The 197,133-nt window shown below is 61.7% G+C and carries 152 protein-coding genes and 8 pseudogenes; 59 read left to right on the top strand and 101 right to left on the bottom strand.

What is annotated here, in order from left to right; translation table 11 throughout:
• The coding region (locus AACY44_RS15190) for an RHS repeat domain-containing protein (RefSeq protein ID WP_339530548.1) at positions 1-683 on the top strand (683 nt) is incomplete at its 5' end.
• An 82-nt stretch (positions 684-765) separates the two neighbouring features.
• On the top strand, positions 766-1,149 hold the full coding sequence (locus tag AACY44_RS15185; RefSeq protein WP_339420451.1) for a hypothetical protein: 384 nt from the start codon (positions 766-768) through the stop codon (positions 1,147-1,149).
• 6 nt (positions 1,150-1,155) lie between these two features.
• Here the strand turns inward: AACY44_RS15185 and AACY44_RS15180 are convergent, their stop codons facing one another.
• On the bottom strand, positions 1,156-1,593 hold the full coding sequence (locus AACY44_RS15180) for a DUF3995 domain-containing protein (protein ID WP_339420450.1): 438 nt from the start codon (positions 1,591-1,593) through the stop codon (positions 1,156-1,158).
• Between the two features lie 150 nt (positions 1,594-1,743).
• Between AACY44_RS15180 and AACY44_RS15175 the strand changes: the two are divergent.
• Both AACY44_RS15175 and AACY44_RS15170 read left to right on the top strand, forming a co-directional pair.
• Positions 1,744-2,028: pseudogene (locus tag AACY44_RS15175) on the top strand (DUF2946 domain-containing protein); the annotation flags it as partial.
• On the top strand, positions 2,005-2,616 hold the full coding sequence (locus AACY44_RS15170) for a TonB-dependent receptor domain-containing protein (RefSeq protein WP_445261929.1): 612 nt from the start codon (positions 2,005-2,007) through the stop codon (positions 2,614-2,616). The pseudogene AACY44_RS15175 and the gene AACY44_RS15170, both read left to right, overlap by 24 nt.
• 233 nt (positions 2,617-2,849) lie before the next feature.
• Here the strand turns inward: AACY44_RS15170 and AACY44_RS15165 are convergent, their stop codons facing one another.
• Both AACY44_RS15165 and AACY44_RS15160 read right to left on the bottom strand, forming a co-directional pair.
• Complete coding sequence (locus tag AACY44_RS15165) at positions 2,850-3,866, bottom strand: ABC transporter substrate-binding protein (RefSeq protein ID WP_339437750.1); 1,017 nt, start codon at positions 3,864-3,866, stop codon at positions 2,850-2,852.
• 134 nt (positions 3,867-4,000) lie between these two features.
• The gene (locus AACY44_RS15160) at positions 4,001-4,450 is read right to left on the bottom strand and encodes a hypothetical protein (RefSeq protein ID WP_050554011.1); all 450 of its coding nucleotides are present in this window, start codon (positions 4,448-4,450) and stop codon (positions 4,001-4,003) included.
• A gap of 417 nt (positions 4,451-4,867) precedes the next feature.
• Between AACY44_RS15160 and AACY44_RS15155 the strand changes: the two genes are divergently transcribed.
• The 3 genes from AACY44_RS15155 to AACY44_RS15145 all read left to right on the top strand — a co-directional run bounded on the left by AACY44_RS15155 (position 4,868) and on the right by AACY44_RS15145 (position 5,791).
• Entirely contained in the window at positions 4,868-5,107 is a 240-nt protein-coding gene (locus AACY44_RS15155) for a hypothetical protein (RefSeq protein WP_339530546.1), read from the top strand.
• Positions 5,108-5,255: 148 nt separating this feature from the next.
• Positions 5,256-5,486 (top strand): hypothetical protein, encoded by a 231-nt coding sequence (locus tag AACY44_RS15150; RefSeq protein ID WP_159961506.1) that lies wholly within the window; start codon positions 5,256-5,258, stop codon positions 5,484-5,486.
• A gap of 68 nt (positions 5,487-5,554) precedes the next feature.
• Complete coding sequence (locus AACY44_RS15145; protein ID WP_339420447.1) at positions 5,555-5,791, top strand: DUF2789 domain-containing protein; 237 nt, start codon at positions 5,555-5,557, stop codon at positions 5,789-5,791.
• A gap of 117 nt (positions 5,792-5,908) precedes the next feature.
• Here AACY44_RS15145 and AACY44_RS15140 read toward each other — a convergent pair whose 3' ends face one another.
• From AACY44_RS15140 to AACY44_RS15075, 14 genes are all read right to left on the bottom strand, one after another.
• The gene (locus AACY44_RS15140) at positions 5,909-7,135 is read right to left on the bottom strand and encodes a methyl-accepting chemotaxis protein (RefSeq protein ID WP_370467879.1); all 1,227 of its coding nucleotides are present in this window, start codon (positions 7,133-7,135) and stop codon (positions 5,909-5,911) included.
• A 546-nt stretch (positions 7,136-7,681) separates the two neighbouring features.
• Positions 7,682-8,086, bottom strand: coding sequence for a TraR/DksA family transcriptional regulator (locus AACY44_RS15135; protein WP_003191666.1), 405 nt, complete (start codon positions 8,084-8,086; stop codon positions 7,682-7,684).
• Positions 8,087-8,418: 332 nt separating this feature from the next.
• Positions 8,419-9,441, bottom strand: coding sequence for an ABC transporter permease (locus AACY44_RS15130; RefSeq protein ID WP_339420444.1), 1,023 nt, complete (start codon positions 9,439-9,441; stop codon positions 8,419-8,421).
• 26 nt (positions 9,442-9,467) lie between these two features.
• Positions 9,468-11,021: a sugar ABC transporter ATP-binding protein gene (locus tag AACY44_RS15125; protein ID WP_339436552.1), complete on the bottom strand. Its 1,554-nt coding sequence runs from the start codon at positions 11,019-11,021 to the stop codon at positions 9,468-9,470.
• A gap of 65 nt (positions 11,022-11,086) precedes the next feature.
• Positions 11,087-12,022: a sugar ABC transporter substrate-binding protein gene (locus tag AACY44_RS15120; protein WP_339420442.1), complete on the bottom strand. Its 936-nt coding sequence runs from the start codon at positions 12,020-12,022 to the stop codon at positions 11,087-11,089.
• Between the two features lie 49 nt (positions 12,023-12,071).
• Positions 12,072-12,257 carry a hypothetical protein gene (locus tag AACY44_RS15115; RefSeq protein WP_339420441.1) on the bottom strand — a complete coding sequence of 62 codons (186 nt, stop codon included), beginning with the start codon at positions 12,255-12,257 and terminating at the stop codon, positions 12,072-12,074.
• Between the two features lie 127 nt (positions 12,258-12,384).
• Positions 12,385-13,413 (bottom strand): Gfo/Idh/MocA family protein, encoded by a 1,029-nt coding sequence (locus AACY44_RS15110; protein ID WP_339420440.1) that lies wholly within the window; start codon positions 13,411-13,413, stop codon positions 12,385-12,387.
• Positions 13,414-13,504: 91 nt separating this feature from the next.
• Positions 13,505-14,515: a Gfo/Idh/MocA family protein gene (locus tag AACY44_RS15105; protein ID WP_339530544.1), complete on the bottom strand. Its 1,011-nt coding sequence runs from the start codon at positions 14,513-14,515 to the stop codon at positions 13,505-13,507.
• Positions 14,516-14,533: 18 nt separating this feature from the next.
• Positions 14,534-16,465: a 3D-(3,5/4)-trihydroxycyclohexane-1,2-dione acylhydrolase (decyclizing) gene (gene iolD, locus AACY44_RS15100; RefSeq protein ID WP_339420438.1), complete on the bottom strand. Its 1,932-nt coding sequence runs from the start codon at positions 16,463-16,465 to the stop codon at positions 14,534-14,536.
• A 157-nt stretch (positions 16,466-16,622) separates the two neighbouring features.
• Positions 16,623-17,450, bottom strand: coding sequence for a TIM barrel protein (locus AACY44_RS15095; protein ID WP_339530542.1), 828 nt, complete (start codon positions 17,448-17,450; stop codon positions 16,623-16,625).
• 26 nt (positions 17,451-17,476) lie between these two features.
• Positions 17,477-18,265 carry a 5-deoxy-glucuronate isomerase gene (iolB, locus tag AACY44_RS15090; RefSeq protein ID WP_339420436.1) on the bottom strand — a complete coding sequence of 263 codons (789 nt, stop codon included), beginning with the start codon at positions 18,263-18,265 and terminating at the stop codon, positions 17,477-17,479.
• On the bottom strand, positions 18,262-19,170 hold the full coding sequence (gene iolE, locus AACY44_RS15085; protein ID WP_339420435.1) for a myo-inosose-2 dehydratase: 909 nt from the start codon (positions 19,168-19,170) through the stop codon (positions 18,262-18,264). The genes iolB and iolE overlap by 4 nt, the downstream gene beginning before the upstream one ends.
• Before the next feature lie 163 nt (positions 19,171-19,333).
• Positions 19,334-21,271 carry a bifunctional 5-dehydro-2-deoxygluconokinase/5-dehydro-2-deoxyphosphogluconate aldolase gene (locus AACY44_RS15080; protein ID WP_339428475.1) on the bottom strand — a complete coding sequence of 646 codons (1,938 nt, stop codon included), beginning with the start codon at positions 21,269-21,271 and terminating at the stop codon, positions 19,334-19,336.
• Between the two features lie 102 nt (positions 21,272-21,373).
• On the bottom strand, positions 21,374-21,556 hold the full coding sequence (locus AACY44_RS15075; protein ID WP_339420433.1) for a hypothetical protein: 183 nt from the start codon (positions 21,554-21,556) through the stop codon (positions 21,374-21,376).
• Here AACY44_RS15075 and AACY44_RS15070 point away from each other — a divergent pair.
• On the top strand, positions 21,555-22,463 hold the full coding sequence (locus AACY44_RS15070; RefSeq protein WP_339420432.1) for a MurR/RpiR family transcriptional regulator: 909 nt from the start codon (positions 21,555-21,557) through the stop codon (positions 22,461-22,463). The two genes, AACY44_RS15075 and AACY44_RS15070, sit on opposite strands and share 2 nt — an antisense overlap.
• 216 nt (positions 22,464-22,679) lie before the next feature.
• On the opposite strand, the gene AACY44_RS15065 is transcribed toward AACY44_RS15070, so the two are convergent.
• Positions 22,680-23,585, bottom strand: a complete 906-nt coding sequence (locus AACY44_RS15065) for a hypothetical protein (RefSeq protein ID WP_339420431.1) — start codon at positions 23,583-23,585, stop codon at positions 22,680-22,682.
• Between the two features lie 300 nt (positions 23,586-23,885).
• Between AACY44_RS15065 and AACY44_RS15060 the strand changes: the two genes are divergently transcribed.
• Both AACY44_RS15060 and AACY44_RS15055 read left to right on the top strand, forming a co-directional pair.
• Complete coding sequence (locus tag AACY44_RS15060; RefSeq protein WP_065876088.1) at positions 23,886-24,569, top strand: response regulator transcription factor; 684 nt, start codon at positions 23,886-23,888, stop codon at positions 24,567-24,569.
• Positions 24,547-25,941 (top strand): sensor histidine kinase, encoded by a 1,395-nt coding sequence (locus AACY44_RS15055; protein ID WP_339420430.1) that lies wholly within the window; start codon positions 24,547-24,549, stop codon positions 25,939-25,941. The genes AACY44_RS15060 and AACY44_RS15055 overlap by 23 nt, the downstream gene beginning before the upstream one ends.
• A gap of 70 nt (positions 25,942-26,011) precedes the next feature.
• On the opposite strand, the gene AACY44_RS15050 is transcribed toward AACY44_RS15055, so the two are convergent.
• Positions 26,012-26,428, bottom strand: coding sequence for an SRPBCC family protein (locus AACY44_RS15050; RefSeq protein WP_339420429.1), 417 nt, complete (start codon positions 26,426-26,428; stop codon positions 26,012-26,014).
• A gap of 27 nt (positions 26,429-26,455) precedes the next feature.
• A pseudogene (locus AACY44_RS15045) lies at positions 26,456-26,829 on the bottom strand (SDR family oxidoreductase); the annotation flags it as partial.
• On the opposite strand from AACY44_RS15045, the pseudogene AACY44_RS15040 reads away from it, so the two are divergent.
• Positions 26,818-27,066 (top strand): annotated as a pseudogene (locus tag AACY44_RS15040) (LysR substrate-binding domain-containing protein); the annotation flags it as partial. The pseudogenes AACY44_RS15045 and AACY44_RS15040 overlap by 12 nt on opposite strands.
• Positions 27,067-27,111: 45 nt before the next feature.
• Here the strand turns inward: AACY44_RS15040 and AACY44_RS15035 are convergent.
• The 3 genes from AACY44_RS15035 to AACY44_RS15025 are packed head-to-tail and all read right to left on the bottom strand — an operon-like array spanning position 27,112 to position 30,239.
• Complete coding sequence (locus AACY44_RS15035; RefSeq protein ID WP_339420428.1) at positions 27,112-28,218, bottom strand: acetoin dehydrogenase dihydrolipoyllysine-residue acetyltransferase subunit; 1,107 nt, start codon at positions 28,216-28,218, stop codon at positions 27,112-27,114.
• Positions 28,215-29,234 carry an alpha-ketoacid dehydrogenase subunit beta gene (locus tag AACY44_RS15030; protein ID WP_049708736.1) on the bottom strand — a complete coding sequence of 340 codons (1,020 nt, stop codon included), beginning with the start codon at positions 29,232-29,234 and terminating at the stop codon, positions 28,215-28,217. Before AACY44_RS15030 ends, AACY44_RS15035 begins: the two co-directional genes overlap by 4 nt.
• A 27-nt stretch (positions 29,235-29,261) precedes the next feature.
• The gene (locus tag AACY44_RS15025) at positions 29,262-30,239 is read right to left on the bottom strand and encodes a thiamine pyrophosphate-dependent dehydrogenase E1 component subunit alpha (protein WP_339420427.1); all 978 of its coding nucleotides are present in this window, start codon (positions 30,237-30,239) and stop codon (positions 29,262-29,264) included.
• Positions 30,240-30,549: 310 nt separating this feature from the next.
• Here AACY44_RS15025 and AACY44_RS15020 point away from each other — a divergent pair, with 310 nt between their 5' ends.
• On the top strand, positions 30,550-32,415 hold the full coding sequence (locus AACY44_RS15020; protein ID WP_339530539.1) for a sigma-54-dependent Fis family transcriptional regulator: 1,866 nt from the start codon (positions 30,550-30,552) through the stop codon (positions 32,413-32,415).
• A 107-nt stretch (positions 32,416-32,522) separates the two neighbouring features.
• On the opposite strand, the gene AACY44_RS15015 is transcribed toward AACY44_RS15020, so the two are convergent.
• A complete protein-coding gene (locus tag AACY44_RS15015) occupies positions 32,523-33,302 on the bottom strand; it encodes an acetoin reductase (RefSeq protein WP_339530537.1) in 780 nt (259 codons plus the stop codon).
• Positions 33,303-33,497: 195 nt separating this feature from the next.
• On the opposite strand from AACY44_RS15015, the gene AACY44_RS15010 reads away from it, so the two are divergent.
• Positions 33,498-35,642 carry a TonB-dependent siderophore receptor gene (locus tag AACY44_RS15010; protein WP_339420424.1) on the top strand — a complete coding sequence of 715 codons (2,145 nt, stop codon included), beginning with the start codon at positions 33,498-33,500 and terminating at the stop codon, positions 35,640-35,642.
• A gap of 4 nt (positions 35,643-35,646) precedes the next feature.
• On the opposite strand, the gene AACY44_RS15005 is transcribed toward AACY44_RS15010, so the two are convergent.
• The gene (locus tag AACY44_RS15005; RefSeq protein ID WP_339420423.1) at positions 35,647-36,084 is read right to left on the bottom strand and encodes a carboxymuconolactone decarboxylase family protein; all 438 of its coding nucleotides are present in this window, start codon (positions 36,082-36,084) and stop codon (positions 35,647-35,649) included.
• A 416-nt stretch (positions 36,085-36,500) separates the two neighbouring features.
• A complete protein-coding gene (locus AACY44_RS15000) occupies positions 36,501-37,409 on the bottom strand; it encodes a LysR family transcriptional regulator (RefSeq protein ID WP_339420422.1) in 909 nt (302 codons plus the stop codon).
• A 204-nt stretch (positions 37,410-37,613) separates the two neighbouring features.
• Here AACY44_RS15000 and AACY44_RS14995 point away from each other — a divergent pair, with 204 nt between their 5' ends.
• Together AACY44_RS14995 and AACY44_RS14990 are read left to right on the top strand one after the other, a co-directional pair.
• Positions 37,614-38,012, top strand: a complete 399-nt coding sequence (locus tag AACY44_RS14995; RefSeq protein ID WP_339420421.1) for an AraC family transcriptional regulator — start codon at positions 37,614-37,616, stop codon at positions 38,010-38,012.
• Between the two features lie 57 nt (positions 38,013-38,069).
• The gene (locus AACY44_RS14990; protein ID WP_339436547.1) at positions 38,070-40,832 is read left to right on the top strand and encodes an ATP-binding protein; all 2,763 of its coding nucleotides are present in this window, start codon (positions 38,070-38,072) and stop codon (positions 40,830-40,832) included.
• On the opposite strand, the gene AACY44_RS14985 is transcribed toward AACY44_RS14990, so the two are convergent.
• Positions 40,779-42,302 carry a winged helix-turn-helix domain-containing protein gene (locus AACY44_RS14985; protein WP_339530535.1) on the bottom strand — a complete coding sequence of 508 codons (1,524 nt, stop codon included), beginning with the start codon at positions 42,300-42,302 and terminating at the stop codon, positions 40,779-40,781. The genes AACY44_RS14990 and AACY44_RS14985 overlap by 54 nt on opposite strands.
• Positions 42,303-42,397: 95 nt before the next feature.
• Positions 42,398-43,348: a GlxA family transcriptional regulator gene (locus AACY44_RS14980; RefSeq protein ID WP_339457393.1), complete on the bottom strand. Its 951-nt coding sequence runs from the start codon at positions 43,346-43,348 to the stop codon at positions 42,398-42,400.
• Positions 43,349-43,527: 179 nt separating this feature from the next.
• Between AACY44_RS14980 and AACY44_RS14975 the strand changes: the two genes are divergently transcribed.
• From AACY44_RS14975 to AACY44_RS14965, 3 genes and pseudogenes are all read left to right on the top strand, one after another.
• The gene (locus AACY44_RS14975) at positions 43,528-44,250 is read left to right on the top strand and encodes a pirin family protein (RefSeq protein ID WP_339457391.1); all 723 of its coding nucleotides are present in this window, start codon (positions 43,528-43,530) and stop codon (positions 44,248-44,250) included.
• A 146-nt stretch (positions 44,251-44,396) separates the two neighbouring features.
• Positions 44,397-44,783: a hypothetical protein gene (locus tag AACY44_RS14970; RefSeq protein ID WP_339436545.1), complete on the top strand. Its 387-nt coding sequence runs from the start codon at positions 44,397-44,399 to the stop codon at positions 44,781-44,783.
• A 107-nt stretch (positions 44,784-44,890) separates the two neighbouring features.
• Positions 44,891-45,359 (top strand): annotated as a pseudogene (locus AACY44_RS14965) (NAD(P)-dependent oxidoreductase); the annotation flags it as partial.
• Positions 45,360-45,421: 62 nt separating this feature from the next.
• On the opposite strand, the gene AACY44_RS14960 reads toward AACY44_RS14965, so the two are convergent.
• The 5 genes from AACY44_RS14960 to AACY44_RS14940 form a co-directional block, all read right to left on the bottom strand.
• The gene (locus AACY44_RS14960) at positions 45,422-46,186 is read right to left on the bottom strand and encodes an energy transducer TonB (RefSeq protein WP_339530532.1); all 765 of its coding nucleotides are present in this window, start codon (positions 46,184-46,186) and stop codon (positions 45,422-45,424) included.
• Positions 46,183-46,629: a protein TolR gene (gene tolR / locus AACY44_RS14955; RefSeq protein ID WP_339420414.1), complete on the bottom strand. Its 447-nt coding sequence runs from the start codon at positions 46,627-46,629 to the stop codon at positions 46,183-46,185. The genes AACY44_RS14960 and tolR overlap by 4 nt, the downstream gene beginning before the upstream one ends.
• Positions 46,630-46,644: 15 nt before the next feature.
• Positions 46,645-47,337, bottom strand: coding sequence for a protein TolQ (gene tolQ / locus AACY44_RS14950; protein WP_339530529.1), 693 nt, complete (start codon positions 47,335-47,337; stop codon positions 46,645-46,647).
• A gap of 47 nt (positions 47,338-47,384) precedes the next feature.
• Positions 47,385-49,250 (bottom strand): phytase, encoded by a 1,866-nt coding sequence (locus AACY44_RS14945; protein WP_339420411.1) that lies wholly within the window; start codon positions 49,248-49,250, stop codon positions 47,385-47,387.
• A 142-nt stretch (positions 49,251-49,392) separates the two neighbouring features.
• Positions 49,393-51,906, bottom strand: a complete 2,514-nt coding sequence (locus tag AACY44_RS14940) for a TonB-dependent receptor (RefSeq protein WP_339530527.1) — start codon at positions 51,904-51,906, stop codon at positions 49,393-49,395.
• 324 nt (positions 51,907-52,230) lie between these two features.
• Between AACY44_RS14940 and AACY44_RS14935 the strand changes: the two genes are divergently transcribed.
• Together AACY44_RS14935 and AACY44_RS14930 are read left to right on the top strand one after the other, a co-directional pair.
• On the top strand, positions 52,231-53,145 hold the full coding sequence (locus AACY44_RS14935; RefSeq protein ID WP_339420409.1) for a GGDEF domain-containing protein: 915 nt from the start codon (positions 52,231-52,233) through the stop codon (positions 53,143-53,145).
• Position 53,146: 1 nt separating this feature from the next.
• Positions 53,147-54,184, top strand: a complete 1,038-nt coding sequence (locus AACY44_RS14930; protein ID WP_339439467.1) for an AraC family transcriptional regulator — start codon at positions 53,147-53,149, stop codon at positions 54,182-54,184.
• Here the strand turns inward: AACY44_RS14930 and AACY44_RS14925 are convergent.
• The 5 genes from AACY44_RS14925 to AACY44_RS14905 form a co-directional block, all read right to left on the bottom strand.
• Positions 54,171-55,052 (bottom strand): LysR family transcriptional regulator, encoded by an 882-nt coding sequence (locus AACY44_RS14925; RefSeq protein WP_339420407.1) that lies wholly within the window; start codon positions 55,050-55,052, stop codon positions 54,171-54,173. The two genes, AACY44_RS14930 and AACY44_RS14925, sit on opposite strands and share 14 nt — an antisense overlap.
• 181 nt (positions 55,053-55,233) lie before the next feature.
• Positions 55,234-55,851, bottom strand: coding sequence for an isochorismate family cysteine hydrolase YcaC (ycaC, locus tag AACY44_RS14920; RefSeq protein WP_339457383.1), 618 nt, complete (start codon positions 55,849-55,851; stop codon positions 55,234-55,236).
• 28 nt (positions 55,852-55,879) lie between these two features.
• Entirely contained in the window at positions 55,880-57,718 is a 1,839-nt protein-coding gene (locus AACY44_RS14915; protein ID WP_339457382.1) for an amidohydrolase, read from the bottom strand.
• Positions 57,715-58,305 carry an antibiotic biosynthesis monooxygenase gene (locus tag AACY44_RS14910; protein ID WP_339420404.1) on the bottom strand — a complete coding sequence of 197 codons (591 nt, stop codon included), beginning with the start codon at positions 58,303-58,305 and terminating at the stop codon, positions 57,715-57,717. The genes AACY44_RS14915 and AACY44_RS14910 overlap by 4 nt, the downstream gene beginning before the upstream one ends.
• A gap of 728 nt (positions 58,306-59,033) precedes the next feature.
• Complete coding sequence (locus AACY44_RS14905; protein WP_016976082.1) at positions 59,034-59,504, bottom strand: Lrp/AsnC family transcriptional regulator; 471 nt, start codon at positions 59,502-59,504, stop codon at positions 59,034-59,036.
• Positions 59,505-59,627: 123 nt separating this feature from the next.
• Here AACY44_RS14905 and AACY44_RS14900 point away from each other — a divergent pair, with 123 nt between their 5' ends.
• Together AACY44_RS14900 and AACY44_RS14895 are read left to right on the top strand one after the other, a co-directional pair.
• A complete protein-coding gene (locus AACY44_RS14900) occupies positions 59,628-60,863 on the top strand; it encodes a methionine gamma-lyase (RefSeq protein ID WP_339420403.1) in 1,236 nt (411 codons plus the stop codon).
• A gap of 155 nt (positions 60,864-61,018) precedes the next feature.
• Positions 61,019-61,696, top strand: coding sequence for a response regulator transcription factor (locus AACY44_RS14895; protein ID WP_339420402.1), 678 nt, complete (start codon positions 61,019-61,021; stop codon positions 61,694-61,696).
• A gap of 48 nt (positions 61,697-61,744) precedes the next feature.
• On the opposite strand, the gene pvdP is transcribed toward AACY44_RS14895, so the two are convergent.
• Positions 61,745-63,376 (bottom strand): pyoverdine maturation tyrosinase PvdP, encoded by a 1,632-nt coding sequence (gene pvdP, locus AACY44_RS14890; protein WP_339456182.1) that lies wholly within the window; start codon positions 63,374-63,376, stop codon positions 61,745-61,747.
• A 142-nt stretch (positions 63,377-63,518) separates the two neighbouring features.
• On the opposite strand from pvdP, the gene pvdM reads away from it, so the two are divergent.
• From pvdM to pvdO, 3 genes are read left to right on the top strand one after another with little or no spacing between them, the layout of a single operon-like run.
• A complete protein-coding gene (gene pvdM / locus AACY44_RS14885) occupies positions 63,519-64,868 on the top strand; it encodes a pyoverdine-tailoring dipeptidase-like protein PvdM (protein WP_339420400.1) in 1,350 nt (449 codons plus the stop codon).
• Positions 64,869-64,886: 18 nt separating this feature from the next.
• Positions 64,887-66,158: a pyoverdine-tailoring periplasmic protein PvdN gene (gene pvdN, locus AACY44_RS14880; RefSeq protein WP_339530523.1), complete on the top strand. Its 1,272-nt coding sequence runs from the start codon at positions 64,887-64,889 to the stop codon at positions 66,156-66,158.
• Positions 66,159-66,192: 34 nt separating this feature from the next.
• A complete protein-coding gene (gene pvdO, locus AACY44_RS14875; protein ID WP_339530521.1) occupies positions 66,193-67,065 on the top strand; it encodes a dihydropyoverdine dehydrogenase in 873 nt (290 codons plus the stop codon).
• 135 nt (positions 67,066-67,200) lie between these two features.
• On the opposite strand, the gene AACY44_RS14870 is transcribed toward pvdO, so the two are convergent.
• Positions 67,201-68,028 carry a N(5)-hydroxyornithine transformylase PvdF gene (locus AACY44_RS14870; RefSeq protein WP_339530519.1) on the bottom strand — a complete coding sequence of 276 codons (828 nt, stop codon included), beginning with the start codon at positions 68,026-68,028 and terminating at the stop codon, positions 67,201-67,203.
• 200 nt (positions 68,029-68,228) lie between these two features.
• Here AACY44_RS14870 and AACY44_RS14865 point away from each other — a divergent pair, with 200 nt between their 5' ends.
• Together AACY44_RS14865 and AACY44_RS14860 are read left to right on the top strand one after the other, a co-directional pair.
• The gene (locus tag AACY44_RS14865; RefSeq protein WP_339530517.1) at positions 68,229-69,881 is read left to right on the top strand and encodes a cyclic peptide export ABC transporter; all 1,653 of its coding nucleotides are present in this window, start codon (positions 68,229-68,231) and stop codon (positions 69,879-69,881) included.
• 110 nt (positions 69,882-69,991) lie between these two features.
• Positions 69,992-72,427: a TonB-dependent siderophore receptor gene (locus AACY44_RS14860; RefSeq protein WP_339530515.1), complete on the top strand. Its 2,436-nt coding sequence runs from the start codon at positions 69,992-69,994 to the stop codon at positions 72,425-72,427.
• A gap of 143 nt (positions 72,428-72,570) precedes the next feature.
• On the opposite strand, the gene AACY44_RS14855 is transcribed toward AACY44_RS14860, so the two are convergent.
• Both AACY44_RS14855 and AACY44_RS14850 read right to left on the bottom strand, forming a co-directional pair.
• Positions 72,571-84,420, bottom strand: a complete 11,850-nt coding sequence (locus AACY44_RS14855; protein WP_339530513.1) for a non-ribosomal peptide synthase/polyketide synthase — start codon at positions 84,418-84,420, stop codon at positions 72,571-72,573.
• Positions 84,421-84,423: 3 nt separating this feature from the next.
• Positions 84,424-98,457, bottom strand: a complete 14,034-nt coding sequence (locus AACY44_RS14850) for a non-ribosomal peptide synthase/polyketide synthase (protein ID WP_339530511.1) — start codon at positions 98,455-98,457, stop codon at positions 84,424-84,426.
• A 209-nt stretch (positions 98,458-98,666) separates the two neighbouring features.
• Here AACY44_RS14850 and AACY44_RS14845 point away from each other — a divergent pair.
• Together AACY44_RS14845 and AACY44_RS14840 are read left to right on the top strand one after the other, a co-directional pair.
• Positions 98,667-98,917, top strand: a pseudogene (locus AACY44_RS14845) (type II toxin-antitoxin system HicA family toxin).
• Positions 98,914-99,279 (top strand): type II toxin-antitoxin system HicB family antitoxin, encoded by a 366-nt coding sequence (locus tag AACY44_RS14840; RefSeq protein WP_339419827.1) that lies wholly within the window; start codon positions 98,914-98,916, stop codon positions 99,277-99,279. The pseudogene AACY44_RS14845 and the gene AACY44_RS14840 overlap by 4 nt, the downstream one beginning before the upstream one ends.
• On the opposite strand, the gene AACY44_RS14835 is transcribed toward AACY44_RS14840, so the two are convergent.
• Positions 99,280-100,452, bottom strand: coding sequence for an MFS transporter (locus AACY44_RS14835; RefSeq protein ID WP_339419825.1), 1,173 nt, complete (start codon positions 100,450-100,452; stop codon positions 99,280-99,282).
• A 141-nt stretch (positions 100,453-100,593) separates the two neighbouring features.
• On the opposite strand from AACY44_RS14835, the gene AACY44_RS14830 reads away from it, so the two are divergent.
• Complete coding sequence (locus tag AACY44_RS14830; protein ID WP_339419824.1) at positions 100,594-101,181, top strand: TetR/AcrR family transcriptional regulator; 588 nt, start codon at positions 100,594-100,596, stop codon at positions 101,179-101,181.
• Here the strand turns inward: AACY44_RS14830 and AACY44_RS14825 are convergent.
• From AACY44_RS14825 to AACY44_RS14805, 5 genes are all read right to left on the bottom strand, one after another.
• The gene (locus AACY44_RS14825) at positions 101,165-102,520 is read right to left on the bottom strand and encodes an MATE family efflux transporter (protein ID WP_339419823.1); all 1,356 of its coding nucleotides are present in this window, start codon (positions 102,518-102,520) and stop codon (positions 101,165-101,167) included. The genes AACY44_RS14830 and AACY44_RS14825 overlap by 17 nt on opposite strands.
• A 204-nt stretch (positions 102,521-102,724) precedes the next feature.
• Entirely contained in the window at positions 102,725-103,846 is a 1,122-nt protein-coding gene (locus AACY44_RS14820; protein ID WP_339530509.1) for a hypothetical protein, read from the bottom strand.
• A 118-nt stretch (positions 103,847-103,964) separates the two neighbouring features.
• Positions 103,965-104,774 (bottom strand): ammonia-dependent NAD(+) synthetase, encoded by an 810-nt coding sequence (gene nadE / locus AACY44_RS14815; protein WP_339419820.1) that lies wholly within the window; start codon positions 104,772-104,774, stop codon positions 103,965-103,967.
• Position 104,775: 1 nt separating this feature from the next.
• Complete coding sequence (gene pncB / locus AACY44_RS14810; protein ID WP_339428100.1) at positions 104,776-105,993, bottom strand: nicotinate phosphoribosyltransferase; 1,218 nt, start codon at positions 105,991-105,993, stop codon at positions 104,776-104,778.
• A gap of 11 nt (positions 105,994-106,004) precedes the next feature.
• On the bottom strand, positions 106,005-106,652 hold the full coding sequence (locus AACY44_RS14805; RefSeq protein WP_339419817.1) for a nicotinamidase: 648 nt from the start codon (positions 106,650-106,652) through the stop codon (positions 106,005-106,007).
• A gap of 145 nt (positions 106,653-106,797) precedes the next feature.
• Between AACY44_RS14805 and AACY44_RS14800 the strand changes: the two genes are divergently transcribed.
• A complete protein-coding gene (locus AACY44_RS14800; protein ID WP_339419816.1) occupies positions 106,798-107,490 on the top strand; it encodes an NUDIX hydrolase in 693 nt (230 codons plus the stop codon).
• A gap of 145 nt (positions 107,491-107,635) precedes the next feature.
• Here AACY44_RS14800 and AACY44_RS14795 read toward each other — a convergent pair whose 3' ends face one another.
• On the bottom strand, positions 107,636-108,409 hold the full coding sequence (locus AACY44_RS14795; RefSeq protein WP_339419815.1) for an L-iditol 2-dehydrogenase: 774 nt from the start codon (positions 108,407-108,409) through the stop codon (positions 107,636-107,638).
• 18 nt (positions 108,410-108,427) lie between these two features.
• Positions 108,428-109,687 (bottom strand): ABC transporter substrate-binding protein, encoded by a 1,260-nt coding sequence (locus AACY44_RS14790; RefSeq protein WP_445261124.1) that lies wholly within the window; start codon positions 109,685-109,687, stop codon positions 108,428-108,430.
• Positions 109,688-109,948: 261 nt separating this feature from the next.
• Between AACY44_RS14790 and AACY44_RS14785 the strand changes: the two genes are divergently transcribed.
• The 3 genes from AACY44_RS14785 to AACY44_RS14775 all read left to right on the top strand — a co-directional run bounded on the left by AACY44_RS14785 (position 109,949) and on the right by AACY44_RS14775 (position 113,048).
• Entirely contained in the window at positions 109,949-110,887 is a 939-nt protein-coding gene (locus AACY44_RS14785; RefSeq protein WP_339419813.1) for an AraC family transcriptional regulator, read from the top strand.
• 155 nt (positions 110,888-111,042) lie between these two features.
• Complete coding sequence (locus tag AACY44_RS14780) at positions 111,043-112,005, top strand: nucleoside-specific channel-forming protein Tsx (RefSeq protein WP_339419812.1); 963 nt, start codon at positions 111,043-111,045, stop codon at positions 112,003-112,005.
• Between the two features lie 14 nt (positions 112,006-112,019).
• Positions 112,020-113,048 (top strand): purine-nucleoside phosphorylase, encoded by a 1,029-nt coding sequence (locus AACY44_RS14775; RefSeq protein WP_339419811.1) that lies wholly within the window; start codon positions 112,020-112,022, stop codon positions 113,046-113,048.
• 16 nt (positions 113,049-113,064) lie between these two features.
• On the opposite strand, the gene AACY44_RS14770 is transcribed toward AACY44_RS14775, so the two are convergent.
• Positions 113,065-114,024 carry a quinone oxidoreductase family protein gene (locus AACY44_RS14770; protein ID WP_339438969.1) on the bottom strand — a complete coding sequence of 320 codons (960 nt, stop codon included), beginning with the start codon at positions 114,022-114,024 and terminating at the stop codon, positions 113,065-113,067.
• 63 nt (positions 114,025-114,087) lie between these two features.
• A pseudogene (locus AACY44_RS14765) lies at positions 114,088-114,216 on the bottom strand (AraC family transcriptional regulator); the annotation flags it as partial.
• A gap of 117 nt (positions 114,217-114,333) precedes the next feature.
• On the opposite strand from AACY44_RS14765, the gene AACY44_RS14760 reads away from it, so the two are divergent.
• Both AACY44_RS14760 and AACY44_RS14755 read left to right on the top strand, forming a co-directional pair.
• Positions 114,334-114,576 (top strand): DUF6555 family protein, encoded by a 243-nt coding sequence (locus AACY44_RS14760; RefSeq protein ID WP_339530505.1) that lies wholly within the window; start codon positions 114,334-114,336, stop codon positions 114,574-114,576.
• A gap of 16 nt (positions 114,577-114,592) precedes the next feature.
• Entirely contained in the window at positions 114,593-114,865 is a 273-nt protein-coding gene (locus AACY44_RS14755) for a hypothetical protein (RefSeq protein ID WP_339419808.1), read from the top strand.
• A 59-nt stretch (positions 114,866-114,924) separates the two neighbouring features.
• Here the strand turns inward: AACY44_RS14755 and AACY44_RS14750 are convergent, their stop codons facing one another.
• From AACY44_RS14750 to AACY44_RS14740, 3 genes are all read right to left on the bottom strand, one after another.
• Positions 114,925-115,095, bottom strand: coding sequence for a metallothionein (locus tag AACY44_RS14750; RefSeq protein WP_339419807.1), 171 nt, complete (start codon positions 115,093-115,095; stop codon positions 114,925-114,927).
• 89 nt (positions 115,096-115,184) lie between these two features.
• Positions 115,185-115,637 (bottom strand): DMT family transporter, encoded by a 453-nt coding sequence (locus AACY44_RS14745; protein ID WP_339436529.1) that lies wholly within the window; start codon positions 115,635-115,637, stop codon positions 115,185-115,187.
• Between the two features lie 4 nt (positions 115,638-115,641).
• Complete coding sequence (locus AACY44_RS14740; RefSeq protein ID WP_339436528.1) at positions 115,642-116,130, bottom strand: DMT family transporter; 489 nt, start codon at positions 116,128-116,130, stop codon at positions 115,642-115,644.
• Positions 116,131-116,246: 116 nt separating this feature from the next.
• On the opposite strand from AACY44_RS14740, the gene AACY44_RS14735 reads away from it, so the two are divergent.
• Together AACY44_RS14735 and AACY44_RS14730 are read left to right on the top strand one after the other, a co-directional pair.
• A complete protein-coding gene (locus tag AACY44_RS14735; RefSeq protein ID WP_339530502.1) occupies positions 116,247-117,179 on the top strand; it encodes a LysR family transcriptional regulator in 933 nt (310 codons plus the stop codon).
• Positions 117,180-117,314: 135 nt separating this feature from the next.
• Positions 117,315-117,671 (top strand): type II toxin-antitoxin system VapC family toxin, encoded by a 357-nt coding sequence (locus AACY44_RS14730; protein WP_339456187.1) that lies wholly within the window; start codon positions 117,315-117,317, stop codon positions 117,669-117,671.
• A 27-nt stretch (positions 117,672-117,698) separates the two neighbouring features.
• Here the strand turns inward: AACY44_RS14730 and AACY44_RS14725 are convergent, their stop codons facing one another.
• Positions 117,699-119,018: an Nramp family divalent metal transporter gene (locus tag AACY44_RS14725; RefSeq protein WP_339456165.1), complete on the bottom strand. Its 1,320-nt coding sequence runs from the start codon at positions 119,016-119,018 to the stop codon at positions 117,699-117,701.
• A gap of 41 nt (positions 119,019-119,059) precedes the next feature.
• The gene (locus AACY44_RS14720) at positions 119,060-120,613 is read right to left on the bottom strand and encodes a DUF726 domain-containing protein (protein ID WP_339530500.1); all 1,554 of its coding nucleotides are present in this window, start codon (positions 120,611-120,613) and stop codon (positions 119,060-119,062) included.
• Positions 120,614-120,764: 151 nt separating this feature from the next.
• Between AACY44_RS14720 and AACY44_RS14715 the strand changes: the two genes are divergently transcribed.
• Positions 120,765-122,573 carry a monovalent cation:proton antiporter-2 (CPA2) family protein gene (locus AACY44_RS14715; protein WP_339456161.1) on the top strand — a complete coding sequence of 603 codons (1,809 nt, stop codon included), beginning with the start codon at positions 120,765-120,767 and terminating at the stop codon, positions 122,571-122,573.
• Positions 122,574-122,645: 72 nt separating this feature from the next.
• Positions 122,646-123,200 (top strand): hypothetical protein, encoded by a 555-nt coding sequence (locus AACY44_RS14710; RefSeq protein WP_339436524.1) that lies wholly within the window; start codon positions 122,646-122,648, stop codon positions 123,198-123,200.
• A gap of 67 nt (positions 123,201-123,267) precedes the next feature.
• On the opposite strand, the gene AACY44_RS14705 is transcribed toward AACY44_RS14710, so the two are convergent.
• The 14 genes from AACY44_RS14705 to AACY44_RS14640 all read right to left on the bottom strand — a co-directional run bounded on the left by AACY44_RS14705 (position 123,268) and on the right by AACY44_RS14640 (position 136,782).
• Positions 123,268-123,987 (bottom strand): alpha/beta hydrolase, encoded by a 720-nt coding sequence (locus AACY44_RS14705; RefSeq protein ID WP_339419797.1) that lies wholly within the window; start codon positions 123,985-123,987, stop codon positions 123,268-123,270.
• Between the two features lie 11 nt (positions 123,988-123,998).
• The gene (cobF, locus tag AACY44_RS14700) at positions 123,999-124,754 is read right to left on the bottom strand and encodes a precorrin-6A synthase (deacetylating) (protein WP_339530498.1); all 756 of its coding nucleotides are present in this window, start codon (positions 124,752-124,754) and stop codon (positions 123,999-124,001) included.
• Between the two features lie 45 nt (positions 124,755-124,799).
• Positions 124,800-125,354: a histidine phosphatase family protein gene (locus AACY44_RS14695; RefSeq protein ID WP_339456185.1), complete on the bottom strand. Its 555-nt coding sequence runs from the start codon at positions 125,352-125,354 to the stop codon at positions 124,800-124,802.
• Between the two features lie 593 nt (positions 125,355-125,947).
• The gene (locus AACY44_RS14690; protein ID WP_339436523.1) at positions 125,948-126,925 is read right to left on the bottom strand and encodes a LysR family transcriptional regulator; all 978 of its coding nucleotides are present in this window, start codon (positions 126,923-126,925) and stop codon (positions 125,948-125,950) included.
• Positions 126,926-126,976: 51 nt separating this feature from the next.
• Complete coding sequence (locus tag AACY44_RS14685) at positions 126,977-127,918, bottom strand: peptidylprolyl isomerase (protein WP_339419790.1); 942 nt, start codon at positions 127,916-127,918, stop codon at positions 126,977-126,979.
• Complete coding sequence (locus tag AACY44_RS14680; protein ID WP_049708791.1) at positions 127,915-128,373, bottom strand: YbjN domain-containing protein; 459 nt, start codon at positions 128,371-128,373, stop codon at positions 127,915-127,917. Before AACY44_RS14680 ends, AACY44_RS14685 begins: the two co-directional genes overlap by 4 nt.
• 20 nt (positions 128,374-128,393) lie before the next feature.
• Positions 128,394-129,020 carry a DNA repair protein gene (locus AACY44_RS14675; RefSeq protein WP_339419786.1) on the bottom strand — a complete coding sequence of 209 codons (627 nt, stop codon included), beginning with the start codon at positions 129,018-129,020 and terminating at the stop codon, positions 128,394-128,396.
• A gap of 18 nt (positions 129,021-129,038) precedes the next feature.
• Positions 129,039-130,739 carry a putative porin gene (locus AACY44_RS14670; RefSeq protein ID WP_339530496.1) on the bottom strand — a complete coding sequence of 567 codons (1,701 nt, stop codon included), beginning with the start codon at positions 130,737-130,739 and terminating at the stop codon, positions 129,039-129,041.
• Between the two features lie 43 nt (positions 130,740-130,782).
• Positions 130,783-131,484 (bottom strand): energy transducer TonB family protein, encoded by a 702-nt coding sequence (locus AACY44_RS14665; RefSeq protein WP_339419783.1) that lies wholly within the window; start codon positions 131,482-131,484, stop codon positions 130,783-130,785.
• A 3-nt stretch (positions 131,485-131,487) separates the two neighbouring features.
• Positions 131,488-131,913 (bottom strand): ExbD/TolR family protein, encoded by a 426-nt coding sequence (locus tag AACY44_RS14660; protein ID WP_010211136.1) that lies wholly within the window; start codon positions 131,911-131,913, stop codon positions 131,488-131,490.
• Positions 131,914-131,924: 11 nt separating this feature from the next.
• Complete coding sequence (locus AACY44_RS14655) at positions 131,925-133,724, bottom strand: DUF2341 domain-containing protein (RefSeq protein WP_339530494.1); 1,800 nt, start codon at positions 133,722-133,724, stop codon at positions 131,925-131,927.
• 24 nt (positions 133,725-133,748) lie between these two features.
• Positions 133,749-135,332, bottom strand: coding sequence for a ShlB/FhaC/HecB family hemolysin secretion/activation protein (locus AACY44_RS14650; RefSeq protein WP_339419779.1), 1,584 nt, complete (start codon positions 135,330-135,332; stop codon positions 133,749-133,751).
• Between the two features lie 59 nt (positions 135,333-135,391).
• Complete coding sequence (locus tag AACY44_RS14645; protein ID WP_339419777.1) at positions 135,392-135,985, bottom strand: transposase; 594 nt, start codon at positions 135,983-135,985, stop codon at positions 135,392-135,394.
• A 329-nt stretch (positions 135,986-136,314) separates the two neighbouring features.
• Complete coding sequence (locus tag AACY44_RS14640) at positions 136,315-136,782, bottom strand: Lrp/AsnC family transcriptional regulator (RefSeq protein ID WP_339419775.1); 468 nt, start codon at positions 136,780-136,782, stop codon at positions 136,315-136,317.
• Between the two features lie 158 nt (positions 136,783-136,940).
• Here AACY44_RS14640 and AACY44_RS14635 point away from each other — a divergent pair, with 158 nt between their 5' ends.
• From AACY44_RS14635 to AACY44_RS14625, 3 genes are all read left to right on the top strand, one after another.
• On the top strand, positions 136,941-138,740 hold the full coding sequence (locus AACY44_RS14635; RefSeq protein WP_339530492.1) for a tyrosinase family protein: 1,800 nt from the start codon (positions 136,941-136,943) through the stop codon (positions 138,738-138,740).
• Positions 138,737-140,470 (top strand): hypothetical protein, encoded by a 1,734-nt coding sequence (locus AACY44_RS14630; RefSeq protein ID WP_339419773.1) that lies wholly within the window; start codon positions 138,737-138,739, stop codon positions 140,468-140,470. The genes AACY44_RS14635 and AACY44_RS14630 overlap by 4 nt, the downstream gene beginning before the upstream one ends.
• A 64-nt stretch (positions 140,471-140,534) precedes the next feature.
• Positions 140,535-142,121 (top strand): hypothetical protein, encoded by a 1,587-nt coding sequence (locus tag AACY44_RS14625; protein WP_339419772.1) that lies wholly within the window; start codon positions 140,535-140,537, stop codon positions 142,119-142,121.
• A gap of 123 nt (positions 142,122-142,244) precedes the next feature.
• Here the strand turns inward: AACY44_RS14625 and AACY44_RS14620 are convergent, their stop codons facing one another.
• The 9 genes from AACY44_RS14620 to gspG all read right to left on the bottom strand — a co-directional run bounded on the left by AACY44_RS14620 (position 142,245) and on the right by gspG (position 165,120).
• Positions 142,245-154,817 carry a filamentous hemagglutinin family protein gene (locus AACY44_RS14620; RefSeq protein WP_339530490.1) on the bottom strand — a complete coding sequence of 4,191 codons (12,573 nt, stop codon included), beginning with the start codon at positions 154,815-154,817 and terminating at the stop codon, positions 142,245-142,247.
• Positions 154,818-155,001: 184 nt separating this feature from the next.
• Entirely contained in the window at positions 155,002-156,183 is a 1,182-nt protein-coding gene (locus tag AACY44_RS14615) for a substrate-binding domain-containing protein (RefSeq protein WP_339419770.1), read from the bottom strand.
• 383 nt (positions 156,184-156,566) lie between these two features.
• Positions 156,567-157,778 carry a type II secretion system inner membrane protein GspF gene (gene gspF / locus AACY44_RS14610; protein ID WP_339456145.1) on the bottom strand — a complete coding sequence of 404 codons (1,212 nt, stop codon included), beginning with the start codon at positions 157,776-157,778 and terminating at the stop codon, positions 156,567-156,569.
• Positions 157,778-159,196 carry a type II secretion system ATPase GspE gene (gene gspE / locus AACY44_RS14605; protein WP_339419767.1) on the bottom strand — a complete coding sequence of 473 codons (1,419 nt, stop codon included), beginning with the start codon at positions 159,194-159,196 and terminating at the stop codon, positions 157,778-157,780. The genes gspF and gspE overlap by 1 nt, the downstream gene beginning before the upstream one ends.
• Before the next feature lie 733 nt (positions 159,197-159,929).
• A complete protein-coding gene (gene gspD / locus AACY44_RS14600; RefSeq protein WP_339419766.1) occupies positions 159,930-162,236 on the bottom strand; it encodes a type II secretion system secretin GspD in 2,307 nt (768 codons plus the stop codon).
• Positions 162,233-162,745 (bottom strand): type II secretion system protein GspM, encoded by a 513-nt coding sequence (gene gspM, locus AACY44_RS14595; RefSeq protein ID WP_339419764.1) that lies wholly within the window; start codon positions 162,743-162,745, stop codon positions 162,233-162,235. Before gspM ends, gspD begins: the two co-directional genes overlap by 4 nt.
• Positions 162,738-163,796 carry a type II secretion system protein GspL gene (gspL, locus tag AACY44_RS14590; protein ID WP_339530488.1) on the bottom strand — a complete coding sequence of 353 codons (1,059 nt, stop codon included), beginning with the start codon at positions 163,794-163,796 and terminating at the stop codon, positions 162,738-162,740. Before gspL ends, gspM begins: the two co-directional genes overlap by 8 nt.
• Positions 163,793-164,662 (bottom strand): type II secretion system minor pseudopilin GspK, encoded by an 870-nt coding sequence (gene gspK, locus AACY44_RS14585; RefSeq protein WP_339436516.1) that lies wholly within the window; start codon positions 164,660-164,662, stop codon positions 163,793-163,795. The genes gspL and gspK overlap by 4 nt, the downstream gene beginning before the upstream one ends.
• 8 nt (positions 164,663-164,670) lie before the next feature.
• The gene (gene gspG / locus AACY44_RS14580; protein WP_339419759.1) at positions 164,671-165,120 is read right to left on the bottom strand and encodes a type II secretion system major pseudopilin GspG; all 450 of its coding nucleotides are present in this window, start codon (positions 165,118-165,120) and stop codon (positions 164,671-164,673) included.
• 148 nt (positions 165,121-165,268) lie between these two features.
• Between gspG and gspI the strand changes: the two genes are divergently transcribed.
• Positions 165,269-165,634: a type II secretion system minor pseudopilin GspI gene (gene gspI / locus AACY44_RS14575; RefSeq protein WP_339428112.1), complete on the top strand. Its 366-nt coding sequence runs from the start codon at positions 165,269-165,271 to the stop codon at positions 165,632-165,634.
• Here gspI and AACY44_RS14570 read toward each other — a convergent pair.
• Positions 165,621-166,052 (bottom strand): type II secretion system protein N, encoded by a 432-nt coding sequence (locus AACY44_RS14570; RefSeq protein ID WP_339428113.1) that lies wholly within the window; start codon positions 166,050-166,052, stop codon positions 165,621-165,623. The two genes, gspI and AACY44_RS14570, sit on opposite strands and share 14 nt — an antisense overlap.
• 93 nt (positions 166,053-166,145) lie before the next feature.
• Here AACY44_RS14570 and gspH point away from each other — a divergent pair, with 93 nt between their 5' ends.
• Positions 166,146-166,598 (top strand): type II secretion system minor pseudopilin GspH, encoded by a 453-nt coding sequence (gene gspH, locus AACY44_RS14565; protein WP_339428114.1) that lies wholly within the window; start codon positions 166,146-166,148, stop codon positions 166,596-166,598.
• On the top strand, positions 166,595-167,215 hold the full coding sequence (locus AACY44_RS14560) for a type II secretion system protein GspJ (protein WP_339428115.1): 621 nt from the start codon (positions 166,595-166,597) through the stop codon (positions 167,213-167,215). The genes gspH and AACY44_RS14560 overlap by 4 nt, the downstream gene beginning before the upstream one ends.
• On the opposite strand, the gene AACY44_RS14555 is transcribed toward AACY44_RS14560, so the two are convergent.
• From AACY44_RS14555 to AACY44_RS14545, 3 genes are read right to left on the bottom strand one after another with little or no spacing between them, the layout of a single operon-like run.
• Positions 167,212-168,138, bottom strand: a complete 927-nt coding sequence (locus tag AACY44_RS14555; protein ID WP_339419753.1) for a FecR family protein — start codon at positions 168,136-168,138, stop codon at positions 167,212-167,214. The two genes, AACY44_RS14560 and AACY44_RS14555, sit on opposite strands and share 4 nt — an antisense overlap.
• Positions 168,139-168,175: 37 nt before the next feature.
• The gene (locus AACY44_RS14550) at positions 168,176-168,721 is read right to left on the bottom strand and encodes an RNA polymerase sigma factor (protein ID WP_065876202.1); all 546 of its coding nucleotides are present in this window, start codon (positions 168,719-168,721) and stop codon (positions 168,176-168,178) included.
• A complete protein-coding gene (locus AACY44_RS14545) occupies positions 168,718-169,359 on the bottom strand; it encodes a TonB family protein (protein WP_339419750.1) in 642 nt (213 codons plus the stop codon). Before AACY44_RS14545 ends, AACY44_RS14550 begins: the two co-directional genes overlap by 4 nt.
• A gap of 217 nt (positions 169,360-169,576) precedes the next feature.
• Between AACY44_RS14545 and AACY44_RS14540 the strand changes: the two genes are divergently transcribed.
• Positions 169,577-169,876 (top strand): hypothetical protein, encoded by a 300-nt coding sequence (locus AACY44_RS14540; protein ID WP_339419748.1) that lies wholly within the window; start codon positions 169,577-169,579, stop codon positions 169,874-169,876.
• Between the two features lie 343 nt (positions 169,877-170,219).
• On the opposite strand, the gene AACY44_RS14535 is transcribed toward AACY44_RS14540, so the two are convergent.
• Positions 170,220-171,287, bottom strand: a complete 1,068-nt coding sequence (locus tag AACY44_RS14535; RefSeq protein WP_339438984.1) for an NAD(P)-dependent alcohol dehydrogenase — start codon at positions 171,285-171,287, stop codon at positions 170,220-170,222.
• Positions 171,288-171,427: 140 nt separating this feature from the next.
• On the opposite strand from AACY44_RS14535, the gene AACY44_RS14530 reads away from it, so the two are divergent.
• The 3 genes from AACY44_RS14530 (at position 171,428) to AACY44_RS14520 (ending at position 174,621) form a co-directional block, all read left to right on the top strand.
• A complete protein-coding gene (locus AACY44_RS14530) occupies positions 171,428-172,324 on the top strand; it encodes a VOC family protein (protein WP_339419744.1) in 897 nt (298 codons plus the stop codon).
• The gene (locus tag AACY44_RS14525; protein ID WP_339419742.1) at positions 172,321-173,712 is read left to right on the top strand and encodes an alginate export family protein; all 1,392 of its coding nucleotides are present in this window, start codon (positions 172,321-172,323) and stop codon (positions 173,710-173,712) included. The genes AACY44_RS14530 and AACY44_RS14525 overlap by 4 nt, the downstream gene beginning before the upstream one ends.
• A gap of 90 nt (positions 173,713-173,802) precedes the next feature.
• Positions 173,803-174,621: an alpha/beta fold hydrolase gene (locus tag AACY44_RS14520; protein WP_339419741.1), complete on the top strand. Its 819-nt coding sequence runs from the start codon at positions 173,803-173,805 to the stop codon at positions 174,619-174,621.
• 55 nt (positions 174,622-174,676) lie between these two features.
• On the opposite strand, the gene AACY44_RS14515 is transcribed toward AACY44_RS14520, so the two are convergent.
• Together AACY44_RS14515 and AACY44_RS14510 are read right to left on the bottom strand one after the other, a co-directional pair.
• Positions 174,677-175,063, bottom strand: coding sequence for a DoxX family protein (locus tag AACY44_RS14515; RefSeq protein ID WP_339419739.1), 387 nt, complete (start codon positions 175,061-175,063; stop codon positions 174,677-174,679).
• A 77-nt stretch (positions 175,064-175,140) separates the two neighbouring features.
• A pseudogene (locus AACY44_RS14510) lies at positions 175,141-175,373 on the bottom strand (LysR substrate-binding domain-containing protein); the annotation flags it as partial.
• Between AACY44_RS14510 and AACY44_RS14505 the strand changes: the two are divergent.
• Positions 175,372-176,061: pseudogene (locus AACY44_RS14505) on the top strand (YbfB/YjiJ family MFS transporter); the annotation flags it as partial. The pseudogenes AACY44_RS14510 and AACY44_RS14505 overlap by 2 nt on opposite strands.
• Positions 176,058-177,056 carry an NAD(P)H-quinone oxidoreductase gene (locus AACY44_RS14500; RefSeq protein WP_339428116.1) on the top strand — a complete coding sequence of 333 codons (999 nt, stop codon included), beginning with the start codon at positions 176,058-176,060 and terminating at the stop codon, positions 177,054-177,056. The pseudogene AACY44_RS14505 and the gene AACY44_RS14500, both read left to right, overlap by 4 nt.
• A gap of 526 nt (positions 177,057-177,582) precedes the next feature.
• Here AACY44_RS14500 and AACY44_RS14495 read toward each other — a convergent pair.
• The 3 genes from AACY44_RS14495 to AACY44_RS14485 all read right to left on the bottom strand — a co-directional run bounded on the left by AACY44_RS14495 (position 177,583) and on the right by AACY44_RS14485 (position 180,090).
• Positions 177,583-178,707: an alkene reductase gene (locus tag AACY44_RS14495; protein ID WP_339530485.1), complete on the bottom strand. Its 1,125-nt coding sequence runs from the start codon at positions 178,705-178,707 to the stop codon at positions 177,583-177,585.
• 79 nt (positions 178,708-178,786) lie between these two features.
• Complete coding sequence (locus AACY44_RS14490; protein ID WP_339419734.1) at positions 178,787-179,464, bottom strand: type 1 glutamine amidotransferase domain-containing protein; 678 nt, start codon at positions 179,462-179,464, stop codon at positions 178,787-178,789.
• Complete coding sequence (locus AACY44_RS14485) at positions 179,461-180,090, bottom strand: TetR/AcrR family transcriptional regulator (RefSeq protein ID WP_339419732.1); 630 nt, start codon at positions 180,088-180,090, stop codon at positions 179,461-179,463. Before AACY44_RS14485 ends, AACY44_RS14490 begins: the two co-directional genes overlap by 4 nt.
• A 173-nt stretch (positions 180,091-180,263) precedes the next feature.
• Between AACY44_RS14485 and AACY44_RS14480 the strand changes: the two genes are divergently transcribed.
• Positions 180,264-181,199, top strand: coding sequence for a GlxA family transcriptional regulator (locus tag AACY44_RS14480; protein ID WP_339419730.1), 936 nt, complete (start codon positions 180,264-180,266; stop codon positions 181,197-181,199).
• Positions 181,200-181,204: 5 nt separating this feature from the next.
• Here the strand turns inward: AACY44_RS14480 and AACY44_RS14475 are convergent, their stop codons facing one another.
• Together AACY44_RS14475 and AACY44_RS14470 are read right to left on the bottom strand one after the other, a co-directional pair.
• Positions 181,205-181,357: a hypothetical protein gene (locus AACY44_RS14475; RefSeq protein ID WP_339428118.1), complete on the bottom strand. Its 153-nt coding sequence runs from the start codon at positions 181,355-181,357 to the stop codon at positions 181,205-181,207.
• A gap of 42 nt (positions 181,358-181,399) precedes the next feature.
• Positions 181,400-181,906 (bottom strand): GNAT family N-acetyltransferase, encoded by a 507-nt coding sequence (locus AACY44_RS14470; protein ID WP_339419726.1) that lies wholly within the window; start codon positions 181,904-181,906, stop codon positions 181,400-181,402.
• 179 nt (positions 181,907-182,085) lie between these two features.
• Between AACY44_RS14470 and AACY44_RS14465 the strand changes: the two genes are divergently transcribed.
• Positions 182,086-182,958, top strand: a complete 873-nt coding sequence (locus tag AACY44_RS14465) for an undecaprenyl-diphosphate phosphatase (protein ID WP_339419724.1) — start codon at positions 182,086-182,088, stop codon at positions 182,956-182,958.
• Between the two features lie 178 nt (positions 182,959-183,136).
• Here AACY44_RS14465 and AACY44_RS14460 read toward each other — a convergent pair whose 3' ends face one another.
• The 4 genes from AACY44_RS14460 to AACY44_RS14445 are packed head-to-tail and all read right to left on the bottom strand — an operon-like array spanning position 183,137 to position 186,599.
• Positions 183,137-183,952 (bottom strand): sugar phosphate isomerase/epimerase family protein, encoded by an 816-nt coding sequence (locus AACY44_RS14460; RefSeq protein ID WP_339419723.1) that lies wholly within the window; start codon positions 183,950-183,952, stop codon positions 183,137-183,139.
• Position 183,953: 1 nt separating this feature from the next.
• Positions 183,954-185,153 carry an NAD(P)/FAD-dependent oxidoreductase gene (locus AACY44_RS14455; protein WP_339456129.1) on the bottom strand — a complete coding sequence of 400 codons (1,200 nt, stop codon included), beginning with the start codon at positions 185,151-185,153 and terminating at the stop codon, positions 183,954-183,956.
• Between the two features lie 2 nt (positions 185,154-185,155).
• The gene (locus AACY44_RS14450; protein ID WP_339419721.1) at positions 185,156-185,476 is read right to left on the bottom strand and encodes a MocE family 2Fe-2S type ferredoxin; all 321 of its coding nucleotides are present in this window, start codon (positions 185,474-185,476) and stop codon (positions 185,156-185,158) included.
• A gap of 28 nt (positions 185,477-185,504) precedes the next feature.
• Positions 185,505-186,599: a fatty acid desaturase family protein gene (locus AACY44_RS14445; RefSeq protein WP_339428120.1), complete on the bottom strand. Its 1,095-nt coding sequence runs from the start codon at positions 186,597-186,599 to the stop codon at positions 185,505-185,507.
• Between the two features lie 162 nt (positions 186,600-186,761).
• Here AACY44_RS14445 and AACY44_RS14440 point away from each other — a divergent pair, with 162 nt between their 5' ends.
• Both AACY44_RS14440 and AACY44_RS14435 read left to right on the top strand, forming a co-directional pair.
• Positions 186,762-187,811 carry a LacI family DNA-binding transcriptional regulator gene (locus tag AACY44_RS14440; RefSeq protein ID WP_339530481.1) on the top strand — a complete coding sequence of 350 codons (1,050 nt, stop codon included), beginning with the start codon at positions 186,762-186,764 and terminating at the stop codon, positions 187,809-187,811.
• Positions 187,812-188,156: 345 nt separating this feature from the next.
• Complete coding sequence (locus AACY44_RS14435; protein ID WP_339530479.1) at positions 188,157-188,465, top strand: DUF6124 family protein; 309 nt, start codon at positions 188,157-188,159, stop codon at positions 188,463-188,465.
• A gap of 295 nt (positions 188,466-188,760) precedes the next feature.
• Here AACY44_RS14435 and yghU read toward each other — a convergent pair whose 3' ends face one another.
• Positions 188,761-189,594, bottom strand: a complete 834-nt coding sequence (gene yghU / locus AACY44_RS14430; RefSeq protein WP_339428127.1) for a glutathione-dependent disulfide-bond oxidoreductase — start codon at positions 189,592-189,594, stop codon at positions 188,761-188,763.
• A 103-nt stretch (positions 189,595-189,697) separates the two neighbouring features.
• Positions 189,698-190,921, bottom strand: a complete 1,224-nt coding sequence (locus AACY44_RS14425) for an MFS transporter (protein WP_339530478.1) — start codon at positions 190,919-190,921, stop codon at positions 189,698-189,700.
• 65 nt (positions 190,922-190,986) lie between these two features.
• On the opposite strand from AACY44_RS14425, the gene AACY44_RS14420 reads away from it, so the two are divergent.
• Both AACY44_RS14420 and AACY44_RS14415 read left to right on the top strand, forming a co-directional pair.
• A complete protein-coding gene (locus AACY44_RS14420; protein WP_339428131.1) occupies positions 190,987-191,985 on the top strand; it encodes an AraC family transcriptional regulator in 999 nt (332 codons plus the stop codon).
• A gap of 80 nt (positions 191,986-192,065) precedes the next feature.
• Positions 192,066-192,662, top strand: a complete 597-nt coding sequence (locus AACY44_RS14415; protein ID WP_339419707.1) for a glutathione S-transferase family protein — start codon at positions 192,066-192,068, stop codon at positions 192,660-192,662.
• Positions 192,663-192,802: 140 nt separating this feature from the next.
• Here AACY44_RS14415 and AACY44_RS14410 read toward each other — a convergent pair whose 3' ends face one another.
• Positions 192,803-193,570: an SDR family NAD(P)-dependent oxidoreductase gene (locus AACY44_RS14410; protein ID WP_339419706.1), complete on the bottom strand. Its 768-nt coding sequence runs from the start codon at positions 193,568-193,570 to the stop codon at positions 192,803-192,805.
• Between the two features lie 136 nt (positions 193,571-193,706).
• On the opposite strand from AACY44_RS14410, the gene AACY44_RS14405 reads away from it, so the two are divergent.
• A complete protein-coding gene (locus AACY44_RS14405) occupies positions 193,707-194,855 on the top strand; it encodes an aldose epimerase family protein (RefSeq protein WP_339436503.1) in 1,149 nt (382 codons plus the stop codon).
• A 53-nt stretch (positions 194,856-194,908) separates the two neighbouring features.
• On the opposite strand, the gene araH is transcribed toward AACY44_RS14405, so the two are convergent.
• Entirely contained in the window at positions 194,909-195,877 is a 969-nt protein-coding gene (gene araH, locus AACY44_RS14400; RefSeq protein ID WP_339419704.1) for an L-arabinose ABC transporter permease AraH, read from the bottom strand.
• Positions 195,878-195,886: 9 nt separating this feature from the next.
• The coding region (locus AACY44_RS14395; protein ID WP_339530475.1) for an ATP-binding cassette domain-containing protein at positions 195,887-197,133 on the bottom strand (1,247 nt) is incomplete at its 5' end.

Genomic DNA, 197,133 nt, shown 5'->3' with positions numbered 1-197,133 from the left:
TGCTGGAAGGCTTCGGCCCAAAAGAAACAAAGCCCTACCACTACCAACTCGACCACCTCGGTACCCCACAGGAACTCACCGCCCCGGATGGCGAAATCGTCTGGTCCGCGCATTACCGCGCCTACGGCGAAATCAGCCGCCTGGACATAGGAAAAGTCGACAACCCGCTGCGCTTCCAAGGCCAATACTTCGATCAAGAAAGCGGGCTGCACTACAACCGCCATCGCTACTACAATCCGGATCTAGGTCGTTACCTGACACCCGATCCGGTGAAATTGGCGGGTGGGAGTAACGCCTACCTATACGTGCCTAACCCGACCGGATGGGCAGATCCACTAGGCTTGAATTCTTGTCCAGGTGGCGAAAAGTGCAAACCGAAGATTGAAGCTGAAGAACCAGAAACTAAGGCAAAAGCCAATTATGGGGAGTCACTCCCGACCACCACCTCAAATATCCCGCCTGAAATGGGATATCACAAAGAAACCTATGCCAACAAACCAGTTAAACCGGAAGAAACCACCCGAAAGTGGGATGAATTTCTAGGGCCACATCCCCACACGAACACCAACCCACGAACTGGAAAACCTGATCGCGACAGGATAGTTTCTAGTGACGCAAAAAGAAGTATTCGCTATGGCTCGCACGAAATGAACAGCCAACCAAGCAAACATCACTACCATTAGGAGACATGGACTCTTGAGCTTAAAACCAACACCATGAATGTGGACAACACTGTTATTAGAGTCCCACTACCGAAGAAGTGAAATGAAGATACGAATTATCGAAGTACTTTCTACTAAGGACACTTTACTCGTCAGGTTTCAATCATCTGTCGGTAGTGGCACCGCTCTATGGGCTGGGATCCCCCCCGACATCGGCGAGGAACACGACGTAGAGTTCGATCTGGATGAAATTTTTTCTTGGGGGCGAAACATTACTCCGTCCTCCGATACGACCCCGCAGGTCACCGATATAAACGGTATCACTCAAATAACCGCCGAGTTGATTCAAGTCGCGGACGAAGAATGTGCTGCATTACAATTTGGCGACTCTATAGTTCTTGTTGAACTCGACCGACCAATCACTCAAAAATCTGGTTACGTTGACGTGCGGGCGACCAGAATCACCCTATACCCAACAAATATTTAACCCCCCTCACCCCCACGCCACCACCAACAACCCCACCCCCAACACCAAACACAACGGCGAATAAAAATACGTATCCAACCTCGCAAACCTCGACCCGCCGACTTTCTTGAAAAACCCCACCAATTCCGAATCCCCAATCGCCCTGGCAAACATTACCAAGGCAATCGCACTGATCCCCCACTGCAACGCCCCATGGGATACCGCCGAAAAGTACAACCCCGCACGCAGGCACACCATCAGCGCAATCGCCACCAATCCCATGGCGACCAGAAACGTGGCGAGCGCCGAGGGCTTGAACGCAGGCTTGGGTCCGCTGGCGAATTCTCCGGGCAGTTGGGGGATGGCGGCTAAGAAGCCGAGTTTGCCGCCGGCAGCCCAGTACAGATGCACCATGCTGATGAATGTAAAAACGCCGACAATCCATCGTGCGACTACGAAGCTCATGACTGGCTCTCTCTGACAAGGTCCGAATCAGGATAGCCCCCCTGAGATTTTCTGCAGGCATTTCGTCGGCGGCTGACGGTAAAGTGCCGCCCCATGAAACTTGCCCGTGCCGACCGCTCGCTCATTGCTTGAACGTTCTATTGCTGCGTCCTGTTCAATGTGTTCGCCTGCAGTATCGGTCATGGGCAGATGGTCGCGATGCAGCTCAATGGCATCGGCGGCCAGTTCTGTACAGTGGACCCGCGCACCCAGGCGCCCAAGCCGTCCAACTCCACTGAGGAGAACCTGCCCACGCTGTCCAAGGCGTTCGGCTGTCCGCTGCGCTCCACTGGCGGTATGGGCCCGGCGGTGAGTTCCAGCCTGAATGTGGCGGTGTTGCCACAGCCCCATGCGCCACCGCCAGCTATCGTCCTGGCTGCTGACACCCTGCCCGCTGTTCAACGGGATCAACGGGATCAACGTCGTCGACGGCCGCTACGAGCAGCGCACGATCTGAGCGCGCTCGATCATCGACTACCGCATCAACGACAGCACCACCCTGAAAAATACCCTGTACGACTAGGACAGCCAACGCGATTACCGCAACCTGGAGACTTCTACGACATTCCGCGAACCCGGGAGAGCTTCGGCAAAGACAAGACTAACGAAGTCACCACTAAAGCACTGTTCGTGGAGAATCGCCTGGGCCTCACCGACAAATTGTCGCTGTTGACCGGCCTGCGTTACGACGCCATCGACCTGGATGTCACCAACCACCGCGTGGTCACGGCCACCAACCCTCGGCACTCCAAACGCAACTGGGAACCGGTGACCGGCCGCGTAGGCCTGACCTATCAATTCATCCCATCGGCCAATGTGTACGTGCAATACAGCACCGCCGCCGAGCAGCCAAGCACCCCCACACAAGTGTTTGATGTCTCGACAGGTAAGCAGTGGGAAGTGGGCAGCAAGTTCGACTATCTGGAGTGCCGTGGCTCGGCCACCATGGCCACCTACAAGATCAGCGCAAGGACTTTGCCGTGACCGAGCCGCAGCATCCCGGTCGACACGTATACCTCGGTGACGGGCAGAGTGCGCAACTTAACGAATGAGATGTATGCCGAGTTTGCCCATGTGTCGCCGGCGTATTATCTGGGGGCGCCGAGAACCTTCGAGCTGGCAGTACAAACCAGGTTATAAACCTGCAATGCAATCGAATGTGGGAACGTGCTTGCTCGCTCCCACATTTTGATCTCCATTCGCCAGCGAGATCGAGGTTACTTCAGGCTCGCCTCAACCTTCTGCGCCACATCCTCCGTCAACCATGCCTTCCACACTTGCGGATGTTCCTTGAGAAATGCCTGGGCCACCTCTCGTGGCGCTGTGTGATTTTCACTCATGGTCGCCAAGGCTTTATTCAGCGGTTCGATCGGAAACTCAACTTTCTCAAAGAACTGCGCAATCTGCGGATGGGCCTTCTGGAACGGCGCAGACACCCCGATACTCAACTTGGACGCCAACGAGCGCGTGGGCTTCGGATCAGGATTATCCGCATCCGTCAGGGTCTTCCAGGCCTCGGCATCGAAGGGCGGTTCCTCCAGTTGGATCAACTTGTAGCGCCCCATCAACGGCGTCGGCGACCAGTAGTAGAACAACACTGGCTTGCCCCGCCGGATTGACGAGGCAATCTCGGCATCCAGTGCCGCGCCTGAGCCGCTGCGGAAGTTCACGTAGCTGTCATCCAGACCGTAGGCCTTGAGCTTCTGTTTGTTGACCACTTCCGAGGTCCAGCCGATAGGGCTGTTGAGAAAGCGGCCCTTGCCTGGGGATTCCGGGTCCTTGAACACATCCTTGTAGCGCGCCAGGTCCTTTACGCTCTTGAGGTCCGGCGCCAGTGGCTTGATGCCTTTGGCGGGATCACCCTTGACCACGTATTCCGGCACCCACCAGCCTTCGGTTGCGCCTTTGACCGTGTCACCGAGACCAACCACCTTGCCTTCGGCCTCCGCCTTGACCCACACCGGGCTGCGGCCGGCCCACTCTTCGCCGATCACCTGGATGTCGTTCTTGGCCAGGGCGGTTTCCAGGGTGATGGTAGTGCCGGGCAAGGTGTCGGTGGGTAAGTCGTAACCCTTCTCGACAATTACCCGCAGCACTTCGGTGATCAGGCTGCCGCTTTCCCAGTTCAGATCGGCAAAATGTATCGGCGCCTCAGCGGCGCGCACCGGCAATGTGGCCATTGACAGCCCTAGGGTCGTCAGGGACGCAGCCAACAGTATTCTCAATCCTTTCATGCCTCAGCACCTCGCGATATCGCAGCCAATAGCGGAAGGCTTTGCTGCGTATGCGCGAAGCCTCTGAACAAGTAAGTCAACTCAACTGTAGTAGAGGTTCCGGGAGATAACGGGTGTTCGCGTTTTTTTGCTGATTATTCACTGGCCTTGAACGTGACCAGCTCACCCTTGCGCCATTTGGCAGCCTTGCCGGTCACGGCCTTGAGTGTTTTGGTCAGGCCTTCCTGAAGTTGCTCATTGGCGGCAAACACTAGCATCACGCTGTGGCCTTCCTTGAACACGATGCCCTGGCCTTCGGCCGAGGACACAAAGGCGTAGTCGCCCAAGCCATAGACGGTCAGCTTGATGTCGCGGAACTTCAATTCGAACTTGCCACCCTCACGACTGGGCAATACCGCCGCACGGAAGTGATCGCCGACTTTGAGTTCCAGGCGAGGTTTGTCGTCCACCACCATCGCCGCCTCGGTGTCGATTTCGGCGATGTAGATACCTTCCGGCGTCTGCTCGGTGATGTAAACGAAACGGGATTGAAACTGTTTGACCAACTTTGCGCGCAAATCACCCAGCACGAACAACGCGTGCATATCCAGATTACTGACTGCCAAGGAAACGCCCCCACATCGAAAAGAGCGCTGTCCGCCAGAGCGGACAGCACAAAAAAACGGCCTTCACGGCACGACCACATCACTCATTCTTTGAAAAAAACTGAAGAAAATCCCGCTGTCGAGTCACAAGACTAGTACAGACGTACGTGATGGACCTTGTGCAAGGTCATCAGGCACCACAGGAGATCACAGGTTCAACGGCCCGAGAATACGGGCCGACCAACTTCAGAGAATAACCCAATTAAAAATGCAGTTTTCCGACACGCAAACTCAAATAAACACACTGCCATGGAACCGGGCGCTGGTCGCCTACGACAATACTAAAACAGCAACACCGATGAAAACCAGCTACAACGCTGCAATCAAGTCGTCCGGATCGATCGAAAGGAGCAGGCCATGCAACGATCAACCTACAACGCGATGTCTTCGACCCCCCGTTCATCCTCTCAGGACGAAGCTCAATACTACCGCTTGAACGGCTTTGAAGGGTACTCGGATTCAATTCTTTACCAAGTCGTACCTGCCGGCAGAAACTTCTTCCACATCCGCGAAGTGCTCAGCGGTCGAATCAAAGGCTTTCGCAGCGACCATGTCAAGGCCTGTGAACTGGCCAAGAAACTTGAAGCCATGTTGTAAGCGCACCCAACGATCGATCGTTTCGTCAGCCCGCTAACTTAACTGCGCCGCCGACCCGCAACAACTGCCATACTGGCCCGTCCACTGAAGTTTGTGCCCACTCGGGCCAGGTTTCTCCAGTGCAGTTATCTCCAAGGGAAGGCTCTACGTGACGGAATTTGATATCGGCGAATTTTTCATCCATGGCGACGTAAGGGAAGTAGACGGTGAGTTTCAAGCAGTGATCATCATGCGGGCCAAGCCACCGCTGACCACTGTCACCACCCACCAGGTCGAAAAAGACCGCTGGTTCAAAACCGTCGACGCCGCCGCCATCGCAGCAAAGGACGCCGCCAAAGCGTTAAAAACCGCCGTAGATTCTGGCGCCCTGAATTCCTGACAATCCGATAGAACTCTACTGCGTCACAACCCTCCCATGCATAACGACCACCCTGCATGGAGAACGATATGGACGCGCCAATCCCTACCCTTGAAACCCTGTTTGACCAATTGGGCCTGGACTCAACCCCAGACGCTATCGACGCCTTTATCGCTGCGCACCCTTTGCCTGACGACGTGAAGTTGGTCGATGCGCCTTTCTGGTCCGCACAACAAGCACGTTTTCTCAAGGAAGAGCTGCGCGAAGACGCCGAATGGGCGATTGCGGTGGACGAACTGAACCAACGCCTGCATCAACCGCACTGACGGTAGATATCTACTCACGTTCAAAGGCTGAAAATTCCCCTGCAGTGATCGGGCTTGTCCCGCTCACTGCAACGATGTGTCGATGCCTATGCCCATCCCGGAAAAGCCCACGTCACGTTAACGCTTCACAGCCTCGGGTTTATAGCCCAGGCGCAGACCACCCCAATGCCGGCCCTTGACGACGATCGGCACCGATAGGTCGTGCATCAGCTCACCGGTATCGCGGGTGTAAGTCTGCAACAAAACCGCCTGTTGATGGCTGCCACAGCGGATCCCGGTGCGGTCTTCAAACTTGCGCTTGGTGCGGTTCTGCACTGCATCCACCTGCACATCGCCGGTCAATGCCTGGGAAAACGCCTTGTTGTGCGTCGGCACGTAGCCCTGGGGCGTGCAGGCAATGGCGAACACCAACCCTTCATGCCTCGGCAGCAGATCTTCCTGGATCGCCGGCAACACCTGGTCGGTATAACCGTCAAACCGGGTGTGGTACTTGCTTGGGGTGGTATTGGCAATCGGCGTGTAGCTTCGGTCGAATAGGTCATCCAGACTGATGCGGTTCTGTAGCACGTCGGCCTCGAATTGCGCGGCAATTCGGCTGGCGCCTTCACGGGCCAAGTCGTAGATCCGCTGGTGATAGTCATCCAGGCCGACTTGCGCCAAGCGTTCACTGATGGTTTCGGCTTGGCCTTCCATCTGCACGGCGGCGTCGGCCAGTTGGCGGGTTTGCTGATCGCTGACCGCCAGGTCGCTGCGCATTTGTTCCACGGCATGGAACAGGCTGTCGAGCTGGGTGCGGTTGGTGTCGGCGCCCTCGGCGATTTCATTCACCTGGCCTTCGACATCCGCCGCCAGGCTGGCGATGCTATGCAGTTGCTCACCGGCGCGCTCCACTTGCTCCACACCCGTGTGCAAGTCTGCCGAGAGCTGGCGAATCTGCTCCACCACCTGAGCCGTGCGTTGCTGGATATCGGCCACCATCACCCCAACCTCATCAGTGGCTGTGGCCGTACGGCCTGCCAGCCCGCGCACCTCATCCGCCACGACTGCAAACCCCCGACCATGCTCACCGGCTCGCGCCGCCTCAATCGCTGCATTGAGCGCCAACAGGTTAGTCTGGCTGGCGATGGACTGGATCACCAAGGTCACCCGCTGGATTTCCTCACTGCGCTGGCTCAAGGCTTCGATCAGTTCACGACTGGCATTGGCGCGCTGACTGAGCTGGTGCATGCGGGTGATCGATTGGGCCAGCACTTCGTGGCCTTCGGTGCTGCGTTGATGGGCCTGGCTGGCGGCCCCCAGGGCCTCGCGGCTGAGCTGGGAGGTGACCTTTTCGGTGCCAATCATCACCTCGGCACTGCTGACAATCTGCTTGGCTGCACTCAACTGAGACTGCAAGCGAGCCGCCAGTTGCTTGACCGAATAGGCCACGCCGGCAGCGGAGAGTGCGTTATGGCTGGTGGTATAGGACAGGTCGCGAGTCAACTCACCCATCGCATCGACAGCTTCGCAAGACGTAACAACGGGTGTGCGACGTGTCAGGCGAGGCAGCCAGATGACCAGCACGGCCAGTGGCAGGCAGACGTACAGCGGAAGGCTGGCAAATGCCAGTCCCAACAGTATCAGCACCAGGGCGATGCTCTGCGTAAGCTGCGTCAACCAGGCGGCCAACCCGCGCACTACCGATTGCGGCGCCACTGCTGCGCCCGTCAGAGATCCTTCCCCAGCCATCTTCGTCACCCCACTGCTTATCGTTATTGTCGCTGCATTAAACGCCACTATCGGGCCATTATCCATGGGCCTTTAGTGGGGTAGCTTGCAACAGATCAATACACGGGGGTGTAACGAGTCTTTCCCTGGGGGACCGCTTAGCGCCCCCCCAGCTTCACCGCATCAGGCTTGGCGCTGGTGCTTGTCGATCTGCTCGTGGCGCTCTTGCGCTTCGATGCAGTACTTGGTGGTAGGGCTGATCAGCAAGCGCTTGAGGCCGATAGGCTCGCCGCTGTCATCGCACCAGCCAAAGGAATCTTCCTTGATGCGTTCCAGTGCACGCTCAAGTTGCGGCAGCATGCGCTGGTCGCGGTCGATGGCGTTCACCAGCCAGGTGCGCTCTTCTTCAACGGAAGCGGCGTCGGCAGGGTCGGCCGGAGTGTCCAGGCTTTCAATGGCGATACGGTTCTGTTCGATGCGCTCGTGGTGTTCCACTTTCATGTCTTGCAGCAACTTCTCGAAAAAAGCGTGCTGTTCGGCATTCATGTAGTCATCCGCCGGCATGGCCAGCAACTTTTCCTTTGTCATTGATTTCTCTATAAAAAATACGTGCATTAAGGCGAATAAGGGAGCGTTCCGGCCGACCTCTGCAGGTCTCGGAAGGGCGCCGTCCATTTCAAGCGCCACCCGGCACTCAATTTACGAGGGGCGGCAGTCTAAGGCCGACTTGAGGGCACAGCAACTGAAAAGACAGGCAATTTTTCCGAGATAACCCCCAAAAGCACCAGGACGGGCTCGGCGAATGGTTATCGGAGTGCGTTTATAGCAGGAAAGTTCGTGGAACAGCTATAAGCTGCAAGCCGCAAGCGACAAGCTGTAAAGCTAATCAAACTTGCAGCTTGAAGCTTGAAGCTTGCAGCTCAACGCTTACGCTGCTTCTTATTGCGGTATTGGTCGATCACCACCGCCACCACAATGATCAGGCCCTTGATGATGTCCTGGATGTACGCATCCACCCCGACAAACGTAAACCCGCTGGCCATCACCCCCAGAATCAGTGCGCCGATCACGGTCCCCGTGATGCGCCCTACTCCGCCCGCCAGGCTGGTGCCGCCGATCACCGCGGCGGCAATCGCATCCAGCTCGTAGGACATGCCCATACCGGCCTGGCCGGTCGCAGCCCGTGCCGAGGCCACCACACCGGCCAGGCCCGCCAGGAGCCCGGCGATGCTGTAGACGATGATCAAGTGGCGCTTGACGTTGATCCCCGACGTACGCGCCGCCTGCATGTTGCCGCCGATGGCGTAGGTGTACTTGCCGTACTTGGTGTAGCGCAGGGCGATATGGAAGATCACAGCCACCACCAGGAAGATGATCACTGGCATCGCGCCATGGCCGATGGCCGTGTACGAGTCCGAGAGCATGCTCACCGGTTGGCCTTCGGTGTAGTAACGCGCCACGCCACGGGCAGAGACCATCATGCCGAGGGTGGCAATAAAGGGCGGGATACCGGTAACGGCAATGATACTGCCGTTGATCGCCCCTGCCAGCAGCCCGACGCCAAGCCCCATCGCCACCGGAATCCACACCGGCAAATCGGTCAGACTGGGAAATACCGCCCGGGAAAAATCAGAGGTTTGCGCCAAACTGGCAGCGATCATCGCCGACAACGCCAATACCGAGCCCGAGGACAGGTCGATACCGGTGGTGATGATCACCTGGGTCACACCGATGGCGAGCAAGCCGATGATCGACACTTGCAGGATCATCAGCACCAGGCGCTGGGAGTTCATCAGGAAGCTCTGGTCACGCACGATCCAGCCGAACACTTCAAACACCAGGCCGATGCCGATCAGCACCAGGAAGATGCTCAGCTCGGTGGGCACGCGTCGACGACTTTTGGTTGGCGCCGTCGTGGGTTTGTTATCCGTTATTGCATTCATAGCCCATCACCTTTTTATTCTGTACGTCAGTGGACTACCGTCATCCCGGATGCCAACTGCATGACTTTTTCCTGGGTGGCTTCGCTGCGCTCCAAGGTGCCCATCAAATCCCCTTCGTGCATCACCATGACCCGGTCGCTCATGCCCAGTACTTCGGGCAGCTCGGAAGAAATCATGATCACCGCCATGCCTTCGCTGGCGAGGAAGGAGATCAACCGATAGATCTCCGCCTTGGCGCCCACATCAATGCCCCGCGTCGGTTCATCAAGGATCAGCAGGCGCGGGTTGGTCATCAGCCAGCGCGCCAGCAAGGCCTTCTGCTGGTTGCCGCCGGACAAGGTGTCGATGCATTGCTCAAGGGACGGGGTTTTCACGCGCAGCTTCTTGCACATGTCTTCGCACAGCGCACGCAGGGCCTTCTGCTGGATAAAACCGTTGCCCGAGTAGTGCGGCAGCACGGCCATTTCCATGTTTTCCAACACGGAAAGGCAGGGGAACAGGCCACTGAGCTTGCGGTCTTCGGTCAACAGAGCAAAGCCCTTCTCAATGGCCATGTGCGGATCGGTAATGCGCACCGCCTTGCCGTCCAGACTGATCTGGCCGCTGCTGCTAGGGGTGATGCCAAAAATGGTTTCGGCCACGTTGGTGCGGCCCGAGCCCATCAACCCGGCAATGCCGAGGATCTCGCCGGCGTGCAGGTCAAACGAAACGTCCTTGAATACGCCGTCCAGCGTCAGGTTGCGCACCGACAGCAACAGGTCACCGATGGGCGTCTCGCGCACCGGAAACAGCTGGCTCAGCTCACGGCCGACCATCATCGAAATCAGGCTGTCGCTGTTCATGCTGTCGGCGCGTTGCAGGCCGACGTACTGGCCGTCGCGGAACACCGCCACTTCATCGGCGATCGCGAATACTTCATTCATTTTATGGGTGATGTAGACGATGCCTTTGCCCTGGGACTTGAGGTCGGCAATGATCGAAAACAAGTGGGCCACTTCCTTGTCGGTAATGGCCGATGTCGGTTCATCCATGATCAGGATGTCGGAGTCGTAGGACACGGCCTTGGCAATCTCGACCATCTGTCGCTCGGCGATGCTCAGGTTGCCCACCTGTTCCTCGGGGTCGAGGTTGATGCGCAAGCGCGCCAGCAACTCGGCGGTGCAACGGTGCATTTCGCGGTGGTTGACCATGTGCAGGCTGTTGAGCTGCTCGCGGCCGATCCAGATATTCTCGGCGATGCTCATGTGCGGCATCAGGTTGAGTTCCTGGTGGATCATCGCGATCCCGGCCTTCTGAGCCGCCAGGGGTGTTTCAAACACAATCGGTTTGCCGCGCAGGCGAATTTCTCCGGCGTCGGGCTGGTAGATGCCAGCGATGATTTTCATCAACGTCGACTTGCCTGCTCCGTTCTCGCCCATCAGCGCCAGCACGGTACCGGGGCGCACGCGCAGCTGTACATCGGCCAGGGCCACGACACCGGGAAAGCCTTTGCTGATATTCACGATTTCCAGCAGGTAGGGTTCTTCCAACAGCTGGGGTTGGATACCGGGAGGCTGCGAGACAACGGCTTGAGCGAGCATAGAAAGGTACTCCATCGGCAAGGCGGGCACGACCGCCCTGCCGGCTTATTGTTGTTATGTCAGGGCTACTTGAACTGGGCGACGTTGTCCGGCGTGATCAACTGGAACGGGATGATCACGTTCTGCTCGACCGGCTCCTTCTTGACCATCTTGCGCGCCGCTTCCACCGAGCCCACCGCCTGCCCCTTGGCGTCCTGGAACGCCGACGCCGCCATATCACCCTTGGTGATCGCGTTCAAACCGTCCGGCGTACCGTCGACACCCGCGATCAACACGCTGCCCGGCTTGATACCCGCCGACTTCAGGGCCATGGACGCGCCAATCGCCATCTCATCGTTGTTGGCCAGCACCGCGTTGAATTCGCGGCCTTGGGTCAGCCAGTCGTTGACCAGGGTCATGCCCTTGTCGCGCAGCCAGATGCCGGTCTGTTCCTGCTCGATCTTGATGTCCGGGTACTTGGCCAGGACTTCCTTCACGCCCTTGGTGCGATTGGTGGTGGCGTTGTTCGCCAGGTCACCCAGCAAGATCACGATCTTGCCTTTGCCGCCGAGCTTTTCAGCGATGTATTGCATTTGCAGGCGGCCGGCCTCGGTGTCATCGGAGACCACCACGGCGACACCCTTGGGCAAATCTTTCTGGTCAGGACGGCGGTTGACGAACACCAGCGGAATGCCCGCCTTGGTGGCGGCATTGATGATGTTCTTGGTCGAAGCGGTATCCACCGGGTTGACGATGATGGCATCGACTTTCTGGCTGATAAAGTTCTCGATCTGGCTCAGCTGCTTGACCACGTCGGCACGCGCGTCTTCGAACTGTAATTGCACGCCGTCACCCTCGGGGTAGGACTTGGCTTGCTTGTCCATGTCCTCGCGCAGGTAGGTCAGGAAGGTGTCATCGAAGGCGGACATGCTCACGCCCACCTTGATATCGGCGGCACTGGCAAAGCCACTCGCCAGCATCATGGACAAGGCCAGCGCGGTAAAACGGATCGGGGTCTTCATGAACGGTCTGTCTCCACATTATTGTTGGTTTTGTTGGACGTTACGTTGATCAGAGCGGGGCTTGCGAATGGGGCAGTCGAACCAGCGGTGCGCCTGGAATGCAGCAGACCAGCGCGCCCTTGTTTTCGACGCAGAGCACATTAAGGAAGGAGAAGTAGAACGGCCGGGCGCGGGGCAGACCGCGTGGCGCTAGGACAGGGCGTAAAACTCGCAGTACAGCGTTGAAGATTTTCATCTGACGGTACCTGGTTGTTTTTGATCTTGTTTTTGTTGAGTCGTGCAGATCGAGTCCGAACGTACTATATGCAACCTGGAAAAGACTTTATTGGAAAAAAATTTCCATATCAACCTGTTTTAGAATTTTATTCTATTTTTGTTGAGACCACCTGCTGCCGCTCGGCGCTCAGGCGGGCAGCGTCCAATATACGGGTGGTTTCCAGCGCATCATAGGCATCCACCGGCAGCGGCCCCTGCCCTTGCACGGCCAATTGCAACTGTCGATAGAACTGCATCCAACAGCCCTTTTCAGACGGCACCCGCTCGCGGTCCGGGCCTTGTTCGAACCAGCCCCAGCGGCGGTGTTCTTCAGCGCCCCAATGCTCACCTTCGGTCTTCGGCGACTTGCCGGCCATCAGCGCTTCTTCCTGGCCGTCCAAGCCTTCGACGGTGTAGCAGCCAGAGGTGCCACTGACGCGAAAGCGCGGCGCCTGGCTGTTTTGCAGGGCATTGCCCCACAGATGCGAAATCACACCATTGGCGTGGGTCAGGGACACAAAAAAACCGTGGTCCACCGTGGGGTGTTCGGCGGTGTATTGCAGTTGCGCGAACACCCGATCTACCGGGCCGAACAGTTGCAGGGCCTGGTCGACCAAGTGGCTGCCCAGGTCGCGCAGCCAACCACCGCCGCTGGCGTTACCTATGGCTTGCGGGCTGTAGCGTTCCACGCGGGATTCGAAACGAGTGATCTTGCCCAAGGCGCCGGCGTCGATGAGTTTGCGCAGGGTCAGGTAGTCCGAGTCCCAGCGCCGGTTCTGGTAGACGCTGAGCAGTGAGCCTTGGCGTTCAGCCGCGGTGATCACCGCCTGGGCCTGTTCGGCGTTGGCGGCGAAGGGCTTGTCGCTGACCACGGTTACACCGTGTTCGATGGCTTCGAGCACCAGGGCTGGGCGGCCTTTAAGGGTGGTGGAGATGACCAAGGCGTCGACGCCGGCTTCGACGATTTGACCGATGTTGTCAAAAGCCCTGACACCAGGGTGGTCGGTTGCCAGTTGCTGGCGGCGTTCGGGTGAGCGAGTCACCACACCGACGAACGTCGCGCCTGGCAGGGTTGCAATCAGCGGCGCATGAAAGAAGCGCCCTCCATGGCCGTAGCCGACTAGACCGATTCGCATGCATACACTCCTTACTTGAAGTGGAAACCCAATTCAAATGTGGGAGCAAGCTCGCTCCCACACTGACTGCATTCCATCTGTGGGATCGCGGTCAGCCGTAGAAGTGCGGACGCTGCGGCAAGCTCACCTTCACAATCTGCTCGCTATTTTGCGCTTCTATGCACGCATCCGCCGCCACCGCCGCCGCAAAGCCATCCCACGCCGACGGCCCGCCGACCTGCCCGGCGCGTACGCTGTCGATAAACGCCTGCAACTCCACGTCATAGGCACCCATAAACCGATCCTTCCAGTCCATCAGAATCGCATTGGACAACTTCGCGCCACTGCGCATTTGCACCTGGGACGGCTCCGGCAGCTTGGCAATACCGGTCTCCCCCACCACTTCGCACTGGATGTCATACCCGTACTGGCAGTTCACGAACACTTCGACATCGATACGCGTGCCCCTGGCGGTTTCCAGCAGCACGATCTGCGGGTCGCGCAGGTGGGCCAGGGCCTTGCTGGATTTGCGTGAAAACACCACTTGCACCGAGACGTAGTCGTCGTTGAGCAGCCAACGCAACACATCCAGTTCGTGGATCAAGGTGTCGGTGATCGCCATGTCGGTCTTGTAGTTCTCGCCCACCGTCGGGTTGCGGTGCGCGCAGTGCAGCATCAGGGGTTCGCCGATCTGACCGCTGTCGATCACGGCTTTCAATGCGCGATAACCCTCGTCGTAGGGGCGCATGAAGCCGACTTGCACCAGGCGCTTGCCGAAGGCCACCTCGGCGTCGACGATCTTGCGGCAGCCTTCAGCCGTCACGGCCAAGGGCTTTTCGCAGAACACCGGTTTGCCGGCGGCGATGGCCGCGAGCACGAACGCTTCGTGGCTCGGCCCCCAGGAAGTGACCAGAATGGCCTCGACCTGTGGTGAATTGATCAGCGCATGGCCGTCGGCGTACACCTCAGCATCCAGCTTCAACTCTGCGACAACCTTGGCGGCTTGCTCAAGATTGATGTCGGTTACCGCCACTACCTGGCTGTTGAGCAAGGTCTGGCTGCAACGACGAATATGGTCACGGCCGATAGCGCCAGTGCCGATGACTCCAAGCTTCAAAGACATACACAACTCCTCTTGTTATCAGTACTGCCGGGCCTTCGCCAGGTGTTCATTGAGTTTTTTTGCGGCGGCATTTGTGCGCTCGCTGGTGGAGACCTGCGCCACACCCACCCGCCACCACGACAGGTAACCGTGGATCATGGTCTTGGGCAGCACCTTGATATCGATCAGCGTAGAAACCGTTTGAGTGCGTGCATCGGCCAGCGCCGCTTCGAGTTGCTCCACGGTGCTGACCTTGTAGGTCTTGCAGCCATAGGCCGCCGCGCTCATGGCGAAATCCACCGGCACCAGGCCGCCGTCGAGCTTGCCGCTCTCGGGGTTGCGGTAGCGGAACTCGGTGCCGAAGCTGTCCATGCCATTGCCGATCTGCAGGTTGTTGATGCAGCCGAAAGCCATGTTGTCGAGCAGCACCACGTTGATCTTGCGGCGCTCCTGGATCGAGGTGGCCAGTTCCGAATGCAGCATCATGTAGGAGCCATCGCCGACCAGGGCGTAGACCTCTTTTGTTGGCTCGGCGAGCTTTACACCGAGAGCAGCGTTGATCTCATAGCCCATGCACGAATAACCGTACTCAACGTGATAGGTGTTGACGCCCTTGCTGCGCCAGGCGCGCTGCAGGTCGCCGGGCAGGCTGCCGGCGGCGGCGACGATAATGGCGTCGTCGGCCAGGGTTTCGTTGAGCACGCCGAGTACGCGGCTCTGGGTCAGGCACGAGCCGGTCAGCTCGATAAATTCACGCAGCACCGCGCGGTCCAGGTGGTCGTCGACCTCAGGCACGAAGCCGTCACCGTCATATTCCACCTGATGCACACGGTCCACTTCGGCGTCCAACTGCGCCTTGGCGTCGCGGATCTGCTCGCTCCAGCCCGAACGATAATCGCCCAGGGCAACGGCCAGTGCTTCAAGGGCGACTTGCGCGTCAGCCAACACCTGCACGCCGTCCAGTTTCAAGGCGTCGCAGGGGCTGATATTGAGGTTGAGAAACTTCACCTCGGCGTGCTTGAACAGTGATTTTGACGAGGTGGTGAAGTCGGTATAACGCGTGCCGACACCGATGATCAGGTCTGCTTCGGGCGCCAGCAGGTTCGCCGCCAGGCAGCCGGTTTCACCGATCCCGCCGACGTTCAGCGGATGGCTGGAGACCACAGCGCTCTTGCCCGCCTGGGTTTCGGCGAAGGGGATATCAAAGCGTTCGGCAAAGGCCTGCAGTGCAGCATTGGCACCGGAATACTTCACGCCGCCACCGCAGATGATCAGCGGCTTGCGCTTGCCGCGAAAAGCCGCCAGCGCATCAGCGATCATCGCGGCGGTGGCCGGGCGACGTTCGATACGGTGCACGCGTTTTTGCAGGAAATAATCTGGATAGTCCCAGGCCTCGGCCTGCACGTCCTGGGGCAACGCCAGGGTCACGGCACCGGTTTCAGCCGGATCGGTAAGCACGCGCATGGCGTGGATTGCAGCAGTCATCAACTGCTCGGGGCGGTTGATGCGGTCCCAGTATTTGCTCACGGAGCGGAAGGCATCGTTGGTGCTGATACTCAGGTCATGGAACTGCTCGATCTGTTGCAACACCGGGTCGGGCTGGCGACTGGCATACACATCACCAGGCAACAGCAACAACGGGATACGGTTGGCGGTCGCCGTCGCGGCGGCGGTGAGCATGTTGGCAGCGCCGGGGCCCACAGAAGCTGTGCACGCGTAGATCTTGCGGCGCAGGTGCTGCTTGGCAAAACCGATGGCGGCGTGGGCCATGCCCTGTTCGTTGCGGCCCTGGTGCACCACCAGGTCACCGCTGTCTTGCTCCAGGGCCTGGCCCAGGCCCAACACGTTGCCGTGGCCGAAAATCGTGAATACCCCGGCGACGAACTTGCTCTGCACGCCATCGACTTCGATGTACTGGTTATCCAGGAACTTCACCAGGGCCTGGGCCATGGTCAATCTTGTTGTGGTCATGTTCGCACCTTGAATGAATGCAAATCTGTCGATCAACAGTGATCCCATGTGGGAGCGGGCTTGCTCGCGAATGCGGTGTGTCAGGCAATGAATCTGTATCTGATAAACCGCTATCGCAGCGATGCGGCGACCCGACAAGCCAGCTCCCACATTGGGTTCAGCGTTGAACCAGAGATTGGTTCAAATGGGCGATGCTCGCGCCCAACGCCTGCTGGATATCCACCAACGCATGCACGCTCTCGGCAAATGGCTCGAACGACAAATAGCCGCTGTATCCAGTACTGAGCAGCGTATCGATCTGCGCCGCGTTGCCCAGGATGTCACCCTCGCCCACCAACACGCGGTGGCCGTCACGAATCGAATCGAGCGGCGTCTCGGCATCTTCCACACCCGAGATATGCACCAGCCCGGTCAATTCCGGAAAGAACTCATGTTCGCTGGCCAAGTGATGATGGAAGGTATCGTGCACCAGGCGAAACACGTCCAGGCCGCCAATGGACTGGATCGCCTCCACCGCCACGCGCTTGCGGCGCAGGGCACATTCCTCAAAGCCCAGGGGTTCGATAAAACCGAGAATCGCGTATTCGCGCAGAATCGGCGCCAGCTCGCTCAAGGCCGTGCGCAACCCGGCGGCACGCTGCGCTTCGTTGCGCGTATCGCCTCGCTCGTTGAACGGGCACATCACCAGGCCCTGGGCGCCGCATTCGCGGGCATAGGTGGCGAGCTGGATCGCTTGGGCGCGACGCTCCTCGTTCCACACGTCAAAGGGGTACAGCGCGTTGATCGACAGCACCTGGATGCCCTGCGCTGCGCACAACTCGCGCACGCGGCTGGCCGGGGTGCCGAATTCGATTTGCTTGCCCGCAAGGTCATTGCGGATCTCGATGGCATCGCACTTGAGCGCTGCGGCCAACTGGATGAAGTCCGGCAGGGACAGGTTGGGGGCGACCATGCGGTTAAGGGCGAAACGTAAAGGCGACTTCATTGTTGTTGTTCTCCGTCCAAAACCGCTTAGAGATCCAGCAGCCAACTGTGCTGCGGATCGTTATGGAAATGCCAGGCGCGCTTGGGGCCGGCCATCACGTTCAGGTAATAAGATTCATAGCCATACGGCACGCTGACCGGGTGATAGCCCTTGGGCACCACCACCAGGTCGCTGTTTTCCACGGCCATGGCCTGGTCAATGCTGCGATCGTCGGTGTAGACGCGCTGGAACACAAAGCCCTGGGGCGGGTTGACCTGGTGGTAGTAGGTCTCTTCAAGAAAGCTCTGGTGCGGCAGGTCGTCGGTGTCGTGCTTGTGCGGCGGGTAGCTCGACGAATGCCCGGACGGCGTGCGTACCTCCACCACCAGCAGCGAATGGGCCGGCTCGCTGTCGGGCAGGATGTCGCACACGTAGCGGGTGTTGGCGCCTTTGCCGCGCACGCTGCGTTTGCAGTTCTCCGGGCGGATCAGGCGAGGTTCGTAGCCGTCCGCACCCGGCGCGGCGCAGACGGCAATCTGTACATCGCTCAAGGCGGTGACCTGGGCATCGGTGCCCGGTGGCAGGTAAGCGGCGAACGGCGATTTGTCTTCAAACACGGATTGGCGATCACCCAGGTTCTGCCAGTTGAAGCCTTCGCCTTCAATGTTCACGCGACCGCTGAGCAGCACCAGGCACAATTCCTTATCACCGGCGCTGACCGGCAGGGTTTCGCCCAGGCTCAGCCGGTAAGCGGAAAAGCCCACGTACTCCAGGCGCCCTGCTTCCAGCGCGACCATGGTTTGTCCGTGTTTGCTGCTCTTGACCAACAAGCTCATTTTGCAGTCCTCTCATTCAGCAGGGCATCATTCAGCAGAGTACGTAGGGTGTCGTAACCTTTCTTCGCATAGATATAGCTGGGCGCCACAGCCGGGTCCTGCTCGGCTTCCACGACCAGCCAGCCTTCATAGTTCGCGGCCAGCAACTCATCGAGCAATTCGGCGAAGTCGATATCACCGTCGCCGGGCACGGTGAAGGTGCCGTTGACGATGCAGTCGGGAAAACTCCACATCTGGTTACGCGCCAGTTGCACCACAGGCTTGCGCACGTCCTTGAAATGCACGTGGCAGATGCGGTCGATGTGTTTACGCAGTACCTCCAGTGGTTCGCCGCCGCCCATGTAGCAGTGGCCCGAATCGAACAGCAGGCCGACTTCCGGGCCTGTTCGTTTCATCAACTGGTCGATGTCTTCCGCGGATTCGACGTAGGCGCCCATATGGTGGTGGTACGCCAGGCGCACGCCTTGGGACAGGGTGAAACGCGCCAGTTCGGTGAGCTTGTCGGCGTAATCCTGCCAGGCCTGTTCGCTGTGAAAGCGCGGGCGCTCGATCAGGCGGATGCGCGAGCCCTGGATCGAATCGGCGACTTCGCCGTAGACCAATACATTGGCGCCGTTTTGCTTGAGCAACTCGACATGGCCGGCAATGGCCTCGATTTCTTCGGCCACTGAACGCCGGGCCAGCCGGCTGGAGTACCAGCCGGAGACCAGTGCCAGGTCATAAGGGCGCAGCACATCGCCGACGCCTTTGGCGTCTTTGGGGAATTTGCCGTTGAGTTCGAAGCCTTCGTAACCGATTTCCTGGCCTTCGCTCAAGGCGGTGCTCAGGGGCGTTTCGCCGCCCAGGGCCGGGAGGTCGTCGTTGCTCCAGGAAATCGGGTTGATGCCAATTCGGATTGCGGGCATGGCTGCACCTTTTATTGTTCTTCAAAGTTGCATGGGATCTGCTTTATGTGGGAGCTGGCTTGCCTGCGATGGCATCAACTCGGTGTACCTGATAGACCGAGTTGCCAGCATCGCAGGCAAGCCAGCTCCCACATTTGATTGCATTTCAAGTTGGAAAACGGGTTTAGGTTCGGGCACTTCGCCAGGCATTGATCAGCTGCTCGAACGTGGCCTGGACTTGCTGGATCAGGGTTTCATCATCAATCTCCCCCGCCATCCACGCCCGGCTCGGCTCCTGGAAGATTGTGCGGCCCACGGCAAAGCCTCGGCACGTCGTACTCTGGCTGGCTTGCTGGAAGCCATCGGCGAGACACTCAGCCGAGGCATTCAGGCCCAGCAGCACCACGCCACGGCAGTACGGGTCGCGGTCCTGGATCAGTTCGTCGAGTTTCTTCCAGTCCTCGGCCGACTGCGCCTCAATCTTCCACCACGCCGGGTAGATACCCAGGTTGTACAAGCGCTTGAGGCTGCGATAGAGCACATCCGGGTAAGTGGACGGGTGATCCTTCGGCGGGATGACTTCCAGCAGCAGTTCATGGCCACTGACCAGTGAAGCTTCGTACACCGCCTTGAGTTGCGCTTCCTGTTCCAGGCGCAGCAACGGCTCGTCGTCGGGGTGAAATTGCACCAGGCATTTGATGATTTGCTCCTGGGGCCAGGCGATCAGGTTGCTGCCAATCGAGCGGCCGTGCTCGAACGCCAGTGGACGCGAGTTCTGCACCTCCACCGGACGCGCGATCCACCAGCCACGGCCGCTGGCCGCATTAAGAGCGTCCTGGCCGAAGCGTTGGTCGGCCAGCAGGCCCACATCGGCCTCTATGCCTTGCTCGGCGAGCTTGTTCTCGACGCGTTCGATGGCCTGGATAAACAGCTGCTTGATATCGCTGATGCGCGTTGGGTCCTGGCCACCTTTTTGCGCCAGGTCCACCAACTGCCAACGGTGGTCGAAAGCAAACACGAACAGTTGCTTCCAGGCCTTGCGCGGCACCGAGACGCGGTGCAGGCGTTGCAGGGTCACGTCTTGATCCGGCCGGGTGATCGGCACCGGGCTGTTGAACAGGTACTCAAGCTCGGCAGGCGTCGGCATGGCCGGCGCGCAGGCGTGACGCGATACCACAAGACCGCCGCAGGCATTGGCCAACTGGCTGCAACGCTCATCGCTGGCGTCATTGATCCAGCCACTGAGGAAACCCGACATAAAGGCATCGCCAGCACCGAGCACGTTGAGCACTTCAACGCGCACACCGGGGTAGATGGCGCCGTCTTCCAGTCGCACGGGGATGGCGCCGTGAATCACCGTGCAACCCTGCGGGCCGAGCTTGACCACCAGGGTCGCCGGGGTCAGCTCGCGGACTTTACGCAGTGCGGTGAGCAAATCTTCACTGCCACCCGCGATGAGGAATTCTTCTTCGGTACCGACAATCAAGTCGAAGCGCGGCAGGATTTTCTGCACATGCTGGCTGACGTTCTGGTCGGCGACAAACCGCGTCTCGCCATCCGCCTTGCCCGCCAGGCCCCACAGCACTGGGCGGTAGTCGATATCCAGCACGCGCTTGACGTTGTGCTTGGCCGCATAGTCCAGGGCCTGGATACTGGCCTTGTACACGCCATCGGTGGAGAAATGCGTGCCGGTGATCAGCAGCGCCTTGCTGTTGGCAATAAAAGATTCACTGATGTCTTCGGCGCGCAGGGCCATGTCGGCGCAGTTTTCGCGGTAGAACACCAGGGGGAAGGTTTCGCGGTCCTTGAGGCCGAGCAGCACCAAAGCGGTCAGGCGCTCCGGGTCGACCTTGATGGCGCTGACATCGCAACCTTCGCGGGCCAGGGATTCCAGTAGGAAACGGCCCATGTGGTCATCACCCACCCGGCTCAGCATCGCCGACTTGAGGCCCAACCGTGCGGTGCCAAAGGCGATATTGGCAGAAGAACCGCCGAGGTATTTGGCAAAGCTGGACACATCCTCAAGCCGCGCACCGACTTGCTGTGCATAGAGGTCGACGCCCAGGCGCCCGAGGCAAATCAGATCCAATTGACGCCCACTGGCAAAACGAGTCTGGCCCATGCTGGCTCCTGTTATTTTTATCAGCCTGCGCTGTGCCGTCGTGGTGGCGGCAAACGCTCTTGGTGGGAGCAGACTAGAACGTCCGTCGACGCCAATCAATATTTATTCTAGATATTTTTTCTTTGGAATATTTTTTCCATTAGGCTTGCGCAGGGGCAGCCCAGCGAGACTGCATCGTTTCAGCAGGCCACGGCGGCCGTGATGCGCAGGTATTTTTTTGTGCCTACCCTGTAGACTTGCGCCACTCATCAGCGCATCAGAAGAACCGTCAGAAGGATTGCCCATGTCCCGCACCGATCACGAGCCCGCCCTGGAAGAAACGCCCGCCAGCCCTCCGATCAATGCCGAACGCCTGTTGCAGCTGATCACCGACGAATACGAAAGCCTGCCACGCCAACTCAAACGCATCGCCAGCTACATGAGCCAGCAAAGCGACCGGATCATGGTCGACCGTATCAGCGATATCGCTCGCGAGTGCGAAGTGCACCCGTCGGCCATCGTGCGGTTTTCCCAGCGTTTCGGTTTCAGCGGGTTCAGTGAGATGCAGGCGCTGTTTCGCGAGGCCTACACCCACAAGACCACACCGGTGCAGAACTACCAGCAGCGCATCCGCAGCATGATCGCCAACAAGTCGCAGAAGGCCAGCGGCGGCGACCTGGCGCGTGAGTGCGTCAACGCGACCCTGTCGGGCATCGAGCGCCTGGGGCTGGAACTCGATGACGTGGCGTTCGACAAGGCCGTGGACCTGGTGGTCAACGCCGACAACATCTACGTGGTCGGCGTGCGCCGCTCGTTTGCGGTGGCCGATTACCTGGTCTACAACCTGCAGCACACCAACAAACGCATCCACCTGATCTCGGGCCTGGGCGGCAGCTACCGCGAGCAGATGCGCAGCGTGCGCGCCAATGACCTGGTGATTGCAATCAGCTTTACGCCCTACGGCAAAGAGACCCAGCATTGCCTGCGGATTGCCCAGCTTCATCAGGCCAAAACGTTGATTATCACCGACAGTAACTTGTCGCCCCTGGCCAAACGGGCGAACGCGGTGTTGCTGGTAAATGAGGGCTCGTCGTTTGCGTTTCGTTCGTTAAGCGCCACGTTGTGCCTGTGCCAGGCGTTGTTTATTGCGGTGGCGTATCGTTTGGAGTTGAAGGTGGACGAGATACACGAGCAGGTTGGGTTTGACGACTGACCGCGCTTACGCCACCTGCGCGACGGGATCTGCGCGCGCTCGGCCACGCTGCGCGTGATGGCTGGCATTACAGCAAAAAGCCGCGCCTGTTGGTCAGGCGCGGCTTGGATGAGGCGCGAGCAAAATTACATGAAGATCGCAATCAGGATAATGATCGGGATCGGAATGCCGAGGAACCACAGAAGTAATGAGCGCATGATGTTCTCCTTGAATTAATTAACGGACGAAGTGTTCGGTTTCGACATACACCACGGCATCGCGACGACGACCACCATAAGTTGCAGCGAAACTGGCGAAGAAGGCACCGATCAGCAGGGCAATGAAGGTCCACAGCGACGTATAGGCAGCGACTTTCGCAGCGGTATCGGCGGCTTGCTTGGCTTTGAGCTTGGCGTCTTCAACGGCTTTACGGGCGTCGCCGTAGACCTTGTCGATACGCGCCTCGGCATCAGCCTGGCTGAGGTTGGTGCGCTGGCTGATCAACTGGGCCAGGTAAGCACGGTCTTCAGCGGCCAGTTGGCCGTCGTTGCTCAGGGTGCGGGTGAAGATGCGGGCGACCACGCCATGTGCAGCGTCGTCACCGACGGCCACCGGGCGATCATCGCGAAACAGGCTGTCGACGTAGTAGTCGAAATCACCGCCGCTGACACCCTTGGCTGCACTGCCGGCGGCCTGGGTCATGCCACTGGCCGCGCCGGCTGCAACGCTGGCACCGGCTTTCACGCCACCGCTCACCACACTGCCGACCGAGCCGACCACCAGTACTGCGGTAATCAGCGTGGCGACGGCCCAGGCCAGGAAGCCATGGGCGGTGTCGCGAAAGTACACCTCATCGCCGTGCATATTCGCCCACTTCACGCGCAACCGGCCGGCGATGTAGCCGCCTAGCCCGGACGCGACGATCTGGGTAAAGGCCAGCCAGATAATCGTGGAAACGCCAAGGCCCTTGGCGCTGATGCCGCTGTCAGCCCACGGCGACACCGCCGAAAAGCCCAGGCCGAAGCCCAGCAGTACCAGGATCAGCGACAGTGCAGCCGCCGCCGCCGCCCCAGCAAAAATCGCGCCCCAGGAAACCCCGGAGCGCGTGCTCGACTCTTGTAGCGTGGATGAGGATGTAATCATTACTTTTTGCTCCCGGCAGGAAAAATGGTGTTGCAAGTCTCAAAAGGGGCAGTGCAGGCAGCGTGCCAGTCGACATGGAATTTAATATCTTTGTAAATCAGCAGCTTAAGTAATTTGAACTTACGAAAATCATGCAAGTTGCAAGCATTGATCGTTTGAGGCGGGCGTTATGCATTCCATCGTTCGCGGCCATAAAATCTGTGTCAGTTTTGCCAAGATGACTTTTTATTTAGTAAGCGTTCAGCCATTTCTTGGCAAAATGCCCACACTTCTAGTGTGAATCGCTCACCAGGTAATCCTATGACCCGTATTTTGACCATCGAGGATGATGCCGTAACAGCCCGCGAGATCGTCGCCGAGCTGAGTAGCCATGGACTGGATGTAGATTGGGTGGACAACGGCCGCGAAGGCCTGGTCCGTGCCGTGAGTGGGGATTACGACCTGATCACTCTCGACCGCATGCTGCCGGAACTCGATGGCCTGGCCATCGTCACCACCCTGCGCACTATCGGGGTGTCGACACCGATCCTGATGATCAGCGCCCTCTCCGATGTCGATGAGCGTGTGCGCGGCCTGCGCGCCGGGGGTGACGACTACCTGACCAAGCCGTTCGCGTCCGACGAAATGGCGGCGCGCGTCGAAGTGCTGCTGCGGCGCAAAAGCACGGTCAAGGAATTCGAAACCGCCCTGCGCGTGGCCGACCTGGAACTGAACCTGATCAGCCGCGAAGCCAGCCGCGCCGACCAACCGCTGAGCTTGCTGCCCACTGAATACAAACTGCTCGAATTCCTGATGCGCAACACAGGGCAGATCCTGTCGCGGATGATGATCTTTGAAGAAGTCTGGGGCTATCACTTCGACCCGGGCACCAACCTGATCGACGTGCACATCGGCCGCCTGCGCAAGAAGATCGACCCACCGGGCCTCACGCCGCTGATCCGCACGGTACGAGGTTCCGGTTATGTCATTGCTGAACCCATCTAAGGGCTGGCGCTCTTCCAGCAGCCGCTTGCTGGCGCTGTACAGTTCGTTGTTCGTGGCCTGGAGCTGCATCCTGATGGGGGTGCTGTATTACGAGGTGTCGGGTTACCTGAGCGACCTGTCGCGCCACTCCCTGATGCAGCGCCAACACTTATTCCAGCGCTTCGACGGCGAAGAACTGGTGGAAGCCCTGACCACCAGCATGACCTTCGACATGAAGGGCGTGGACGCCTATGGCCTGTTCGATGAGCAATTCCGCCCGCTCAGTGGACCGATCCGCGCAGTGCCGCCGGACCTGCCCTTGGACGGCAAGATCCACGCCCTGGTCAATTGCGTCGAATCCGACGACCCCAAGCTGCCCAAGGACAGCTGCGACGCGGTGGCCACCCACACCGAAGACGGCCGTTGGCTGGTGCTGGTGCGCGCCAACGGCTCGCTGTTTGGCGTGACCCGGATCATCTGGCATGCCCTGCTCTGGGCCCTGTCGTTGACCATTATCCCAGGCGCGGCTGGCTGGCACTTGCTGCGCCGGCGCCCGTTGCGGCGGATTCGCGGGATCCAGGCCAGTGCCGAAGCCATCGTCGCCGGTGACCTCACTCACCGCCTGCCGCTGTCAAACCGGCGCGATGAGCTGGACATGCTCGCGGCCATCGTCAACGCCATGCTCGACCGCATCGAGAAGCTGATGAACGAGGTCAAGGGCGTGTGCGATAACATCGCCCACGACCTGCGCACGCCGCTGACGCGCCTGCGCGCGCAGCTGTACCGCATCAAGCAGGAGGCCGAGGCGGAGTCGGGCTACGCAGTGAAACTCGACGACGCGATTGCCGAAACCGACACGCTGATGGCGCGCTTTCGCGGGCTGTTGCGCATCTCGGAGCTGGAAGACCACCAGCGCCGCTCCGGCTTTCTGGTGATGGACCCACTGCCACTGCTGCGTGAACTGCACGACTTCTACCTGCCCCTGGCCGAGGAAGGCGAATTGCAGTTGGTGCTCGACACCCCAGAGTCCCTGCCCTGGATCACCGGCGACCGCGCGCTGCTGTTCGAAGCCCTGTCCAACTTGCTGAGCAATTCGATCAAGTTCTCCCCGCCGGGCGGCGCAGTGATCTTGCGCGCGGTAAATGACGCGGGCAGCACACGCATCGAAGTCCACGACTCCGGGCCCGGCATACCACTGGCAGAACGTGCGTCGGTATTCCAACGCTTCTATCGCGTGGATGAAAGTGACCAACAAGGCGGGTTCGGGTTGGGTTTGTCGATTGTGGCGGCGATCATCAACTTGCATGGGTTCAAGTTGGACGTGGGTACAAGCGAACAAGGCGGTGCCAGATTGGTGCTGGAATGCCGCCAGCAGCTCATGCCCAAAGCCTGAGATTCACACCGATCAAAAATGTGGGAGCGGGCTCGCTCGCTCCCACATTAGATGTGCAGTGCTTGGCAGATCAGGCCGGGAAGTTGGCCCGCAATGCCTCAAGCCCGCCGCTGTAAACACCCGCGAACAGTTCTTCCACCGCCGCATCCGTGGTGCCTGCCGCCGGCGTAAACACCCCGGACCAGGTCACTTTCGCCGACGACTCGCTCAACGCCTCAACCTGCAACGTCGCCAGGTACGCACTCACCGGAAACGGCGATTGCTCAATGGTGTAGCTGTACGTACGCCCGACGTTATCAAACGCCTGCAAACGCTCCACGATCTGGCCACCGTCAGCGGTTTGCAGGTGACGCACGCGGCCGCCCTCGCTCGGCTCGCTCTTGACGATAAGCGCCAGCCAGTCCGGCAGGCTGTTGAAGCCGCCAATCAATTGCCAGACCTGATCGGCCGATACCGGGATTTCAATCACAGAAGAGGCTGTTGCCACAATAAATACTCCAGAAAATGAAAAAAATCAGATCGCCATGCTGTCGACCACCCCCCATCGACCCGCAACGCGGCACCCGTGGTGGCAGACGACAGGGGTGAAGCAATGTACGCCACCAGGTTGGCGACTTCATCCACATTCGCCGCACGCTGGATGATCGAGGTCGGCCGCGCGTTACGCACAAATACGTCCGCCTCGTCCCGCGCACTGCGCCCGGACTTTTGCGTCGCGTCCTTGAGCATCTGCTCCAGGCCGTCGGTGAAGGTCGGGCCCGGCAGCACAGCGTTGACCGTCACACCGGTGCCCGCGAGGCGCTTGGCCAAGCCATGGGACACCGCCAGGTTGGCGCTTTTGGTCACGCCGTAATTGATCATATCCGCGGGCGTCGCCACGCCGGTTTTACCCCGCAGATCCCCATGGAAGCCAGCGAGCCGTTTACCGCATTGGGTTTGGTTGCCTCAGGGCTGGGCGTGGCGATGGTGCAAAAAGGCCTGAGCCGCAATGCACCGCCCGGCGTGGTGCTGCGGGAATTGCCATGGTTGACCTACACCACCCCGTTATGGGCGGCGTGGCATCGGATCAACCTGCGGCCATTGGTGGAAACCTTCCGCAAAGTGCTCACCGGACCCAAGGGCTGATGGAGTTCGAAATGTGGGAGCAAGCCCGCTCCCACATTTGGCTCTTTATCCGGCTTGGGATTTTAAGAAGGTTGCCATTAGTTGGTTAACCCGCTCTGCCGCCTCCAACTGCACCATATGCCCCTGCCCCGGCACTATCTCAACCTGGGCTTGCAATCCCTCGGCATGCCTGGCCGGGATGATTGCATCCTCACTGCCCCAGATCACCAAACTCGGCTGGCGGCCCACCACGTTGCGCACATCAATCATCTGCCGCCCGCCCTCAAACAGCTTTTGATTGAGCTGCCGCAATGCCTGGTCCACGCCTTCCAACCGCTTGAACTTGAGCATGTCCTCCAGCATCTGCCGCGTCACCAACGCCGGGTCGCTGAACAGTTGAGTCAACTGTGGCTTGAGCGCATTTCGATTATTGGCCTCGGCAAACCCTTGTAGGTAATCGCCGTTGATATCCGGACCCAGGCCGGCGCTGGCGATCAGGGTCAGCGAAGCGACACGCTCGGGTGCCTGGCTGGCAAGCGTCAGTGAAACCAGCCCACCCATGGAATGCCCGGCCAGGTGCACGCGGTCGAGATCGAGGTGGTCAAGCAGGTCCAACACCGCCTGGCTCAACTCCTGCGCATCGCCGCTTTGCAGGTGTTTGCCCGACTCGCCGTGCCCCGGCAGGTCCAGGGCGATCACGCGGCGCTCGGCGGCCAATGCCGGTTGGTTGAACAGCCAGTTGTTCAAGTCACCGCCAAACCCATGCACCAGTACCAAGGGTGTGCCGCCTTCGCCCAGGTCGAGATAGCGCAGCAAGCGCCCGCCAATTTCGACCTTTTGCGCACTCGGCCCGGCTGCTTCGGCCTCGGCGCTGCTTGAGACAAACCCGGCGTTGAAGCTTTCGATCACCGCATCGATCTGGGCCTCGGTGGCCTCGCCTTCCACCACAATCCCCAGCAATGCGCCTACCGGCAAGGTCTCATCGCTCAGCGCCAGCACCCTGCGCAACACACCACTGAAGGGTGCTTCGACACTGCTGGAGATCTTGTCGGTCTCCACGTCCAGCACTTCCTCGCCCTTCTCCACTCGGTCACCGGGCTGCTTGAGCCAGACGTCGATGCGGCCCTCGGTCATCGACAGCCCCCACTTGGGCATGGTCAGGGTATGGATCATGCGGCATTCCTCTTGTCAGCGATCTTCAGCACAGCGGCCTCGATCTTCGCGGCGTTGGGGATGTACAAGTCTTCCAGCGCGTCGGAAAACGGCACCGGCGTGTGCGGCGCGGTGACCATCTCAATCGGCGCGCGCAGGGAGGCAAACGCCCGCTGGGCGACCAAGGCACTGATATCGGTAGCAATGGAACAGCGTGGGTTGGACTCGTCGATCACCACCAGCCGCCCGGTTTTTTCCACGCTTTCGAGAATGCTGTCTTCATCGAGCGGGCTGGTAGTGCGCAGGTCCAGCACTTCGCAGTCGATGCCCTGGCGGGCCAGGTTGGCGGCGGCTTCCAGGGCGATATGCACCATGCGCCCGTAGGTCACCAGCGTCACGTCTTTGCCTTCGCGCACGAAGTTGGCTTCGCCGAAGGGCACCGTATACAGCTCCTCCGGCACCTCACCTTGCAGGCTGTAAAGCATCTTGTGCTCGAGGAAGATCACCGGGTCATTGTCGCGGATCGCCTGGATCAACATGCCCTTGGCGTCATAGGGCGTGGCCGGGCACACCACCTTGAGGCCGGGGATGTGGGTCCACATCGAAGTGAGCATCTGTGAATGCTGGGCCGCCGCACGCAGGCCCGCACCGTACATCGCGCGGACCACCAGCGGCGTAGTGGTCTTGCCGCCGAACATGTAGCGGAACTTGGCGGCCTGGTTGAGCAATTGGTCAAGGCAGCAGCCGATAAAGTCGACGAACATCAATTCGCACACCGGGCGCATACCTCGAGTGGCGGCGCCGACCGCCATGCCGACGTAACCGACTTCGGACAGTGGCGCGTCGAGTACACGGTCAGGAAACTCCGGGTACAGGCCTTTGGTCACGCCGAGCACACCGCCCCAGGCATCCTGTTCGCCAGGGGAACCGGTGCCGCCGGACACGTCCTGGCCGATGATGAACACGCTCTGGTCACGGCGCATTTCCTGGGCCAGGGCTTCGTTGATCGCCTGCTGATAGCTGATTTTGCGAGCCATAAAGTTCTCTCCATGTAGTTGTTGTTATTAGCGGTAGGCGACGTAGACATCGCTGAGCAGGTCGACGGCCTGCGGCTTGGGATCGGATTTGGCCAGGCGGACGGCGTCTTCGATCAACTGTGCAACCTCACCGTCAATGCGTTCGAATTGCGCGGCATCCAGCCAGCCTTCGGCGCTGCAGCGTTGGCGGAACAGCGCCAGGCAATCCGCACTTTCCCGCAGTTTTTTCACTTCATCCGGGCCGCGATAGGTTTGCGCATCACCTTCGAAGTGGCCGTAGAAGCGGCTTAATTTCACTTCAACCAGCGTCGGCCCGTCGCCTTTGCGCGCTCGCTCCACCGCGACGCCCAGCGCCTCATGCACGGCGAAGAAATCATTGCCATCGACGATCACGCCCGGCATGCCAAACCCCACAGCGCGTTCGGCAATGTCCTTGCACGCCACCGACCAGCCGGAACCGGTGGCCTCGGCATAGCCATTGTTTTCGGCGACGAACAGGCACGGCAGTTTCATGATCGAGGCCAGGTTCATCGCTTCGAACACCGCGCCCTCGTTGGAACCACCGTCGCCAAAAAACGCCACGGCCACGCCCTGGCTGCCCTTGAGTTTGGAGGCCAGCGCCGCACCTGCGGCCAACGGCGCACCGGCACCGACAATGCCATTGGCGCCGAGCATGCCCTTCTCCTGGTCGGCGATGTGCATGGAGCCGCCTTTGCCGCCGCACACGCCGGTTTTCTTGCCATAGATCTCGGCCATCATGCCGAACACATCCACGCCCTTAGCGATGCAATGGCCGTGGCCACGGTGGTTGGAGGCGATGCAGTCTTCATCGTTGAGGTGGGCCATGACCCCGGCCGCGCTGGCTTCCTGGCCGGCGTAGAGGTGCACGAACCCGGGGATCTCGCCGGTGGCGAATTCCACGTGCAGGCGTTCTTCAAAATCACGGATGGTGCGCATCACGGTGTAGGCATGCAGCAGTTGATCGGTGGACAGGTGAGTGGACATCTTGTTGTTCTCCAGGTTGTCTCGACACACAAAAGGCTGGCTGCGGCCAGCTACAAGGGCATTCAGCACAGGCTGTGCCAAGCCCCCGTAAAATCTCGCAAAGCATTGATCCAGAGCAGTGCGTTGGCGTTGTGCGGGTGCGACTTGCCAGCGCAGAATGAGACGGCGCATTGCACAGTGAACGGCGTGTCTCAGGCCGTTTGAGACGCTGCGTCTCATCCCTGGCAGTTGGTCAGTCCCTGCTTGTCCCACCCGACGCATGCGCGCTTAATGGCGGGCATAACAACAAAGACCGAGAACCGGAGGCCTTATGCTCGCCGCGAACTCCAGGGAGCACGTCGACTGCGTCAGTCGCGTGGTCCGCAATGCCGATCGCCTGCCCCAGGTGCCGGTGCCGTCGCTGATTTTCGATTCGTGGCGGCGGTCCATGGAGCAACACCACCTGGACCCCGGTTCCCTGCAGGGCCCGCGCATCCTCAGCGAACCCTTGCTCAAGGAATGCCGCGAGCGCGCCGAACTGTTCATGCGCATCGCCAGCGAAGAAGTCGGGCAACTGCACCACCGCGTGCGCCAGGCCGACTACTGCGTGATGCTCACCGACGCCCAGGGCCAGACCATCGACCACCGCGTGGACACCTCGATACGCACCGACTGCCGTAAGGCCGGCCTGTACCTGGGCACGTGCTGGTCGGAAGCTGAAGAAGGCACGTGCGGCGTGGCCACGGTGCTCACCAGCAAGTCCGCGGTGACGGTGCACAAGCGCGACCACTTCCGTGCGGCATTTATCGGCCTCACCTGCTCCGCCGCACCGATCTTCGACCCTCAGGGCAACCTGCTCGGGGTGATGGACGCCTCCGCGCTCAAATCCCCGGATGACCGCCGCAGCCAGCACCTGGTGCGGCAGATGGTGGCGCAGAGTGCCGAGGCCATCGAAAACGCGTTTTTCATGCACAGCGCCCGCGAGCATTGGGTGCTGCAAGCCCACAGCACGCCCGGCTATGTGGACAGCCAACCCGACCTGCTGCTGGCCTGGGACCGAGACGGTCGCTTGCATGCCCTCAACAGCAAAGCGCGCCAGGCCCTGCGCCTGCGCTTTGGCCAGGTGCCGGAGCACATCGGTGAAGTGTTCGACCTGGATGCACTGCGCGCAGTGACCGACCAATCGGCCCAGCAACTGCACTGGATTGGCGAGCCTGGCGCCCTGCATGTACGCGTCAATGCACCGCGACGCAAACCGGCGCGTGCGGCGCTGATCCCGCTGGTCGACGCGCGCGTGGAAGAGCACTTGCGCCTGGCCGTGCGGGTCAAAGACCGCAACCTGCCCGTGCTGGTGCAGGGTGAAACCGGTGCCGGCAAGGAAGTCTTCGCCCGCCAACTGCATGCGCGCAGTGCCCGTTGCGATGGGCCGTTTGTGGCGGTGAACTGTGCGGCGATTCCAGAGAACCTGATTGAAAGCGAGTTGTTCGGCTACGTCGCCGGCGCGTTCACCGGCGCCTCCAGCAAAGGCATGCCGGGTCTGTTGGTACAGGCCGATGGCGGCACGCTGTTCCTGGATGAAATCGGCGACATGCCCCTGGCCTTGCAGACGCGCCTGCTGCGCGTGATGGCTGAGGGGGAAGTGGCCCCGCTGGGCGCGGCGAAAACCCGCGCGGTAGATATCCAAGTGATCTGCGCCAGCCACCGCGATCTATCGGTGTTGGTCACTGAGGGCAGTTTTCGTGAAGACCTGTACTTTCGCCTCGGCTGCGCGCGTTTCTGCCTGCCGCCCCTGCGCGAACGTACCGACAAACTGGCCTTGATCAATCGTTTGCTGGAGCAGGAAGCGCGCAACAGTGGCGTCGCGGTGGGCATCGGTCAGGCAGCGCTGGAATTGCTGCTGGGTTACGCCTGGCCGGGCAACGTGCGGCAATTGCGGCATGTGCTGGCGTATGCCTGTGCGGTGTGTGAAGGCGGGACGTTGCAGGTGGCGGATCTGCCGGTGGAGGTTCGAGGGGATCAGGTTGAGGCGCGGGTGGAAGATAACGTGAGCCCGGAGCGGCAGGTGGTGCTAGATGCGTTGATTCGGCATCGTTGGAAGCCGTTGCCCGCGGCGCAGGCGCTGGGCATTTCAAGGGCAACGCTGTATCGCCGAGTTAACCAGCTAGGTATCGACATGCCCGGAAAAGCACTGACGTAACGCGAACAAAATGTGGGAGCGGGCTTGCTCGCGAAAGCGGTACATCAGTCACAGAAGAGTCGACTGAACCACCGCTTTCGCGAGCAAGCCCGCTCCCACATTGGATCTCAGCGGTAGACCAGGCCGCCGTCAATCAGCGGAGCTTGCCCGGTCATATAGTCCGAGTCCGGCCCTGCCAGATAAGACACCAACCCCGCCACATCCTCCGGCGTTTCTGCGCGGCCCAGAGCAATCCCATCCACATACTTTTTGTACGTCGCCCCCACTTCAGCCCCGGTAATCTCGGCCATGCGCTTGTCGATCTCGACCCACATATCGGTACCCACCACACCCGGGCAGTAGGCATTCACCGTGATCCCGGCGCTGGCCAGTTCCTTGGCCGCCGCCTGGGTCAAGGCGCGCACGGCAAATTTGGTCGCCGAGTACACGCCGAGCAGCGCAAAGCCTTCATGGCCCGCGATGGAGCAGGCATTAATGATCTTGCCCTTCTGCCCCAGCGCCTTGAATTTCTTGCCGGCAGCCTGGATACCCCAGAGCACACCCTGCACGTTGATGCCCAGGGTGCGTTCGACCTGTTCCTGGCTGACATCCAACAGTGAGTCGATCTGCGCGACCCCGGCGTTGTTGACGATGATGTCGAAGCCGCCCAGGGTCTGGTGCGCGTGTTCCACCGCCGCCGCGACTTGCTCACGCTTGGACACGTCGGCGACAAACACCGAGGCCTTGCGTCCCAACGCCACGATGTCGGCAGCCAGCGCTTCGAGCTTGGCGCCATTGATGTCCACCAGGGCGATGTCGGCACCGTCCTGTGCCAGGCGCAGGGCGATGGCCCGGCCAATGCCCTGCCCGGCGCCGGTTACCAACGCAACTTTTCCAGCGATACTCATGGCTATCTCCTGCAAATGATGAGGGAAGCCTTGTCTATCGCAGGTGCACCTTGGCCTGTCGAGGCGCAGACGGTTCGGCGGGGAGGTTGAGACGGGTTGTCTCAAGCCGCGAACCATTCTCGAAAACTTGTAAAAGTGCGCGGTTATGCCTAGTTTATGCGCCCCCCCCGCCCCGCGCTTTAAGGCCTTGCCCCCATGGTTTTGCGTTTTCGTCCCGTCGTCACCTCACGTTTCGCCCTCGGTTTGCTACTCAGCGGCGGCATCGGTAACAACCTGGCGGCTGAAATTGAACTGCCGGCGGTGAAGGTTCAGGGCCAGGATGAATCCGGCTACCGCAGTGAAACCGCCTCGGTGAGTGGCGTCGATAACGCGCCGCTGCTGGACACCCCGGCGTCGATCAGCGTGATCAACGCCGCCCTGATCAAGGACCAGCAAGCGCGCCTGCTCAGTGAAGTGCTGCGCAACGACGCCTCGGTGGGCGACAGCTATGCGCCCATTGGTTATTACGAAAACTTCGTGGTGCGCGGCTTCTCGCTGAACGCAGCCAGCAGCTACAAGATCAACGGTCGTACCATCACCGGCGAGCAGAACGTCGCCCTGGAAAACAAGCAGCAGGTGGAAGTGCTCAAAGGCCTGGCGGGTCTGCAAAGCGGGATATCCGAGCCGAGCGGCGTGATCAACTACGTGACCAAGCGCCCGGAAGATGTGCGCTCGGTGACCGTCTCCACCGACGATCGCGGCAGCGGCTACATCGCCACCGACGTCGGCGGTTGGTTTGGCAGCGAGCAGCAGTTCGGCCTGCGCGCCAACGTGGCCCATGAAGACCTCAATGCCTATGTCGAACACGCCAATGGCCAGCGCGATTTCGTTTCCTTGGCCTTCGACTGGAACATCAGTCCCGATGCGGTGCTGCAACTGGATGCCGAATACCAGGACAAGCAACAGCGCTCGGTGCCGGGTTACCAGTTGTTGGGCGGCACTGAGGTTCCACACGACGCCTCGCCGAAAAAACTGCTGGGGCACCAAAGCGGGTCCAGGCAGGTGGGCATTGAATCACTGAACCTCAACGGCAAGTTTGAATACCGTTTCAGCGACCAGTGGAAAGGCAGTGTCAGTGCCGCCCGCAGCAAAGTGGTGATCGATGACTACAGTTCGTTTGCCTGGGGTGGCGCCACCCGCGGCGTGGGCAACACCTTTACGCCCGAAGGCAACTACGACATCTACGACTACCGCAGCCCGGACGACACCCGTCGCGACGATGAAGTACAGGCGGCAATGACCGGGCTGTTCGACACCGCCGGCCTGGGCCATGAACTGACCGTTGGCACCAGCGCGTTTCGCCGCGTGATCGACAAGCGCACGCCAGTCAACGCGTGGATCGGCAGCAGCAATATTAACGCCGACGCGCCGACCTTTACACCGACTGACGTCCCATTGAACGACAGCCATCGCAACCTCGACAGCCGCCAATACGGCCTGTTTGTCAGCGACCGCATTCGCTTCAACGAGCACTGGCAAACCCTTCTCGGCGGCCGTGAAGTGCGCCTGGATGAGCGCGCCTTTGACGATAACGGCAATGAAGCCCGCCACACTCAACGGTATGTGTTCCTGCCACAGGCATCGGTGATCTTCAAGCCGGTGGACAACCTCTCGCTTTATACCCGCTACAGCAAGGGCCTGTCCCTGGGCGGCACCGCCCCCTGGTACGCCAGCAACGCCAATGAAACCCTGGCCCCGACCACCTCACGGCAAATCGAAGCCGGGGTGAAGTACGACTGGCGCCGCATCAGCTTCGCCGCCGCCGTGTTCCAGACCCGCCAGGCCTACCAGTACGCCCAGCCGGACGGGGCAGGCAACTTCACCTATGTGCAGCAAGGCGAGCAGAAGAACACCGGGCTGGAGTTGTCGGCCAAAGGCTGGGCCACCGACCGCCTACAGATTGCAACCAGCGTGGCGGCGATTCGTGCGCGGGTCACCGGCAGTGGCACGCCGGAGTACGAAGGTCACCAGGCGATCAACGTGCCCAAGCTGCGTGCCAGCGTGTATGCCGACTATGCCCTGCCGTGGGTGAACGGCCTCGCGGTGCTGGGTGGCGTGCAATACAGCGCCAAGAAGTCCGCCAACCGCACCGGCAAGGTGGAAGTGGGCGATTACGCGGTGGTGAATGTGGGTAGCCGCTACACCACCAAGGTGGACGGCTATGAGACGGTGTTCCGCCTGAGCGTCGACAACCTGTTCGACAAGCGCTACTGGCGAGACGCGGGCGAGTACATGGGCGATGACTACCTGTTCCAAGGCGCGCCATTGACGGCGCGCCTGAGTGCCTCTGTCAATTTCTGACGGGTTACTTCGGCATCTTGCGCAAACCTACTGCCAGGCGGCTCCAGCTGTTGATGGTGGCGATGGCCACGCTCAGGTCGACTTGCTCCTGGGCGCTGAATTGGGCGGCCAACGCGTTGAAGTCTTCATCCGGGGCGTGGGTCTGGCTCAGCAGGGTCAAGCTCTCGGTCCAGGCCAGCGCGGCGCGCTCACGCGGGGTGAAGAACGGTGTTTCACGCCAGGCCGACACGGTGTACAGGAGGCGCTCGGTCTCGCCCCCTTTGCGCGCATCAGCGGTGTGCATGTCGAGGCAGAAGGCACAGCCGTTGATCTGCGAAACACGCAGGCGGATCAGCTCCAGCAATGGCAGCTCGATGGACCGAGTGCCGACGGCGCCTTCCAGGGCGAGCATGGCTTTCATCGCGTCTGGCGAGGCGGTGTAGAAATCGGTACGGGTTTGCATGGTATTGCTCCGCAACGGTGGGGTTGGTGGCTAGGTTAGTCACCGGGGGGTTGGGGAGGAATATCCAATTTTGGGGAAGAATGGGTGACCAATTTTCTTTGGGTGGGGGGTGAGTACATATCCGTTATTTGGGTGATGGCTGATATGGGTTCCGCTCTTACAGCGGCTCACTCTTGAAAAGCGCAAAAGTAAGCAAAACGCTCTTGCCCCACCACTCGGTGTCTCGCCTAGGATCGACATGCCCTCACTCCGGCCCACGCTCCAAAGCCGGAGTGAGGGCACACCGAGCCTAAGCGAGGTGCCGAGTGTTGGGGCGAGGACCTTTTGGTTACTTTTGGGTCCTTCCAAAAGTGACCCGCCGTAAGGGCGGAACCATAGGAGGCCGTTACGCAAATAACGGATATGTACCCAGAAGGTCAAACCACCCGAGCCATATGCTCCCCAATCCTCCCCCTCAACCACCGCTCCGCCGGGTCATTGTCATGCACCCCGCTCCACACCATCGACAACTCCGCCGCCTCGATCGCAAACGGCGGATCCTCCGCCCGTAACGCCGTGCCCTCGGTCAACGCACACGCCGCATAATCCGGCACCGTCGCGATAATCTGCGTGCCCGCCAGCAACGCGCGCAACCCGCTGAACTGTGGAACCGCCAGCACCACCCGCCGCGCCCTGCCAATGCGCGCCAGGTCCAGGTCGATATTGCCGCTCAAGTCCCCGGAAAAAGACACCATCGCATGGGGCCGGTCACAGTAGTCATCCAGGGTCAGCGGCTCGGCGCCGTCGTCCCCACGCAGGACCTTGCACGGGATGTCTCGCAGTTTCTTGCGCTTGGCATTCGCCGGCAGTTCGGTGGTGTAGCTCACGCCAACGGATATCTCACCACTGGCCAGCAACGATGACATCAGCAAGTAATTAGCCCGGCGCACCACCACGATGATGCCTGGGGCCTCTTCGCGCAGTTGGCTGAGCAGTGGCGGGAACAGGCCGAACTCGGCGTCGTCGGAAAGGCCGATGCGGAACACCGCACAGCTGGTGGAAGGATCAAAATCCTTGGCACGGCTGACCGCGCCGGAAATGGTGTCCATGGCCGGTTGCAACTCCTTGAGTATCGCCAGCGCACGTGGCGTGGGCTCCATGCCCCGTCCGTTGCGCAGCAGCAACGGGTCGTCGAACAAATCGCGCAGGCGCCCCAGCGCCGCGCTGACCGCGGGTTGGCCCATGAAGAGTTTTTCGGCGACCCGGGTCAGGTTCTTCTCGAACATCAGCGCTTCGAAAATCACCAGCAGGTTCATGTCGACGCGGCGCAGGTCGTTGCGGTTCATGGTGGTATCCAAACGATTGGAAAGCCTACAGATAAACACACAAAGCGCTATTGGGATTGCATGGCTGTGCTGTCTTTTCCAGGCCGATACCTGACGAAATTAACAACGATTAACTCGTCAGCCGGGCGGCCCGGCAACAAGATTAACGGCGTCTACACTGCATCCATTCAACGGGAACGCTCGCATCTACTGCGGATATTTGTCATGGCCCGACTCGAGCAATATGCCCCTCGTTTATCCGCCACCGGTGGCTTATGCCCCCGGCGCGAGCGTATCGCCAAGCAGTTGATCCTGGCCAATCTCGGCGAAAGCCTGGCCATTGCCGACCTGGCCCAGGCCTGTGCGTTGTCGCGCAGCCATTTCTCCCGCGCCTTCAAGTGCACCACCGGGCTGTCGCCGCAGGAGTGGATCCGCCAACAGCGCATCCAGAGAGCCAAGGAATTGATCACCAGTTCCTCCTTGAGCCTCACGCAAATCAGCCTGGAGTGCGGGTTTTGCGACCAGGCGCACTTCTGCCATATGTTCACCCGCAGCGAGGGCGTCAACCCGATGACCTGGCGAAATCACCACTCGCGCCCCAAGCCTCAAGTGATCGCGGCCTAGTGGTCTGTACGGACCTGGAATATGCTGGCCGCTCCCCCCTCCCGAGCATGGCCACCGATGAGTGACCTCAGCGATCAAGCCGTGCATTTCGGCCCCTACCGCATCCACCCGCGCCAACGCCTGGTGCTGGAGGCGGGTCGCCCGTTGCGCCTGGGACGGCGGGCAGTGGATATCCTGCTGATCCTGCTGGAGCAGGCCGGCAATGTGGTGAGCAAGCAGGAACTGATCGCCCGGGTCTGGCCGAAAAGCGTGGTGGAGGACGGCAACCTGCGCGTGCACATGGCGGCGTTGCGCAAGGCCTTGGGCGACGGCCAGGCCGGGCAGCGCTATATCGTCACTGTGGCCCAGCGCGGCTACAGTTTTGTTGCGCCACTGAGCATCGAACCGATGACGATACCCACCGACGGCGCTCCCCAAAGCCCGTGCCACAACCTGCCCTTGCGCCGCACCCGGATGATCGGCCGCCATGCCCTGATCGACAGCCTGGTGCAACAACTGCCCGAACAACGCTTCATCACCCTGACCGGCACCGGCGGTATCGGCAAGACCACTGTCGCCTTGCGCGTGGCGGAATTGCTGATCGGACATTACCGCGATGGTATTCGCTTGCTCGACCTGGCGCCGCTGAGCGCGCCGTCGATGATCCTGCCCAATCTCGCCGTCCTGCTCGACCTGACCCACGTCGAGCACGAACCATTGGCCACGTTCGCCCGCAGTTTGCAGGAGCGCCAGTTGCTGCTGGTGATCGACAACTGCGAACACCTGCTCGATGACATCGCCCTGATCAGCGAAACCTTGCTGCGCCACGCGCCCAGGCTGAACATCCTGGCCACCAGCCGCGAGGCATTGCGCGCCGAGGGCGAGTACGTGCAGCGTCTGGAACCCCTGGCCTGCCCGCCTGCCACCGGTAACCGCGCCCAGGCGCTGGGCTACCCGGCCCTGCAATTGTTGATCGAGCGGGCCATGTCCCATCAGGACAGTTTTGAACTGAGTGAAACCGAACTGCCGCTGGCGATTGATATCTGTCAGCGTCTGGACGGCATCCCCCTGGCGATCGAACTGGTGGCGGCGCAAATCGAACGCTTCGGCCTGCCCGGGCTACTGGTGCAGATGGAAGACAACTTCCGCCTGCTCACCCGTGGCCGACGCAGTGCGCTGCCGCGGCATCAGACCCTGCGCGCCACGCTGGACTGGAGCTTTGACCTGCTGACCGCCTGCGAGCAAGTCTGCCTGCGGCGCCTGGCGGTGTTCCGGGGTGGGTTCAGCCTGGCGAGCGCCGCGGCGGTGATTGCCGGGGAACAGGTGGCGCCGGCTGAGGTGCTGGGCTCGATCACGCAATTGGTGGCCAAATCCTTGCTCAATGTGGAGGCCGGTGATGACGAGATGGGCTATCGCCTGCTGGACATCACGCGCACCTACGCCCTGGAAAAACTCAGCGTTGCCCATGAGCTCGACGCCACGCGCGAGCGCCATGCAGCGCGCTGCCTGGCACTGATGGAACAGGCGCGCGGCGATTGGGAGCTGATCGCGACCCAGCCCTGGATCGACCGCTATGCGCCGCTGCGCGAAGACGTCCGCGCCGCGCTCGACTGGGGGCTCGCACCGGGCGGTGAAAACCTGCTGGCTATCCGCTTGACGGTCAGCGCAATGCCGCTCTGGCAAGAGTTATCGTTGCTCCGGGAACACGGTTTGTATGTGGGCAAGGCGCTGGCATTGATTGAGCAGGTCCGTACACCCTGCACTCAGTTGAAGATGCAACTGCAATTGGCGCTGGGCAGCCTGTCTTACCACGCCATGGGGGCTGCTCCCCAGACTATCGCGGCCTTTGTCGGGGCTCAACGCCTGGCTGAGGAGCGCCAGGATGTCGCTGGCCAAATGCGCGCCATCTCCGGGCAAATGGCGGTGAACTTGTGCGCAGGCCGCTATCGCCAGGCGCTGGCGCAGAGCATGCAATTTGATCGCCTCGACCCACGCACCGACCCGCTGCTGGGCTTGAGCGCCCAACGCCTGCGGGTATTGGCGCAGCACTACAACGGCAATCAGGCACTCGCCCGGCATAACGTCGAACAATTGATCCAGCGCATGGCGCACAGCGGCCACCTCAACCGGTTCGCCCACGGGATTGGCGTGCAATACGACCAAAACGTTGCCTCCCTGACTGTATTAGCGCGAATCCTCTGGCTGCAAGGTTTCCCCGAGCAAGCCTGGCGTACCGCCAGCCAAGCGTTGGAACTGGCGCTGCAAATCAATCATGGCACCTCCATCTGCTACACCCTGGCCCTGGCAGGCGTGATGATCGCCCGCTACAACGGTGAAGAGGACAACGCCCAGACGCTGCAGGCACTGTTGCAGGAACACGCGCACAAGCATTCGGTGCTACTGTTCCAGACTTGGGCGGGGCACTACGCCGGCATCCTCGGGCATAAAGACTGGCAAGGCTTGGGGCTGATCGAGGACATCCTGATCACGCTGGGTGCACACTCGGTCGATGAGCCTGCCTTCGAACGTGCACGCACAGGCAGCGCGGGCTGGTGCGCGCCGGAAATTCTGCGAGTACGCGCCGACAGCATGGCGGATACCCACGCGGCCGAAACACTGCTGCACGATGCTCTGGCGATGGCGCACCAGCAAGGCGCGCTCGCCTGGGAGCTGCGTTGCGCGACATCATTGGCGCAGCTGTGGCTGCCCCAAGGTCGCGAGCAAGCTGCGCGCGACCTGTTGAGTTCAACCTACGCGCGATTCACCGAAGGCTTCGCCACCCAGGACCTAGTTCGCGTACGCAGCCTGCTCGACGAGCTTGAGGACAAACGGCCGGCCTGAAAACGGTCCCAGGTAATGTCCATAACCCTGCTGCAAACGCGTCACCTGCTCCGGATCGCGCAGTTGTGCCAAGGCATAGCTGCGCACGCAATTGAGCAGACGGTAACGCGGGTTGCCGGGGCCGGGTTCGAGGGTCAGCAACGACATGCCGACAAGACGCCCCAGCAGGTAGGACAGATCGGCGTGTTCCAGCTCGGTGCCGGCGACCAGTTCACTCAAGGTGGGCAAGGTCACCGCCATCTTGAACAACCCCAATTGCAGGAACAGCCAGCGCTCCGGCAGGCTCAGGCGCTCGCAGGTCCAGTCGAGGGCGGCGGTCAGGGATTGGTGACGTTCCACTGCCGTACGGCGGCCGCGGATCAGCACTTGCAAGCCCCTGCACAGTTGCTGCTGCAGACCGCGCACACCCAGGGCGTCCACTTGAGCGGCAGCCAGTTCCAGGGCCAGGGGAATGCCATCCAGGCGTCGGCAGATATCCCGCAGCGGCACCAGGTCCTGGGGCCGCAACACAAAGCCCTGTTGACTGGCACGCCCGCGGGCGACGAACAACTGCACGGCCGGGTAGGCCATCGCCTGTTCAACACTGCTCAGTGCCGACGGTGCAGGCACCGCCAACCGGGGCACGCGTTGCACCCATTCGCCGTGAACTTGCAGGGCCTCACGACTACTCACCAGCACACTGACTTGAGGCGCTGTTTCGCGTAGTACCCGCACCAGCTGACGGCACGCGCCGAGCAAAAGGTCGGCGCCGTCGAGCACCAGCAACAACTGGCGGGAGGTCAATTGACGGCTCAACTCGGTAGCGCTGGCGCCCGTTTCAAGGTTCAGCGCGGTGGCCAGGTGGCGCAGCATACTCATCGGCGCTTCCACAGTGGCCAGATCGACCCACCACACACCGTCCCGATAGCGCGGCAATACACGTTCGGCCAGCGCCAGGGCCACGGTGCTCTTGCCTACGCCGGCGCACCCGGTGAGGGTCATCAGGCGCTGCCCCGACAGGCGCCGCACCAGCACACCCAACAGTTCATCGCAGCCAATCACAGGGCTGAGCCGTGCCGCCAGATTGTGCCGGGGCAGCACGGCGTGTACCGCGCCCTGTACAGGTGCTGCGAAACAGTAGCCGCGCTGCGGGTCGTTGAGAATGAAGCGTTGCCCATCGAGGGCGCGACGCAGTGCGGCGATGTGCACGCGCAAGTTGTTTTCTTCCACCACGCTGTTCGGCCAGACCCGCTCGATCAGGGTGGCCTTGCTGATGTACTGCCCAGGCGCCTCGAGCAGCGCCGTGAGGATATCCAGCGCGCGTCCGCCCAGAGGCACCGGCCAGCCAGCCTTGCTGACCAACCGCTGTTGCCGGTGAAAGACATAGGCGCCGAAGCGGACCGTGCCATCAGCGTCAATCGCCAGAGGATTATTCATGTGGGTAATCGCGCTGAAACACCCGGCCTTGGGCGTTTGCGCATCCTTTTCCATGGGCTTGACGCTATCTTGCCAGTTGGCGATGACAGGACAATGCTGGAACGGGGAGCGACACGGACAATCGAGTGCGCGAGACGGACATTCTGCCGTTAACTGAACTGCTGTCGGTATTGGGTCGGGTTGAGGCCCAGTTTCTCACTGAACAAAAAGCGCATATGCCGCACGCTGCCAAAGCCTGCGTGGAAAGCCACGGTCTTGAGCGGCAGATCGGTGGATTCCAGCAACTGCCGGGCGCGGTCGATGCGTGCACCTTGCAGGAACGCCATGGGCGTCATCTGCACATCCTTGGCAAACACCCGCGCAAAATGGCGTGCGCTCATGCCGGCCAGCTCGGCCATGGACTCGATGGTGAAGGGTTGCTCCAAATGCTCCAGGACATGGTTCTGCACGCGGGTAATCGCAGTTTCCTGGGGCGCAACCGCTGCTGTCATCGGGCTGAACTGTGCTTGGCCGCCCTGGCGCTTCATCACCACCAGCAGCACCTTGGCCACGTCCACCGCGACTTGCTTGCCATGGTCCTGGGCGACCACCGACAGCGCCAAGTCGATACCGGCCGTGACGCCACCCGAGGTCATCAAGCGCCCGTCCTGCAAGTAGATTCGATCCGTCTCGACAATCGCCTTGGGGAACGCCCTGATCAGCCGTTCGGTGTAGTGCCAATGGGTCGTCACACGGTGCTCGTCAAGCAGGCCTGCATGCCCCAGCACGAACGCCCCGGTGCATATCGAGCCGAAGCGCCGCGCCCTCGGGGCAGCTGCCTTGAGCCACCGCAACAGCACGGGGTGGCATTCGTTATAGGCACCGGGCCCGCCGGGCACCAGCAGCAGATCGTAGGCATCCTGGGCCTGATCCAGCAGCAGATCGGTCTGCACCATCACGCCGTTGGAAGCACGCAGCGGGCCGGGCTCGGTGCCGATGGTGAGGATCTGGTAGTGCGCCGCTACCGGCAGGTAGCGGTTGGCAATGGAGAACACTTCGAGCGGTCCGGCCATGTCGAGCAGGAGAAAGTCCGGAAACAGCGCCATGGCCACGGTTTTCATTTGGGAAAAGATCCATCAAAAAGGAAACGGCGGACATTATGCCATGCCTGCAACTGTCAACTGATAAGAGACAGTTATTCAGAATTCACCTTCTTAATCAATCAGATAGTAACCATTAACCTCTTTCTCAACGACGGAGCCCTGCATGTCGCAGCCCGCTCCCACTTGAGGACAAGACCATGCTGACCCTTCGCAAAGCTTCCGAACGCGGCGCCGCCAATCACGGTTGGTTGAAGTCGTTCCACACCTTCTCGTTCGCCAGCTACTGGAACCCGAATGAACAAGGGTTTTCCGACCTGCTGGTGATCAACGATGACCGCGTCGCCGCTGGCAAAGGCTTCGGCCAGCACCCACACCGCGACATGGAGATTTTCTCCTACGTGCTCGAGGGCGCCCTGGAACACAAGGACACTCTGGGCACCGGCTCGGTGATCCGCCCTGGCGATGTGCAACTGATGAGCGCCGGCAGCGGCGTGGCCCACAGCGAGTTCAACCACAGCCAAAGCCGTGGCGTGCACTTCCTGCAAATCTGGATCGTGCCCGCCGTGGCCGGTGCCGAGCCGCGCTACCAGCAGGAGCACTTTAGCGAGGCGCAGAAACGTGGGCGTCTGCAACTGATCATCTCGCCAGAGGGCAACGACGGCTCCCTCAGCGTGCGCCAGGACGCACGGGTGTATGCCGGGCTGTTCAACGGTGACGAAGCCGCAACTCTGGACCTGCCGCCGGATCGCCACGTGTACATCCATGTGGCCCGGGGCAGCGTTGAAGTGAACGGCCAGCGCTTGCAGGAAGGCGATGGCGCTCGGGTACGGGATGAGCGGCAGCTGCGCCTGAGCCAGGGTGAAGACGCCGAGGTGCTGGTGTTCGACCTGCGCCCCCAGGAATTGCCGCAGATGCCATGACCGGCCCCGCGATGGCCCGGCAACACGAGCCATCGCTGGCGTCGATAGTCACCATCAGCCCAATGAAGTTCTCTTAAAAAATGCAACGCGTACCATCAAACCCATACCAGGCAACACCCAAACTAAAACACTCGGAGCACACCATCATGAAACGCCAAATCTTGCTTAGCCTCGCTTTCTCGGTACTTGCTGCAAACGCATTTGCTCACCCCGTGGTGGCTGAAGGCGGTTCGGATCGCCTGATCGAAAGTCGTGTTGCAGAGGGTGGTTCGGACCGCCTGCTGGAACGCCGTGTCGCCGAAGGCGGTGCTGATCGCTTGCAAGAACGCGGTCTGGCTGAAGGCGGTGCTGATCGTCTGCAAGAGCGCGGTCTGGCTGAAGGCGGTGCTGATCGTCTGCAAGAACGCGGTCTGGCCGAAGGCGGTGCTGATCGTCTGCAAGAGCGCGGTCTGGCTGAAGGCGGTGCTGATCGTCTGCAAGAACGCGGTCTGGCTGAAGGCGGTGCTGATCGTCTACAAGGCAACAACGCTTAACCTCCCGCTGCTTGCGGGAACCCCAAACCGGCCTGATCAGCCGGTTTTTTTTCGCCCGCTATTAATGCAACTCACGGTCCACCCACAACACCGACTTGCCGACCTGAATTGGCGAAAGCCTGGCGCATAAGGCCCTGGCGTTGGGGGTCAACGTTGTGGCGCTGCGCCAAAGCCAGGCGCCATTCAGCGCGGGAGTGGAAGCCGCCAAGGATATACACGACCTGTTCGCCCGCGCCGATCACTTGATGGTGGCTGCGCCGCTGACCGAGGCCAAGCGCCATATCATCAACCGTGATGTGCTGGGCAGTGCTCAACATTGCACGGGGTGGGCTGCTGGATCAGGAAGCGCTGTTGGAGGCACTGGATAACCGGCAGGTCGGGCTCGCGTCAATGGGTGTGACCGAGCCGGAGCCGTTACCGGGTAAGCATTCGTTGTATACGCATCCGAGGGTGAGGTTATCGCCGCAGACTTCGGTGATTTCGACAAACAGCAAGCAGGAGATTGCCGGTACATTCCTGGCAGATCTGGACCGGCTTATTTCCGGTAGCGAACTGGCGAACCCAGCTAACGCCTGACACGGTAAACATGTGGGCGCTGGCTTGCCTGCTCCCACATTGATTGAGGTGTCTCTGAGCAATCATTTGATGCGGTAGTGGAAGGTGTTGCGCACTGCCGGCACGGGCACGGGTTTTCCATCGACAATCCTTGGCTGGTAGCGGAAGGTATTTGCCGCCGCCAATGACGGTCGCATGAACAGAGGGTGGCAGCCCTCCAACACCTTGGGGTTTTCCACACGGCCCTGAATGTTGACGGTGTATTCCACCGAGCAGTCGCCTTCGACGTTCTTGTCCAGGGCACGCTCGGGGTAGTCCGGCGCTTCCTTGCTCAAGGGCTGGTATTGGCGGCTGTCAAACGCAGGCGCGGGCGCCGGGGGTGCGGGGCGTGCACGTTCAGCGGCGAGGCGCTCCTGGGTCAGGCGTTGTTGTTCCAGCTCGCGGTTGCGCTGCTCGGTGGCTAAACGTTCCTGTTGCTGCGCGACCTTCTTTTCCTCGACCCGTTTGCGCGCCAAGGCGGCTTTCTCAAGTTTCTGCGCCTGGATCTGAGGGTCAACCGTAGGCTTCACCGGCACAGGCACGACAACGGGCTCCGGCGTTGGTGGAGCTGCAACGACCACTGGTTCAGGCAAGGGAGCCGGTGCCGGCGGCGGCATCACCAATTGCGTATGCATCACCCTCGGCGCCTCCACCACCGGCTTCTCGGCCGACCAACCCAGCATCAGCGCCGCCACCACGCCAACATGCAGGGCCACCGCCAGGCCTGCCGCGAAGCTGTTTCTCCAGAACCCGGAAGCCTCCCGGGGTGCCACCGTCAATGTTGGACTGTGCATGATCATCGCCGTCATTGCGGGGCCTCGGTCACCAGCCCCAGGTTGCTGACACCACCCTTCTGCAACACCGCCATGGCCGATACCACACGTCCGTAGCCGGCGTTATCGTCAGCGCGGATGTACACCTGAGTGTCGCTGCGCGCCGCCACCACCTGCGAGATCTTGGCGCCCATTTCATCCAGGCTCACGGCACTGTCGGTCTGGTGTTGGGTGTCGAGTTCGCCCCCGAGGTTCCAGTAGTAGCTGCCATCGGCCTTGACGGACAGCGTGAGGATTTGCTGGCGCGTGTCGGTGGCCAGTGCCTCGGCGGCGACCTTGGGCAGTTCAATCTTTACGCCCTGGGTGAGCATCGGCGCGGTGACCATGAAGATGACTAGCAGCACCAGCATCACGTCGATATAGGGCACCACGTTCATCTCGGCCTTGGGCCCGTGCTTGCGTTGCGGCCTGGTTAACATCGGCTTGCTCCTTGTTCAGGCGGCCACGGCCAGGTTGATCGGCGTACCGCGCAAGGTGCGGTGCAGGTGCACTTGCAGTTCATTGCCGAAGGCGTAGTAGCGGGTGAGCAAGGTCTGGCCACGCGCCGCGAAGCGGTTGTAGGCGATCACCGCCGGGATGGCCGCAAACAGACCAATGGCCGTGGCAATCAGCGCCTCGGCGATACCCGGCGCCACCGTCGACAATGTGGCCTGCTGCACCTGGGACAAGCCGATAAAGGAGTTCATGATGCCCCATACGGTGCCGAACAAGCCGATGTAGGGGCTCACCGAGCCCACGGTCGCCAGGAATTGCAGGCCTTTTTCAAGCTCGATTTCCTGCTCGGTGATCGCCACCTGCAAGGCGCGTTCGACACCTTCCAGCACGGCCGGATCATGACCGTGCAGATGCTGGTATTCCTGTACCCCAGCGATGAAAATCGGCGCAATACCACCCTCGCCGGCCTGCACAGTTTCGCGGTACAGCGGTTGCAGGTCAGGCGCAGCACGAAAGCGCGGCACAAAGCCTTTCAACTGGCGCTCCAGGCGCCGCAGCACACTGGCGCGCTGAATAATCAAGTACCAACTGAGTAAGGACGCCAGCAGCAAAGTGACCATCACCGCCTTGACCAGCAGGCTGGCGTCGCTGATCAAACCCCAGATCGTCATATGTTCCATCGTCGCGTGCATTGGTGAGCTCCTATTCGATTAAAAAGTGATGACGGGTAGATGACGCTTCACGGCAATTTCAGCGCGCGAGTGACATCGGCCCACGGCACAAACTTGAAGTTCTGGGTCTGCTCGGGCATGCGCTTGCGCCCGTCCTGCACCACCAGCATGCCTTTGCTCCACGGCCCGCCGAGGTTAATGGCGGTGACTTCCAGGCCATCGGTTTCCGATGCGCCGTCGATCCCGGCAGCCGCATTCAGGCCGACGCGGAATGCACCGTGCATGGCAAACGGCGGTTCGGCATCCACCACCAGGTAGCTGTCATTGCCCTGGCTGGAAATCACCAGGTAGTCACGCTCATTACTCTGGTACAGCGCCAGCCCCTCGACATCCGCATGCAGTTGCGGGCCGACCTTGATCACGCTGGTGAGCGTGGCGGGTTGGTCGCCGCGGGCATCCACCGCCCACACACCCACGTCTTCCTCTCCCAGGAAAAGACGCTGGCGCTGGTCGTCAGCCACGCAGCCTTCGGGTTGACTGTCGACTTTGAACTGGCGCACCAGCTTGCCCTGCACCCGACCGTCCGGCGCGCTCAGGCGGTATTGCAGGAAGGTGCCGTCCTTGCCGTTGGCGATCGCGTAGATCTCACCGCTGGCGGGCTGGAACAGGCAGATGCCGTAGATTTCCTTGAGCGGCGTGGGCACTTCACCGGCTTCGCGCAGCTCGCCGGTTGTGCGGTCGATGCTGAACAGGCTCAGGCTGTTGTGATCGCGGTTGCTCGCCACGGCGAGGTCGACCGTTTGAGCGCCGAGCTTGAAGTTGGGACGGACATCGACGTTGTTCAGCCGACCGACCGCCAGTTCCTGCAACAGCTTGCCGTCGAGGTCATAGGCCAGCAGGCCCTGCTTCTTGTTGGTGCCGAGCACGCGGCTTCTCTCGGGTTGCTCGGGGTGAATCCAGATTGCCGGGTCATCCGCCGCATCGCCCTGGCGGCCGACCGGGTCGGTTTGGCGCACAGCAGCGACTTCAGGTAGCACTGGCTCCACCGTCACCGGCTTGGCCTGCCAGTTGACTGTGCCTTGGTAAAGCTTGCCAGTGTCGTCATCACGCACCAGCACTTGCTGGCCATTGATGGTCAGTTGCTCCGGTTCTTTGAGACCCGGCAGCGTCAGGCTGGCGTGTTCGATCCAACGCTCACCGTTGTGTTGGAACAGGTGCAGTTGGGCGGTCTTCGGATCAAGCGCGACCACTGCGCCCGACACCAACGCCATAGCGCCGGCTTCGCGCTTGGGATTGTCGAACAGCGCCACGGGCGTGCGTTTTACCTCAGCCTCAGGGTGCGCCGGGTAAGCCCACCAGCCGACGTTTTCTTCATTGACGACCAATTGTTGGGTGGCATCATCCACCTGGCAGAACTGCGCCGAGGGCGGCAGCGGCACACCGCGTACGCGTTGTGGCTCGCTCACCAGCGTCGAACCGTTACCCACCAGCCATTGCTCGCCCTTGCCCTCCTCGCCTACCAGGAACACATACAGGTTGGCCGCCGCGTCGCGGTACAGGCACAGGCCGTTCACCGCGTAGTCGCGGGTGGGCAGGTACAGCGGCTTACCAAAGCTTTTGCGCGAAGGATCAAGGCTGACCAGCAGCGCTTGCTGGCGGTCGTTGTCGAGGCTGGCCACCAACACCTGGGCGCCGGCGGCGCGGGTGTCAAGGCCGGTGAAATTGCCTTTGAAGCGAGCCAGTTCCACGCCTTTGCTATCGAGCAATTGCAGGCCGTCGCGGGGGCTGGCAGCGAGGCGTTCGGTGGCGTTGGGCAGGAAGGCAATCGCTTCGGCGTTGAGCCTTGGTGCCCAAGGGGCCAGGGCCAGATCGGCGGCGACTACGTGGCCACAGGAGGCCAGGGCCATCAGCAAATACAGCTTGGAAATTCTCATGAACAAACAAATCCTTCGAACACAGTGAAGATCAACGGTGGGAGCTGGCTTGCCTGCGATGCAGACACCTTGTTGTGTCAGGCAGACACCGTCGATGAAATCGCAGGCAAGCCAGCGCCCACATTTTGAAATGCAGTACTTATTAGAAATGGGTAAAGGTCAGGCCCACTTTGTAGGTGGGGCCGTACTCCTCGTACTGGCCGTTGTAGCTGCGGTGGCCGGTGTAGACGAAGTACGACTCATCGGTGAGGTTCTGGGCCTCGAAGCTGACTTGCAGGTTCTTGGTCAGCGAGTAGCGCGCGCTGAAGTCGACAAAGGTCTGCGCATCAACGTGCAGGTCATGGGCCTTGTCGTTGATCGAGGCCAGCTCGTAGAGGTAAGCCGATTTGTAGTTGGCCGACAGGCGCAGGCTGAGCGTGTCGTCCTCCCAGCCGAGCATCAGGTTGCCCACGGTGTCGGACTGGTTGGGCAGGCTGATGTCGCGTTTGCGGCTGGAACCGCTGGCGGCATCAAAGCCTTCGATATTCGCACTGGAGCGGCTGAAGGTGCTGTTGGCGCCGATCAGCAGGCCATTCCAGGGCGCGGCCAGCCAGTCGAACTTCTGTGAGTAGGCCAGTTCCAGGCCGTACAGCTTGGCGCTGTCGCCATTGGCGTAGGTGTGCGCCTCGGCGAAGTTGGTCCAGGCGCCGGTGCCCGCTACGTCGGTGTTATAGACGAAATTCTTGATGTCTTTGTAGAACACGAACGCCGAGACGGTGCCCGCGCGCCCCATGAAGTGCTCAATGCCCAGGTCCAGGTTGCTCGACTCCAGGGGCTTGAGGTCCGGGTTGCCAAAGGTGGCTTCGTCATCGTCGATCACAAAACCCGGAGCCAATTGGCCAAAGGTTGGGCGCACCACGGATTTGGTCCAGGCGGCACGTACTTGCGTGTTCTTGTCGATCCGGTAACGCGCATGCAGGCCCGGCAGCCAGTGGTGATAGCGCCGCTTGGTTTCGGTGGCAGTGAACGCGCCGTCGGTGGCACCGGTGCCCTTGGCTTCGAACTCGGTACCCTCGTAGCGCAGGCCGGCGATGAAGCGCCAGTCATCAATGTCGACGGTATTCATCAAGTAGCCGGCGTTGATGTCTTCGCTGATGGTGTAGTCGTTGACCCGCGATTCGGTCTCGTCATAGAAATCCGCAGCGTTGAGGCTGCCGATCAGTTGCTTGATGCCGCTGGCGCTGATGCCGGGGCCGTAGTTGCCGAGGCGGTAGTCGACGTTGCCCTTCTGGAACTGGGAGAGGTTGAGCGAGTCGGCCGTAAAGCCGAAGGTATCGAAGTCTTGGTAGACCCAGGCCTCCAGGTCGTTGTCCTTATTGCGGCGGCTGACCTTGCCGCCGAATTTGACCTGGGACGCATAGCCGCTCAGGTCGTAGTCGCGGGCCAGGTCCAGGCGCAGGTTTTTCTCGGTGTCCTTGGTGTTCTGTTTTTCCCAATCGACTTTGTCGAGGGTGAAGTTTCTGGCGTCGTAGAAGCCGCTGCCGATGATCGGGCGTGGCTTGTCCTTGTCGTAGAAGCCGCTGTTGGCAACGTCGCCGCCGTCGAACGTAGCGCCAGCGATGTGCGCCGGGCTGTCTTCGCTGGACTGGCTGTAGCCGGCCTGGCCGCTCAGGGTCCACAGGCCAAACATGCGTTCGCCGCCGAACACGTAGGACTGGATTTCCTGGGTTTCTTCACGGTTTTTCAGCTTGCGCTTGGCCTCGGCATCGCCCAGCTCGCCGGGCGCTTGGGGGTCGGCAAATTCGAGGCTGGTGGAGTTGCGGGTCTCGGTGTCTTTGTAGCGGCTGTACAGGGTGCGCAGGTAGTAGCTGCTGAGGTCATCGGGTTTGTAGTCGAAGTTCAGGCCGCCGCCCGCGCGTTCGCGGCTGATGTCGTAGTCGCGTTGTTCGAATTCATTGAGCTTGGCGCCGTTGGTGAAGTCCCAGGCGCCGCCGGTTTCGACGTTGTCCGAGCCGAAGTCACGCTTCTGCCAGCTCAGCGCTGCGGCCACGCCGAAGTTGTCGATGCCGTCGCCAAGGCTGAAACGGTTGCTGGCGGCGCCGGAGAATTTCGGGCTGGTCTGGCTTGTATTCTTGTCGTAGCTGGCTTCGGTGCTGCCGGTGTAGAACAGGCCTTTGTGATCGAAGGCCGAGAGGCTTTGCACGTCAACGGTTCCGCCAAGGGAGTTGGCGTCCATGTCCGGGGTGAGTGTCTTGATCACCGACAGCGACTGCACCAACTCCGACGGCAACACATCCAGGGCCACGGCACGGCGGGCACTTTCCGGGGCGGGCACCAGGGTGCCGTTGATGGTGACGCTATTGAGGTCCGGGCCCAGGCCACGCACGCTGACGAAGCGCCCTTCGCCCTGGTCGCGCTCGACGCTGATACCGGGCAGACGCTGCGCCGCTTCGGCGACGTTTTCATCCGGCAACTGTGCCACGCCGTCAGCATGCACCACGCTCTTGATGCTGTCGGCACTGCGCTGTTCCTTGAGCGCCTGGTCAATGGCAGCAGCCTGGCCGATCACTTCGACGTGCTCGGTGTTGGTGGCCTCGGCTGCGTTCAGCCGCTCGCTGGCCATCGCCAGGGTCAAGGCAGTAAGCGTGAAGCTGACGAGCCCGGTGCGCTTGTACATGCAATCCTCCCCAAGAATCCGTTGGCGCCAGGCAAGAGGCCCGGCAACTGGGAGGGCACGCTAGGGGTGGGGGATGACGATTCTGTGACAGGTCTGACGTGTGAAGCCCTTAAACCGGGGTTTAGCGCGAGTTCGAGCATACAAATGAGCTGAAATGACCTCGGTCAAACTGTGCGGGCTTGCTCGCTCCCACATTTGAACGGTGTTTGCCTGTGGATTGTGTTTATGCCGTGAGCTGATTCGACCCCTCCCCACCGTCACGCAACCGTCACATCCATCTGCTGTGCTGGCGCCCACGACTGAATCATCAGAGGACTCGCGGCCATGTTTTCCGTGCTCAAACCCCACCGCTGGAAACTCTCGCTGCTGCTGATCGCCGCCAACCTCGGGCTGATCCTGCACCTGGCCTGCGGCGAGTTGAAAAGCTTCAGCGAGTGGGTGTGGCTGGACATCTTCGGCGAAGGCGGATCCGCGCTGTTGGCATTGGTCTGGCTGGGCCTGGTGCTGAAGAGCCGCCCGGCCGGGCGCGTCACCAACTACCTGGCGCTGGGCCTGTCGTGCATCTTCTTCTCGTGGTGGATCGACAGCCTCGACGAATTCATCCGCCTGCCTGACAGCATCACCTGGGACCACTGGCTCGAATCCGGGCCGATGCCGGTGGGCATGATCCTGCTGACCATCGGCATCTACCACTGGCATCGCGAACAACTGGCGATCAGCGCGCAGATGGAAAAGCGCGAGCGGCTGTTCCGCGAGCATCGGTTGTTCGACAAACTCACGCCGCTGGCCGGCGCCGACTATCTCAAGCGCCAGTTGGCCGACAGCCTGCAAGATAGCCTCGACCAGCAACAACCGCTGTCCTTGCTGGCTCTGGACCTGGACAACTTCGCCGCGATCAACCAGGCCTACGGGCATGCCGAGGGTGATGCAGTGTTGCAGGCCCTCAGCCATTTGCTGTTGCTCAACCTGCGTCGCCAGGACCTGCTGTGCCGCCTGGCCGGCGATCGTTTTGTGGTACTGCTGCCCAATACCGGCGAGCGCCAGGCCAAGGAGCTTGCGCTGGAGTTGCAGCAAGCAGTGCGCGGCCTGGCGCACAAGACCCGGCAACAAGGCGAACGCCTGCAACTGGCGGCGACCACTGCGGTGGTGATGGCACTGAACGAGCCGCCCCACGATTTGCTCAAGCGCCTTAACCTGGCGCTGGCCCATGCCAAGCAGCCCCTGGCGAAAAGTGCCTGAGATGGCCGTTAAGACCAACTGGTATGAAGCCGACAGCCGCTTCATACCCGGGCACTATCAACCCGCCACGCTGATCGACCTGGCGTTGTCCCGGGACATCGACAGCCATCGCCTGCTGCGCGGCACCGGGCTGTTCCACGAGGATATCCTGGCCGGCAACGCGCGACTGAGCCCACAACAGTTTCTCGGTTTGATCGGCAACAGCCGCAAGTTGCTGGACGCCGACGACAGCAGCTTCCTGTTCGGCCAACGCTTGCTGCCCGGCTATTACGGCGCGGCCAGCCATGCCCTGGGCCATGCGCAGAACTTGCATCAGGCCCTGGAAATCCTGATCCAGCAACAGGTGCTGCTCAGCCCGTTGGTCACGCTGCAACTGGAACTGGATGAGCACCATGCCTACCTTTACTGGCTGGACAGTTGCGGCGCCGGCGAGCACTGGCGCTTTTTGCTCGAAGCCAGCACGACCTCGCTGGTTGCAATGAGCCAATGGCTGAGCGGCGAGCGTCTGCCGTGGGCGTGCAGTTTCAGCCATGCCGAGCCGCGTTATGTTGAGCAGTATTGGGTGCATCTGGGCGAAGAAACGCGCTTCGAACGGCCGCTGGACATGATGAGCATCCCCCGCGAATACCTCACCCGCACGTGGCCCGGCGCCTCGGCCACGGCCGGCCAGGTGGCGCGCCGACAAGCCCGCGAGCAGAGCGAACAGTTGGGCTTTGCCGGCAGTTTTCTCGACTGCCTCAACGACTACCTGCGCGAGCAGGTGCGCCAGCCTCCCAGCCTGGAACAGGCCGCGCACGCCTTCGCCATGAGCCCGGCGACCCTCAAGCGCAAGCTGCACAAACACGACACCGGCTTTCAGCAGCAGGTGGACCGCGTGCGCAAGCAGGTGGCGCTGCACCTGTACCAGGTCAAGGGTTACAGCAATGATGAAGTGGCGGCGTACCTGAACTTCAACGATGCGGCGAACTTCCGCCGCTCATTCAAGCGCTGGACCGGCAGTACGCCAAACTTGATCCGGCAGTTGTTCAACAGCCGCTAGCCAGGCATTCACGCAGGAACTCCACCAGCGCCTGCACCGGTCGCGAGCTCTGCCGGTGTTGCGGGTAAACGGCCGAAAGCGTCAGGGCTTCGGGGGCGAAGTCATCCAATACGCTGACCAGGCGGCCGTCCTTTAACGCATCGCCGACGATAAACGTCGGCAGGTACGTCACGCCCAGCCCGGCGATGGCGGTATCGCGCAGCAGGTCGCCGTTATTGACGCGCATGCGCCCGCTGACATTCAGCGCCTGCACCTTGCCTTTGAAGCGCCATTGCACCTGGCGGCCATGGCCATAAGGCAGGCAATCGTGCTGGGCCAGGTCCTCGGGCTGCAACGGCGTACCGCGCAGGGCCAGGTACCCGGGGCTGGCGCAGTACACCCGTGGGATGCTGGCAATACGGCGGGCGATCAGGGTGGAATCTTCCAGGGTGCCAATGCGCAGCACCAGATCGTAGCCCTCGCCGATCAGGTCCACGGGGCGATCGCTTAAGTCGACTTCCACCGACACCTGCGGATGGCGCTGCAAAAACTGCGGTAACAGGCAGCCCAAATGGGCCATGGCAAACGACAACGGCGCGCTGAGGCGAAGGGTGCCGCGTGGCTCGCTGTTCTGCCCGGCAATGCCCTGCTCCACTTGCTCGACGTCACTGAGCAGGCGCAAGGCGGATTCGTAATAAGTCTGGCCGAGTGGCGTGACATCCAGGCGGCGTGTGGAACGGTTGAGCAGGCGCACGCCCAGGCGATCTTCCAGCTGGATCAGGCGGCGGCTGACGAACTGCTTGGACAGGCCCAACTGTTCGGCGGCGGCGGTAAAACTGCCGGACTCCATGACCTGGCAGAACAGGCGCATGTCTTCAAAGGGGTTCATTGTCGCTTCTCGGTGGACATTTGTGGTTTTTATAGCGGGTATGTCGCCACACCACAAATCAAGTGTGGGAGCTGGCTTGCCTGCGATAGCGGTGTGTCAGCCAACATTGCTGTCAGCTGACACACCGCCATCGCGGGCAAGCCCGGCTCCCACAGGGTTCAGCGGTGTTCTGTGGCGCAGCTTACTTGGCCGTAAACGCCGAGTAGCTGTTCATCAGGTTGCGGTAGTTAGGGATGCGCGGCGACAGCAGGTTGGCCAGGCCTTCCATGTCGTTGCGCCAGTCAACTTGCAGCTCGCAAGCCACGGAGAACCAGTTCACCAGTTGGGCACCGGCGGCGGTCATGCGCGCCCAGGCCGCTTGTTGCACGGTTTCGTTGAAGGTGCCGGAAGCGTCGGTGACCACGAACACGTCGAAGCCTTCATCCAGGGCGCACAGGGTTGGGAACGCCACGCAGACGTCAGTCACTACGCCGGCGATGATGATCTGCTTGCGGCCGGTCGCCTTGACGGCCTTGACGAAATCTTCGTTGTCCCAGGCGTTGATCTGGCCAGGGCGCGGGATGTAAGGCGCGTCCGGGAACAGGCCTTTGAGCTCTGGGACCAGTGGACCGTTAGGGCCGCTTTCAAAACTGGTGGTGAGGATGGTCGGCAGATTGAAGAACTTAGCGACGTCGGCCAGGGCCAGTACGTTGTTCTTGAATTCGTTCGGAGAGAAGTCCTGTACCAGCGAGATCAGGCCGGTCTGGTGATCGACCAACAGGACAACGGCGTCATCTTTGTTCAAGCGCTTGTAAGTCATGGGGTAACTCCTGTGGGATGTAGGGGATTCAGAAAGCAAAGCACGAGCAGCCAAACGCACCCCAGAAACCCTGGAAGTCGCTGACCGGCACGCTGCAAAGACGCGCCTTTTCATGGCTGTGGGCATGCACGCCGCACGGGCCGCTGCATTGGTGAACTTGAGCTTGCAAAGGCGAACTTGGACGCCAGTGACCCGGCACCTTGACCACCGGCGACCAGTCCGGCAGCACCGGAACCCGTGGCGGTGCGTAATCTTCGAAATCGCCGGCGCCGTAGACCACCTTGCCGCCGACCACGGTCAGTACCGATTCGATCCACTTGATGGCTTCTTCATCGACACTGAAAAAGTCCGCCGACAGTGCCGCCACATCCGCCAATTGCCCAACCTTGATCTGGCCCTTCTTGCCCTGTTCAGACGAGAACCAGGCGCTGCCATGGGTGAACAGTTCCAGCGCGGTGAGGCGCGGCAGGCCTTCGGCGTGTAGCTCCAGGCCGCCGACGGTGCGGCCGCTGACCATCCAGTACAACGAGGTCCATGGGTTGTAGCTCGACACCCGCGTGGCGTCAGTGCCGGCCCCTACCGGTACGCCTTCGGCCAACATGCGCTTTATCGGCGGCGTGGCTTCGGCAGCTTTGGCCCCGTAACGCTCGACGAAGTACTCGCCCTGGAACGCCATGCGGTCCTGGATCGCAATCCCGCCGCCGAGGGCACGCACGCGCTCGATGTTTTTCGGGGTGATGGTTTCGGCGTGATCGAAGAACCACGGCAAACCGTTGAACGGGATATCGCGGTTGACCTTCTCGAACACGTCGAGCATGCGCGAGATGGATTCGTCATAAGTTGCGTGCAGACGGAACGGCCAGCGCTGCTCCACCAGATGGCGCACCACCGGCTCCAGCTCCTGTTCCATGGTCAGCGGCAAGTCGGGGCGCGGCTCAAGGAAGTCTTCGAAGTCCGCCGCCGAGAACACCAGCATCTCGCCCGCGCCGTTGTGGCGCAGGTAGTCATCGCCCTGGTGCAGGGTGACGCTGCCAGTCCAGTTTTTGAAGTCGCTGAGTTCTTCCTTGGGCTTTTGGGTGAACAGGTTGTAGGCGATGCGCACCGTCAACTGTTCGTCCTTGGCCAGTTGTTCGATCACCGCGTAGTCATCGGGGTAGTTCTGGAAACCACCGCCGGCATCAATGGCGCTGGTGAGCCCCAGGCGATTGAGCTCGCGCATGAACTGGCGGGTCGAGTTGACCTGGTATTCCAGCGGCAGTTTCGGGCCCTTGGCCAGGGTCGAATACAGGATCATCGCGTTAGGCCGCGCTACCAGCATGCCGGTGGGATTGCCGTTGCTGTCACGCACGATCTCGCCACCCGGCGGGTTTGGCGTGTCCTTGGTGTAGCCGGCCACACGCAGCGCGGCACGGTTGAGCAAGGCGCGGTCGTAGAGGTGCAGCACGAACACCGGAGTATCCGGCGCGGCCTGGTTGAGTTCTTCCAGGGTTGGCATGCGCTTTTCAGCGAACTGGAATTCGTTCCAGCCACCGACCACACGCACCCATTGCGGCGTAGGGGTTCGATCAGCCTGGTCTTTGAGCATGCGCAAGGCATCGGCCAGGGACGGCACACCTTCCCAGCGCAGTTCAAGGTTGTAGTTCAGGCCCCCACGGATAAGGTGCAGGTGCGAGTCATTGAGGCCAGGGATGACGGTGCGGCCCTTGAGGTCGATGACCTTCGTGCCGCTGCCACGTAGCGCCATGGCTTCACCGTCGGCGCCTACGGCAACAAATCGCCCCTGGCTGATGGCGACAGCGGTTGCACGTGGGTTCTCACGGTCCACGGTGTGGAACTGGCCATTGAACAGAATCAGATCGGCGTTCATAGGGTTTCCTTAACAGAGGTTTCAAGCCAGGGAGCGAACAGGCGGGTAGCCGCCGGCATCAGCAGGTACACCACAAGCACAACGATCGTCACGGTGACCAGGAAGGTGGCGACTACATAATTGGAGAGGAACGGGTGCAGGCGCAGTACCGGTCCCCAGATGATCGGCACCAGCAGGGTCAGCGGCAGGATTACAAACAGCGTGACCACTGCCTGCTTCCAGCGTGGCGGCTTGGGGGTGTTTTCAGTTTCGGGGTTGAACCAAAATTCGTTGACCGTGCCGATTTCGGTGTTGTCGCCGTCGGCGAGCATCGGGGCGGCTTCGGCAATCAGGGTTTTGCGCTCGGACGAGTGGAGCCAGGTTTCCAGGTCGTCGGTGGAGCGGTAGCGCAATATGCAGGTGAACATCGCCAGCTTGCCTTGCTTGCCGCGGACCACATCGACGCCCAGATGGCCAGGACGGTCGCCGGCGATGCGCACGATGCGGCGTAGCCAGGCTTCGTAATCGGCTTCACGGCCTTGTTTGATCAGGTGTTTGACCACCAGGGTGACGACTTCATCGGAGCCTGGTTTTGGTGCTGGGTCCATGGGGTGCCCCTCTGCCTTGATGTTTCAGCGGTGAGGCTAGTTTGCAGGGGTGTGGGGTGGGGAAAATTGGATGTACGTGCTGTTTGGGGGGGGGGGGTTGGGTTGGGTTGGGTTGGGTTGGGTACACATATCCGTTATTTAGGTAACGGCCACCTATGGTTCCGCTCTTACAGCGGGTCACTTTCGAAAAGCGCGAAAGTAACCAAAGCGCTCTTGCCCCAACACTCGGCACCTCGCTTAGGCTCGGTGTGCCCGTAATCCGACATGGATTTGGGGGGCCGCCGCCACGCGCCATCCATGGCGCGGGGCGGCTAAACCGGCATCCCTGCCGGTTTACCCCCCAAATCCATGTCGAATTCCGGCCAGCGTGTTTGACGGGGCGCCTAAGATCAAGATCACAAGCCAGATCAAGAGCAGATCAAGAGCAGATCAAGAGCAGATCAAGAGCAGATCAAGAGCAGATCAAGAGAAGGTTGATATCTGCCTGATGAATGGAGATCCAAATTGTGTGAGCTGGCTTGCCTGCGATGCAGGCAACTCGGCAGGACGCCGGGTTACCCACGGATTCAAGCCTTCGTTCGGGCACACCGAGCCTAGGCGAGGTGCCGAGTGTCGGGGCAAAGCGTTTTTGGTTACTTTTTGCGCTCTTCAAAAAGTGACCCGCTGTAAGAGCGGAACCGTAGGTGGCCGTGACCTAAACAACGGATATGTTTACAAAAAACAGCGCTTCACCCCGGCAACGGAATCACCCGCAACGCCCGCACCGACTTATAAGAAAAACTGGAGTAAATCTCCTTAACACAAGGCAACGTCTGCAACACCTCCCGCGCAAACTCGCCAAACGACTCTAGATCCTTCGCCACCACTTCAAGCAAAAAATCATACCGCCCCGACACGTTGTGACACGCCACAATCTCCGGAATCTCCAACAACCTTTGCTCAAACGCCCGGGCAATTTCCTGGGTATGACTCTCCATCATGATGCTGACAAATGCCGTCACCCCATACCCCAGCGCCTTGGGCGAAAGAATCGCCTGATACCCGCTGATCACCCCGCTCTCTTCCAGGTTTCGCACCCGCCGCCAGCACGGCGAGGTGGTCAGGGATACGCGGTCGGCCAATTCGGCCACTGTGAGCCGGGCGTTGCCTTGCAACGCGTTTAAAAGAGCCTTGTCGGTACGATCCAGACTGACGGGCATAACGTGCCTCTGTTCGTTATTTTTATAGGACTTTCATCCAAAAATGCAGGAATTAACAGCAAATAATGCAACGTTCATCTCTGGTTATGAGCATAGCATTGTAGGAAATAGGGAGCGCCCGACATGAACAATAAACACAATGCACTCGGCTTTTCTACCCGCGCCATCCACCATGGCTATGACCCCAAGGACCACCACGGCGCGCTCGTGCCACCGATTTACCTGTCAGCCACCTTCGCTTTCCCTACCGCCGAATATGGCGCCGCCTGTTTTGCCGGTGAAGCCAGTGGCCACTTCTACACACGCATTTCCAACCCGACCCTGGCGTTGTTGGAATCGCGCATGGCGACCCTGGAAAACGGTGAGGCGGCGGTGGCATTCAGCTCCGGCATGGGCGCGATTGCGGCGACGTTCTGGACCCTGCTGCGGCCCGGCGATGAAGTGATCGTCAGCCAGACCCTCTACGGCTGCACCTTCGCCCTGCTGCACCATGGCATCGGCGAATTCGGGATCAAGGTGCGGCACGTCGACCTGACTGACCTGGCCGCCCTGCAAGCCGCACTCTGCCCCGCCACCCGCATGATCTACTGCGAAACCCCGGCCAACCCCAACCTGCAACTGGTGGATATCGCCGCCGTGGCGGCTCTCGCCCACCAGCAGCCCAACGTGACCGTAGTGGTCGACAACACCTACTGCACGCCCTACCTGCAGCGCCCCCTCGACCTGGGTGCCGATGTAGTGGTGCATTCGGCGACCAAATACCTCAGCGGCCACGGCGATATCACCGCGGGCATTGCGGTGAGCAACCAGACCCTGGCTCAGCGTATTCGCCTGCAAGGTCTCAAGGATCTGACCGGCGCAGTGATGTCGCCCCAGGACGCCTCGCTGTTGATGCGCGGCCTCAAGACCCTGGCCCTGCGCATGGAGCGCCATTGCAGCAACGCTCAGGCGGTGGCCGAAGCCCTGCAGGCGCACCCGGCCGTGGAGCGGGTGACGTATCCAGGGCTGCGCGCCTTCCCACAATACGAACTGGCGACGCGCCAGATGAAAATGCCCGGGGGCATGATTGCCTTTGAACTCAAGGGCGGCCTCGAGACGGGACGTCGTTTCATGAATGCACTCAAGCTGTTTACCCGCGCGGTCAGCCTGGGCGACGCAGAGTCACTCGCGCAGCACCCGGCGAGCATGACCCATTCCACCTACACTCCGGAGGAACGCGCCCGGCACGGGATCAGCGAAGGGCTGGTGCGTCTGTCGGTGGGGCTTGAGGACGTTGCGGACTTGCTGGCGGATGTGCAGCAGGCACTGGCCAAGTGCGCGCGCGCCGCGCCGCGTCGTACTCAATTTGTGAGTGTTTGAGCCGATCTTTTCAGATTGGATCCCCTTCCCGCCGCCACGCTGTACTAGCATAGGTCCCGGCGGGAAGGACTATCACGGCAGGTTGTTCGCATTGGCTAGCCTCTCAATCCCCGCCGCTATAAAGCCGAGTACCTGCACGCCTCATGGACGAATTGATGAACGCACACTTGTTCCCTCATATTGGCAAGGTCATCGCCAGCACCGGCAGTCGCCATTTCCCACGCATGCTGCATGACCTCATCCTCACCCAACTGGCAGTGGACGCCACCCATATCACCCAATTGCAGGTCAGCACCGACGGGCACCCCCGCCGCAAGATCAGCCCGGTCTATACCGACTCGGTGGCAACCCTGAACGGGGAACGGCACGCCGCGCAATTGCACCTCACCCGCCACAAGGACGACGTACGCTACGTGCTGTCGGTGTATCGCTCACACCCGTCAGACAATTTCTCGCCGCAGGAACGCAGCCTGCTGCAGGACTTCTCCACACTGCTGTTGCCCTTGGTGGAAAAGCACATCGCGGCAATCCACCCGTGCCGTCAAGACCGCGACCCGGTGATGCCGCAAAACCAGGCTATCGAAACCCTGCGCCGGCGCATTGAAGAGCGGTTGGTACAGTCGGGGTTAACGTTGTCCAACCGTGAGCTTGAGGTGTGCCTGGGGCTGCTGGCCGGGCGCACGGCGCCGGAGCTGGCAGAGCAGTTGGCATTGAAAGTCAATACCATTGAGAGTTACTTGAAACGCGCAGCGATCAAGCTGGGGATCAGTGGGCGGCATTCGTTGTTGCGGTGGCTGTATTCGACGGAGGATGACGCGGCTGCACATCCATGAAGCACCGCTGCCCCTAGGGCGCTGGCTTGTCGGGGCGCAGCCGGGCACTCAAACCTCGCGCGGCTTCAGCTTCAGATGCCGCGCATACCAGGGCCGCTTTGGCACTCGCTTGAATAGCCCCTGCAACATGCCGTCGTCTTCGCCAAAGGTGATCCGCAGCGCCAGCTTCATGGTCTCCGGGTCCATTTCCATCGACCGCCCCCTCTGCAACCCCGGCGTCGTACTGCAGCCATGCGTGTCCGGGCCCAGCCACGGGTCTCCCACCTCGACCCAGCGGCCCGGCGCGAACCAGGCCACGCCGTTGACTTGCATGCGGCGGACTTCACCCGGATTGAAGCGCTCATGGGCGCGAAACCAGTCTTCGATACGGTCGTCGATCCAGCCGTGAAAGTGCCAGAACACCGGGTTCACGTGGGAGGAAAATGGGTCGCCGAGAAAGTCGTTCTGCGCCGTGTACCAGCGTGGGGCGAAGTCGGACGGGTCACGGGCGAACGGCACCGGCGCACCGTTGGAGGGGTCACGCGGCACCGAGGCCCAGCGCATGTGCAGCCAGTCGTGCAGGCCCAGTTCCATCTCTGAACCCAACTGCCCGAGTGTCAGTTTGGACAAATAGCGGGGGTCGCGGTACTGCGACTCCCACACCTGAAAGTTGCTGTGATAGGTCTCGGCGGCCTTGATGTCGCTGACCCACTGGGTGTAGGCGCTGTCATCCGGCGCCGACCACGTGGGCGGCAGCGCGAAGCCGTCGTGGTTGTCGAAGTAACGCAGGAAGCCCAGTCGATCACGCTCCAGCGCCGGCTGCGGTTCGGGGAATTGCGGCCACGAGGGCAAATCCTGCAGGGCGCGCGCGGTGCCGAGCATGTGCCGGTGCATGAAGAAGAAGTCGATGCCCGAGCCGTTGCGGTCTTTGCGCGTGCCCCGGGCGTCGCGCTCCTGGCCCCGCGGGCCGGGTTGCCAGCCGATGCCGCGCAGAGCGTCGCGTTTTTCTTCGGAGAGTTTGTGCCATTGGTCGCGGGTGGCGTGCCACAGTTGGTGGAACAAGCGGTGCTCGGGAGCAATCAGCCAGGCCAACAGGGCCGGGTTGAGGCCGATGCGTTCGCGCGCTTCAGGAAACGCTTGCTTGTGGGCGATAAAACGATTGTCGCGCTCAACCAGCGCGAGCGGCCGGTCCAGCTCAAGAATCTGCCCGCTGAGGGTGCCGCTGCCGGCATTGGCGAAGTTGGCCCAGACCTCATCAAGGGTCATCTTGAATTCGTAGGCGGGTAGGCCATCGGCCGAGTCGCGGTCGATCAACCGCCAATACAGCACGGCACCCTCACCCGTCAGCAGGTCCCCGAGCACCCGGTAACGAGGCTCACCCTCAGCGCGCAGGTTGGCGGCAGTGTCCAGGTAGCCGCGCAGGCCGCGCCCCCGGGGGGCAATGTCGAGCAGCAACATCAGGCCTTGCAACGGTAAGCGCTTGAGGCCCGCGTCGCGACCTTCCAGTCGTAGGTTCCAGACCCCTCGCAGGGTGTTCGCCAGGTGCTGGCCGGCGGTGTCGGCCAGGTCCACCGTGGCTTCGCCGGGGGTGATGGGGAATTCTTCTTCGCGCGTCAGCTCGCGATGGGCATAGAAGGCTGCTGGCACCGCAGCGCCTGTCAGCGCCAGGCCTGCGATGAACCCACGTCGAGAGATGGTCATTGTCTACCTTAGGAAACGGCTTTATCAGAGCTAGAACGTTTGCACGCCGGGGAAATTTACCGGCGCGCCCTCGCCGCCTAAATTTCCCCGCCCATCACTCGTTCTTCCCTGATAGCAAAGGCCTCAACTGACTGAGATGGCAATGACAAAACCACGTTCGAAAAAGGCGTTGTATATCGGCTTGCCGCTGGCACTCGCCATTGGCGCCGGGGCCGGCTTCCTGGCCTGGGATCACTGGTTCAGGGGCAATGCCGGCTACCCGCTGGAGGTGATCAAGCAGGCCAATGAAATGCAGGATCGCCTGTTGTCATTCGACAGCCATATCACCGTGCCCCTGGATTTCGGCGGCATCGACAACGAGGCAGACAAAGATGGCAACGGCCAGTTCGACCTGGCCAAGGCGGCGCGCGGGCGCTTGTCCGGCGCGGCCCTGACGATTTTTGGCTGGCCGGAAATCTGGAACGGCCCCAACGCCCCGCACAAGCCCACCGACGGTTTTGTCGAAGAGGCACGCCATGAGCAAGAGGTGCGCTTCAAGATCATCTCCGGCATGGTCCGCGACTTTCCCAACCAAGTGGGCATTGCCTACACCCCGGACGACTTCCGGCGCCTGCATGGCGAGGGCAAGTTCGCGATCTTTATCAGCATGCTCAATGCCTACCCCTTGGGCAACGACTTGAACCAGCTGGACCTGTGGGCCGCACGCGGCATGCGCATGTTCGGGTTCAGCTATATCGGCAATAACACCTGGTCCGATTCTTCGCGCCCACTGCCATTTTTCAATGACTCCGCCGACGCACTCGAAGGTTTGTCGCCGATTGGCCAGCAAGCCGTGCACCGCCTCAACGACCTGGGCGTGATCATCGATGTGTCGCAGATGTCGACCAAGGCCCTCGAGCAAGTGGCGCAGCTGAGCCGCACGCCGATGGTGGCCTCCCATTCAGCGCCACGCGCGTCGGTGGATATCCCGCGCAACCTCAGTGACAAGGAACTGCAACTGATCAAGAACAGCGGCGGCGTGGTTCAGGTCGTGGGGTTCCCGGCGTATCTACGCCCCTTGAGCCAGCCGACCCAAGACAAACTCAATGCCCTGCGCGCACGTTTCGACCTGCCTCCCCTGCCCAACCTGGCCATGGCCTTGATGCCGGGCGACGCGATCATTGCCGCCTGGCCCGAGCAGAAGTTCGGCCAATATGCCCAAGGCCTGTACGGCATTCTTGAAGAGGAGCCCAAGGCCACGCTCAAGGATTGGGGCGACGCCGTCGACTACACGGTGCGCAAGATCGGGATTGATCATGTCGGCATCGCCTCGGACTTCAACGACGGCGGCGGCATCCAGGGCTGGGACAACGTCGGCGAGATACGCAACGTGACCGCCGAACTGATCCAGCGCGGCTACTCCGAAGCCGATATCGCCAAACTGTGGGGAGGCAACTTCCTGCGCGTGTGGGACCAGGTACAAAAAGCCGCCAAGCCATTGGCCAACCGCTAATCACTTAGAAGCACGTCCATGACCGACCGCCGTACGTTCCTCAAGCAGGCGGGTGTATTTGCCGCCAGCCTGCCACTGGGCGCCGCGCTGCTCCCGCAAGCAATCGCCGCCAACACCACAGATGCCCCATGGACGGGCCTCAAGCAGCTGTTCAACCAAGACCCGGATTACCTGCACTTCTCCAACTTTCTGGTGGCTTCGCACCCCAAGCCAGTACGCGAGGCCATCGAGCGTTACCGGGTGCAGATCGACCGCAACCCAGGGCTGGCGATGGATTGGGACCTGCAAGAAACCTGGAAGCGCGAAGGCCAGGTACGTGAGTGGGCCGGCCGCTATTTGCAGGCCACCCCTGCACAGATCGCCCTCACCGGCAGCACTTCGGAAGGGTTGGCGATGATCTACGGCGGGATCAAGGTACGGCCCGATCAGGAAATCCTTACGACCGTCCACGAGCACTACGCCACCCAACATGTGCTGGACTATCGCGCACTCAAAGAAGGCACCCAGGTGCGCCGGATCACGTTATTCGAAAGCGCCCACCGCGTGTCCGCCGACGAGGTGCTGGGCAACATCCAGCGCCATATCCGCCCCAACACCCGCGTGCTCGGCATGACCTGGGTGCAGTCCGGCAGCGGCGTAAAACTGCCCATCGGCGAGATCGGCACGCTGGTGGATGAACACAACCGCAACCGCGACGACCAGGACCGCATCCTCTATGTGGTGGATGGCGTGCATGGTTTCGGCGTGGAAAACCTCGACTTTCCGGACATGCATTGCGACTTTTTCATCGCCGGCACCCACAAGTGGATGTTCGGCCCGCGCGGCACCGGGCTGGTCTGCGCCCGCGACCCCGAAAACAAATACGTGACACCGATGGTGCCGACCTTCTCCGAAGAGAAGGACTTCGCCACCATCATGACCCCGGGCGGCTACCACGCCTTCGAGCATCGCTGGGCGGCGGATGAGGCGTTCAAGCTGCACTTGCAACTGGGCAAGGCGCAGGTGCAGGCACGCATTCGTGAGTTGAATACCGAACTCAAGGAGCAGCTGTTGGCACAGCCGCAGATCGAACTGGTCACGCCGTGCAGCCCCGAACTGTCGGCCGGCTTCACCTTCTTCCGCGTCAAGGGAAGGGACTGTGATGCCGTCGCGGCCAACATGATGAAACGCCGTGTGGTGATCGACGCGGTGAACCGTGATGTCGGCCCGGTAATCCGCACCGCCCCTGGCCTGCTCAATTCCTCCGATGAAATCCAGCGTTTCATGACCTTGCTTCGCCAGCAGGTGTGACGCTCACCCTTTTTTCTTTGAACGAGATGCCCATATGAATCCATCCCGACTCAAACCCCTCACGGCACTGGCACTGACCGCCCTGTGCGGCGCACTCCTGCCCAACCTGGCCCAAGCCGCCGCGCCGCAACCCGGCAAAGTGTTCAAGGACTGCAAGGACTGCCCGGAGATGGTGGTACTCCCCGCCGGCACCTTCACCATGGGCACCTCCGAGGGCGAAGTCGGCCGCGAGCCGGACGAAGGCCCGTTGCATGAAGTGACCTTCGCCAAGCCGTTCGCCATGAGCCGCTTTCATATCACCGCCGGTGAGTGGGACAGCTACATCCGCCAGACCGGCGTGAACATCGCCGATGGCGACACCCGCCCCGGTCGCGAATGCATCGCCAGCAAGCCGCGTTACCCCCAGGGCCCACGCCAACCGGCGGTGTGCATGGACATGGACGACATCAAGCAGTACGTGGCCTGGCTGTCGAAGAAAACCGGCCAGCAGTACCACATGGTCAGCGAAGCCCAACGCGAATACGCCGCGCGCGCGGGCTCGACCGGGCCGTTCCCCTTCCCGTTCGATGAGGGCAAGGGCTACAGCATCGCCAAGCATGCGAACACCTATGGCCCGGCCGATGGCTACAGCTATTCCTCACCCGTGGGCAGCTACCCGCCGAATGCCTTCGGCATGTACGACATGCATGGCAACGTGTATGAGCGCGTGGCTGACTGCGAACATCCCAACTACATCGGTGCGCCTACCGATGGCAGTGCGTGGGTGGAGCCGAACTGCGAGGGCTACATGATTCGCGGCAATGACTGGGGCGAGGCGCCGGTGTTTTCGCGCTCGGGCAACCGCAACACCATCTACCCGCAGACGCGGGGGGATTGGATCGGGTTTCGGGTAGTGCGCGACCTGTAACACGGACACCCTTCAATGTGGGAGCTGGCTTGCCTGCGATGGCGGCAGGTCAGCTAACATCAATGTGTCTGACCCACCGCCATCGCAGGCAAGCCAGCTCCCACATTTGGACCGCATGCCTCAGGAAAATTGCGGTCAGCCCTTCTGCGCCAACAACGCCAACCCTTCATGCAGCGCCGGGAACAGGCTGTTGTTGAAGTTGTTCCAGCGCAACTCAAGGATGGTGTCATCCGGCGCGATCTCAGTCTTGAGCACGTCGTGGAACACTTCGCCCGAGTCAATACCGTTGTCCACGTAGTGGAACGAGGCACCGGTGAGGTACAGCGGCTCGGAGGGCGTGGTGGTTTTGGTCGCCCAATCCGTGACCGTCAGCCCCCGCGCACCGTACAGGGCGTTCCAGGTGGCATAGGCGCCACGGCGCTCGTACGGCGATTCGATGCGGGTAATGCCGGGGTGGATGTTCATGATGCGACGGGCAAACGGCGCGCCCGGACGCACCAGTTCATCGAGAATCACCAGCAGGCCGTCGAGCACCACGATGTCCGCTTTCAATTCCACCAGCGTGTCGTGCAGGCGGCGCTCGAAGTCCTGCTTGCCGGCGATGTGTTCTGCGCTGCCCCGTGGCAAGCGCCGGTAGGTGGACGGCACGCTCAGCAGCAAGTCATTGACCAGCCGGCCTTGCACGCGCAGGTCGGCCGGGTACAGCCATTGGCGGCCCGGCTGGTAGGCAAAGCCGTAGTCGCTGACCAGTTGCTGGTCACGCGGGTTCTGCTCGTCATCGTCGTACACCACCCCCACCAAATGGTAAGCCTCACCCAGCGGCGTGTCGTTCAGCGCCCCCACCAGGGATTCCAACACCGACATCATGTAGCGCTCGTGGTCTTTGTAGGCCACCGGCTGCCCGGCCTTGTCAGCCGCGGCATTGCGCAGGGACCACACGTACACCAGATTCTTTTTGGTCATTGTTTCGCTCTCGCTGGATAGATCAGGCACGCGCCAATGCGCGTGCGCCTACACCACAAGAACGAACCAGCCGCCGCGCAATTTATCCGCCACCGCCACCACTGAGCGCACCGAGCTAAATAGTCGCGCCAATCCTTCGTTTGTCATGGGTAAGGGTCTGTGTGCCCAGCCCCCTCTTGTTCACTTTCCGGGAAGTATTTATGACCGACCCCAAGCGCGGCGCCTTCAACGGTTTGCTCGCATTGCTCAGGCCCTTTCGCGCCATCGTCAGCGTCTCCGTCGCCCTGGGCATGGCCGGCGGCCTGGCCATCACCTTTTTGCTGGCGACCATCAATAATGCCCTGCACTCGTCCACCGGGATGACGCAGGGGGTGATTCTGACGTTTGCGGCGTTGTGTGTGCTGGCGCTCACCAGTTCGATCGTCTCCGATATCGGTACCAACTATGTGGGCCAGCGGATCATCGCCGCCCTGCGCAAGGACCTGGGTGAAAAGGTGCTGTCGGCGCCCATCGAGCAGATCGAACAGTATCGCTCCCACCGTCTGATCCCGGTGCTGACCCACGATGTCGACACCATCAGCGACTTCTCCTTCGCGTTCACGCCTTTGGCCATTGCCGCCACGGTGACGCTGGGCTGCCTGGGCTACCTGGCGTACCTGTCGGTGCCGATGTTCCTGATGATGGTCGTCGCCATCGTGATTGGCAGCGCCGTGCAGTTCATCGCCGGCGGCAAAGGTATCCAAGGCTTCGACCTTGCACGCAGCCATGAAGACGAATTGCAGCGTTATTACAACGCCATCGCGTCCGGCGCCAAGGAACTGCGCATGCATCGGCCACGGCGCTTTCGCATGAACACCCACCGTATCCAGGAAACGGCGGATCGCATCAGCGATATCCAGGTGCGTTCGGTCAACATCTACATCCTCGCCAAGACCTTCGGCTCGATGCTGTTCTTCGTGGTCATCGGCCTGGCCCTGGCGATGCAGGCCTATAACCCGAACCCGGACCCGGCCGTGATCACCGGCTTCGTGCTGGTGCTGTTGTACATGAAAGGCCCGCTGGAACACCTGCTGGGTTACCTGCCCGTGGTGGGCAAGGCGAAGATTGCCTTCGGGCGTATCAGCGAGCTGTCGGAGCGCTTCTCCTCTCCTGAACCGCACCTGCTGATGGATGACAGCGAGGCGCCGACACCGATCGTCAACAGCCTTGAACTGCGAAACGTGAGCTACAGCCCTCCGGCCGTGGAAGGCAGCGAACCGTTTCACCTGGGGCCGATCAACCTGAGCATTGCCCACGGCGACATCGTATTTATCGTCGGCGAAAACGGCAGTGGCAAGACCACGCTGATCAAATTGCTGCTGGGGCTCTACCCGCCGCAGTCCGGTGAAATCCTGCTCAACGGCAAGGCCGTGACCGACCCCGAGCGCGATGACTATCGCCAATTGTTCACCACGGTATTCGCCGACTACTACCTGTTCGACGACCTGGTCCAGGGCAGCGCCACCCAGTCACTGGACAGCGCCACTAAATACCTGGAACGCCTGGAGATCGCGCACAAGGTCAGCGTCAAGGACGGTGTGTTCAGCACCACCGACCTGTCCACCGGCCAGCGCAAGCGTCTGGCACTGGTCAACGCCTGGCTGGAAGAACGCCCAGTGCTGGTGTTCGACGAATGGGCCGCCGACCAGGACCCGGCCTTCCGCCGGATTTTCTATACCGAGCTGCTGCCGGACCTCAAGCGCCTGGGCAAAACCATCATTGTGATCAGCCATGACGACCGCTATTTCGACATCGCCGATCAGTTGGTACGGCTGCGCGCCGGCCAGGTAGTGCATGAAATGGAGCCTGCATGAAATTTTCTTTTCCGGTTTTCCGAAGTAGGAACGTCTCACTAGTGGTAATGAGAACTAACCTCAATAAACATTAAAATCTGCCCACTTAAAATATAGAAGAGAAACCATCCATGTCAGCACGACTCGGTCTCAGCCCACTGAGCAAAGCGCTAACCAGGGCCCTGAACATCAACCTCCTGCCGAGCGCGCTTGCCCTAGCGGTATCGCTGCCGGTTGCCGGCTATGTGCAGGCACAGGAGATCGAGTTGGATATTCCAGCACAGGCACTGGGGAGTGCACTGCAGGAATTCGGCCGCCAGGCCAACCTGCAGGTGCTGTACAGCCCGACCGACGTGGCGGGAAAAAACAGCACGGCGATCAAAGGTAAATTGGATCCGCAGCAGGCGATCAACACCATGCTGGCAGGCACTTCGACCACCCATAGCCTCAGTGGCAACGCGCTGACCGTTACCGCCGCCGGCGCGTCCGCCGGGCTGGAATTGAGTCCGACCCAAGTGACCGGCAACGTGCTGGGCAACATCACCGAGGGCTCCGGCTCCTACACGCCGGGCACCATTGCCACGGCCACGCGGCTGACCCTGACCCCGCGGGAAACTCCGCAGTCGATCACGGTGATTACCCGCCAACATATCGAGGACTTCGGTCTCAACAACGTCGATGACGTCATGCGCCACACGCCTGGCATCACCGTATCGGCCTATGACACCGACCGTACCAACTATTACTCGCGTGGGTTCCCGGTCAACAGTTTCCAGTACGACGGTATTCCGTCCACCGTGCGCAACGTCGGCTACTCGGCGGGGAACACCCTCAGCGACATGGCGATCTACGACCGCGTCGAAGTGCTCAAGGGTGCCACCGGCCTGCTCAACGGCGCCGGCTCCCTGGGCGCGACCATCAACTTGATCCGCAAGAAGCCGACGTCGGAATTCAAGGGCCATGTGCAATTGGGCGCCGGCTCCTGGGACAACTATCGCAGCGAAGTGGATGTGAGCGGTCCGTTGACCGATAGCGGCAATGTCCGGGGCCGTGCAGTGGCGGCGTACCAGGACAAAAAGTCCTTCATGGACCATTACTCGCGCAAGACCGAAACCTACTACGGCATTACCGAGTTTGACCTGTCCCCCGACACCATGTTGACCGTCGGATTCGACTATCAGGACAACATTCCGAAAGGCTCCAGCTGGTCCGGTTCGTTCCCGTTGGTCAACTCCAACGGCAGCATCAACAAGATGCCACGCTCCTACAACAACGGCGCCACCTGGAGCTCCTGGGAACAGAACACCCGCACCGCCTTTGCCATGCTTGAGCATGATATGGGTGACGGCTGGGTCACCAAATTCCAGCTCGACCACAAGATCAACAGCTACCATGCTGACCTTGGTTCGATCCAGTTTGTCCAGCCGGCAGCCGATGGCACCGCCGAGGTCAACGGTCAGAAATACACCGGCGAAACCAAAAGCACCTCCGCCGACCTCTACGCCACCGGGCCTTTCAGCCTGTTTGGCCGCGAACATGAACTGGTGGTGGGCGGCTCGATCGGCACGTCGCGCTGGCAAGGCAAGGGGTACTGGTCGCCGGATTGGCCAGGCGGCAACAAAGTCGATTTCTACAACTGGAATGGCCATATCGCCAAGCCGATCTACGGCCCTGTCCAGCAATACATTGACGATACCATCCGCCAGACCGGCTACTACATGACCACACGCTTGAACGTGATGGATGACCTGCACGTGATTCTCGGTGGTCGCGTCGCCAACTACCACGTCACCGGTATCAACCCTTCCTACAAGGAAACCGGCCGGTTCGTGCCGTATGCCGGCGTGATCTACGACCTGAACGACAATCTCTCGGTCTACACCAGCTACACCGATATCTTCCAACCCCAGGAAAGCACGTACAAAGACCGCAACCAGACGTTGCTGGAACCGGACGAAGGCCAAAACTACGAGCTGGGCCTGAAGGGCGAGTTTCTCGACGGTCGCTTGAACACCAGCATTGCCTACTTCGAAGTGCATGAAGACAACCGTGCCATCCCGGACGATGCCTATAACAACCAGACTCCTTCCCCGCAAAACTATGCGTTCAAGAGCTCCAAGGCCGTCACCAAGGGTTACGAAGCAGAAATCTCAGGTGAGCTGGCGCCCGGCTGGCAAGTACAAGGCGGTTACACCCACAAGATCGTGCGGGACGCAGACGACAAGAAGATCTCCACCTTCGAACCTGAGCACCAGGTCAACCTGAACACCACTTACAAACTCAAGGGCGATCTCGACAAGTTCACCATCGGTGGCGGCCTGCGCTGGCAGAGCAAGGGTTGGAATGAAATCTACAACTCGCAGCTCAACACCAACCAGGACATCACCCAGGAGTCCTATTGGCTGGTGGACTTGATGACCCGCTACCAGGTCACCAAGAACCTCTCGGCGACTGTCAACTTCAACAACATCTTCGACAAGTCCTACTACACCAACGTGGGCTTCTATAACTCGGCCGCTTACGGCGAGCCGCGCAACGTGATGTTCAGCACCCGCTGGGACTTCTGATGTGATGCCTTGATCGCCCTGGCGGCGATCAACCAAAAGCCCGATGGAAGCGCTGCTTTCATCGGGCTTTTTTGTATCCCGCCCTCCCCTGTGGCGAGTGAGCTAGCCCCTCGCCACAGGTTCAGTGTTCATCACTTGAGGTGTTATTCCATGGCGGCCACCAGGCTACGGATGAACTCGGCACTGTCGATGATCCCATCGTGATCAGTCTCGATCACCACTGAACGCTCGACCCGCCCCTGAACAAGGGTGCTTGCCATGTGCTGCTCGATCAGTTCCTTGAACTGCCCGGCGCGGCTCATGGACGCCCACCAGCAACTGACCGGGGCCTTGATCGGCTTGAAGTCCGCCGCCGACAGACGCTCACTGAGCGCGCGGTCGACCTCCCAGGAAATCTGCGCCTCATTGCCACGCAGCAACTCGTCCTTGATACCGGTAAAGGCCTCGCCCAGGGTCTGCTCGGCCCAGGCGATAAACCCTTGCCATTGCCCCGCTTCGTCTTGGGCGTCGCGCTGACCTTGCTGCCAGGCCGCCTGAATCCGCTCGGCAAACGCCGGGAACATCACGCCTAACAAGGCCGCACGCCGCTCGTTCGCCGAGACTTCACGGTCATCCTCGGTGACGACCGCCTGCCAATAAGGCGTGAGCCACTGCGGCGGCGCGGAGTCGATCCAGCCGACAAACTCGACGTCGCGTCCCGCTTGCTCCAGCACGTAGGCGACTTCCATCGCCAGGTTGCCACCCAGCGACCAGCCTGCCAGGCGGAAGGCGCCTTGGGGCTGGGCCAACAGGAGTTGCTCGGCATAATCCTCGACCATGGCTTGCCATTCGGGTACTGCTGCACCGTCTTCGGCCAATGCACGGCAAATCACCCCGAACACCGGACGCTGCTCCCGGAGCGCGAGGGCAATCGCGGTGTAGCAATGCACCGAACCGAAGCTTGGGTGGAACATGAACAACGGTGTGCCTTCTGTCTGGCTGTTGAGCTTGACGATCAACGAGCTGCGCGCGTCGCCCTGCAGGCAGTTGACCTGGCCGCGTACGGTCGGGTTAAGCATCAACTGGCTGACGGACAAGCCGACACCGCTGACTTTACGGATACGCTCCTTGAGCATCAGCACCAGCAAGGAGTGACCGCCCAACTCGAAGAAGTTGTCGTTCAGCCCTACGCGCTCGACACCGAGGACATCACGCCAGATCGCCGCGACTTGCTGCTCGATGGCGCTTTGCGGGGCCTGATAAGCGTCCGTGCCTTGCGCCTCCGGTTTAGGCAACGCCTTGCGATCCAGCTTGCCATTGGGGCTCAGCGGCATCTGTGTCAACACCACCCACTGCGCCGGCACCATGTAGTCCGGCAACTGCGCCGCCAGGTGCATCGCCACCTGTGCTTTCCAATCCTCGCTCGGCGCCTGCAGCACCAGGTAGCCCACCAGGTGCGTGCCGTCCACGGCGAGCACCGCCGCTTCACGCACACACGCATGCTCCAGCAGGCGGGCCTCGATTTCACCCAACTCGATGCGCAAGCCACGCAGCTTGACCTGGTGATCGATGCGCCCGGCGTACTCGATCACCCCATCGTCGCGATAACGCGCCAGGTCCCCGGTGCGATACAAACGGGTGCCACTGCCGAACGGATCGGTCACAAAGCGTTCGGCGGTCAGCCCCGGCCGACGGTGATAACCACGCGCCAGGCCGACGCCGCCGAGATAGAGTTCACCCAACACGCCAACGGGTGCCGGTTCCAGGTTGCCGTCCAACACGTAGCAGCCCAGGTTAGCAATCGGCCGACCAATCGGCACGGCGTCACCCCCTTCGTCGACGCAGGTCCAGTGGGTCACGTCGATTGCCGCTTCGGTCGGCCCATACAGGTTGTACAAACCGGCACGTGGCAGCTTGGCGAACACCTGTTGCTGGGCATCCACCGGCAGCGCTTCACCGCTGCACACAATGCGCTGCAGGCTTTGACACGCGCCGACGCCAGCATCCTGCAAGAAGGCCTGGAGCATGGACGGCACAAAGTGCAACGTAGTGACTTGCTCGGCGTTGATCAGACTCACCAGCCTGGCCGGATCACGATGGTCGCCCGGCGCTGCCACCACCAGGCGCGCACCGGTCATCAGCGGCCAGAAGAACTCCCACACCGACACGTCGAAACTGAACGGCGTCTTCTGCAAGACCGTATCACTGCCGTCCAGGCCATACGCCTGCTGCATCCAGCACAGCCGGTTGGTCAGCGCCGAATGGCGGTTACCCGCACCTTTGGGTTGGCCGGTGGAGCCCGAGGTGTAGATCACATAGGCGAGGTTTTCGCCATCGACGACGACCTGCGGATTCCGCTCGGCGTAGGCCTGCAACCCCTCATCGCCCTGCTCCAGCACCAGGCTGTGCAAGCCCGTTGGAATCGGCAGTTGCTCCAGCAAATGCACCTGGGTCAACAACAGCTTCACGTCGCTGTCTTGCAGCATGTAGGCCAATCGATCGCGGGGGTATTCCGGGTCCAGCGGCACATAAGCGCCACCTGCCTTGAGTACAGCCAGCAGGCCAACGACCATTTCAATCGAACGCTCAACCGCCAGCCCCACGAGGACATCCGGCCCCACGCCGGCCGCCATCAGGCGATGCGCCAGGCGGTTTGCCCGGCGGTTAAGCGCGGAGTAACTCAACACCTGCCCGGCAAATACCAGCGCCGGTGCGTCCGGCGTGCGCACCACCTGGGCTTCGATCAACTGATGCACCGCGAGGTGCAGCGGGTAGTCCGTGGCCGTGTCGTTCCAGGCATACAGGACCGTTTCGCGCTCGGAACTGGCCAGCGAAGGCAACGTTGCCAGACGCTGGTCGCCGTCCATTGCCAATGCCTGCAACACCTGCTGGAAGTGCTCGGCCAACCGTTGGATATGCGCCGCGCTGAATGCCTGGCGGTCGTAATTGAACTCCAGGCCAAGGGTTTCACCGATGCCCAGCAGGACGGTCAACGGGTAATGAGTTTGCTCCAGGCTGTGGACGGCGCCAAACGTGAGCCCCGAAGGTGCGCCCTGCTCCAGCGCTTCGGACACTGGGTAGTTCTCAAACACCAGAATGCTGTCGAACAGCGCCTCGCCACCCAGCCCGGCCCAACGCTGGATCTCGAACAGCGGCGTATGCTCCTGCTCACGCAAGCGCACGTTCTGCGCCTGGATCTGCTGCAGCCACTGGCTGACCGTCATCTGTGCATCCGGCGTGGCCACCACGGGCAAGGTGTTGATGAACAGACCGACCTGTTGTTCGATACCGCGCAATTGCGCCGGACGGCCTGCCACAGTGGCGCCGAACGCCACGGTGGACTGCCCGGTGTGATGCTGCAAAAGCAGCAGCCAGGCGCTTTGCACCAACGTATTGAGGGTGACTTTACTGCGCTGGGCGAAGGCCTTGAGCTGAGCGGTCTGGCTGGCGTCCAGGTTCAGACGATGCTCGCCGTTGACCGCCAGCGCCTCGCTTTGCGCAGCTTGTAGGCCACGGGCCAGGCGGGTTGGCTCTTGCAGGTTGAGCAGTTGCTCTTTCCAGAATGCCTCGCTGACCGACTTGTCCTGTGCCTGCAGCCAGGCAATGTAATCGCGGTAACGCCCGATGGGCACACGCAGCGGTTCACCGGCATAATGTTGCAACACCTCGCCAAACAACTGCGAACCACTCCAGCCGTCCATCAAGATGTGGTGGTTGGTGTAGATCAAGTGATAACGGGACGCCCCCGTACGGACCACCGTCAGGCTCAGCAACGGCGCCTGTTCCAGCACAAACCCCTGGGCCCGCGCCGACTCGGCCAGGCTATCGAGTGCCACACTGCTGTCAGGACGACCTTGCCAGTCCTGCTCGGCGAACGGCATGTGCATCTGCTTGTAGACCACCTGCAAAGGCTGCTCAAGCTCGGTCTGCCAGAGAAAACCGCTGCGCAGGATCTCATGGCGGTCGACCGCCGCCTGCCAGGCCTGGCGGAAGCGCGGTACATCCAGGCCCTCGACATCGATGCGCATCTGGTTGATGTAGTCACCCGAGCCTTCGCCGTAAAGCGATTGGAACAACATGCCTTGCTGCATCGGCGACAGCGGGTAGACGTCTTCGATATCAGCCACCGTCACCGGCAAGCTGTCCAGTTGCGCCTGGGACAAGCGCGCCAACGGGAAGTCCGAGGGCGTGACACCCCGGTTGACACCACAGTGCTCGATCAACGCCTTGAGTTCCGCCGCGTAGTCATCCGCCAGGCGCTGTACGGTCGCTTCATCGAACATCTGCTGGCTGAAGCTCCAGTTCAACTTCAATTCGCCGGCGTAGACCTGGCCGTTGATTTCCAACCAGTTACCCAGCGGTGCCCCGGCACTCTGCTCGGAACCACTGCCATCACCGGAGGGGACGAACAAGCCTTCTTGTTCGCCGCCGTCAAAACTGCCGTCGAATTGCCCCAGGTAGTTGAAGGTGATGCGTGGGCGCGGCAGTTCACTCAGGGCCTGTTGAGCCTCGGCATTCCCCAGGTAACGCAGGGCACCAAAGCCCAGGCCCTTGTCGGGAATCGCGCGCAGTTGCTCCTTGATCTGCTTGAGGGAGCCGGCCAACGAATCGGTCGGCATCAGCTTCACCGGGTAGAGGCTGGTGAACCAGCCGACGGTACGGGTCAGGTCGATCTCGTCGAACAGGTCTTCACGGCCATGGCCTTCCAGGCGGATCAACATCGACGCGTCACCGGTCCAGCGCACAACGACGCGCGCCAGCGCGGTCAGCAACAGGTCATTGATCTGGGTGCGGTAAGCACTGGGGGCGTCCTGCAACAGACGCCGCGTGAAGGCCTGATCCAGATGGGTGGTCACACTCAGCGCATGCCGGTTGCTCAAGCTGGCCTTTGGATCGGCCCCCGGCAGGCCGGTGGGGCTGCCTTGCAACTGCGTCTGCCACCAGGCCAGTTCCTGCGCCAGTGCGGCGCTGCGTGCATAGGTTTGCAGACGCTCGGCCCAGGCACGGGTCGCGCTGGTCTTGGCGGGCAACACGACCGTGGCACCTTGGGCAAGCTGACGGTAAGCCGTTTGCAGGTCTTCCAGCAGGATGCGCCAGGACACACCGTCCACCACCAAGTGATGAATCACCAGCAGCAAGCGCTGGGAGCCGTCGGCCAGGTCGACGAGCACTGCACGCAGCAGCGGCCCTTCGCTCAGGTCGAGGCTGCGCTGGGCTTCCTCACCCAGGGCCTCCAACTCTTCGACCGCATTCAAGGTGGTCTGCCACAGGACCTGCTCGGCCTGATGCTGCTGCGGCCCGCGATACGCCGCGCTCCAGCCTGCCGCGCCCTGGACGAATCCGATGCGCAGGGCGTCGTGATGCACGATCAAGGCCTGCAGCGCCGTCACCAGCAGCGGCGCCTGCAACGCCTGGTGTGGCTTTAGCACCACCGACTGGTTCCAGTGGTGACGCTGGGGGATGTCATCGCCAAAAAACGCCTGCTGGACGGGTAGCAACAACAACTCGCCGGTCAATGCCGACTGATCCATCACCACCGCGCCCTCGCCTTCCCGGGCCACGGCCGCCAGGCTCTGGACCGTCTGGTGCTGGAACAGATCCTTGGGCGTGAAGCGCACACCGGCCTGGCGGGCACGGCTGACCACCTGGATCGAGATGATCGAGTCACCACCCAATTCGAAAAAGTTATCGTGCAAACCGACACGTGGCAGACGCAGCACGTCGGACCAGATCGCCGCGATCTTCTGCTCCAGCTCACTCTGTGGCGCCACGTACACCTGCTGCATCTGGCTGACATCCGGGCGCGGCAGCCCCTTGCGGTCGAGCTTGCCATTCGGCGTCAGCGGCATGCGCTCAAGGAACATCAGGTGCGAGGGCACCATATAGTCCGGCAAACGGGTTTTCAGGGCGCGACGCAAGGCTTCGCGGCAGGTCGACTGCGCCACTGCGTCGTTGACGAGCAAGGGGTCCAGCGGCACCACATAGGCGACCAGTTGCTTGCCGCTCGGCCCTTCCTGGGCCACCACCACGGTTTCGCCGACACTGTCCTGCTCGCGCAGGCGCGCTTCGATCTCGCCCAGTTCAATACGGAAGCCACGGATTTTCACCTGATGGTCGACGCGGCCGAGGTAATCCACCACGCCATCCGGGCGGCCACGGGTCAGGTCGCCGCTGCGATACACACGGCTGCCGGGCTTGCCGAACGGGTCCGGTACGAAGCGCTCGGCGGTCAGGGCCGGACGCTCCAGGTAACCCCGGGCTACGCCCTCGCCGCCCAGGTACAACTCACCGGCTACGCCGATGGGTTGCAGGTTGAGTTGTGCGTCCAGCGCATAGCCGCTGCGGTTACCCAGCAATGTACCGATCGGTGCGTAGACGGCACCGCAGGGATCGCCCTGGCGCGCTTTCCACAGCAACGGCGTGACCACGGTTTCGGTCGGGCCGTAGCCGTTGAACAGGTAAGTCGGCTTGAGCGCGCGCCAGGCCAGGTCGTAGCTGGCTTGGGCCACGGCATCACCCCCGAAGCAGTACACGCGCACCTTCGGTGGGTTGCCGTCCCGCTCGGCATGCTCGGCCAACTGTTGCAGGTACACCGGCGGGAACACCGCCATGGTCACGTTGTGACGGTGCATTTGCTGGTAGGTGTATTCCGGCAGCCACAGGCTGTCATCGCGGATCAACACACTGGCGCCGTTGATCAGCGGGTGCATCCAGCCTTCGTGGGAGCCGTCGAAGGCGAACGACATGAAGTGCAGTTCGCAATCGGCGGGCGAGGTTTCATAACGCTCGCCGGTGGCAATGATATGGGCTACCAGTGGACCGTGGGACACCGCCACGCCCTTGGGCATGCCGGTGGAGCCGGAGGTGTAGATCACATAGGCCAGGTTGTCGCCATCCAGCGCCACCTCGGGTGCGGTGTCGTCGTCAGTGGACCAGGCTTGCGTCTGGTCCACGGCAAGGGCTTCCAGGCCGTCTGGAATCGGTAAGCGCTGTTGCACTGCCGAATGGGTCAACAGCAATCGGGCGCGACTGTCCTGCATCATGTACAGCAGGCGATCACGCGGGTATTCGATGTCCAGTGGCACGTAGACACCACCGGCTTTCATCACCGCGAGGAACGCCACCATGATCTCGGCGCTGCGCGGCATGGCAATCGCCACGCGCACTTCGGGACCGACACCACGGGCGATCAAGGCATGGGCCAGGCGGTTGGCCTGGCGGTCCAGCTCGCCGTAAGTCAGCTGTTGCTCGCCAAATTTCACCGCCACCGCCTCAGGGGTTTCCCCGGCACGGTCGGCCACCAACTCGTGGACCAGGCGCTTGGCCGAGAAGCCGGCGTCGCTCTGGTTCCACAGTTGAAGAATCTGTTGCCGTTCGGCGTTGTCCAGCAGGTTTAATTGGCTGATATTCTGCCGTGGGTCGGCAACCATGCCTTGCAACAGGTTCTGCCAGTGTCGCGCCATGCGTTGCACGGTACTGGCCTCAAACAGGTCCTGGGCATAGCCGAGCGTCGCCCAGATACCTTCGGTGGATTCCTGGATATCCAGGTCCAAGTCGAAATGCGCCGTTTTGCTTTCCCATTCCAGCCCTTCTACCGAAAGATTCGGCAGTTGCTGCTGAACCTGAGCCTGGCCCACGTCGGTCTGGTGGTTGAACATCACTTGGAACAACGGGTTGTGGCTCAGGCTGCGCTCGGGTTGCAGCGCTTCCACCAGTTGCTCGAAGGGCAGGTCCTGGTGGGCCTGGGCGTCCAGTGCCCGTTGCCGGGCCTGTTGCAACAGTTGCTCGACGCTCATCTGGCCGTGGAGATCGGCCTTGAGCACCTGGGTGTTGACGAAGAAGCCGATCAGACGCTCGGTCTCGCTGCGATTGCGGTTGGCGATCGGCACCCCGACACGGATCTCTTCCTGGCCACTGTAGCGATGCAGCAACGTCTGGAACGAGGCCAATAGCAGCATGAACAAGGTCACGTCCTGCTGCTTGGCCAGGGCCTTGAGGCTTTGGGTCAACGCGCCGGGCAGTTCGAATGCCAGGCGCGCGCCACGATGGCTTTGCACAGCCGGACGTGGGTGGTCGAACGGCAACGCCAACACGCTCTGCTCACCGCCTAGCATGTCGCGCCAATACGCCAGTTGACGGGCCTTCTCGCCCGCCTCCATCCAGTTGCGCTGCCATACGGCGTAGTCGGCGTACTGAATCGGCAGCGCCGGCCATTGCAACACCTGTCCCTGGCTGTAGGCAGCATAGAGTTGCACCAGTTCTTCAACCATCAGTTGCATCGACCAGCCATCGGACACGATGTGATGCTGCACCAATACCAATACATGTTCATCAGCGGCGATGCGCAGCAACGAAACCCGCAGCAAAGGCCCTTGTTCCAGATTGAAGGGTTGGGCTATTTCGGCCTCGACCCGCGCCTTGAGCTGTGCTTCCTGCACCTCGGCGTGCGCTATCTGCAACGACAGCTGCGGTGAAATGATTTGAACCGCGCAGTCGCGCTCCTGGCGCAAATGAGTGCGCAGGCTTTCATGCCGGGCCAGCAAGGTATCGAAACTGCGTTGCAGTGCACCCAGGTCAAGCTGCCCTTTCAAACGCAAGGCGCTGGGGATGTGGTACGCGGCGCTTTGCGGCTCCAGTTGCCATAAAAACCACTGGCGCTCCTGAGCGTAGGACAGCGGTAACGGCTGGTCCCGCCCTACCGGCAACAGCGCGGGCGCGGTCGGCGCGCCTGGGGCCTGGGTGGTCAGTGCGGCGACAAACCCCTCCAGGCGCGGCTGCTCGAACAGCAATTTGAGCGGCACTTCGCGCTGCAATGCCTGGCGAACGCGCGAGACCACCTGCATGGCCAGCAGCGAATGCCCGCCGAGCTCGAAGAAGTGGTGGGTCAGGCCCACACGCTCGACGCCAAGAATATCGGCCCAGATCGCCGCAACCTGCTGTTGCAGTGGCGTAATCGGTGCCTGCCAGGCCTGTTGCACCGCACTGCCATCGGGTTTGGGCAGCGCCTGGCGGTCAAGCTTGCCGTTGGGGTTCAACGGCATGCGGTCGAGGAAGATCAGGTGCGCAGGCACCATGTAATCGGGCAGTTGCTCACGCAAGGTGGCCTTGAGCGTTTCGCCCGCCGCCGCATGCTCGGCGGCGGACAACGGCTGGGCTGGCACAAGGTAAGCCACCAACTGGTTGTCGGCCGCCAGCAGGAAGGCTTCGCGCACGGCCTTCTGGGCCAACAGCAGCGCTTCGATCTCACCCAACTCGATTCGGAAACCGCGGATTTTGACCTGATGGTCGACGCGACCGACGTATTCGATCACCCCGTCGGCGCGATAACGCGCCAGGTCACCGGTGCGGTAAAGACGCTCGCCCAGGGTGCTGAACGGGTCGGCGACAAAACGCTCGGCGGTCAGGCTCGGGCGTTGCAGGTAATCACGGGCCAAGCCACTGGCACTGGCAATGTACAGCTCACCCACGGCGCCAACCGGCAACAGGTTAAGGTCACGGTCCAACACATACAGGCCGCGCCCCGGCAACGCGCGGCCAATCGGGCTGGCAGTGGCGCCAATCACGGCGTTGTCATCGCTGCAATCGAGCACGCTGGACACCACCGTGGCCTCGGTCGGCCCGTACGTATTGAGCAGCCGTACATGCCCCAGCCCCGCGCGCCGCCACAGCACCGGGCCATCCAGCGGCATCGCTTCGCCGCCGATATGCACCTGGCGCAATGCGCCATAGGGCCGTGGCCCCGCTGCCAGGCAATCCTGCAGGAACAGTTTCCAATAGGCGGTGGGCAAGTCGGCCAGGGTGATGCCTTGGTCGATAATCTGCCGGTACAGGTCAGCGCCGTCCCACAACTGCGGCCCGCGCAACACGACCGTCGCGCCCAGGGTCAGGGCCGGGTACAGCTGCTCGACAAAACCATCGAAGTTCAGGGTCGCGAACTGCAGTACGCGGTCGTCCGCGACCAGGCGCGAATACTCGGCCGCGATACCGGCGAATTCGCTCAATGCCGCATGGCTGATGGCAACGCCTTTTGGCTTGCCGGTGGAGCCGGAGGTGTAGATGACATACGCCAGGCTGCGGGGCTCGAACACGGCAGGCGGGTTGTGCTCGGCACACTGCGCCAACTGCGCGTCGGCCAGGTCGATGTCCAGCGCCGTCAGATCGGGCAGCAATGGCAAGCGGTCGCGCAGGTGGGATTGGGTCAACACCAGTCGCACACCACTGTCATTGAGCATATGCGCCAGGCGTTCACGCGGGTATTCAGGGTCAAGCGGCACGTAGGCGCCACCCGCCTTGAGCACGGCCAACAGGCTGACCACCATGGCAAAGGAGCGCTCGACCGCGATCCCCACCAGAACTTCCGGGCCTACGCCCTGGGCGATCAGGTAGTGCGCCAGGCGATTGGCCTGGCGGTTCAGTTCACCGTAGCTGAGCGTTTGCTCATCCAAGGCCAGTGCCTGGCGCGCCGGATGTTCGCGGGCCTGCGCCTCGAACAACTGGTGCACGGCATGCGGTGCGGCGACGGTGGCGGGGGCATTCCAGTCCTTGAGCATCCGCTGTTGTTCGGGTGCATCGAGCATCGACAGCGCGCAAAGACGGCTGCGTGGTGCACTCACTGCCGCCTGGAGCAGGTTCTGCCAATGCTGCGCCAAGCGTTCGATGGTTGCGCTTTCGAACAGGTCGGTGGCGTAGGTCAGCGCCGCCCAGAGGCCTTCGGCGGACTCATGGGTGTCCAGGCTCAGGTCGAAATGCGTGGTCTGGCTCTCCCAATCCAGTTCCGCCACCCGCAGGCCAGGCAATTGCTGGCCATCGCGCCCGCCCTGGGCGTCGGTCTGGTGGTTGAACATCACTTGGAACAGCGGGTTATGGCTCAGGCTGCGTTCAGGTTGCAGCGCCACCACCAATTGTTCAAACGGCAAGTCCTGGTGCGCCTGGGCTTCCAGGGCGCGGCGCTTGGCCTGTTGCAGCAGTTCGGCGAAGCTCATCTGCCCGTCAAGGTCGGCCTTGAGCACTTGGGTGTTGACGAAAAAGCCGATCAGCCGCTCGGTTTCCACGCGGTTGCGGTTGGCATTCGGCACGCCGATGCGGATGTCCGACTGGCCGCTGTAGCGAAACAGCAGGGTCTGGAACGAGGCCAGCAACAGCATGAACGGGGTCACGCCTTCTTGCTGGGCCAGGCGCTTGATACCGGACACCAGGTCCGCCGGCAGATGCACCTGCAAGCTGGCGCCGCGATGGCTTTGCTGCGCCGGGCGCGGATGGTCGAGGGGTAATTCCAGCACCGGTTGCTCACCGCCCAGCAGGTCCTGCCAGTAGGCCAATTGACGGGCCTTCTCCCCGGCTTCCATCCAGCTGCGCTGCCACAGCGCGTAGTCGGCGTAGTGGATCGGCAAGCCCGGCAATTGCACATCCTGGCCTTGGCTGTGCGCGGCGTAGAACTGCACCAGCTCCTCGACCATGACCTGCATCGACCAGCCATCGGAAATAATGTGGTGCTGCACCATCACCAGCACATGCTCGTCTTCGGCCAGTTGCAGCAAGGTCACGCGCAACAACGGCCCCGCCTGCAAATCGAAAGGCCGGGCTATCTCGGCTTCGATGCGCGCCATCAATTGGTGTTCGTCGGCAACGTCCTGCTGTATCTCGATGCGCGCCTCGGGCGCTACGTTTTGCAGCACGCGCTCGCCGTCCTGTACCAGGCGTGTGCGCAGGCTTTCATGGCGGACCAGCAGGCTGTCGAACGCGCGGTGCAGGGCCGCCAGGTCCAGTCGGCCCTGCAGACGTAGTGCGCCGGGAATATGATAAGTAGCGCTGTCCGGGTCCAGTTGCCAGAGAAACCACTGGCGTTCCTGGGCGTAGGACAGCGGCAGGTGTTGGCCGTCCTCGCGGATCGAGGCAATCGGCAGTTGGGCGAAGCTCATGCCGCGGCTTTGCAGGCGCTGGTAAAACTGCTGGCGCTGTTCCAGAGGCAGGCGAAGAAAGCGCGAAACCAGATCGATGTTAGGGTTGGAAAGCATGGGTCAAATCGCCTCTAGTTCGCTCAAAAAGTCACGAAGATCATCAAAGTCTTCCGCGCTGCCGGCACGGAAGGTGGCAGCGGCCTGCACGTAGGCACGCAGGGTTTCGGTCTGGAACACTTCTACCAGGGGCACTTCCAGGCCCAGTTCGGCCTGGACCCGCGAGGTGATCTGAATCGCCAGCAGGGAATGGCCGCCCACCTCGAAGAAGTTGTCGTTCAGGCCCACTTGCGGCAGGCGCAGGACATCGGCCCAGATCGCGGCGATCTGTTGTTCCAGCTCGGTTTCGGGGGCCACATAGGCCTGTTGCAACAGGCTCGCATCCGGCTCGGGCAGGCCCTTGCGGTCGAGCTTGCCGTTGGGGGTCAACGGCATTTGCGCCAGGAACATGAAATGCGTCGGCACCATGTAGTCCGGCAGACGGGTTTTCAGGGCGCGGCGCAGGACGTCGCGCAACTCGGTTTCGTTGGCCAGGTTGCCGTCTGCCGGCACCACATAAGCCACCAGGTGTTTGCCGGTCGGGCCGTCCTGGGCGACCACTACGGTTTCACCGACATTGTCCTGCTCACGCAGGCGCGCTTCGATTTCGCCCAGTTCAATACGGAAGCCACGGATTTTCACCTGATGGTCGACGCGGCCGAGGTAGTCCACCACGCCATCCGGACGCCCACGGGTCAGGTCACCGCTGCGGTACACACGGCTGCCCGGCTTGCCGAATGGGTCCGGCACGAAGCGCTCAGCCGTTAACGCCGGTCGCTCCAGATAACCCCGCGCTACGCCCTCGCCGCCCAGGTACAGCTCGCCGGCCACGCCGATAGGTTGCAGGTTGAGTTGTGCGTCCAGCACATAGCCGCTGCGGTTACCCAGCAATGTACCGATCGGTGCGTAGACGGCACCGCATGGGTCATCACGGCGGGCTTTCCACAGCAACGGCGTGACCACGGTTTCCGTCGGGCCGTAGCCGTTGAACAGGTAAGTGGGTTTGAGCGCGCGCCAGGCCAGGTCGTAGCTGGCTTGGGCAACGGCATCACCCCCGAAGCAGTACACGCGCACCTTCGGTGGGTTGCCGTCACGCTCGGCATGCTCGGCCAACTGTTGCAGGTACACCGGCGGGAACACCGCCATGGTCACGTTGTGACGGTGCATTTGCTGGTAGGTGTATTCCGGCAGCCACAGGCTGTCATCGCGGATCAACACACTGGCGCCGTTGATCAGCGGGTGCATCCAGCCTTCGTGGGAGCCGTCGAAGGCGAACGACATGAAGTGCAGTTCGCAATCGGCGGGCGAGGTTTCATAACGCTCGCCGGTGGCAATGATATGGGCTACCAGTGGACCGTGGGACACCGCCACGCCCTTGGGCATGCCGGTGGAGCCGGAGGTGTAGATCACATAGGCCAGGTTGTCGCCATCCAGCTTCACTTGAGGGTCAGTGTCGCTGAACCCCGCCCACTCCTCGGTGCGATCAATCGCCAGGCTGTCAAGCCCCTCGGGAATCGGCAGTTGCTGCAAGGCGCTGGTGTGGGTCAGCAGCAACCGGGCACGGCTGTCCTGCATCATGTACAGCAGGCGGTCACGCGGGTATTCGATATCCAGTGGCACGTACACGCCACCGGCTTTCATCACCGCGAGGAACGCCACCATGATCTCGGCACTGCGCGGCATGGCAATTGCCACGCGCACTTCCGGGCCGACACCACGGGCGATCAGCGCATGGGCCAGGCGGTTGGCCTGGCGGTCCAATTCACCGTAGCTCAGGGTTTGCGTGTCGAACGTCACCGCGACTGCATCCGGGGTTTCCCGGGCGCGGTCGGCTACCAATTCGTGCACCAGCCGCTCGGCCGAGAAGCCGGCGTCAGTCTGGTTCCACAACCGAAGGATGTGTTGTTGCTCATCCTCGCCCAGCAGGTTGAGTTGGCTGATGGGTTGCTGTTGATCGGCAACCATTGCCTGCAAGAGGTTCTGCCAGTGGCCGGCCATGCGTTCAATCGTGGCAGGGGCAAACAGGTCTGTGGCGTAGCTCAGGGAGGCACGCAGCGTCGCCTGGCTTTCCTCCACATCCAGCGCCAGGTCGAATTGCGCCACGCCTTCATCCCAGCTCAGCACCTCGACATCCAGTTCGGTGAGGCGCTGCAGGTGGTTATTGGCTGACGTCACACGATGGTTGAACAGCACCTGGAACAGCGGGCTCAGGCTCATGCTGCGCTCAGGCTGCAAGGCTTCCACCAATTGCTCGAACGGCAAGTCCTGATGGGCCTGGGCCTCCAGGGAACGCTGGCGCACTTGCTGCAACAGTTGCACAACGCTCATCTGCCCATGGATATCGGCCTTGAGCACCTGGGTGTTGACGAAAAAGCCGATCAGCCCTTCGGTTTCCAGGCGATTGCGGTTGGCTATCGGCACGCCGACGCGCACGTCTTCCTGGCCGCTGTAGCGGTGCAGCAACGCCTGGTAGGATGCCAGCAATACCATCGGCAAGGTGATCTCGGCGTTCTGCGCCAACTGACGCAGGCCGCTCAGAAGCTCAGGGTGCAGCTCGATGCCCAGGCGTGCGCCACGCTGGCTCTGTACCGCCGGACGCAAGTAGTCGAAAGGCAGCTCCAGCACCGGCTGTACGCCACCCAGTTGGGCCTGCCAGTACGCCAGTTGACGAGCCTTCTCACCGGCCTCCATCCAGTTGCGCTGCCACAGGGCGTAATCGACGTATTGGATCGGCAAGGCGGGCAAGTCGGGCATCCGCCCCTGGTTGAAGGTAGCGTACAAATGGACCAGTTCCTCGACCATCAATTGCATCGACCAGCCATCGGAGACGATATGGTGCTGCACCAGCACCAGTACGTGGTCATCAACAGCCAGACGCAGCAACTTGGCCCGCAGCAGTGGCCCGCGCAGCAGGTCGAATGGCTGCGCAACCACTTCTGCGACCCGCGCCTTGAGGCCATCTTCCTCGGTGTCGAGCAGGCTGATCTCAATCAGGCCCGAGTCTTCAATCACCTGCACCGCGCCGCCAGCGTCCTGGCGCACATGGGTGCGCAGACTTTCATGGCGTGCCAGCAAGGTGTCAAAACTGCATTGCAGAGCAGGCAGGTCGAGCAGCCCTTTCAAACGTAATGCGCTGGGGATGTGATACGCCGTGCTTTGCGGGTCCAGTTGCCAGAGGAACCATTGGCGCTCCTGGGCATAGGACAACGGCAGCGGTTGACTGCGGTCAGCCTTGAGCAACGCAGGAGCAACCACGCCCTCCTCGCCCAGCGCCCGAACGAAGTCCTCCAACCGCGGATGTTCGAACAGGGTCTTGAGCGCCACTTCCAGCGCCAGCACCTGGCGAACCCGCGAGACAACACGGGTGGCCAGCAGCGAATGCCCGCCGAGCTCGAAGAAGTGATCGTCAAGGCCGACCTGCGGCAGCTCCAGCACCTCGGCCCAGATCGCCGCGACCTGCTGTTCACGCAGTGTGACTGGCGCCACATGGCCTTTGCTCAAACGCGCAGCGTCCACTGCCGGCAAAGCCTTACGGTCGAGCTTGCCGTTGGGGGTCAGGGGCAGGCTGTCGAGGAACACCAGGTGCGCCGGCAGCATGTAGTCCGGCAGGCGCTCGCGCAGGGCCGCCTTGTAGGCCTCTACCGTGTCGGGTACCGAGCTGACCAGGTAAGCGATCAAGCGGTCGTTATCGGCCAGAACCACGGCTTCGCGCACGCCGGCATGCTCGCGCAAACAGGCTTCGATTTCGCCGAGTTCAATGCGGAACCCGCGCACCTTGACCTGATGGTCGACGCGGCCAATGTATTCCACCGCGCCATCTGCACGGTAGCGGGCCAGGTCGCCAGTACGGTAGAGGCGCTCCCCTGGCGCACCATACGGGTTGGGCACAAAGCGCTCGGCCGTCAGCGCGGGGCGCTCGTGGTAACCACGGGCCAGGCCGACACCGCCGATCAGCAGTTCACCAGCAGCGCCCACCGGGCTTGGTGTCAACCCGGCAGTGAGGATAAAGAACGTGGTGTTGGCGATAGGTCGCCCGACAAAAGGCTGTGCGTCGTGCAGACGATGGGCCGCCGACCAGATGGTGGTCTCGGTGGGACCATAAAGGTTCCACAGCGGACCTTGCAGGTCGAGCATGCGCTGGGCCAGGTCCGCCGGCAGCGCTTCACCGCCGCACAGGCTCTTGATACCGTGCAGCAACCGGGCACGCGGGCTTTCCATCAGCATGCGCCAGGTCGAAGGCGTCGCTTGCAGCACGTTGGCGGACTGGCTGTGCACCAGGTCGATGATTGCTTCCGGGTCGAGGGCAAGTTCCTGGCCGCTCAGCAGTACCGTGGCACCCACCGTCAGGGGCACGTACAGTTCCAAGGCGAAGATATCGAACGAGAAGGTGGTCAGTGACAACATTCGTGCGTCAATGCCGAAGTCCAGAGTATCGGCCATGCCGCAGGTAAAGCTGCACAGCGCCCAGTGGCGTACCATCACACCCTTGGGCTTGCCGGTGGAACCGGAGGTGTAGATCACATAGGCCAGGTGTTCCGGCGTGACCTCGACCTGCGGGTTGTGCTCGGCAGCGTCGGCGGCGTCGACCATCAATACCTGCACACCGTGCCGGTGCGCCAGGTGACCGATCAAGTGTGGCTGGGTCAGCAGGACCTGTGCGCGGCTGTCTTCGAGCATGAAAGCCAGGCGATCCGCCGGGAATTGCGGATCAAGCGGCACATAGGCGCCACCTGCCTTGAGCGTCGCCAGCAGGCCGACCACCATGTCCAGAGAGCGCTCGACATGCACCGCCACCAATACGTCCGGACCCACACCCGCCGCGATCAAGCGATGGGCCAGGCGGTTGGCGCGACGGTTGAGTTCATCGTAGCTCAGGGCTTGACCATTGAATTGCAGCGCCAGGGCGTGTGGTTGTGCCAGGGCCCGGGCTTCGAACAACTGATGCACACAACGCTCGCGGGGGTAGTCGACGGCGGTGTCGTTCCAGGTTTCGAGCATCTGCTGCCACTGCGGCGCACTGAGCATCATCAGCTCATCAACGGCCTGGGACGCATCGCGCACCACGGCGCACAATAGGTTTTGCCAATGTTCGGCCAGGCGCTCGACAGTTGCTGCGTCAAACAGGTCGGTGGCGTAGGTCAGAGATGCCCACAAGCCTTCGGCGGATTCTTCGGTCTCCAGGCTCAGGTCGAACTGGGTGCTGTGCCCCGACCAATCCACCGGTTGCAACGCCAGGCCAGGCAATTGCACCGGGGCTGCCCGCAAGCTGTCCTGATGGTTGAACATCACCTGAAACAACGGATTGTGACCGAGGCTGCGCTGCGGTTGCAGGGCTTCCACCAACTGTTCGAACGGCAGTTCCTGATGGGCATGAGCCTCCAGGGCACGCTGCCTGGCCTGGACGAGTAATTGATCAAACGCCATCTGCCCGTGCATGTCAGCCTGCAACACCTGGGTGTTAACGAAGAAGCCGAGCAGACGCTCGGTTTCCAAGCGATTGCGGTTGGCGATCGGTACGCCCACGCGGATCTGCGACTGGCCGCTGTAGCGATGCAGCAACACTTGGAAAGACGCCAGCAGCAGCACGAACAACGTCACACCCTGGCGCAGGGCCAAGGCCTTGAGGTCGGCCACCAGCGCATTGTCCAAATGCACTTGCCTGCGTGCGCCACGGTGGCTTTGCACCGCCGGGCGCGGGTGATCCAGCGGCAGTTCAAGCACCGGATGCTCCATCCCCAGGCGCATGCGCCAGTAATCGAGTTGACGCTGTTTTTCACCGGCGGCCATCCAGTCGCGTTGCCACTGCGCGTAGTCGGCATACTGGATCGGCAACCCAGGCAACCGGGGGTGCCCCGCATAGAGCGCCACCAACTCGTCGACCATTACTTGCATCGACCAACCATCGGAAATGATGTGGTGCTGGGTAATCACCAGCACATGGTGCTCCGGCTCAACTCGGAGCAATTTGACGCGCATCAGCGGGCCAGCGACCAGGTCAAAGGGACGCTGGATTTCCTGCGCCACCGCGTGCTCGATGGCCGAAGCGGCGACCCGCTGTTGTTCGATCGGCATCGGCAGGCTTGGGTGAATCACCTGCCAGGTGTGCTCACCGTCCTCCTCAAAGGTAGTGCGCAACGGTTCGTGGCGCTGCACCAGGGCCTGGAGCGCCTGCTCCAGTGCCGCGACGTCCAAGCGCCCACGCAGGTGCAGCGCGCTCGGCACGTGGTAGGCGGCGCTGGTCGGGTCCAGTTGCCAAAGGAACCATTGACGTTCCTGTGCGAACGACAGTGCCAGCGGCTGATCACGCGTCACCGCCACCAGCGGCAGCGCAGTTGTCGCCTGCAACTCTGCGCAAACGCCTGCGAAGGCCTCCAATGTCGGTTGTTCGAACAAGGCCCGCAGCGGTACTTCCAGTTGCAGGTCATGGCGCACCCGGGAAATGACCTGGGTCGCCAGCAACGAGTGGCCGCCACGCTCGAAGAAGTGGTCGTTGAGCCCTACCTGCTCCACCTGCAACACGGCCTGCCAGATGGCGGCCAATTGGATTTGCAGGGGATTTTGCGGCACCACGTAGGCCTGGCGTGCCTGATTCAGGTCCGGTGTCGGCAGCGCACGACGGTCCAGCTTACCGTTGTTGTTCAACGGCAACGCATCGAGGATGACCCAATGCCCCGGCACCATGTAGTCCGGCAACGACTGGCGCAAATTGTTCGCCAATGCGGACGCTTCCAACGCTTGCCCTTTAACGGGTACCACGTAGGCCACCAATTGCGTGCCTGTCGCGCTCGACTGCGCGATGACGGCGGCTTCACGCAACTGCGGCAAGGCTTGCAGGCTGGCTTCGATCTCGCCCATTTCAACCCGGAAACCGCGGACCTTCACTTGATGATCGATGCGTCCGACGTACTCAAGCGCACCCGCCTCGGTGTAACGGGCCAGGTCGCCGCTGCGGTAGAGACGCGCACCAGGCACGGCGGAGAACGGGTCTGGCAGGAAGCGCTCGGCAGTCAGCGCCGGGCGGTCGAAGTAGCATTGGGCCAAACCGTATTGGGCGCCGATGCACAACTCGCCCACACCCTCGGTGGCCAGCAATTCAAAACCACTGTCCAGCACATACAAGGAGCGACCTTCGATGGCCCGGCCAATCGGCACACCAAACGCATCGCTGGCGTCCGCCAACTGGCAGTCATGCACACTGGACACCACGGTCGCTTCGGTGGGCCCGTAGGTGTTGACCAGGCGCACGTCGCCCAGACCGGCCGCGTACCAGGCGCGCAGCCCTTCCACTGACATCGCCTCGCCGCCCACGTGCACTTGGCGCAGGTTGCCCAGGGGGCGCGGGTCGAGGGAGCACTCCTTGGCGAGCAAATACCAGTAGGCGGCCGGCAGGTCCGCGAGGGTTACGCCCTGCTGCACGATCTCTCGAGCCAACTGCCCAGCGTCCCACAGCTCATCACCACGCATGATCAACGCCGCGCCCACGCACAGCGGCGGGTAACATTGCTCGACAAAGCCGTCGAAGCTGAACGTGGCGAATTGCAGCACGCGGTCTGCCGCGCTCAAGCTGCTGTAGCCCTCGGCGCTGTCGCAGAACTGGCCAAGGGCGGCATGGTCGATGGCCACGCCCTTGGGCAGCCCGGTGGAGCCCGAGGTGTAGATCACATACGCCAGGTCGGCGGCTGCGGCGTGGTTGGCGGGATTGGTGGACGGGTAGCGTGCCAGTTCTTCGCCGGACGCGGTGAACTCCTCGCGCACCAGCCCTTGGGGCAACGGTAGGCCGGCCAGCAGCCCGGTCTCGCTGAGCAGCAGGTCGAGCCGGCTGTCAGTCAGCATGTAGGCAAGGCGTTCGCCAGGATAGTTCGGGTCCAGCGGCACGTAGGCGGCGCCGCTCTTGAGCACCGCCAGCAGGCTGACGATCAACTGTGGACCACGTCGTGCGGCCAGGCCGACGCGCCGGCCTGGGCCAACGCCCAGTTCCAGCAGGCGATGGGCAAGACGGTTGGCGCGATCATTGAGTTGGGCGTAGCTCAGGCGTGTATCGCTCGCCTGCACTGCCAGCGCGTCGGGTGTGACGTCGGCCTGGGCAGCAATGCGTTCGTGCACGCGCAGATGACGCTGGGCCGCGCTAGGCGACTGGCTCAGGGCAAGGATGTCGCGCCGTGCAGCTGGGTCGAGCAGACGCAGGCTGCCGACGGGCGCCTGAGCATCAACCAGCATCTGCACCAGCAGGTGACGCAGGTTGCGGCTTAATTGAGCGACCTGCCGAGCGCTGAAGCGCGCCTGGTCATAGCCGAACTCCAGGCGCAGGCAACTGCCCAGCTCAATGCCCAAAGTCAGCGGATAATGGGTCTGCTCATGGTTATGCAGACGACCGAACGTCAGACCGGCAGGCGCGCCCTGCTTCAAGACGTCCGCCACCGGGAAGTTCTCGAACACCAACAAGCTGTCGAACAGCGCCCCCTGCTGGCCCGCCCAACCCTGGATGTCATAGAGCGGCACATGTTCGTGATCGCGCAGGCTCAGGTTGAGGGCTTGCAGCTCGCTCAGCCAGTCGGCCACCGCCTGGGTCGGCGCGGCGGCGCTGACAATGGGCAGCGTATTGATGAACAGGCCCAGTTGCTGTTCGAGCCCCGGCAACGGCGCCGAGCGGCCGGCGACGGTAGCACCGAACGCCACGCACGCCTGGCCGGTGTAGCGTTGCAGCAACAGGCTCCAGGCCCCTTGCAGCAGCGTGTTGAAGGTGACTTTCTGATGGCGGGCAAACTCGCCGAGGGCGCGGGTGAAGTCGCTGTCCAGCACCACATGATGGTCTGACATGCCCTTGCCGTCGGCCGGCACACGCAGGGCTTGCGCCAGCAAAGTCGGTGCCTGCAACCGCGCCAGACTGGCTTTCCAGAATGCCTCGCCCGACGCTTGCTGTTGCAACCAGCCCAGGTAATCGCGGAACTGCCCTTGCGGTGCCGGCACGTTATGCCCGGCGTAATGGGCGATCACTTCGCCGAGCAACTGGGCGTTACTCCAACCGTCCATGAGGATGTGGTGGCTGGTGAAGATCAGGTGCCAGGCACGGCCGGCACCGCGCACCAGCATCAAGCGAAACAACGGCGCCGCATTCAGCGCAAAACCCTTCTCGCGCTCTGCGACAGCAAGCGCGTCAACGTCGGCGGCGACGTCTTCGATCACGTGCAACTGCACATCCACCTGGCGCTGGATCACTTGATGGGCACTGTCCAGGCCAAGCCAGTGGAAGCTGCTGCGCAGGATGTCATGACGGTCCAGCGCGGCTTGCCAGGCACGGCCGAACGCCAGCAGGTCGAGGCCTTCGATATCCAGGCGCAACTGGTTGATATAAGCCTCTGCCTCGGGCTCGTACAAGGTGTGGAACAACATGCCCTGCTGCATGGGCGACAACGGGTAGACATCGGCAATGGCTGGTTCCGCGATAGGCAAGCCGTCGAGTTGCAATTGGGTCAGGCGCGCCAGCGGGAAGTCCGAGGGTGTGACCTGCCCCGTGGGCGTGGTGCAGCAGTGTTCGATCAGGGCCTGGAGTTCAGCCGCGTAATCATCCGCCAGGCGCTGAACAGTCGCCACCTCGAACATCTCACGACTAAACCCCCACCGCAGGGCCAATTCACCGCCGTACACCTGCCCTTCCACCGTCAACCAGTTGGCCAGCGGTGCCTCAGGGTCCTGGGCCTGACCGCTGCCCTGGTCAGCCGGAACGAACAGCGCCGCCTCGTTGAACTGGCGGTCGAACTGACCCAGGTAGTTGAAGGTGATGCGCGGCGCCGCCTGATTCGACAAAGCGTCACGCGCCGCGGGTGCGCCGAGGTAGCGCAGCAGGCCATAGCCGATACCTTTGTGCGGCACGGCCCGCAGTTGCTCCTTCACCGACTTGATCGCCGCCGACAACTCACCCTCGGCCTGCAGGCGCACCGGGAACAGGCTGGTGAACCAACCCACGGTGCGGCTCAGGTCGAGCGTGTCGAACAGGTCTTCACGACCATGGCCTTCCAACTGGATCAGCGCGGCAGGCTGCTCGCTCCAGCGGCTGATGACGCGTGCCAGGGCGGTCAGCAGCAGGTCGTTGACCTGGGTGCGATAGGCCGCCGGGGCGTCTTGCAGGAGTTGGCGGGTGTGTTCGGCGCTGAGGCGGATTTCGAGTGTGGTGCCCAGGCGGTTTTGCAGGCCGCCCTGAGGGTTGTCGCAGAGCAGATCGGCGCTCGCGGTCTGTGCCTGCCAGTACGGCAGTTGCTCGTCCAGTGTCTGCGCATGGGCCTGCAACTGCTGCGCCCACTGCTGGTAGGCGCTGGTCTTGGCCGGCAGCGCGGCGTTGCGATAGGCCTGCTGCAGGTCTTCGAGCAGGATGCGCCACGACACGCCGTCCACTGCCAGGTGATGCACCACCAGCAGCAGACGCTGGGTGCCGTCGGTCATCGTTGCCAGGACGGCGCGCAACAGCGGGCCCTGTCCAAGATCGAGACTGCGTTGAGCTTCATCGCACAGTGCGGCCAACTGCGCCTCGTCAGAGACCTGTGACTGCCACAGTGACGCGCTCGTAACCGGCTCGGCATGAGCTTGCCGCCAACCGTCTGCCTGCTGCACAAACCGCAGGCGCAGGGCGTCGTGGTGATTGATCAGGCGGGTCAAGGCGGCGTCAAGGCGCACGGGGTCCAGCACTTCTCGCGAGGTCAGCAGCAACGACTGGTTCCAGTGCTGGCGTGCCGGGATCGCCTGCTCGAAAAAGCTGTGTTGCACGGGTGTGAGGAGTACCTCGCCGGTGACCGGCCCCTGGTCGATGACCGGCGCCTGCTCAAAGGTGGCCACCCGCGCCAGGCTGCGCACGCTCTGGTACTGGAACAGGTCTCGCGGGCTGAGGCGAATACCCGCCTGGCGCGCACGGCTGACCACCTGGATGGAGATGATCGAGTCGCCGCCCAGTTCGAAGAAGTTGTCTTCCAGGCCGATCTGCGGCGTGCCGAGCACATCACTCCAGATCGCCGCCAAGGCTTTTTGCAGCTCATTTTCCGGCGCGACATAGGCCTGCTGCGGGGTGGCGTCCGGCAATGGCAAAGCTTTGCGGTCAAGCTTGCCGTTGGCAGTCACCGGCAACTTGTCCAGGGGCACCATGTGGGTGGGCACCATGTATTCCGGCAGGCTGCTGAGCAACCAGGCCTTGAGGTCGCGCGGCGCTGCGCCTTCCAACACCAGATAGGCCACCAACTGCTTGGCGCCCTGCACCAGCACCACGGCTTCACGCACCGATGGGTGCTGCATAAGGCGCGCCTCGATTTCACCCAGCTCGATCCGCAGGCCGCGCAACTTGACCTGGTGATCGAGGCGGCCAAGGTATTCGATTACCCCGTCGGCCCGCTGGCGCACGCGGTCGCCGGTGCGGTAAAGGCGTGCGCCTTCACCGAAGGGGCTCGGCACAAAACGCTCGGCGGTGAGCGCCGGCCGTCGATGGTAACTGCGCGCCAGGCCAGTGCCGCCCAAGTACAGCTCGCCGCTGACGCCAGTGGGAACAGGGTTGAGCTGGGCGTCGAGCACATAGGTGCCGAGGTTGGCGATGGGCCGGCCGATAGGCACGCTGTCGGCGCCTTCGTCGATGCAGGCCCAGTGGGTAACGTCGATGGCCGCTTCGGTCGGGCCGTAGAGATTGAACAACCCGGCCTGGGGCAATTTGGCGAACACTTGCAACTGCGCATCCAGCGGCAAGGCTTCACCGCTGCACACGATGCGTCGCAGGCTGTTGCAGGCTTGCACCCCCGGCTCATGGATAAACGCCTGGAGCATCGATGGCACGAAGTGCAAGGTGGTGATGCGGTGCTGCGCGATGGTCTCGATCAGGCGCGCTGGCTCACGGTGTTCACCGGGCGCGGCGACGACCAGCCGCGCGCCGGTCATCAACGGCCAGAAGAACTCCCACACCGACACGTCGAAACTGAACGGGGTTTTCTGCAGCACCGCATCGCTGGCGTCCAAGCCATAGGCCTGCTGCATCCAGCACAGCCGGTTGACCAGCGCTCGATGGCTGTTGCCGGCGCCCTTGGGCTTGCCGGTGGAGCCGGAGGTGTAGATCACGTAGGCCAGGTTCAACGCGTGCAGGCTGACGTTTGGCGATTCAGTGCGGTAGCCATCGAGCCAGCCGGCGGGCTGGTCCAGGGCAATCACCTGAATGCCATCGGCAGGCAGCAACGGCAACAGGCTACGCTGGCTGAGCAACAACTGGATGCCGCTGTCCTCGACCATGTAGGCCAGGCGCTCCCGGGGGTATTCGGGGTCCAGCGGGACGTAGGCGCCACCCGTCTTGAGAATCGCCAGCAGACCGACCACCATTTCGATGGAACGCTCGACGCAAATCCCCACCAGGGCGTCGGGACCAACGCCCTTCGCGCGCAGGGCATGCGCCAGTTGGTTTGCACGCGCATCCAGTTGAGCGTAAGTCAGCGTGGCAGCGCCAAACAGCAGCGCCGGCGCATCGGGCGTAGCCCGTACCTGGTCTTCGATCAGGTGATGAATGCCGCGATCAGTCGGATATACCTCGGCGGTCTGGTTCCAGGTTTGGATCAACACCTGCTGTTCATGCGCGGCCAGCATCGGCAATTCACCGATTCGCTGCTCACCGTCGCCCACCATGGACTGCAACAGGCTGATCCAGTGCGCGGCCATGCGCTGGATAGACGACGCGTCGAACAGGTCATTGGCGTAGGTCAACGCGGCCTGCAGCGTGCCGGACTTTTCATAGGTATCGAGTGTCAGGTCGAACTGGGTGGTGCGGCCTTGCCATTCCACCAACGCCAGCTTCAGGCCGGAGGCAGTGCTGACGCTTGCGATGTCAGCGACCACCGGCTGGTGGTTGTACATCACTTGGAACAGCGGCGTATGGCTCAGGCTGCGCTCGACCTTGAGCGCTTCTACCAGACGCTCGAACGGCAGATCCTGATGGGCCTGCGCACCCAAGGCATGCTCTTTGATGCCTTGCAGCAGCTCATTGATACGAGTTTGCCCGGTCAACTCGGTGCGCAAGACTTGGGTGTTGACGAAAAAGCCGATCAACCCTTCGACTTCAGTCCGGTTGCGGTTGGCAATGGGCACGCCAACGCGGATATCGCCCTGCCCGGTGTAGCGATGCAGCAGTACGTTAAAAGCGCCGAGCAACAGCATGAACAGGGTGACATTGTGTTTTTGCGCGCAAGTGCGCAGTTGTGTGGCCAGTTCGGGTTCAATCGCGAAATTGTGACGCGTGCCCTGGTAGCTCGGCATCGCGGGGCGCGGGCGGTCGGTGGGCAGCTCCAGCACTGGATGCTCATCGCCCAGGCGCGCTTGCCAGTAATCCAGTTGGCGCGTCTGCTCACCCGCTTCCAGCCAGCGGCGCTGCCACAGGGCGTAGTCGCTGTACTGGATCGGCAAGGCCGGCAGATACGGGGTTTCGTTGCGCTCGTGGGCGTCGTAGCAGCGGATGAACTCGTCGATCAGCACGTTCATCGACCAGCCGTCGGAGACGATATGGTGCAGAGTCAACAGCAGCACATGCTCCTGTGCGCCGAGCTTGAGCAATTGCACGCGCAACAGCGGACCGTTTTCCAGGTCGAACGGCAGCAGCGATTGACGGGTCGCGGCCTCGTTGACCGCCTGTTCGCGCTCGGCGGCAGCGAGGTGGCTCAGGTCCCGTTGCTCGACGGTCAGCACCGTATCAGCCGGCACCTGCACCAGGCGCTCGTCTGCCTGACGCTGGAACACCGTACGCAGGGTTTCGTGGCGCGCGACCAGGCTGGCAAACGCCTGCTCTAGCGCGCCAAGGCTCAACGCGCCCTTGAGTCGCACCGCACCCGGCAGGTTGTAGGCGCCACCGGCAGGATCCAATTGCCACAGAAACCACATGCGCTGCTGCGCGTAGGACAGCGCCTCGCGATCCTCCACTTCCACCCCTGCCGGAATCGGAAACCGGGAAAAATCCACGCCTTCTTTCTGCAAGGCCTGCAGGAACAATTGGCGCTTTTCCAGGGGCAACCCGATAAACCGGCGAGCAAGTTTCAAGGAGTCTTCAGCATTCATTTCTTGGAGTCCGGAGCAATAGGCAGGAAGCACAAAGGCACGTCGTCCCTATAAAACGAACCGGAGAGGGAAAAATTAGCGGGGGATGGAAGGCGTGGCGCGAGGTGTCATCAGGGGTTACATCAATCTCAGGAAGACCACACAAACCCGAGCTAGCATTGACGGACACCACTTTTTGCAACTACATTTAGTTGCACGCAGGGAACGCCGTGTCCAAAAATGAAAAGCTGCTGGCCAAACTACTCAACGAGCACCTGGCATTTACCTGGCCCGAACGCGTCACGCTGCTGCGTCGGATCGGCTACACACAGATTGAAGGGGCTGGAAGCCGCGTCAAATTCGACATCGGTGACCCCAGTGCAATGATCACCTTGCACAAGCCTCACCCTGGCAACGACTGAAACACTACATTCGGCGCCAGATCATCGAGCAATTGAAATCAGGAGAACTGATTCAGTGAACAACCAACTGAAACACAAAGGCTACATCGGCTCTATTGAAGCCAGCCTCGAAGATAACTGCCTGTTCGGCAAGATTCTGTTCATCAAGGCGTTGGTGAGCTACGAAGGCAAGACCGTCGCCGAGTTGGACGCCGCATTTCGTGAGGCGGTGGACGACTATCTCACCACCTGCCAGACCCTTGGGCATACACCGGAGAAGCCTTGCAAAGGCTCCTTTAATGTCCGGGTCGGCCATGACCTGCACTTGGCGGCGGCCCTAGCGGCGACTCGCAAGAAAGTGACGCTCAATGACCTGACACGCCAGGCACTGAATGAATTTTTGCAGCACCACAGTGCAGATGATTGCCCGGCGATTGGCTAATTACCCCAATCGCCGACACCCCAACACCGCGCAACCCAGTACCACCGCCCCCGCCACCCATGCGACCCAGAACCCGCTGGTGGCGCCAAAGTGGTCGATCATCCAACCGGAACTGGCGGCGCCGATGGCCACGCCAATGCTGAGGCCGGTGATCAGCCAGGTCATGCCTTCGGTCAGGCGACTGACGGGCACGATCTGCTCTACCAGAGCCATGGCCACGATCAGGGTCGGCGCGAAGAACAGCCCGGAAATAAAGATCGCCACCGCAAGCCCAGGAATGTTGGTCACCAGCAACAATGGCAAGGTGGTCAACGCCGTAGCCACGCCACAGAACAGGAACTGCCGGGGCAACGGCGCCTTGAGTTTAAGGGTGCCAAACGCCAGCCCTGCCAGGCACGAGCCAATGGCGTACACCGACAGCACAATGCTCGCCGCCGCCGGCTGGCCCTGATGCTGGGCAAAGGCGACGCTGACCACATCCACCACGCCAACGATCACGCCCATGGCCAGCAGCAGGATCATCAGGATCAACACGGAGGGAGAAGCGATCAGCCAACGGCCGTGATGGTCCTGATGCTCATGCACAGGGGGTTCTGTCTCGCGTTGCAACACAAAGGTCGTGACGCCCACCGCCAGTAACAGCGCCGCCACCAACGGACCTGCTTCCGGGAACAGCACCACGCTCAGGCCCACCGAAATCGGCGGGCCGACGATGAAGCACACCTCATCCAGCACCGACTCCAGGGCGAACGCGGTTTGCAGCTTGGGCTGGCCGCGGTACAACTCGGTCCACCGCGCCCGCACCATGGCCGACATGTTTGGCATGCACCCGGCCAAGGCGGCAAACAGGAACAGCATCCAGTTCGGCGCCTGCAAGCGGGTGCACAGCAGCAACAACAGCAGCGCCCCGCCGCCGATCAGCGCGGCAATCGGCAGTACTCGCCCTTGGCTATGGCGGTCCACCAGCCTCGACACCTGCGGCGCGCAAAATGCCGTGGCCAAGGCAAATACCGCCGCCACCGAGCCCGCCAGACCATATCCGCCGTGTACCTGAGAGAGCATGGTGATCAAGCCAATGCCTGTCATCGATATCGGCATGCGCGCCAGCATACCCGCCAGCACAAAAGCTCGGGCGCCAGGGACCTGGAACAACTCGGCGTAAGGGTTTGCCATCCTGCTTGACCTCTTCCTGATTGCCCTGGAACTTGCTATCTGCAAGGCTCAAGGCAAAATACATACGGTGCGTATGTGTCAAATCATGCGTAACATACGCAGCGTATGTCAATCTTTCACTTGCCCATTGTGAGTCCTACCATGAGCCGAGCCCGTGCTGAAATGATCGAAGACACCCGCGCCCGGCTGATCGCCAGCGCGCGCCAGGCCTTCGCCTTACAAGGTTATGCCAACACATCGATGGATGATTTCACCGCCCGTGCTGGCCTGACCCGCGGTGCGTTGTACCACCACTTTGGTGACAAAAAAGGGCTATTGGCTGCTGTGGTTGCCCAACTCGACAGCGAGATGGACGCCAGCTTGCAGCGCATTTCGGATGAGGCCGCAGATCCATGGAGTGGTTTTTGCGAACGCTGCCGCGCCTACTTGCGCATGGCTCAGGAGGATGAAATACAGCGCATTGTGTTGCAGGATGCGCCAGCCGTATTGGGTGATACCGGCTCTCAGCAACAGTGTGTTGAATCATTGCGCCAACGGCTGGAGACCCTGATGCAGGCCGGTCTCATCCACCAGGCCCCGAGCGCCGCGCTGGCGCAATTGATCAATGGCAGCCTGGTCAACACCGCCCTATGGATCGCCCGCGATGAACACCCCGGCGAGCGACTGGAGCAGGGCTTGCAGGGCCTGGAGTTGTTGCTGCGCGGCCTGTACCTCACACCAGCCGCTTGATCTGCTTATGCCGCCAGACCAACCGGTAATACGCGGCCTGCAATGCCAGCATTGCCAGGTAAGTCACCGGAAACGCCATCCACACCCCTTCCAGGCCGAAGTGGGCATTGAACAGGTAAGCGATCGGCAACTCGACGCAGAGCACGCAGAAGATCGAGATCGCGACCGGCATCAGCACCACGCCACTGGCGCGCATGATCCCGCCGATCACAGCCTGGAAGCCGAACACCAGGATGCTCCACAACATGATGTGCAGCAGGTGTTCGGCGTTGATCCGTGCCGCGTCGTCGGTGATGAACAGGCCGAGTAACCAGTGGGACAGCACATAACCCAGCACAATCAGGCCGCCGGTGAGGCAGGTGTTGATCAACAAGCCCGTGCGCAGGATCGGCCCGATGCGTTCCAGGCGCCCGGCGCCAATGGCCTGCGCACCGAGGATCGACGCGGTGATGGCAATCGACAGTGCCGGAAACTGCACATAGTTGACGATTTGTGTCACCGCGCCATACGCCGCCGTGGCTTGGGAGCCATGGCCGTTAACCAGGGCGAGAATGACCAATTCTGACAGCGACAGCACCACCATCTGTAAGCCGGTAGGCAGGCCTATGCGCAGGACCTTTCCTAAAATCACGCGGTCCAGGCGCAAGGCCGCGAGCAGTTCGCGATCCGGCGCCATCACATGGTTTTTATGGCGCAGGCGCAAGATCAAAAACAGCATTGCCAGGGCGTTGCCTACCAGTCCGGCATACACCGCGCTCTGGATACCCATCGGCGGCAAGCCGATCCAGCCGCGAATCAGCGCCGGGGTCAGCAGCAGGCCGACCAAGGTCGAGACCATCAGTGCCAGCAGCGGCGAAATCGTATCGCTGACGCCACGCAGCAATTGGGTGTAGAGAATGAACACCAGCAGCAACGGCATGATCAGCATCATTTTCTGGGCATATCCGACCGCATCGTCGAGCACATCAATCGGCGTGCCCAACGCCTGCAAGGCCGGGCGTGCAAACAGGCTGCCCAGCACCGCGGCGATCATTCCCACCAGCGCCCCCAGCGTCAGGGTGGCGCCGGTAATCGCCTTGACCATCCCTGTTTCCTGGGCGCCCCAGGCCTGGCCGATCAACACCGAGGCACCCGCCCCCAGGCCAATCACCAGAGCGATAAAGAAGAACACGATGGGAAACATCCCCGACACCGCTGCCAGCGCCTGCGTGCCGAGCATTTGACCGACGTAGATGCCATTGAGGGTGCCGGAAAAACTTTGCAGGAAGTTGGACAGCACCATCGGTGCCAGAAAGATCAGGTAGATCTGCCAAAGCGGACGTTGCAAAGGGCTTTGCATGAAAAACGGGGCCTCGGATGACTAAAGCGTGCGAAGGTTATACCGCAAGTGGATCCCATCTTCCTGTGCTTTCGGGTTCAATCACCTGGCAGGCAGTGCTACTCGCATTTCATCTGCAGGGGCGGGCGTGAAACGGCCCCGGCCCGAACGCAGGTATCACGTTGCGGGCCGGACACAATTATTCTTGCAGGCGCGTTGAAACACTCATCCAACTGGCGCGTGCCCATTTTTGAGTATCTCGTCGATGTTAGCCATATCGAAACGTTTGTCCTCGTAGCCCGCTCCTCCCTGGCTGTTAATGCCAATATCCAGCTCGCGCAAAAGCCCGGGACGGTTGAGCAGCTCAGTTGCAAGTTGCCGTGCTTCGGGGCTGAACGGACGACTCGATGGCGTTAGACCGGCCGCCTCCTTCAGTTCATTGACGCTGACGTATTGATCGTCTGCGCCGGCAGTAAACTGCCTGAAGTTATCCTTTATGCCCTGAATCAGGTCGTGGTTATCCATATTCCGGTACTTGTCCGACGAGTAAGCCAGGTCATCCCTGGAGAACGCCCCATCGAAGACGCCCATGCCGCTTTGATCGAGTTCCTTAAACACCTCACCACGCTCAAGCAGCTCATTGGCCAACGCCATCTCGGCCCCCGTGGCGGGCCGACCATCCAAGTGATAACCGCTGGAAACCGCATTGAGTGATTTGTCAGTGATCAAACCGGGGGAGTTCGGATCTTCAAATGAACTGAAACGAGCCAGTATCTTGTTGAGAAGCTCTTGCTTGCTGTCGTTCGCATAAGGACGCTCCCCCGACAGTGACATCGAGCCGTCCCATTGGTTTTTCGGCGCAGACATGGAGGGCTGTTGCCAATCGGCCTGAGGTGCATATTGGTTTTCCAGGCGCTGGCGCTGGATACCGCCGCTGTACCGCCCTGGGAATTCCCGCACGGGAGGTGCTTCCATCTGATCGACGTAAGCAACGATCTGGTCCGCGTCGCTCTGGCTGATCAATCCATCTGATGAACCGCCGTGGTTGATTCCGTCAAGCATGCCGTTCAATTCAGTCCGCTGGAGAATCTCCCTTGCCAAAAACGTCATCCGGTCATGAAACGGATCTCCGTTCAGTGGGCGATTAGCCGCGTGCAGAAGGGATTGCTGTGTCACAAACCCGCTGTCAGAACTCTGGAAGTATTCAAAGTTATCAGCGAAATCCCGAGCAACCACTGAGTTGGGTACACGCCAACCAGCCCTATCAGAAGCTGCCTTGGGTTGCTCGCAACGAGCGTTGAAATCACCGCAATAAGGGGTTTCCTGACGAAGATTTACATAGGACATAGCAAGACCTCAGATACTGGAATCGATAACAGCCAACCCAAATCGACTGCGCGCTGGATCAACATTCCATCTGTGGCCATGAGCGGAAAAACGGTTCCCGTGGACGGCTGGGGAAGGATCACGCAGGAGTGATAGGCAGCGAGCGTTTGTGCGCCGTCTTGCTGTACGCCCCTTCTACGATTGCCCTCACCCGCTCACTCACGGGTTCGCCCATGAGGTACGCATCGATCTCTGCGTAAGAGCAACCGTACGCGTGCTCATCCGGCTTACCCGGCGCCAGTTCCTCCAGGTCGGCCGTCGGATGCTTGTGCACCAGGTTATCAGGCGCGCCCAGTGCGCTGGCCAGCAGACGCACCTGGGTTTTGGTCAGGCCCGACAGCGGTGCCAGGTCGCAGGCGCCGTCGCCGAATTTGGTGAAAAAACCCATCAGTGCTTCCGCGCCATGGTCCGTACCGACCACCAGCCCATTGTGCAAATTGGCCACGGCGTATTGCGCGATCATCCGCGTGCGCGCCTTGACGTTGCCCTTGATGAAGTCAACATGGCTGGCGCTGGCGTCGGTAGCGGTCAGGCTGGCCATCAGGCCGTCAACACTGGCGGCGATGTTCAGCGTGTCGATATGGTCCGGGGTGATGAAATCCAGGGAAGCCTTGGCGTCGCTTTCATCGGCCTGGGTTTTATAGGGCAGGCGCATGGCGATAAAGCGCGCGGCGTAACCCTCGGCGCGCAGTTGTTCGACGGCCAATTGGCACAGACGGCCAGCCGTCAGCGAATCAACGCCGCCGCTGATGCCCAGCACCAGGGCCGTGCAGCCGGCGCTGCGCAAGGTGGTCTTGATGAAGCCGATGCGCCGTTGAATTTCCTTGGTTTCACCGCCCTTGACCAGTTGCCGATTGATGTTCAGTTCCTGCGCGATACGATTTTGCATGTCACACCTCCACGCTACCGACATTGAACACCTTTGCCGCGTACTGCAAAAACGAGGCGTCTTCGCAGACGTTCTTGATCGGGTCATCCGAGAACTTCACCACCGGTTCACCGTGCACCCGCACCAGTTTCATCACGATGCTCAGCGGTTCGACGCCTTCCACATCGCAGGCCAGGCGGGTGCCCATGCCGAAACCGAACTTGGCCTTGCCGCGCACGTGGCGCAATATCGGCAGGCATTTTTCGAAGTTCAGGCCATCGGAAAACATCAGGTCCTTGGTCATCGGGTCGATGCCCAGTTGCTTGTAGCGGGCCAGGACTTTGTCGGCCCAGACAATGGGGTCACCGGAGTCCTGGCGCAGCCCGTCATACAGTTTGGCGAAGTACAGGTCAAAATCCTTGAGGAAAAAGTCGGTGCTGATGGTGTCGGTCAAGGCAATACCCAAGCGGCCGCGGTATTCACGCACCCAGTTTTCCAGGCCGGCGTTCTGGCTTTCGCGCAGCCGGCCCAGCTGTTGGTGCACCATCATCCACTGGTGGGCCATGGTGCCGAGCAGCGGCAGGTCGAATTCGTAGGCCAGGTGCGCATTGCTGGTGCCGACGAACTGGCCGGGGAAGTCGCGGCGCATGATGTCGACCACTTCGCGCTGGGCTTTGAACGACAGGCGCCGGCGGGTGGAAAAATCGGAGACGCGCAAGTCGGCCAGCTCGTCGCGGCTGAGGTTTTTCTCCAGCCAGTCGAACTTCTGGTAGAGCTTGCGGGTGATGTCTTCCAGGGTCACGTCGGGGTATTTATCGCGGTTGCGCAGCTCGCTGACCAGCGCCAGTACCGGTTGCTCGAACATGATGCAATGCAGCATCGGGCCGACCACGCGGATGTTGAGTTGGCCGTCGACCTCACTGACGTGGATATAACGCAGGTTGAAGCGGAACAGGCCGAGAAAGCGCTCGTAATCCGGCGTGAGGTACTCACGAAAACGCGGGTTGAACAAGAAGCGCAATTCGCCCTCACGCATCTGCAGGCCCGCGAGCTTCTCCAGCTCGTCGCGCAGTTGCGGGATCAAGTGGCCGAGCTTTTCCTTGGCTCGCACGATGAAGTTGTATTCCACATCAACGTTGGGGTGCTGGTGCAACACCGCCTGCATCATCGTGAAGGTGTAGTAGTCAGTGTCGAGCAAACCCTGGATCACCGGGGATTCATAGTCGTATGCACTTTCCATGGTGTGTCTCCTTAACGCGCGGCCTGTGCTGCCAGTTCTTCGCGGGTGCTGCTGATGACGGCACCGGCCTTGAGCAACTCACTGACGGCCTGTACGCCGCCCTCCTCGGTAATACCCCGGCACGCCGGCAGGTGCAGGACCACTTCCAGGCCGGCCTTGAGCAGTTGCAACGCGGTGGTCTTGACGCAGTAGTCCAGGGCCAGGCCGCCGACGATCACACGCCTGACGCCTCTGGCGTTCAGGTACTCGATCACGCCGGTGGACAGCTTGTCGTGCAGGTCGTGGTAGCAGGCGCCGTAGGGGTGCAGGTCGGGTTCGACGCCTTTCCAGATGAAGTAATCGTAGTCATACGGGGTGGGCAGTTCGTCGACCAAGGTGAAACCTTCGGTGCCGGGAACGCAGTGGCTCACCCAGGTCACATCGGCATGGGCCAGGCCGGTGGGCCGCAGCATCTCGCTGTGCTGGGTGACCACCCAGGGCGCGTGCGGGGTGTGGGCGTCCTTGCTGCCGACACGGTGGCCGGCGAGGCTTGCCATGAAGTTCAGCTCGGCACCGATCTGGTCGCCCCCGGCCACTGGTAACTCAGCGGGGCACAGCGGCGTAAAGCTCTTCTGGGCGTCGACGTCGAATGAAGCAATGGCAGTTTTCGCGAGTGTCATGGCAGCTCTCCTGTGGTCTGAAAACAAAAGTACACGTCATGTACTTTCATTGCAAGAAACATTTATTTATCTATCCTGGAGCCAGTACATGACATATCTGTTCGATTCGTTAGACTGTGCCCACCGCTGTTTAGAAGGACGTCACATGACACTTAGCGCCTACCTCCATACCGTCGACCTGTGTGTGCTGTTTTACTGCCGCACCTGCGGGCAATTGCAGCTGCTGCTGAACAAGCGCGAAGCCGAACCGTTCGCAGGGCATTGGGCGTTACCCGGCGTAGTGGTGAATGGCGGCGTGCAAGATCTGAGCCTCCAGGATGCGGTGGAGCGTTTGCGTGCAAGCGACAAGGTCGGCCTGGACCTGGCCTGGAGCGAGCAAGTGGGCACGGTGGGGGATGCGTTTCGTGATCCGCGGTGCTGGTCGTCGTCCACGTACTACCTGGCGATTGCCACGGATGAAGTGACGCTGGGTGAGCATCAGGGCTGGTTTTCGCTGGCGGCGGTTGCGGACGGGAGCATCAAGCTGCCGTTCGATCACAACAGCATCGTGGCCGCCGTGCAGGAACGCTTGTTCTCCAAGTCGCTGTACAGCAGCTTGCCGTTGATGTTCCTGGGCGATGAATTCAGCGCGCCCGAAGCGACCACGATCTTTTCCCTGGTGCTCGCGCGGCCGGTGTTGAAGACCAGTATTCGCCAGCGTTTGTTGAAGCTGACTGAGGCACGGTATTTACGCGAGACGGGGCGCAAGAAGAATGGCGAAGGCGGCAGGCCCCAGGCGACGGTGGAGGTTTTGAAGCCTGGGGAGATCTACTTCTTTGATCGCAGCTTTGCCGAGTAGCACCTGTTTTCAGAACAATGAGATTCAACGGTAGGAGCTGGCTTGCCTGCGATGACGGTCTGTCAGCTATAAACTTATTGCCTGACCCATCGCTATCGCAGGCAAGCCAGCTCCCACATTGGATCTCCTTTTGTCTGAACAGGCTTTAGCTCATCCAGTTGCCGCCATCCACGTTGTAGGTTTGCGCCACAACATAGTCAGCATCTTTGGAGGCGAGGAAAACCGCCATTCCCGTCAAATCCTCCGGCGTGCCCATCCGCCCAAACGGCACCTCATCCCCTACCCGCTTCTTTTTCTCGCCTGGCGCCAGCCCTTCATGCTTGGCGAAGAGCGCATCCACCCCGTCCCAATGCTCACCCTCCACCACACCCGGTGCAATGGCGTTGACGTTGATCCCTTGCTTGATCAGGTTCAACCCTGCCGATTGCGTCAGGCTGATCACCGCTGCCTTGGTCGCGCAGTAGATCGCCACCAGCGACTCGCCCCGGCGCCCGGCCTGGCTGGCCATGTTGATGATCTTGCCGCCGTGGCCCTGGCTGATCATCTGCCGCGCGGCGGCCTGTAGGGTGAAGAGTGTGCCGGCGACGTTGATCGAGAACAGCCGTTCGAAGCTCTCGCGGGTGATGTCGACGATGGGCGCCAAATCGAACAGCGCGGCGTTATTGACCAGAATATCCAGCTTGCCGGCCTCGGCCACCACGGCAGCAATTGCATCGTCGATGGAGGCTTGGTCGGTGACATCCATCTCTACCGCGTACGCCTGTGGGCCCAACTCGGCGGCCGTGACCTGGGCCTGTTGCAGGTTGATGTCGGCGATGGCGACCGTCGCACCTTCAGCGATGTAGGCCTGGGCAAACGCGCGGCCGATTCCGCGCGCCGATCCGGTGATCAGCGCGCTTTTACCTTCGAGACGTTTCATGAAAATGTCCTGTAGAAATCACTTCGGATAGCCGGCGCGTTTCATCTCGCGCTCGGCAGTGGACTGCGCTTGAAGCAAGGCCTGGTCAACCGACATACCGCCGGTCAGCGCCGCCGAGAACAACTTGCCGACCGAGGTGCCGATGGCCTGGAACTCGGGAATGGTCACGTACTGGATGCCCACATAGGGCACCGGTTTCGCCGACGGATGCGCGGGGTCAGCGTGTTTCATCATCTCCAACGTCACTTGGGCAAACGGTGCGGCTTTCAAATACGCCTCGCTGTAGGTGGACTGGCGGGTGCCTGGCGGTACGTTGGTGATGCCTTCTTTGTCAGCGACGAGTTGGATGTAGTCCTTGGAGGTGGCCCACGTGATAAAGGCCTTTGCGGCGTCCTTGTGCGTTGAGGTGGCCGGAATGGCCAGGGACCAGGCGTAGAGCCACGAGGAGCCTTTATCCGTGACTTCGGTAGGCGCGGCGGCGAAACCTACGCTGTCGGCGACCTTACTTTGAGTGTTATCCGTGGTGAAGGAACCGGCCACGCTGGCATCGACCCAGATCGCACATTTGCCACTGTTGAACAGCGCCAGGGTCTCGTTGAAACCGTTGCTGGAGACGCCCGGCGGGCCGTATTGCTTGAGGGTGTTGACGTAGAAGTTGGCGGCCGCTGTCCACTCGGGGCTGGTCAGCTCGGGCTTCCATTGCTCGTCGAACCAGCGTGCGCCAAAGGCATTGGCCATGGTGCTCAGCAAGGCGATGTTCTCGCCCCAGCCGGCCTTGCCACGCAGGCACATGCCGTATTGGCCTTTGTCCTTGGCGGTGAGCTTGGCGGCGAACTCGCCGAGCTGACTCCAGGTCGGGTGCGTGGGCATACTCAGGCCGGCTTGCTGGAACAAATCGGTGCGGTAGTAGGTCACCGTGCTTTCGCCGTAGAACGGCAAGGCGTAGAGGGTGTTGTTGACCGACAGGCCCTGGCGCACCGAGGGGAAGATATCATCGGCGTCGTAGTCGGCCGGCAGTTGGGTCAGCGGTTCCAGCCAGTGCTTGGCGCCCCACAATGGAGTTTCGTAGGTACCGATGGTGAGCACGTCGAACTGCCCGCCCTGGGTGGCGATATCGGTGGTGAGGCGCTGGCGCAGCACATTCTCCTCCAGCACGACCCAGTTGAGCTTGATATCCGGATGCTGTACTTCGAATACCTTGGACAGGCGCTGCATGCGGATCATGTCGCTGTTGTTGACCGTAGCGATGGTGACGGTGTCGGCGGCATAGCTGGGCATGGCCAGCGCCAGGCCTGAAAGCAGGAACAACGCTTGCGGGAGCTTGAACATAGCGGTTTCTACCTGTTGTTTTTGTTGTTGAGGGCCGATTACAGCAGCTCCTCCAGGCCCCCACAAACGCTTGACGAATGCTCGACTGGTACTTTTTTAACCTTTGGCTCGAAGTTAAAAAAGTATCAGTGCCAAGCGAAACCGGGAGTAGCGCTCCCACGGCCGAGGCGCGTATTTTGTATCGATTCCAAGAATCATAAGAAGCCTCCCATGCCTGTCAGCCGCGCCAAGCTGTTCGAGCACCGCCCCGCCGAGCTGGAAGTGATCCTGCCCGAACCGGACCACTGCTTCCGTTGGTTCGAACACGACTACCCCTATGATTTGGCGCGCTGGAACCACCACCCCGAGTTTGAAATCCACCTGATTCGCCAAGGCAGCGGCAAACTGGTCGCCGGCGACTACATCGGTGCGTTCGGTGCTGGGCACGTCGCCTTGATCGGCCCCGACCTGCCCCACGACTGGATCGGCGAACTGGCCCCTGGTGAGTACCTGACCGGCCGCGATGTGGTGCTGCAATTCGACGGCGCCGCCCTCCTCGCCCAGCGCAAGACCCTTCCTGAACTCGGCGACTTGCAGCCGTTGTTCGAGCACGCCCGACGCGGGCTCGAATTCACTGGCGAGACGGCGCTACAGGCCGCGCGTCTAATGGAAGACATCGGGCGCGCCCATGGTCTGCAACGGTTGGTCCTATTCCTGCAACTGCTCGACAGCCTGAAGAACGCCCCGACGCCGCAGGTCAAGGCGCTGGCCAGCCCCTGCTACGCGCCTACCCTGGACGCCCGCAGCGCCGAACGCATCAACAAGGCATTCGACTATCTGATGCGCGAGCTGACCGGCGATGTGCGTCTTTCGGTGATCGCGCAGCAGCTGGAAATGAGCGAACCGGGCTTTTCGCGCTTCTTCAAGCGCAACACCGGCCATGGTTTTATCGACCTGATGCGCAAATTTCGCGTGCAGCGCGCCTGCCGCTTGTTGCTGCAAAGCGATATGTCGGTGGCGGACATCTGTTTTGAAGTGGGCTACGCCAACCTGTCCAACTTCAACCGGCACTTTCGTATCGAGATGGACCAGACGCCGAGTGAATATCGAAGGGAAACCGCGATGCATTTGTTTAACCGAATCGAAAAAATGACACCCCGTCAATTCTGACCAAAAGGTTGACTAATCCCGTTTTTTTTCAGGCTGATCAATTGATTGAGCAAAGTTGGTACAGCCTGTGCAAACGTTTGCGGAACGAACTTGCCAGCCAAGTTCTTCCTCGCCCGAGGAATCGGGTTCAAACCGCGTATGAATAGGGATTTTCAATGCAACCCACCTCAAGGCGTCCTGCTCCCTTTGGTGTTTCCTTGCTACTGGCCGCCGTTACGGGAGTACTCAGCGTGCCCATTTTGGCGCAGGAAAAACCCATGGATGACTCAGCACAGGGCGAAACCCTTAGCCCAAAAACCAAGATCCCTGAAGCCAGCCCGGCAAAAAATAGCCCGTACCTGTCGGACTGGTTCAACCAGGACCTGACATTGATCGGCAGCAAAGACATCAGCTTCGGCCCCAAGCCACAGGATGATGTCTACCTGGAATACGAGTATTTCGGCCGCAAAGGGCCATTCGAGCTGTACGGATACATCGATGTGCCGAAGATCCTCACCATCGGTAACAGCAATGACAAGGGCGTGTGGGACCACGGCTCGCCGGTATTCATGGAGCACGAACCGCGTATTTCCATCGACTACCTGGCAGGCCGCAGCCTGGCCATCGGGCCGTTCAAGGAATGGTACGTGGCGTTTGACTGGATCTACGATCACGGCAGCCGCAAGGAAAACCGCGCCAACACACTGTACAGCGGCCTGGGCACTGACATCGACACCCACTCGCGAGTGAACCTGTCGGCCAACTTCTACGGGCGTTACCAGTGGGAAAACTACGGTGCCAGCAATGAATACTCATGGGACGGTTACCGCGCGCAAATGAAGTACATCGTGCCCATCAGCAAGTTCGACAATGGTGCTTCACTGACCTATATCGGCTTCACCAACTACGATTTCGGCTCAGACCTGCACAAGGACAACCCGGCGCGCACCGCCAATTCCCTGGTGGCCACCAACGTGCTGCTGTATTCGTTCACCCACCTGCGTTTCACCTTGGTCGGCCGCTACTTTCACAACGGCGGCAACTGGGAAGACGGCAGTGAGTTGAATTTCGGCGAGGGCAACTTCCGCGCCCGCTCCGACGGCTGGGGCTATTACGCCGGCGTCGGCTACCAATTCTGATAAAGGAGCATTAGATGAATACGCTGACTCGCTTTTCAATCGCCGCGGGCCTGGCCGTACTGCCTCACGTGGCAATGGCTGACACGCCGACGCCGATCAAACCCAAAGTGATGCTGATCACCATGTTCGCCCCCGAGGCACAAACCTGGATCGATCGCCTGGAACTCAAGCAGGAAGTGCGCGTACCGGGGCTCTCCGCCGAATACCCGGTGATCCGCTGCAACACCCAGGACGTGTGCCTGCTGGTCACCGGCATGGGTCAGACCAATGCCGCCGCGTCCACGCTGGCCCTGGCCTTGTCACCCAAGTTCGACCTGCGCCAGAGCTACTTCCTGATCGCCGGGATCGCCGGCATCAGCCCCAAGCATGGCACCATCGGCACCACCGCCTGGGCACACTACCTGGTGGAGTTCGGCACCCAGTGGGAGCTGGATTCGCGGGATGCGCCCAAGGATTGGCCGACCGGCTACATTGGCATCAACACCAAGGGCCCCAACGAGAAACCACCGCTGGACTATAAGACCGAAGTGTTCGAGCTGAACCCCAAGTTGCAGGCCAAGGCATATGCCTTGTCGCAAAAAGTTGAACTGACCGAAAGCAAGGCGTCCAGCGCCTGGCGCAAACACTACCCTGCCGCCCCGGCCAACCAGCCACCACAGGTCACCCGCTGCGACACCTTGGCGGGCAACACGTGGTTTTCCGGCACGCGCCTGAGCGAACGCGCGGAAGTCTGGACCCAGTTGCTGACGGACAACAAAGGCGAGTACTGCACCACCCAGCAGGAAGACAACTCCACCTATGAAGCGCTGCTGCGTGCAAGCCGTGAGGGCTTGGTGGATATCCAGCGCTTGGCGGTTGTGCGTGCAGGTTCGGACTTCGACCGCCCCTATCCTGGCTACAGCGAAGTCGACAACCTGCTCAAATACGCGGATCAGGGCGGGTTCGTGCCGGCGCTGGAGAACCTGTATCGCACAGGCAGCCCGCTGGTACAGGCGATCCTCAAGAACTGGTCAGCCTGGGAAAAAGGTGTTCCCGAAGCCTAGTGAAGATCAAACCGTGTCAGGGCAGGAAGATGATTTTGTCCGCACTGCCTTGATTCACGGTCTCATAGCACTGCAACCCATCAGCCAGCGCCACTTCACGCAGGCCGGTGGGCAGTGGCAGCAAGCCTTCATCAAAAAAGCGCCCGAACTGCCTCAGCATCACCGCGCACTGCTCGCAATTGTAGAGCAACGAATTGATCCCCACCACTGAGCCGCCCTTGCGATACAGGGCCAGGGCCGGCAGTTGTACATGGCCGTCCACCGGTGCCGCGATGATCGCGATGCGACCGAACGGTGCCAGGCCTGCCACGGCTGCCGGTAGCCAGAAACCGGTGGTGTCGAAGATCACATCGGCGCCCCCCTTGAACACCGCATTGACCTGTGCACCCAATTCCTCCGGTTTACCCAGGGCAATCGCCTCAAAGCCCTGCGTCTGCAACACGTCGGCCTGCTCCGGCCGACGCACAGCGGCCAGTACCTGGGCGCCACGCACGTTCGCCAGGGCCAGGGTCGCGCTGCCCACGGCGCCATTGGCGCCGATGACCAGCAAGCGCGTGCCCTTGGTCACACCGCTGCGCTCCAGAGCGTCCCAGGCGGTGGTGTACGGCACGCCAAGGCTGGCAGCCTGGGCGAAGCTCAAATGACCAGGCTTTTGCGCCACGCCCTTGGCCGACACGGTGAGGTATTGAGCGTGTGAACCGTCAGCAAAAAAACCGAGGTCGCGGCCGGTGCCCCAGACTTCCTGGCCGAGCAGTTCCTGCGGGCCTTGCACCACAACACCGGCGAAGTCGCGGCCGGGAATGCGCGGCAGCGTGGTGTAGGGGAAGCGACCAAGCACATTTTTGACGTCACTGGGGTTGAGGCCCGCGGCCTTGATCTGTACCAACACCTCACTGGCAGCCGGCGCCGGGGTGGCAACGTCGACGAAGCGGAGGGCGGCGAGGTCGCCGGTGGCGGAAAATTGCAGTGCTTTCATAGCCGATATTCATCGAAGTGAAAAAACAGATCAAGACAACCAAGCGCCCATCATCTGCCGGACCATGGCGTAGAGCAATTGGCCCCAATCGTGGCGATGGGGTTGAACATACAACCCACGCGGATAGGTACGCGCCAGGGGCTGCACGGGGACGGCGTGATCACTGAGGTCGGGAGGCGCGGCCAGGGCCATGGGGGTGCACATCTATCAAGGGTGAGCCACGATGGTAATGACCACCGCTCGACAATCCGAATGAATTTTTTCGGCCAGCAGAGATCACTGGGTTATACATGGAGGGTTAATAAGCCAATGAATAATGCAAAATTGTTTGTGATCGACTACATCCTGCACGGTGAACCCAAGTCCTTCATCATCCGCCTGGAAAAGCTCGATATCCTGGAGGCCTGGCACTGGGCGAGTTGTGACGCAGGCATCGGCCGTATCGGCCGTTTCGCGCGCGAGCACGTCAAGAAGACCAGCCAGGAGCAGGCCGAGAAGTACGGCATCACTCATGTGCAATGGCGGCCCTCGGACGCGCGCGCCCAGGCTTGATCAAGGAGGGCTAACCATGGTTTTACCTGTACAGGTTCGTGGCAAAGCGCGCATTGACTACACCCAGGACACCTTATTCGGGCCGATGGCCAAGCATGTCGAGTGCCAAGTGAGCCTGCAGCAGCAGCCTGGCTGGGCGGTGCTGAAAGTATTCCAGCCGCTGCCGGCTGACTTGCACTCAGCGCAGACGGTGGTTTTTGCGTTGGAGGGGCGACGTACAAGCGGCGTGGTCAAAGGTAGGCAGCGCCTGTCCGACCATAGCCTCAGGCTTGAACTGGAAACCCACTAGCAGCAACAAAGCAGATCACTGTGGGAGCGGGCTTGCCTGCTCCCACAGTGTAACGGTGCTCAGCCATGCGTCGATTTGGCGCACTCACAGCCCGTAGCAGACGCACACGGTTCACCGTGCGCATGGTGCTCGGCACATCCCTGGCAGCAATAGCCCTTACCGTCTTTCATTACCGCGTCAACGCCCAATACGCACTTGCAGTGCGGGCAGGCACAGGTCTTATCTGGCATGGTCAGACTCCTTTTTCATGGTCGTCGCGGTGTGGCGACTGCCAGCACCTTAAGCAGTGACTGCCAGTCGCCGGCGATGGTTCAAACCATCAGTCGGTGCGGGTATTGCTGCGGTACATGAACACCAGGGCCAGCGCCAGGCAGGCCATCGCCACAATCCGGCTGCCCGATAACTCGATGGCCGGGTTGCCCAGCCAGCCGAAGTTATCGATGAGCATACCCATGCCCAATTGCCCAAGGATCACCGCCACCGTCGCGACGGCCGTTCCGACGATGGGCACTGCGCCGACCATCACCATCATGTACACCACGCCGAACAACGCGCCGGTCAATTGCCATTTCGGCACGTCCAGCAAGCTCAAGGCCTGGGCCGGTTCGAAGAAGAAAATCAACAGCGCGGTCGTCAGGGCCCCCACTGCAAAGGTCAGCAAGCTACTGCGCAACACGCCCACCGCCTGGCCAAGGCGCCCGTTGATGGCAGCCTGCACACTCAACACCGCTCCAGCGGCAATCACTAGCACCAATAACAAAATCAGGTTCATCGTCTTACCCTCGCGCAATCAGAACAAGTGCCGCCACAATCAACGCCAGCGCTATCCAGCGCTCGCCATTGACGCGTTTGCGCGCTGTGCCGAACCAGCCGAAATGGTCGATTAGCACACTCTTGCCCACTTGTCCGGACAGAATCGCGATCATGGTCATGGCGATACCAATGTGCGGCGTAGCCAGGGTGAGTACGACGACGTACATAGGCCCCAGGAAGCCTCCGATCAACTGCCAGCGTGGCAAGTCGGTCAGCGCCGGCCCCTTTTGCGGGCCACTGAACAGCAGCAGCAAAAACAGAATCGCCGAACCCACACCAAAGATGCTCAACGTTGCCCACAAATGCCCCACCTGCACACCCAATGGACCGAGCAAACCTGCCTCTACCGACAGGCCCATGCCCGCCAGGATCACCAGGGGCAACAACAGCAACCGTAGAAGGTTTTTTTTCGGCGTGGCCTGCGCCACACCCTCGATAGAACGTGCCTGCATACATCACCTGCGCTTCAGAAGGGAAACATGGCGCGCATTATCCAGTGGCCGTCCTGTGCGATAAATGGGAGCATGCCAACAACACCTTTGCGCAAAACGCACAACCTGGAGGCAGGATGCACGGTTTGAATGAACTGAGTTTCAAGGCGCTGCGCCTCTTCGTCGCGGTACTAGACCTCGGCAGCTTTTCCGAAGTGGCGCGGCGTGAGGGCCTGGCGCCTTCGTCTATTTCCCGGCAAATACAGCTGATGGAACAGGCGTTGGGGCAGCAGTTGCTGTACCGCCACACCCGGGCGGTCAGCCCTACCGAAGCCGGACGACTGCTCGGACGGCATGCACGCCTGGTGCTGGAGCAGCTGGAAGCTGCAAGCCAAGCCCTGCAAGAGCAGGAAAGCGAACCCAGCGGCCTGGTGCGCATCAATGCGCCCATGGTATTCGGCCAGCGTCACCTGTCACCGTGGCTGGGCGAGTTATGCCGGCTCTATCCGAAACTGCAACTGGATATCCAGCAAACCGATACGTTCGTCGACCCGCTGCAAGACGGCACTGACCTGCTGTTCCGCATTGGTGTGCTCAACGACTCCAGCATGCAGGCGCGCATCTTCGCGCCCCAACGCTTTCGCATCGCCGCAAGCCCGGCCTACCTGGCCAGGCACGGAACGCCCCAACATCCCGACGAACTGATCAACCACCAGTGCCTGGCCTACAAAGGCATCACCGGACAACAACGCTGGTTCTTCCGCCGGGGCCAGGGCGACTGGACGCCTTATAGCGTCAAGGGCCCGATCACCGGCAACCACGCCGATACCCTGACCCACGCTGCCGAACAAGGCCTCGGGCTGGTGGTGTTTCCTTCCTGGTTGATCGGCGAAGGCCTGCGTGCCGGCACCTTGCAGGCGGTGCTCACGGAATACGAAGTGGCTACCACCTTGGAACCGCAGCAGATCGCGGCAGTATGGCCAGGGAGCCGGCGCATTTCACTGAAGGTGCGCACAGTGATTGATTACTTCGTGGAGTGTTTTGGGGCAGTGCCATATTGGGATCGGTGAGCGATACAGCGCGTGAGGAGCGTACCTACGCAGAAAGTTTTCTTACTGGAAAAAGTAGGTCCGTTCTGATTTTTCGGGCCAGCATTTCTCTGCTCGACGCGCTGCGGCAGACTTCGCTGACATCTTTTTGGAGAACTGCCATGGACGTCATATACAACAAAAAATCGCGCTCTGAGCGGCAAAGCCAAAAAGCTGATTGAGGATGCTGCAGATATTTACATCAGCGCTGCAACATTCTGGGAGATGGCAGTCAAGGTCGAGTTAGGGAAACTCACTGTCGATCTGGAGGAAATCCGTTGGTACTGCCAGGAAAGCGGGTTCGTCGAACTGCCCATCACTTCAGAACATGCCAGTGCGGTGAAGGACCTCGAGCACGATCACAAGGACCCCTTCGATCGGCTCATCGTTGCGACGGCCGTGAGCGAACCGATGACGTTATTGACGGCCGACCCGCAGGTCGCCCAATACACGTCCTTGGCGATCCTGGTGTAGAAATTCGCAATGGCTGCACAGCGCCAATCAAAACACCCACTGCGTAATCAACCACGCATTCGCCCCACTGATCACCGCAAACAGGAACCACGCCAGCAACCGCGTCGGCAGCCGATTCACGAATGGCCCCATCAGTTGCTTATCGCCGGTCATGCGAATCAGCGGATACAGCGCAAACGGCAGTTGCAGGCTGAGTACCACTTGGCTGAGGATCAATAGCTTGCCGATGGCATCGTCGCCCATCAGCCATACCCCGAGAAACGCCGGGATCAGCGCCAGCCCACGAGTGATGAGGCGCCGCTGCCAGCAAGGAATGCGCAGGTTGAGGTAGCCCTCCATGATCACCTGCCCGGCAATGGTGCCGGTAAACGTAGAGCTTTGACCGGAAGCCAGCAGGGCCACACCAAACAGGATGCTGGCAAACGCGCCACCGACCAGCGGGTCAAGCAGGTGGTAGGCGTCCTGGATCTCGACTACATCGGTGTGGCCGGTCTTGTGGAAGGCGGCAGCGGCGAGTACCAGAATCGCAGCGTTGACCAGCAGGGCCAGGGCCAGCGAACCGATGGTGTCGATGCGTGCCAGCTTGACCGCATCCTGTTTGCTGGCGAGGTCCTTGCCGATCATGCGGGTTTGCACGATGGAGCTATGCAGGTAAAGGTTATGCGGCATCACCGTGGCACCGAGAATACCAATCGCCAGGTACAACGGCGCGGCATCGCTGATGGCCGACAGTGAAGGCGTAAAACCACTGAACACGTCCGGCCAGTAAGGCTTGATCAGTACCAGTTCAATAAAGAAACACACGCCAATGGTCGCCACCAACGCCAGCATGATCGCTTCCAAGCGGCGGAAACCCCGGTTTTGCAGGGCCAGGATCAACAATGTGTCAAAAGCGGTGATCACAATGCCGGTCGTCAGCGACACGCCAAGCAGCAGGTGAAACGCCAAGGCGCAGCCCAGCACTTCGGCCAGGTCGGTGGCGATGATGGAGATTTCTGCTAACACCCACTGGGTGCGGGCGGATCGCTTGCTATAGCGTTCACGGCACAGTTGCGCGAGGTCCTTGCCGGTGGCGATGCCCAAGCGCGAGCACAGGCATTGCACCGCCATCCCTGCCAGGCTGGCCAGCAGCACGACGAAGAGCAGGTTGTAACCGTAACGCGAGCCGGCCTCGATGGCTGTGGCCCAGTTGCCTGGGTCCATGTAGCCGATAGAGATCAGCAGGCCTGGGCCGGCGAACATCATCACGCGCTTGAAGAACGAAGCCTTGGGATCAACGGCGACGGAGCCGGCCACTTCCGGCGGGCAAAACGGGGCGGTAGCGATTTTTGGCAGGCTGAATTTCACGCGGTATCCCAGGCAAACACACTCGATAGAGGCGCAGCTTATCAGTCAGACGCAACCGTGCGCATCACCGTCTCCCGCGGCAGATCGAACGCTTCGACAACGTGCACCACCAGGTCCATCTCCTGGCTCATTGCTTCACGCTCCATGCGCTGGCGGATCAAACCAATCACCAGCACCGCCAGGGTGGTGATCGAATACGCAGGGCCGGAAAACGCGCGGACACCGCTCACCAGCAGCATCGCCGCTGCCACAGCCTGGCCCACCACCGGAATCGCCGTGGCTGCACCACGGCGCAGGATAAACCCGGTCAGCCCGGCCAACGCCGTACCACTCAACGCCGTGGTGGCTGATCGGCCAACATCGAAACGGCTGAACAGCCCCTGCTCCTTTTGCGCGGCCGCCTTGAGCTCCGCGTCGAACACCTGCCGGTCAGCGTTACTGAGTTTGTCTTTGTATTGTTCGATGAGTTTTTCCGCAACCTGGGCTTCCAAGTCTGCCAATTCGACGGTATCGAGAGGTCCGTCAAACTTGATCCCCAACCGCTGCACCACATCTTCGGCGACCTGGCGGTAACTCACGCCATGGCCGCGGGCCAGGTTCATAAAGGTATCGCCGCCCATGCGTTGCAACTCGACGGCCAATTTGAGTGGCTCGCGCACGGTGGCGTCGATTGAAGCGCTGCGCTTTTGCGCCATCAATTCAGCAAGGAACTTCAATTCTTCCGGCCGCGCCTGCACCAACGCAGGGAACAGTTCTGCGTCCTCTTCGGCAAAACGTACCTCAGTGCTGCGTTGATCGGAACGGATCATGCCGCGTCGCTCGTGCAACAGGTCGGTGTACTGCACTACCGTCCGCAACTGCGGCCAATAGGCGGCGTGGTCGAAAGTCGCCAGGTGCACATTGGTAACCTTGGCCTTGAGCGCTGGCGTCACTGGGATCGCATGGCGGCCGATGCAACGTTCGGTATCCGGTTTCATCGCCAGGGCCCAGTCTTTGCTGGAGTGGCAGTTGATTACGCGCCCCTTGAGGGGTGCCGAGACTTCACCCCACGGGCTCGACGTGCAGATCGCGCCGCCCATCAACAACAGGTTGTCCAATGGCAGTTCGCGGGCAGTTTCAGGGCTGGCCAACAGGCTCTTGACCAGAATGCGCGCGCCCAGGGAATGGCCGATCAGGTTGATACGCCGTATTTCAAGGGATTCACCGTGCAAGTAGCTGGCGAGTTCAGGCAACAGGCTCCTGGCGACTTCGTCCACCCGGGCCTCGACGCTTTTGTAGTGATCGAGGAAATAAGCAATCGCCTTGCCCACCCCCACAGTCGCCGCGCCCAGGTTGACGCCGCTGAGCATCGCGCCCAGTACATCCTTGAAGGGAGCAAACAGGTTTTCCAGGAAATGCCCTGCCGGCCAGAACAGCATCAGGTTGGTCGAGCCTTCGATACCCGCCAACTGCGCCTGGAAGCTGCCCAATTGTTGCCGATTGAAGAACGCCGAATAACCGTGAACGTAGAGATTGAGCACATCGCCCTGAGGCTCGCCACACAGTACGAACGTGGGTTTGCGGGTGCGGTGCATTTCATCCCACTGGTGCTGCATGGGGCGGTGACTCCTGGTGAAAAGGGATGGCGATAGTAACAAAGGGTGAGGCTCAATGCCGTTGCATGCGCTGCAAAAACACAATTTTCGACATGTAAAAAGCGCTCTAATAACCGTCTATTGATTGGCTTTAAAGATCCTGGAGTTCGCAATGCCCCATGAAGGCAACCTGTTACAAGCAGCCGTGGTGTTCCTGCTCGCCGCCGTGCTGACCGTGCCCCTGGCCAAACGCCTGCAACTGGGCGCGGTGCTGGGCTATCTGTTTGCCGGCGTGATCATTGGCCCGTCGGTGCTCGGCCTGATCGGCAACCCGCAAAGCGTCGCGCAATTCTCTGAACTGGGCGTGGTGTTGCTGCTGTTCATTATCGGGCTGGAACTGTCACCCAAGCGTTTATGGGTGATGCGCAAGGCGGTGTTTGGCGTTGGCCTGGCCCAGGTGATGCTCACCGGTCTGGTGATGGGCGTGGTGGCCTTGTGGCTGTTTGGCCAGTCGTGGAACAGCGCCATCGTACTCGGCCTGGGCCTGGCGCTCTCGTCCACCGCGTTCGGTCTGCAAAGCCTTGCCGAGCGCAAGGAGCTGAACCAACCACACGGTCGCCTGGCGTTTGCCATTCTGTTGTTCCAGGACATCGCTGCGATCCCGCTGATCGCCATGGTGCCGCTGCTGGCCGGCAGCGATCACCCCACCACGGAAGCCCAGGGCCTGCAGCATGTCTTGCAGATCCTCGGCAGCATCGCCGTGGTAATCATCGGCGGTCGCTACCTGCTGCGGCCAGTGTTTCGCATCGTCGCCAAGACCGGCCTGCGCGAAGTGTCCACCGCGACGGCGTTGCTGGTGGTGATCGGTACAGCCTGGTTGATGGAACTGGTGGGCGTGTCCATGGCCCTGGGCGCCTTTCTCGCTGGTTTGCTGCTGGCGGATTCGGAGTACCGCCACGAACTGGAATCCCAGATCGAACCGTTCAAGGGCCTGCTGCTGGGCCTGTTCTTCATCAGCGTGGGCATGGGCGCAAACCTCAGCCTGCTACTCAGCTCGCCATGGGTGGTGATCGGGCTGACGTTGCTGCTGATCGGCTTGAAACTGCCGCTGCTGTACGCCGTCGGCCGGCTGGTGGGCGACCTCAACCGCGAAAGCGCCCTGCGCCTGGGCGTGGTGCTGGCGGCCGGGGGTGAATTTGCTTTTGTCGTGTTCAAGATCGGTCGCGACCAAGGCCTGTTCGAACCTCATCTCTATGATGTGCTGGTGCTGACCATCACCCTCTCCATGGCCGTAACGCCGCTGCTGTTGCTGGTGTGCCCGAAGCTGTTCAAGCCCAAGGTCAAGCCGGTGGAAGTGCCCGAGGAATACAGCGCCATTGAAAGCGACGCACCGCGCGTGGTCATTGCCGGCATGGGCCGCATGGGCCAGATCGTCGCGCGGATCCTGCGCGCGCAGAATATCTCGTTTATCGCCCTGGACACCTCGGTAGAGACCATCGAACTGACCCGCAGCTTCGGTGGCATGCCGGTGTTCTACGGTGACCCGCAACGCCCGGAGATCCTGCATGCGGCCAAGGTCGACCAGGCGGAATTCTTTGTGATCGCCATGGATGACCCGGAGATCAACATCAAGACTGCCGAACAGGTGCGCAACCTCTACCCGCACATGAAGATCATCGCCCGTGCGCGTAACCGCCAGCACGTACACCGCCTGGTGGACCTGGACGCCTCACCGATTCGTGAGACGTTCTACTCCAGCCTGGAAATGAGCCGTCGCACCCTGGTCGGCCTGGGCTTGAGCCAGGCTCAGGCCGATGCGCGCATCACACGCTTCAAGAACCACGACCTGCAAGTGCTGGCCGCGCAACACGCGGTGTACGACGACGCTGCCAAGGTGATGCAAACGGCCCAGGAAGCGCGGGCGGAATTGGCGCGCCTGTTTGAGATGGATCGACTTGAGGAAGAGTCCGACAAGGCGTGAGGCTATCGGTGAACGATCTTGCGAAAATTCTGACAGAATATGCCGCAATTTCGTTCATCCCTGGAGCGCTTCATGGCCACTTTCACCAAGACCGTCGCCCTGCTGGTCCTCGCGCTTTCTGCCGGCAGTGTCTTCGCCGCCGCCAAGCCGACCACACAGACCATCTCCACCCTGGGCGGGAAGTTCACCTTCAAGCTGCCCAGGGCCTATACCGCCGACACCTTGCCGGCTGGCAAGGCGGATGATGGAACCGCCGACACCCAAGGCACGATGTACGCCAACCAGACCACGAAAAGTGTGGTGATCGTCGCCGAAACGGTGCGTGCAGACGGGGTAACCATTGGGGATAACGACGCGCAGTTCCTCGATGGCGCCGTGGCCGGATTCGTCAAGGACCAGAGCGCAGCACTGCCTGACTTCAAGAAGCAGAGCGAGAAGAAGCTGAACGTCAAGGGCCTGGGCCTGCGCCAAGTGGACAGCACCGCGACCCAGGGTGGTGGCAAGACGCTGCAATCCACATTCCTCGGTGGCTCGGGAAATCATTTGCTGGTGATCCAGGCGATTTCGCGGGCGGATGATGCCAAGGGGCATGCGGCGCTGGTGAAGCAGATTACAGGCGGTAAGTAACCCGATCTCCCAATCAACACAACACCAATGTGGGAGCAGGCAAGCCTCCCACATTTTTTAACCGCGTTTACCTCAGGCTTTTTTCCAGCCAAACCTTCAAGTCCTGCACTTCCGACTCGCTGACAGTGTGGTTCATCCCCGGATACCCATGAAACTCCGGCTTCAACCCGAGCCCCGTCAACACCTCATTCGCCCGGGTCGCCGAGGCATACGGCAGCGCCTGGTCCAAGGTGCCGTGGCCGATAAAGATCGCCAGCTTGCCCAATGACTCATCCGGTTTCAGCTCAGCTTTGAGCACCGGCAACACGCTGCCACTCAACGCCGCAATCCCTCGCACCAGCTGCGGGTCACGCAACGCCACCTCATACGACATGATCGCGCCCTGGCTGAAACCAATCAGGAACACGCGATCACTCTGGGTGTGGTACTTGGCAGTGGCTTTGCCGACGAAGTCCTTGATCAGCCCCGCACTGCGCTGAAGATCGGCCGTTACACCATCGTAATCGCCGTCACCGGGCGTCTTGGTAAACCAGCGAAATCCATTCGGGCCGACCGGCATGGGCGCCCGAACCGACAAGTAGGTCCACGTGGATGGCAGCGCGTCCTTGATGCCAAACAGGTCTTCCTCGTTACTGCCAAAGCCGTGCAGGAAAATCACCAGCGGCTGGTTGCGCGCATCACCCTGGGTCTGTTCCAGGTACGACAACGGCAAGTCGGTGTGCAGCGTATCGTCGGCATGAGCGGCACCGGCTAGCAGGGTCAGCGCCAGGGCAAACAGTTTAAGCATGGGACGTTACCTCAGGGTTTGCGTAGCAAATAAGTGTCCATGATCCAGCCATTTTCAAGGCGCGCGGCCTTGCGCACCCGTTGGATTTCTTCGGCCACCTCACTCACCTTGCCGCTGATCAGGATCTCGTCCGGCGTGCCGAGGTAGGCGCCCCAATAGATGTCCAGATCCTGATCGGCAACGCTGCGGTAGGAATCTTCGGCGTCAAGCATGACCACCAGGGTGTCGGCATCACTCGCCTGCCCCGCCGCCAGACGGCGCCCGGTGGTGACCTCAACGGACTTGCCGATGCGGTTCAACGGCACCTTGTGCTGGGCGGCCAGGGCCTGCACGCTGGTGATACCGGGGATGACTTCGAACGCGAAGGTGCAGCGACCACTGGCCAAAATCGCCTGCAGAATGCGGAGGGTGCTGTCGTACAGCGCAGGATCGCCCCACGCCAGGAAAGCGCCCACTTCACCGTCGGCCATTTCCTCATTGATCATGCGCTCGAAAGTCTGCTGCTTGTCGCGGTTGAGGTCCTGCACGGCGGTGGTGTAGTCGATATCGCCGCGCACACGCTCGGGGCAATCGGCCTCGACGAAGCGGTAGCCAGGCTCGGTGATGTAGGTCTCGCAGATCTCGCGACGCAGGTCGATCAACTTGTCTTTGCTCTGGCCCTTGTCCATCAGGAAAAACACGTCGGTGCGGTTGAGCGCCTTCACGGCCTGCATCGTGATGTAGTCAGGGTTGCCGGCGCCAATGCCGATGATCAGGATGCGTTTCATGGGTAGCTCTCAGTGCGGGGCGTGGATTTTGCCATGTTCAGGCGTCTAGGCGTGAGTTTCCAGGCGCAGGCGCCAGACCGTATTGAAGCGCAGCTCCGTGGTGGACAGCGGCTCGACGTCGATACGGTAGAACATCGAGAGCGGAAACTGCATGACGTACAGCATTGCGGCGCGGATCACGAAGGGGTGGGTGATGGCGACGATATGGCCGGGTTGGGTTTCGAGGGATTTCATCCACTGCGCGACACGCGTGCAAACGTCCTCCACTGACTCGCCGCCATGGGGTGCGCACGCGCTGTCAGTGAGCCAGGTGTTTAACTGATCGCCATTCAGTTGGCTGATGGCCTGGCCTTTCCACTGGCCGAAATCAGCGTCACGCAGGGCGTCTTCGACTCCTGCGTCACCGCCGAACAAGCCGGCTGTCTGCCGTGCGCGTATTTCCGGCCCGCACAACAAACGCCGGGGTTCCTTATAACGCCCGGCGAGGGAAAGTGCCGCCCCCTGCCAATCCATCGCCACCGCCTCGTCGTCCGGAAAACGCCCGCGTCTTTGCAGAGGCGTGACGGCATGGCAGATGAGGGTCAAACGGGTGGCTTGCACGCAATTCGCTCTGACGAATGAAGGCCAATAAGACTGGCGCAGTTATCCACAGCGTGCAACGTCTTGTGCCTGTTCCCACAGGGGAATGGATTCACACGCTGGACCAGGTTCACACCGCCCAACTGTGGGAGCTGCCTGCCATGGAGGCAAATCCCCGATTCAGAAAGCCAATTAACCGATTTGACGTTTAACCACATCGATTGCGTGCTGGACACTGATTATTTCATAAGCCTCCTCATCTGAAATTTCAATACTGAACTCCGCCTCCAGCGCGATAACCCACTGTGGAAAGTCCAAAGCGTCAGCGCCAAGATCTCTGGGAACTCTTGTTCATTTCGAATACCTTTCATATCCAAACCCAACTGCTGACTTAAACCATCTTTACACGGCTCTCTATATCACTCATCACAACCTCCCAAACACTGATAGCGCATGCGCAACTGATACCGACTGGCGATTCATACCCGTCTCAACATAACCCTAACCGTTCTCCACCCGCCGCAGACTGTCACAACTAACAGGTCACCTATACCCATTCGAAATAAGATCTAACTATCAATAACGAACAATGGACCTACGTTGTATATTCCTGGTCAATCAAACCACTCACGGCGGCCTTCGAAGGTGCTGACGATCAACTCCACAATCATCCGCACCGCCTGCGCATCCCCCTCCTGCGCATTCACTGCCAGCCACACCTGGCGCTGCATGCTCTCGGCCAACAACCCCGGCAACGCCACAAGCCCACGGTCAACACTGCTCATGTAGTGCGGCAGCAACCCAATACAGGCGCCACAACGAATCATCTCCAGCATCAGCGAATAAGCATGCACTTGCACCACCGCCGCCAAACGCTGCTCCACCACCCGGTTCCACGGCTGCAACGCGCCAACCTGCGCATCAGGCTGCCACTGCACCAGCATGTAGTCATCCAGGTCTTCCACACTGTCCGGCCGTGTCGTGAGCCGTGAATAACGCTTGGCGATATGCGGCAAATATTGCAGCCGCGCCAGGGCTCGCGGCGGCTCGGTGACAAAGCTCGGGCCGGGCACCGGGGCATCGGCGTCCGACAACCACAGCACCACGTCCACCTCCACCGCTTGCAGCGACAACGGGCTGTCGATGGAGATGATCTCCAGGCGCACGCTGGCATTGCGTCGCAGCAAGGCAATCAGGTCGCGCCCAAGGATGTCGTGCAGGATCGGCTCAGCCACCGCCAGCCGAATCAGCGGTTGCTCCGTGACCGGCAGGCGCCGCTCATGGGCCAGGGCGATTAACTGAGCCTGCAACTGCTGACCATCGCGGCTAAGTACCAAGCCATTGCCCTGATAGGTGAACAGCGAATGGCGCAGATGTTCTTCCAACTGCGCCAAGCGCTTGCGCAACAGCGTCGCCTTGATATTCAAACTGCGCGCCGCCTGCATGAAACAGCCGCAGCGCGCACTCACCAGAAAGTAGCGCGCCACCTCCGGGTCAATCTCTCCGGCCAGGGCCAGCCTGGTGCTGCGCCCCTCGCCCGGTGCGCGATAAGCGGACGGCCCCTGAAGGCCAGACGGTTCTAGAAATGCCATGGGAGACTCCCTGTCTTGTCTGTCTGTGCATCCAATGCGGGTTGAAACGCGTTACTCCAGCACCTTGTTCAGCTCTGCACCGTCGATACTCAGGGTGGCGGTGTTGAGCATGCCCTCGAGGTAAGCCTTGGCGATCTGCTCCTGGCGCTGGGCGCGCAGGGCCTGGGTCAGGCGTTCGCGCAGTTCGTCCAGGGTCGCCGTGCGCGCCGGTTGCTGGCCGGTGAGCTTGAGCACATGGAACCCTGCCGCACTCTGCACCACATCCGACACGGCGCCGACCTTGAGGCGCGACACCGCACTGCGCACTTCGGGCACCAGTTGCTGCAAAGGCTGCATCCCCGAGTCTCCACCTCGCGTGGCGGAGTCGGTGTCCTGGGAAAACTGCGTGGCCAGGGCGGCGAAATCACCCGGTGACGCCTGGACGCGGCGGCTCAGTTCCTGGGCCTGGCGGCGTACTGTGTCGAGGCTTTGCGGGTCATTCGCCGCGAGAAAAATCTGGCTCACCCGATACAACGGCGGCGTCATCCATTGCGACTTGCCGCTGTCGTAGGCCTGTTGCAATTCAGCCGCGCTGGGGTAGTCGGCCGGCACCTGGCTGACCGAGAGCATGTAGTCGCGAAACACGATTTGCTCAGTGGCGGCTCGCGTTTGCTGTTCCACTTCCGGGCGCTGGCGCCAGCCTTGCGCGTCGGCCTGTTCGAGCACCGCCTTTTGTGCCAGACGTGAACGGATCCAGGTCTCCAATGCACCTCGGTTACCGCGCAATTGCTCGCGTGACTCGGCCGGCAGGCTGGCAAGCACGCTTTTCAGTTCCGTGAGGTCGATCTGCTGATTACCCAGGCGTGCCACCGCTGGCCCACTCGGCGCAAGGTTGAGCACCGGTGCCGGTTGCTGAGCCGCCACCGGGTCGCTGCCCGGTCGCACGCTCAAACCCACCGCCACCACCAGCAAGGCCAGCGCACCCGCGCCGACCATCAAGGTTGGCTTTTTCACAATACGGGCGCCTCGACGTCGGCCTGGGCCTGCAACTGCGCCGCCTGCTGGCTGTATTCACGCAGGTAGACGATAAACTCCTGCAACAGGCGATCCCACAGTTCCAGCTGGCTGCGCAGGTGCGTGGCGCCCACGCCGGCCACCACCACGTCCATTTCCATCAGCAGGAATTCGCCCTGCACCGACAACCGCGCAAAGCGCCGCGATGCGTTCCATACCTGGGCCAGGCCTTCAGGCAACTCGCCCTGGATACGCAGCGCGCAGCTGTAGGTGAAATCCACATAGTTGCCCTGCTCTGCCGCCGGGTTGCCAAAGCGCACGGCAAAGCCGATGCCCTGACTGGCGCTGAGCAATTGCACGATACCGTTCTGTTCGGTCTGATTGACCCGGTAGCCCGCTTCCTGCAGCAGCTCGGTGAGGCTCTGGGTGGTGACGCTGGTGATCAATTCGCTCATGGTGATCTCTGATCTGTCTATCAATGATTGGCAGTTGCCTGGGGCGCGTCGAAACGGCTCTTGTACAAATCGTCGCCAAAGCCCTGGGCCAGTTCCTCGAACTTGACCCGCGCACTGCTGGCGAACGGCTGGCGAATACTCATCACCTCGGCCACGTCGATTTTTTCGTAGGCCGCGAGCAGTTGCTGGGCCACGCCGTACATCTGTTGATTCTTGACTGAACATTGCTGCACGTGTGTGTCACGTTCGCTCAGCTGTGCCTGCAAGCGAGCGCGCTCGGCTTCTTTACCCTTGGCGAGCACCAGCAGTTCGTCATAAGCCTTCTTGAACTTGCCGATCTGCTCATTGCTCGCCGCGACCTGGGCTTGCGCCTGACTGTGCAGGCTCTGTTGCTGGCCGGCCATTTGCTCGGCCACGCTACGGGTCTTCTCCAGCTCAGCGGTCAGTTGTTTGATTTGCACCTGGGCCTGCTTGGCCTGGGTTTCAGCGGCGATGCGCGCCGCACTGGCCTGGGCCTGTTCGCTTTGCAGCGCCTGCAATTGCTGGGTGGTGCTGCGCAATTGCGTACGCAAGCGCTCCTCCATGCCTTCAGCCGAGGCCGCCGTGGCAACAAACACCAAGAGCAGCCCGCAGATTCGCGTGTTCATGTGGCATCTCCCTGCGCATCAAAAGCGCGTGTTGAGTTCCAGTTGCATCACATCGACTTCAAACGGCGCGCCATACACTTCTGATGCGCTCAACCAACGCGCACTGGCGTAGAGGTTCTTTTCGATGCCGTAGTTGGCGCCGATGAAGTACCCCTTGGCGTTGGTGCCGCCCAGGTGGAACGAGGAATCGTTGAAGCCGGCGGGCAAGGCGTCGGGCTGGATGTATTTGTAGCCAGCCAGCACGTTCCAGTCGCCGCGTTTGCGCATCTCCAGCGCGCTGCCGAGGGTCATCTGCACCATCAAGGCGTTGCCGCCACTCTCAAACTGGCCCTTGCTGTTGATGTTGTTGACGATCTCGCCTTCGCTGCGCTTGAGCATCTCGCCCTTGTCGTAGGCCAGGTTGTGGATGAAGTTGCCCTGGGTACGCAGTTTGAAGTCGCTCGGCAGTTCGGCATCCCACGCCAGGTTCAGGTCAAGCACGTCGAACTTGGACGCCAGGCCGACAAACTGCGGTTGCGGGGTCAAGCCAGGCGTGGCCGGGTTCGGGGTGATATCACGCAGCAGGAACACGCTGTTGCCCTTTTGCATAAAGGCCAGGCGCGAGCCGTCGCTGTCGCAGGCGGGCTGCCCGGCCCACGGCTCACACGCGCCGGAGCGTTGGCCTTCGATATCGTCAAAGTGGTAGTACGCCATCGCGCCTTTGATGCTGTTTTCGCGGTTGATCTTCCAGTTGGCGCCGATCTGTCCGCCAAACAGCCACTTGGTCTCGCTGTCTTCTTTGTCGAAGCCGTTGCTGCTGGCCGAGTCGGAGGTGTACTCCACCGGGAACGCGCCAAGGGTGCCGAACAGGCCCCACTCGTTGTTCAGGGCATGGTTGAAATTGGCGGCAATACCGTCGAAGTTCAGGTCACCCGAATACATCATGTCAGTGGAATAGAACGGGTTAGCGAACCGGCCTGCGGTGAGGGTCACGTCCTGGGTGGCTTTCCAGCTGAGATAGCCCTGGTCGAGCCAGATGTCCTTCTTGCCAAAGCCGCCGCCCAAGGTCTGGGTGGTGGACACCGGGTTGTTGTCGGAGCCGGTGCCGATGCGGATGCCGGCGGTCCATTCCGGCGACAGCACCGCTTTCATGCCCAGGCGCGCGCGCAGGCGGAAAAGGTTTTCGCGGTCCTTGGTGGTGTTGAGCAGCGGTGGCAGCTTGGTGTTGGTGTCTTTGTTGGTGTCGTACGGGCCGCTGTCATTGAGCTTGGCGTAGTCGACGATTTCGTTGCTGTTGTTGCCTGAGAAGTAGCGCGACTCATCCCGCAGGCGGATATCGCCGTCAAAGGTGATACGCGAGATCCAGTCCGGGAAGGTATTGGGCTGGGCCCAGTTTTCCTGCTTGGCGGTGGCCATGACCTCGGCCTTGACCTGGTCACGAATCTGATCCTTGACCGCCTGCGGCACATATTGCACACGCACATCGCCGGGCGCTGCGACCGGGCCTGCGGCAACCACCGGTGCCGCATTGGCCTGTCGTGCCTGCTGGGCTTCTTTTTCCGCCTGGGCGATCAGGCCGTTGGCGGTTTCCTGCTTGAGCACGCCTTGCTGCACCAACAGGCGGATCAGGTTGATCGTGACGTTTTCCGAGGGCGCGACCGGGGCGGCAGTCGCCTGGCCGACCAGGGTCGCGATGACCATGCCGACCGCCAGGGTCAGTCGATTCACGGGGGAAATCATGTGTACGCAACTCCTGTAAAAAACCGTTGAAAAAAGCATTCAATTAATCCGGGCGCCGGCCTTTGAGGGACAGGCGCATGGGCAGCGTCAGCGACGCCGGCGGCTTCTGCGTGGCACGCGGTGCACGTATCAGCGCAAGCATCTGGGCATCGGTCTCGGCGTCCCCGCTGGACTTGGCCACCTGCGCCTTAGTGACCTGGCCATCGACGCCCAACCACAGGTCTATCTGTATCGAGAAAGCCTTCTTGCGTAATTCCGGGTCTTCGCGCATCAGCCGTTGATAGGTGCCGGCCAGGTACTGCTTGTACGTGCCGGTACCCAACCCACCACCGCTGCCGGCCATGCCGCCGCCTTTGCCGGCGCCAATGTTGAAACCGTCATTGCCGGACTGTGCATCGCCATCGATCTGCATCGGGTTGGCCAGGTCTTCGTTAGGCGAAGGCGGCGCTTCCTCTGCCGGCTTGACGTCTTCGGGTTCGGGGCTGGGCACCGGCTCCGGGACTTTTTCTTCGACCTGGGGCTCGGGCTCCTTGGGTTTCTCTGGAGGCGGTGGCGGTTGCGGCGGCAACGGGATAATCATCGGCACCTTGGGCGCTTCGCGGCGCACGCCACTCATGTCATTGGCCCACTGCCACAAAAACCAGGCCGCCACGGCGCCCAGCAACAGGCCCGCGCCCCACTTCAACGGGTGCAATGGTGGCTTCTTTTTCACGGGCAGTGGCGCCATTGGGATCTGTGCGGTCATGGCTCAGCCCTGGCTCGGTTTGCCGGTGACCAACCCGACCTGGGACAGCTCCAGCCGGCGCAGCAAGTCGAGCACTTCGATCACCTTCTGGTACTGCACCATCGCATCGCCGCGCACGATTACTGGGAAATCGGGGTTCAGCGCTTTCTCGATACGCAGGCGTTCTTCGAGCTCGCCGAGGGTTACCGGGTAAGCGTCAAGGAACACCTGGCCGCCGTCGTTCACGGAGATCGCCTTGGTCTTGGCCTCCGACAACGACACCGAGGCGCTGGCCTTGGGCAGGTGAATCTGGATACCCGAGACCTGGGCGGTGGCGGTGAGGATAAACATCACCAGCACCACCATCAGCACGTCCACCAGGGGCGTGATATTGATGCTGTCGACGGCGGCATCATCGTCATCGTCGTGGGAGGCATTTACAGAAGCCATGGCAACTCTCCTCAGGCCGGAACCGGTGCGTGATGCGGTGCGCGGTGCGCGGCTTCACTGTGCTGGCTCTCGCCGTGCATCTCCGCCAGGCGGGTGATGAACTCGTCGACAAACACGCGCATATCCGCACTCACTTCCTTGTTACGCGTGATCAGGCGGTTGTAGCCAAACAGCGCCGGGATCGCGACAAACAGGCCCATGGCCGTGGCCAGCAAGGCCGCCGCCATACCCGGCGCGATGGCATTGATGTTCACGTCACCGGCCATGGCGGTGCCGAGGAACACCACCATGATCCCCAGCACCGTCCCGAGCAGGCCGATGTACGGGCCGCCGGCGATGGCGTTGGACAGGGTCGAAAGCTTGGAACTGAGGGCCTGGTTTTCGCGGGTGCGCACGCCGTCCATGGAGCAGCGGATCGCTTCAATAGTCGCGGCCGAGACCGAAGAAGTGTCAGCACCCTGGGCGCGGCGGGTGCGGATTTCCTTGACCGCCACCAAGTACAGACGCCACAGCGAAGAATGGGTCAGGCGCTCAGCCAATTGCGCGTCGTCGGCATACATCTCCAGGCGGGTGCCGATCTGCGCGAAATGCTCGCGGAAGACCTCGTTGCCACTGCTGAGCCGGCTGACCTGACGGTTCTTGCGCAGCATGATGACCCACGACTGGAACATCATCCCTACCAGCACCAGGATGATTACCCAGGCGTCGACGGGAACCGCGTTGAGCAGGAAGCCCAGGCTGCCGAAACCAAAGCCGGACTGTTCTTCATCCACGCCATAGGCCACCAGCTTCGACTCGGCGCCCTGGGCGCTGGCGTCGGCCAGCAACAGCGCGGCCGGGCGCGCCACTTTGGACAGGCGCAGCTCATCGATGGCGCCGGCGAAGGGCTGGTGCGTGCTGCCCGCTTCCGGCAGGTCGGCACCGATGGCCAGTTGGGAATTGAACGCTGGCAAGGCGACAGCGAAGGTCGCGGTTTCGCGGCCATTCACATACAGCGAGACCTTTTCACCTTCGGCGGTGAACGCCAGGTGCTGCCATTGGCCAGGGTTCAGCGGTTGGGTCGACACGGCGCGCTGGCCGTCGATTTCCACAAACGGCATGCCTTGGTTCACGCCCAGCAGCAGGTTGTGGGAGCCGTCGCGCCGGGCCAGCACCACTTGCTCACCGCTCGCCTGGTCCAGGCGCAGCCAGGCACTGAAGGTGAATGCGCCACCGGCTGCATGTTGCAAGGATGGGCTGGCCGGCAACATCAAGGGCTGGCCGCCAAACTGTAAGGCGCGGCCGATCACGCCGTCGATGCTCACGCCCGTGGCGTTCAGTGCGGTGTTGGCGTAGGCCGTGGTGTCCCGGGGCGGTGTGGCAGTGGCCCCATCAAAGTGGTAGAGCGCGGTGTAGTTCGGGTCAAACGTCAGTTGGCCGTTGGCGGAGGCCGCGGCTTTCTGATTGCCGTAGTACATCCACAGGTCCTGGCGCTGGCCGCCTTCGACCTTGGGCACATCGACCCAGATCAGCGCCATGCCCATCAACGGGTCGAAGCTTTCGATCTGGTGGTTGAACACGGTCTTGTCATCGGCACTCACAAAGCGCAGGTCGGCACCGTCTTCCTTGACCCCGTCAAAGGTGAAATTGCCCGTGTGCAGGCGCACCAGCAGCGCGGTTCGGCCCAAGGCCTGGTTGATCGCGGCGCCTTGGGCGGTGGTGTCTACCGAGATCTGTTTGCGGTAGTGCCAATCGTCCTGCCACCAGGCATGGGCGGTGGCCGGGAGCGCGAAGCCCAGGCAGATCAACAGGCTCAGGAATAGGCGTTGCATGGGTGAAATCTCCGGAAGAAAAAGTCAGAAAGTCGCCTGCACACTGAAGTGCAGTCGCGAGTCCTGTTTCTGGGTGTTCGGTCCATCGAGCAGCGGGTAGCCCCAATCCAGGCTGCCGGACAACCATTTGCTCAAACTGGCGCGGGTGCCCAGGCCGACACTGGCCAGGCTGTATTCGTCTTCTTGCTCAGGCAGCGGGTCGTGCAGGCGCATGCGCGCGCCTTCGGCGAATGCGTAAAAGCGCCACTCCTGCACATAACTGCCGAGAAACTTGGCCAGGGACGGCGTGCGCAACTCTTGGGAGAGCAAGTAACCCTCATCCCCGGTGCGTTCCGCCGCCAGGTAGCCGCGCACCGAAGTGGCGCCGCCGGCGGAATACTGCTCGTTGGAGACCAGCGGCCCCGAGGCGAGTTGGAAGCCACTTTTGGTGGCTGACTGCCAATCGTTGGCGAAGGTGTAGGTGTAATTCAGGTCGCCCTTGAGCACGGCAAAACTGGCGCTGGCCTTGTAGCGTTTGTACTCGAATTCTTCGGCGTCGCTGCCGTAGCCGAAGAACGCGCGGGTGCCCACCACCAGGTTCAGGCCCAAGCCCAACTGTGATTGCTCGGTGTAGCGAAAGCCGTTGTAGCCAAAGGTGAACGGTGCGTACTTGAGCGGCACCTGGTCGCTGCTGGCGCCGAATTTGAGCTGTTCGTCGAAGTCCTTGAAGTCCACGCCGAACGAAAACGAGTTGGCCCAGTTTCCCGCCGCCGGCAGGTTGTAAATGGCCGACACGCCGTAGGAGTGGCCCTTGCCCAATACGTTGCTACCGCCGAGGGTGGCGATGTTGCTGTCTGACTGGTAACCCGAGAACTGCAAGGTCCAGCGCTCATCCAGCGGCGCGCTGTAGGCGCCCGACCAGACCTTGGCATTGGCGCTGTCCTGGGGCGCGGTGAAATAGGTCAGCGAGATGCTGTGGCCCAGTTGCCACAGATTGTCGTAGCCGAGGGTCGCCACCGAGCGCAGCTTTTCGGTGTCGGCGCTGTAGTCGTTGTTAAGGCCAATGCTGGCGTGCCAAGGGTTCTGGTCTTCCACCTGCAAATCCACATCCATGGTGCCGGGGCGCTGGCCTTCGCGCACCAGCGGCGTGACCTGGCGCCCGGCACTGCGGTTGAGGCCGGCCAACTGGGTTTGCACCGTGGCAAAGTCTGGCACCGCGCCCTCTTCCAGCGCTGGGACCTGCTCGCGGATTTCCACCGGCGAATAGTGCTTGGCGCCGACCACACGCACGCGTCCCACCTTGGTTTCGCTGACTTGCAGGTAAACGATGCCGTCATCGACCTTCTGCTCCGGCAGCTCGACAAACACCGACTGATAGCCGCGTGACTGGTAGATCTTCTGCAGCGCATCGCGGGCGCCTTCGATATCGCCCAAGGTCTTTTGCGGACCGAGGAACGGGTACACCGCCTCCTCGATCGTCGCCGCATCGAGCACCGTGTTGCCGCGCACGAAGTACTCGTTGACGTCGACCTTGCGCGCCGCTTGCTCTTCCTCGGCCAACGCGATTTGCGTCACGCTCCCCAGCGTCACGCAACACAGCGCCAGCGTTAATTTGAACAGATGCTCCACACCGCCCCCTGACATTCTGATTTTTTGCGCCGCCACCGATTGCCCGGCATGCGGCCTGCTCAATTGCTGGTGATCGAGGTGTTACCGTGGCGTGCCAGCCAGGTGTGCAACAGCGCGAAGTTCAGCGAGAACTCCGGCATGTGCAGCAAGGCGCCACAAAACACGTCACCGATGATTTTCTGGATGAGTTGCACCGCACGCGGGTTATTCAGCAGCGTGGCGATGTCGCGGGTGAGCACATGAATGCTCCAGACCTTTTGGTTCAGGTCCAGGCCGACGAACCAGCGAAACAGCAGGTTGTAGTTCAGCTGTTCATGCAGTTGCTGCTCGCTGGGTACCGAATACAGCAGTTGCAGCAAGAGGACTTGCAGCACGGTGTGCGGGGCGATCGACATCGCGGATTCGGCCACCAGCCACTCACGGTGCTGGTCGAGCACTTCGTCGATCTGCGGGCGCAGCAACACCAGGGAATGGCCCGCCGGGATGTAGCTGGACACTTCCTTCAACGCGCCCTGCCAGTCGTCCTGAGAGACAATCCACACCCACGGCGCACCGTAGCGGTACACCGAAACCGGCTTCTTGCGCGCGGCTTCAACGATCTTCGACAGGCGCTGATCGAGCTCCTGCATGCCTACTTTCGAGTAACGTTCCATAGTTCCCACTTGCCCCACTCCTGGCGTCTTGCTGACGGCTGGGGAGGCAGCTTGTGGCGGCCTCCAGCGCGTTACATAGGAGAGACAGGGGGGGCCGGGAGCTACCGAACTTTTGTCATGAAAGCTTCATTTTGGATTGGGTGGGGGGCAATTCTTGGTGGGGGACATATCTGTTATTTGAGTAACGGCTGATAGGGGTTGCGCCCTTACGCTTTTGCTTTTGATCTGGGGCTAAGACCTTTTGGCTACTGTTGGGTCTTTGTTTCCAAAAGTGACCCGCTGTAAAAGCGGAGCCATAAGCCGCCATTACCGCAGAAACGGCTATGGACTCACCCACCAAGCCCTCCCTGCAAAGGCAGTTCATAAGACTTCTTGACCGTGCGCACCACCAACGTCGACGAATAAGTGCGAATCGGAATATCCCGATAAGTCTCCAGAAACCGATAGATATACTCCGTGTACTCCGTAGCATCCCGAAACTTGGCCACCATCACAAAATCAAACTCCCCGGTCATCAAGTAACAATCCTGAATCTCCGGGCGACTGGCGAGAATGTGCTGCATCCTGCGGTCAATATCCTTGCTGTCCCTGTCCAGCTTGATCAGGAAAAACGCCGTGACATGGATCCCCAGCTTGCGCTCATCCAGTACGGCGACTTTAGCCTTGATAACCCCCACGCTTTCCATGCGGCGAATCCGCCGGTAACAACTGGTGGACGACAGCCCCACGCTGTCACTCAACAACTCCAGGCTCTGGTCGCAATCCTGTTGCAACTTGCCCAGGATCTTCAAATCCATGGCGTCTGTCATCGGTTCCAAATCATCCTTGAAAAATGCAATGAATCCGTCGCAATGACGGGCTAATTTGCACAAATCCTGCGCAGTGGCTAGTTAACATCGATTCAGCTTAGCAGCCCCGCCAACACCTGGCCTGAGGGCGGCATGAGAGGGATCTTATGATAGTCGCGAAACCGACATGGACCGCTGATATCCAAGGACTTTTCAGCGCACCCTACTGGGTGCCCGCCGCCCAACGCGCCGCCGTGGCGGCCACCTGGGTGGGCTGCATGAATGCCTACGACGTATTCCTGGAAGACCCGGCGTCGGTCAAGGCCTGGTCGGAAACCATCTACCAGCACCTCGCCTCACGCAACATGCCACTGACCACCGACCAGCAGCAATTCTGGCCGATCGACGCCTTGGAAACCTTCCGGCTATGGGTCAACCAGGGGTGGCGGCTGAACAGCATTTCGCCGTTTGACCTGGCCGAGCGCATCCCGCCTCCGGCGTTGCCGCACCCGGTTAAACGCGTACGCCAGGACATCCGCGCCCTGAGCCCAGAGCAATTGAACCTCTACCGCGCCAAGCTGGATGACCTGATGCACATCGGCGACCCGGACAGCGGCTCGCCCTGGCAGCGTTACGCCTACATTCACACAAACTGGTGCCTGCATTACCAAGAGGCCTTCGCCCTGTGGCATCGCGCTTACTTGCTGTACCTGGAAGCGTTGATCGACTGCGCGATCCCGTATTGGGACTGGATGGCCGCAGACGCCAGTGTCGACGGCAGCCCCCAGGCCGGCTTACCCCAGGCATTCCTTGATGAAACCTATGTGCACCCGCACACCGGCGAGGTGCGACGTAACCCGCTGCGCTATGCCGCGGCCAAGGATGGTTGTTCAAAGGTCTGCGCCACGGCACCCGTCGCGGGCGTGGAATGCCTGTACGTGCAACGCAACCCGTTGTTCTACACCCAGGGCGAGGCTTTTCGCGCCGAGCGGACCCAGCTGTATGGCATGAGCCGGATCTTCCAGCAGCAAGTGGTCGATGCGCTCGCGTTCACCACCTTCAGCCAGCCCCAAGGTGTGCCGGGTTATCCCTGGGCCAACATCACTGCCTTCAATCCGCCGCAAGCCGACAACCTGTACCCCAACCGTGCGCTGAACTTCGACGGGCTCTACGAGCAACCCCACGACAACTATCACGGCTGGATCGGTGGCGACATGGCCGATAATGCCTACACCGCCTTTGACCCGGTGTTCTGCTCGTATCACGCCAATATCGACCGCATGCTCGAAGTCTGGATTCGCGCCAATCCGGCGGCGCAGTACACCACTCAGTGTCTGCTGCAGCCCTTCGCCGGGGCCCAGGCCGACGATGTGACCTTCACCAGCGCCGATGCCTGGCGCTACACCACGCTGGGAGACATGGCGCAGGACAGCCGGCACATCGGCTACGACTACGGCACCCCGGTGGCCCCGCAGTTCGGCGCAGCCAAAGCGACGGCTCCGGCCTGTTGCCAGGCGCAAGCGGCCGGCAGCGGGCCCTGGGTGGTGTTCGACCACGTGCGTTGCACCCACGACACGTACCTGATCGACGTCTTTCTCAATCAACCCGACGCCACGGCGCAGCACGCGAGTGCCGACAACCCGCATTACGTCGGGCGTTTCAGCCGCATCGGCATGGGCCTGGTGGACGACAAGGGCCGCTGCATCACCCAGGGCGTCTCCCGCGCACTGAATGCCGCGCGCGCCGTCAAGGCGCTGAACCTTGCCCCGACTGACGCGGCGCAGTTATCGCTGATCGTGACCCACCCCGATAGCGGCCAGGTGTTGACGCCCGAAGCGTACACGCCACTGCCTGGCTTTATCGCCCAACTGGTGTGGGACGACCCACGCCAATCCTCCGCCGGCCCCGCTCCGGGAACCGGTTGCTGCTCCACTTCCACCACTACCCCTGCTGGAGAACGCACATGAGCACGCCCTTCACCCAATTCACCTCCCCTGCCGAACAAGCGCCCAAGGACTACAACAAGCTGGGCCTGGAGGACCAGCTGTCGACCTTCGAAACCAATTGGAACAACAACGTCACCGGCTGGACCCAAATGTCGGTCATCGGCAACCCCTGGTCGAACCTCAATGACGCACCGCGTTCGGGCTACTACAACCCGCTGGAAAGCGGCTACGGCACGCAGACACCGCTGACCATTACCTGGCAGCCCTTCCCCAATCGACTGTGGACGTTTTTCTACAACAATGGCGCCGCCGTGGTTCCGCAACTGGGCGGCACGGCCATGACCCTGGACCAGGTGATGCAGTTGACCGATCACGGCCAGATCACCCTTAACAACACGCTTTATTCGCTGTACCCGGACCCGGCGGCAACCCAACTGCAGATCCCCAAAGTGTTGTGCAAGTCCATCAACTGGCACGGCCCCTATGCCGATTTTTCGCCCTCGGGTCCACGGGGCTGGCTGGATGAGTATTGCGAGTGGTCCATCACCCGCGACCCCGACGGCAACATGCGCAGCATCATGTTCACCAGCGAGAACCCGGCCTACTTCCTGACCATGTGGAACATCGACCCAAATGCCGTGCTGGGGCTGTACCAGGCGTACGTCGACCCGCAGGTGAAACTCGAAGACCTGTACCTGCGCTACACCGCCAACGGCCCGACCGGCAATGCCGGTGACCCGGTGATCGATGAAACCACCGGGCGGCCCGCCTATGACACCGTCAACAAATGGAACGCCGGCACCGTGCGTATACCGGGCGTCTCAGGCGGCGCGATGCACCTGACCTCCGGGCCCAACACCCTGAGTGCCGAGATCTACCTGGCGGCCGCGGCCACCATCCTTCGGCCGATCCAAAGCAGCGGCAACCAACAGAACCTGATCTGTTGCGCTCAATACGGGCAGAACTATCGCAACTCCGACCCGCATATCGGCTTTTCCGCCAACCAGGCCGCGGTTAAAAACCTGATCTCGTTGACCAATCCCATCGGCCTGTACCTGCAACAGCCGAAATCCTTCAGCACCTGGAAAGGCCCTCAAGGCCAGGATGTGAGCAGCTACTGGCGCGTCACCCGTGGCACTGCCGGCACCGGCCCGAACAACTCCGACCAGATCTTGCAGGCGGTGTTCGAGGTGCCGCACAGCGCGGGGTTCTCGATCAATGACATCACCATCAACGGCACGCCGATCGACTACGTGTGGGTGATTGCCAACGAATTGAATGTCGCCTTGAGCGTGACGCCAGCACCGTTGACCGCCACGCCCAAGGAATGCGACTGCGTGGCCGCCAATAACACCGATGCCCAACCCTGGCCCGTGCAACTGCTGCCATTGGACCTGTTCTACGGCCAGTCACCCAGCGACTTGCCGGCCAGTTTTGCACCCGGCAGCTCAGCTCAGTTCGTGCTGGTGGTGCAAGGGGCAGACCCGAACACCACCGTGGCGGATGCGCGGGTGCAGTTTTCCAACCCGGGGATCAGCGCCCAGGTCACGCAGTTCTTGCCGGATGCCTCGGCGATTCCCGGGCAGACCGACAGTGGCGGCACGCAAGGCTACGTCATGACCGTCAACGTCAGCGGCAACGCTGCGCCGGGGCTGGTCAGCGTGCGGGCGCTGAACCCCAGCGAAGCCGCCAACCCCAGCGCGGCCCAACACCCATGGGAAAGCGGCCTGGCGCTGGTGCCAGGCGCCTGACTGGTCCCTGCCGCCCATGCCTGGCGTGGGCGGCTCCCCTAAGCCTTGAGCAAGGAATGCGATCATGTACGGATGGCCTCGCCCGCTGTGTCGGGCTCGCTTGAATGTTTTCTCGTTACTGGCCGGCGCCCTGCTGTCACTGGTGGCGCCGCCACCGGCCAGCGCTTCGGACGCGCAGACCTGCGTCCAGCAACTGGTGTTCGACCCCGCAAGTGGGGGCTTCCTGCCGGTGAACAATTTCGGCACCGAGCAGGACTTTCTCAATTGTTTCGGCTGGCAACTGTTCATCGCCATGAACTGGCCGGTCAATCCCGGCTGGCCGGCCGACCCGACCCTGGCGGGCGAGCCAGACACGCAAAGCAGCGCTGCACAGTTCGGCGTGCCGCAAACGCCCGGCAAGCCGATGAGCAACGCGCCGGTGTGGGCCAGTTACAAGGACGCCAACGACATTTTCCTGCCCGGTGCACCCAAACCGACCGGCTGGGGCGTGGAAACCCTGGTGCCGTCCAATTGCACCGCCACCGGCAACCTGAAAGCGTTCTCCACCGGCGCGCGCAAATTCATTACCGCCACGTCGGAAAGCGCGATCAACCGCAAGCACCGCTTCCACCTGTCCAGCGGCACCCAGGTGACCCTGCCCGATTCGATCATGGAAGCCGCCGGCGGCTGGCTGACGGACCAGTCGGGCAACCTGGTGTTTTTCGAGCGCAAGGTCGGCAAGGCCGAGTTCGACTACATCGTCAATAACGGCTTGTACGACGCCGCCAATCAATTGATCGTGGCGCAGAACAGCGACAACCGACACCCCGCCGGCCTGTCGTTGCCTGCGGGCAAGCTGGTGCGTGAGCTGCCGGCCAAGGCGCTGCCCCAGGAAGAATTGGGCGCGCTGGAGCTCAAGGCGGCCTGGCGCATTCTCACCGACAAACCCGAGCTGTACGCACGCTACCTGACCACCGTCGCCTGGCTGCAACGCCCTGACACGCTGCAATGCACCCAGGAAGTCGTAGGTCTGGTGGGCCTGCATATCATCAACAAGACCCAGACCCAGCCGAACTTCATCTGGACCACGTTCGAGCAGGTCGACAATGTGCCTGACGGCGGCGCCACACCGCCGCAGGGCTACAGCTTCAACAACCCGGCCTGCACCGGTGATGCCTGCACACCCAACGTCGCCCGCGTGCAATGTGACGCCACCCACACGCCGCCCAACTGCACGCCATTTAACCAACCGGTACAGGCCACACGGGCCAATGCCACGCCTGAGGACATGCAAGCGTTAAACACGGCGGTGCAGCAGACCTTCGCCCAGCAGACCCAGGGACAATCAGTGTTCCAGTACTACAAACTGGTGAACGTGCTGTGGTCTAAAACGCCCAACGCACCTAACGATCCAGGCCCTGGGCCGAACGTGAAGACGCCGCTGTCCTATGGGCCGTTTGTCAGCGATCAAAGTGTTGCCGTCGCCAATACCACCCTGGAAACCTATGTGCAGACAGAGAACTGCAACGACTGCCACCAGTACGCGGCCATTGCCGGTGGTTCCAAATTGGCGTCGGACTTCTCCTTCCTGTTCAGCAGCGCCGACTCCGCGAAGAACACTCGCCTGATCAAACGCATCGAGGCGTTCAAGACCCTCAAGGATGATCATTAGGCGGGGGTTTCGGGCCTGCCCCTCAGTGGGAGGCCGGCCCCACAGCCGACCGAGAAACGCCCGAAAAAAAGGGGCGATCATTGATCGCCCCGAACGGTACATCGAGAGGTCCTTTCCTAAGCCTTACAAACTGATCTGCTTGCGCTCCTCATCCGTCAACCGCGCCCGCGCCTGTTCGCTCAGCGGCCCCGCGCCCAGCACCTGAACCGGGCTGTTGGGGTTGTAGGCAGAGTTTTTCTGCTGCGGTTCCGGTTCACGCGGCAACGGCTCGCTGCCCAGGCTCAATACTTCCACCGTCATGATCGAAGGCCGGCCCTGCTTGGCCGCCGCCTGCTGGCTGCGCGCCGCGTCTTCCGCCGCCTGCGATGCCGCTGCACCCGCCGCGCTGGCCGAGCTCATGGCTCCCGTGTTGACCGTGGCCGACACCGGCACCCCGGACGACTTGCCCTGGCTCTGGATATTCGCGGCGTTCACCACGCGCAACGCGGCGATGTTGACGTTGCCGGATACGCGAATCCCCGCCTCCCCTGCGTCGATGGTGCCCAACGGTGCGATCAGGTCGATGTCCCCCGCCGGCACTTCCGGAATCGGGTTCAAGGTCGCGATCCCCGCGCCCGTGCTCGGCACCGACGGCGACAGGCCGACGTTGCCCCAGTTGTCATAGACACGCTTGGGCGGCGTGTACACCACGGTGGTCTTGGAGCCGCGACCGGCGTTGATGTCGCCCTCGCTGGTCCAGCCCATGATCGAACCACCAAAGGTGGTCATGATGCGGCTCTGACCGAGCAGAATGCTGCCCATGGAATAGAGCTGGATATCGCCGGCACCTTGGGTAATCACGCCCGCAGTCGACGGGGGCGCTGCGCCCTCGATGCCGAAGGTCTGGCTGCCGCCTGGCGTGAGCATCTGGATCGAGCCACCGAAGTTGGTGTGCACGCCCGAGCCGCCGAACAGTGTGATGTCGCCTTTGTAGGTAATCGGGTTGCCGGCCACGTCCTTGTCCGGGAACAGCGCCGCAATAGCGGCGCGGCCGCGCAGGTAGCTGCCTTGGCGCACGCTGCCGTCGGTGTTGTACTCGCGCCCTGCGGCCTTGAGTTCGGCAAAGTACAGGTCGCGGGCAAACACGCGTTGCTGCTCGGCGGGCAGCGCCGCGTAGTAGGCGCGTGCCTGCTCGGTATCGCCGACAAAACCGAAGCGCTCGGCGAGCCAGGTGACCAGCTCGTTTTCGTACGTCTTGGCGACCTTATTGCCTTGAATCGACTCGCCAGGCTGCGCCAGGTTGGCGGGGTTCAGGTACGCCTCGACGAAGCGCAGGTAATCCGGCCCATGGGGACCGACGCCCGCCTGCATGACGATGCTCGCCCCAGGACGGTTGTCCCCGGCCAACAGGGGCCCGAGGCTGGTCACGCTGGACTCGCCCAACGCCCCGAAACCGGTCAGGAGGATATTGCGCCCCGCCGACAGTTCCAGCAGGCCGGGCCCGGCGACCTGGAAGTTGCTGTACAGAATGTCGCGGCCGGCGGACACCACGGAGATGTCGTTGAGGTTGTTGTGAAGGATCAGGTTGTCCTGGGTGCGTATGTCCACAACAGCAGTCGACTCCTGACCGAAGCGGCGACCGCTGCTGACGATATCGCGTCCAGCCATCATCCAGACCGGTCCATTGCCCTCATACCAGGTCTGGCCTTCATGCAAGCTGCCCGCCGCTGCACTGAAGGCAATCACGCGGCCACTGCTGACGCCGACCAGATCCCCGTCTATCGCGTAAAAACGTGCGGGTTCAGCACTGCCACCGGGAGACAGCGTGGCCGTCCCCGGCCCGTACACAAACAACGGCTGGCTGCCCGAGTTACCGTTAACCGACAGGTTGCTGGCCTTCACCGTGTTACCGATGCGACCCTGATACGCCGGATGCCAAGGCGTTGCCAGAGTACTTTGCGCCGTCCCGGATTGGCTGACGGTCATGCCGCCGGCGTAGATCGAATCCTGGGCCAGGAACTGCAACTGGCCGTTTTCGCCGGGCGCCAACAGCAGTGGGTAACTGTAGTTGTCGTCGCCATTCACCTGCGTCTGCGCCGCTTTACCGTAATACAGACTGCCGCCGGCTGCCGTAGCCCTGACGATCGATGGATAGACCACCGCCAAATCGGCCGTCGCGTCGGATCGGCTGAAGGGCGTGAGGTTGCCGCCCAGGGAAAACAGGTCGATCGACGTACCCTTGGTCCACAGTGTGAACCAACTGGTACCGGTGCCCTGTTCAGCCCCTTGAGCGAAGGGGGACAGGTGGGAGAGTACGACTCGCCCCGGGTCTTCGACGTTCTGCACCACCAGGTCACCCAGGGTTTGCAGATTGAACGTAGCATCGCCCGGCACCAGGGTCATTCCGCCGCGAGCCGCCCCACGGGTCGCGACCAGTGGGTCGTAGGCACGGGTTTCGCCGGGGCTCTGGAAGTTGGCGCTACTGCCATACATCACGTCGACACTGCCCACGGTAGCACTGCGTAATTGCACGTCACCTCGCAGGTTGACCAGTACACCATCACGATGGTCAGCGGTGTCGGCAACGCTGGCCGGGTTCAGTGCCCCACCGATGCGCACGCGCAGGTCGCCGCCACCGGTCAGTTGCAGGCTGCCATCGCTGACGACCCGGCCCGTGCTGCCCACAGCCAGCACCAAGCCCTGGCTATGCGGGTTAGCCTCGACATGACTGGTGCTGTAGCCCAGTGTGTTCAACACGCCGGCATCACCGCTGACGTTGACATCCACGTTCCCGCCGCCAAGGGCACCGAAGCCGGTAAAGCCGAGCATCTTGTCCGCCGCCGTCGTTGCGGTGTAGCTGCCGAAATTGATCCACCAGGCCGTCGGCTGAGCTTGCCCGCCCGTCGCCACATCGCTACTGCCCTGGCGCCATAACCAATTGCCGACGGCAGCGGAGTCCACCCCGGCATCCTTGGGGTTGGGGCGCGTGGGGCTCAACGCGGTGAGGCTGGTGATATGACCGGTCAGGTCCCCTCCGACATTCAGCGTCAGGTTGCCCCCTGCCTCCGGGTACCAGGCCCGATACCGGCTGGTCGGCGAGCCATTGACGAACTGTTCAAAGAAGCTGCCGGGGTCGCTCAGCACCGTTTTACTGGACGGGTCAGCGCCTGTCGGCGTCGCCTTGGGCAGGTTGTAAGGGTCGCCGGCAAAGGTGCCGGTCGACGAGGTGCCGGCCGTGTAGACGCCGTACAACGAATCCATGCTCAGGCTGCCCGCACTCAACAATTCCAGGTCGCCGGTGCCAGTGCGGATGACGCTGAATCGCGTGCTGGAAGGGGTGGCGGCGTATTCCTTGTCCGCCTTCAACAGGCAGAACTCAGGCGCACTGCCACACACCTCAGCCACAGTCGGGTATTCAATGCTCTGGAAAAACGCATCGGTCATCTCGGTATTGACGACCACAGTGATGCCTTGACTTGCCAACTGATCAACAGCGTACTGGGTGAATACATAGGTGACCTTGGGCTTACAGTACTCCGACGATGCGGCACAGAAGTCCTCGATTGAACCCAGCCCGAAGCCATCGAGTACCGCCTGATCAATCGGTTCGCCCTCCTTGACGACCACACCGGCAAAGCCCATATCAATGACTGCCTGGGCGGTCCAGGTTTGCACGCCTTTTGCCGGAATTTCCTTGGCAAACATGCCGTAGTGGTTATCCGCCAAGTGGATGTCACCACTGCGCGGGTGGGCTTGCACGATACGGCTGTCAGCCGCCTCGGTGTCGGCGCCCGCCACCAGGCGCAACGACCACGATTGAGTGCCTTCGGCCAGCATCGGCGAGATCGCCCACACCTGGCCGGCGTCGCCGGAAACCCCGACGCGCAGTTGCACCGACGTCGCCCCGTTGGGCAGTTTCACATCGGTGCCTGCGGGGATCAGTCCGCCCTTCGGCAAGGCTTTGGTGCCGCTGAGCAAGACGATGTTATTGCTCAGCGTTGCGCCGTGCACGGTGGGCAGCGGCACGCCTTTGGGCCAGATCATGGCTTGCAGGCGCGTGCCCTCCGTCAACAACGTGCCGGCCCCCAGTTGTGTGCCCGCCACCAGGGTTTGCGCCTGGCTGAGCAAGGTGCCGGCGGCAAACAGCAGGTTACCGCCGGCATCGCGCACATCCGCCGTCAACACGCTGCCGGCGGGCAGCACCAGGTCCTGGTCCAAGGTCGCGGCCACCGGCAAGCGCGTGTCGGCAGCCACCGTCAAGCCTTTGATCGGCAAGTCGTAGTTAAGCGTGGCGCCCGCCGGGAAGGCAGTGCCGTCGGCCAAGGTCACGCCATTGCCCGGCACCACGATAGTCCCACCACTGAAATCGACACCCGGCAACAGCACCCAGCCTTTGTCATCCTCGGACACTGGCGGCTTGGCGAAACCGTCGTTGATGCTGCCGTAGATATTCAGGTCGCCGCCGGCACGCAGGGTCAGGCTGCCGGACTCGCCGCTGCCATACACCGCGTTGTTCTTCTGGCTGTTGGGGTTGAGGCTGGCATAGCGGTAGCCGGACAGGTCCAGATCGCCTTGCACCACCAGGTCGCCGTCCGGGGTGTTGCTGACGATTTCCACGCCTGGGCGCAGGTGGAAGGCATCGGCATACGTGGCGTTGTTCAACCCGGCGAGTTTGTTTTGCAACAGATCGTTATTGAGCAGCGCGGCATTGATAAAAGCCTCGCTCAAGGCGTGCTTGCCATCCAGGTAGCCCTGGGTGATCTCCTGATACGGTCTGCCGCTGGCGGTCGGGTCGGTTTTCTCCGGGGCATCGTCGTAGGTGGCCATGCCGTTGAGGGTAATCGAGCGCGCGCCCTGGATAGTCAGGCGCCCGCTGGCATCGATATTGATGTCATTGCTGCTGCCGTCCGGGTTGAACAACCGTGGCGCGTTCAGCTCCAGGGTGCCGCGATTGCGCCCATCGTTGCCGGCCGTGCCGTCGGTGCCGTGGCGCAGGTCGATGCGCACGCCATCGGCCAGGGTCAGTTGGCCGGTGCCGGAACCCAATACCACCATGGCGCGGTTCGGCGCGTCGATGATCTTGCCGTAACTGTCCACGCGCAGCTTGCTGCCATGGGCGTCGAGCACTGCCGTGCTGTCCAGGGTCAGGCCATTTTTGCCGGCCAGGTTGATGCTGCCGACCCGCTCACCGCTGGCGTCCACCAGGCCATTGACGCGCAGGCTGCCATTGTCCACCGACACGCTGATGGTGCCGGCCTTGAGCCCGTTGCCGATGGTCAGGTCACCCTGCTTGAGCTGGAAGCTGCGCGCGCCGAACACTTCGCCCTGGTTGAGGCGCTGGTTGAGGTCGGCGAACTGTTGGTCGAGGGCGCCGCTGCTGCCCAGGCGTTGCGCCTGGATTTCCACGGTGCCGGCCTGGTACGGCATTGAAGTGCCGCCGGCCAGGTAGCGGCCGCTGCTGCTGCCGAGGATTTTGCCTTGCAGGTCGACGATGCCCCCGGCCGCGTCTGTTGCCACGGCGCGCAGTTTGCCGGCCTGGTTGTTCTTCGCGGACAGGTCGATGGTCGAACCCGCCGCCTGCAGGATATTGCCGCTGCGGCTGTCCAACAGCACATCGCCGCCCCAACCGTATTGGGTCACGTCGTTGAAGGGAATGGCGCGACCGGCCACGTCGATCAACGCGTCATCGGTCAACACCACATCACCACGGGCGCTGAGGCTGACTTTGCCGCTGGGCAACACCACCGCACTGGCCAGCCGAATGCTGTCGCCCTGCAGGGACAGTTCGGCACCCTGGCCGCTGGCCGTGCCACGCGGGCCGGCGGACGCGCCGATGTCGATCGCACCGCCCGCCTTGATCACGTTCACCGAGCCGGCTTCACCGGTCATCAGTGGCGTGCGGATAGTCAGGTTGCCGCCGCTGTACTGAAAGCCGCTGATCGGGTCATAGGCGCCCTGGCTCTGGTACACCGACAGGCTGCCCTTATGGTTGGCCGTGATGCGCTCGCTGGCGTTCAGACTGACGTTGGCAAAGCCCAGCGCCAGGCGGTCGAAGCTTTTCACGTTGCTCGGCTGGCCAAAGGCGCCATAACCGAACTCGATCCGCTCGGCGTTGACCTCCAGGCGCCCGCTGCCGGTGCCCGCTCCCCCCGCCACCACCGCGCCCGGCGCCGTGATCGCGCCCAGCCAGATCAGGTTGGCGGTGTGGATCGTCGCCACGTCGTTGGCGCCACCGGCGCCGTACAGGGCCGGGGTGGACAGCATCAGGTTGCTCAGCAGCGATTTGCCGGTGAGCGGGTCATAGGTGTCAAGTACCGCATTGCCGTAGAAATTGAACCCGTCGCGGGCCGAGAGCTGCAGGGTTTCCAAGGCCGGTGCGCCGAACTGCGTATCGCCGCGCAGCAATTGATCAAGCAGCGCCTGGCTGAGCGTCAGCCCAGCCGGCAAGCGATTGGCCGCCGCCGCTGCGGCCAGGGCGTCCGCGCTGCCCAGGTTGATGGTGTTCACGCCCAGGTTCAAATGACGGGTGCCGTAACGCACCTGGTCGCCGAGCTGAAAGGTGCTGTCGGTCAGGGCCACGATGCTACCGTTGGAGTACAGCCCGGTCTGGCCACTGCACACACCACTGCTGCAGGCACCGATGTTGATGCCCTGGCTGATCACGCTGCCCACCTTGGGCGCACTGATCACATTGAGCAGGCCATTGGACACCGCCAGCATGTTGGCCACCTGGTAGATATAGCCGTCGCGGGCATCGTAGCTGGCATTACCGCGCCCCAGGGTATTGATGGAAGCACCCTGCTCCACGACGATCGAGCCGGTGTCACTCACCAGGAACACTTCCGGTGCAGCCAGGGTTGCGCCATTGCGCAAGATCACGTTGCTATTGGCGCGATTGACCCCGCCCGCCAGGGAAATGAAGTTCCCGGACTGGCCGTACGCCACAGCCGTCATCCCACCCACCATCAGCCGCGAAGCACCCAACGCATTCAGGCTATCGGCGTTAAAGGTGATGCCAGCGAACCCGGCGGTTGCTGCCTGCCCGGCGCCGACCACTTCGATCCCTTGCATACTCCGGTCGATCACGGCCACCGTGCCGCCATACCCTCCCGATGCGGCGCCAAAGCGCCCAATACCTTGGAACGAGAAGGCCTCGGCGCCGCCTCCCGGACGCAGGGCCAGCTTCAAGGTTTTCGCGTCGGCCTCCAGCATCGGCCGTGGCACACCCAACCTCGCCGCATCGACCCTGGCGAACTGGGCGTAACTGGTTTCGTTGTATTGGGAGTAGCGCCGCAAGGTGTCGGCCGAGGTCAGGATCAATTGGCTGGCTACGCTGTTGCTGATCCCGGTATGGGCGATCGACAGCTGCCCGGCAGTGGCCCACGAGCCGTTGCGCATCAAGGTGGTTGCGGTGCCGCTGCCCAATCCGGCCAGGCCATTGATCTCGACGCGGAACGCGCCTGGCATCAACGCGTAGGTCGACGGCATCAGCGTGTAGGTACCCGCCGGCAACCCCGGCACACCGGCGCCGATGGTGACTTGCTGGCCGACCAACGGCGTTACGGCCCCGCCCTCTGCTGCGACCGGCGCGGCGCCCGGCTGTATCCCCGGCACAATGGCATAGATCGGGTTGGTGGACAGTCCCGGCAGCACGAACCCGCCAGTGGCGCCAAATTGCACCAACGGGCTGTAGCGCGCATCCGTGGAACCACCGCGCCCGGACACAAAGCCGGCACCCAACAAATCGCCTCCGCCGGACAAGTCCAGGGTGGCGTCCGGCAACACGCTGATCGACTTGCCCCCCAGAATGACCCCGACACTCAGGTCAGTTTCACGTGGGGCCACACCTCCCTGACCGATAAATTTCACAGTCTTGCCGTTGTACTTATAGACCTGGCCGTCCAGCGTTCCGCCATAGGGCAGCACCAGGCCCTTGCCACTCACCGAGGTCAGGCTGCCAGGCAGCAGTTGCACCACGCTGCTGCCCATGCTGCCGATATCGATCAACCCCAGGGGTGCGCGCACCACGCCACCCTGGCGCACCGTCGCCGCGCCCAGTTGCAGCCGGCCAAACGCCGAATACGGGACAGGCGCATCGGCGTTGCCCACGCGGCCGATGGTCAGCGTACGCAACGGATCGAAATCCAGGTCAAGGGAAGTGGTGGTCGACTGCCCACGGTAACCGGCGATGACGCGAGCACTGACTTCAGTGGCCGGGTACAGCTGCGCGGCGCGCAAGGTCATATCGCCCTGGGTCAGCAACTGCGTGCTGACACCGGTAATGATGTCGTTCTCGGCCGCACCGGCGAGAAAACGCAGGTCGCCCTGGCTGGTCAGGTTGACCTGATCGAACCCGCGACGCTCAAGGCTGGCCTGGCTGTTGTCCGCCCTGAACAGGTGGCTACGGTTACCAAAGATGACATTGCCGCGTACCTCAATCAGGCTGCCGGATGCATTGAATTGTGCCTCGGTGGCCCGCTGGGACGGGGCCGGCAGCACCGGTATCGGTCGCACATACAAATCCTTGCCCGTCTCTTCAGGCGCGAGAAAACCCGCCAACAGCAGGTGCGGCGCCGCAAGGTTGATGCGCGAGTTGCCCGCTGCGTTATCGCTGAGGCCGTAGCCACGGCTGTACAGGCGCAGGCTCTGGCCCATGTTCAAGGTTACGTCGCCATCAAAGCTCAACAGGCCGTTGCTCAACAGCGCCAGGTTATCGAAACCGCCCGCACTGACTTGGTCAACGCCCAACCGAGCATGCCCGTACTCCAGGCTGGCGGCAGCGTCTTCAGCAGTGCCGGCCAGCGTCGTCGGCTGACTTGTCTGCCCCAGCACCAGTTCACGTACTTTGAGGACGCGGTCGGTGACGGACGCTTTCTGGTAATACGGGGTGTCCAACGCCAGGTTGAGACTGCCGCCTGCCGCACCGGCACCACCGGCCCTGGCGACAAAACTACCGTCCAGGTACAGGCCATTATTCGACGCCAGCGTAATACTGCCGCCATTGCTGGCCGCTTGCACGGCGCCCTGCCCCGGCACGTTTATGAGGGCTTGGGTGCCGGAGGCCTCCAGGCGCGCGCCGTTACGCACCACCACGAACAAGTCACTGGCCTTGGCCAGGCCAGTGTTCAAGTCGAAGGTGCCGCCAATATTGATGCTGCCGCCGTCACGCACCAAGCCATAGGTGCGCCCACGGTAGTCCACCGCCGTCGCCGCGCGTGCCGCGACGTCGATCACCGCCTGCTCGCCAACCCAGATTGAGCGGCCATGGCCGATGGCGTTCACCGCTTCCGAGGCACCCGTCGTCAAGCCGCCCAGGCCCACACTGCCGCCCCAGGCATTGAGCGTGCCGTCCATCGTCAATTGCCCGACGCTGCGCAGGTTGATCGCTTGGCCGGGATCCACGTTGATCACTGCGCCCTGACCCACGGTGAGCGCCGTGGTCGCCAGTTGCGCGGCGGTGGCATTGACATGGCCGGCGGTAAGGCTCAAGCCCGCGCCCCGGCGTTGGGTCAGCACGCCTTTGGCAGCGTCTTCCTGATACAACGGCGGCGTCCAGCGCTCCAGTACGCTGGCAGGATCGCTACCGGTGGGCGTACCCGAGGCTTGGGCACCTAACCGGTAAACCGGCAGGCTGACGTCCACCTGAGTACCGTCCGTGACGATCAGCCCTTCATTGCCGGTGATGTCGTAGGCCGAGAAGCCCTTTTTGAAGAAATCACCCGCCAGTTTCAGGGTGTCGCTGCCAAGCGCATTGGCACTTTCACCGATCTGCACCTTATGCGCCTGCAACGCCAGGGTGCCGCCGCCGTTGACGCCATAGCCGCGAATATCACCCTCCAGGGCCAGGGCACCGAGCGCGCCCAGGGTTACGTTCCCGCCCTTGCCGCCAGTGAGCTTGCCATCCACGCCAAGGGTGGCCCCGGAAGACGTATCCACGACACTGCCGGCGGCCAGGTTCACGTTGCTGGAACTGCGCACCGACACCTTGCCACCGTTCACGTACGCCACACCCGCGCTGGCGGTCGGGTCCAGCGCCAGGTTGTTCCAGCGGCCGCTGGTGTCCAGCTTGACGCCGGCGACGACGTTCACACTCGAACCACCGGCCAGGATCGTATCCGCCACCTCACCGGCCTTGAGCCGATCGACCTGGCTGAGAATGTTGCCGGCGTTGATACTGCCGCCGTGGGCCGTGAGGTTGGCATTAATCTGCACACCCGACCCGAACACGGTGATATCGCCACCGTCCGCCACACTGAGCGCGCCATTGACGGTCACCTGTTGCTTGGCAGCGACCTTGACCGCGCCCAACTGGTAGCCATTGAGCTGATCGCTGTCTAGCAGGATCTTGCCCTGGCGATCAAGCGGCAGCACGCTGCCGAGGTCCAGGCCGTCGGCGATTGCCTGGGTGTTGCTGTCGATCAGCACTTGGTCGGAGGTACCACTGAGGGCATAACGCAGCGTGCCGGTGGTTTTGTTGTAGATCGGAATGTATTGGCCAATGATCAGTTGCGCACGCTGGGCCCTGGCTTTCTGGGATTGCTGGTAACCGTCGAGGTTGATGTTCGGTGCCTGGGTCTGGCGATCCCCCTGGAACACGTCACTGATCACCTGGCCTTCCAGCACTGCGCTGGCGGTGCCGATGACCAGCTTGCCGGCATCGCGGCCCACGGTGTAACCGGCTTCGTAGCGACGCTGGGGAGCGATCAGCGGGTTGTAGTAATACTCGGTCTGGCCCCAGCGCGCGCTGTTGTCTTCATAGCCCTTGTAGAACCCGGAATAGAGAATGTCCCCCGGCGCTTTCGACAATTCATACAAGCGGCCATTCGGGCCCTTGAGCCAGGTCTGCTGAATGTAACCGGCCTGCACATCCACGGTACCGCCCGACAGGTTGATCTGCGCGCCCTGTTGGGTCACCACCTCCTTGCCGGTAAAGGTCACAGTGCCGCCTTGGGCCATCCACTCGCCCACCGAGTGGCCCTGGGTGCCCAGGTAGCCGCCTACTTCCAGCAAGCCGCCGGCGGTGTACCAACGGTCGGTGGCGTAGCCGTTGGTGCCGGCCGGTACAAACACCAACTCGCGCAGGTCGACCCACACGTCATTGTTGATCAGTTGCCCGCCGTCGCGGTTGACCGGCGCATCGCGCTGCTCGTTGCCCTGTACGTTGATCTTGATGTTGTTGGCTTCCATCGCCACCTTGACGCCGATGGCACCCGACACATCGATCATCGCGCCATCGCGCACCAGGCTGCGCTGCCCGGCGCTGACCGCGACCTGGCCGCCGGTGGCCAACGTGATCGAGCCCTTTTGGAAGTCCACAGTGCCGCCGCTGACAATCTCGATACGCGACTGGTCGGTGCGGTCAACCACCGCACTGAGGTTGTTGAACTGCCCGGTGATCAGGTTGGCGGGCGTACCGTCGAGCTTGATCAGGCCATTGTCTTTCTGGCTGTTGAGGGCCGTGCTGCCACTGGCGTCGAGCAGGATCGCGGTGGTGCTGCCCTCACCCAGGGTCACGCTGCCGGTGGTGTCGCTGGCGGCGTTGAGCAGGTGAATCGTGCCGCGCGTGTCCACTGAGGTGCTGGCCAGGGCCACGCCATTTTGCTGCACCTGGTGGCCGGTCAGGGTGATGTCGCCAGTGGAGGCCATGATCAGGCCGCTGTTGGTGACTTTGCCAGAGGTGCTGCCAGCCTTGAGGCTGGTCGCCACTTCATTGCCACGGGTGGTGGAACGGTCGTTGCCCGCCGTGCCGACGCCTTTGCGAATGTAAAAGCTGTCGCCAGCCGCCAGGGTGGTCTGGCCCTTGGCAGTGATGATGGTCCCGGCGTTTTCCACCTCGCTGCCCAGCAACAAGGCATAGCCGCCTGAGTCCGTGGAGGTCGCGGCAGTGTGCGTCTGGATCAGCGCGCCGCGCTGTACTTCCACCTTGCCCGCCGCATCGGTGAACGTGGGTTGGGTGCCATTGGTGTCGACATACAGGCCGCGCTGGGTGAACTGGTCATCCGTGATGGTCGCGGCGGCCGCCACCAGGTTACGCACATTGACCTGGCTGGTGCCGCTGAAGACCACACCGTTACGGTTCATGATCATCACGGTGCCGGCGCCGTTGATCTGGCCCTGAATTTCGCTGGGGCGCGCATTGGGGTCATTGACGCGGTTGAGCACGGCCCAGTTGGACTGCTGCTGAAAATCGACAGTGGTATTGCGCCCGACGTTGAAGGTTTCCCAGTTGAGGATCGCCTTGTCAGCGGTCTGCTCGATGGTCACCGTGGTCTTGCCGCCGGATTGGCTCTGGGTGGGCCCCTTGGCGTTGGTCCAGCCCTGGGTCAGGCTGTTATCGACCTGCAGGCCGCCCTTGCCCAAGCCATCGAGGATATTCGAGACCTGGCCGAACGCCGCCTGGCGCCCCGCCGCTTGCGCCGCCTGCTGGGCCGCAATCGCCGCGACACTGGTGTTCAATGTGCTGATGGAACGCGCCAACTGCTGCTTGACCTGCGCCTGCTGGTTTAGCGAAGGAATCCCCGGGACTTGGCCGGCACCGGTGCGCGCTGCCGTGCTTGCCTGAGACGCGCCCTTGTCGGCAAACCAGCCGGAACTGAACGCCGTGGCCGCCTGGGCATTACCGGCCACCATCAACAAGGCAATGGCCTGGGCCAAAGGCTTGAGGCGCAGGACTGTCACGGGGGCTTTGAGGTTAACCGGTGATTTGCAGCGAACCATCTGGAATCTTCCTTCTTTGTTATCGCACTGGGGCCAAGACAGGCTCACGTATGAGGGTTAGGCGGTTGGCGAGGCGCGGGACTGAACTTCTGTCATGGAAAGTTCACGCAGGGCTGTTAACGAAAAAAAATCAGCAACGGCACAGGCCGTTGCTGATCGGTGTTGCGGGTCGTTGAAGCGTGGGTTACAGCGGACGACCGATGGCGTTGCAGACGCTGGTGTTGCCGATGCCTTGAGCGTTGGAAGCGGTGGCGAAGGTGTCACGCACGGCTTTTTTCCAGTTGGCTGGCAGCGGTACGAAGCGGTTGTTGCTGATCGCGGTGTCGTTGTTACCGAAAGCACCGTAGTGACGGGCGAAGAAGCCGCGCACTTGGGTGGTCTGGGTGGCGTCGGCGTAGCACTGGCTGAAGATCAGGTTAGTGAAGCCCAGGATCGGGTAGCCGCTGGATGGGTAAGCGAAGGTGGCTGGGCCGCTTGCAGTGGCAGCAAACACCGGCACCCAGTTGTCCGGGTTGGTAGCGTCGATGAACGAGCCATCCGCGCGGGCTTCGGTTGGCGCTGGAATCAGGCCAATCGCAGTCGACACGTTGGCAGGCGCAGGGGAAACACCGCCAACCTTGGCCACTTTGGTAGCGTCATCCAGACCGGCCAGGGTGGTCGCCGCGTAATCCGGGCTCATGTAGGTGATACGGCCTTCTACGGCGTTCAGTGCATCCATCACGCCCTGGCTGCCAGTGGCGGCCACAGCCGTCGATGGCAGACCACCGCCGTAGCTGGAGGAGAAAGTGGTAGTCACTGCGAAAGGCAAGGCTTCGGTGCATTTGGCATTCAGGAAGCGCGTGAACAGCTCAGTGGTGCCGCTGGACTCGCTGCGATACACCAGGGCAATCGGGCCAGTGCGGCCAGAGTTGGTGATCTCGTTCCAGGTGGTCAAACGACCGGAGAACACGCCACACAGTTGGTTAACGCTCAGGTTGACGGCGTTGGTGCCGGCCTTGTTGAACGGAATGGCAACCGAAGTGGCCACCGAAGGCACCTGGATCAGCTTGCCCCAGGTAGGTTGCTTGGTGGAAGCATAGGTCGACAGTTCAGTCGCGCTCAGCTTCGAATCGCTACCCGCCCAGTGCACGTTCTTGTTAGTCACGCCAGCCACGAACTTGGTGTAGTCATTGTTCAGGAAAGCCGACTTGCCGTTGCCGCTGCCCACGCCGATGTACGGAGCGAAGCCAGTGGTGAGTACGCCAGCGGTTTGATACAGCGGCTGTGGCAGAGTCGCGCCGCCGCCGTTGATGTCAGCGAATGCAGCCTGTGCAGAGCACAGTGCAGCGAGGGTCATGGATACCGCGAGAACGTTGCGCTTAAACATGAAGAAGCTCCTTTCGTCGTGTTTGTACGTTGGGTAGATGGCTCTTGCATGACGCCATGGCTTCGGTCCCAAGCCATGTTGCGGGGGTGGCCAGGGGTGAAAACCATGGAGAGAAAGTCGCAGTTTCCGATGACGGTTATGGGAAAAAACCTCGGGAGGAACGCCTTGATTTTAAAAAGATTCTCGGGTGTTTTGGTCATGGTTTTGAGCGGTTTCGGGGTAGGTGACAGCGAGGTTTCAGTACGGGGTTGCTGGAGGCGGTGTGGCGTGTGTCGAGGGGGGGTGGGATGTGACGGAATGAGGAACCCGAGGTTGGGCGTGGCGGCCAGGATGTCGGCAAACCAACTGAATGGGTGCAGTTCATTTGCTTCGGGTTTCGTCAGTCAGGTGACCAGCTGGTTGATCTCGATGATCGGCAACAGGACCGCCATGACGATCACCAGCACCACGGCGCCCATCACCACGATCATCAGCGGTTCCAGCAACGCGGTCATGCCCATGGCGCGGCGCTCGATATCCCGCGACAGGGTCTGCGCCGCGCGCTCGAGCATCGGCGGCAGCGAGCCGGTTTTTTCGCCGCTGGCGATCAGGTGGATCAGCACCGGCGGGAACACCTTTTCCACCGCCAGCGCCGGGGCCAAGTTGACGCCTTCGCGCACTTTGGCGGTGGCGTCGTTGACGCACTGGCTCAGGCGGTCATTGGACAGGGTCTGCCGCGCCGCCTCCAAGGCCCGTAGCAACGGCACGCCGGCACCGCCGAGAATCGCCAGGGTCGAGGCAAACCGCGCGGTGTTCAGGCCCAGCACAAAACGCCCGATCAGCGGCAGGCGCAAGACGCGGCTATGCCAATTCAAACGCGCCACCGGGTTGCGTAAATACAGGCGCCAACTCCAAAAACCGCCGACGATCCCGGCGAAACACAGCCAACCCCAGGCACGGATAAAGTCACTGGCGTTGAGCATCGCCAGGGTCAGCCCCGGCAAGTCCTGGCGCGCCTGGGAAAACGCACTGACCACCTGCGGCACCACGTAGCTCAGCAAAAAAATCACGATGCCTATGGACACCAACCCCACCACGCCAGGGTAGATGAACGCAGTGAGGATCTTGCCGCGCAGGTTGTTGCGCTCCTCGATGTAGTCGGCGAGGCGCTCCATCACCTGGGCCAGGTCGCCGGACTCCTCCCCCGCCGCGATCAACGCGCGGTAGATCGACGGAAAATCCCGTGGCCGCGCCGCCAACGCCTCCGCCAGGCGCATGCCGCCACGCACATCGGCGCGCACACCGGCGAGGGTCTGGGCGATGTGTTTTTTCTCGGCCTGCTCCACCGTGGCGCTCAACGCCGCCTCCAACGGCAGACTGGCGCCCAGCAGGCTCGCCAGTTGCCGCGTGGCCCAGGCCAAATCATTGTCTGAGAGTTTGGCAGTGAACAGGCTGCTGCCCGCCGCTGCTGGTTGACCGCCTTCGATCTGCACCCGCAACGCGGTCAAACCGCGGCCTCGCAAATTGGCAAAGGCCGCGCTCTGGCTGTCGGCCTCCACATGCCCGGCCTCGACTTTGCCGCTGGCATCGGCAGCTTCGTAGCGATAGCGATTCATCAGGCGTCCCGTGTCACGCGCAGGATTTCTTCGGGCGCGGTGGCGCCGCTGCGCACCCAACGTTCGCCGTCTTCACGCATGCTGAACATCCCGGCACGGCGCGCAGCCAGGCGCAGGTCCTGTTCGTTGGCGCCCTGGTGGATCAGGCTGCGTACATCGTCATCGACGCAAAACAATTCATGGATACCGGTACGGCCGCTGTAGCCGATCTGGTTGCACTGTGCGCAGCCCACCGGACGCCACGTGCCGGGCGCAGCCGGGTCTTCCTGCTTGCAATGCGGGCACAGACGGCGCACCAGTCGCTGGGCCAAAACGCCCAACAAGGACGACGCCAACAAGAACGGCTCCACGCCCATGTCGATTAAGCGATTGACCGCCGACACCGCGTCGTTGGTGTGCAAGGTGGCGAGCACCAAGTGGCCGGTAAGCGAAGCCTGCACGGCGATTTGTGCGGTTTCCAAGTCACGGATTTCGCCGATCATGATGATGTCCGGGTCCTGACGCAGAATCGCGCGCAAGGCCAGGCCAAAGGTCATGTCGATCTTGGCGTTAACCTGGATCTGGCTGATGCCCGGCAAGTCATATTCCACCGGATCCTCCACGGTCAGGATATTGCTGGTGCTCGCATCCAGCCGCGCCAGCGCAGCGTACAGGCTGGTGGTCTTGCCACTGCCGGTAGGCCCGGTGACCAGCACGATGCCGTGGGGCTGACGGATCAATGTGTCCAGGCGGGCGAGCAATTGTGGCTCCATGCCCAGGGTTTCCAACTGCAAACGCCCGGCCTGTTTGTCCAACAGCCGCATCACCACCCGCTCGCCATGGCCGGTGGGCACCGTCGACACCCGAATATCAATCGGCCGCCCCGCCACACGCAGCGCGATGCGGCCATCCTGGGGCAGGCGTTTCTCGGCGATATCGAGCTGAGCCATGATCTTGATCCGCGACACCAGCGCGCCATGCAACGCCTTGCGAGGCGACACCACATCACGCAGGGTGCCGTCGACGCGGTAGCGCACCACGGAATGGGTCTCGTAAGGTTCGATATGAATATCACTGGCCTCGTCGCGCGCGGCCTGGGTGAGCAAGGCGTTGATCATGCGAATCACAGGCGCGCCGTCCTGTGTGTCGAGCAGGTCGGTGATTTCGGGCATGTCTTGCATCAGGCGGTCGAGGTCGACCTCGTTTTCGGCGGCACCCACCACGGCGGCGGCGCTGCCGGTGTCGGCGTAGGCACTGGTGAGCAGGCCGTCGAGTTCGTCGTCGCGCACCTGTTCGAGGTGGGCCTGGCCGAACTGGCGGTGGACTTCGCTGATGGACCAGCCGGGGGTTGAGGGGCACACCGTCAGTAGCATGCCTTGCTCGCCGGGGCGCAGGAGAATGCGCTGGGATTTGGCCCAGGCGTAAGGGAGCAGGCTCATTGGGGTAGCCCCTTTTTTGCGTGTACATATCCATTATTTGGGTAACGGCTGATTAGGGTTCCGCCCTTACGGTGGCTCACTTTGGAAAAGCCCCAAAGTAAGCAAAGAGCTCTTGCCCCAACACTCGGCACCTCGCCTAGGCTCGGTGTGCCCGTAATCCGGCCAGCGTGTTTGATGGGGCGCCTAAGATCAAAATCAAGAGCAAAAGCGAAAGCACAGCGGCCTGACAGCCAGCTTGATTGGTGGAGATCAAAAGCATTTTTTTGTGCACCGCAAATTGCTTTTCTGTGGGAGCTGGCTTGTCGGATCGCCGCACCGCTGCGATGCGGACGCCTAGGTGAATCAGGCATATCCAGTTGATGCCATCGCAGCGGTGCGGCGATCCGACAAGCCAGCTCCCACAGTGGACCGAGATCGGCCTCCAAGAACCGGTCGGCTCTAAGGCCGCCGCGCTTTGCTTTTGATCTTAGGCGCCCCGTAAAACCACGCTGGCCGAACGCAGGCTTTGGAGCGTGGGTAACCCGGCAGGACGCCGGGTTAGCCGCGCTGGGCCAAGGATGGCCCATCGCGGCGGCCCACGCTCCAAAGCCGGAGTGAGGGCATGCCGAGCCTAGGCGAGGCACCGAGTGGTGGGGCGAAGACCTTTTGGTTACTTTTGGGGCGTTTGCCAAAAGTGACCCGCTGTAAGAGCGGAACCCTAAGCGGCCGTGACCGCAGCAACGGATATGTACACTCACTTAGGCACCGCCCTGATCACCGCCCTAGGCCCCTGCTGCTGCACCCCAGGAATCGCCTTCTCCACCGAAGGCAACTGCGGCGCCTGCACATCCGGCATCGCCCAACTACGCTCCGGCTGTAACCCCCCCTGCGCCCGGCGCATAAACTCATACCGGTTCAACGTAATACTGCGCCCCGCCCCACTGTCCCGAATAATGTAAGGTCGTAAAAACACCATCAGGTTGGTCTTGTTCACACTGCGTTTCTCATTGCGAAACAACGCCCCCAACCCCGGAATATCCGACAACCACGGCACCGCATCATTACTCTGGCTATACCCATCCTGCAGCAACCCACCGAGCACCATGATCTGCCCGTCATCCAACAAAATACTGGTATCGATCGCGCGTTTATTGGTCACCGTCCCCGCCGTCACGGAAGCCCGCTCATCCACGGTGCTGACTTCCTGGTAAATGTCCAGCTTCACCGTGCCGCCCTCGGAAATCTGCGGCCGTACATTCAACTTGAGCCCCACCTCTTCACGCTGCACGGTCTGGAACGGGTTGTTGCTGGTGCCCCCGCCCCCGGTCACATAACTGCCGGTGACAAACGGAATCGTCTGCCCCACAAAAATGCTCGCCGCCTCGTTGTCCAGGGTCAGCAGGTTCGGCGTGGACAGCACGTTGGTGCCGCCCTTGCTCTTCAATGCACGGGCCAACACCTTGAGGTCGAGCACCTTGCCAATGCCGGGAATATCCACGGAGCCGTTGACCAACCCCACGTTCAGCCCCTTGGGCAATACGTCGATGCTGGTCTTGCTGGTAGGCGTACTGTTCACACCACTGCCGCCCAGGTTGACCCCGCCAAACCCACCCTTGCCACCGAGGTTCCCGGCCTGCCACTGCACGCCAAACTCAGTCGCATCGTCTTCGCCGACTTCCACGATCAGGCTTTCGATCACCACCTGGGCGCGGCGCTGGTCGAGCATGTCGATCACTTCGCGCAGGTTGCGGTACAGCGGGTCCGGCGCGGAAATCAACAAGGTGTTGGTGGTGGCGTCTGCCTGAATGGTCACGCCGCCAGCGCTGAACGCGGTGTCCTGATCATTGGGGGTGCCGCTGGTGCCAGTGCTGCTGGTCGAACCGGTGGACTGGCCATAACCCGACTGCACACCGCTGCCCGTAGGCGTGCCACTGCTGTTTTGCGCATTGCTCGTGCCTTGGCTGTTTTTGCCATTGCCGCCCATGGCGCTGAGCTTGCCACGGGCATCGTCGCTGACGCCGGAATCGCTTTCACCGGTCAGCAACCCGCGCAGCGACTGCGCCAGCTTGCCCGCCTGGGCGTTGCGTAAATACACCACGTGCATGTTGCTCGGGTTGCTCTGGGCGTTGTCGAGTTTGTAGATCAGGTTGCGCGCCAGCTCCGTGCGCTCCGGGCTGCCGGAACGGATGATGATCGAGTTGGAACGCGGGTCGCCGATCACGTTGATCTTCTGGGTCTGGTCGGCGCCCTGGGTTTCCAGCAGCTCGGCGACCATTGCGGCGATGTCCACAGCGATGCCGTTCTGCACCCTCACCACGTCGGTGTCGATGGCGCTGGGGGTGTCGATGCCGTTGATGATCTGCGCGACACGCGCGAGGTTTTCCGCGTAGTCGGTGATGACGATGCTGTTGTTGCCTGGGTAGGCATTGATCGGGTTGTTCGGCGACACGATGGGGCGCAGCACCGGGATCAGGTTCACCGCGTTTTCATATTGCAGGCGAAAGGTACGGGTTTGCATGCCGCTGCTGCCGGCCGTGTAGATCGGCCCGCCGAGCAACTTGGCATCGGCCTCGGGCACCACCTGGGCGACGCCGCCCACATCGACCACGCTGAAGCCCTGCATGCGCAGGGCCGCCAATAGCATGTCGTAAGCCTGATGCGCCGGCACCTGGCCTTCGCTGACCAGGGTGAGGTTGCCCTTTACACGTGGGTCGACCAGAAACTGCTGGCCGGTGGCGCGGGACAGCGCGCGCACTACTGCCTGGATATCGGCATCGACAAAATTGAGCTGCACCGGCTGGTCGCCCAGTGGGTTGCGGGCCTTGACCACCGCCGGGGCGTGGCTGCGGGCGCTGTTGGTAACCCGGTGCTGGACGGGCGGTTGGGGGGCGGGTTCACGTTGGCGATCCAATACGGTCTCACCGCTGCGGCGGGTGTCGGCCAAGGGTTGGCCAAGTTCACTGTCCACCAGCAATGGCGTGGTTGACTGACTGCTGCACGCACTCAGGGCCAGCACCAGCAGCGGCGCGACCATGCGAAAAGGGGGGACTGACCACTTCATGAAGCTTCCTTAGCGCCAAGCGCCTGATCCATGCGAACGGTCCCGGACACAGTGCCGGCCGAGTTATCGACGGGGTCGAGGGCGCGCTGCAAACGCGCCTCGGACACCTCCAGAGAAAACGAACGGGCATTGCCCAGCAGCCAGCCCACCACCGCATCGGCCGGGGCGTTGTCGAAGGTAAGGCGCCAGCCGCCGGGTGCCAGCGCCTGCAACTGGTAATGGCCTTGCAGGCCGGCGCTATCGAGGGCTTGGTGCAACGCGGTTTCATCGCCCTGGCGAGGCGCAGCGACGTCCTGCAACAACACCTGCAAGGCCGCGGCCTGGGCACGTAACTTAGGCGTTTCGGCCTGCCAGTAGTCGATCTTCTTCAACGCGGGCTGCACCAGCACGAGCCAGGTCAGCAGGCTCACCAGGACCAGGCCGGCGCCGCCGAGCATGCGTTTTTCGCGCAGGGCCAGGCCGCGCCAGAACACCTGGGCCTGGCTGCGCAGTCGCTGCACTTTATTCATCGCCGGCTCCTGGCTTTTCCGCTGCCGGCGCCGGGCCAATGGTCCAGGCATGGTCATCGCGGGTGGCCGTGAAGCCGGCCTGGGCCAACGCCGCCTGCCATTCACCCTCAGCCGTCGGGTTACGACTGTCGGCGAGTAATTCCACGTGCAAGCGGCCTTGTTCAAAGGTCAGGTTGTCGACGCTGCCGACCATGAACGGCAAGCTGCTGCCCGCCAGTTGCAGGAGGCTGGTGAAGCGTTGCCCTGGGTCTGAGGCCGCGCCGGTCTGGCGCGCCGCCAATTGCTGACGGGCCTGCTGCAAAGGGTTGAGCACCACCGGCAATTCGGGAAATGCCTGGCGCACCTGCTGGCTCATCAAGGCCTTGAGTCGCTGACCTTCATCCACTTGGCGCGCGGCGTACAGGTTGAGCCCGACGGTCCAGATGGCCGTCGCCAGCACCACACACGCCAGCGCCCTGCCCCATCCGGCCGTCGAAGGTTGACGCAGGCGACCGTGCAACCCCCATGTGGGCACTGGCCCACTCCAACGTTGCTGCGCATCCACCAGCCGCACGTCCAGCGTCTGCAAACCCAATGGGTGCACTGCGCCTTGTTGCAGGCTGTCACGCGTCAACAGATAGCCTTCGTCCAACGCCGCAGTGCCCACCGGCAAGGCATAGGGCGCCGGGTACACGCCGCGCAGCTTGAGTTGCACCTGCGCCAGCCGCTCCAGCGCGGCCTTGGACACCCAAGCCACCGGCACGCGCCCATCGCTTTCACGCGGGCCGTGGGCCACCTGCATCTGTTCCACCGGGCCCAGGATCAATGCCTGCGCGGCGCAGGCTACGGCGGCCGCCGTTTTCGCGGCCGGCAGCGGTGGCAGCTCCAGGCTGGTGAGCAAGCTGTCGCGCGGGTGCAGGAAACACTCCACAGCCGGGCGGGCCTTGCCCAGCTGCGCCAGGCTTGCGTAACCCTCTTCAACAACCACACCACGGTCCAGCCAGGCAAATTTTACCTGGCTCTCAAGGGTCAGTTGATCCAGCGGCGGCAAGCCAATGCGCAAGCGTTTCATACACCCACCCGCGACCAGATCACGCGGGGCTCGCGGTCTTCAGGGCGATGCAGCAACGCATCAATCGTCACCCGCCGCTGCTCACGGCGCGCCTGGCCCTGCAAGCGGAACCACTCACTGGTAATACCCACCTGCACCGAATCCACCTCGATTTGGGGCAAGCGCAGGCGGTTGACGAAATCCCCGCGGTTGATAAACCAGTGCCCACTGTCACGCTCGGCCACCAGCCCATGGGCCTGGGACAGGCTGAGCCGTGGCACCACCGCGCTGAGCACTTCGGCGCTGGCGGTATTGCCGTTGACCCAGGTAGGGCCCGGCAACACGCTGATGTACGCCTGCATGCGCTGCAACACGTTAGGGTCGAGACCTTCGATCGCGCTCAAGTCATCCAGGCTGCGCAGCATCGGGTATTGGGCGGGGGGTACATAAGAGGCGATCACCCGCTGGCTAATGCGCCGGCTCACCGCCGGGTCGACGCCGATCAGGCGACACAGCCGCTCGAAGCTCTGCAACTGCTCGGTGTCCACCTGCCCGCGATTGACCAGGTTGCGCAGGTTGAACTTGCCCTGCTCGTCCACGATCCGTCCCTCAAACACGCCACTTTGGGCACGGGCCCAGGGTTGATCGAGGCGGGTGAGCACGTCTTTTTGGCGCGCGTCCCAGAGCATCTGCCGGCTGCGCTCAAGGCCACCCTGCAACAGCCATTGGCCCTGGATGCGCAACTGCTCGGCTTCCAGGCGACGGGTGAACACGGTCTGGCGCGTGAGCATGGCACCGGCCAGTACCGCCACCACTGCGGCGATCAGCAAGGCACTGATAATCGCCATGCCGCGCTGCTTCGCCGGTGCGGGCGAATACCGTTTCATGGCGCGCCTTACAACTGCCAGGAGCCGATATCGGCATTCACGCCGTCGCCATCCGGCTGGCCGTCGGCGCCGAGGGAGAACACATCTACCTCGCCATTGGCGCCCGGGTTGAGGTAGTGATAAGGGTGGCCCCAAGGGTCGTTGGGCAGACGTTCCAGGTAGGCGCGCCAGGTGTTGTTCTTCGCATCCGCCGGGCGTTCCACCAGTACTTTCAACCCCTGGTTCATGCTCGGATAAGTGCCGTGATCCAGGCGATAGAGTTTCAACGCCTGCATCAACCCGCCGATGTCCTGCTTCGCTGCGGTGGCCCGTGCCTGGTCCGGCCGATCAAGGACCTTGGGCACCACCATCGCGGCCAGGATCCCGAGGATGACCACCACCACCATGATCTCGATCAACGTGAAGCCACGCTGCCCGCGAGGGCCTGGCAATGGGGACGTTAGGCGCGCGATATCCATCTCGACATTCCTTGGCTTGAGTGCAATTCGTGGCGCAGTGTTGCAAGAACACATGTCAGTCGTATTGAAAATCCTCGGGAGTTTCGGTCGCCAATCGGTCAACTGCCGGCGCTAGTCTGCGGGCCTGTTTCCCGGCTTTGAGAGCGCCATGTACGGCCGACGCAAGGAGCAAGGTTTTACCCTGATCGAGGTGCTGGTGGCGCTGGCGATCATCGCCGTGGCCATGGCCGCCGCCGTGCGCGTGGCCGGGCTGATGACCCAGAGCAACGGCCTGTTGCGCGACAAGTCGATCGCGTTGCTGGCGGCGCAGAGTCGCCTGGCGGAGTTGCGCCTGGGGGGGCACCTGCGCAGCGGCAAGAAAACCTTCGAGTGCGACCAGGGCCGCTTGAAACTGCGTTGCGAGCAGACCATCAACGCCGATGGGCGCCTGTTTCAGGTCAACCTGCAGGTGCTCGACGCCAGCCGCGAAGCGCCGCCCCTGGCCCGCCTGGACACCCAGGTCATGGCCGAGTGAGCATGGGCAACGCAGGCCCCTGCGGCAGCTTGTCGAGGTGGACGCGCAGCTTCTCGCCAGCGCGCTCTATCTCCACACCATCGCCTTCGATGGCCGTCAGCCGCACGCCGGGGCTGAGGCGCTCACCCAACAGAAAACTGCGCGGCGGGCCGTCATTCAGACTGAGGATCGCCACCGCACCACGGGCGCCCGCCAGCACGCCGGTAACCTTCACCTGCAGCGCCGTCGGCGCATTGGAAAACCATTGCAGCGCCGGGTTATCGCTGCGCGCCGCCAATGCTTGGGGCGTGGCTTGGGGCGTATGGGATTCGGCGCTGTTGAGCAGCAGCGGCGTCCAGACCGCCAGGCCAGCCAGTGCGGCCAACACACCTAGCGCCTGCACGCCATGGGCCAGGGTGAAACGATGGGCAAATATCATGGGCTGGACCTCCTGTTTGTCCGTCGCACCAGCCTACAGGTCAATTCGCACGCTTTTATTTCACACACTCCCCAGTTTTCCAGGAAGCGCGCGATGAAACAGCAAGGCTTCACCCTGATCGAACTGATGGTGGTGCTGGTGATCATCGGCATCGCCAGCGCCGCCATCAGCCTCACGATCAAACCCGACCCACTGCGCCTGCTGCGCAAAGACGCCGAGCGCCTGAGCCAACTGCTGCAAGTCGCCCAGGCCGAAGCCCACGTCGACGGCCGCCCCATCACCTTGCGCGCCGATGCCAAGGGCTTTCGCTTCAATCGTCAAAGGGATGATGGGACAGGTATCGAGACGTTTAAAAACGACGACCCACTGCGCCCACGGCTATGGGAAAGCACGCCAATGCAAATCAACATCGAACCCCGGCAAACCCTGGTGCTGAATGGCGAATGGATCAACCCACCGCTGCGCGTGGTGCTGTCCGATGGGCAACACAGCCTTAGCCTGCAACGCGACGCCGCCGGCTTGATGCGCGTGGTGAACCAGCCATGAACAACGCCCAGCAAGGCTTCACCCTGATCGAAGTGATGGTGGCGATCATGCTGATGGCGTTGGTCAGCGTGATCGCCTGGCGCGGCCTCGACAGCGTGACCCGCGCTGATCAGCATTTGCAGGCGAGCACCGAGCAAACGGAGGTGCTGCTGAGAGCGTTGAATCAGATGCAGCGGGACATCAGCTTGCGGGCCAGTGTCGAACTCACGGTCCCCAGCGCGCCGGAAGACGGAGCGGCTAAAACCGAGGGGTTGGCTGCGGTGACGGTTCGCAGTTCCGACAGCAAGGGCTTTCGCCTGGACGTGATCCGCAGCGCCCCAGTGGCAGGGGACGGGCTGCAACGGGTACGGTGGTGGCTCAAGGGGGATTCGCTATACCGGGCAGCAGCGCCAGCACGAGACCGCTATCCGCTGCCGGCAGCCAAGGATGGCGTGCTGGTGTTGACCGGCGTGAGTGATTTGCAGGTGCGGGTGTGGGAGACGGATAAGGGATGGCGGCAGTTGAGTGGTAATCGCCGCGAGGATCCGCAGGGGCTGGAAATCAGTTTAGTGCGGCAGACGCCACAAGGCGTGGAAAAATATCGCCAGGTGGTGGGGCCGTTGAGGTCGTTGAACTAACTCAACAACACCACTCCACCCGGCAACTCCGTGCATTTGGCCCCATATGCATCGCGAATCAACAACGCGACCCCCGCCAACTGCTGCAAGCTGAACCGCGCCTGCACCCGGCGTTGGCCAAGTTCTCTATTCAGCAACACCAGCATCCCCGGTCGATAGCGGTTGATCTCATCCACCACCGTCGCCAGCGTGGCATTGTTGAACACCAGTACCTGTTTGCGCCAAGCAACCACTGCCTGGGTGTCTACCGTGGTCACTTCATTGACCCCGGCGCTGCCATAGGTCAACTGCCGGCCACCGTCCAGGCGCACGCTGCGCCCGGCTGTGTCCACCAAGAGCGAGCCCTCGATACAGGTCACGCACACGTTGTGGTCGGTGTTGCGCACATTGAAGCGGGCCTGCGCCGCACTGACCCAGCCTTCGCCGGCCTGGACCTTGAGCGGCTGCGCACTGTGGGCGAGCACCTCGACTTCACCCTCAAGCAATTCAATGCCCTGCCCCACTCGGCTGATGCGCGTCTGGGTATTGAGCTCCAGGCTTATCCCTTCGCTCAACATCACCTGGCGCTGCTCGCCGACTTCGGTGCGGTAGTCCGCCGTGAGCCCGGCGAAGCCGCCCGGTACGCCGACACGGACCATCACCACGGCCGCCGAGGCAGCCATCGCACCGCCCAGGAAGGCACGACGGCCAAAGCTGCGCGGTTGCGACACCTGTTCAAGGACGGGGACCAAGTCGCGCCATAACACCTTGGCCTGTTCGAACGCCTGGGCATGTTCCGCGCTCTGCGCGCACCAGGCCTGCAGAGCCTTGGCGTCGGCCACGGTGGCGCGGCCCGAGGTTAGCAGGAGCAGCCAGTCGCGGGCTTCATCATGCAGGGGGCTGGCGGCGGGTTGCCGGGCGGTGGAGAGGCTAAAAATATTCAAGCGCGCACGTACTCACGGATTTATCAGGGACTCGACACTAAGACGGTTTTCCGGCCCCGGGACCGAACCGCTGAATCACTTTTCTTTCAAGGCGCTTGGCACAGTGGCCCAGAGCAGCCTTGATTTCCTTCTCGACCATGCGCGTGGAGATACCGAAACGCTGGGAAATTTCCAGGTGCGGGGCTTCTTCCAAGCGCGCGGCGATGAGGATCTTGCGGCGGCGTGCCGGCAGTTCGTAGAGGGCCTTGACCAGGGATTGGATTTCTTTCTGGCCGCCCACCACCCGCGACGGGTCCTGGGCTTCGTCGGCGCTTTGCAACAGTTCCTCCACCTCGCTGCCGGTGAGCAGACGCGCGTCGGCCTGGCGGCGGTCGGCGGCGATGTTCAAGGCCATGCGGTACAGGTAGGCGTTGGGTTGTTGCAGGTTCGGCGGCACGTCCATGCGGTCGACCCGCAGGTAGGTTTCGTGCAGCACGTCGTTGGCCAGGTCCTCCGAACCCAGGCGCTTGCGCAAACGCACCTTGAAGTCTTCGTAGGAGGCCAGGAACAAGCTGACCATCGGACTGTGCCCGGTATTTTTCATCCGCCCGAGGCTCCTTTCGCTACTGTGCATTCCATGCGCGTTCCTGTTGTGTCGGGCATCAAAAGTAAAGTCACCGGTTGGCGCAGTGAGCTCGGTGCCGGGCGTTCGACCCGGGCCGCACTCAGGCGGCGCACCAGTGCTTCATCGCGTTGTTCATCGCCGGTGGAACTGACCAGCCGACTGTGTTCAATCACCCCGTCGGGGTTGACCCATACCTGCACCAGCGCGCGAAAACTACCGGGCCGGGTCAGCGGCGAACGGCACAGGCTGGTTTCGATGGCTTGTTGCAACGCCGTCGCGTAGCTGTTGTTGATCCGCGCGGCGCTGCGTGCCGCCGCACCCTGGGTGGGCGGCTGGCTGACCTGCGGTGTCTGCAAGGTAAACGCATCGCTGCGTGCATAACGTGCCATCAGGCCACTCCCTGTCAGCAACATCGCCAGCGCCTCTTGCGCCGTAAAGCGCCCGCGCACCCCAATGGAGCGCCGGCCCCGCGTCAACTCGCGGTCCACCAGCACCGCCATCCCGGTGGCGCGGCTGTAGGCTTGCAGTGCGTGCTCCAGGTCCTGCGCAGGCAGGTCCAACGACAGCAGGGGTGACTCTGCCAGTGCCGTACGACCAGCGGCCAGCAGCAACAGCAAGACCAGGGCGCATGCCGCGCGCCTCCAGGCTCCCTGTTCACCCCCTGCTTTGCATCGCTGCACGGCCGACGCGCCCTAGAAAACCGTCATCCTGAGGCCAGTTTATGAATCTGATGTTACGGTGATAGCAAAAAAAACATCACGGTGACGAGAAGCCAGCTGCACTACACTTTGCAGCCTTACCGGCCCACTCCTTCGGGCCCGCCAGGAGGCCCTGATGAACGTGCTACCAACCCTCGCCAGCCTGTTGCTGTGCGCCGTCCTGCCCTTGGTTGCCCATGCCGATAATTGCGCAGAGGTCACGGTGGATGGCTATAAGGCGCCTGACTATGGCTGCCTTAGCCACCAGATGGGTAATGACACGAATGCAACAAAGGCGACGCAAAAAAACCGCGAGGCGCAGAATATTTCCATCGAAAAGCGCCTGCCCAATAAGGTCGGTTTAGCCACCCCGGCGGCGACCAGTGTGCGAATGGGCAACACCTTCGGTACGTCGGTGAAACCGCAGCGGCCTTGAGCCGTTAGAAATTGTCTGAGTACACAGGTAACAAATGTGGGAGGGAGCTTGTTTACGAGGCGGCCTTTGGGCCGACCAGGTGCTTGGGTTGGAATGAGTACATATCCATTCCTGCGGTAATGGCTGCTATTGGTTTCGCTCTTACGGCGAGTCACTTTGGAAAAGAGCCCCAAAGTAACCAAAGGGCTCTTGCCCCACCACTCGGCACCTCACCTAGGCTCGGTGTGCGGGCTTGCTCGCGAATGCAGAGTGTCAGTCACTGATGATTTGACTGATCCACCGCATTCGTGAGCAAGTCGAAGCGTCGAACCGCCGCTCGCACAGTTTGGACTTGCAGCGTGTCTCAGGCCGCGTGGCTTTCTTTCTTCAAACTCTCCATATCAATCACAAACCGATACTTCACATCACCCTTGAGCATCCGCTCATAGGCCTCGTTGATGCCCTGGATATCGATCATCTCCACGTCCGACACAATCCCGTGCTTGGCGCAGAAGTCCAGCATGTCCTGGGTCTCCTGGATGCCGCCAATCAACGAACCCGCCAGGCTGCGGCGCTTGAAGATCAGGTTGAATACGGTTGGCGACGGGTGCGGGCTGTCGGGGGCGCCGACCAGGGTCATGGTGCCGTCACGCTTGAGCAGGCTGAGGAAGGCATCGAGGTTGTGCGGTGCGGCGACGGTGTTGAGGATGAAATCCAGGCTGTTGGCGACTGCGGCCATTTCATCCGGGTTCTTCGACACCACCACATGATCGGCACCCAGGCGCAGGCCGTCTTCGCGTTTGTTGGGTGAGGTGGTGAACAGCGTGACGTGTGCGCCCATGGCGTGGGCGATCTTCACCGCCATATGCCCAAGCCCACCCAGGCCAACCACACCGACCTTTTTGCCGGGGCCAACCTTCCAGTGGTGCAGCGGCGAATAGGTGGTGATGCCCGCGCACAGCAACGGCGCCACGGCGGCCAGGTTGGAAGCGTCGTGGGAGATGTGCAGCACGAACTTCTCCTTGACCACGATGCTGTCGGAGTAGCCGCCGAAGGTGTTTTCGCCGCCGAATACCGGGCCGTTGTAGGTACCGGTAAAGCCGCTCTCGCAGTACTGCTCCTCGCCTTCGGCGCAGGACGCACAATGCTGGCAGCTGTCGACCATGCAGCCGACACCGGCCAAATCACCGACGTTGAACTTCTGCACATTGGCGCCTACCGCCGTAACACGGCCGACGATTTCATGGCCAGGCACGGAGGGGTACAGGGTGTTGTTCCATTCGTTGCGGGCGGTGTGCAGGTCGGAGTGGCAGACCCCGCAATAGAGAATGTCGATCTGTACATCATCCGCCCCCGGCGCGCGGCGCTCGAAGGTAAAGGGCTTGAGGGAATCCTTGGCGTTCTGGGCGGCGTAGCTGTAGGTCTTGGCCATTTCGTTCACCTGTGTGATCGGATGCTGGAAGTCAGATGACCAGCATAGACGCTGAATCGTTCAACCGAGCACGTCCATACAATCCGCGTCACTGCGCGGCCCCTAAGCTCCTGACTTTCTCAAGACGCTGGAGAGTGGGCATGTGTAAAAAAGTGAGGACGGTATCGCTGGCTGTCACGTTGCTGGCCGCGGCCATGATGGGCAGTGCCTTGGCGGCAACACCCACGGTAGCGGTGGCCCCGCAATATGACACCAGCCACGTCTATGTGGCGCCGGCCGATGTCGACCGTTTTGCCCAGAGCTTCCTGGCCACTTTTGGCGGCAAAAGCACGGCCCAGGTGGTGGTGAATGTGTTGCCGGTGCCGAGCAGCACCACCTCGCAATTGCTGCAGACCCCGGCGGGCACGGTGTCGTTGTTTGGCTTCACCACACCGATCCCGCACCCGTTCGGCCAGGAGCGCAACGGTTACCTGGTCAAGGACATGGACGTAGCGCTCAAGGCCGCCCGGGAAAACGGTGCGGCGGTGATCGTCAGCGACTTCCCCGACCCGATCGGACGTGACGCCGTGGTGCAGTGGCCAGGCGGCGTGAATATGCAGCTCTATTGGCACACCAAGACCCCGGATTACGCCGCGTTCCAGACCGTACCGGAAAACCGCGTGTACCTCAGTGCCGACCGTGCCGACCGCTTTATCAAGTCGTTCCTGGGTTTTTCCCACGGCAAAGTCCTGGCCGATGACAAGCACGCGCCTGGGGTGGATATCGGTCAAGCCAGTGGCAGCTACCGCCGTGTCGACATCGAGTCGCCGTTCGGGCGCATGGCGGTGCTGGTCACCAACGGCCAACTGCCCTACCCCTTTGGCCATGAAACCACCGGCTATCAAGTGGCTGACCTGAAGGCGACGCTGGGCAAGGCCACCGGCTCCGGCGCCACAGTGCTGGTGCCCGCCTTTGACAGCAAAGGCCGTCGCAGCGCATTGATCGAGTTCCCGGGCGGCTATGTCGCGGAGATTCACCAGCTCAACGCGGCAAAATGAAGCGTCGCACAGGCTGGGGCCTGGCCGTGCTGTGGCCGCTGCTCGCCGGCGGCGTCCACGCCGATGAACAAGCGACACGCCCGACCATCAAGGCCAACCGTTGGCAGGAAGACTGGTCGGTCCTGCAAAACCCGGCGCTGCGCACGCAGCCGTTGGACAATTGGAAGTACATCCCATTGTCAGGTGCCAACCCGTTCACCTACTTGTCCCTGGGCGCCACGTTACGCGAGCGCTTCGAGATGAACGATGCCAGTGGTTTTGGCGTGCGCGATGTGAAGCGTGATCGCTACTTGATCCAACGTTTCCAGGTGCATGCCGACCTGCACCTGAACGAAAACTGGCGGGTGTTCACCCAGCTTGAAGACGTGCACGCGTATGACAAGACGACGATCGGCGGCGCCGACCAGAACCACGTCGACCTGCGCCTGGCCTTTGCCGAATACGTCAATGCCTTCAGCAGCGGCACGCTGAAAGCACGTGTCGGGCGCCAGGATTTCGCTTTCGACTTGCAGCGCTTCATCTCATCGCGGGAAGGCCCGAATGTGCGGCAATCCTTCGATGCCCTGTGGGCCGACTGGGAGACGAGCAACTGGCGCTTTATCGGGATTGCCAGCCAGCCGGTGCAGTATCAGGACGGGCGGCACTTCGACGACAAATCCAATAGTGAGGCACGCTTCCACATGGTGCGGGTCGAGCGGCTGGTGGGCGGTAAAAACGAGCTGTCAGCCTACTACGGCGTGTATGAACGCGGCGCGGCGCACTACCTGGACGCGGACGGCGACGAAACCCGCCACCTGTTCGACGCCCGCCTGGGCGGCGCGGCCATGGGCTTTGACTGGGACGTCGAAGCGATGCTGCAAAGTGGCTCGGTGGGCAACAAGGATATCCGCGCCTGGGCCGCTGGCAGTCGCACCGGCTACACCTTTGACAGCCTGGCCTGGACGCCGCGCCTCGGCCTGCAACTGGACATCGCCTCGGGCGACCGTAAAACCGGGGATGGCACTGTTGGCACATTCAATCCGCTGTTTCCCAACGGCTACTACTTTTCCCTGGCGGGCTACACCGGTTACAGCAACCTGATTCACGTCAAGCCGTCGATCACCGTCAAACCGTTCGACAAGCTCAGCGTGCAAACGGCCATCGGCCTGCTCTGGCGGCAAACCACCAGCGATGCGGTGTACACCCAGCCCAACCTGCCGGTGGCCGGCACCGCTGGCAGCGGTGATCGCTGGACCGGCGCCTACGCGCAACTGCGCACTGACTATGTGTTCAGCCCCAACCTCACCGGCGCCGTCGAAGCCGTGCACTACGACGTCGGCCAGACCCTGCGCGATGCAGGCGGTGATGACAGCAATTACCTGGGGGTCGAGCTCAAGTTCAGTTGGTAATCCCAAGCAAGCACACCCGTACAAGCCCTCGAAACGCTTAAGGGCAATAGTGATCCTGAGTTTTCCAGCCTATACATCAAGGAGTTTTCCATGAGCACATTCGTTGCCAAAGACGGTACCCAGATCTACTTCAAGGATTGGGGCAGCGGTAAGCCCGTGCTGTTCAGCCACGGCTGGCCGCTGGATGCCGACATGTGGGAATACCAGATGGAATACCTGAGCAGCCGTGGTTTTCGCACCATCGCGTTTGACCGTCGTGGCTTCGGGCGCTCGGACCAGCCATGGACCGGTAACGACTACAACACCTTCGCCGACGATATCGCGCAGTTGATCGAACACCTGGACCTCAAGGACGTGACCCTGGTGGGCTTTTCCATGGGCGGCGGCGACGTCGCGCGCTATATCGCTCGCCACGGCAGCGCCCGCGTCGGCGGCCTGGTACTGCTGGGGGCGGTGACACCGCTGTTCGGCCAGAAACCGGATTTCCCGCAGGGCGTGCCGACTGAAGTGTTCGATGGCATCAAGGCCGGGCTGTTGAAGGATCGCGCGCAATTTATCAGCGATTTCAACACGCCGTTTTTTGGTATCAACAAGGGCCAGACAGTCTCCGAAGGGGTGCTGACCCAGACCCTGCAGGTGGCAATGCTGGCGTCGCTGAAATCGACCGTGGATTGCGTGACCGCCTTCTCCGAAACCGACTTCCGCCCTGACATGGCCAAGATTGACGTGCCGACCCTGGTCATCCACGGTGACGGCGACCAGATCGTACCGTTCGAAACCACCGGCAAAGCCGCCGCGGCTTCGATCAAAGGCGCCGAGCTGAAGGTCTACAAGGACGCACCACACGGGTTCGCCGTGACCCATGCCCAGGCCTTGAATGAAGACCTGCTGGCGTTCCTGACACGCTGAAACACCTGAACCACCCTCTCCTTATTTCGGCCGGGCTTGCCCGGCCTTTTTTTGCTCAGGAGAAACGTTGGCTCACGACCAGACGCCCAGGCCCTGCGATCAACACGCTGCTGAAAATGATCAACAGCAGCCAGCCGAATTGCCCTTCCAGCAACGTCCACTCCGGGTGCACCACCCGCATGGCAATCAACAGCACCGCCAGGATCGGCAGGCACGCCAGGCGCACCAGCACCCCGGCAATGATCAGCAGCGGGCACAGCACCTCGGCAAATATCGCCAGCAGCAGCGTGATGTGAGCGCCCAAGTGAAACGGGTCCTCGATCAGCTTCAACTGCTCGCTGTAGTTCAACAGTTTCGGCAAACCGTGCACCCACAGCAGGAACAGCGCCCCGCTGCCCCGTAGAAACAACAACCCCAGGTCCTGTTGTTTTGATTCGTTCATACGTGCTCTCTGTTGGTCGAGACAAACGTCGATTGTGTCAACGGTGCCATCCGCCTGCTTGCAAGCCTGTGCTGACCTCACTCCCCCGTACCGGCAAATGCCGCGACGATTTCATCGATCACCACCCGCACTCGCGCGGTGTGGCGCAGATCGGCGTGGGTCACCAGCCACACGTCATACGGCAAGGGCCGCGTGCGGTCGGGCCACAGGCGTACCAGCCCGTCACGTTCGCCGGTGTACACCGGGATTTCGCCGATGCCGATGCCCGCAGCAATAGAGCGGCGCACAGCAGGCTTGAACTGAGGGCCGCGGTTGCGAGCTGGTTCGCCTGGCCCAGCGGTAAGCTGCATGAGGCACCGGCACGAGCAGACACTTGCGCAGCGACACCTTCTGGCGTGTACCTGTTGTTCGCCCAATACGCTTTTATGGCGGCGGGCTTGGTGCCGGCGATGGTGTTCCTGGTGGATTACGTGGCCCGTGGCCTGGGAGACGGCGCGCACATCGGCGCGATGATCTGGGTAATGTACGGCCTGGGCGCGATTGCGGGGCCGGTGACTTACGGGTTCCTCGCCGATAAACTCGGGGCCCGCTTGAGTATTCGCGTGGTGCTGGTGGTGCAGGCGATTGCGCTCGGCTTGCTGCCGTTTGCCGGCTCGTTTACCGCCCTGGCGGCGCTCGCGGTGATCCTCGGTTCTTTCCCGCCGGGCATCGTGCCGCTGGCACTGGCGCGGGTGCATGAGTTGCTGCCCAACCATCACCAGCAACAAGTGGCATGGAGCCGCGCCACGGCGTCTTTCGCGACGTTCCAGGCCCTTTCCGGGTTTGCCTATTCGGCACTGTTCAACCGCAGTGGCGGGCAGCATGCGCTGTTGTTCATGATCGCCGCCGGGGCCATTGTGGTCGCATTGGCACTGGAACTGAGCATGATCCTGCTGAACCGTCGACCGCTCGGTACGGTCCCAACCCATACGCTCATCGCTGCAGGTAATCTGAAATGACGCTTCCTCAAGAAATGACCCTGATCGAAATCACCACCCCTGGCGGGCCTGAAGTGCTGCAACCGCGCCGCGCCGAGGTGCCTGTCGCAGGCCCCGGCGAAATCCTGATCCGCGTGCATGCCGCCGGGGTCAACCGCCCCGACGCCCTGCAACGCGCCGGCAAATACCCGATGAAACCCGGCTTCAGCCCGATCCCCGGGCTGGAAGTGGCCGGTGAAGTGGTGGCGCTGGGTGAAGGCGTGAGCGAATACCAGGTGGGCGACAAGGTTTGTGCCCTGACCAACGGCGGTGGTTACGCGCAATTTTGCAGCGTGCCGGCCGGCCAGGCCTTGCCGATCCCTGAGGGTATGGACTGGATTCAAGCCGCCGCCGTACCGGAAACGTTCTTCACCGTGTGGGCCAACCTGTTCGGCCTTGGCGATGCGCACACCGGTCAGCGCGTGCTGATCCACGGCGGCACCAGCGGCATCGGCACCACCGCTTTGATGCTGTGCCGCGAGTTTGGCATCCAGGCGTTTGCCACCGCTGGCAGCGCCGACAAATGTGCCGCGATTGCCAAGCTGGGCGCTGAACCTATCAATTATCGCGAGCAGGATTTTGCCGAAGTCATCGCGCAGCAGACCGACAACCAGGGCGTCGATGTGATCCTCGACATCATGGGAGCCTCCTACCTCAACAACAACCTCAAGGCCTTGGCCATGGACGGTCACTTGGTGATGCTGGGCTTCCTCGGCGGCGCCAAGGCCAATGACGTCGACCTGCTGAGCATTCTCGGCAAACGCGCGGTGATTACCGGCTCACTCCTGCGGGCACGCAGTAAAGAAGAAAAAGCTGCCATCGCCGAACAACTGCGCGAATACATCTGGCCGGTACTGGCCGCCGGGCGGTGCCTGCCGATCATCGACAAGGTGTACGCCTACACCGACGCCGCCCAGGCGCATGCGCGGATGGAGGGTGGGGACCATATCGGGAAGATTGTGTTGCGGGTGGAGTGACGCTGATCCTGGCCCTGTGAAGATCCAGTGTGGGAGCTGCGGTGCGACGATTCGACTTGCCTGCGATGCAGACACCTTGGTCATTCAGTTGAACCGAGTCGATGCTATCGCAGGCAAGCCAGCTCCCACGTTGAACTGAGTTCGACACAGAATCTAGGTCGGCTGTCAGGCCGCCTGGCTTTTGATTTTGATCTGAGGCGCCCCGTCAACCACGCTGGCCGAACGCAGGCTTGAATCCGTGGGTAACCCGGCAGGACGCCGGGTTAGCCGCACTGGGCCAAGGATGGCCCATTGCGGCGGCCCACGGATTCAAGCCTGCGTTCTGGCACACCGAGCCTAAGCGAGGTGCCGAGTGGTGGGGCGAAGACCTTTTGGTTACTTTTGGGGCGTTTGCCAAAAGTGACCCGCTGTAAGAGCGGAACCCTAAGTGGCCGTTACCTAAATAACGGATATACACTCGATCCTGGTCGTCTGACACATAGCTATCGCAGGCAAGCCAGCGCCCACATGGATCACCTTCGCAGGGCTACTCGGCGTACACCGGGTAGTCGATGTATCCGGCTTGCGTCCCACCGTAAAGCCCCTCAGCCTTCAGCGGGTTCAGCGGCCACCCATTGAAAATCCGTTGCGGCAGGTCCGGGTTGGCAATGAATGGCCGCCCGAATGCGATCAAGTCCGCCAACCCCGCTTCTACCAGAGCAGCGCCGCTTTCAGCGGTGTAGCGGCCAGCGTAGATGATGCGACCACTGAAGGTGCTGCGCACCGCTTCACGGAAAGTGTCTGGCAACACTGGGGCGTTGTCCCAGTCGGCTTCAGCGATGGACACATAGGCGATGCCTGACTCTTCCAACACCTTGATCGCTTCGATATAGGTGTGATGCGGGTCTTCTTCCACCAGGCCGATGTACACGCGATCCTGATCAGTGCCACTGAACAAGGGCGAGAAGCGCACACCCAGGCGCTCCGGCCCAACCACGGCGCTCACGGCCTCAACGATTTCACGCAGGAAGCGCAGGCGATTGTGCAGTGAGCCGCCGTATTCATCGTCACGCTGATTGGCGTGGGCCGAGATGAACTGGTTGACCAGGTACCCATTCGCCGAATGGATTTCCACCCCGTCAAACCCGGCATCCAGTGCATTGCGTGCGGCCTGGGCGTAGTGCCCGACCAACTCTTCGACCTCAAGAGCGCTCAAAGCACGCGGTACCGGCGGCTGCTTCAGCTCACCCACGCCAGGACCGGTTTCGATAAAGGCCTTGGCCTGCTGCGCCTGGATCGCCGACGGCGCGACAGGTGCGGCGCCGTCTGGCTGCAACGCGTTATGCGAGACCCGGCCAACGTGCCACAACTGGGCAAAGATCACCCCGCCTTCGGCGTGCACCGCGTCGGTGACTTTGCGCCAGCCGTCGATCTGCGCCGGGGTGTAAATGCCCGGCGTCCACGCATAACCCTGGCCACGCGGCTCGATCTGCGTGCCTTCGCTGACCATGAAACCAGCCGTGGCACGCTGGCGGTAATACTCGGCCATCAAGTCGGTGGCGATATCGCCGGGCTGGGCGCTGCGCTGGCGCGTCAACGGCGGCAGGACGATACGGTTGTTTAACATGTGGTGACCCAGTTTTACCGGGGTACTTAGTACAGTGTCAGTCATGTAAGGTTTTCCAAATTGCGGACGTGCTAAAGCATTGGCGACTTATAAAAGTCGCCAATGAATACAGCGGTTTATTTAGTTAAGCGGTGAGTGTGAGCAGGGCTTTGGCCACATCGCTGGAACTGCCAGGGTTTTGCCCAGTGACCAACAGGCCATCTGTGATGACAAAGGAATGCCAATCGGCGCCCTTCTCGTAATGGCCGCCGAGTTTCTTGAACTCATCTTCAATCAGGAACGGCACCACGTCGGTCAACTCCACCGCCGCTTCTTCCGAGTTGGAGAACCCGGTGACGCGACGGCCCTTGATCAACGGGTCGCCATTGACCGCCTTGACGTGACGCAGCGCGCCCGGTGCGTGGCAGACAAAACCGATCGGTTTGCCAGCGCGTTCGAAGGACTCGATCAGGGCAATCGAGACCGGTGACTCCGCCAGGTCCCACAGCGGGCCGTGGCCGCCTGGGTAAAACACGGTGTCGAAGGCGTCGGCGTTGACGGTTTCCAGTTTCAGTGTGTTGGCCAGGGCCTGCTGTGCAGCCGGATCGGCGGCGAAGCGGTGGGTCTGTTCAGTCTGGGCGTCCGGCTGGTCGCTCACCGGGTCCAGCGGCGGTTGACCGCCGGCCGGGGATGCCAGTACCACTTCGGCGCCAGCGTCCTTGAACGCGTAATAGGGTGCAGCAAATTCTTCGAGCCAGAAGCCGGTCTTGCGCCCGGTATCGCCAAGCTGGTCGTGAGAGGTCAGTACCATTAATACTTTCATTTTCCAGTGCCTCGATAGGTGTGAGTGTCAGTGTGTTCAGGACAGCCCAACAGGTGTCGGGTCAGCCACAGCGCCTCGTCGAACGGCGCGCAAGTACGGGTGATCTTGCTCATGACGCTGGTCCCCAGCCACAACGCATACAGGCGCTGGGCCAGGCTTTCAGGGTGTTGCGCAACCTTCAGCGAGCCGTCTTCGATGCCGCGTTGCAAGGCAATTGCGAGCAACGCAATAGTGCGTGCGGTGCCGCGCTGCAGGGCCAGGCGCATCGGTTCTGAAAGGTCTGACACCTCTGCACCCAGTTTGACGGCAAGGCATTTGCCTGCGTCGGTGCCGCCGGTCTGGTTGTCGATCCAGCTGTGCCAATAGCGCATCAACTTGGCGTGCGGGGTTAAGTCCGGCTGATTGAACAGCTGTTCCATAGCGTTCAAGTAGTTGTCGAAATAGGTATCGAGCAATACCACCCCGAACGCATCTTTAGAGTTGAAGTAGTGATAGAACGAGCCTTTAGGCACATCGGCGGCTTGAAGTATTTCGTTCAATCCCACCGCAGAAAATCCTTTGGCGCCCACAATCGGCTGCGCACTTTCCAGAATCGTCTGCCTTGCACTTTTAGTTTCGCGGCTCATTTTTCATCCCGTCCGATTAGACCAGTCGTCTCGTTCGTTGGGTGAATGTTAGGGGCCGGGTAAAACGCGCACAATGTCAGATCCGCAAGGATTCCGGACATGCGGCAAAGTCGGTTGCCGTTTTCCCGGCAGCCACCGACAATCCCCCCCTACCACGCTTCTGGAGACATGCGATGCACAGCGTTGCGCTGATGGTTTACCCGAACTTCCAATCCCTGAGCCTCAGCCTGGGCTCGGTGTTCGAGTGCGCAAACCTGCTGCGCGGCGAGCCGGCCTATGAGTTTCACCTGGTGTCGGAAAGTGGCGGCGCGGTGATGACCTCCCAGGGGTTCTCGGTGAATACCCTACCGATCCGGCCGCAGGGCTACGACACGCTGATCGTCAGCGGCTACCTGGAGTTTCGCCTGCCGGAAGCGAACCTGCTGGAACTGGTCAAGGCCGCCTCGGCCCAATCGCGACGCGTCGCCTCGTTGTGCATGGGCATCTTCGTGCTGGCAGAAGCCGGCTTGCTGGAGGGCAAGCGCACCACCACCCATTGGATTCACGCGCCGGCCTTTCGCAAGCGCTATCCGGATATCCGCCTGGAAGAAGACAAGCTGTTCATCGTCGACGGCCAGGTGTGGACCGGCGCCGGCATGAGCGCCGGGGTGGACTTGGCGTTGGCGATGGTGGAGAACGACCTGGGCAGCGACCTCGCGCGACGCATTGCACGCAAGCTGGTGATCGCCCAACGTCGGGGCAGTGAACAATCGCAGTTGTCGGCGCTGTTGGAACTGGACCCCAAGTCAGACCGCGTACAACTGGCCCTGGCCTATGCCCGTGAGAACCTGACCCATGATCTCTCGGTGGAAGCCCTGGCCGATGTTGCCCGGCTCAGTCCACGCCAGTTCAGCCGGGTGTTTCGCGAAGAAACCGGGCAAACGCCGGCCAAGGCCATCGAGTCCCTGCGCGTAGAGGCCGCGCGGGCGATGATGGAAACCAGTCGTCATCCCGTGGAAGTGGTGGCCCGTGAGACCGGGTTTGGTGACCGCGAACGCATGCGCCAGGCGTTTCTCAGGGCGTTCGGGCAGCCGCCGCAGGCGATGCAGCAGGCGTTGTTCAGAAGCTAGAGCGTCTAGCGGCAGTGGTAAAGGCTTTCGCTGCTGAGTGCTTCCCCAGTGTTCAGGTCACGGATGGTCACCGTGCCCTTGGGGTCGTTCAGGCAGAACGCATTACGCACGGCGTAGATGCCGCTGCCACGGGGGGTGAACACCATTTTGACCGACAAGCCTCTGAGGCGCCCCCCCCTGCTTTAAGTTCAACCTCGCGCTTAGTGCAACACCGCGCGTGTCACCAGGTAACTCACCAACTGCGGATCATCCGCCAACTCAATCGCCTGTACCGGGCGCGGCAGGTTGTCCAGCACCCTGCGCCAGAACGCCTGGGACACTTCATCCTGGTCGTAAAAGCGCACCAGCCAATCCGCCTCGCCGCTGCACAGCACCTGGCTGGCGATGGCACGGCCGATGCCTTTGCGCCGATAGCGCTTGAGGATGAACAGGTCAGCCAGTTCCAGAGCGTGGATACCCGGCAGTTCGCTGCCTTCGATCAGCAGGAAACCGGCGATGTAGCCATCGACCAGCAGCAGGTTGGCGCTCCATTGCGGGTCTTGCCAATAGCGGGCCAGGTGTTCGTCGTGAATGTAGAAACGGCCGTCCGCCTCGACATCTTCCTGTTCCCAGTCCGAGGATTCATAGGCGTAATACTGGTAGAGATTGCGGATCAGCTCGGCTTCTTCAGGGCCGGTCTGGATCAATTCGACGGTGGTTTCAGGCATGGGACCCTCAGTGAAAAAACGCAGGGCGCCATTGTTCACAAAACCTGAGCACAGTCCAATAGCGTGGCCAACCTTTCTACTTGCTGAACCGAATGCAAAAAGGCATTGCCCCTTCCGAGACCTTGAAACATTTCGAATAAACTCCGCGAAATTGCCGCTCTTTTTCAAGGACATGTATTTTGACAAACGTCTGTACCGCCGGCCTGGATGTAGGTTTTGCCTCCCTGGACTACCTGCAGATCTTCATCCTGGGCGTGATCCAGGGCATTACCGAACTGCTGCCGGTGTCGTCCACCGCCCATATGCGCGTAGTACCCGCCCTGCTCGGCTGGCAAGACCCCGGCTCGGCGTTTTCCGCAGCCATGCAGTTGGCGGCACTGGCCGCGGTGGTCAGTTATTTCTGGCGCGATGTACGCCAAGTGACCACCGGCAGCATCAGCGCGGTGCGCCGGGGTGACTACTACGACCGGTGGTTCAAGCTGGCGGTGGCGATTGTGCTGGCGACCATTCCTATCGGCATCGCCGGCCTGGCGTTGTCTTCGACCTTGAATGCCTGCAACTCGCCGTTGCGTGGGCTGATGGTGATCGGGATTTCCTGCGTGGTCATGGCGGTGCTGATGGCAGTGGCGGACGTCCGTGCACGCCACACCCGGGAGGTGAGTGAAATGCGCCTGCGGGATGCGTTGATCGTGGGAGTGGCGCAGATTGGCGCGTTGATTCCAGGGGTGTCGCGCTCCGGCTCCACCCTGACGGCGGCACTGTATCTCAACTTCAAACGTGAGGAAGCGGCGCGCTTTTCTTTCCTGCTGGGCCTGCCCGCCATCGCCCTCGCCGGTTTGAAAGAACTGTGGGTGCTGCTGCATGCCGATATGCCGGCCCATGCCTGGCCGCATTTGATCTTTGGTTTGGTGGTGGCGAGCATCTCGGCGTTTTTTGCGATCTGGGGCCTGATGAAGTTTTTGGAGCGATTCTCCACCTGGCCGTTCGTGATTTATCGCGCGCTGCTGGGGGTGTTCCTGATTGTGGCGGTGAGTACCGGGTTGCTGAGTTGAACTGACGCTATTTGCAAACCACCGCAAAACTAATGTGGGAGCGGGCTTGCTCGCGAATGCGGTGTGTCAGCCAACTCATTCAGTGACTGACACACCGCTTTCGCGAGCAAGCCCGCTCCCACACTGGAATTGCTTTGTTTTGAAGATCGCGTTCCTTTGCTGAGGGGGTACAAGGTCATCACTGACAGCTGTGCCACACCTGCCGAATCAACGCCTGCAGCTTCAGCGCCTCCGCCCAGCGATCACTGATCTCACGCCCATCCGCGCCGGTGATCGCATAGGGCGGCGGGCCCAGTTCGCAGGTGAAGCTCAGGCTTTGCGGCGTATCGGACCGTGCCAGCCAGTCTTCGATCCCGTAGCGCCACCACTCGGTAAAACGCTGTACCCAGGCTTGATGCTGGGGAAAGTCCAGCGACACCTGCACCTGTTCACTGCTGGCCACGCGGCCGTGAAAGCCCCAGCTGTGACGCAGGATCGTGCGGATCTGCTCGTCATCTTCAGCAGTAACGGGCTCGGGCAACTCACGCCCGACCACGTAGTGGGACAGGTCGGCCAGCAGCTTCAAATCGGGCATCTGTGCCAGCAGGTCGAGGGTGAACAACAGATCGTTGGTGAGCCGATAACGATGGGTTTCCAGCAGCACCGGAAAGTCCACCTGCTCGGCCAGGCGCTGCCAGCCTTCGACCAACCGTGCGGCCTCGGTTTGAGTGCGCGGGCGCACGTCGGCTTGCAGGGTGAGGTGGTGGCAGCCGTAGCGGCTGATTACGTCCAGTGCGGCCGCCAGATCATCCACCGACTGCGGGAACAGCTGGCCTTCGATCTGCAAGCCCCTGGCCGTGGCGGCGGCGTGCAGGCGCGAGACGTCGGCGGGCTTGAAGTAATGGTCGGTGATGCCGTCGAAACCGGCGGCTTTGATGCGCTCGAGTTGGGCTTCGAGGGGGCCGGGCTCGGTTTGCATGGCCCACAGGGATTGGAACACCAGGAATTGGCGCATATCAGCCTCGCAGGATGTGTTTGAGGGACAGCTCGGGGTCGGCCAGGCTGGTCGCGTTGAGCGGGGTGCATGCGCAGATCAGGCGTTCGCACAGCTTGATGTCCTTGGCCGCACTGTTGCCTGGCGCCCATCCGCACGCACCTTGCAGATGGTGATCGGCATCCAGGTAGAACAGCAGCAAGCCGCCGCCCGGCAATGGCCGACTGACCGTAAGCGGCGTGATCACACCCACGGTCTGCACCCCCCAATCGTACTGATCGGACCAGAAACCGGGGAGCGCCTCGAACGGCACATTGCGCCCCAACATATTCAGCGCCGCATGCCGCCCTTGGGCTTCGGCATTGCGCCAGGTTTCCTGGCGTTGGTACAGGCCGTCCAGGCGGAATTCGCACACATCGCCAGCGGCATAGATGTCCGGTGCGCTGGCGCGCAGGTACGTATCGACGCGAATGCCCTGCCCCACGTCCAGCCCGGCCGCCGTGGCCAGTTCGATGTTGGGCTGCATGCCGATGCCGACCACCACCCAGTCGCAGGGCAACCGCTGCCCGTCCACCAACAGCACGGCGTCGGCCTGGATGGATTCCAGCGCCACGTTCAAACGCACATCCACCCCTTGGCGACGATGCAAATCCAGCAGCGCTCGGGAGATAACCGCCGGCAACACCCGGCCCGCCAGGCGCGGTCCAGCTTCCAGTACCGTCACCTCACAGCCCAGGCCGCGTGCTGTCGCCGCCACTTCCAGCCCGATAAAGCCGCCACCCACCACCACCAGCCGCGTGCCGGGGTTCAGGGCATTGCGCAAGGCCAGCGCCTCATCGTGGGTGCGCAGGTAAAGCACATTGGCCTGCGCCTGAGGCAATCGTCGTGCCCTGCCGCCAGTGGCCAACAGCAGACCGGCATACGGCAGCCACTGGCCGTCGGCGAGTTGCAGGCGATGGTGTTGCGGCGCCAAGCGAGCCACCGGATTACCGGCGATATGCTCAATATCCAGCTCGGCCAGCCGCGCGCTGTCGCACAGGCTGCACCCGGCCAAATCCGCTGTGCCCTGCAACAGGCCTTTGGACAGCGGCGGCCGCTCGTAGGGCACGTGCGGCTCATCGCCGATCAGGATCAGCCGCCCGGTATAACCTTCTTCGCGCAAGGTCAGCGCCGCACGGCCACCGGCATGGCCGGCACCGACGATAATCAGAGCGTCGTTCATCATCACGCCGTGACGGCGAGCAATACCCGCCCCGCTTCGACCCGCACCGGGTAGGTCTTGAGGTTGACGCACACTGGCGCACCCAGGGCCTTGCCGGTGCGGTAATCGAAGCGCCCGTTGTGCTTGGGGCACTCGATGATGTGGTCCATCACGAGGCCGTCGGCCAAGTGAATTTTCTCATGGGTGCACAGCCCCGCGGTGGCAAAAAATTCATTGTCGGCCGAGCGATACACCGCGTAGGTGTGCGGCCCGTGGTCGAAGCGCAGCACGTCTTCTTCGTCTATTTCGCCCACGGCGCAGACGTCGATCCATTGATCGTTCATGGCGTTTTCTCTTGTTCTTGGAAGGCGTTCAGCCGGCAGTGGCTTCTGCATGCACGGGGGCATTGGCGGCCGGTTCGGCACGCGGGCGTATCGGGCGCTGAACGAAATGGTTGGGGTCGCTGCGCTGCTTCAAGATAGTCGGCAGGATTTCCTTGTACGCCTCGAACAGATCGGTGTAGGGCGCCGGGCAGTCGCCGCGTATTTCTTCGTGCAATTGCGCCAGGGCGTGATACGGCACCATCGGGTACATGTGGTGTTCGAGGTGGTAGTTCATGTCCATGTAGATAAAGCGCAGCACACGGTTCATATAAATGGTGCGGCAGTTGCTGCGGTGGTCGAGCACATCCTCGGCCAGGCCCACGTGTTGAGTGAGGCCGAAAATATAGCCCAGCCAGGCACCGTAGATACTCGGCAGGCCAATCAGCATCAGCGGCAGCCAGCTGTGCAGGTACAAGGCGGTGCCGATGACCACCGCGTAGATGCCGACCCAGATACGCGCCGCGCGGAACACCTTGGGCCATTCGGACTCGGGGATAAAGTCTGCCTCCTGGGCACTCATCTTGCCGACGGTATGGCGCGCCACGCCGCTGAACGTCTTCCAGGCCAAGGGCACATTGAACAGGCTCAAGAACATCATCGAGAAGCGCGGTGGGCGCGGCTCGACAATCTCAGGGTCGCGACCGACGACGATGGTGTCGGTGTGATGACGGGCATGGCTCCAACGCCACACATGGGGCTCGAAGATGCACATAAAGCTTGCAACCTGGTACAGCACGTCATTCATCCAACGGGTTTTGAACGCCGTGCCATGGCCGGTTTCGTGCCAGCGCGGGTTGGACGCGGTGCCGTACAGCACGCCATAGGCCAGGAAGAACGGCACGCAGGCCCAGGTGCCCCAGAACCAGTAGCCGCCAAAACCAGTGGCGAACAGCGCGGTCACCCAAATGGCAGTGTCGAGCAAGGCCGGGCCGTCGCGACGCTGCATCAGTGCTTTCATGCGTTTTCGGGAAACCGGCGACTGATACCAACTGGCCGAGACCAGGCCTTTATCAAAGGCGCGGGCGGCTTCGGGGCCGGTGAGGCTGTAGTCGCGCCGGGCGGGATGAGCGGTGTGTTCAGGCATTGTTATTGTTCTCCGCAAGCGGGTGGTTTCAGGTGCTGTGTGAAACCCACGATAGAGAACGCCTAAATCACCCTCAAGGCCTTGAATCCATTCCCTATCAAGCTATCATCCAGGCCCAGCGGGGCTTGATAGTTTTCTATCAAGACGCTCAAGGGGCTTGTCATGAACAACAATAAACGCCCAACCATTGCCACCGTTGCCGCCCAGGCCGGGCTGAGTGTGGCCACCGTCGACCGCGTATTGAATGCGCGTGCGCCGGTCAATCCCGACACCGCCGAACAGGTGTTCCAGGCCGCCGAAGCCGTGGGTTACTTTGCCGCGCGGCTGATTGGCCAGCGCATTCGCGAACGGCGCCCGACCTACCGCCTAGGCATCCTGTTGCTGGGCACCGCCCAGGCGTTCTACGCCAACCTGGCCCGTGCCATCAGCGATGCAGCCGAGCAGCATGCCGGTGCCAACCTTACGTGCCAGTTCGAATACATCATCGATCGCACGCCCAGCGCCATCGTCGCGCAAATCGAACAGTTGGCCGTGCAGTGCGATAGCCTCGCGGTGGTCAGTTTTGCCCACCCAATGATCAACGCCTGCCTGGCGCAGATCCGCGCAGCCGGCGTGCCGGTGGTCGCCCTGCTTTCGGATATCCACGAACACGCCGATGAGCCCTATGTGGGCCAGGACAACCACGTGGTCGGCCGCACCATGGGCTGGTTGCTCGCCCGTACCTGCGGCGCACGCAAAGGCAGCGTGGGGATCTTGCTCGGCGGCCACCGCTTTCTCGGCCACCAGGCACGGGTCGAAGGCCTGCACAGCTACCTCGCCGAGCACGCGCCGGGGCTCAAGCCGTTGGAGCCGCTGATCAACCTGGATAACTGCGACATCACCGAAGAAGCCACCCTCGACTTGATCAGCCGTCACAGCGACCTGCGCGGGCTGTGCGTGGTGGGCGGCGGCGGTGACGGCATCATCAGTGCCTTGGCACAACTGCCCAAACGACCAGCGCTGTGTTGCATTTTGCAGGAGTCGACCGAGCTGTCGCGCCAGGCGTTGAGCCAGGGTTTGATTGATGTAGTGATGGACTCGCAGCCGGGGCGGACGGCCGCGGCATTGGTGGCGTTGATGGTGGCGTTGCAGAGCGCCGAAGGGTTCGATCCGGTGCGGCATCGGGTGCTTATACCGCCGCAGATTGTGACGTCGGAGAATAGGGGGGGCTGAGTGCGCTGTAGGAAACTTCCTTTAGTGGCATTGGGTCATGGCTTGTAAAGGGCCAGCAAGGCGGGTCGCTTTTAATTGCAGGACGTTTCATAGACAATCCTCGCCGCCTTGTGCCTGCTGGAATCGGTGGCTAGTCTGCGGTCCGTCACTGCCAATTCAGTGATCGGGTTTAGTCGCCCGGATTCAGACAGGCGCATGGTCCCATGAAGTTTTATGGTGGCTGTGCGCAGGGCGCCCTCGGGCGCGCCGGGTTTCTTGTCTGACCGGTCGACTAACCTGCGTACAGTCGCCACCTTTGTTTAGTCGCAAAAGGTGTCGGCTCCTTGATCAGACAGGAACTACACCATGAACAAAGTTCTACCCGATCCACCCCAAGATCCCGCAAAAGCCCGCGCCGCTTTCAACCGCGCCATTGATCACTACCTGCCCAGCCAAGGTTTTCACTCGGTCAACGACGACCTGAGTTTCGAAGATGCCTTGCTCTACACCGCCAGTTTGCTCGACAGTGCTTCAGCCACCGCGTTGGATTGTGGGGAAGCGTTGGATAATCCCGAGCGGGCGAAGATTCTGGCGGTGTGGCATTTGCTGGAGATTGCCAGGACCACAGTGGACCGCTCCATCGAGAGCCTGAAGCCCTCATCCACCGCTGCCTGATCGCGGTCAAAAATGTGGGAACGGGCTTGCCTGCGAGGGTGGTCGGTCAGCCAGCTTACCCAGTACAGATACACTGCTATCGCAGCATAAGTATCTACACATCTTGAGCCATCCACCGGCGTAGCAGCTGTCAGAGTGAAAATGTGTAGATACCTATGGCTATCGCAGGCAAGCCCCCACAGTTGAATCTCAACCGCCACGAAAACCCGTGGCATTCAGGCCGAACCGGCTAATCTTGTTGTACAGCCCGCCCCGCGACACGTTCAGCTCCCACACTTCTTACTGTGTCAGGCTTTTAATCCAGGTCGCTTGCAGAATGGCGCTCGGCCAACTGCTCCGCAGGCTCGCCGGATACCCGATTCACCCTACGTCCCCGCTGCACCGCCGGCCGCGCTTCAATCGCATCCGCCCAGCGCAACACATGCGTGTACTCATGCACCGCCAAAAACTCCGCCGCGCCATACAAACGGCCTTTTACCAACCCGCCATACCAAGGCCAGATCGCGATATCGGCGATGGTGTACTCATCCCCAGCAATGTATTCACTTACCGCCAGGCGCTGATCCAATACATCCAGCTGACGCTTGGTCTCCATGGCAAACCGATTGATCGCATACTCCATCTTGCTCGGCGCATACGCATAGAAATGCCCGAAACCACCGCCCAGGTAAGGTGCGCTGCCCATCTGCCAGAACAACCACGACAAGCATTCCGCACGCGCCGCAGGCTCAGTCGGGAAGAATGCGCCGAACTTTTCCGCCAGGTACTGCAAAATCGCGCCCGACTCAAACACACGAATCGGCGTGGCGCCGCTACGGTCCAGTAATGCCGGGATCTTGGAGTTGGGATTGACCCCGACAAAGCCGCTGCCGAACTGGTCGCCGTCGCCGATCTTGATCAGCCAGGCATCGTATTCCGCCCCGCTGTGCCCCAGGGCCAGCAGCTCTTCCAGCAAGAGGGTGACCTTCTGCCCATTGGGCGTGGCCAGGGAATACAGCTGCAGCGGGTGCCCTCCCACCGGCAGCGCCTTGTCGTGGGTTGCCCCGGCAATCGGTCGGTTGATGCTGGCGAAAGTGCCGCCGCTTTCGGTGTCCCAGGTCCACACTTTCGGGGGTACGTACTCGGTCATGCTGACTGCTCCAGAGGCGTTTTCGATCGACGTAGTGCTCCAGACTAAACCAAACGTTGCTGGAGCGTCACACAGTGAATGCCGGCCCATCCGCAAGGCCGGTTCAAAGATGCAGCGGTACGCCAGCGGCGCCATTGCGCGGCACGTGTACCCGTAGCGCAATCAACAAGGCTGCCAACAACATCAGTACCCCGGCGCCGAGAAACACACCGGCAATGCCACTGACACTGAACATCGCGCCCCCACCGGCCGCCCCCGCCGCGATGGCTGACTGCACCGAAGCCACGACCATGCCACCCGCACTTTCAGCTTGATCCGGCACGGCGCGAGCCACCCAGTTCGACCACGCCACGGGCACCCCGCCAAAGGCCATGCCCCACAGCGCCAGCAGCAGCGCCTGGCCTGGCAGAGAGGCAGGCAACAGCACCAGGGCGAGCGCCGCAACGCCGACCAATACCGGCATCAACACCAATGTGCCGCGCGGATAGCGCACCAGCAACCAACCGGCCAGCAGCGTGCCGACGAAGTTAGCGGCGCCGAACCCCAGCAGCATCAAGGCCAGCCCTTGAGTCTGCACGCCCGTGGTGCTTTCCAGGAATGGCCGAATGTAGGTGAACAGCGCGAAGTGCGCGGTGTGTACCAATACGCAGGCAAACATGCCGATGGCGATGCCAGGGCGCAGCAGCACATCCAATACCGTGCGCAGCCGTGCACTGCCAGTGGGAGCCAGGCGTGGCAGCGTGAGCAGCTGGAACGCCAACGTCACCACGCCAACGGCGGCCGCGGCCACAAACGCACTGCGCCAGCCATACACATCGCCGAGGTAGCTGCCCAGCGGCACGGCAACCACCGTGCCCACCGCTATGCCACTGAAGATGATCGACAGCGCACGGGGCAGCAGCGACGCCGGCACCAGGCGCATCGCCACCGCTGCCGCCATACTCCAGAAACCACCCAGGGCGACGCCCAGCAGGATGCGCATCAACAGCAGCACCGCCAGGTTCGAAGACAGCGCCACCAACACGTTGGACGCGATCATCAGCATGGAAAACCCCAGCAGCACCACGCGCCGGTCGATCCCGCGCGTCAGGCCGGGCACCAGCAAGCCAGCGAACAACGCCACCACTGCCGTCACGGTTACAGCCTGACCAGCCAGGGCCTCCGACACCCCAAGGTCCATCGCCATCGGCGTCAGCAGGCTGGCCGGCAGGTATTCTGCCGTCAACAACCCGAATACCCCCATGGCCAGGGAAAACACCGCCATCCAGGCCGGGGTAGCGGGCTCCGCCTTGGAACGGATAGAGGCTTGAGCTACACAATCATTCATCACACGACATCCTCAGGAAATTAGCGCGACCGCCAGTCTAGGTTCGCCAACCCGGATGATCTATGATGCAAACCCTTGAGTTTTTGACCGAAACCCCGAACATGACTGCACCGGCCCCGTTCAATCTGTCGTCCGACCTTATCGATGAACTGCTGCGCGGCATGCGCCTGCGCGGGGTGCAGTACCAGCGCATTCAGGCCGGACCCCGCTTCGGCATGGGCTTCGACGCCAAACCCGGTCACGCCTACTTCCATTTCCTCGCCGCAGGTGTGGCCACCCTGCGCACCGACGACGGCAGCCTGTTTGAATTGTCGGCGGGCAATGCCGTGTTCATCTCCCACGGCGGCGCACATGCGCTGTTGTCCACGGCGGATGTCGCTGTGCAGGACATCAGCCGATTTGACGCCACCCCGCTGGGCGATACCGTCTGCGCCGTGGATGCATCGCCCGACACGCCCCCCAATACGTTGCTGTTCAGCGCCTGCATGGAGTTCGAAATCGGCAGTATCCAGGGGCTCGGCAGCCTGATGCCGGCCTTGATGCTGATCGATACCAAGGGCCAGCGCTACCCCGGCCTGATGCCGATCCTGGCGGTGATGGAGCGCGAAGTCGCCAGTGCTCGCGTCGGCTACTCGGGCATCCTCGCGCGCCTGGCCGATGTGGTGGCCGCCATGATCGTGCGGGGTTGGGTGGAATGCGCCTGCGGCAATGCATCGGGGCTGGTGGCAGCGTTGCGCGACGCACGGCTGGCCGGGGCCCTGCTTGCCCTGCATCAGCAACCAGGCCGCGATTGGAGCGTGGCCGAGTTGGCCGCGCACAGTCATACCTCCCGTTCGGTGTTCGCCGAACGCTTCCAAGCCACCCTGGGTCTTCCGCCGCTGCGCTACGTGACGCAATTGCGCATGCGCCTGGCCAGCCAATGGTTGACGCTGGAGCGCTTGCCCATCGAAGAAGTGGCGCTGCGCCTGGGCTATACCTCCCAGGCGGCGTTCAGTCGCGCATTCAAGCGCATCACCGGCCAGCCACCTGGAGCCAGCCGCCAGGGCTCCAGGAGCCCGGCATGAAACAGCGCCAAGCCATTGCGCAGGCTGATCCCGCGCCCTTACTCTCTTGAGCTCACCACGTAGCAAGCAATGGAGGTTTCATGAAACTGATCGGCATGCTGGACTCGCCTTACGTACGCCGCGTGGCGATCTCCCTGGAGCTGTACGGCGTGGATTTCGTGCATGAACCGCTGTCGGTGTTTCGCACCTTCAACGAATTCGCGCAGATCAACCCGGTGGTCAAGGCCCCGACCCTGGTGCTGGACGATGGCACGGCGCTAATGGATTCCAGCCTGATCCTGGACTACCTGGAAACCCTCGCCCCGGCTGACAAAAAGCTGCTGCCCCCGCAGCCCGCCGCGCGCGCCCATGACTTGCATGTGCTTGGGCTGGCGCTGGCGGCCTGTGAGAAGAGCGTGCAGATCGTGTATGAGCACAAGCTGCGCCCGGCCGAGAAACTGCATGCGCCGTGGCTGGAGCGTGTCACCGGCCAATTGCTGGCGGCTTATTCGCTGCTCGACAAGCAACTGGCCGACAGCGAGGCGCTGACTCAGGCTTCGATTACAGCGGCGGTGGCCTGGTCGTTCAGCCAGTTAACCGTGGCGTCGGTGGTCAAGGCGGATACGTTTCCCAACGTGAAGCGCCACGCCGAGCGCCTGGAGCAGCACCCGGCTTTCAAGCAGTACCCGATCGAATAAACACCATCGTCTCAAGGGGGTGCGGGCTTGCTCGCGAATGCGGTGGATCAGTCAAATAATCCGGTGACTGACACACAGCTTTCGCGAGCAAGCCCGCTGCCACCTTTGGCCTGCGTCGTTATGAAGTTAGCTAGCCCTGCCTAAACCCAGCCGCCATCCACAATAAAATTCTGCGCCGAACACATCGCCGACGCATCGGAAGCAAGAAACAACGCCATATTGGCGATGTGTTCCGGCAGCACACTGCCCGGCAAACACTGGCTGCGGCTGATCAGTTCCCTGGCGGCATCGTCGACCCACATCGCCAGTTGTTTCTCTGTCATCACCCAACCCGGCACCAGCGTGTTCACGCGGATGCGACTCGGCCCCAGTTCGCGAGCCAGCGCGCGGGTCATGCCGTGGGCGGCGGCCTTGCTGGCGGCGTACACCGGGTAGCCGGCGGATGCCATCATCCAGCCGACCGAGCCGAGGTTGATGATCGAGCCGCTACCGGCGCTTTTCATCATGGGCACCACGGCCTTGGCGGCGAAGAAAGCGTGTTTGAGGTTGACGGAGATCAGCCTGTCGAACATTTCCGAGTCGATTTCTTCCAGGGTGTGACGCACGTCATTGGCGGCGTTGTTTACCAGCACGGTGATCGGCCCCAGAGAGTGTTCGAAACGAGCGATGGCGGCTTTGTAGGCAATCTCGTCGGTGATGTCGCAGTTCACGAACTCCACAGTGTGCCCGCGGGAACTGAGCAGCGCCGCGAGGCGTTCGCCCTGGCTTTGCGCGCGGTCGACAAAGCCCACCTTGGCGCCCTGGGCGGCGAAGGCCCGCACCATGAATTCGCCGATCCCTGAGGCACCTCCGGAGATCAGGACGGTTTTGCCTTCAAGGTCGGGATACACGGCGTGTTGAGTACTCATAACATCTTGCCTCGCTCAATTAGTCTTATTTTATTTTGCAAAAACGGCTTTTAAGGCTATAAATTCGCTGTCATAACGACAAAATATCGCTATTAGTAGAACTATTCCACTCAAAACAACAAAAGGAAGTTCGACCATGAAGCCCCCTCGTTATCTGCTGTCAGGTCTCGCCATGTCCGTATTAATCGCCAGTGGCGGGGCTCACGCCGCAGGCCTCTCCAGTGAACACAAGCCTTTCGGTAAAACCAACGACGGCACCGCCGTCGAGCAGTACATCTTGCGCAACAGCCATGGCATGCAAGCCACGGTGATCACCTACGGCGGCGTGTTGCAGTCGCTGAAAGTGCCGGACAAAAACGGCAAGGTCGACGACGTGGTGCTGGGCTTTGACGACGTGCAAGGCTACCAGGCCGGCACGGCGTTTTTCGGCGCGACCATCGGGCGCTTCGGCAACCGCTTGGCCGGCGGTGCCTTTGAGCTCGACGGCAAGCGCTTCCAGGTGCCGCTCAACGATGGTCCCAACTCACTGCATGGCGGCGCCCAGGGCTTCGACAAACAGGTGTGGAAGGCCGCACAGGTCAAGGGCAAGGACTCGGTCGGCGTGACCCTCACCTACCTGTCCAAGGACGGTGAAATGGGCTTTCCCGGCAACCTGAAAACCGAGGTCACCTACAGCCTCAACGAGAAAAACGAACTGCACATCGACTACAAGGCCACCACCGATAAACCCACGGTGCTCAACCTTACCAACCACAGCTACTTCAACCTCGCCGGTGCGGGGAATGGTGACATTCTCAAGCAGGTGGCGACCCTGCACGCCAGCCATTACACGCCGGTGAACGCCACCTTGATTCCAACCGGCGAAATCGCGTCGGTGAAAGGCACGCCGATGGACTTCCTGAAACCGACGCCGATCGGCCAGCACATCAAGGACGATCACCCGCAGCTCAAGTTCGCCGAGCCGAAACAGGGCGGGTTTGACTTCAACTGGGCACTCGATACCAAGGGTGACGTGAAACAGTTGGCTGCCCAAGTGCATGATCCTGAGTCGGGGCGGCGGTTGCAGCTCTACACCACAGAGCCCGGTGTGCAGTTCTATACCAGCAACTTCCTCGATGGTTCGGTGAAGGGCAAAGCGGGGAAGACGTATCTGCACTGGAGCGGTTTCACGTTGGAGACCCAGCATTTTCCGGATGCGCCTAATCAGCCGAAGTTTGCGTCTACCCGTTTGAATCCAGGGCAGACTTACACCCAGAACACCATTTTCAAATTCTCCGCCGATTAAAAATGTGGGAGCGGGCTTGCCCGCTCCCGCATTTAATCGTCACATGGCATGACTCAGCGTTGTTTCATGCGGTCGATGACCACCGCCAGCAGCAGGATCGAGCCGCGAATCACGTACTGATAAAACGTGTCGATGTTCTTCAGGTTCATCGCGTTCTCAATGATCGCCAAAATCAACACGCCGGCAATCACATGGCGAATCATGCCAACACCACCACTCAACGACACCCCGCCCAACACACACGCCGAGATCACCGTCAGCTCAAAACCCTGGCCGATCATCGGCTGGCCGGAGGTCATGCGCGAGGCCAGGATCACCCCGGCCAGGGCGCCGATCACACCGTGCACGGCAAATATCAGGATCTTGGTGCGATCAACGTTTACACCCGCCAGCAACGCCGCTTCCGGGTTGCCGCCGATGGCCAAGGTGTTGCGCCCATAAGTGGTGTAATTGAGCAGCCAGCCGAAAAACACGAAGCACAGGATGGTAATCAGGATCGGCACCGGCACGCCCAGCAGTTGGCCGTTACCGAAGATAAAGAACTGCTCCTCGGACACCCCCACCGCCTTGCCGTTGGCGAAGATATACGCCAGCCCGCGCACGATCTGCATGGTCGCCAGCGTGGTAATCAGCGCATTGACCCGCAGCTTGGCAATCACGATGCCATTGATCAGCCCCACAACCAGGCCCATCAGCAAGGCGGCGCCGATACCGAGCATGACGCTGTCGGTGTCGCGCATCACAATCGCCGCCACCACCCCGGCGCAGGCAATTACCGAGCCCACCGACAAGTCGAAGTGCCCCGACGCCAGGCAAAACAACATGGTACAGGCGGCGATGCCCACCGTGGAAATCGCCAGGCCCAGACCGCGCATGTTCAGCGGCGAGAGGAAGTTGTCGATGAGCAAGGCGCACAGCAGGAAGATGCCCACCGCGGCCAGCAGCATCGCCCAGTTGTCGAGCAGTGCGCGCATGTCCAGGGGTTTGCGTGCCGAGGGCAACGCGTTGTCTTGGGTTGTCATAGTCGTCTCTCAGTTCGCCAGGCTGCGCGGCAAAGCCAGTTGCAGCAGGTTGGATTCAGTCGCGTGCTCGCGGGTTTGCTCACCCCGCAGTGCGCCTTCGCACAGCACCAGGATGCGGTCGGAGATGCCCATCACTTCCATCAGGTCGCTGGACACCACAATGACTGCAATGCCTTGGGCGGCGAGGTTATGGATGATCTGGTAGATCTCGGCCTTGGCGCCGATATCGATGCCACGGGTCGGCTCGTCCAGCAGCAGGACTTTCATCGGCATCGACAGCCAGCGGCCAAGAATGGCCTTCTGCTGATTGCCGCCGGACAGGTACATGATTTTCTGCGCCGCGTTGGGCGTTTTGACCTTCATCGCCTTGATTTGCTGGTCGGCGTTGCCCTTCTCCCACCCCTCGCGCAACAGCCAGCCGAACCGGGAGTGCGTGCTGCGTGCGCTGATATTGATGTTCTCGGCGACGCTGGACAGCGGAATGATGCCTTCCTTCTTGCGGTCTTCCGGGCACAGCAGCACGCCCGCGGCGATGGCATCGCGCGGTGAGCGCAGTTGCAGTGCTTGACCGCAGAGCTCCAGTTGACCGGCGCCCGCACGCTCCAAGCCGCTGAGCAGGCGGAACAACTCGGTACGCCCAGCCCCCACCAACCCGAACAAGCCGAGAATCTCGCACTTGCGCACGTTGAAACTGATCGGCTCACGCAGGCCGGGGCCGAGCAGGCCATCGACCTTGAGCGCGACCTCGCCGTGCTCACGCGGGCGATAGTCGTAAATGTCCTGGATATCGCGCCCGACCATGCAGGTCACCAACTGGTCGTGGGTCAGCGCGCTCATGTCCTCGAAGGTGCGCACGTAGCGGCCATCCTTGAACACCGTGACCGCGTTGCAGATGCGGAACACTTCCTCCATGCGGTGCGACACGTAGAGCACCACTTTGCCCTCATCGCGCAGGCGCGTGATGATCGCCATCAAGCGGTCGATCTCCCGCGCCGACAGGCTGCTGGTGGGTTCATCAAACGCTATCACATGCGCGCCACGGGACAACGCCTTGGCGATTTCCACCAGTTGGCGTTGGCCCAGGGACAGGCGGCCGAGCTTTTCATCCGGGTCGATTTCATCCGCCAGCCCCTTGAGGCAAGCCAACGCCTGCTTGCGCAGCCGCGCCCGATTGACCACCCCAAAACGCGACGGCAAATGCCCGAGGAACAGGTTCTCGGCCACGGTCATTTCCGGCACCAGATGCAGCTCCTGGT

The sequence above is a fragment of the Pseudomonas sp. RA_15y_Pfl1_P11 genome (genome assembly GCF_963970975.1).
GTDB classification, from domain to species: domain Bacteria; phylum Pseudomonadota; class Gammaproteobacteria; order Pseudomonadales; family Pseudomonadaceae; genus Aquipseudomonas; species Aquipseudomonas tritici.
This window is presented reverse-complemented; position numbering and strand designations above follow the sequence as displayed.

Bases quoted from the DNA above. Each gene is read 5' to 3' on its own strand.
- AACY44_RS15185 (WP_339420451.1), top strand. From the start codon at position 766: ATGAAGATACGAATTATCGAAGTACTTTCTACTAAGGACACTTTACTC.
- AACY44_RS15180 (WP_339420450.1), bottom strand. From the start codon at position 1,593: ATGAGCTTCGTAGTCGCACGATGGATTGTCGGCGTTTTTACATTCATC.
- AACY44_RS15165 (WP_339437750.1), bottom strand. From the start codon at position 3,866: ATGAAAGGATTGAGAATACTGTTGGCTGCGTCCCTGACGACCCTAGGG.
- AACY44_RS15160 (WP_050554011.1), bottom strand. From the start codon at position 4,450: ATGCACGCGTTGTTCGTGCTGGGTGATTTGCGCGCAAAGTTGGTCAAA.
- AACY44_RS15155 (WP_339530546.1), top strand. From the start codon at position 4,868: ATGCAACGATCAACCTACAACGCGATGTCTTCGACCCCCCGTTCATCC.
- AACY44_RS15145 (WP_339420447.1), top strand. From the start codon at position 5,555: ATGGACGCGCCAATCCCTACCCTTGAAACCCTGTTTGACCAATTGGGC.
- AACY44_RS15140 (WP_370467879.1), bottom strand. From the start codon at position 7,135: ATGATTGGCACCGAAAAGGTCACCTCCCAGCTCAGCCGCGAGGCCCTG.
- AACY44_RS15135 (WP_003191666.1), bottom strand. From the start codon at position 8,086: ATGACAAAGGAAAAGTTGCTGGCCATGCCGGCGGATGACTACATGAAT.
- AACY44_RS15130 (WP_339420444.1), bottom strand. From the start codon at position 9,441: ATGAATGCAATAACGGATAACAAACCCACGACGGCGCCAACCAAAAGT.
- AACY44_RS15125 (WP_339436552.1), bottom strand. From the start codon at position 11,021: ATGCTCGCTCAAGCCGTTGTCTCGCAGCCTCCCGGTATCCAACCCCAG.
- AACY44_RS15120 (WP_339420442.1), bottom strand. From the start codon at position 12,022: ATGAAGACCCCGATCCGTTTTACCGCGCTGGCCTTGTCCATGATGCTG.
- AACY44_RS15115 (WP_339420441.1), bottom strand. From the start codon at position 12,257: ATGAAAATCTTCAACGCTGTACTGCGAGTTTTACGCCCTGTCCTAGCG.
- AACY44_RS15110 (WP_339420440.1), bottom strand. From the start codon at position 13,413: ATGCGAATCGGTCTAGTCGGCTACGGCCATGGAGGGCGCTTCTTTCAT.
- AACY44_RS15105 (WP_339530544.1), bottom strand. From the start codon at position 14,515: ATGTCTTTGAAGCTTGGAGTCATCGGCACTGGCGCTATCGGCCGTGAC.
- iolD (WP_339420438.1), bottom strand. From the start codon at position 16,465: ATGACCACAACAAGATTGACCATGGCCCAGGCCCTGGTGAAGTTCCTG.
- AACY44_RS15095 (WP_339530542.1), bottom strand. From the start codon at position 17,450: ATGAAGTCGCCTTTACGTTTCGCCCTTAACCGCATGGTCGCCCCCAAC.
- iolB (WP_339420436.1), bottom strand. From the start codon at position 18,265: ATGAGCTTGTTGGTCAAGAGCAGCAAACACGGACAAACCATGGTCGCG.
- iolE (WP_339420435.1), bottom strand. From the start codon at position 19,170: ATGCCCGCAATCCGAATTGGCATCAACCCGATTTCCTGGAGCAACGAC.
- AACY44_RS15080 (WP_339428475.1), bottom strand. From the start codon at position 21,271: ATGGGCCAGACTCGTTTTGCCAGTGGGCGTCAATTGGATCTGATTTGC.
- AACY44_RS15070 (WP_339420432.1), top strand. From the start codon at position 21,555: ATGTCCCGCACCGATCACGAGCCCGCCCTGGAAGAAACGCCCGCCAGC.
- AACY44_RS15075 (WP_339420433.1), bottom strand. From the start codon at position 21,556: ATGGGCAATCCTTCTGACGGTTCTTCTGATGCGCTGATGAGTGGCGCA.
- AACY44_RS15065 (WP_339420431.1), bottom strand. From the start codon at position 23,585: ATGATTACATCCTCATCCACGCTACAAGAGTCGAGCACGCGCTCCGGG.
- AACY44_RS15060 (WP_065876088.1), top strand. From the start codon at position 23,886: ATGACCCGTATTTTGACCATCGAGGATGATGCCGTAACAGCCCGCGAG.
- AACY44_RS15055 (WP_339420430.1), top strand. From the start codon at position 24,547: ATGTCATTGCTGAACCCATCTAAGGGCTGGCGCTCTTCCAGCAGCCGC.
- AACY44_RS15035 (WP_339420428.1), bottom strand. From the start codon at position 28,218: ATGATCCATACCCTGACCATGCCCAAGTGGGGGCTGTCGATGACCGAG.
- AACY44_RS15030 (WP_049708736.1), bottom strand. From the start codon at position 29,234: ATGGCTCGCAAAATCAGCTATCAGCAGGCGATCAACGAAGCCCTGGCC.
- AACY44_RS15025 (WP_339420427.1), bottom strand. From the start codon at position 30,239: ATGTCCACTCACCTGTCCACCGATCAACTGCTGCATGCCTACACCGTG.
- AACY44_RS15020 (WP_339530539.1), top strand. From the start codon at position 30,550: ATGCTCGCCGCGAACTCCAGGGAGCACGTCGACTGCGTCAGTCGCGTG.
- AACY44_RS15015 (WP_339530537.1), bottom strand. From the start codon at position 33,302: ATGAGTATCGCTGGAAAAGTTGCGTTGGTAACCGGCGCCGGGCAGGGC.
- AACY44_RS15010 (WP_339420424.1), top strand. From the start codon at position 33,498: ATGGTTTTGCGTTTTCGTCCCGTCGTCACCTCACGTTTCGCCCTCGGT.
- AACY44_RS15005 (WP_339420423.1), bottom strand. From the start codon at position 36,084: ATGCAAACCCGTACCGATTTCTACACCGCCTCGCCAGACGCGATGAAA.
- AACY44_RS15000 (WP_339420422.1), bottom strand. From the start codon at position 37,409: ATGAACCGCAACGACCTGCGCCGCGTCGACATGAACCTGCTGGTGATT.
- AACY44_RS14995 (WP_339420421.1), top strand. From the start codon at position 37,614: ATGGCCCGACTCGAGCAATATGCCCCTCGTTTATCCGCCACCGGTGGC.
- AACY44_RS14990 (WP_339436547.1), top strand. From the start codon at position 38,070: ATGAGTGACCTCAGCGATCAAGCCGTGCATTTCGGCCCCTACCGCATC.
- AACY44_RS14985 (WP_339530535.1), bottom strand. From the start codon at position 42,302: ATGGAAAAGGATGCGCAAACGCCCAAGGCCGGGTGTTTCAGCGCGATT.
- AACY44_RS14980 (WP_339457393.1), bottom strand. From the start codon at position 43,348: ATGAAAACCGTGGCCATGGCGCTGTTTCCGGACTTTCTCCTGCTCGAC.
- AACY44_RS14975 (WP_339457391.1), top strand. From the start codon at position 43,528: ATGCTGACCCTTCGCAAAGCTTCCGAACGCGGCGCCGCCAATCACGGT.
- AACY44_RS14970 (WP_339436545.1), top strand. From the start codon at position 44,397: ATGAAACGCCAAATCTTGCTTAGCCTCGCTTTCTCGGTACTTGCTGCA.
- AACY44_RS14960 (WP_339530532.1), bottom strand. From the start codon at position 46,186: ATGACGGCGATGATCATGCACAGTCCAACATTGACGGTGGCACCCCGG.
- tolR (WP_339420414.1), bottom strand. From the start codon at position 46,629: ATGTTAACCAGGCCGCAACGCAAGCACGGGCCCAAGGCCGAGATGAAC.
- tolQ (WP_339530529.1), bottom strand. From the start codon at position 47,337: ATGCACGCGACGATGGAACATATGACGATCTGGGGTTTGATCAGCGAC.
- AACY44_RS14945 (WP_339420411.1), bottom strand. From the start codon at position 49,250: ATGAGAATTTCCAAGCTGTATTTGCTGATGGCCCTGGCCTCCTGTGGC.
- AACY44_RS14940 (WP_339530527.1), bottom strand. From the start codon at position 51,906: ATGTACAAGCGCACCGGGCTCGTCAGCTTCACGCTTACTGCCTTGACC.
- AACY44_RS14935 (WP_339420409.1), top strand. From the start codon at position 52,231: ATGTTTTCCGTGCTCAAACCCCACCGCTGGAAACTCTCGCTGCTGCTG.
- AACY44_RS14930 (WP_339439467.1), top strand. From the start codon at position 53,147: ATGGCCGTTAAGACCAACTGGTATGAAGCCGACAGCCGCTTCATACCC.
- AACY44_RS14925 (WP_339420407.1), bottom strand. From the start codon at position 55,052: ATGAACCCCTTTGAAGACATGCGCCTGTTCTGCCAGGTCATGGAGTCC.
- ycaC (WP_339457383.1), bottom strand. From the start codon at position 55,851: ATGACTTACAAGCGCTTGAACAAAGATGACGCCGTTGTCCTGTTGGTC.
- AACY44_RS14915 (WP_339457382.1), bottom strand. From the start codon at position 57,718: ATGAACGCCGATCTGATTCTGTTCAATGGCCAGTTCCACACCGTGGAC.
- AACY44_RS14910 (WP_339420404.1), bottom strand. From the start codon at position 58,305: ATGGACCCAGCACCAAAACCAGGCTCCGATGAAGTCGTCACCCTGGTG.
- AACY44_RS14905 (WP_016976082.1), bottom strand. From the start codon at position 59,504: ATGCCCGTCAGTCTGGATCGTACCGACAAGGCTCTTTTAAACGCGTTG.
- AACY44_RS14900 (WP_339420403.1), top strand. From the start codon at position 59,628: ATGAACAATAAACACAATGCACTCGGCTTTTCTACCCGCGCCATCCAC.
- AACY44_RS14895 (WP_339420402.1), top strand. From the start codon at position 61,019: ATGAACGCACACTTGTTCCCTCATATTGGCAAGGTCATCGCCAGCACC.
- pvdP (WP_339456182.1), bottom strand. From the start codon at position 63,376: ATGACCATCTCTCGACGTGGGTTCATCGCAGGCCTGGCGCTGACAGGC.
- pvdM (WP_339420400.1), top strand. From the start codon at position 63,519: ATGACAAAACCACGTTCGAAAAAGGCGTTGTATATCGGCTTGCCGCTG.
- pvdN (WP_339530523.1), top strand. From the start codon at position 64,887: ATGACCGACCGCCGTACGTTCCTCAAGCAGGCGGGTGTATTTGCCGCC.
- pvdO (WP_339530521.1), top strand. From the start codon at position 66,193: ATGAATCCATCCCGACTCAAACCCCTCACGGCACTGGCACTGACCGCC.
- AACY44_RS14870 (WP_339530519.1), bottom strand. From the start codon at position 68,028: ATGACCAAAAAGAATCTGGTGTACGTGTGGTCCCTGCGCAATGCCGCG.
- AACY44_RS14865 (WP_339530517.1), top strand. From the start codon at position 68,229: ATGACCGACCCCAAGCGCGGCGCCTTCAACGGTTTGCTCGCATTGCTC.
- AACY44_RS14860 (WP_339530515.1), top strand. From the start codon at position 69,992: ATGTCAGCACGACTCGGTCTCAGCCCACTGAGCAAAGCGCTAACCAGG.
- AACY44_RS14855 (WP_339530513.1), bottom strand. From the start codon at position 84,420: ATGCTTTCCAACCCTAACATCGATCTGGTTTCGCGCTTTCTTCGCCTG.
- AACY44_RS14850 (WP_339530511.1), bottom strand. From the start codon at position 98,457: ATGAATGCTGAAGACTCCTTGAAACTTGCTCGCCGGTTTATCGGGTTG.
- AACY44_RS14835 (WP_339419825.1), bottom strand. From the start codon at position 100,452: ATGGCAAACCCTTACGCCGAGTTGTTCCAGGTCCCTGGCGCCCGAGCT.
- AACY44_RS14830 (WP_339419824.1), top strand. From the start codon at position 100,594: ATGAGCCGAGCCCGTGCTGAAATGATCGAAGACACCCGCGCCCGGCTG.
- AACY44_RS14825 (WP_339419823.1), bottom strand. From the start codon at position 102,520: ATGCAAAGCCCTTTGCAACGTCCGCTTTGGCAGATCTACCTGATCTTT.
- AACY44_RS14820 (WP_339530509.1), bottom strand. From the start codon at position 103,846: ATGTCCTATGTAAATCTTCGTCAGGAAACCCCTTATTGCGGTGATTTC.
- nadE (WP_339419820.1), bottom strand. From the start codon at position 104,774: ATGCAAAATCGTATCGCGCAGGAACTGAACATCAATCGGCAACTGGTC.
- pncB (WP_339428100.1), bottom strand. From the start codon at position 105,993: ATGGAAAGTGCATACGACTATGAATCCCCGGTGATCCAGGGTTTGCTC.
- AACY44_RS14805 (WP_339419817.1), bottom strand. From the start codon at position 106,652: ATGACACTCGCGAAAACTGCCATTGCTTCATTCGACGTCGACGCCCAG.
- AACY44_RS14800 (WP_339419816.1), top strand. From the start codon at position 106,798: ATGACACTTAGCGCCTACCTCCATACCGTCGACCTGTGTGTGCTGTTT.
- AACY44_RS14795 (WP_339419815.1), bottom strand. From the start codon at position 108,409: ATGAAACGTCTCGAAGGTAAAAGCGCGCTGATCACCGGATCGGCGCGC.
- AACY44_RS14790 (WP_445261124.1), bottom strand. From the start codon at position 109,687: ATGCCCAGCTATGCCGCCGACACCGTCACCATCGCTACGGTCAACAAC.
- AACY44_RS14785 (WP_339419813.1), top strand. From the start codon at position 109,949: ATGCCTGTCAGCCGCGCCAAGCTGTTCGAGCACCGCCCCGCCGAGCTG.
- AACY44_RS14780 (WP_339419812.1), top strand. From the start codon at position 111,043: ATGCAACCCACCTCAAGGCGTCCTGCTCCCTTTGGTGTTTCCTTGCTA.
- AACY44_RS14775 (WP_339419811.1), top strand. From the start codon at position 112,020: ATGAATACGCTGACTCGCTTTTCAATCGCCGCGGGCCTGGCCGTACTG.
- AACY44_RS14770 (WP_339438969.1), bottom strand. From the start codon at position 114,024: ATGAAAGCACTGCAATTTTCCGCCACCGGCGACCTCGCCGCCCTCCGC.
- AACY44_RS14760 (WP_339530505.1), top strand. From the start codon at position 114,334: ATGAATAATGCAAAATTGTTTGTGATCGACTACATCCTGCACGGTGAA.
- AACY44_RS14755 (WP_339419808.1), top strand. From the start codon at position 114,593: ATGGTTTTACCTGTACAGGTTCGTGGCAAAGCGCGCATTGACTACACC.
- AACY44_RS14750 (WP_339419807.1), bottom strand. From the start codon at position 115,095: ATGCCAGATAAGACCTGTGCCTGCCCGCACTGCAAGTGCGTATTGGGC.
- AACY44_RS14745 (WP_339436529.1), bottom strand. From the start codon at position 115,637: ATGAACCTGATTTTGTTATTGGTGCTAGTGATTGCCGCTGGAGCGGTG.
- AACY44_RS14740 (WP_339436528.1), bottom strand. From the start codon at position 116,130: ATGCAGGCACGTTCTATCGAGGGTGTGGCGCAGGCCACGCCGAAAAAA.
- AACY44_RS14735 (WP_339530502.1), top strand. From the start codon at position 116,247: ATGCACGGTTTGAATGAACTGAGTTTCAAGGCGCTGCGCCTCTTCGTC.
- AACY44_RS14720 (WP_339530500.1), bottom strand. From the start codon at position 120,613: ATGCAGCACCAGTGGGATGAAATGCACCGCACCCGCAAACCCACGTTC.
- AACY44_RS14715 (WP_339456161.1), top strand. From the start codon at position 120,765: ATGCCCCATGAAGGCAACCTGTTACAAGCAGCCGTGGTGTTCCTGCTC.
- AACY44_RS14710 (WP_339436524.1), top strand. From the start codon at position 122,646: ATGGCCACTTTCACCAAGACCGTCGCCCTGCTGGTCCTCGCGCTTTCT.
- AACY44_RS14705 (WP_339419797.1), bottom strand. From the start codon at position 123,987: ATGCTTAAACTGTTTGCCCTGGCGCTGACCCTGCTAGCCGGTGCCGCT.
- cobF (WP_339530498.1), bottom strand. From the start codon at position 124,754: ATGAAACGCATCCTGATCATCGGCATTGGCGCCGGCAACCCTGACTAC.
- AACY44_RS14690 (WP_339436523.1), bottom strand. From the start codon at position 126,925: ATGGCATTTCTAGAACCGTCTGGCCTTCAGGGGCCGTCCGCTTATCGC.
- AACY44_RS14680 (WP_049708791.1), bottom strand. From the start codon at position 128,373: ATGAGCGAATTGATCACCAGCGTCACCACCCAGAGCCTCACCGAGCTG.
- AACY44_RS14675 (WP_339419786.1), bottom strand. From the start codon at position 129,020: ATGAACACGCGAATCTGCGGGCTGCTCTTGGTGTTTGTTGCCACGGCG.
- AACY44_RS14670 (WP_339530496.1), bottom strand. From the start codon at position 130,739: ATGATTTCCCCCGTGAATCGACTGACCCTGGCGGTCGGCATGGTCATC.
- AACY44_RS14665 (WP_339419783.1), bottom strand. From the start codon at position 131,484: ATGACCGCACAGATCCCAATGGCGCCACTGCCCGTGAAAAAGAAGCCA.
- AACY44_RS14660 (WP_010211136.1), bottom strand. From the start codon at position 131,913: ATGGCTTCTGTAAATGCCTCCCACGACGATGACGATGATGCCGCCGTC.
- AACY44_RS14655 (WP_339530494.1), bottom strand. From the start codon at position 133,724: ATGCAACGCCTATTCCTGAGCCTGTTGATCTGCCTGGGCTTCGCGCTC.
- AACY44_RS14645 (WP_339419777.1), bottom strand. From the start codon at position 135,985: ATGGAACGTTACTCGAAAGTAGGCATGCAGGAGCTCGATCAGCGCCTG.
- AACY44_RS14640 (WP_339419775.1), bottom strand. From the start codon at position 136,782: ATGGATTTGAAGATCCTGGGCAAGTTGCAACAGGATTGCGACCAGAGC.
- AACY44_RS14635 (WP_339530492.1), top strand. From the start codon at position 136,941: ATGATAGTCGCGAAACCGACATGGACCGCTGATATCCAAGGACTTTTC.
- AACY44_RS14630 (WP_339419773.1), top strand. From the start codon at position 138,737: ATGAGCACGCCCTTCACCCAATTCACCTCCCCTGCCGAACAAGCGCCC.
- AACY44_RS14625 (WP_339419772.1), top strand. From the start codon at position 140,535: ATGTACGGATGGCCTCGCCCGCTGTGTCGGGCTCGCTTGAATGTTTTC.
- AACY44_RS14620 (WP_339530490.1), bottom strand. From the start codon at position 154,817: ATGGTTCGCTGCAAATCACCGGTTAACCTCAAAGCCCCCGTGACAGTC.
- AACY44_RS14615 (WP_339419770.1), bottom strand. From the start codon at position 156,183: ATGTTTAAGCGCAACGTTCTCGCGGTATCCATGACCCTCGCTGCACTG.
- gspF (WP_339456145.1), bottom strand. From the start codon at position 157,778: ATGAATCGCTATCGCTACGAAGCTGCCGATGCCAGCGGCAAAGTCGAG.
- gspE (WP_339419767.1), bottom strand. From the start codon at position 159,196: ATGAGCCTGCTCCCTTACGCCTGGGCCAAATCCCAGCGCATTCTCCTG.
- gspD (WP_339419766.1), bottom strand. From the start codon at position 162,236: ATGAAGTGGTCAGTCCCCCCTTTTCGCATGGTCGCGCCGCTGCTGGTG.
- gspM (WP_339419764.1), bottom strand. From the start codon at position 162,745: ATGAATAAAGTGCAGCGACTGCGCAGCCAGGCCCAGGTGTTCTGGCGC.
- gspL (WP_339530488.1), bottom strand. From the start codon at position 163,796: ATGAAACGCTTGCGCATTGGCTTGCCGCCGCTGGATCAACTGACCCTT.
- gspK (WP_339436516.1), bottom strand. From the start codon at position 164,662: ATGAAACGGTATTCGCCCGCACCGGCGAAGCAGCGCGGCATGGCGATT.
- gspG (WP_339419759.1), bottom strand. From the start codon at position 165,120: ATGGATATCGCGCGCCTAACGTCCCCATTGCCAGGCCCTCGCGGGCAG.
- gspI (WP_339428112.1), top strand. From the start codon at position 165,269: ATGTACGGCCGACGCAAGGAGCAAGGTTTTACCCTGATCGAGGTGCTG.
- AACY44_RS14570 (WP_339428113.1), bottom strand. From the start codon at position 166,052: ATGATATTTGCCCATCGTTTCACCCTGGCCCATGGCGTGCAGGCGCTA.
- gspH (WP_339428114.1), top strand. From the start codon at position 166,146: ATGAAACAGCAAGGCTTCACCCTGATCGAACTGATGGTGGTGCTGGTG.
- AACY44_RS14560 (WP_339428115.1), top strand. From the start codon at position 166,595: ATGAACAACGCCCAGCAAGGCTTCACCCTGATCGAAGTGATGGTGGCG.
- AACY44_RS14550 (WP_065876202.1), bottom strand. From the start codon at position 168,721: ATGAAAAATACCGGGCACAGTCCGATGGTCAGCTTGTTCCTGGCCTCC.
- AACY44_RS14540 (WP_339419748.1), top strand. From the start codon at position 169,577: ATGAACGTGCTACCAACCCTCGCCAGCCTGTTGCTGTGCGCCGTCCTG.
- AACY44_RS14535 (WP_339438984.1), bottom strand. From the start codon at position 171,287: ATGGCCAAGACCTACAGCTACGCCGCCCAGAACGCCAAGGATTCCCTC.
- AACY44_RS14530 (WP_339419744.1), top strand. From the start codon at position 171,428: ATGTGTAAAAAAGTGAGGACGGTATCGCTGGCTGTCACGTTGCTGGCC.
- AACY44_RS14525 (WP_339419742.1), top strand. From the start codon at position 172,321: ATGAAGCGTCGCACAGGCTGGGGCCTGGCCGTGCTGTGGCCGCTGCTC.
- AACY44_RS14520 (WP_339419741.1), top strand. From the start codon at position 173,803: ATGAGCACATTCGTTGCCAAAGACGGTACCCAGATCTACTTCAAGGAT.
- AACY44_RS14515 (WP_339419739.1), bottom strand. From the start codon at position 175,063: ATGAACGAATCAAAACAACAGGACCTGGGGTTGTTGTTTCTACGGGGC.
- AACY44_RS14500 (WP_339428116.1), top strand. From the start codon at position 176,058: ATGACGCTTCCTCAAGAAATGACCCTGATCGAAATCACCACCCCTGGC.
- AACY44_RS14495 (WP_339530485.1), bottom strand. From the start codon at position 178,707: ATGACTGACACTGTACTAAGTACCCCGGTAAAACTGGGTCACCACATG.
- AACY44_RS14490 (WP_339419734.1), bottom strand. From the start codon at position 179,464: ATGAAAGTATTAATGGTACTGACCTCTCACGACCAGCTTGGCGATACC.
- AACY44_RS14485 (WP_339419732.1), bottom strand. From the start codon at position 180,090: ATGAGCCGCGAAACTAAAAGTGCAAGGCAGACGATTCTGGAAAGTGCG.
- AACY44_RS14480 (WP_339419730.1), top strand. From the start codon at position 180,264: ATGCACAGCGTTGCGCTGATGGTTTACCCGAACTTCCAATCCCTGAGC.
- AACY44_RS14470 (WP_339419726.1), bottom strand. From the start codon at position 181,906: ATGCCTGAAACCACCGTCGAATTGATCCAGACCGGCCCTGAAGAAGCC.
- AACY44_RS14460 (WP_339419723.1), bottom strand. From the start codon at position 183,952: ATGCGCCAATTCCTGGTGTTCCAATCCCTGTGGGCCATGCAAACCGAG.
- AACY44_RS14455 (WP_339456129.1), bottom strand. From the start codon at position 185,153: ATGAACGACGCTCTGATTATCGTCGGTGCCGGCCATGCCGGTGGCCGT.
- AACY44_RS14450 (WP_339419721.1), bottom strand. From the start codon at position 185,476: ATGAACGATCAATGGATCGACGTCTGCGCCGTGGGCGAAATAGACGAA.
- AACY44_RS14445 (WP_339428120.1), bottom strand. From the start codon at position 186,599: ATGCCTGAACACACCGCTCATCCCGCCCGGCGCGACTACAGCCTCACC.
- AACY44_RS14440 (WP_339530481.1), top strand. From the start codon at position 186,762: ATGAACAACAATAAACGCCCAACCATTGCCACCGTTGCCGCCCAGGCC.
- AACY44_RS14435 (WP_339530479.1), top strand. From the start codon at position 188,157: ATGAACAAAGTTCTACCCGATCCACCCCAAGATCCCGCAAAAGCCCGC.
- yghU (WP_339428127.1), bottom strand. From the start codon at position 189,594: ATGACCGAGTACGTACCCCCGAAAGTGTGGACCTGGGACACCGAAAGC.
- AACY44_RS14425 (WP_339530478.1), bottom strand. From the start codon at position 190,921: ATGAATGATTGTGTAGCTCAAGCCTCTATCCGTTCCAAGGCGGAGCCC.
- AACY44_RS14420 (WP_339428131.1), top strand. From the start codon at position 190,987: ATGCAAACCCTTGAGTTTTTGACCGAAACCCCGAACATGACTGCACCG.
- AACY44_RS14415 (WP_339419707.1), top strand. From the start codon at position 192,066: ATGAAACTGATCGGCATGCTGGACTCGCCTTACGTACGCCGCGTGGCG.
- AACY44_RS14410 (WP_339419706.1), bottom strand. From the start codon at position 193,570: ATGAGTACTCAACACGCCGTGTATCCCGACCTTGAAGGCAAAACCGTC.
- AACY44_RS14405 (WP_339436503.1), top strand. From the start codon at position 193,707: ATGAAGCCCCCTCGTTATCTGCTGTCAGGTCTCGCCATGTCCGTATTA.
- araH (WP_339419704.1), bottom strand. From the start codon at position 195,877: ATGACAACCCAAGACAACGCGTTGCCCTCGGCACGCAAACCCCTGGAC.